Source organism: Thalassotalea marina (assembly GCF_014656435.1).
Lineage (GTDB): Bacteria > Pseudomonadota > Gammaproteobacteria > Enterobacterales > Alteromonadaceae > Thalassotalea_C > Thalassotalea_C marina.
Genome location: NZ_BNCK01000005.1, coordinates 115,343 through 346,028, shown reverse-complemented (window position 1 = coordinate 346,028; position 230,686 = coordinate 115,343). Strand labels below are relative to the sequence as shown.

Annotated in this window: 189 protein-coding genes, 9 tRNA genes, 1 other RNA gene and 1 pseudogene (2 of these 200 cut by a window edge); 107 read left to right on the top strand and 93 right to left on the bottom strand. The window is 39.2% G+C overall.

The genetic code is table 11. The features are described from left to right. Positions 1 to 101 carry the start of an RluA family pseudouridine synthase gene (locus IE199_RS13140; protein WP_189771224.1) on the bottom strand. It extends 778 nt beyond the left edge of the window, so 101 of the gene's 879 nt are visible here — the first part of the coding sequence; it begins with the start codon at positions 99 to 101; its stop codon lies beyond the left edge, outside the window. 102 nt (positions 102 to 203) lie between these two features. On the opposite strand from IE199_RS13140, the gene IE199_RS13135 reads away from it, so the two are divergent. After that, positions 204 to 551, top strand: a complete 348-nt coding sequence (locus IE199_RS13135) for a ribonuclease E inhibitor RraB (protein ID WP_189771222.1) — start codon at positions 204 to 206, stop codon at positions 549 to 551. A gap of 4 nt (positions 552 to 555) precedes the next feature. After that, entirely contained in the window at positions 556 to 762 is a 207-nt protein-coding gene (locus IE199_RS13130; protein ID WP_189771220.1) for a hypothetical protein, read from the top strand. A 55-nt stretch (positions 763 to 817) separates the two neighbouring features. On the opposite strand, the gene IE199_RS13125 is transcribed toward IE199_RS13130, so the two are convergent. Further along, on the bottom strand, positions 818 to 1,492 hold the full coding sequence (locus tag IE199_RS13125) for a nitroreductase family protein (RefSeq protein ID WP_189771218.1): 675 nt from the start codon (positions 1,490 to 1,492) through the stop codon (positions 818 to 820). A gap of 287 nt (positions 1,493 to 1,779) precedes the next feature. Between IE199_RS13125 and IE199_RS13120 the strand changes: the two genes are divergently transcribed. Together IE199_RS13120 and IE199_RS13115 are read left to right on the top strand one after the other, a co-directional pair. After that, a complete protein-coding gene (locus IE199_RS13120; RefSeq protein WP_229854707.1) occupies positions 1,780 to 2,376 on the top strand; it encodes a helix-turn-helix transcriptional regulator in 597 nt (198 codons plus the stop codon). A 78-nt stretch (positions 2,377 to 2,454) separates the two neighbouring features. Continuing rightward, on the top strand, positions 2,455 to 2,931 hold the full coding sequence (locus IE199_RS13115) for a LabA-like NYN domain-containing protein (RefSeq protein WP_189771216.1): 477 nt from the start codon (positions 2,455 to 2,457) through the stop codon (positions 2,929 to 2,931). Between the two features lie 74 nt (positions 2,932 to 3,005). On the opposite strand, the gene IE199_RS13110 is transcribed toward IE199_RS13115, so the two are convergent. From IE199_RS13110 to IE199_RS13075, 8 genes are all read right to left on the bottom strand, one after another. Further along, on the bottom strand, positions 3,006 to 3,470 hold the full coding sequence (locus tag IE199_RS13110) for an RNA methyltransferase (protein ID WP_189771214.1): 465 nt from the start codon (positions 3,468 to 3,470) through the stop codon (positions 3,006 to 3,008). A gap of 90 nt (positions 3,471 to 3,560) precedes the next feature. Next, positions 3,561 to 4,340 (bottom strand): GNAT family N-acetyltransferase, encoded by a 780-nt coding sequence (locus tag IE199_RS13105; RefSeq protein WP_189771211.1) that lies wholly within the window; start codon positions 4,338 to 4,340, stop codon positions 3,561 to 3,563. Then, entirely contained in the window at positions 4,330 to 4,788 is a 459-nt protein-coding gene (locus IE199_RS13100) for a DMT family transporter (RefSeq protein WP_189771210.1), read from the bottom strand. Before IE199_RS13100 ends, IE199_RS13105 begins: the two co-directional genes overlap by 11 nt. Further along, entirely contained in the window at positions 4,788 to 5,417 is a 630-nt protein-coding gene (locus tag IE199_RS13095; RefSeq protein WP_189771208.1) for an NAD(P)H-dependent oxidoreductase, read from the bottom strand. Before IE199_RS13095 ends, IE199_RS13100 begins: the two co-directional genes overlap by 1 nt. 66 nt (positions 5,418 to 5,483) lie before the next feature. Then, positions 5,484 to 6,095 (bottom strand): Crp/Fnr family transcriptional regulator, encoded by a 612-nt coding sequence (locus IE199_RS13090; protein ID WP_189771206.1) that lies wholly within the window; start codon positions 6,093 to 6,095, stop codon positions 5,484 to 5,486. An 86-nt stretch (positions 6,096 to 6,181) separates the two neighbouring features. Beyond that, complete coding sequence (locus IE199_RS13085; protein WP_189771204.1) at positions 6,182 to 6,547, bottom strand: VOC family protein; 366 nt, start codon at positions 6,545 to 6,547, stop codon at positions 6,182 to 6,184. A 105-nt stretch (positions 6,548 to 6,652) separates the two neighbouring features. Next, on the bottom strand, positions 6,653 to 7,456 hold the full coding sequence (locus IE199_RS13080; RefSeq protein ID WP_189771202.1) for a DUF2145 domain-containing protein: 804 nt from the start codon (positions 7,454 to 7,456) through the stop codon (positions 6,653 to 6,655). A gap of 76 nt (positions 7,457 to 7,532) precedes the next feature. Further along, a complete protein-coding gene (locus IE199_RS13075) occupies positions 7,533 to 7,883 on the bottom strand; it encodes a hypothetical protein (RefSeq protein ID WP_189771200.1) in 351 nt (116 codons plus the stop codon). A 140-nt stretch (positions 7,884 to 8,023) separates the two neighbouring features. Here IE199_RS13075 and IE199_RS13070 point away from each other — a divergent pair, with 140 nt between their 5' ends. From IE199_RS13070 to nudC, 5 genes are all read left to right on the top strand, one after another. Then, positions 8,024 to 8,776: a helix-turn-helix domain-containing protein gene (locus IE199_RS13070; RefSeq protein WP_189771198.1), complete on the top strand. Its 753-nt coding sequence runs from the start codon at positions 8,024 to 8,026 to the stop codon at positions 8,774 to 8,776. A gap of 13 nt (positions 8,777 to 8,789) precedes the next feature. Then, positions 8,790 to 10,160 carry an alpha/beta hydrolase gene (locus IE199_RS13065; protein WP_189771196.1) on the top strand — a complete coding sequence of 457 codons (1,371 nt, stop codon included), beginning with the start codon at positions 8,790 to 8,792 and terminating at the stop codon, positions 10,158 to 10,160. Between the two features lie 149 nt (positions 10,161 to 10,309). Next, complete coding sequence (yiaA, locus tag IE199_RS13060) at positions 10,310 to 10,741, top strand: inner membrane protein YiaA (protein ID WP_189771194.1); 432 nt, start codon at positions 10,310 to 10,312, stop codon at positions 10,739 to 10,741. 72 nt (positions 10,742 to 10,813) lie between these two features. Next, a complete protein-coding gene (locus IE199_RS13055) occupies positions 10,814 to 11,158 on the top strand; it encodes a winged helix-turn-helix transcriptional regulator (protein WP_189771192.1) in 345 nt (114 codons plus the stop codon). After that, entirely contained in the window at positions 11,151 to 12,113 is a 963-nt protein-coding gene (gene nudC, locus IE199_RS13050; protein ID WP_189771190.1) for an NAD(+) diphosphatase, read from the top strand. Before IE199_RS13055 ends, nudC begins: the two co-directional genes overlap by 8 nt. Before the next feature lie 78 nt (positions 12,114 to 12,191). Here the strand turns inward: nudC and IE199_RS13045 are convergent, their stop codons facing one another. From IE199_RS13045 to IE199_RS13035, 3 genes are all read right to left on the bottom strand, one after another. Beyond that, positions 12,192 to 15,248 (bottom strand): TonB-dependent receptor, encoded by a 3,057-nt coding sequence (locus IE199_RS13045; RefSeq protein WP_189771188.1) that lies wholly within the window; start codon positions 15,246 to 15,248, stop codon positions 12,192 to 12,194. Positions 15,249 to 15,578: 330 nt separating this feature from the next. Continuing rightward, positions 15,579 to 16,088 (bottom strand): SixA phosphatase family protein, encoded by a 510-nt coding sequence (locus tag IE199_RS13040; protein ID WP_189771186.1) that lies wholly within the window; start codon positions 16,086 to 16,088, stop codon positions 15,579 to 15,581. 80 nt (positions 16,089 to 16,168) lie between these two features. Further along, positions 16,169 to 16,813, bottom strand: coding sequence for a glutathione S-transferase family protein (locus tag IE199_RS13035; protein WP_189771184.1), 645 nt, complete (start codon positions 16,811 to 16,813; stop codon positions 16,169 to 16,171). A 94-nt stretch (positions 16,814 to 16,907) separates the two neighbouring features. On the opposite strand from IE199_RS13035, the gene IE199_RS13030 reads away from it, so the two are divergent. Beyond that, positions 16,908 to 17,450, top strand: a complete 543-nt coding sequence (locus IE199_RS13030; RefSeq protein ID WP_189771182.1) for a TetR/AcrR family transcriptional regulator — start codon at positions 16,908 to 16,910, stop codon at positions 17,448 to 17,450. 5 nt (positions 17,451 to 17,455) lie between these two features. On the opposite strand, the gene IE199_RS13025 is transcribed toward IE199_RS13030, so the two are convergent. The 6 genes from IE199_RS13025 to IE199_RS13000 all read right to left on the bottom strand — a co-directional run bounded on the left by IE199_RS13025 (position 17,456) and on the right by IE199_RS13000 (position 24,186). Further along, positions 17,456 to 18,343, bottom strand: coding sequence for an aspartyl protease family protein (locus IE199_RS13025; protein ID WP_189771180.1), 888 nt, complete (start codon positions 18,341 to 18,343; stop codon positions 17,456 to 17,458). A 15-nt stretch (positions 18,344 to 18,358) separates the two neighbouring features. Beyond that, a complete protein-coding gene (locus tag IE199_RS13020; RefSeq protein WP_189771178.1) occupies positions 18,359 to 18,976 on the bottom strand; it encodes a LysE family translocator in 618 nt (205 codons plus the stop codon). Between the two features lie 24 nt (positions 18,977 to 19,000). Further along, on the bottom strand, positions 19,001 to 19,318 hold the full coding sequence (locus IE199_RS13015) for a DUF1330 domain-containing protein (protein WP_189771176.1): 318 nt from the start codon (positions 19,316 to 19,318) through the stop codon (positions 19,001 to 19,003). Between the two features lie 43 nt (positions 19,319 to 19,361). After that, the gene (locus tag IE199_RS13010) at positions 19,362 to 19,961 is read right to left on the bottom strand and encodes a DUF998 domain-containing protein (protein ID WP_189771174.1); all 600 of its coding nucleotides are present in this window, start codon (positions 19,959 to 19,961) and stop codon (positions 19,362 to 19,364) included. Positions 19,962 to 19,976: 15 nt separating this feature from the next. Beyond that, entirely contained in the window at positions 19,977 to 20,843 is an 867-nt protein-coding gene (locus IE199_RS13005; RefSeq protein WP_189771172.1) for an alpha/beta hydrolase, read from the bottom strand. A 193-nt stretch (positions 20,844 to 21,036) separates the two neighbouring features. Next, positions 21,037 to 24,186 (bottom strand): TonB-dependent receptor, encoded by a 3,150-nt coding sequence (locus IE199_RS13000; RefSeq protein WP_189771170.1) that lies wholly within the window; start codon positions 24,184 to 24,186, stop codon positions 21,037 to 21,039. A 298-nt stretch (positions 24,187 to 24,484) separates the two neighbouring features. Between IE199_RS13000 and IE199_RS12995 the strand changes: the two genes are divergently transcribed. From IE199_RS12995 to IE199_RS12985, 3 genes are all read left to right on the top strand, one after another. Next, on the top strand, positions 24,485 to 25,225 hold the full coding sequence (locus IE199_RS12995; protein WP_189771381.1) for an EAL domain-containing protein: 741 nt from the start codon (positions 24,485 to 24,487) through the stop codon (positions 25,223 to 25,225). Positions 25,226 to 25,339: 114 nt separating this feature from the next. After that, entirely contained in the window at positions 25,340 to 27,703 is a 2,364-nt protein-coding gene (locus tag IE199_RS12990) for a TonB-dependent receptor (RefSeq protein WP_229854703.1), read from the top strand. A gap of 3 nt (positions 27,704 to 27,706) precedes the next feature. Continuing rightward, the gene (locus IE199_RS12985) at positions 27,707 to 30,409 is read left to right on the top strand and encodes a response regulator (RefSeq protein ID WP_189771166.1); all 2,703 of its coding nucleotides are present in this window, start codon (positions 27,707 to 27,709) and stop codon (positions 30,407 to 30,409) included. A gap of 47 nt (positions 30,410 to 30,456) precedes the next feature. Here IE199_RS12985 and IE199_RS12980 read toward each other — a convergent pair whose 3' ends face one another. Together IE199_RS12980 and purL are read right to left on the bottom strand one after the other, a co-directional pair. Further along, positions 30,457 to 31,767 carry a M43 family zinc metalloprotease gene (locus IE199_RS12980; protein WP_189771164.1) on the bottom strand — a complete coding sequence of 437 codons (1,311 nt, stop codon included), beginning with the start codon at positions 31,765 to 31,767 and terminating at the stop codon, positions 30,457 to 30,459. Between the two features lie 259 nt (positions 31,768 to 32,026). Then, the gene (gene purL / locus IE199_RS12975) at positions 32,027 to 35,935 is read right to left on the bottom strand and encodes a phosphoribosylformylglycinamidine synthase (protein WP_189771379.1); all 3,909 of its coding nucleotides are present in this window, start codon (positions 35,933 to 35,935) and stop codon (positions 32,027 to 32,029) included. A gap of 176 nt (positions 35,936 to 36,111) precedes the next feature. On the opposite strand from purL, the gene mltF reads away from it, so the two are divergent. Both mltF and IE199_RS12965 read left to right on the top strand, forming a co-directional pair. Further along, positions 36,112 to 37,584: a membrane-bound lytic murein transglycosylase MltF gene (mltF, locus tag IE199_RS12970; protein WP_308436241.1), complete on the top strand. Its 1,473-nt coding sequence runs from the start codon at positions 36,112 to 36,114 to the stop codon at positions 37,582 to 37,584. Between the two features lie 120 nt (positions 37,585 to 37,704). Further along, positions 37,705 to 37,851 carry a hypothetical protein gene (locus IE199_RS12965; protein ID WP_189771160.1) on the top strand — a complete coding sequence of 49 codons (147 nt, stop codon included), beginning with the start codon at positions 37,705 to 37,707 and terminating at the stop codon, positions 37,849 to 37,851. Positions 37,852 to 37,924: 73 nt separating this feature from the next. Here IE199_RS12965 and IE199_RS12960 read toward each other — a convergent pair. The 4 genes and pseudogenes from IE199_RS12960 to IE199_RS12945 form a co-directional block, all read right to left on the bottom strand. After that, a pseudogene (locus tag IE199_RS12960) lies at positions 37,925 to 38,101 on the bottom strand (ACT domain-containing protein); the annotation flags it as partial. 266 nt (positions 38,102 to 38,367) lie between these two features. Next, positions 38,368 to 38,586 (bottom strand): ACT domain-containing protein, encoded by a 219-nt coding sequence (locus IE199_RS12955; RefSeq protein ID WP_189771158.1) that lies wholly within the window; start codon positions 38,584 to 38,586, stop codon positions 38,368 to 38,370. A gap of 14 nt (positions 38,587 to 38,600) precedes the next feature. Continuing rightward, positions 38,601 to 38,915: a DMT family transporter gene (locus tag IE199_RS12950; protein WP_189771156.1), complete on the bottom strand. Its 315-nt coding sequence runs from the start codon at positions 38,913 to 38,915 to the stop codon at positions 38,601 to 38,603. Positions 38,916 to 39,045: 130 nt separating this feature from the next. Next, on the bottom strand, positions 39,046 to 39,525 hold the full coding sequence (locus tag IE199_RS12945; protein ID WP_229854701.1) for a GNAT family N-acetyltransferase: 480 nt from the start codon (positions 39,523 to 39,525) through the stop codon (positions 39,046 to 39,048). A 130-nt stretch (positions 39,526 to 39,655) separates the two neighbouring features. Here IE199_RS12945 and IE199_RS12940 point away from each other — a divergent pair, with 130 nt between their 5' ends. Next, positions 39,656 to 42,394 (top strand): M16 family metallopeptidase, encoded by a 2,739-nt coding sequence (locus IE199_RS12940; protein ID WP_189771154.1) that lies wholly within the window; start codon positions 39,656 to 39,658, stop codon positions 42,392 to 42,394. Between the two features lie 55 nt (positions 42,395 to 42,449). Here IE199_RS12940 and IE199_RS12935 read toward each other — a convergent pair whose 3' ends face one another. Genes IE199_RS12935 through IE199_RS12925 form a run of 3 tightly spaced genes read right to left on the bottom strand, consistent with a single transcriptional unit; the run spans position 42,450 to position 47,796 of the window. Beyond that, a complete protein-coding gene (locus IE199_RS12935) occupies positions 42,450 to 43,454 on the bottom strand; it encodes a zinc-binding dehydrogenase (protein ID WP_189771152.1) in 1,005 nt (334 codons plus the stop codon). Positions 43,455 to 43,469: 15 nt separating this feature from the next. Beyond that, positions 43,470 to 46,610, bottom strand: a complete 3,141-nt coding sequence (locus IE199_RS12930) for an efflux RND transporter permease subunit (protein WP_189771150.1) — start codon at positions 46,608 to 46,610, stop codon at positions 43,470 to 43,472. A 19-nt stretch (positions 46,611 to 46,629) separates the two neighbouring features. Continuing rightward, entirely contained in the window at positions 46,630 to 47,796 is a 1,167-nt protein-coding gene (locus IE199_RS12925; RefSeq protein ID WP_189771149.1) for an efflux RND transporter periplasmic adaptor subunit, read from the bottom strand. 119 nt (positions 47,797 to 47,915) lie between these two features. Here IE199_RS12925 and IE199_RS12920 point away from each other — a divergent pair, with 119 nt between their 5' ends. From IE199_RS12920 to IE199_RS12880, 9 genes are all read left to right on the top strand, one after another. Further along, the gene (locus IE199_RS12920) at positions 47,916 to 48,902 is read left to right on the top strand and encodes a LysR family transcriptional regulator (RefSeq protein WP_189771147.1); all 987 of its coding nucleotides are present in this window, start codon (positions 47,916 to 47,918) and stop codon (positions 48,900 to 48,902) included. 151 nt (positions 48,903 to 49,053) lie between these two features. Further along, positions 49,054 to 53,220, top strand: a complete 4,167-nt coding sequence (locus IE199_RS12915; RefSeq protein WP_189771145.1) for a hybrid sensor histidine kinase/response regulator transcription factor — start codon at positions 49,054 to 49,056, stop codon at positions 53,218 to 53,220. Between the two features lie 215 nt (positions 53,221 to 53,435). Beyond that, a complete protein-coding gene (locus tag IE199_RS12910) occupies positions 53,436 to 55,550 on the top strand; it encodes a PKD domain-containing protein (protein WP_189771143.1) in 2,115 nt (704 codons plus the stop codon). A gap of 171 nt (positions 55,551 to 55,721) precedes the next feature. Next, positions 55,722 to 56,477 (top strand): hypothetical protein, encoded by a 756-nt coding sequence (locus IE199_RS12905; protein WP_189771136.1) that lies wholly within the window; start codon positions 55,722 to 55,724, stop codon positions 56,475 to 56,477. 90 nt (positions 56,478 to 56,567) lie between these two features. After that, complete coding sequence (locus IE199_RS12900) at positions 56,568 to 57,626, top strand: sensor histidine kinase (protein ID WP_189771134.1); 1,059 nt, start codon at positions 56,568 to 56,570, stop codon at positions 57,624 to 57,626. Next, positions 57,616 to 58,416 (top strand): LytR/AlgR family response regulator transcription factor, encoded by an 801-nt coding sequence (locus IE199_RS12895; RefSeq protein WP_189771132.1) that lies wholly within the window; start codon positions 57,616 to 57,618, stop codon positions 58,414 to 58,416. Before IE199_RS12900 ends, IE199_RS12895 begins: the two co-directional genes overlap by 11 nt. Positions 58,417 to 58,520: 104 nt before the next feature. Next, positions 58,521 to 58,907, top strand: coding sequence for a BlaI/MecI/CopY family transcriptional regulator (locus tag IE199_RS12890; protein ID WP_229854700.1), 387 nt, complete (start codon positions 58,521 to 58,523; stop codon positions 58,905 to 58,907). Then, on the top strand, positions 58,908 to 60,182 hold the full coding sequence (locus IE199_RS12885) for a M56 family metallopeptidase (protein ID WP_189771128.1): 1,275 nt from the start codon (positions 58,908 to 58,910) through the stop codon (positions 60,180 to 60,182). A gap of 164 nt (positions 60,183 to 60,346) precedes the next feature. Continuing rightward, positions 60,347 to 61,255 (top strand): alpha/beta hydrolase family protein, encoded by a 909-nt coding sequence (locus IE199_RS12880; RefSeq protein WP_189771126.1) that lies wholly within the window; start codon positions 60,347 to 60,349, stop codon positions 61,253 to 61,255. Between the two features lie 70 nt (positions 61,256 to 61,325). On the opposite strand, the gene IE199_RS12875 is transcribed toward IE199_RS12880, so the two are convergent. Beyond that, complete coding sequence (locus IE199_RS12875; RefSeq protein ID WP_229854699.1) at positions 61,326 to 61,889, bottom strand: lipid-binding SYLF domain-containing protein; 564 nt, start codon at positions 61,887 to 61,889, stop codon at positions 61,326 to 61,328. 124 nt (positions 61,890 to 62,013) lie between these two features. Continuing rightward, entirely contained in the window at positions 62,014 to 62,931 is a 918-nt protein-coding gene (locus IE199_RS12870; RefSeq protein ID WP_189771125.1) for a DUF2268 domain-containing putative Zn-dependent protease, read from the bottom strand. Between the two features lie 814 nt (positions 62,932 to 63,745). On the opposite strand from IE199_RS12870, the gene IE199_RS12865 reads away from it, so the two are divergent. Further along, positions 63,746 to 67,018 (top strand): TonB-dependent receptor domain-containing protein, encoded by a 3,273-nt coding sequence (locus IE199_RS12865; protein ID WP_189771123.1) that lies wholly within the window; start codon positions 63,746 to 63,748, stop codon positions 67,016 to 67,018. 67 nt (positions 67,019 to 67,085) lie between these two features. Here IE199_RS12865 and IE199_RS12860 read toward each other — a convergent pair whose 3' ends face one another. Next, positions 67,086 to 67,673: a GNAT family N-acetyltransferase gene (locus tag IE199_RS12860; RefSeq protein WP_189771121.1), complete on the bottom strand. Its 588-nt coding sequence runs from the start codon at positions 67,671 to 67,673 to the stop codon at positions 67,086 to 67,088. A gap of 183 nt (positions 67,674 to 67,856) precedes the next feature. On the opposite strand from IE199_RS12860, the gene IE199_RS12855 reads away from it, so the two are divergent. The 6 genes from IE199_RS12855 (at position 67,857) to IE199_RS12830 (ending at position 74,507) form a co-directional block, all read left to right on the top strand. Next, positions 67,857 to 68,450: an HD domain-containing protein gene (locus IE199_RS12855; RefSeq protein ID WP_189771120.1), complete on the top strand. Its 594-nt coding sequence runs from the start codon at positions 67,857 to 67,859 to the stop codon at positions 68,448 to 68,450. Between the two features lie 255 nt (positions 68,451 to 68,705). Beyond that, positions 68,706 to 70,901 carry a PKD domain-containing protein gene (locus tag IE199_RS12850; RefSeq protein ID WP_189771118.1) on the top strand — a complete coding sequence of 732 codons (2,196 nt, stop codon included), beginning with the start codon at positions 68,706 to 68,708 and terminating at the stop codon, positions 70,899 to 70,901. A 438-nt stretch (positions 70,902 to 71,339) separates the two neighbouring features. Beyond that, positions 71,340 to 72,506: an ADP-forming succinate--CoA ligase subunit beta gene (gene sucC, locus IE199_RS12845; RefSeq protein WP_189771116.1), complete on the top strand. Its 1,167-nt coding sequence runs from the start codon at positions 71,340 to 71,342 to the stop codon at positions 72,504 to 72,506. After that, complete coding sequence (gene sucD, locus IE199_RS12840; RefSeq protein WP_189771114.1) at positions 72,506 to 73,378, top strand: succinate--CoA ligase subunit alpha; 873 nt, start codon at positions 72,506 to 72,508, stop codon at positions 73,376 to 73,378. The genes sucC and sucD overlap by 1 nt, the downstream gene beginning before the upstream one ends. Positions 73,379 to 73,447: 69 nt before the next feature. Further along, positions 73,448 to 73,576 (top strand): hypothetical protein, encoded by a 129-nt coding sequence (locus IE199_RS22085; RefSeq protein WP_268245322.1) that lies wholly within the window; start codon positions 73,448 to 73,450, stop codon positions 73,574 to 73,576. 271 nt (positions 73,577 to 73,847) lie between these two features. Next, positions 73,848 to 74,507, top strand: a complete 660-nt coding sequence (locus IE199_RS12830; protein WP_189771112.1) for a PEP-CTERM sorting domain-containing protein — start codon at positions 73,848 to 73,850, stop codon at positions 74,505 to 74,507. Between the two features lie 325 nt (positions 74,508 to 74,832). Here IE199_RS12830 and IE199_RS12825 read toward each other — a convergent pair whose 3' ends face one another. Next, positions 74,833 to 75,471 (bottom strand): hypothetical protein, encoded by a 639-nt coding sequence (locus IE199_RS12825; protein ID WP_189771111.1) that lies wholly within the window; start codon positions 75,469 to 75,471, stop codon positions 74,833 to 74,835. Positions 75,472 to 76,074: 603 nt separating this feature from the next. Continuing rightward, a complete protein-coding gene (locus IE199_RS12820) occupies positions 76,075 to 76,719 on the bottom strand; it encodes a hypothetical protein (protein WP_189771109.1) in 645 nt (214 codons plus the stop codon). A 351-nt stretch (positions 76,720 to 77,070) separates the two neighbouring features. Between IE199_RS12820 and IE199_RS12815 the strand changes: the two genes are divergently transcribed. The 3 genes from IE199_RS12815 (at position 77,071) to IE199_RS12805 (ending at position 79,177) form a co-directional block, all read left to right on the top strand. After that, entirely contained in the window at positions 77,071 to 77,400 is a 330-nt protein-coding gene (locus tag IE199_RS12815; protein ID WP_189771107.1) for a hypothetical protein, read from the top strand. 188 nt (positions 77,401 to 77,588) lie between these two features. After that, positions 77,589 to 78,662 (top strand): tetratricopeptide repeat protein, encoded by a 1,074-nt coding sequence (locus tag IE199_RS12810; RefSeq protein WP_189771105.1) that lies wholly within the window; start codon positions 77,589 to 77,591, stop codon positions 78,660 to 78,662. Positions 78,663 to 78,748: 86 nt separating this feature from the next. Continuing rightward, the gene (locus tag IE199_RS12805) at positions 78,749 to 79,177 is read left to right on the top strand and encodes a nuclear transport factor 2 family protein (RefSeq protein ID WP_229854698.1); all 429 of its coding nucleotides are present in this window, start codon (positions 78,749 to 78,751) and stop codon (positions 79,175 to 79,177) included. Positions 79,178 to 79,252: 75 nt separating this feature from the next. Here IE199_RS12805 and IE199_RS12800 read toward each other — a convergent pair whose 3' ends face one another. Both IE199_RS12800 and IE199_RS12795 read right to left on the bottom strand, forming a co-directional pair. Continuing rightward, positions 79,253 to 79,816, bottom strand: coding sequence for a hypothetical protein (locus IE199_RS12800; protein ID WP_189771104.1), 564 nt, complete (start codon positions 79,814 to 79,816; stop codon positions 79,253 to 79,255). 18 nt (positions 79,817 to 79,834) lie between these two features. Continuing rightward, the gene (locus IE199_RS12795) at positions 79,835 to 80,425 is read right to left on the bottom strand and encodes a TetR/AcrR family transcriptional regulator (RefSeq protein ID WP_189771102.1); all 591 of its coding nucleotides are present in this window, start codon (positions 80,423 to 80,425) and stop codon (positions 79,835 to 79,837) included. A 285-nt stretch (positions 80,426 to 80,710) separates the two neighbouring features. On the opposite strand from IE199_RS12795, the gene IE199_RS12790 reads away from it, so the two are divergent. The 4 genes from IE199_RS12790 to rimO all read left to right on the top strand — a co-directional run bounded on the left by IE199_RS12790 (position 80,711) and on the right by rimO (position 84,652). Further along, positions 80,711 to 81,265, top strand: a complete 555-nt coding sequence (locus tag IE199_RS12790) for a carboxymuconolactone decarboxylase family protein (RefSeq protein WP_189771100.1) — start codon at positions 80,711 to 80,713, stop codon at positions 81,263 to 81,265. A gap of 195 nt (positions 81,266 to 81,460) precedes the next feature. Continuing rightward, positions 81,461 to 82,255 (top strand): hypothetical protein, encoded by a 795-nt coding sequence (locus tag IE199_RS12785; protein WP_189771097.1) that lies wholly within the window; start codon positions 81,461 to 81,463, stop codon positions 82,253 to 82,255. A 235-nt stretch (positions 82,256 to 82,490) separates the two neighbouring features. Further along, entirely contained in the window at positions 82,491 to 82,676 is a 186-nt protein-coding gene (locus IE199_RS12780; protein WP_189771095.1) for a hypothetical protein, read from the top strand. A gap of 542 nt (positions 82,677 to 83,218) precedes the next feature. Further along, on the top strand, positions 83,219 to 84,652 hold the full coding sequence (gene rimO, locus IE199_RS12775; RefSeq protein WP_189771093.1) for a 30S ribosomal protein S12 methylthiotransferase RimO: 1,434 nt from the start codon (positions 83,219 to 83,221) through the stop codon (positions 84,650 to 84,652). A 34-nt stretch (positions 84,653 to 84,686) separates the two neighbouring features. On the opposite strand, the gene IE199_RS12770 is transcribed toward rimO, so the two are convergent. From IE199_RS12770 to miaB, 12 genes are all read right to left on the bottom strand, one after another. Continuing rightward, complete coding sequence (locus IE199_RS12770) at positions 84,687 to 85,550, bottom strand: PstS family phosphate ABC transporter substrate-binding protein (RefSeq protein ID WP_189771091.1); 864 nt, start codon at positions 85,548 to 85,550, stop codon at positions 84,687 to 84,689. A 45-nt stretch (positions 85,551 to 85,595) separates the two neighbouring features. Next, positions 85,596 to 86,477, bottom strand: a complete 882-nt coding sequence (locus IE199_RS12765; protein WP_189771089.1) for a substrate-binding domain-containing protein — start codon at positions 86,475 to 86,477, stop codon at positions 85,596 to 85,598. Between the two features lie 196 nt (positions 86,478 to 86,673). After that, positions 86,674 to 88,326 carry an amidohydrolase gene (locus IE199_RS12760; protein WP_189771087.1) on the bottom strand — a complete coding sequence of 551 codons (1,653 nt, stop codon included), beginning with the start codon at positions 88,324 to 88,326 and terminating at the stop codon, positions 86,674 to 86,676. A gap of 172 nt (positions 88,327 to 88,498) precedes the next feature. Next, positions 88,499 to 89,713, bottom strand: coding sequence for an ABC transporter permease (locus tag IE199_RS12755; RefSeq protein ID WP_189771085.1), 1,215 nt, complete (start codon positions 89,711 to 89,713; stop codon positions 88,499 to 88,501). Between the two features lie 15 nt (positions 89,714 to 89,728). Continuing rightward, entirely contained in the window at positions 89,729 to 91,039 is a 1,311-nt protein-coding gene (locus tag IE199_RS12750) for an ABC transporter permease (protein WP_189771083.1), read from the bottom strand. 24 nt (positions 91,040 to 91,063) lie between these two features. Next, positions 91,064 to 91,756: an ABC transporter ATP-binding protein gene (locus IE199_RS12745; RefSeq protein ID WP_189771081.1), complete on the bottom strand. Its 693-nt coding sequence runs from the start codon at positions 91,754 to 91,756 to the stop codon at positions 91,064 to 91,066. Positions 91,757 to 91,784: 28 nt separating this feature from the next. After that, on the bottom strand, positions 91,785 to 93,059 hold the full coding sequence (locus IE199_RS12740) for an efflux RND transporter periplasmic adaptor subunit (RefSeq protein WP_189771079.1): 1,275 nt from the start codon (positions 93,057 to 93,059) through the stop codon (positions 91,785 to 91,787). A gap of 87 nt (positions 93,060 to 93,146) precedes the next feature. Next, positions 93,147 to 94,739: an apolipoprotein N-acyltransferase gene (gene lnt, locus IE199_RS12735; protein WP_189771077.1), complete on the bottom strand. Its 1,593-nt coding sequence runs from the start codon at positions 94,737 to 94,739 to the stop codon at positions 93,147 to 93,149. 5 nt (positions 94,740 to 94,744) lie between these two features. Beyond that, positions 94,745 to 95,623, bottom strand: a complete 879-nt coding sequence (locus IE199_RS12730; protein WP_189771075.1) for a CorC family transporter — start codon at positions 95,621 to 95,623, stop codon at positions 94,745 to 94,747. A gap of 73 nt (positions 95,624 to 95,696) precedes the next feature. After that, entirely contained in the window at positions 95,697 to 96,161 is a 465-nt protein-coding gene (ybeY, locus tag IE199_RS12725; RefSeq protein WP_189771369.1) for an rRNA maturation RNase YbeY, read from the bottom strand. A 2-nt stretch (positions 96,162 to 96,163) separates the two neighbouring features. Continuing rightward, complete coding sequence (locus IE199_RS12720) at positions 96,164 to 97,273, bottom strand: PhoH family protein (protein ID WP_189771068.1); 1,110 nt, start codon at positions 97,271 to 97,273, stop codon at positions 96,164 to 96,166. Between the two features lie 15 nt (positions 97,274 to 97,288). Further along, a complete protein-coding gene (gene miaB / locus IE199_RS12715) occupies positions 97,289 to 98,731 on the bottom strand; it encodes a tRNA (N6-isopentenyl adenosine(37)-C2)-methylthiotransferase MiaB (RefSeq protein ID WP_189771066.1) in 1,443 nt (480 codons plus the stop codon). A gap of 241 nt (positions 98,732 to 98,972) precedes the next feature. Here miaB and IE199_RS12710 point away from each other — a divergent pair, with 241 nt between their 5' ends. Then, entirely contained in the window at positions 98,973 to 100,142 is a 1,170-nt protein-coding gene (locus IE199_RS12710) for an FAD-dependent oxidoreductase (RefSeq protein WP_189771064.1), read from the top strand. Positions 100,143 to 100,362: 220 nt separating this feature from the next. Here the strand turns inward: IE199_RS12710 and IE199_RS12705 are convergent. The 15 genes from IE199_RS12705 to lolB all read right to left on the bottom strand — a co-directional run bounded on the left by IE199_RS12705 (position 100,363) and on the right by lolB (position 107,229). Beyond that, positions 100,363 to 100,437: transfer RNA gene (locus IE199_RS12705), tRNA-Gln, on the bottom strand. Between the two features lie 38 nt (positions 100,438 to 100,475). Further along, positions 100,476 to 100,560: transfer RNA gene (locus IE199_RS12700), tRNA-Leu, on the bottom strand. An 8-nt stretch (positions 100,561 to 100,568) separates the two neighbouring features. After that, positions 100,569 to 100,645: transfer RNA gene (locus IE199_RS12695), tRNA-Met, on the bottom strand. A 93-nt stretch (positions 100,646 to 100,738) separates the two neighbouring features. Continuing rightward, positions 100,739 to 100,823, bottom strand: a tRNA-Leu gene (locus IE199_RS12690). 45 nt (positions 100,824 to 100,868) lie between these two features. Beyond that, positions 100,869 to 100,943, bottom strand: a tRNA-Gln gene (locus tag IE199_RS12685). 52 nt (positions 100,944 to 100,995) lie between these two features. Further along, positions 100,996 to 101,070: transfer RNA gene (locus IE199_RS12680), tRNA-Gln, on the bottom strand. A gap of 37 nt (positions 101,071 to 101,107) precedes the next feature. Next, a tRNA-Leu gene (locus tag IE199_RS12675) sits at positions 101,108 to 101,192 on the bottom strand. 8 nt (positions 101,193 to 101,200) lie between these two features. After that, positions 101,201 to 101,277: transfer RNA gene (locus tag IE199_RS12670), tRNA-Met, on the bottom strand. 253 nt (positions 101,278 to 101,530) lie between these two features. Continuing rightward, positions 101,531 to 101,881: a DUF3718 domain-containing protein gene (locus IE199_RS12665; RefSeq protein WP_189771062.1), complete on the bottom strand. Its 351-nt coding sequence runs from the start codon at positions 101,879 to 101,881 to the stop codon at positions 101,531 to 101,533. A gap of 219 nt (positions 101,882 to 102,100) precedes the next feature. Then, the gene (gene ychF, locus IE199_RS12660; protein WP_189771060.1) at positions 102,101 to 103,192 is read right to left on the bottom strand and encodes a redox-regulated ATPase YchF; all 1,092 of its coding nucleotides are present in this window, start codon (positions 103,190 to 103,192) and stop codon (positions 102,101 to 102,103) included. Positions 103,193 to 103,227: 35 nt separating this feature from the next. Then, positions 103,228 to 103,815, bottom strand: coding sequence for an aminoacyl-tRNA hydrolase (pth, locus tag IE199_RS12655; protein ID WP_189771058.1), 588 nt, complete (start codon positions 103,813 to 103,815; stop codon positions 103,228 to 103,230). A gap of 20 nt (positions 103,816 to 103,835) precedes the next feature. Further along, the gene (locus IE199_RS12650) at positions 103,836 to 104,447 is read right to left on the bottom strand and encodes a 50S ribosomal protein L25/general stress protein Ctc (protein ID WP_189771056.1); all 612 of its coding nucleotides are present in this window, start codon (positions 104,445 to 104,447) and stop codon (positions 103,836 to 103,838) included. A gap of 229 nt (positions 104,448 to 104,676) precedes the next feature. Then, complete coding sequence (locus IE199_RS12645; protein ID WP_189771367.1) at positions 104,677 to 105,627, bottom strand: ribose-phosphate pyrophosphokinase; 951 nt, start codon at positions 105,625 to 105,627, stop codon at positions 104,677 to 104,679. Positions 105,628 to 105,742: 115 nt separating this feature from the next. After that, complete coding sequence (gene ispE / locus IE199_RS12640; protein ID WP_189771054.1) at positions 105,743 to 106,612, bottom strand: 4-(cytidine 5'-diphospho)-2-C-methyl-D-erythritol kinase; 870 nt, start codon at positions 106,610 to 106,612, stop codon at positions 105,743 to 105,745. Next, positions 106,612 to 107,229, bottom strand: coding sequence for a lipoprotein insertase outer membrane protein LolB (gene lolB / locus IE199_RS12635; RefSeq protein WP_189771052.1), 618 nt, complete (start codon positions 107,227 to 107,229; stop codon positions 106,612 to 106,614). The genes ispE and lolB overlap by 1 nt, the downstream gene beginning before the upstream one ends. Positions 107,230 to 107,410: 181 nt before the next feature. Here lolB and hemA point away from each other — a divergent pair, with 181 nt between their 5' ends. The 8 genes from hemA to IE199_RS12595 all read left to right on the top strand — a co-directional run bounded on the left by hemA (position 107,411) and on the right by IE199_RS12595 (position 115,007). Then, positions 107,411 to 108,673, top strand: coding sequence for a glutamyl-tRNA reductase (gene hemA, locus IE199_RS12630; protein ID WP_189771364.1), 1,263 nt, complete (start codon positions 107,411 to 107,413; stop codon positions 108,671 to 108,673). 121 nt (positions 108,674 to 108,794) lie between these two features. Next, positions 108,795 to 109,883 (top strand): peptide chain release factor 1, encoded by a 1,089-nt coding sequence (prfA, locus tag IE199_RS12625; protein WP_189771050.1) that lies wholly within the window; start codon positions 108,795 to 108,797, stop codon positions 109,881 to 109,883. A 6-nt stretch (positions 109,884 to 109,889) separates the two neighbouring features. Beyond that, positions 109,890 to 110,744, top strand: a complete 855-nt coding sequence (gene prmC, locus IE199_RS12620) for a peptide chain release factor N(5)-glutamine methyltransferase (RefSeq protein WP_189771048.1) — start codon at positions 109,890 to 109,892, stop codon at positions 110,742 to 110,744. A 19-nt stretch (positions 110,745 to 110,763) separates the two neighbouring features. After that, positions 110,764 to 111,129: a SirB2 family protein gene (locus IE199_RS12615; protein WP_189771046.1), complete on the top strand. Its 366-nt coding sequence runs from the start codon at positions 110,764 to 110,766 to the stop codon at positions 111,127 to 111,129. Between the two features lie 75 nt (positions 111,130 to 111,204). Further along, on the top strand, positions 111,205 to 112,011 hold the full coding sequence (locus tag IE199_RS12610; protein ID WP_189771044.1) for a SirB1 family protein: 807 nt from the start codon (positions 111,205 to 111,207) through the stop codon (positions 112,009 to 112,011). 73 nt (positions 112,012 to 112,084) lie between these two features. Continuing rightward, positions 112,085 to 113,359: a DUF819 family protein gene (locus IE199_RS12605; RefSeq protein ID WP_189771042.1), complete on the top strand. Its 1,275-nt coding sequence runs from the start codon at positions 112,085 to 112,087 to the stop codon at positions 113,357 to 113,359. A gap of 14 nt (positions 113,360 to 113,373) precedes the next feature. Further along, complete coding sequence (kdsA, locus tag IE199_RS12600) at positions 113,374 to 114,216, top strand: 3-deoxy-8-phosphooctulonate synthase (protein ID WP_189771040.1); 843 nt, start codon at positions 113,374 to 113,376, stop codon at positions 114,214 to 114,216. A gap of 191 nt (positions 114,217 to 114,407) precedes the next feature. Next, positions 114,408 to 115,007 carry a glutathione S-transferase N-terminal domain-containing protein gene (locus tag IE199_RS12595; protein WP_189771038.1) on the top strand — a complete coding sequence of 200 codons (600 nt, stop codon included), beginning with the start codon at positions 114,408 to 114,410 and terminating at the stop codon, positions 115,005 to 115,007. Positions 115,008 to 115,167: 160 nt separating this feature from the next. Here the strand turns inward: IE199_RS12595 and IE199_RS12590 are convergent, their stop codons facing one another. Next, positions 115,168 to 115,443, bottom strand: a complete 276-nt coding sequence (locus IE199_RS12590; protein WP_189771036.1) for a hypothetical protein — start codon at positions 115,441 to 115,443, stop codon at positions 115,168 to 115,170. Between the two features lie 291 nt (positions 115,444 to 115,734). Between IE199_RS12590 and IE199_RS12585 the strand changes: the two genes are divergently transcribed. From IE199_RS12585 to IE199_RS12560, 6 genes are all read left to right on the top strand, one after another. After that, a complete protein-coding gene (locus tag IE199_RS12585; protein WP_189771034.1) occupies positions 115,735 to 116,658 on the top strand; it encodes a transcriptional regulator GcvA in 924 nt (307 codons plus the stop codon). Further along, positions 116,648 to 117,289, top strand: a complete 642-nt coding sequence (locus IE199_RS12580; RefSeq protein WP_189771032.1) for an alpha/beta family hydrolase — start codon at positions 116,648 to 116,650, stop codon at positions 117,287 to 117,289. Before IE199_RS12585 ends, IE199_RS12580 begins: the two co-directional genes overlap by 11 nt. Beyond that, positions 117,282 to 117,668 carry a DUF423 domain-containing protein gene (locus IE199_RS12575; protein WP_189771031.1) on the top strand — a complete coding sequence of 129 codons (387 nt, stop codon included), beginning with the start codon at positions 117,282 to 117,284 and terminating at the stop codon, positions 117,666 to 117,668. Before IE199_RS12580 ends, IE199_RS12575 begins: the two co-directional genes overlap by 8 nt. Positions 117,669 to 117,670: 2 nt before the next feature. Continuing rightward, positions 117,671 to 118,759: a 23S rRNA (cytidine(2498)-2'-O)-methyltransferase RlmM gene (gene rlmM / locus IE199_RS12570; protein WP_189771030.1), complete on the top strand. Its 1,089-nt coding sequence runs from the start codon at positions 117,671 to 117,673 to the stop codon at positions 118,757 to 118,759. Positions 118,760 to 118,917: 158 nt separating this feature from the next. Beyond that, positions 118,918 to 122,901: a hybrid sensor histidine kinase/response regulator transcription factor gene (locus IE199_RS12565; RefSeq protein ID WP_189771028.1), complete on the top strand. Its 3,984-nt coding sequence runs from the start codon at positions 118,918 to 118,920 to the stop codon at positions 122,899 to 122,901. A 141-nt stretch (positions 122,902 to 123,042) separates the two neighbouring features. Next, the gene (locus IE199_RS12560) at positions 123,043 to 124,545 is read left to right on the top strand and encodes a CsgG/HfaB family protein (protein ID WP_229854696.1); all 1,503 of its coding nucleotides are present in this window, start codon (positions 123,043 to 123,045) and stop codon (positions 124,543 to 124,545) included. A 64-nt stretch (positions 124,546 to 124,609) separates the two neighbouring features. On the opposite strand, the gene IE199_RS12555 is transcribed toward IE199_RS12560, so the two are convergent. From IE199_RS12555 to queF, 6 genes are all read right to left on the bottom strand, one after another. Further along, positions 124,610 to 125,617 (bottom strand): isocitrate dehydrogenase, encoded by a 1,008-nt coding sequence (locus IE199_RS12555; RefSeq protein WP_189771026.1) that lies wholly within the window; start codon positions 125,615 to 125,617, stop codon positions 124,610 to 124,612. 373 nt (positions 125,618 to 125,990) lie between these two features. Then, the gene (locus IE199_RS12550) at positions 125,991 to 126,437 is read right to left on the bottom strand and encodes a DUF3192 domain-containing protein (RefSeq protein ID WP_189771024.1); all 447 of its coding nucleotides are present in this window, start codon (positions 126,435 to 126,437) and stop codon (positions 125,991 to 125,993) included. Between the two features lie 124 nt (positions 126,438 to 126,561). Continuing rightward, a complete protein-coding gene (gene xni, locus IE199_RS12545; protein WP_189771022.1) occupies positions 126,562 to 127,374 on the bottom strand; it encodes a flap endonuclease Xni in 813 nt (270 codons plus the stop codon). After that, complete coding sequence (ppnN, locus tag IE199_RS12540; protein ID WP_189771014.1) at positions 127,375 to 128,724, bottom strand: nucleotide 5'-monophosphate nucleosidase PpnN; 1,350 nt, start codon at positions 128,722 to 128,724, stop codon at positions 127,375 to 127,377. A 14-nt stretch (positions 128,725 to 128,738) separates the two neighbouring features. Further along, positions 128,739 to 130,346 carry a diguanylate cyclase domain-containing protein gene (locus IE199_RS12535; RefSeq protein ID WP_189771012.1) on the bottom strand — a complete coding sequence of 536 codons (1,608 nt, stop codon included), beginning with the start codon at positions 130,344 to 130,346 and terminating at the stop codon, positions 128,739 to 128,741. Positions 130,347 to 130,522: 176 nt separating this feature from the next. Further along, positions 130,523 to 131,368: an NADPH-dependent 7-cyano-7-deazaguanine reductase QueF gene (gene queF / locus IE199_RS12530; protein ID WP_189771354.1), complete on the bottom strand. Its 846-nt coding sequence runs from the start codon at positions 131,366 to 131,368 to the stop codon at positions 130,523 to 130,525. Positions 131,369 to 131,428: 60 nt separating this feature from the next. On the opposite strand from queF, the gene syd reads away from it, so the two are divergent. Then, positions 131,429 to 131,998 (top strand): SecY-interacting protein, encoded by a 570-nt coding sequence (syd, locus tag IE199_RS12525; protein WP_189771004.1) that lies wholly within the window; start codon positions 131,429 to 131,431, stop codon positions 131,996 to 131,998. Here syd and IE199_RS12520 read toward each other — a convergent pair whose 3' ends face one another. Continuing rightward, positions 131,999 to 132,301, bottom strand: coding sequence for a hypothetical protein (locus tag IE199_RS12520; RefSeq protein ID WP_189771002.1), 303 nt, complete (start codon positions 132,299 to 132,301; stop codon positions 131,999 to 132,001). A gap of 178 nt (positions 132,302 to 132,479) precedes the next feature. Here IE199_RS12520 and IE199_RS12515 point away from each other — a divergent pair, with 178 nt between their 5' ends. After that, positions 132,480 to 132,866 carry a DUF3192 domain-containing protein gene (locus tag IE199_RS12515; RefSeq protein WP_189771000.1) on the top strand — a complete coding sequence of 129 codons (387 nt, stop codon included), beginning with the start codon at positions 132,480 to 132,482 and terminating at the stop codon, positions 132,864 to 132,866. 53 nt (positions 132,867 to 132,919) lie between these two features. On the opposite strand, the gene yhbY is transcribed toward IE199_RS12515, so the two are convergent. Beyond that, positions 132,920 to 133,216, bottom strand: coding sequence for a ribosome assembly RNA-binding protein YhbY (gene yhbY, locus IE199_RS12510; RefSeq protein ID WP_189770998.1), 297 nt, complete (start codon positions 133,214 to 133,216; stop codon positions 132,920 to 132,922). 114 nt (positions 133,217 to 133,330) lie between these two features. Here yhbY and rlmE point away from each other — a divergent pair, with 114 nt between their 5' ends. From rlmE to IE199_RS12475, 7 genes are all read left to right on the top strand, one after another. After that, positions 133,331 to 133,960 carry a 23S rRNA (uridine(2552)-2'-O)-methyltransferase RlmE gene (gene rlmE, locus IE199_RS12505; protein WP_189770990.1) on the top strand — a complete coding sequence of 210 codons (630 nt, stop codon included), beginning with the start codon at positions 133,331 to 133,333 and terminating at the stop codon, positions 133,958 to 133,960. Between the two features lie 87 nt (positions 133,961 to 134,047). Beyond that, complete coding sequence (gene ftsH / locus IE199_RS12500; RefSeq protein WP_229854694.1) at positions 134,048 to 135,964, top strand: ATP-dependent zinc metalloprotease FtsH; 1,917 nt, start codon at positions 134,048 to 134,050, stop codon at positions 135,962 to 135,964. Positions 135,965 to 136,088: 124 nt separating this feature from the next. Beyond that, positions 136,089 to 136,871 (top strand): dihydropteroate synthase, encoded by a 783-nt coding sequence (gene folP / locus IE199_RS12495; protein WP_189771352.1) that lies wholly within the window; start codon positions 136,089 to 136,091, stop codon positions 136,869 to 136,871. Positions 136,872 to 136,896: 25 nt separating this feature from the next. Further along, positions 136,897 to 138,234, top strand: a complete 1,338-nt coding sequence (gene glmM, locus IE199_RS12490; RefSeq protein WP_189770974.1) for a phosphoglucosamine mutase — start codon at positions 136,897 to 136,899, stop codon at positions 138,232 to 138,234. A 101-nt stretch (positions 138,235 to 138,335) separates the two neighbouring features. Next, the gene (gene tpiA, locus IE199_RS12485; protein WP_189770972.1) at positions 138,336 to 139,097 is read left to right on the top strand and encodes a triose-phosphate isomerase; all 762 of its coding nucleotides are present in this window, start codon (positions 138,336 to 138,338) and stop codon (positions 139,095 to 139,097) included. 13 nt (positions 139,098 to 139,110) lie between these two features. Beyond that, positions 139,111 to 139,473, top strand: coding sequence for a preprotein translocase subunit SecG (gene secG, locus IE199_RS12480; RefSeq protein WP_189771350.1), 363 nt, complete (start codon positions 139,111 to 139,113; stop codon positions 139,471 to 139,473). Positions 139,474 to 139,480: 7 nt separating this feature from the next. After that, positions 139,481 to 139,565, top strand: a tRNA-Leu gene (locus tag IE199_RS12475). Between the two features lie 72 nt (positions 139,566 to 139,637). Here the strand turns inward: IE199_RS12475 and IE199_RS12470 are convergent. From IE199_RS12470 to tadA, 5 genes are read right to left on the bottom strand one after another with little or no spacing between them, the layout of a single operon-like run. Further along, on the bottom strand, positions 139,638 to 141,209 hold the full coding sequence (locus tag IE199_RS12470) for a cryptochrome/photolyase family protein (RefSeq protein ID WP_189770970.1): 1,572 nt from the start codon (positions 141,207 to 141,209) through the stop codon (positions 139,638 to 139,640). Between the two features lie 11 nt (positions 141,210 to 141,220). Further along, on the bottom strand, positions 141,221 to 141,358 hold the full coding sequence (locus tag IE199_RS12465; protein ID WP_189770967.1) for a DUF2256 domain-containing protein: 138 nt from the start codon (positions 141,356 to 141,358) through the stop codon (positions 141,221 to 141,223). Beyond that, positions 141,358 to 142,812 carry a cryptochrome/deoxyribodipyrimidine photo-lyase family protein gene (locus IE199_RS12460; RefSeq protein WP_189770965.1) on the bottom strand — a complete coding sequence of 485 codons (1,455 nt, stop codon included), beginning with the start codon at positions 142,810 to 142,812 and terminating at the stop codon, positions 141,358 to 141,360. The genes IE199_RS12465 and IE199_RS12460 overlap by 1 nt, the downstream gene beginning before the upstream one ends. 2 nt (positions 142,813 to 142,814) lie before the next feature. Continuing rightward, positions 142,815 to 144,203: a DASH family cryptochrome gene (locus IE199_RS12455; protein ID WP_189770963.1), complete on the bottom strand. Its 1,389-nt coding sequence runs from the start codon at positions 144,201 to 144,203 to the stop codon at positions 142,815 to 142,817. 58 nt (positions 144,204 to 144,261) lie between these two features. Next, positions 144,262 to 144,789, bottom strand: coding sequence for a tRNA adenosine(34) deaminase TadA (tadA, locus tag IE199_RS12450; RefSeq protein ID WP_189770955.1), 528 nt, complete (start codon positions 144,787 to 144,789; stop codon positions 144,262 to 144,264). A 376-nt stretch (positions 144,790 to 145,165) separates the two neighbouring features. Here tadA and IE199_RS12445 point away from each other — a divergent pair, with 376 nt between their 5' ends. Together IE199_RS12445 and IE199_RS12440 are read left to right on the top strand one after the other, a co-directional pair. Then, positions 145,166 to 146,590, top strand: a complete 1,425-nt coding sequence (locus IE199_RS12445) for a lamin tail domain-containing protein (RefSeq protein WP_189770953.1) — start codon at positions 145,166 to 145,168, stop codon at positions 146,588 to 146,590. 58 nt (positions 146,591 to 146,648) lie between these two features. Beyond that, the gene (locus IE199_RS12440; protein ID WP_189770951.1) at positions 146,649 to 148,052 is read left to right on the top strand and encodes a hypothetical protein; all 1,404 of its coding nucleotides are present in this window, start codon (positions 146,649 to 146,651) and stop codon (positions 148,050 to 148,052) included. 14 nt (positions 148,053 to 148,066) lie between these two features. Here IE199_RS12440 and hemW read toward each other — a convergent pair whose 3' ends face one another. From hemW to IE199_RS12410, 6 genes are all read right to left on the bottom strand, one after another. Then, positions 148,067 to 149,212, bottom strand: a complete 1,146-nt coding sequence (gene hemW, locus IE199_RS12435) for a radical SAM family heme chaperone HemW (RefSeq protein WP_189770949.1) — start codon at positions 149,210 to 149,212, stop codon at positions 148,067 to 148,069. Positions 149,213 to 149,243: 31 nt separating this feature from the next. Further along, on the bottom strand, positions 149,244 to 149,843 hold the full coding sequence (locus IE199_RS12430; RefSeq protein WP_189770943.1) for an XTP/dITP diphosphatase: 600 nt from the start codon (positions 149,841 to 149,843) through the stop codon (positions 149,244 to 149,246). Positions 149,844 to 149,968: 125 nt separating this feature from the next. Then, positions 149,969 to 150,397, bottom strand: a complete 429-nt coding sequence (locus tag IE199_RS12425; RefSeq protein WP_229854712.1) for a DUF4426 domain-containing protein — start codon at positions 150,395 to 150,397, stop codon at positions 149,969 to 149,971. 83 nt (positions 150,398 to 150,480) lie between these two features. Continuing rightward, positions 150,481 to 151,029, bottom strand: coding sequence for a YggT family protein (locus tag IE199_RS12420; protein WP_189770941.1), 549 nt, complete (start codon positions 151,027 to 151,029; stop codon positions 150,481 to 150,483). Positions 151,030 to 151,090: 61 nt separating this feature from the next. Continuing rightward, complete coding sequence (gene proC, locus IE199_RS12415; RefSeq protein WP_308436240.1) at positions 151,091 to 151,915, bottom strand: pyrroline-5-carboxylate reductase; 825 nt, start codon at positions 151,913 to 151,915, stop codon at positions 151,091 to 151,093. Between the two features lie 16 nt (positions 151,916 to 151,931). Then, the gene (locus tag IE199_RS12410) at positions 151,932 to 152,606 is read right to left on the bottom strand and encodes a YggS family pyridoxal phosphate-dependent enzyme (protein WP_189770937.1); all 675 of its coding nucleotides are present in this window, start codon (positions 152,604 to 152,606) and stop codon (positions 151,932 to 151,934) included. Between the two features lie 68 nt (positions 152,607 to 152,674). Between IE199_RS12410 and IE199_RS12405 the strand changes: the two genes are divergently transcribed. Both IE199_RS12405 and IE199_RS12400 read left to right on the top strand, forming a co-directional pair. After that, positions 152,675 to 153,718, top strand: coding sequence for a type IV pilus twitching motility protein PilT (locus IE199_RS12405; protein WP_189770935.1), 1,044 nt, complete (start codon positions 152,675 to 152,677; stop codon positions 153,716 to 153,718). Positions 153,719 to 153,727: 9 nt separating this feature from the next. Next, on the top strand, positions 153,728 to 154,855 hold the full coding sequence (locus IE199_RS12400; RefSeq protein ID WP_189770933.1) for a PilT/PilU family type 4a pilus ATPase: 1,128 nt from the start codon (positions 153,728 to 153,730) through the stop codon (positions 154,853 to 154,855). Between the two features lie 49 nt (positions 154,856 to 154,904). Here IE199_RS12400 and IE199_RS12395 read toward each other — a convergent pair whose 3' ends face one another. From IE199_RS12395 to rsmE, 5 genes are read right to left on the bottom strand one after another with little or no spacing between them, the layout of a single operon-like run. Beyond that, a complete protein-coding gene (locus IE199_RS12395) occupies positions 154,905 to 155,294 on the bottom strand; it encodes a hypothetical protein (RefSeq protein WP_189770932.1) in 390 nt (129 codons plus the stop codon). 15 nt (positions 155,295 to 155,309) lie between these two features. After that, positions 155,310 to 155,744, bottom strand: coding sequence for a Holliday junction resolvase RuvX (gene ruvX, locus IE199_RS12390; RefSeq protein ID WP_189770931.1), 435 nt, complete (start codon positions 155,742 to 155,744; stop codon positions 155,310 to 155,312). Beyond that, the gene (locus IE199_RS12385) at positions 155,744 to 156,301 is read right to left on the bottom strand and encodes a YqgE/AlgH family protein (protein WP_189770930.1); all 558 of its coding nucleotides are present in this window, start codon (positions 156,299 to 156,301) and stop codon (positions 155,744 to 155,746) included. The genes ruvX and IE199_RS12385 overlap by 1 nt, the downstream gene beginning before the upstream one ends. Positions 156,302 to 156,313: 12 nt before the next feature. Next, positions 156,314 to 157,270 carry a glutathione synthase gene (gene gshB, locus IE199_RS12380; RefSeq protein ID WP_189770929.1) on the bottom strand — a complete coding sequence of 319 codons (957 nt, stop codon included), beginning with the start codon at positions 157,268 to 157,270 and terminating at the stop codon, positions 156,314 to 156,316. A gap of 18 nt (positions 157,271 to 157,288) precedes the next feature. Then, on the bottom strand, positions 157,289 to 158,035 hold the full coding sequence (rsmE, locus tag IE199_RS12375; protein WP_189770928.1) for a 16S rRNA (uracil(1498)-N(3))-methyltransferase: 747 nt from the start codon (positions 158,033 to 158,035) through the stop codon (positions 157,289 to 157,291). A 224-nt stretch (positions 158,036 to 158,259) separates the two neighbouring features. Between rsmE and IE199_RS12370 the strand changes: the two genes are divergently transcribed. The 3 genes from IE199_RS12370 (at position 158,260) to trhO (ending at position 163,726) form a co-directional block, all read left to right on the top strand. Continuing rightward, on the top strand, positions 158,260 to 159,447 hold the full coding sequence (locus IE199_RS12370; RefSeq protein ID WP_189770926.1) for an efflux RND transporter periplasmic adaptor subunit: 1,188 nt from the start codon (positions 158,260 to 158,262) through the stop codon (positions 159,445 to 159,447). A gap of 9 nt (positions 159,448 to 159,456) precedes the next feature. Then, entirely contained in the window at positions 159,457 to 162,570 is a 3,114-nt protein-coding gene (locus tag IE199_RS12365; RefSeq protein WP_189770924.1) for an efflux RND transporter permease subunit, read from the top strand. Positions 162,571 to 162,748: 178 nt separating this feature from the next. Then, the gene (gene trhO, locus IE199_RS12360) at positions 162,749 to 163,726 is read left to right on the top strand and encodes an oxygen-dependent tRNA uridine(34) hydroxylase TrhO (protein ID WP_189770922.1); all 978 of its coding nucleotides are present in this window, start codon (positions 162,749 to 162,751) and stop codon (positions 163,724 to 163,726) included. Positions 163,727 to 163,819: 93 nt separating this feature from the next. Here the strand turns inward: trhO and metK are convergent, their stop codons facing one another. Both metK and murI read right to left on the bottom strand, forming a co-directional pair. After that, complete coding sequence (gene metK, locus IE199_RS12355) at positions 163,820 to 165,007, bottom strand: methionine adenosyltransferase (protein ID WP_189770921.1); 1,188 nt, start codon at positions 165,005 to 165,007, stop codon at positions 163,820 to 163,822. Positions 165,008 to 165,146: 139 nt separating this feature from the next. Further along, positions 165,147 to 165,968 (bottom strand): glutamate racemase, encoded by an 822-nt coding sequence (murI, locus tag IE199_RS12350; RefSeq protein WP_189770918.1) that lies wholly within the window; start codon positions 165,966 to 165,968, stop codon positions 165,147 to 165,149. 413 nt (positions 165,969 to 166,381) lie between these two features. Between murI and IE199_RS12345 the strand changes: the two genes are divergently transcribed. The 6 genes from IE199_RS12345 to IE199_RS12320 all read left to right on the top strand — a co-directional run bounded on the left by IE199_RS12345 (position 166,382) and on the right by IE199_RS12320 (position 176,491). Then, positions 166,382 to 166,681 carry an isoamylase early set domain-containing protein gene (locus tag IE199_RS12345; protein ID WP_189770916.1) on the top strand — a complete coding sequence of 100 codons (300 nt, stop codon included), beginning with the start codon at positions 166,382 to 166,384 and terminating at the stop codon, positions 166,679 to 166,681. Positions 166,682 to 166,830: 149 nt separating this feature from the next. Beyond that, positions 166,831 to 169,038, top strand: coding sequence for a 1,4-alpha-glucan branching protein GlgB (gene glgB, locus IE199_RS12340; protein WP_189770914.1), 2,208 nt, complete (start codon positions 166,831 to 166,833; stop codon positions 169,036 to 169,038). Beyond that, positions 169,035 to 171,059 (top strand): glycogen debranching protein GlgX, encoded by a 2,025-nt coding sequence (glgX, locus tag IE199_RS12335; protein ID WP_229854690.1) that lies wholly within the window; start codon positions 169,035 to 169,037, stop codon positions 171,057 to 171,059. Before glgB ends, glgX begins: the two co-directional genes overlap by 4 nt. 12 nt (positions 171,060 to 171,071) lie before the next feature. Then, positions 171,072 to 173,576: a glycogen/starch/alpha-glucan phosphorylase gene (locus IE199_RS12330; protein WP_189770912.1), complete on the top strand. Its 2,505-nt coding sequence runs from the start codon at positions 171,072 to 171,074 to the stop codon at positions 173,574 to 173,576. 12 nt (positions 173,577 to 173,588) lie between these two features. Next, the gene (gene glgC, locus IE199_RS12325) at positions 173,589 to 174,917 is read left to right on the top strand and encodes a glucose-1-phosphate adenylyltransferase (RefSeq protein WP_189770910.1); all 1,329 of its coding nucleotides are present in this window, start codon (positions 173,589 to 173,591) and stop codon (positions 174,915 to 174,917) included. An 11-nt stretch (positions 174,918 to 174,928) separates the two neighbouring features. Further along, positions 174,929 to 176,491 carry a glycogen synthase gene (locus tag IE199_RS12320; RefSeq protein ID WP_189770908.1) on the top strand — a complete coding sequence of 521 codons (1,563 nt, stop codon included), beginning with the start codon at positions 174,929 to 174,931 and terminating at the stop codon, positions 176,489 to 176,491. Positions 176,492 to 176,494: 3 nt separating this feature from the next. Here the strand turns inward: IE199_RS12320 and ssrS are convergent. From ssrS to IE199_RS12305, 3 genes are all read right to left on the bottom strand, one after another. Beyond that, positions 176,495 to 176,678, bottom strand: a non-coding RNA gene (gene ssrS / locus IE199_RS12315) — 6S RNA. Positions 176,679 to 176,799: 121 nt separating this feature from the next. Beyond that, the gene (locus IE199_RS12310) at positions 176,800 to 177,975 is read right to left on the bottom strand and encodes a hypothetical protein (RefSeq protein ID WP_189770906.1); all 1,176 of its coding nucleotides are present in this window, start codon (positions 177,973 to 177,975) and stop codon (positions 176,800 to 176,802) included. 25 nt (positions 177,976 to 178,000) lie between these two features. After that, positions 178,001 to 178,309, bottom strand: coding sequence for a cell division protein ZapA (locus tag IE199_RS12305; RefSeq protein WP_189770904.1), 309 nt, complete (start codon positions 178,307 to 178,309; stop codon positions 178,001 to 178,003). 186 nt (positions 178,310 to 178,495) lie between these two features. Here IE199_RS12305 and IE199_RS12300 point away from each other — a divergent pair, with 186 nt between their 5' ends. From IE199_RS12300 to IE199_RS12150, 31 genes are all read left to right on the top strand, one after another. Beyond that, positions 178,496 to 179,062 carry a UPF0149 family protein gene (locus tag IE199_RS12300; protein ID WP_189770902.1) on the top strand — a complete coding sequence of 189 codons (567 nt, stop codon included), beginning with the start codon at positions 178,496 to 178,498 and terminating at the stop codon, positions 179,060 to 179,062. A 2-nt stretch (positions 179,063 to 179,064) separates the two neighbouring features. Continuing rightward, positions 179,065 to 180,396 (top strand): Xaa-Pro aminopeptidase, encoded by a 1,332-nt coding sequence (pepP, locus tag IE199_RS12295; RefSeq protein WP_189770900.1) that lies wholly within the window; start codon positions 179,065 to 179,067, stop codon positions 180,394 to 180,396. A 29-nt stretch (positions 180,397 to 180,425) separates the two neighbouring features. Next, entirely contained in the window at positions 180,426 to 181,640 is a 1,215-nt protein-coding gene (ubiH, locus tag IE199_RS12290) for a 2-octaprenyl-6-methoxyphenyl hydroxylase (protein WP_189770898.1), read from the top strand. Between the two features lie 33 nt (positions 181,641 to 181,673). Next, positions 181,674 to 182,888, top strand: a complete 1,215-nt coding sequence (locus tag IE199_RS12285; RefSeq protein WP_189770896.1) for an FAD-dependent monooxygenase — start codon at positions 181,674 to 181,676, stop codon at positions 182,886 to 182,888. Between the two features lie 245 nt (positions 182,889 to 183,133). Beyond that, positions 183,134 to 185,596, top strand: a complete 2,463-nt coding sequence (locus tag IE199_RS12280) for a TonB-dependent receptor (RefSeq protein WP_189770894.1) — start codon at positions 183,134 to 183,136, stop codon at positions 185,594 to 185,596. 21 nt (positions 185,597 to 185,617) lie between these two features. Beyond that, entirely contained in the window at positions 185,618 to 186,952 is a 1,335-nt protein-coding gene (locus IE199_RS12275; RefSeq protein ID WP_189770892.1) for a hypothetical protein, read from the top strand. A 410-nt stretch (positions 186,953 to 187,362) separates the two neighbouring features. Beyond that, complete coding sequence (gene gcvT / locus IE199_RS12270) at positions 187,363 to 188,454, top strand: glycine cleavage system aminomethyltransferase GcvT (RefSeq protein ID WP_189770890.1); 1,092 nt, start codon at positions 187,363 to 187,365, stop codon at positions 188,452 to 188,454. An 88-nt stretch (positions 188,455 to 188,542) separates the two neighbouring features. Further along, on the top strand, positions 188,543 to 188,932 hold the full coding sequence (gene gcvH, locus IE199_RS12265) for a glycine cleavage system protein GcvH (protein ID WP_189770888.1): 390 nt from the start codon (positions 188,543 to 188,545) through the stop codon (positions 188,930 to 188,932). Positions 188,933 to 189,040: 108 nt separating this feature from the next. Then, positions 189,041 to 191,926 (top strand): aminomethyl-transferring glycine dehydrogenase, encoded by a 2,886-nt coding sequence (gene gcvP / locus IE199_RS12260; protein WP_189771344.1) that lies wholly within the window; start codon positions 189,041 to 189,043, stop codon positions 191,924 to 191,926. A 346-nt stretch (positions 191,927 to 192,272) separates the two neighbouring features. Further along, on the top strand, positions 192,273 to 192,593 hold the full coding sequence (locus IE199_RS12255; protein ID WP_189770886.1) for a hypothetical protein: 321 nt from the start codon (positions 192,273 to 192,275) through the stop codon (positions 192,591 to 192,593). Further along, a complete protein-coding gene (locus tag IE199_RS12250) occupies positions 192,593 to 193,081 on the top strand; it encodes a hypothetical protein (RefSeq protein ID WP_189770884.1) in 489 nt (162 codons plus the stop codon). The genes IE199_RS12255 and IE199_RS12250 overlap by 1 nt, the downstream gene beginning before the upstream one ends. Before the next feature lie 468 nt (positions 193,082 to 193,549). After that, the gene (locus IE199_RS12245) at positions 193,550 to 194,380 is read left to right on the top strand and encodes a TnsA endonuclease N-terminal domain-containing protein (RefSeq protein WP_189770883.1); all 831 of its coding nucleotides are present in this window, start codon (positions 193,550 to 193,552) and stop codon (positions 194,378 to 194,380) included. Next, the gene (locus tag IE199_RS12240) at positions 194,373 to 196,619 is read left to right on the top strand and encodes a TnsB C-terminal domain-containing protein (RefSeq protein ID WP_189770878.1); all 2,247 of its coding nucleotides are present in this window, start codon (positions 194,373 to 194,375) and stop codon (positions 196,617 to 196,619) included. Before IE199_RS12245 ends, IE199_RS12240 begins: the two co-directional genes overlap by 8 nt. Then, the gene (locus IE199_RS12235) at positions 196,619 to 198,016 is read left to right on the top strand and encodes an ATP-binding protein (RefSeq protein WP_189770876.1); all 1,398 of its coding nucleotides are present in this window, start codon (positions 196,619 to 196,621) and stop codon (positions 198,014 to 198,016) included. The genes IE199_RS12240 and IE199_RS12235 overlap by 1 nt, the downstream gene beginning before the upstream one ends. Continuing rightward, positions 198,013 to 198,888, top strand: coding sequence for a hypothetical protein (locus IE199_RS12230; RefSeq protein ID WP_189770868.1), 876 nt, complete (start codon positions 198,013 to 198,015; stop codon positions 198,886 to 198,888). Before IE199_RS12235 ends, IE199_RS12230 begins: the two co-directional genes overlap by 4 nt. 11 nt (positions 198,889 to 198,899) lie before the next feature. Beyond that, complete coding sequence (locus IE199_RS12225) at positions 198,900 to 200,330, top strand: TnsD family Tn7-like transposition protein (RefSeq protein ID WP_189770866.1); 1,431 nt, start codon at positions 198,900 to 198,902, stop codon at positions 200,328 to 200,330. Positions 200,331 to 200,423: 93 nt separating this feature from the next. Beyond that, complete coding sequence (locus tag IE199_RS12220; RefSeq protein WP_189770864.1) at positions 200,424 to 201,932, top strand: sigma-54 interaction domain-containing protein; 1,509 nt, start codon at positions 200,424 to 200,426, stop codon at positions 201,930 to 201,932. 154 nt (positions 201,933 to 202,086) lie between these two features. Further along, the gene (locus IE199_RS12215) at positions 202,087 to 205,578 is read left to right on the top strand and encodes an STY4851/ECs_5259 family protein (RefSeq protein ID WP_189770858.1); all 3,492 of its coding nucleotides are present in this window, start codon (positions 202,087 to 202,089) and stop codon (positions 205,576 to 205,578) included. 4 nt (positions 205,579 to 205,582) lie between these two features. After that, the gene (locus tag IE199_RS12210; RefSeq protein WP_189770857.1) at positions 205,583 to 211,861 is read left to right on the top strand and encodes a DEAD/DEAH box helicase; all 6,279 of its coding nucleotides are present in this window, start codon (positions 205,583 to 205,585) and stop codon (positions 211,859 to 211,861) included. Positions 211,862 to 212,048: 187 nt separating this feature from the next. Next, complete coding sequence (locus tag IE199_RS12205) at positions 212,049 to 212,384, top strand: DUF4258 domain-containing protein (RefSeq protein ID WP_189770848.1); 336 nt, start codon at positions 212,049 to 212,051, stop codon at positions 212,382 to 212,384. Between the two features lie 47 nt (positions 212,385 to 212,431). Beyond that, positions 212,432 to 213,124, top strand: a complete 693-nt coding sequence (locus IE199_RS12200; protein WP_189770847.1) for a vWA domain-containing protein — start codon at positions 212,432 to 212,434, stop codon at positions 213,122 to 213,124. Next, complete coding sequence (locus tag IE199_RS12195; RefSeq protein WP_189770845.1) at positions 213,118 to 213,807, top strand: PP2C family serine/threonine-protein phosphatase; 690 nt, start codon at positions 213,118 to 213,120, stop codon at positions 213,805 to 213,807. The genes IE199_RS12200 and IE199_RS12195 overlap by 7 nt, the downstream gene beginning before the upstream one ends. 26 nt (positions 213,808 to 213,833) lie before the next feature. Continuing rightward, the gene (locus IE199_RS12190; protein ID WP_189770843.1) at positions 213,834 to 215,294 is read left to right on the top strand and encodes a serine/threonine protein kinase; all 1,461 of its coding nucleotides are present in this window, start codon (positions 213,834 to 213,836) and stop codon (positions 215,292 to 215,294) included. A gap of 4 nt (positions 215,295 to 215,298) precedes the next feature. After that, positions 215,299 to 218,577 carry a DEAD/DEAH box helicase gene (locus tag IE199_RS12185; RefSeq protein ID WP_189770841.1) on the top strand — a complete coding sequence of 1,093 codons (3,279 nt, stop codon included), beginning with the start codon at positions 215,299 to 215,301 and terminating at the stop codon, positions 218,575 to 218,577. Next, complete coding sequence (locus IE199_RS12180) at positions 218,574 to 220,067, top strand: hypothetical protein (protein ID WP_189770839.1); 1,494 nt, start codon at positions 218,574 to 218,576, stop codon at positions 220,065 to 220,067. The genes IE199_RS12185 and IE199_RS12180 overlap by 4 nt, the downstream gene beginning before the upstream one ends. Further along, positions 220,067 to 222,487 carry an AAA family ATPase gene (locus IE199_RS12175; protein WP_189770837.1) on the top strand — a complete coding sequence of 807 codons (2,421 nt, stop codon included), beginning with the start codon at positions 220,067 to 220,069 and terminating at the stop codon, positions 222,485 to 222,487. The genes IE199_RS12180 and IE199_RS12175 overlap by 1 nt, the downstream gene beginning before the upstream one ends. Beyond that, positions 222,487 to 224,328 (top strand): DUF2357 domain-containing protein, encoded by a 1,842-nt coding sequence (locus IE199_RS12170; RefSeq protein ID WP_189770835.1) that lies wholly within the window; start codon positions 222,487 to 222,489, stop codon positions 224,326 to 224,328. Before IE199_RS12175 ends, IE199_RS12170 begins: the two co-directional genes overlap by 1 nt. 652 nt (positions 224,329 to 224,980) lie before the next feature. Beyond that, the gene (locus IE199_RS12165; RefSeq protein WP_189770833.1) at positions 224,981 to 226,606 is read left to right on the top strand and encodes a serine protease family protein; all 1,626 of its coding nucleotides are present in this window, start codon (positions 224,981 to 224,983) and stop codon (positions 226,604 to 226,606) included. A 14-nt stretch (positions 226,607 to 226,620) separates the two neighbouring features. Then, the gene (locus IE199_RS12160) at positions 226,621 to 227,937 is read left to right on the top strand and encodes a trypsin-like peptidase domain-containing protein (RefSeq protein WP_189770831.1); all 1,317 of its coding nucleotides are present in this window, start codon (positions 226,621 to 226,623) and stop codon (positions 227,935 to 227,937) included. 4 nt (positions 227,938 to 227,941) lie between these two features. Continuing rightward, the gene (locus tag IE199_RS12155) at positions 227,942 to 228,613 is read left to right on the top strand and encodes a hypothetical protein (protein ID WP_189770829.1); all 672 of its coding nucleotides are present in this window, start codon (positions 227,942 to 227,944) and stop codon (positions 228,611 to 228,613) included. Further along, entirely contained in the window at positions 228,597 to 229,556 is a 960-nt protein-coding gene (locus IE199_RS12150) for a hypothetical protein (RefSeq protein WP_189770827.1), read from the top strand. The genes IE199_RS12155 and IE199_RS12150 overlap by 17 nt, the downstream gene beginning before the upstream one ends. A 366-nt stretch (positions 229,557 to 229,922) precedes the next feature. Here the strand turns inward: IE199_RS12150 and IE199_RS12145 are convergent, their stop codons facing one another. Continuing rightward, positions 229,923 to 230,686, bottom strand: partial view of a sensor domain-containing diguanylate cyclase gene (locus IE199_RS12145; RefSeq protein ID WP_189770825.1) — the 3' portion only. The gene runs 526 nt beyond the window's last position; only the last 764 of its 1,290 coding nucleotides appear in the window; its start codon lies beyond the right edge, outside the window — the gene reads right to left on this strand; it ends in the stop codon at positions 229,923 to 229,925.

Here is a 230,686-nt window from a genome sequence, read left to right as displayed (position 1 = left end):
CCAACAGACAATTGTGCATGCGGCTGGCTGGCCGCTAACAAAACTTCAACTAGGCTCTGTTGTTGTGTGGTAATTGGAATGTGAAGTTCAAATTTTGTCATAAATAATTCAGTGCAACTTCTTTGAGGGTTTTGTAAATAAAAACTGAATAATATTGCTAAACCCGATAAACTAAACGCTATTTTAAGCAATGAGCAATAAAAATGGAACGTGATTTAAACTTGTTTCCAGAAGATGAGCATGGAGATGCCTTGTGGAGTATGTTGCAACAAGGTGATGATTTGTCTGTTTCGAGAGAGTTTCAATTTTCAATTATTTTTGCCAACGAAGAGCAAGCTTTAAAATATGGCCAGTTATTGTTGGAAAATAATCAAAAGCTGTCATTTTGCCCTTATCCTGACAACGAAAATTTACCGTGGGAAATTACCGCATATCCTGAAATGCCTGCTACCTACGAAAACGTTACTGCCTATCAACAACTATTAGAGCAAAGCTCTGCGCCATTAGGTGGTCACTTTGATGGCTGGTTTTGTCATTCGATGAAAAGCTAATGTTATGGATTTATCCGTATTAAAAGCCTTTAATAAAAAATCTGCTGATGGTTTTCATCAACAAAAACACTTTATAAAAAAGGTACTGATAGGCAAGGTAACTCAATGTCCCCAATGTTATCAGCAATTACAAGTTCAACTGCCAGATAAAAATAAATTGGGTCATATTATTTGTGCAAAAAAATGCACTGATATCCAATTCGAACATTAAAAAAGGAGGCTATGCCTCCTTTTTATTTGCCCTTTAACACAGAGTTACCAACGTATTATAAAAACGTAGCAATCTCATCAAGTGATTTTTTCACTAATGCATGATGAGGCACTGTAGCGTCGTCTGCAGGATATCCTGCAATTAATAACATGTACGGTCTATCGTTGTCTGGTCGGTTACATACTTTGCTTAAAAACGACATAGGTTTAGGCGTATGGGTTAAGGTGACTAATCCGCTAGAGTGCAATGCGTTAATTAAAAAACCTGTGGCGATACCAACTGATTCATGAACGTAGTAATTGGTATTTTTGTCTTCAGCGTGAATACCACCTTTCTTTTGACTAAAAATAGCAATTAACCACGGCGCGTGTTCAAGGTAAGGTTTTTGATCGTCTGTGCCTAATGGCTTTAACGCATCTAACCATTCTTCGCCTGCGCGACCAGCATAAAAGCTTCGCTCATGTTCTTCAGCTTGCTGGCGAATTTGTTTTTTTACTTCACTATCGCTAATTGCAACAAAATGCCATGGTTGATGATTCGCGCCACTTGGTGCTGTACCCGCAGCTTTGATACAGTTTTCAATGATTTCTTTCGGGACGGGGCGATCACTGAAACTTCTGATGGTATGGCGACGTTTGATATCTTGATAAAATTGCTCTGAACGGGTCAGCATTTCATCAACAGGATATTCTATATAATCTTGTAATGGTGTTGAATCGTGTGCTTTCATAATTATCCTTTTTGCTCTTGAAAGCACAGCATAGAATTAACTGTATTATATTGCAAGTGCAACATAATTTTGTGCGTTCATTTATTGCCAAATTATCAGAATAACGATATTTTAGGCTTTTGCTTAGCTAAGCTTAAATACACTTGAATGTTAGGACGAATTCAAGACTATGTTACGTCACCCTTTATTTTCATTGGTTTGGCGTAAAAGTGTCGTTAGGTTGACGTATACAAAACTAGGAAGTTTTTGCATTGTGAATGGTGAATGTGACAATGTGAGAACAAAAAATGGACATGAAATTAAACGCAGAAAAAATTATCAAAGAACGACAAAGTAAAGCATGGAGTCAGCAACATTTAGCCGATGTTAGTGGTTTAAGTTTACGAACAATTCAACGAGTAGAAAATAATGGCACGGGCTCACTTGAAACCATCAAGTCCCTTGCTGCTTGTTTTGAGATTAAAGTTGATAGCTTATACCAAGAACAGCCGTCAACATTGAACAAATCAGCCAATACGCAGACCACAATAGTGCGCAAGGGTAATATCCAGGTGCTATCGTTTACCACAATGTTATTAGTTTTGGCCTGTTATATTTTACTAAAGACACCAAATTCATACGCGTCTAACATCAAAATTAAAGCTCAAGAAGTGAAAATTCATAAAAAGGGAGACGTTGCTGAATTCTATAACGACGTGTCCATTGAGGTTGGTAGAGGTGTGACATTCGAAATCGATTCGTATGAAGAGGTAGAGATGACGGACAAAAGCATGTTTGTTATCAAATTGCCCGATAGCGAGATTATAGTTCATCAAATTAAAATTGAAGTTAGTGAAACTGGTCTAGTTATTCATACCGATTACGCCAAAAAATTTAGTCATTAATACTTAGGTTGATGTTAGTTGTTCAGGTAGACTGTTTGCCATAATTAACATGAGTGAACCATAACTGCTGGATAACAGATGATTAAAACAGGGATTTTTGTTGATGTGCAAAATATCTACTACACCACTAAAGAGCAATTTGCTAAACCATTTAATTACCGCCAGTTGTGGAAAGATCTCAGTTATAACCACGATATTGTGTGTGCTAACGCCTACGCTATTGCACGACAGGATGATCAACAACATAAGTTTCAAAAAGCACTTAAACATATTGGTTTTAACGTAAAACTCAAGCCGTTTATCCAACGTAGTGACGGTAGTGCAAAAGGTGATTGGGACGTTGGGATTACTATAGATATGATGGAAGCTGCGGCTGAACTAGAACACATCATTTTGTTATCAGGTGACGGTGATTTTGAGCTATTGATGCGACACCTTAAACAAAAATATGCGATAACGACACAGGTTATTAGTGTAGAGGCTTTAACGGCTAATAACCTGATCAATTGTGTTGATGTGTTTACACCAATCCATTCAAATATGTTGATTAATTAATACCATTTAGCATAAATATTTAAGCTAATTGGTATAAGACAAGTTCAAAACACTTTGTTTATTCGATAAGCGCGCTACTTCGACTTTTGAATGCGGTCATACATGACGATACTGCCAGCAACAGAGACATTAAGTGAAAAGTCACCTGGCAGTTTTACCACATCATGGCATTGCTCAGTTATATGTGCAGGTAAGCCTGATTGTTCATTACCCAATAAATATACTGCTCTGTCTGGGTGTTGATAGTGTTCAATTTCCACGGAACGTTCACCCATTTCTAAAGCTACAATTTTTGTGGAATAGGGCAAGTTTGCCTTAAAATCTTCAAAGTCTTTGTAGTGATAAAGTGGGATCTTGGTCCATGCTGTGGCTACGTCGGCCCCACAAGGTTTGTATTTTTTGTCGATGGTAAAAATAAAACTAGCGCCCAGAATATAGGCTGAGCGCCACAAAGTGCCAATATTGTGTTCACTTACGTTGTTTAATATACCAATGCCAAAAAAGCCGAAGTCTTTTTCTATGCGCTTTACTCGAGCCATAAAGAGATATTATTGTCTAAAAGGCGCTATTGTATTTTGCATTAACAAATAATACCAATTGAATAATCGGTAATTTTGTTAAAAATGCAACTAAACGTCGGCTATTTTCTTGTAACTGACAATATCAAATAGGTCGATAAAACCCAGTTTTTGATACAGCGGGTATCCCGCTGGTGACGCTTGTAAGGTCACCGTAGTTGCACCAAGCTCTAAAGCACAATCTAATAAGTTGTACATAAACATTTTGGCGATGCCTTGTCCCTGAAAATTTGGATCGACACTCATTTGATGTAAACCAACAACTTTGCCTGTTTTAAATAACATGCCGCCTGCGACAACTGTTGTGCCTTGCCACGCCAGATATAAATGGCAGTTATGTTGATTAACGATATGGTTGATCACGTTAACGTCAATTTCATAATTAAATGCACGTGAACCTATATCACTCCAAATAGCGACATCTTCAGCTGTTGTTACCTTAGTTAACGACAAGGTTGATTGCCTTGATGTATCAGCAGCCAATTGATGTGCAGCAATGTACATGGCTTTTTGCTGAAATGCCTCTTGCCAGCCATTATTTTGCAAGGTTCTAATCAGTTGCTGTTTTGCATGTTGGCTATGTGGCACATTGGGAATTTGCCAAATAGGTAAAATGGCACCCGCTTTACTTTGTTCAAGCGCTTGTTGAAATAGTTCGGTGATTTCATTTTCGGCAACTGATTCAATTGATGAATTGGTATCAAACCAATGTCTGTGTGGCCATTGTTGGCTACAATAAAAATCGAAATGTTCATTCGACATTGATTTTTGCGCGCCGTAGTTTAACCAAAGATCAGTTAAATTATGGATATTTTGAAGACTATGCGGCATGTGACTTACTCCAGTTAACTAAAATGACGCCAAAAATCATTAAAATTGCGCCAATAATACTTTGAATTTCAATTGGTTTCTCAGGTAAATTTAGCCAGCCTTGATGACTGATGATCATTGCTGTGATCAATTGACCTGTTAAGGCAAAAGACATCATTTGCCCAACCCCCATTTTGGGGATCAAAAAATAAAATAACCCAACACCTAATGCGCTGATCATGCCGCCTGTAAACCACATATAAACGGGGACTGATCTAAGGGTGTTTACATTCGGAAGACCGTTCATAAAAATCAAAAAAGCAGCACAAGTTGTTATAAATGCAACCAAAAAGGCGACAGATGTAGCAAAAAATGTATTATTTGTGATCACACCCAGTTTTGTGTTGAGGGCTGCTTGTACTGCAATTGCAGCACCCGCAAACAAGGCTAAAAAGGCAAATGCGTTCATTAGGCATACTCCAATACCACGTCTTGTTTTGCATAACGAACTTTAGCTTTATGAGCGTTTTCATCTTGCTCACTTCTTTTGCCAATAGGGATTATTACGGTTGAAGTTAACGATAAGTCAGCTAGACCCAAAATATCGTCAAACGCTTGATGATCAAACCCTGTCATTGGGCAGGCATCAATTGATTTAAGCGCACATACCGTCAGTAAATTCCCCAGAGCTATGTGTGTTTGTTGTTTTGACCAATGCACAAATTCATGATGTTCAAGGCCAGAAAAGTAGTCTTTAATATGATTTTCGTAGCCACTAATGCTTTCACGTGAGATGAGTTGTGTTTGGCAAACTTGTTCAAAATATTGATTAACTAAGGTATTAGGCTCGCCATTAAAACTTGCCAACACCAATAAATGAGAGCAATGTAAAACTTTGTCTTGACCATACGCTTTATCAACTAATGATTGTTGAATAGCTTTGTTGGTGATAACTAGGGTTTTAAATGGCTGCAAACCAAAAGCAGAGGGAGTTAATCGAATTGCCTCTAGCAATTCATCAACTTCGGTTTGTGCAATTGTTTCATTCGAAAATTGTTTAACAGCGTAACGCCAGTTTAATGCATTTAAAATATTCATCTTGTGTGCTCATTTGTTGTGTCTTTACAATATGAGTACTTTATCCAAGGTGAATTGACTCGGCATTTACATAGGTTGATTTTCAGCGATTTTTTTTCGAATACGACTAAGCTGTGTTGGCGTAATGCCGAGGTGAGAGGCGATATGATATTGTGGCAATCGCCCAGCTAACTCAGGGCTTTGCTGAGTAAACTTGATGTAGCGCTCAGTCGCTTCTTGTTGAACAATTTCCGTTTCTCTAGCATCTTTTGCAAGCAGCCAATTTTTTTCTAAGTAATTAATTTGAAATAACTTTAAGTCTTCACTTTGTTCAAGTAGCTTTCTAAAACCTTTAAAGTTAATGGTAATAAGTTTGCACGGTTCAATGGTTTCAAAGGCAATTTGGGCTGGCGAATTGGTTAACAATGCGGTCATGGCACCGGGAAACATGGTTTCATTAAAAAATATTTTATTGTATTCGTTAGCTTTATCGTCAGTGACAAAACCTCTTACCAGTCCTTGATAAACGTAACTGTAAGTTGTTGGTAATTCACCCAAACGGTAGATGGTTTGTTGTGCATCAAGTTCTAGGTAATGACACAGCGGGATAAACTGTTGCCATGTTTTTTCACTAATGGGGTAATAACTTTCAAGTGTGCGCTTTAAGCTTTGCAGGGCTAGATTTTGGTTTATATTCATTTAACTTTGTTCAAATTTATACAGCATTGCAGGTACAATTTGCCACTGCCAAAAATGTTAACGGCAGTGGCTAAACGTTCGTTTAATTAGTCTTCTAATCCTTTATCTGACCATACTGCAAGTTCATTGCCTGTTGGATCTGAAAAATGAAATCGACGACCGCCTGGGAATGAAAAAATCTCTTGCACTATGGTGCCGCCGGCTTGTTCAATTTTGGCCTGAGTTTGTTCAAGTGAGTCACTATACAGCACGACTAAAGCGCTGCCTTGCGCGGTATTGCATGAACGCTCGCTAACAAAAAAACCACCATCTATACCTGCTTGACTAAACGCCGTATATTCGGGGCCATAATCGGTAAACTGCCAGTTAAACACATTGGCATAAAACTCTTTTACCGCTTTAATATTTCGCGTTGGTAGTTCGATATAATTTATTTTTTCGTGATTAGACATGACTCTTCCTTTAGTGAGTTCGCCGTTGGTAAATATAGTACGGAGCTTTATGCTAGGTTAGCGCTTTATGCTGAAGGCAACAAGCGCTATCTCATTGGAAAATCGTTAAAATAAAGCGCTACTTTGAGTTGGGGTAATGACCATGGCGCTATTAAGCAATTTGTATTCATCTAAATAACGGGCAATGCTGGTAAAGGTGGTCGTTTGAATTTTTCCTTGGTGATCACTTGTGCTAACACCATCGGCAAACATATTACCCAGTGCCAGTTTAAACCGATTTACGTGCACTTTTTGTCCTTTAAAAAATGACTTGGTGCGTTGTTTAATTGTTGGCATGTCGTCAGTTTGATAAATGGCGGCATTAATAATATTTAAGGTGTGTTCAGTACAGTTTTGATATTGGTTATTGTATGGGTTAGCAATGATGGAGTAATTTGCATTGTGTAATGACTTATTCACGCCATTTTCGATTGCTTCTACAATACGCAACTGCAGGGCTTCATCGGGAATAATGATGCCAGCTTTTAATTCTTGAGCACCCCAAAAAAAATCTACCGGGTAGTCAGTCACCAAATTACTGTTATCAGGTGCTTTGCTATCTTGATACAAGTTATGAATAGCATAGCCAAAAGCGGTATCACCATTTGCCAATTTAATTTTTGAATAAATAGCAATGGCAGTATGAGTAAATTGAATGCCTTTTGGAAGCTCATCTGCAGGCTGTCCCAGTCGACCGATAATAAAAGCATGTGCGCGCTTTTCAGCGGCGAACTTTTCTACCTGTTTGGCAAAGCTAGCGATGTCTTGAGCAGCAAACTTGGCTTTGCTGTGTTGCTCACTACCAGCTTGAGTAATATTGCTAACAAAAGACAAAACCATGAAAAGTAAAACCGTGGGTAAATGCTTCATAAATGCTCCTTCAATGGAAAACTTTCCAAGCGGCACATAGGCCGCTGCATAAAGTTAATGACTATTAAGTTAGTGACTAAGGTTGTTTTTTAACTTTCATTGCCTCGGCAGGGCTAGGCTCTGCGGTTACCGTAATTTCGGTAATAACAAATGCTCCTTTTGCCTGCTTTTTGCTGCTTGCACTTTGCACTAGCGCATCTCCCACTTCATCAGCAATGGCTGCACTTGCAATCACGACACTTGCGCCGGCAATAACAGGAATTGCGACGGCTGCACTGGCTACTTGTCCACTTGCAGTCAAACCATGACCTGAGGCCAACAGTGAATGTTTACTGCCTGCACTGGCATGTTCAACACTGTTTTGCGCGTTAGATAAAGGAGAAATGGCGATAAGAGAAACAAGTGCTAAAGATTTTAATGTGTTCATTGAAATGTCCTTTTAATGTGATTCAATTCGTTATCTACAATAAAAAGCTGTATTAGCTTTGTAAACTTAGTATGGTGATGTATTATTTTTTTGGTCTATTGGTATTGTATTTTTATACCAAGTTAGGAAAAGGAAGTTAAATGAGCCAAATTAAACAAGTGACAGAGACGTTAAAGTTGTTACTAAAACAACGCAAATTAACTTATCGTGATGTTGCTAAGCAATTGAAGATGAGTGAAGCGAATGTGAAACGATTATTTGCATCACGCAGTTTTTCATTGCAGCGCTTGGAAGAGCTTTGCCAAATCTTACAGTTATCTTTATCTGATCTTTTCACTATGGTTGAAAAAACAGAAGAGCAATTAACTGAGTTAACCCTTGAGCAAGAGCAAGAATTGATTGATAACCCTAAGTTATTGCTTGTGGCGGTATGTGTACGAGATGCTTGGTCATTTGATGACATTATTGAGCATTATGACATTGATCAATTTGAAGCGATTCGGTTAATGGCAAAACTCGATAAAATTAACCTTATTCAATTATTACCAAACAATAATTATAAATTACTGATTGCTCAAGACTTTCGTTGGATAAAAAATGGTCCGCTTGAACGTTTTATGGAAACTGAAGTGATGAATCGTTTTATGGCCAGTAAATTTGATGGCGAAGACAGTTTTAGGTTTTATCTTAGAGGCCGTTATTCACAGGGCTCTATCACTGTCATTCAACGTAAACTTAACCAAATTACCAAAGAAGCTGCACAGCTTAATTTAGAAGACGCGTCTCTCCCCATTAACAAACGAAAGCACATGGGAATTTTATTTGCCATGCGCCCGTGGGAACCGTCACTTTTTGAACAATTTAGAAAGCCAGTAAACACTAAACCAGAATAAAGGACTGATTTGCATGCACATTAACCATAAATGGCGATGGATCATTGGTTTATCCTCGATGATCTTAAACCCCTTAGCAAATGCCAGTAACGATTTTGATTGTATTAACATCAATAACGATGTCAGCGTGATAAAAGACATAAAAGACAAGGAGCTTTATCTAAATGAGCTCTCTGCAGAGGTAAAGCCTTTTGATTTTAACTCGAACTTGCCTTATCAACAGTATGTAGCAACAACGCAACAATTTATCTTGGCTAAAAACCCCAAAGCAAAAATGAAGTGTCCAATACTTAACGACACCATTAAATTGCTTAATCCTCAGCAAAATGCTCAAAACCTAACGGTGAGCGATTTAGTGTCGCCTTTTGAGCTCAAGGCTGGAAACAATAAAGTTGGGGTATTATTGATCCATGGTTTAACAGATTCTCCCTATTTATTTCACGATTTAGCGCCGAAGTTTTATCACGAAGGGATTAATGTAAGAACGTTATTACTTCCAGGACACGGTACCGCACCATCAGCGCTGATTGATACCAGTTACCGCGATTGGCAACTTGCAACCCGCTATGCAATTCAACAAATGTTAAACGATTACCAACAAGTCTATTTAGGTGGATTTTCCACTGGTGGCGCATTGATCATCGATCATTTAGTTAATGCAAAAGCAAATGAGCAATCCTATGACAAAATCAAAGGATTACTATTTTGGTCACCGGCAAGCAAAGCTAAATCAAATCTTGCTTGGTTAGCTCAGTATGTAGATTACATACCTTGGGTAGACTATGTGGGTAAAGGCGCTGACATTGATTTTGCCAAGTATGAATCTTTTCCGTTTAACGCGGGCGCGCAAGTCCATAAGTTGATGAACAGTATTGCGGCAAAAAAACTTGCTAAAAAGTCGTTGCCCGATATTCCTATGTTTATTGCCACATCCAATGTTGATCAAACCATTGCAAGTCAAGCTACAGTAGATTTATTTGAGGCATGGCATAACTTTTCAGACCGAAGTTCGGCAACTAAAGATGAATTTGTGTTGTATGCTGATAAAGAAGCGGTGTTAACTATACCTAGTGGCTTGCCAATAACTAAAATGGCCTGTAGTGATAAGCAAACATGTAACAGTATTGTTGATATTGCTCATACCTCACCAACCAACGCGCCATCAAACTTACATTATGGTCAACGTGGAAGCTACCGAAATTGTGAACATATCCTTGACGATAACAACTTTGTGCAATGTAAAACCTCTGACAATAATCAACGGGGTGAAGTAACGGGTGAAAATACTAAAAAGTATCCACATATGCAGCGATTAACTTTTAACCCTATGTTTGAGCAAACTTGGCAAAAAATTACTGGCTTTATCCAGCGTACAAGCAATTAAAAAGATAAACTAGTTTATAAATCCAATACTTTTAGTTCATTAAAACTGCTCCTTGTACATTTTGGTTTACTCATAGTGTTCTATGTTTGATAGTAAACCCAGATTTTACATTCACATGACGATCTCAATGTCAGTAACAAGGAGTTTTTATGATCATTAATCAACCTACCAGAGCATTTGTTTTAACATCGATAGCGGTTCTAGTTACCGGGGTTGTATCTTATTTAGTTGGATTGCTAAACGCTCAAATGGCATTGAATGAAAAAGGTTACTACTTTGCCGTTTTGTTATTTGGCTTGTTTTCATTTGTTTCTTTACAAAAAACGGTGCGAGATAAAATTGAAAGTTTACCGACATCAAAACCATATACGTTAATGTGTTGGGTATCTTCGTTAGTAGCAATAATGTTACTTGTAATTGGCTTATACAATGCTGACTTAACACTAAGTGAAAAAGGATTTTATGGCATGGCATTTGTTTTAAGTGGTTTTGCTGCGATTACCGTGCAAAAGAATGTGCGAGATAATTTAGTCACCAAAAAACTGCAACCATCAACGGACGATATATCTGACGATTTATAAAAAGTTAATTCCAACTATTGCACCTCACTACAAATAGTGTAGCATGCTACATAATTTGTAGTGAGGTGGTTTATGGCAATTCCTTTTCCTGGTCAGCCTGTTAGAGGCTCAACCACGGGCAAGCCTTTAATGGCACTTATTGACTTACTGGGCAGAACATGGGCTATGGGCGTCGTTTGGCAATTAAGTATGCAGCCCAGAACATTTAGAAACCTGCAATTAGCCTGTGACGGTATTTCTCCTACTTTGTTAAATACCCGTTTAAAAGAGTTAAAAGCTTTGTATCTCGTTGAAAGTGGCGAGCAAGGGTACTGTTTAACACCAAAAGGGCGTGAGTTATTTGAGCTTATTGCACCGCTTGGGCCATGGTCTTTAACTTGGCATCAATATATCAAGGAACAATCTGACGATGCTTAATTCAAACATTAGCTTAACGGGAATGCCGTTATTACGCTGTGAAAATTTACGTAAAAATGCCGAATGGATTAATCAACAACTTGAAGCACAAAACGCTTATTTTATTCCTCTTTATAAAGGTAAGGTGTTGGTTTCGCTTGGTGGTTTAGGCAAGTTAACATGTCAACAAGTCAAACGATTCCTATCTTCAGTAAACAAAGCGATTTTTTTAGGTCTTGCCAATGAAGATAAAGCCGCTTGTTTTACTATTGATTTTAGCCATCTTGATGAGCAATCTCTTGAGCAAACGACGTTAATGCTAAATCTAGAAACAGCAGCGACGTCATGGCAACATTTAAGATTTGCGATTAATCAATTGTCTACAAGCGATGCGGCAATTTGTGGTTTTGCTCAAGCCATGGTTAACTGGCATGTTAGCCATCAGTTCTGCGGTTACTGTGGCAATGAACTCATCACGCGAGAGGGCGGACATGCAAAAAAATGTTCAAACGACGAGTGTAATAAGTGGGTGTTCCCAAGAACAGATCCTGTGGTGATCATGTTGGTTGAACATACAGACAGCCAAGGCGTTAAGCGCTGTTTACTTGCTGGTCATCAACGCACTGGTGGGCAAGTAGTTTCCACGTTAGCAGGGTTTGTCGATCCAGGTGAGTCGATTGAAGAAGGTGCTATTCGTGAAGTATTTGAGGAAGTTGGCTTACAAGTTGACTCACTAGAATATATTACCTCCCAACCTTGGCCATTTCCGAGTTCTTTGATGTTGGGTTTTTATATGAAAGTCTCAGATGATGCGCTAAATATTGACCACAACGAATTAACCCATGCCATGTGGTGCACCAAAGAGGATATTGCTGAGTTTGCCGACTGGGGAGATGAAAGTGAGGGCACTCAAATTCCAGGTAAACATTCTATTGCCCGGTATTTAATTGACCGTTGGTGTAAAGGACAGCTGTAATAAAACAATTTAAACAACAATAAAAAAGGCTTTGGTGATTAACCAAAGCCTTTTGAGTATTTAATTATGCTATTTAAATTAGAATTTAAAATCTAACTCAAAACGCATAGAACGTGCTGCTAGACGGTTTTGTACTTCACCGTATAACTCGTTAACAAAGCCACCTGTGTCACCTGAACCTTTTTCGGCAAATTCAACGTATCTAGTGGTCGTGTCAGAATTTAACACGTTATACACTTTCCATTTTAGGTTTAGGTCATGACCATAAACATCCAATTTGTAGTTAAGTGATAAATCAAACACACGCGTCCAAGGAGTACGTCCTACAGAGCCACGTGGGTTAAATTCTTCAAAGTTCCAATAAGTTGGACCACCATGGTATCCATCTGGATCTGGGAAGTAACTACGACCAAACTTGTTACGAGGTATACCTGATTGAATTGTTGCATTAAGACCAACGGTTAAGTTATCAGTAATTTGATATGCACCATAAGCTTTAAATACGTGTCTGCGATCGTTAGGTAAATAACCGTTTGCACCGTCCATTATGGCAAGTGAGTCCCAGTCACGTGTTAGGCCAGGATCTGCTTGAACGTTATCAGTTTTCACTGCACCTTCTGCGTTACCATAACTTTGTGACCAAACGTAAGAGAAAGTTCCCATCCAGTCGTCGTTAAAACCACGTTTTAACGTTAAGGCTACCGAGTTATAGTGACGTTTAGGATCTTCAAAGCCAAATACGTTACCTGGAATAACTACAGACTCACGCGTACCATCACCGTCAGTGTCATAGTCAATATGCATAGTAGAGCCAGGGTTTGTTAATACAAATATTTCTTCTGTTGGCTCTACCCAACCCATATCATCTAAGACGTAGTTAATACCCACATCATCAACAACACTTTGTAGACGACGGTGAGTTAGCTTAATACTCGCTGACCAGTCTTCATTTAACATTTGCTGGTAACCAATGATGATTTCGTCTTGGTACATTGGATCGATTGATTGATCAACTACTTCTTTTTTATCTGGCACTTCTCCATCATCGTAGTAGTAAGTGTCACCCAATTTTTCTCCTAAAATAGGTGCATTAGTTCCTGCTTCACGGCCAGTATAGGTAAAGTACTCGGTGGTCCATAATTCGCCACCTGCTAAACGCACGTTAGTATTTGAGGCAACTGGTAAGAAGTAGCGGCCCATGTTAAACCAAGCTTTTGATTCACCATCACCGTTAATGTCCCATGCAACACCAATACGTGGTGACCACTGGTTATCTGCTTTAAGAAATACGTCGCCATTAGGGTTTTCATTCTCAAAAGTTTCGTTTCGAAGACCCAAACTTACCATGATGTTATCGGTTGCTTGCCACTGGTGGTCTAAGTACCAAGAAGATGACTTCACACCGTAGTTACCACCACGGTTTCGGTAGCGACGTTGCACAACATCCATATTTTCAGCTGGTGTATAGCCATTTCTAAGTTTTACACCACCTGCGATTGTATGAAAGCCATAAAATACACCACCAGAGAATGAGCGAGTATCAAATGAATTATTATCTTCAACGTCATAACCAAAACGTAATAAGTGGTCAGAATTGATATACCATTCACCATTTAATTGATACTGCTTACGTTTATCATAGTAATCGTAACGGTAAGAATTTATCTGGCAACCTTCACTTCGGCCAGTTGTCCAACTGTATACATAAGGACAGGTTTCGTCATTTTCTGAATATGAACGGTTGTTAAACAGCACTTCACCGTACATTACAGAAATGGTTAGATCTTCTGTTAGATGTCCATCATAGTTTGCCGCCCAAGCATAACCGCCATCTTGGTTATACGCGTAACCGACTTCTTCACTTTTAAATGGTGTGCCAACAGCTTCATTACCAACTGTTTCAAGGTTGTAAAAATCACGCTCAATACGAATTTGGTTATCACTGCGTGTATCCATGCGCCATAACTTAATTGAGTGATCGGCGTTAATGAACCAGTCTAATGAAAGAAAATAATGAGGGTCATCATTTTTATTATAATTTCTATCGGCATACAATTCGTCCGCATACTTGCTATCATCTGCTGCTCGTTGTAATGCAGATTTCAAATAGGGGTTAGTTCGGAAACGATCAGCGTAGCGATTTTCTCTATCTCTATGGTTATAAAGCGCATAGAAAAATAGCGTATCTTCAATAATTGGACCAGAAGCCCAAATTTCGGCATTTACAGTACGACTGTGGTTAAAACCTGTATAAGTGCGATTGTCGCCCTCATTGTTTAAGATTTTCTGGTTGCCATCTTTATCTTTACTTGCTGCTGAATAAATCGTTGATGGGTAAAGAAGGTCATCATGTCTTTCAGAATCAGGGGTATAACGCAAATTCGCACCAAATTTAAATTCGTTGCTGCCTGATTGAGTAACAGAGCTTAACACACCACCAGTAGATTTACCGAATTGTGCACCATAGCCACCAGATTTGACTTCATGTGCAGCGTAAGCTGTGTGTGGAACCGTTACACCGCCAAGACCTTTACGAAAATCTGTTACGTTTAAACCATTAACAAAGTAAGCGTTTTCGGCAACCGACGAACCACCAAAAGAGGCTAAGTTTCCAAAACCAACGTCTCCTTTTACCGTGCCTTCTGCCAATAAGGCAATAGAAGTTATGTCTCTGTTTACCGGTAACAGGTCTAATTCTACCGCAGTAATATTTAAACTACTGGTAGAGGTTGTAGTATCGATCATTGTTACACGTGAACCCGTCACTGATATTTTTTCAATATCACCTGAGTACATTGGTACTTCTACTTTAGATGTTTTACCTATGGTTACTACAACATTATCGTTGACAAACTTTTCATAACCGTTTTGGGTAATAGTGATAGTGTAAACACCCACTGGTAACTGTGACAGGCGGAATTCACCATTTTCATCTGCAGTAAGCGATTTGGTAAAACCATTACTTTTATTAAGAATCGTAATGTTAGCACCAGCAAGACCTGCTTCCGAGTTTTCGATAGAGACTGTCCCTTGAATAACACCAAACTTTTCTGCCGCGTTAGCGGGGGCTATTACAGCTGCGCCTAATGACAACGCAACGGCAAAAGCCAGTTTTGAGATGTGATTATTTTTCATATTATTATTTTTTCCAATGTTTATTAGATGTCGCTTCCTTTCATTTCAATTCCATTTTGCATGCAACATGTACGAAAATTTACGTTTCTTTACAAATTGCATGGGCTATTAATACTTTAAATACAATTTGTTAACAAGTATGATTTTTTAGAAAAGTTTAACCTTTTTAAAGTATTAGGTTGGGTTTTTTAGAGCGAAAGCCTTATTTTTACTGTGTTTGTTATGAATTTGTTTACTTTGATTAATGAAAATGTAAATTTAAAAAAATGCGATAAATGGCTGAAAAAATAGGTTGGTTATCTTGTGAAGGTTTCATTTTGTTGCAAAGTGTTAGCGATTTGCAGTAACAAACTTATTTTTGGGAGAGATAAAATCTTCTATTTGCCAGTTAAATTTTGGAGTGTGTCGCCAGTCAGTTAAGTGTTCGCTGGTTAAACAAATATAGCTGCAGGTGGGTAAATTATCTAAATGTAGGGTATTGGTTAAGTTGATTAAATGTGTAAGCGCAGGGTTATGTCCGATTAAAAGAACTTGCTCGTATTTATTATCCAACTCGTTAATAAAGCTTACTAGGTCTTGCACATTGAATGTATAAAGTGTTTGGCATATTTGATACTGCTTTTCGATATTTGCGTGATGTAAAATGCGAGTGATAGTATCTTGTGCTCTTCGTGCTGGGCTGCAAAAAATTGTTAGCTCACTGTTTAGCATTTTTGATAGTTTTTCTGCCATTAAAACACAGTTACGTTTGCCTCTTGAATTTAGAGGGCGGTCTTCATCTTCGAGTAATTTATTTTTCCAACATGATTTTGCGTGACGTAATAAATGAAGTTTTTTCATAGCAAATTCTAGGATTGTCTATGTCTATATTAAGACTGACAGAGATTTAACGCTCTGCCAGTACAATTTAAATTTTATTGTTATTCTTGCGGTAGTGTTAATACACCTTGCACAAAATTAAGCGCGCTAACTCTATCGAGATATTGAGCTAATTTAGGGGTGTTTTGGTGGATGCTAAAAGGCTCTGGCAATGCAAATACGTATGTAAGTATTGGCAGTAACAAGGCGTCACACAGGGTGAATTGCTCGCCGATAAAGAAACCTTGATCACTAATTTGTGCTTCAAGTTTTTCTAAGGTTGCTTGCGCGATAGGTTTTTGCTGTTCAACAACGTCCATTCGAATGGCACCATTTTCACCTTTAGGAAAACGAAGTTCTAATAAATATTGACTTATTAAATGCTGGTAAACGTATTGAGAAATCATGCTAACCCAAGCAAGGTTTTTAGCTTTGTCTTTTGTTTCAGCGGGAAATATGTCTGGACCTTGTTTATCATTTAGGTAAGTGGCAATAGCAACAGTTTCAGGCAAGATAAAATCACCTTCTATTAATACCGGTACTTTAGTAAACGGGTGTAATTTTTGATGTTGTGAGTCACGAAACTCTAATGACGTTCCTTCATATTCCATGCCGACTTGGTATGGAATATTCTTATAGCGACACACGAGCTCAATTGTTCTGACAAAGGTGGAAAACTGTGGGCCTAAGATGGTTAATTTTGACATAGTAACTCCTGTTGGTTGTATAAAATAAAACTCTTGTTGTATTTCATGCTATTAACTTACAGAATATGTTCAAGAACATATTTTGGAGCGTTTTATGCCTTGGGACAGTAATCACAAAAATTCTACTAAGCAGCGGATATTGATAGCGGCTGCGAAATTGTTTACTCGAAACAGTTTTGATGAAATATCCATTGATGATGTGATGAAAGAAGCAGATCTAACTAGGGGAGCTTTTTATTCGCACTTTAAAACCAAAGCAGATCTATATCAGCAGTCTATTTCAGTGGCTGCACAGCAAGCATATGAACATATCACCAGTGGTTGTGGCGGCTCGCCATTAGAAATCCGCGATCGATATCTACAGCAAACTTATTTTGAAAATAATGAGGCGCTGTGTCCGATGGCGTCATTAGTATCAGATATTCGTCATCGAGATCCTAAAATTAGAGACACTTATACTCAGATATTTGCCGGATTTGTCGAAAATATAAATCAATTTACCAATAACGAAAATTTGGCCTTTCAACAAGCGGCTAGCTTGATTGGCACGGTTGCATTATTACAAACGTTAAGTGATGAGAAAATAAAACAAAAGCTGTTAGATGCTTGTATGGCTGATGATACATTAGCAAAATAGCTTTTTTAGGCCGATGTTAATGTTATGGTGTTGTTGCTAAAGTTTAACGTCACGATAAACTGTTGAAAAAAATCGCGACCCAGTATGCCGTCATATTGGAATTTTTCAGTGATGGGGTAAAGGTATAATTTTGATCTAAAAGGCAAACCATAAGCCATCAATAAGGTGTTGATATACTGACACTCTATATGTTCACTGACAACAAATTGGCAGCTTGAGATCCGTTCTTTATTGTCGATACGGTTTGCTGAAATAAGTGATGCAGATGCCCCTGTGTCGAGCACCATTTGATAATATTTAACCCCTGAACTTAACGAAATACTAATGCCAAAGACTGAACGTTCAAAAGATAGGCTTTCATTCAAATCAGATGGAGTATTCAACTTTTCATCTTGGCCAAAAACCGTTAATAAACGTCGTTTGTAATCGATTTGTATTGTTTTTCCATGAAAAAAATCAGCGCCAATAATGATATCTTTGTTGTTGTGCTCTTTGTGCGTAGCACCTAGTTTTGCTCCCCAATTTTTGAGCTCTAATGCGGTTAAGTTATTAAAGTCCATGCATTTAACTGTTAGGGTAGGAATCGTATATTGTTTAGCGGTAAAAGATTCTCCAGCCACATTGAGTGTTTCGACAAGCTTCCCTGTAGGTTTTAAATTCGGTATTTTTGATAACATTTTTTGCGGCAGATGTAACGCATGGCTGGCGCCTAAATCAACATGTGCACGATAAACTGAATTATCTATCATTAAACCAATATAAGGCAGGCCATATTGGTCAAAATCTATCGGAAAATATAACGTTTCGCATGCTGGTGAGTTGTTAGCAGTGGCAGGGGATGAGGCTAAAATCACAAAGAGTAAAAAAGCAAAAGATAATCTTTTCAATTTCAACTGATACTCCTGAACCTAAGTAGCAAGCATGATCGCCATTAATTCACTTATAACAGGAAATACCGACAATACCAGCAAAAATGCCATGACATAGTTAAACGCTTTACGTTTATTTTCGTGTTTTAACCAATGGCTAAGTATAGAGCCTGCAACTAGCCATAGACCAACACTAGGGAGTGAAACGACTAAAAACACTAAGGCAATAATGATAGTTTGATTGATGAGTTCAGCGTCGCTTGACGAATATACGGCAATTGCTCCTGTTGCAACAACCCAAGCTTTAGCATTAACCCATTGAAACAATGCACCATTAATGAATGTGAGTGGTTTGTCGCTCGTTTCTTTAGTGGTGGTTGAAGGCGTTTTTGTGATTAAGTAAGCAAGATAAAGTAAATAACCTGTACCAATAATCTTTATCAAAAGGTGCAAACTGGGAAACACTGTAAATAGATGTGAAAAGCCTAATCCAACAACGACTATCATTAAAGAAAATCCAATACAGATACCCAATAACAAAGGGATACTTGGGCGTACACCAAAGTTTAATCCTGATGTCATTACCATCACATTGTTTGGCCCAGGTGTTGCTGACGAGGCAAAGGCAAAGAAAGCTAGTGCTACAAAATATTCCATTATCATCATCCTTGAACAATACACCTAATTGGTGTTGAAATAACTAGCGATAATTGTTGTGCTATTCACCGATTTTTCGAAATACTCAGCTTTGATAGCTTGGTATGCTTCATGATTAAAAAATGCATCTTTTTGCTGTTCACTGGCAAAATAGATTGTAAAAACTCGGTTTATCGATGTTGCGTCACCTGTATCTGCAGGTGCTTTTAATACTTCAGATACTTTAAAGTCACAACCAAAGCCACCTTCATGTGCAGTTAATAAAGGCGCCATTGCTTCTCGGTATGCTGTGTACAAGCTTTCATTAGACAGGTTTAATCCGACTAACATTTCGAATCTCATGGTTTGATTCCTTGTTTTTTAGTATCAAAATAGATGTGGTGATTTAAACTACAAATTCAACAGATAAACCACTTAACCAAATCAATTGCGCACCGTAACTCAATCTTTGGTGTAATCCTATCTTTTGCCTGTTTTGATAGGCGTTTGCCAATGAAAAGGTAAAGTATAAATGTGCCACTAGGCAGAGAATTGAAAATAACTTAAACGTGTAGGTAAAATCACTTGCAAAAGGTGCTATTAGCATGGCGATGATTAAAGAAAATAACATCACTACGCCAGCAAAAGTGTGAACTTGGCACCTAGTACTGGGTTTTTCAATATAAGGATCAGCATCCATCGGAAAAACACCCGCTACCAATGTACCAACACCGTGAGCCACTATGCTCCAGCCAATAATAACAAGTAATGTGCTTACTTCAGGCTGCTGTAAAATAAACCAACCAAAAGCGACAAAAAGCATACTTAATGGAAAATTATTTATTCTTGGAGAGAGTTTTTCTGTTGGGCTACCACTAGCGCCCAATTCACTACAAAACTGATTTACATGGCTGTAGTTTGGGTATCGTTTTCCTGCAATGGCTACACCTACTATCATCCAAGCTGTGGCAATAAGACCTAAATAAGGGGCTATGGTTAAATACATGGTGACTCCGAATAGTTAATGGTTACTTTTTTGCAATTCGATGATGCTTGACACAACCAGATCAGGGTCGGTGATATGCAGATGATGTTTGTCTGACATTGAATAAATCACTTTGCTTTGAGTTGAAAGACTGTAAAAGTAGTTCTCTGCATTGGCGTCAAATTTATTCATTTTAGTGGCTATAGCTAGTGGCACATTTTCAGGATCGTAACGCTCAGTTGTTAGCTTTTTTCTCACCGTAATTATCGGTTTACTGCCAAAACTTCTCGCCTTCTTGAGCAATTGATAACTTGCCAAATGATCAACTTTTTCAGGCGCGCGTTCAAACATTGGATCATGAATGCTTTGTTCAAAATCAAACTGGCGCTGTAACGTTTTATCTTTGGTGGTAAAGTTTTTTGGCCATCGGGTGGCCATAGTATAAAAGTAACCGAATTGTGGAGGGTCAATAAACATAGCGCCTAACACATTATCTGGATACAAGTTGTTGTAAGCCTTGATAATATATAAAGCATAAGAGCCACCAGCAAAGTAAAAAGGCGGATTGATTTCAGCTTTTTGTAATAAAGTGTGTAACCAGTTGGCTGTATCATTAACAGTAAATGGCTCCGGGCCTTTTTCGCTCTTACCCAACCCCGCGCGATCATATAGACAAACGCTATAATGGTTTTGCAGTTTTTCGATGTTTTTTTGCCAAATACCGTCTGACCCCCAACGGCCAAATCCTTGTTCAAGTATCAAAGTCGGTTTGTTATTTTGATAACACGCTAAATAGAGTTTAAAGCCACCAACATCATAAAGGCCTGACTTTGTCGGGGAGATTGATTCAGCTTGAACTGATGTACTTACAAAAAGTACAACAAAGAGTAGTAAATTTTTCATACAGTCCTTGTTAAAATTTTAATTATCAAAGCATTAGGTTTTAACGAAGGGTTTCGTAATTGTCAAGTTCATGTCATAGCGAGTTTAAATATTTAGAACAAGTTTAATCGCAAATATGAAGTTTTTTGTTGTGTACGTATTTAAAAAAATGCCGCATAAACAGCGGCATTTTTATCACGATAAACGTTAATAATTAGAACTCATAACGTACTGTTAATTGTGCACTGCGGGGCGCTTGAAACTGTACAGGACTTCGATAATTTGGATTATCAACACCTTGCTGCAATTCAGCTATATCGTTATAAGACGTTGGCGTATCAAAATCAAATACATTGAATATCGTCGCAGAAACAAATAAGTTACCCCCGATCACTTCGGTACTATAAGAGGCACTCAAATCAAGATTATAAATCCACTTGTTATGTCCGTGTGAGCCGCGTGGTGAGTCTTCACCATTGTAGTAAAAATCCGTTCCACGGATATCTGTACAGTCGGTTACCGCATTAGGATTAAACTGCGTATGTTCGTCATCTAGCCACATCGGCTCACTACAAGAACCTACCCCTTGAGGGTGGTAACCTAACTTGTTAATAGGGCGACCCTGTTGAATTTGCATGTTGAAACCAACAGAAAACGCATCATTGATGTCGTATGTACCAAATACTTTAATCTTATGAGGAATATCGTTAGATGTACGACCATAACTGTTGTCTGTTAACTCAGGTGCATCGTATGAACCTGACCAGCCTGGATCTGCTTGAGAGTGAGTTCCACTGACCAGCCCCTCGGTGTTACCTTCACTTTTTGACCAAGTATAAGAAGCTTGTAATTTAAAGTTGTCTGAGATTTGACCGTTGGCAGTAAGCTCTAGCGCATGGTATTTACGTTTAGCTTTTGGCAACCCTAAATAATCAGCATCCCATTCAACATATTCATCACCTGAAACTTTGCCGTCTTGGTTAATATCGTAGGCTAGTTTAACTGGGTTACCTGGATTAATAACTAGGGCTAACCAGCTTACATTGGTGTTTAAACCTAGGTTTTGCAGTACTTCTAGTTGTTCTGGGTTTTCGCGTCCCCATTTTTCTACTAGGGCGAATCGTAAGTTAGTATCTTCAATTGACGATTTTAGATCACGATAAATATAGCGTGCACCCACAACCCATTCGTCGTTGAGTTCATGCTCAATACCTAGTACATATTCGTCGCTGTACATAGGTTCAAGATCTTTATCAACAAAGGTCGACACTGGTTGGGCTAGCTCTCCATCGCTGTTAACTTCCATAGCAAACAATTCACCGACACGATTTGGGGTATTGTTTTCCTCATTAAACGTTCCGTCCATTAAACCGTAAGCCGTAATATTTACTTCTGGCAAGGTCATACGTGCACTGGTATTTGGTGAGATTGGCATGTAATAGCGACCGTAATTAGCAAATATCTTAGTGCCACCGTCACCCAATAAGTCATAATTAATACCTAAACGAGGTGCCCACTGATTATCCATGGATACATATTCTTCACCTGTCCCCGTAGCGGCATCAAAAGCACTATTTCTCAAGCCAATATTTAAGGTTAATTGATCAGTAACTTGCCAGTTATCTTCAATATAAAATGAACGATAGTTTTGTTCAGTAGTACCGTTTTTCTTATACTCTTTGGTCCAGAAATAGCTGTCGCCAACCTGCAAAGGCGATGGAACATAATCAACACCTTGGCGAGCTGCATTTCGTTCAATAATGGCATTGATGTTAGCGATACGACTCTCTGTTGCTGTGTAGATATCATAACGCCAGCCGTCGCCCGAATATTCAGAACGATCAAAGGTTTCAATGTTTTCGTGGCTATAGCCAAAGCTAATAGTATGGTCGTCTAATACCCAGTCAAAATCGACCCTAAACTGCTTGCGCGTGTCTTCACTTTTGGCGCCACTTGACCAGCCTTGCCAGTCACCACGGCGTTGCCAGCTGCCACTTCGGCTATCCCATACGCGACTTAAGTGAGCGACGGGGTTAATTTCTAATGAGTCTTGCTCTGTTACACCATATACCGCTGAAACACTTAAATCGTCGGTGATATAACCGTTGTAGTTAACAGAGAAAAGCTGGCCACCAGATTCAGATTGTGTAGGCTCGCCAAACTCACCTGATTGACGTGATTTATCACGATTAGATGGGTGAAAATCATAGTCAGCGTGGTAATCACTGTTTTCACGCTCATTATTCATAGCGGTGAATGTCAAACTATGGTTTTCATTAATATACCAATCTATATTTGCTAACCAGAAATCAGCTTCATTTTCTCTTTGGGTGATCGATGTAGTGTCTGCCCAACGATGTGTTACTTTTTGCGGGTTGTATAAGGCGTAGAAAAATAGCGTATCTTCAATAATTGGGCCGCTTGCCCAAATATTGTAACGTGCATTTTTTGTATAATCTTCGCCATTATAGGTGCTTAGGGTAAATGGATAGCCTGTGACATTGCCATCAGCATCGGTGTCTGGATGGCCTGTATCATAAAGCCATACATCAGGGCTTCTTGAGCGCAAAAAACTACCAGGATTGTAGTCAAATCTCGCTCCAAACTTAAATTCGTTATCACCTGATTTTGTTACGACATCGGTGACACCACCGATAAAATTACCAAACTCTGCAGGTACGCCACCGGTAACTATATTTGTTTGAGCGACAGCTTCCCATGGGAAGCTAATGTGACCAAGACCTTTACGAATATCAGTAATGTTCAATCCGTTTAAGAAAAAACCGTTTTCGGCAACAGATGAGCCACTAAAAGAAACTCCTCGTCCATACTCGCCAGCAGGGTCAGCAGCTAATGATGCCGCAGGTGATAATAGGGCAACTGATGACAGATCTTGAGCCACAGGTAATTTGGCTAATTCTTCATCGGTGATGGAAAGTTGTGTGGTTGAACTTTCCATATTAATGACACGAATAGCAGCGCCATTAACTTCAATACGTTCAATGTCATTTGAATACATTGAAACGTCTACTGTTGATGTAAGACCAGCAGAAATCATCAACCGCGATTCAGACTGCGTTTGAAAGCCGTCTTTACTGAACGTGACAGTATATGTGCCAATAGGTAAACCTTTTAAGCTAAATTCGCCTTGGCTGTTAGTGGTAGTTCTTTTGACTATGCCTTTGGTGTTGTGTTTTAACAGCACCTCAACATTGGCAAGTGAATTACCACTTTCAATTAAAACATTACCTTCGATACTCCCGGTTGTTTTCCCTTGAGCGAATGCGACTGGCGCACATAAACAGCTAGCGATCGCAGCTGCAATAAGGCTTTTACGCCAGTTGTTTGTTGTTTTTATATACATACTTTCCCCAAATTTTTTATTGTTAGATTAAAAGATGCACAACAATGGTAGATCGATTGAATTCATAATACAATATTTTGTATACAATATATTTGGCTGTGTTTTATCTGGTTCGAGATGAGGTTTTAGAATTTATATTGGACAAAATGGCGTTAACCAAATAAGTCATAGCCAAAGGTGCTGATTTATTTGAGCTTATTAAGTTTATTTGTCTTTATAGAATTTATAATTGCAATTGTAGGGGGCGTTTTCTAACTTTAAGAGTAGGTAGATTAATACAGTTTAAATTATGTTAGAAATGAATATTCACCCATGCAATTGTGCAACGCCACTCGAATTTGACATTAAAATGGCATTTCAACCTATTGTAGATGTTAAATCTAGACAAGTCGTGGCATATGAAGCATTGGTAAGAGGCGTAAATGGCGAAAGTGCTTTTCATGTATTGAGTAAAGTAAATGATGAAAATAAATACAGTTTTGATCAGACCTGTAGAGTTAGAGCAATTGAAACTTTTGCATCGCTAAATTCAAAATGTACGTTGAATATCAACTTTATGCCCCAGGCAATTTACGAGCCCAAAGCATGCTTAGCAAAAACCCTTAGAGCGGCTAAGCGCTGTGGATTACCTATTGCTAATATACACTTTGAAATTACTGAACATGAGCAAGTAGTAAGTCATGACTTTCTCGTCGAAATACTAACAGCATATAAAAAGCAAGGGTTTAAAACTGCTATTGACGACTTTGGCGCAGGATTTTCCGGCCTTAATTTATTAAGTGGCTTCCAACCTGACTACATAAAACTGGATATGTTATTAACACGAAATATCGATAAAAACCCTGCAAAACAAGCAATAATCCATGGAATTTTGATTATGTGTGAACGGTTAAATATTCAACTGTTGGCAGAAGGAATAGAAACTCATGAGGAGTATTTATATTTAAAAAACATAGGAATAGTTTTAATGCAAGGATATTTATTTGCAAAACCTGCCTTGGAAGAACTCCCCGAAATAAAGTGGTCATTGCTTGATTAAAGCTGGTTTGATCCTGCTACATTGAAAAATCGTCAAATAAAACAAAAGTTTTTAAGCAACTCTAATTACTTTGTTTATACTCAATACCAAACAATAAAAATCTTGGAATCAGTGGTGCGGATTTTTACCTTAGGATTATTGGTATTAGCTAATCAAACAGCTGCACAAAATGCGACGCTAGAACGAATAGAAGTCACCGCGCAAAAACGACCACAATCACTCCAGCACGTACCCGTTTCAGTAACGGCACTTTCAAACGCTCAAATCGAACAGTTTTCAATAGAAGATGTACAAAGTATTGCGGCATTTACTCCTAATCTAACTGCTACACGAGCAATTAGTGGTGTAAATAACTACTTTATCAGAGGGGTTGGATTAGATGATTTTAACTTATCTTCTGTACCAGCGATTGGTATTTATCTTGACGATGTCGCTATTCATAACCCCATGTTAGCTAACTTTGTTTTGCATGATGTACAACGTGTTGAAGTATTAAGAGGGCCGCAAAACGCTCTGTACGGTAAAAATACTACGGGGGGCGCGATTCATTTTATTACGACTAAAACACAAAATGAATTTAATAACGGCTATGCAAAACTCAGTGTTGGACAGCTTGGGCAAGCCTTTATAGATGCAGCATCTAATCTGGATTTAAACGAAAACTTTAGTGTCCGGCTATCTGGTTTTAAACATAAAAGAGACGGCGCTGTAAAAAGTATCAATGAAGGTAACCATTCTGAATTTGGCAATATTGATAAACAAGGTATACGAGTTAGTTTAACTGGAAAATTAACTGACAACTGGCAATTAAACATGGCTTTTTATGGTGGGGTACAGCGACAAATTGCCCAAGTAAAAACTGTGTTGTTGGCTAGCGATAATGGTTTGATCAACATTAACAATGCCAATCTCGAGAAAAATAGCTCCGAATTAATTGCTCCGAAGGACAATATAGATGCAATTGGAGGTTTTTTTAAGTTGGGCTACGAAGGTAGCTTTATTAACTTTTCCTCATTAACGGCAATAGAACAAGTTAAATCAGAGCGCATGGACGATTGGGGCGCTCAAGGCAACCCAGCCAGTGTTTATCAAAGTATCACGTATAACAATAGCGATACCTTCTTTATTTCACAAGAATTCCAATGGCAATCAAACTCAAGCGCTGAAATTCAATGGTTGGCAGGTGTTGCTTTTAACCAATCCAGTGGCGATTTGTTACAGATGGCTTATATCGACCCAGCTGGTCCCGGTCGACCAGACGATCAAGTGGCAGATCTTGGAGTCGGACCATTGTTTGATCGTGGAGCATTGGTAAAGGACGACAATACTTCTTATGCCATATACGCTCAGATGGCGTTGCCAATTAACGAACGGTTAAATTTTACAGCGGCATACCGTTGGACACGTCAATTGTTAACACCCAAGGTTCACTCGGTCGGCATGATGATGGACTTAGCTGAGGCACCTTTTCCTTTGGGCACTATGGGGTGGTTTAGCTTAGGTAACCCTGATTTTGATATTTTTACCGATTATGCCGGTTTTAAGGTAGCGCAAAACTTTGTTAACGAATTTGGTGGTTATCCCGCATCTGCTGATATTGATAAATCGTTTAATGAGTGGGGAGGGAAATTAGCCCTTGATTATCAAGTGTCACCTGAACTTTTGTTTTATAGCTCGATCGCTAGAGGGTTTAAAATGGCAGCCGTTAACTCCAACCCTACAACAGCAGCTTACGCTAGCATGTTATCTAGAGTGGTTGAACCTGAATCATTAATAACCTATGAATTAGGTTTTAAGTCTCAGTGGTTAGAGAACTCTGTGCGGATCAATGGCGCGGTTTTTCGAAATGATTGGCATGACTATCAGTTTTATATGGTTTACAACCCTGGAAATCCCACTAATCTTTTTGCGACTCTTGTTAATTTACCCAAAGCGCAATCAACAGGTGCAGAATTAGAGGTTAATTGGATTTTTGATGAAGATTTTAACTTAGTAGTAGGCTTAGGTTGGCTTGACACAAAAGTAACCAATGGTGATCTAAACACTGACGGTGTGCCTGCTAATAGTATTAACGCCTTTCAACAGCAAGTAATCAAAGGTAATGAATTAACTAACTCCCCAGAATGGACTTTTAGTGCTGTGCTAAATAAATCGTATAACTTTCAAGGCAATGAGTTAAATTTAGCACTACACTATAACTTTATAGATGAACATATTCACATTTTGGCAGGTCAACATAGTGCTAGATGGCAATATAACTTTTCTGAACAGGCAACACATATTCTCGGGGCTAGCGCGCGTTTTCATTTTGGCAATCAAGAGCAATACGAGGCAATACTTTGGGGGAAAAACCTGACAAATGAACAATACTGTATGGAGCGTGCCGTTGTTCCGGGAACCGATGCCGAGACTGTACGTGGATGTGTGCAAGGGCAAGGACGTCAAGTTGGCTTTACCTTTATTTATAGATTTGATTAATAAATGAAATTAAACAAGCGTCCTTTAACCTCAAATTCCATAATCATTACTCTTGTTGTATTTATTTTCGGCATAGCCATTACTCATTATTTTTATCACAACAAAAAATCTCAGCAATTATCTGTAGCACAAGCCTCTTTACAGCAAAAAGCCCAGATGCGAGTTAAAGATATTGAAGCGGCTTTTAATCGTTCGTATTTCCAAGTTGCGTCTATTGCAAACTTATTTTCTTCGTCCGAATGGGTGAGTTTTGAAGAATACGTTGGCTTTATCAATAAAGTGTATCCTAGCTTTCCCCAAGGCAGACGGATCTCTGTGTTAAATTACGTCAATGTGAATCAGCTAGATTTGGAATTAGGAAAAATTAAAAATAATCCAGAAGTTCAGTTTAGAGAGTTTGCCATTTTTGACTTTGTTGATCAGAAAAAAGTTTATCCAGCTAGTGCGGCAAATGAACATGTTGTTTTTCCTCAATATACATTTCCCGCTCCGCCTAATGATAATTTTTTAGGGCGTAATATCCGTCCAGATTCACCTATAGGTCCTTTGCTCTACAAAGTGATAGAGTCACACACCCCAATGATCACCGACCTTAGCGCTCCAGTGGGAAACATAACCGACAAACCATTTTTCATTCATATTCACCCAATCGTCAATAACAGTGAGTCAAACACGAATTGGTTAACAGGGCTAATATTATCTAGCCAGTACATCGAAGATATTTTTACTTTGATAGACGCAAATGCAACAACTGATTTGTTTAATTATTATCTCTTTGATAACCAGGGTAATTTGTACAGTTATCCAGACAAAACGTTGACAAAATCCTCAACTAACACATTGCAAGCTAATCCTTTTTTTCAATCACCATTGCAATTAGAAGGAAATCAGTGGCGTATTATTATCGAGCCCAAAACACAACTTAAAACCGACGCAGCGCAATTGTTGTTAGGCTTATATATTACTGGTGGCTTATTGTCATTTGTTGTGGCATTACTGGTATTTCAGTCAATAAGGCAACAAGAGACGTTAAAGGAACAAGTTGCGCTAAAAACATCAGCACTGGAACAAGCAGTGGTTCAATTAGACCAACAAAAGTCACAGCTGAAAAGCCAAAATATTGAATTAGAAAGTGCGGTAGAAAAGGCCAATCAAGCAGCAAGAGTCAAAGCCGAATTTTTGGCTAATATGAGTCATGAAATAAGAACGCCATTAAATGGTATCGTTGGTTTTACTCAGCTGTTGAAAATGACAAATCTGGATCACCAACAAGTTGATCAGCTTAGTAAAATTGAAATATCTGCCAAACATTTAATGACAGTTATCAATGATGTGTTAGATTTTTCAAAAATTGAGTCGGGTAAAATTGAATTAGAAGCTGAGCCGTTTTCAATCTACAACACTATAGACTTTATTCACTCAACATTTGATGACGAAATAAAAGACAAGGGCCTGGGCTTTGAGATCACTTTGGCCAAAAATGTGCACCCTGATCTGATGGGGGATACTGTTCGCGTTAACCAGATATTACTCAATTTGCTATCAAATGCGATTAAGTTTACCAATCAAGGAAAGGTTACTTTAGATATTACGATGCAAGATAGTGAACAAAGCGAAAGCTTATATTTAGTTTTTACTGTGTCTGATACTGGCATTGGCATGTCAGAGAGTGAGTTAACTAGGCTATTTCGTGCATTCACTCAAGCAGATACATCAACCACAAGAAAATATGGTGGAACTGGCTTAGGTCTTTCTATTTGTCACAAACTGTGTCAATTGATGGGTGGCGACGTCAAGGTAACAAGCGAAGAAAACATCGGAAGTGTGTTTACGGCCAAAATTAAATTACAAGTGAACAACAAAGTCATTATAGAAGACGACACGACACTTAAGTTTGAACGGCAAATTAGTGTATTGTTAATTGATGATAATGCCAAAGCATTGGAGATTGTAGAACAACACTTACTTGGATTGGATGCACGTGTTGATAGTTTTGTTAGCCCTAAACAAGCATTAACTCAGATTAAAGGCTCCTCATCTTATGATGTTATTCTAATGGATTGGTGCATGCCAGAAATGGCAGGTGATCAGTTTTTAAATCAATTGAAATCTCAAGGGTTAAATAAAACTCCACCTGTAGTGATTTTATCAGCCTATGACAGGGCACACATTAAACATCAAACCAGCAATTTAGCTATCACAAAGATATTGCGAAAACCATGTGCCATGTCAGAGTTATTTCAAACGCTCTCAATGGCGGTATTTTCAGATGCTAATCAATATTATAGCGCTGAAAAACCGAAAAACTTATCGGGTATTCGAGTGCTTGTGGCAGAAGATAATAGTATCAATCAAGCAATTATTAAAAAAATCCTGATAAACGAGTTAGCGGAAGGTTACTATGTAAATGATGGGCAGGAATGCATAGAACATTTAGATAAAAATCATGATTATGATGTGATTTTAATGGATATTCAGATGCCAATTTTAGATGGTATTCAAGCAACTCACTGGATCAGAAGTCATAAAAACCCAGCAATATCGAGCATTCCAATCATTGCTTTAACGGCAAACGTTTTAAAAGATGATATTGACCATTATTTATCCATTGGTATGAATGCACATATGGCCAAACCGTTAAACGTTGAAAAACTTCGAGAATACATTTTGTTTTATTCGTTACAGTCCAACAAAGTGGGCAGTTAAGCTAGATAGTTTGTTTGAGATTAACTGCCTTAATGCGGGTAACCTGTTTATTCTAAGTTGTTTAAATACAGAGCTTCTAAAGGTCCATTTTCCAGCCAGTTACGCATAATTGATACTTGGCCTTTTGAAAACATTTTCATGGTATTATCTGCATTGTTCATTTGCATAAAGTTGCTGTGACTAATGTTTTTATTCTGACAATTTGAAGCAATATCAGCATCGCAAGGTTGATTTGCATGATTGTTGTCTTTGTGATCTACATCGTTATTTGTATGCCCCATCAGACCCAAAAAATGCCCCAGTTCATGGCTAAGGGTTTTGCCTTCAAAATATGGAAATTCGGTATTGTTAGGTCCAAATGTTTCTTGAGCAACCGTAACGCCAATATAATCGTCAGGTGCAAATGTAGGCACATAAGCCCAACCTAGAGGGGCAACACCTCCGGACATATTACGTCCAGATGACACCCAAATATTAATGTATTTATCATTTTGCCATGGCGCGCTGCCACCTAATTCTGGTCGAGCAAAACTGTAATTTTGATTATCTCCTACACCTTTGTGACCATCTATTCGAATAATGCCTGAATGTGGATTACCGTTTGGATCAGTATCGGCCAAATAAAACTGAATACCAGTATCTCCAACATATTGTTTGGTATCGGCATTAATACTGTTGAGTTCAGAGGTATTTTGCATTCTATAATGCAAATTGGTTTGCGCAATTTGCGCTTTTATTTGTTCATCAGTTACGCCATAAATACCGTTTTCAAAAACATGAACCACAACAGGAATTCGAACACGTGTAATTGGTGCCTCTGGCTCAGGATGCATTGGTGTAAATGCTACATTGATGCGACAATCTCCATGTATTTTACCAGTGTTGTATCGGGTGCCAGTTAATTGGCCATTGCAGCCAAAGACATCGCCAATATCATAATCAGTATGTGGAAAAATATCGGCAAAAGTGGTTTCACCGTGACTTATCTCTGGCTGTTCAACAACAACTTTACCTTGTAAGTCTGCTTTTGTACTGATTAAGTATTGTTTGGCAGTAAACTCAACCGAAACAGTACATTTTTCCGTGACATTTTTAACCTGGTAATTTTGTCCATTTATTTTGCCGTTACACCCTGAAACATTAGCAAGGTTGTAACCTTGCTCAGGTGTTAGTTCAAAGTTGACAGACTCGCCTTTTTTAACGGTAATTTGTGTCGGGATAATAGAACCTTTACCTGATAACGTTGTGTAAAGCGTAATATCATTGCTAGGTGTAGGCTTTGTTTCAGGCGTTTTAGATGAACTGCCACCACAGCCTATTAAAACTAAAGCAGATAAAAACAAAAATCCATTTTTCATGGTTAACTCTTGATGATTTGTATAAGAAAGTTGCGACAGTGACTATATGATTTTTAAAAGAAAAATGGTGTTAATAAATGTAATTAAAGTGTTACGAAAATTGCTCAAGGGAGGAGTAGTCGTGGGGACAGACCACGATTTAAATGTTGTACCTAACTAGCGACGGATTTAATTGTGGTCTGTCCCTAATTATCCTACTGAGTATATTTAGCCAATAAAAAAGCGCTCATTTGAGCGCTTTTTCGACGTTTCTTATGGGCTAACCAATAAACTTACGTGCATTGCGGAACATACGTACCCAAGGTGAATCTTCACCCCAGTTGTCTGGGTGCCATGAGTTAGCAACGGTACGGAATACACGCTCAGGGTGTGGCATCATGATAGTAACACGACCATCGGTAGTGGTTAGTGATGTAATACCATCTGGTGAACCATTCGGGTTAGCAGGATAGGTTTCAGTCACTTCACCATAGTTGTTAACATAACGAAGTGATACAGTGCCTGAATCGTTAGCTGCAGCAATCGCTTGTTCACTAGCAAACTCAGCATGACCTTCACCGTGAGATACAGCGATAGGCATACGAGATCCTTCCATGCCTTTGAAGAAGATTGACGGACTTTCTTGTACTTCAACTAGTGAGAAACGTGCTTCAAAACGCTCTGACTTGTTTTGTACAAAGTGCGGCCAAGCTTCGCTACCTGGGATAATTTCTTTCAGGTTTGATAGCATTTGACAGCCATTACACACACCTAATGAGAAAGTATCTTCACGATGGAAGAAGGTTTTGAACATATCACGTGCTTTAGCGTTGAATAAAATTGATTTTGCCCAACCTTCACCAGCACCTAATACGTCACCGTATGAGAAACCACCACAGGCCACTAAACCGTTGAAGTTAGCTAAGTCAACACGACCTTCTAAAATGTCAGACATATGCACGTCGATAGCTTTAAAGCCTGCGCGGTCAAATGCTGCCGCCATTTCAACATGAGAGTTAACACCTTGCTCACGTAAAATAGCCACTTTAGGGTTGCTGCCTGTTTGAGCGTCTTTTGCAATTAAATCAGCAACAATATCTTCATTGATATCAAAAGTTAACTCAGCGTTTAAACCAGGATCTTCAGTGTCAAATTTCACGTCGTATTCTTGCTGTGCACATTCTGGGTTATCACGAAGCGCTTGCATCTTAAGTGTTGTTTCTGCCCATACGGTACGGAAGTATGTACGTGAGTTTTCTAAGATGGTTTCGCCGTCACGAGTAAAACGAATAGTATCTTCATTATTAACGCGACCGATATCGGTGCAAAGGTCTAAAATACCGTGCTGTGCCAATACCGCATGTACGTGCTCGACATCGCTTTCACGAATTTGAATCACTGCGCCTAATTCTTCGTTAAACAATACGCTGATGTTGTCACCAGAAAGTTTAGATACGTCAATATCAACACCGGTGTGACCAGCAAATGCCATTTCAACCACGGAAGTGAATAAACCACCGTCACTGCGATCGTGATAGGCCAATAGTTTTTCTTCAGCGACTAATGTTTGAATGGCATTGAAGAAATCTTTTAACGTTTCAGCGCTGTCCACGTCAGGTGTTTCAGTACCAAGTTGCTTGTAAACCTGAGCGATACAAGAACCACCTAAACGGTTTTTACCGCCAGATAAATCAATGGCAACTATGCGTGAATCGCCTAAGTCAGTGCGAAGCTGCGGTGTAACTGTCTTACGCACATCTTCAACACGGCCAAATGCTGTGATAACCAATGATAGTGGCGCAGTTACTGCTTTTTCTTCACCGTTTTCTTCCCATTTGGTTTTCATTGACATTGAGTCTTTACCAACAGGAATGGTTAAACCTAATGCCGGACATAGTTCTTCACCAACAGCTTTAACCGCTTCGTAAAGACCAGCATCTTCACCTGGGTGACCTGCCGCAGCCATCCAGTTAGCAGAAAGCTTAATACGGTTTAAATCGCCAATATCAGCAGAAGCGATGTTAGTGAGTGATTCTGCTACAGCTAAACGAGCTGATGCGCCATAGTTTAAAAGGGCTACAGGTGTACGTTCACCCATAGACATAGCTTCACCATGGTATGAGTCTAAAGAAGCTGTGGTTACCGCACAATCAGCAACTGGAACCTGCCAAGGACCAACCATTTGATCACGTGCAACCATACCGGTTACAGAGCGGTCACCAATGGTAATCAGGAAGGTTTTTTCAGCGATAGTTGGCAAGCGTAAAATGCGGTCTGCTGCGTCAGCTAAGTCAACATTGGCTAAATCAAGCGGTGCGCCAGTTTCTTTTCTGCTTTCAACGTCGCGGTGCATTTTAGGTGCTTTACCTAATAATACATCCAATGGTAAGTCGATAGGCTTGTTGTCAAAATGTTCATCAGTTAACGTTAAGTGCTCTTCTTCGGTTGCTTTACCCACCACAGCAAACGGTGCACGTTCACGCTTACAAATTTCTTCAAATAGCGGTAATTGTTCGTCGTTTACCGCTAGTACATAACGCTCTTGTGATTCGTTACACCAGATCTCAAGCGGTGACATGCTGCGCTCGTCATTTGGTACGTTGCGTAGCTCAAAGTTACCACCACGGCCACCGTCTGACACTAATTCAGGGAAGGCATTTGATAAACCACCAGCGCCTACGTCATGGATAAATAAAATTGGGTTGTTGTCACCTAGTTGCCAACAGCGGTCGATAACTTCCTGACAACGACGTTCCATTTCAGGGTTTTCACGTTGAACAGAAGCAAAGTCTAAATCTTCAGCAGATTGCCCTGATGCCATTGACGATGCAGCGCCACCACCTAAACCGATGTTCATTGCCGGGCCACCTAAAACGATTAAGTTAGCACCAACGTTGATTTCACCTTTTTGTACGTGTTCACCGCGGATATTACCTAAACCACCAGCAAGCATGATTGGCTTGTGATAACCACGGATTTCTTCGCCATTGAAAGATTTAACTTGTTCTTCGTAAGTACGGAAGTAACCAAGAATATTTGGACGACCAAATTCGTTGTTAAATGCCGCACCGCCTAATGGGCCTTCAAGCATAATGTCTAATGCTGAAACGATACGGTTTGGCTTACCAAAATCCGTTTCCCAAGGCTGCTCAAAATTAGGAATACGAAGGTTAGATACAGAGAAACCAACTAAGCCAGCTTTTGGTTTAGAGCCAACACCAGTTGCACCTTCGTCACGAATTTCACCACCAGAGCCTGTTGAAGCACCAGGGAAAGGAGAAATAGCAGTAGGGTGGTTATGAGTTTCAACCTTCATCAGAATATGGATATCTTCGTGATTGTAACCATATTCTTTTGTTTCTGGGTTAGGGAAGAAACGACCACCCTCAGAGCCAACCATTACAGCTGCGTTATCTTTATAGGCACTTAAAACAAAGTCTGAGTTTGTTTCGTGGGTATTTTTAATCATTTTAAACAATGATTTTGGCTGAACTTCACCGTCGATAGTCCAGTCAGCATTGAAGATTTTGTGACGACAATGCTCAGAGTTTGCTTGCGCAAACATGTATAATTCGATGTCGTTAGGGTTACGGCCTAATCGGGTGAAGTTTTCAACTAAATAGTCAATTTCATCTTCCGCTAGTGCTAAACCTAACGTTAAGTTTGCTTGTGCTAATGCCGGACGACCACCACCTAATACATCAACCGATGAAAGTTGGCCTGGTTCAGCAGTAGCAAAAAGGCTATGCGCTTGTTCAAATTCGCTAAACACAACGTCCATCATGCGATCGTGAATTAAGCTATTTAATTGCTTTAATTGTTCATCGCTTAAGCTTTCACTTTGTACGTAATACGCTAAACCACGCTCTAAACGAATAACTTTGTTTAAGCCACAGTTGTGTGCAATGTCTGTCGATTTTGAAGACCAAGGTGAAATAGTACCTGGACGAGGCGTCACCAAGTGCAAAGCACCTGTAGGTTCATGCTCTTCAATGGTTGGGCCATAAGTTAAAAGTTTAGCTAACACTTCTGCTTCATTAGCATCAAGCTCAGCAGATAAGTGAGCAAAATGGGTAAATTCTGCATAAATGTCAGTAACAGGAAGGCCTAATTCAGCACACTGATCTAATAACTTTTTAATACGAAAATCAGATAAAGCTGGAGCGCCACGAAGGGTTTGAATCAACATCGCCATATTATGTATTCACCAAGGTTGGATTTATTTAGGAATAAAAATCGCGCGTATTATAGTGGAAAACCAGTTCAAGTGTAAGGAAATTTGCCCCTTTATATTGCCTTGGAGTGAAAAAATACTTTCCCTGAAAAAGAAACCGAGCCACAATGAGGGGTATGAGGGCTTTCCAATTGAAAATATTAGTAAATAAACTGTCGCTACTATGCGTATTTCTTGTCTGTTTGGTCAGCTTTAGTGCCTGTAAACAGACAGAGAATTCACAAGGTTTAGCACGTATCAAAGAACGAGGATTTGTAACCGTTGGTACCTTATATGGTTTAACTAGCTACTATATTGACGCTCAAGGTGAAACAGGTTTTGAATATGAACTGGCAAAAGCATACGCCGACTATTTAGGGGTTAATCTAAAGGTTGTTGCTAGTTACAGCATAGAAGAGTTATTTAACCAGCTAGAATCTGGCAAAGTCGACTTTCTCGCCGCTGGTTTGACCGTCACTGACATACGACAAGCAAAATTTCGCTTTTCACCTGCTTATAATAACATCAGCCAAAAACTCGTTTATAAGCAAGGTAACAAACGACCAAGAACAGCCGAAGACCTAAGTGGAGAATTAGTGGTTACCGCTAATTCTAGCCATGTTGAAACATTAAATAAGTTGAAGCAGCAATCAGCAAAGCTTAATTGGATTGAAACGGCTGACTTAGATAGTGAAGAACTTTTGATCCGTATTCTCGATGGTGAAATTGATTACACCATTATTGACAGTCATACCTTGGCAGTAAGCCGTCGCTACTATCCTGAAATCAGTATAGGTTTTACTATAGAACAAGAGCAACCATTAGCGTGGGCATTGCCGCAGCAAGCAGATGATGCATTATATGGCACATTAATCGAGTTTTTCGGTCAAGTGCATCATGACGGTACTTTGCTGGCGTTAAATGATAAATATTTTGGGCATGTTGAGCGATTTAACTTAGTTGACACCAGAGCCTTTATCCAAGCAATTGAAAGCAAGCTACCAGCTTATCAAGCGTTGTTTGAAAAGTACGCTCAAGATCTCGACTGGCGCTTATTGGCGGCAATAAGTTATCAAGAGTCACATTGGAATCCAAGAGCGCGATCTCACACCGGGGTGCGTGGATTAATGATGTTAACATTACCCACGGCGAAACAAATGGGCGTAAAAAGTCGTTTGGACCCCGAACAAAGTATTCGTGGTGGCGCCAAATATGTGCAACAAATGATTAACCGTATGCCGGATCGAATTCCATCACCAGATCGTATGTGGTTTGCGTTGGCTGCGTACAATGTGGGGTTAGGGCATTTGAATGACGCTAGGAGCATCACCAAAAAACAGGGGGGCGATCCCGACCGCTGGGTTGATGTAAAGCAGCGATTACCATTACTTAAACAAAAAAAATACTACAAAAATACCCGATATGGTTACGCTCGTGGAGATGAGCCGATTAATTATGTGGAAAATATTCGCCGTTACTACGATACTTTAACTTGGATTGACGATAAAAAACGAGTGCAGCAGTTAGAAGATAAGTTAATCGAGCAATCAGAATCGACAATAACCCCTGAACATTCTGAACCCCAAAAAGTGGATGCTGACAAAGCAACTACCTCTGCGCAGTAAAGTGTTGTTTCGCTGGAAATATCACATAAACGTTTACAAAATTCGTTTTTGTTGTCATCAAACTGTCATATATGATAAAGATACTATGCGCAGTTTAACTAGTCTTAATAGGAGATGTGTATGAATAAAGCACGTAGAATGTCGCACGCTACACAAAGAAGGCGTTTAATGGCTCGTCATAAATTAAAAATTCATGGTCGCCGTTTGAATCATTTTATTCAAGAAAATCAAGATCAAAATGCAAACCATGCCAGTAGCTTAAGCTAAAACTTTTGCTACTGACTGGTTATACAATTAAATTTCTTTTCTCAAACTTATCTTTTATCCATATATCAATCCATTAGTTAAACTCATTTAACGCAGTAAGGGCGTTTATTGCGTCTACTGTCGGCACAAAAATATGATCATGATAAAAGCCTGCTATTACATTGGCACTAATGTTGTGTTCTTTGAGCTTGTTAGCGATTGCAGCAGTTAACCCAACGGCATGTAAGCTTGAATGCACAGTTAAGTTAATACCAATTGAAATAAATATTTGACCACTTAGCGAGAGTTAACATGCTCAGAGACAAGGCATTGATTGCAAAGAATGGTTATTCCATTGTTAAAATCAATAACGCAGGATGTGAGCGTGTTAAACTCGCCCTTTGGGAACTCATTAGCACTCTGATAACATCTCTAAATAATCTAACCATAGAATAACTATGCTTAAATTATTTAGCTTGTTCTAAGCACGCTAATGAAGTTCTAAGTTGAGCAAATATTTAATTCAATTGGTATAAATCAACTAAAAGTCGATTTGTGATCAAATTGGTATTCTTTTGCCTTGTCTTCAGGGATCACTAAGGTTAATCCTTCTTGCTCTTGAAACATCGCAATAGGCTCAAGTTCAATACCATCACCATACTTGCCGTCTGCAAAGGTAACAAATACGTATTGCTTCTGTTGCAACGTTGGCGTCATAGTGCTCAGTAAGGTGGTTAAGTCTGTCAGTCCAGTCATGTGATTTTCCTATTTTATTGAGTTGTTTTAAGGCCCAAAATGCCGATAAAAATCAGAGATAAAAATACCAGTTGCATTGGTGATATGGTGGAACCTTCAGTGATAAAATTAATGAGAAACACTGAACTTACGCCGATTGAAAGCCAAATCAGGTAGGCTGTTGCTAAGGGAATTTTTGCCAAAGACAGGGCAAAGAGAAACAGGCTTATTGCCATTGAAAGTACGGCAAGTAGCGTAAAAGGTAATTTGCTAAAAGACTCAGACTTTTCTAGAGAAACCAACCAAATAGCTTCGAAAAAGCCCGCAATAATGAGGTAAACCCAAGACATATATCACTCCACATTGGGGCCGTCCCCTTTTGAGTAGAGCGGTGAGGTCGTCCTCACTTCTGAGTTAATTGTCAGCGCAAGATATACAAGTTTTAGTGTTTTGTAAATCGTTAAATTTGTGTGTTAAAGATCAACAAGCTTTAATCATATAAAGACAATCTGGCAAGCCAATATCACCAGGGTATTCACTTAAGACAAAACCAAATTTTTGGTAAGCCTTTATAGCGGAAATATTGTCTTTTAGTACAAAAAGCGACAATTGAGCAAGGTTCAATTTTGCAATACCTTTAGTGGAGAGCTGTTCAAGTAAAATACGCGCAATGCCTTTACCACGCATATTGGGTGCTACCACTAAGCGACCCAAGTGACATCGGTTCAGTCGCTGATAAAACTGGCCAAATGCGACTATTTTATTGTCTTCGGTTTTAAGGGTAAAAGAGTTTAGCTCAGCAAGTTTTAGATCTTGAATAAAGGTTGATGGCGTAAATGGGTATCTAAAATTTGGACCGCTCCATTTTAACAATGATACTTCATCGTTAAACCAATTCATGATTTGTCCAATATCATTTTCTGTCGTTTCAACAAGTTGCACGTTTTTATCAAGATCCATTGTTACATCGCTTATTTGCCTGACATTATTGTTCACAATTTTATTATAGATAAATAGCTCAAACTGATTAACAAGTTATTAACTGTTTGCTACATTTAACGTCCAATCATAATAAAAAAAGGAAAGTTGGATGTTAAAAAAATGGTTTAAGCCATCGCAAGTCGCGATAGCAGCATCAATATGTTTTACCACTTTAACACCTGCGGCATTTGCCGACCAAATAAAAAAAGTGACAGAGGTAGAAGGCATTACGGAATATCGTTTAGATAACGGTTTGCAAGTTTTGTTATTCCCTGACCCAACTAAAGAAACTGTAACGGTTAACGTGACCTATCATGTGGGTTCTAAACATGAAAATTACGGCGAAACTGGTATGGCGCACTTACTTGAACACTTAGTGTTTAAAGGCACGCCAAAACACAAAGATATTCCAGCTGAACTTAGTTCTCATGGTGCACGTCCAAATGGTACAACCTGGACAGACCGCACCAATTATTTTGAAACTTTTGCAGCAACAGAAGAAAACATTGACTGGGCACTGAGCATGGAATCTGATCGTATGGTCAATTCTTTTATTGCTAAGAAAGACCTAGACAGTGAAATGACCGTTGTTCGTAACGAATTTGAAAGTGGTGAAAACAGCCCATTTCGAATTACCATTCAACGTATGTTAGCTGCGGCGTTTGAGTGGCATAACTACGGAAAAACAACAATTGGCGCTAAATCAGATTTAGAGAATGTACCAATTGATCGTCTACAGGCTTTTTACCGCAAGTATTATCAACCAGATAACGCTACCTTGATTGTCGCTGGTAAGTTTGACAGCAAGCAATTGATGAAAAAAATTCAAGCAACATTTGGCCAAATTCCAAAACCAGAACGTGTAATTCAACCATTGTATACGCAAGAGCCTGCGCAAGATGGCGAGCGCAGTGTAACGATTCGTCGTGTTGGTGATGCGCAAATGATTGGTACGGTTTATCACGTTCCAGCAGGCTCACACGAAGATTTTGCTGCGCTAAATGTATTAAATGAAATTATTTCAGCACAAGCGACGGGCCGTTTACACAAAGCACTTGTTGAGAAAAAATTAGCAAGTAATGCTTTTGGTTTTAACTTCCAATGGGCTGAACCAAGTGTTGCAATTTTCATGGCAGAAGTTGATAAGGCCGGTGATATTGCTAAAACAGAACAAGCTATGGTTGAAGCCTTGGAAAACATCAAATCTAACCCAGTTTCTGCTGATGAAGTTGAAAAAGCAAAACGTACCTTAATGAAAGCACAAAAGCTTGCCTTTAACTCTTCAGAGCGTGTAGCAATGGAGTTAAGTGAGTGGTTAGGTATGGGCGATTGGCGTTTAATTTTCTTAAACCGAGATCGTATGGAGCAAGTTTCTACTGAAGACGTACAGCGTGTTGCAGAAAAATATTTAACACGTAATAACCGTACACTTGGTAAATTTATTCCAGCTGAAAAACCAGAGCGTGTTGAAATACCACAAGTGGCTAATGTCACTGATATGGTCAAAGACTACAAAGGGCGCAAAGCGGTTGCTCAAGGTGAAGCCTTTGACCCTTCTCATGACAATATCACTGCTAGAACCTCAACCAGCAAACTTGATAATGGTGTTAAGCTAGCCTTATTACCTAAGAAAACTCGTGGTGAATCGGTTGTTGCCCGTATTTCTCTTCAAATGGGTGATTTACTTTCTTTACAAGGCCAAGATGCAGTAGGTGATGTAACAGGAAGCATGTTGATGCGTGGTACAGAAAACTATACACGTGAGCAACTAAAAGAAGCCTTTGATAAACTAGAAGCGCAAGTTTCTATCGGTGGTGGTGCAACGGGCGCTTATGTGTCAGTGAATACCACGCGTGCCAACTTAAATGACACGTTAAAACTTGTTGCTGAAGTACTGCAAAAACCAGCTTTTGATGAAAAAGAGTTCGATTTATACATCACAGAGCAAAAAGTTGCATTAGAGCAAACACTACAAGATCCACAAGCGTTAGCCTTTAATGCCTTTAGTCGTCATCAAAGTCCGTTTCCAAAAGGCCATCCTAACTATGTTGGTACAATCGAAGAGCAACTGGCTGCTTTAGGCGCGGTGACCTTGGACGATGTAAAACGTTTCCATAAAGACTTTTATGGTGCAAGTGAAATGCAAATCACTGTTGTTGGTGACTTTGATAAAGCACAAACGACTAAAACATTAGATGAAATTACCGCAAATTGGCAGAGTAAAAACAAATATGCTCGCATCGATTCGCCGTATAAAAAGTTATCTAATGAAGCGATTACCTTCAACACGCCTGATAAAGAAAATGCGACTTTTGTTGCGTCACTTAGTATTCCTGTCGGGCAAGACCACCCAGATGCACCCGCATTAACTATGGGTAACTACATGTTAGGTGGTGGTTTCCTAAACAGTCGTTTAGCAACAAGATTACGCCAACAAGACGGCTTAAGTTATGGCGCAGGTTCATTCTTAAATATCAGTGCATTTGACGAAAGAGCTTCATTAGGTGCGTACGCTATTTGTGCTCCACAAAACTTAGCCAAAGTGGAAGTAGGCTTTAAAGAAGAAATCGCTCGTATGCTAAAAGATGGCTTTACTGCTGAAGAAGTTGCAGCGGCTAAATCTGGTTTATTGCAAGGTCGTAAAGTGAGCCGTTCTCAAGATCGTGAATTAGCAAGTGATCTAAATACTAATTTACGCCTTGACCGCACGATGGAACACAGCAAGCAATACGAGAAAGCCATTGCTGAGCTAAGCGCAGAAGATATTAATAAAGTAATGCGCAAGTACATTAGCGTTGATGCTTTTGCGATTATTCAAGCTGGTGACATGAGTAAAGTAGAGAAATAACAAAACATCACTTATGTGATATAAACAAAAACGGAAAGCTTTGCTTTCCGTTTTTTTATGCTGAAATTGCCACGACTTGTTTAACAAACAAATCTCCTTGTTGCTGTTTTTGCAAGGCTTCAGTAACCTGTTGTGCATTAAACGCGATAGCTTGTACCTCAGGCAAACAAAGATGCTTATTTTTCACCTGCTCTAATAATAAACTCATTTTTAAGCCTAATTTGTGTTGAGCACAAATGTCATTGGATAACCAAGCACCAGCCAATGATATGTAATGCAAAGAAGGTGATTTGGCTTGTAAAGTGGCACTGTCTAATTGAGGAAACTGTGCCAAACACGCTACATTGCCGTTAAATTTTAATAGTGCAATATCGCGTTTGATCGTGTCACCGCCAACAGAATCAATAATATGATCAAACCGTTCATGACCAAGATCTAACTTTATTTGCTCAAGCAAATCTTTCTTATTGCTATCGTAAATATAATCAGCGCCCAGCTTCTTTAAATAACTATGATGTGTTTTGTCTGCTGTGGTAAATACCGTCAAGTTATATTCTTTGGCGATTTGAATCGCTAATTGACTAACAGCACAACCACCTTGCTCAATTAAAATTTTATCACCAGATTGCACGGCTAAAGTACAAAGAGTAAACGCTGCGGTTAAACCAGCGCAAGGCAAACAGGCAGCAATATGAGCTGGAATTTCATCGGGTATTTGTGCAACCGCTTGTGACTCGATAACGGCGTATTCTGCTAAAGCTCCAGGTTTTAACAAATTGCCGTGCCACATGACACGCTGTCCAAGTAGTGGAGAATGTCCACAACCACAAGAAACCACAGTGCCTACTCCATCTAATAATGGAATGTGAGGGTAATGCCATTGCTCACACCCTGTAGAGGCTAAATGAGCATCTACAGGATTTATTGCTGCGTATTCAACCTTTATTAGCAATTGTTGTTCATTAATTTCAGGTATCGGCAGTGTGGTGTTAGACAAAGCAAAATCGTTTTTTGCTTCGTCTAATACAATAGCTTTCATGGTTTCAGGTATGGTGAACATATTTTCCTCACAGCGTCAGCTAGTTTTGTTATTGTTCTTTTTTGTTACTAGCATGTAGAACACAGGCGTGAATAGTAACCCAAATACAGTGACGCCTATCATACCAGAAAATACTGCAATGCCCATGGCATGACGCATTTCAGCGCCAGCGCCGCTGGCCAATACTAATGGAATAACACCGGCGGTAAATGCGATAGACGTCATCAAAATAGGGCGTAGTCGTAATCGACAAGCTTCAATGATAGACGATAAAGCAGATTGACCTGTGTCTTGTATTTCTTTGGCAAACTCAACCATCAATATCGCATTTTTACAAGCCAAGGCAACTAAAACAATGAGTGCAATTTGGGTAAATATATTGTTATCACCACCCACTAAGGCAACACCAACTAGTGCTGAAAATATGGTCATAGGAACAATTAAAATAATGGCCAGCGGTAATCTTAAACTCTCGTATTGTGCAGCCAACACGATGAAAACTAAGATGACAACCAGAGGGAAGATGTACACCATAGTATTACCGGCAAGGATCTGCTGATAGGTTACTTCTGTCCATTCGTAAGCCATACCTTTGCTTAACGTAGTCGCCAGGACTTGTTCGATGGCATGTTGCGCTTGATCAGAGCTAAACCCTGGCGCAGGGCTGCCGTTTAGTTCAGCACTTGGATAGCCATTGTAATGCATAACACGGTCTGGGCCTGTGGTTGGTGTAACTTGAACAACTGCACCTAGAGGTATCATTTGCCCTGAAGCATTACGCACTTTTAAATTCAGAATTTGCTGAGGGTCAATACGATAGTTTGCATCGGCTTGTGCATTAACTTGATAAGTGCGGCCAAACAAATTGAAATCGTTGACATACATTGAGCCTAAATAGACTTGTAATGAATCAAAAATATGCTCAAGAGGGATGCCTAAAATAAGCGCTTGTTCTCGATCGACTTCTATGTCCATTTGAGGCACTTGAATACGAAACGTCGAGTACAGCCCCATCAGTTCTGGACGTTTTCTTCCTTCGTTGATCACCGTTTGCAAGCTGGCAAATAACGCTTCAAAACCTTGGTTACTGCGATCTTCAATTTGCAGTTTAAAACCACCCGTTGAACCTAAACCTTGAATAGGAGGAGGTGGAAAAATAGCGACAAAGGCTTCGTCAATGACGGAGAACTTTTGATTGAGCTGTGCAACGATGCTACCTGCTGATAACTGTGGATCATTTCGTTGCTTAAAGTCTTTTAATGCAACAAATACAATGCCACTATTAGGGCTATTAGTAAAACCGTTGACTGATAAACCAGGGAATGAAACGGTGTTTTCAACGCCTTCGGTGTTGAGCGCAATTTGCTCCATCTCGCGAATAACTTCTTCAGTTCGGTTTAAACTAGCAGCATCCGGTAATTGAGCAATGGCGACCAAATATTGTTTGTCTTGTTGAGGAATAAATCCTCCCGGTACTGCATTAAACAAAGCACCTGTACCGCCGACTAATGCAAGATACAGCACCGTGACTAACACACTAAAACGAATAAGTTTTTTCACTATTGCCTCATATGCATTCGACCCGCGATCAAACAGTTTATTAAATGGAGTAAACACGACACGGCTTAAGCTTTTATCTAATGCTTTGGTTAGCCAATCAGGTTTTTCATCTTTTCCTTTTAACAATAATGCCGATAGTGCAGGAGACAAGGTTAAAGAGTTGATGGCAGAAATAATGGTAGATATGGTGATGGTTAGTGCAAATTGCTTATAAAATTGCCCCGACAAACCAGTGATAAATGCGGTGGGGATAAAAACGGCACACAATACTAAGGCAATCGCAATGATAGGTCCTGTCACTTCTGACATCGCTTTTTTAGTTGCTTCTAGCGGTGTTAAACCTTGGTGAATATTACGCTCTACATTTTCAACAACGACAATGGCGTCATCAACGACGATACCTATGGCAAGCACGAGCCCAAACAGTGACAAGGTATTAATTGAAACGCCTAACCAATGCATGATGGCAAATGTACCAATGAGCGAAACAGGCACGGCTATCAGTGGAATAATAGATGCGCGCCAGGTTTGTAAAAACAAAATAACAACGATCACCACCAGCACAATAGCCTCTAACAAGGTGGTGATAACGGCATCGATCGAGCCTCGCACAAAAACGGTCGGGTCATAAGCTATTTTGTAAGTAACACCTTTGGGAAAATCAGCTGATAGTGTTTTCATCGTGGCGCGTACTTGGTCTGAAAGCTCTATAGCATTAGATCCAGGCCTTTGGAAAATAGGCATAGCAACTGCGGGTTTACCACTAATCAGTGCTCTTAAGGCATAATTGTTTTGACCTAGTTCCACTCGGGCGATGTCTTGTAGGCGTGTAACTTCACCTTGTTCGCCAACCTTGATCACTATGTTATTAAATTCTTCAATTGAGCTTAAACGACCTTTAACATTAAGCAGAATTTGAAACTCGCTATTGATATCACTTGGTTGCGCACCTAATGAACCAGCAGCAACCTGGCGGTTTTGAGCCCGAATTGCTTGAACTACATCCATTGCTGTTAATTGGCGAGCGGCGATGGCGTCAGGGTTAAGCCAAACACGCATTGAATATTCACCACCACCAAATAACTGCACGTCACCCACACCGCCTAATCGGGCGATTTGGTCTTTAATGTACAAACTGGCGTAGTTAGACAAATAACTAATTTCTCTTGATTCATCAGGTGAATAAAGGTGTACCACCATGGTTAAGTCTGGCGATGCTTTTTGAGCGACGACACCTAATCTTTGAACCGTTTGTGGAAGTCTAGGCAAGGCACTATTAACTCGGTTTTGCACTTGTACTTGTGCTTTATCTAAGTCAGTGCCTAAAGCAAATGTAACGGTTAGCGTCATGCGGCCATCGCTGGTTGCTTGTGAAAACATGTATAACATGTTTTCTGTACCGTTGATTTCCTGCTCTAGCGGTGTAGATACCGTTTCAGCAATAACCTTAGGGTTGGCGCCTGGGTAACTTGCCGTTACAACCACCGTTGGCGGAACAACTTCTGGATATTCGCTAATAGGCAGTTGAAATAATGAAATTGCGCCACCGATTAAAATGATCAACGACAACATTGACGCAAAAATAGGGCGTTGAATAAAAAAATGAGAAAAATTCATGATGACCTCGAAGCAAGCCTTAGCGCGCTGCTAAGCTTGCTGTACTTTGGGATTCGTCAATGGTTAAAGTCACAGCTGATAAGTCTAACGTTACTTGTCGTGGAGTAATTGGCATGCCTGGACCAACTTTAGCGGGCCCATTAACGGCGACAACATCACTGAGGTTTAAACCTTGCTCAATGACTCTATAGCTGCCATAACGTTCACCCACTTCAACAAGTTTGTATTCCAGCACGTTGTCATTATTGACGGTCAATACAAATCGGTTTTTTAAATCTGTACCTATGGCACGATCAGGTACCAAAATTTTGCTTTTGATATCGCTAGAGGCAATTTGTAGTCGCGCAAAAGCACCGGGTTTTAAGTCACCATTGGCATTGTCAAACGTTGCTCTAATACGCAAGGTACCTGTTGAAGCGTTAATACTGTTATCAACAAAATCGACATAACCCAAATTAGGTTGATGCGTATTTCCTGTCAGGTTTAAATTGACGGGTAACGGGGTGTTGGAGGTGACATGGCTAAACTCACTGTTCCAAGTGCGCTCGTCGATATTAAAATAAGCATACATTTTGTCATCAGCAATAATGCGAGTTAACTCGCTTTGGTTGGCGGTAACATTATTGCCCCGTGTGATGTCTGCTCGAGAAATCATGCCGTTTATAGGTGATTTAACTTCAGTAAATGCTAAGTCGAGCTCAGCAGATGTTAATTGTGCCTTTAACGCGAGTAAGTTGGCGTAGCTTTTTTTGGTCTCTGCAACTCGTGCTTCAATTTGCTCTTGAGCAATAGCGCTGTTTTTACCCAAATTTACTGCACGTTTTTCCTTGTTTTTAGCTTGTTCTAGTGTCGCTTGTGCACTAAGAATTTCAGCTTTTAGTCGTTCAACTTCTGCTTGAAAAGGTCTAGGGTCAATTTTAAATAATATATCGCCTTGATTAACACCTTGTCCCTCCTTAAAGGATATTTGTTCAACCACGCCAGACACTCTTGGCATTAAGGTAACAACCTCGGGAGACTCAAGTCTTGTCGTATAAGTGTGCCAACGCTGTACTGCTTGGTAAGCTACAGGTGCAACATCAATCGCAGTAGGCGATTGTGTTGTTTGGTTTTGTTCGGTTTGTTGTTGGCAGCCAACTAAAATCAGCGCACTAAAAATGCCAAATACAATGGGTTTAATTCTCATGTTTACGCTCTCCATTTATGATGGCTAATATGTTATGCAATAAATTGTTGCGTATTAAGCATGTAAAATGAATTACAATGTTGCTATATTTGCACCAATAGGTGGGGAAGGATTGTTTAATGGATACTGCTAGTCGATTACTATTATTGTTGGAAGTGACGGAACGTGGCTCATTTGCCAAAGTAGCTGAACATCAAAATATCGATCGTTCGGTTGTTTCCAAGCAAATCGCCAAATTAGAGAAAGATTTAGGGGTACGGTTACTCAATCGCACTACACGTTCGTTTTCCATTACTGGTGCTGGTAATGAAGTGCTTCGAAAAGCGCAAGAGTTAAAAGCGCTGTTAAGTGAAACACATCGATTGGCAGAAAACTATCATGCAGAGCCTAAAGGGACGTTGAAAATTACCAGCAGCAATGTGATTGCATCAAGAGTAATACAACCGGTGATCAATGAATTTCAGCGTCGTTTCCCGCTTGTTAATATTGAGTTGCAGATTACCGATCAGTTGGTAAACATTGTTGGTGACGGTGTTGATCTGGCTTTTAGGGTGGGGGAGTTAAAAGACTCGACACTAGTTGCACGTTATTTGGCGAGAAATCGCTTATTGATCTTAGCGACCCCTGATTTTATCGCACGTTATGGCGATCCGACGACAATTGAACAATTAGCAAAGTTACCTGCAGCGTGTTACGCGAATTCAACTATTCGTGTTAATTACATTGATTATTTTGACGATAACAATCAGTCAAGTCGTATGATGATGAATGCTAACTTTTATGCTAATGATATTGAGTTAATTCAGCAAAAGGCCTTGTCTGGCGATTGTTATTATCTAGCACCTGCAATGCAAGTTAGCGATGAAATTTCGACAGGGAAACTAGTGCCAATAATGCAGCAACTTAAACTGAAAGATTTTGCAGCCATTTATGGGGTTTACCCTCATAGAGATTTACCACTAAGAACTCGTTTGTTCTTCGATGCCGTGAAAGAATTTATCGGCGATAATAAGCCAGTTTGGGAAAGCAATATTCCTAATTTTGAATATATGTATGGCAATGAAAATCGAGCCCAGTGGCATCCAACGAATATAAATTTGTTGTAATACTAGCAGAACGCAACTTATTAAACTTTAGCTGGTAAGTGTTGTTAACAGTTTGTAACTTTAATATTGCAATTTGTTGAATTTATTCGTTTAACTTATAACTAAATTGTATTAGCATCTTGAGCAGTTTTAACTGTTAAGTTGTCACTCAGTGATCGAATCTCCTATTTACCAAGCAAAGTTTTTTATCCGTATTTTTCTTTTACTGATTCTTGTATTTTGTTCACCTTCAAAAGGCCAGACTTCCAGTACAGTTGAGTTTAAAAAACTAGGACCGCCTTTTTTAAATTATAAAAAGTTGGACAACGTTGGCGTTGGCTTAGTCAGTACCATTTTACATGATAGTAGTGGCTTTATTTGGCTGGTAAACAGTGAAGGGTTACATCGCTTTGATGGCCAGTCGATGACGTTATTTCCAGGTCTAGAGCAATTTGCTAGCCCTCATGTTGAATTTATAACCGAAGGTCAAGATGGGCGAATTTGGATAGCCACATACGATAAAGGCGTTGCCGTTTTTGATCCAAAATCAACGCAGTTAACTTTTGTACCACTATCAAAACACTTACCACAAGCGTGGCAAGAGCTTGAAAAAATTCCACCCGTTGGTGGCATAGTCATTCGTAACGGAGAATTGTTTGTCGCCATTAAAGACCGCGTTATAGTCATAGATGAACAATCCTTTAGCCTGAAAAAAGTTGTCGAAACATCAGTAGCTGAGTCTGATTTGATTACACGGTTATTGGTTACGTCAAATGGTGAAATTTGGTTGAACAGCTACCACGGCTCTGGTCCTATGCGTTATGACGGTGAAGTTTGGCACAGTTATCATCATGATAAAGATGACAAAAGTTCAATCAGTTCTCGTATGGTAGTTACCTTCTTTGAAGATAGTAAACAGCGAGTTTGGTTAGGCACTTACGAAGGATTAAACTTGTTTGATCCTGCCACTGAAAAGTTCAAGCGATACGCGCCATATGAGATTGGCAAGAGCGAAAACCTTGTTAAAAATATTGTCTCGTCAATTGCCGAAGATGAACAAGGTGTTTTGTGGTTAGGTTTGTATGAACAGGGCCTATTCACATTTGATCCTGATAAGGAAAGCTTCTTTTTTATGCCCCCTGTGAAAGGCATTGAGACCAGTATTTTATCCAACCAATTCCCTTCTTATAGTAAAAGTGTTTTTGTTGATCAACAACATACGATTTGGGCGATAACGCGAGAAGGCATTAGCAAGTTAAGTCAACAGAACCGACAGTTAGCACAATGGGTAAATACCACAGAAGAAAGCTGTTTACCCCGATCAATGTACGAAAGTCACCACGGGCTATTTTTCGCCTGTGATAACAAATTGTTTTTAAAACAAGATGATCAATTTTCTCTGATCAAAACCTTCACCGACAGGGAACAAAACATCAAAGTTGATGCTCGTGCTATCGCGGCAGGAAATGGCGACAACATATGGGTGGCGACCAATGTTGATGGTATCTATAAAATTAATTTGAAAACCAAATCAGAAAAACACTATCAATTTAAAACAAAAGTGCAAAATAAGTTTGCGGTCAATTTAATCTGGTATCTGGCGTTTGACCAACAAGATCGGCTTTATGCCATGATGGGACAACACCCAGAGCATGCAGGTGGTGCAATACTGATTTACAACGAAAATACCGATAGTTTTGATATCGTCAGCACAGGCTTTAAAAATACTCATTTTATTGATGTTGACGAAAAACGTTTACTAATAAACCGGGCATATAGTAAAGAACAACAAAACTTATTTTGGTTTGATAAACACCAAAAAACGCTCCAACCTCTGGCAGTAAATACCGGTGAAATTGGCGCTATGGTTAAATGGAACAATCAAATTATTGTTGCGACTGAGCACTTAGGTGTGATGAGTATTAATGTCAACACTGGCGCAGCTGAAAAAGTGACAACTGACATTGACGATGTAGTGCTTGGTTTTTATGTAATGCAAGATAAGCTTTTTGCGTCGAGTAAAAAAAACCTTTATCAGATGACACTAGACAAAACTTTTAGCGCAGAACTGAGCTGCATTACTTGTACTTTATCTATCGATTTACCTGAGCTCAATCACCATCAACATGGTCAGTTGTATTGGTCGCAAAGTTTTATGTCTAGTTTAGGGCATTTTTATGCTTTTACTGACAATAGCATTTTGTCGATACCAGTAGATAAGCTTAATCAGCCAGAGATTGATGAGCAGTTGACGTATACAGAATTAACAGCCATGGGAAAGAAGGTATTACCCAACAGAGAAAATAAACATGTGTTGTTAACGGAATCGATTGAACGCGCAACAGCATTAACTATTTTACCTAATACCTCCTTATTGTCTTTTAAGTTTACTAAACTCGGTGCATTACAGCCTGAAAAAATTCAATACGCGTATCAACTCAATGGGCTAAGCGAGGAATGGATAACAACAGAAAAAGGCACAGGTGCAGCTACCTTCTCGTTATTACCGGCAGGTAATTATCAACTCAATATTCGTTCAACTGATGCGCTTGGTCATTGGCTGTCAGATAAAAAGTCTTTAACAATTAAAGTGCTAGCACCATGGTATCAAACGGTTTATGCCTACGTGTTTTATGCTTTTGTTGCGGGCTCTATCATTTTGTGTTTTTCATGGTTATACCACCGAAAAAAGCTGGCTGAGAAGGATTATGAAAATGCACACGCGTTAACGGCGGCAAAGGAGCGACTATTTGCTAACCTGTCACATGAGTTTCGAACGCCATTAACCTTAATTTTAGGACCAGCAGACGCCATTAAAAAACAAGCTCAACAGGATGTTGTCACACGTAACGTTAATCTCATTGAACGAAACGCTCTAAAGTTGTTATCAATGGTAGACCAGCTCCTGCAACTGGCTAAAGTGCGTGAACAACACGAAGAAGATGTCAATGAACAGCATGTTAAATCCATTTGTGACGCGGTTGTTGAATTGTTCTCTGCTTTAGCACAAGAGAAGTTGATTGATTTTCAAGTGAGCATAGAAGTGCAAGATAATGTTTGCTTGTTTGGCGTAAATGAGGCGTTGGACACGATACTACATAACGTATTAAGCAATGCCTTTAAGTTTACGCCTGCGGGGGGCAAGGTATCCTTTTGTGTCTTTTTGCAAAAGCAGCAAGTAGCAATAACGATTGAAGATAGTGGATGTGGTATACCAGAACACGAATTAGGTCACATCTTTGAGCGTTTCGCTCGTGTTGAAAATCAGGGTGCAAATGTAGCTGGTACCGGGATCGGGCTGGCTTTAGTCAAGGAATTAGTTAACAAGCTTAAAGGGCAAGTGTTTGTCGAAAGTACTGTAGGCCAAGGTACTAAATTTGTTTTAACGTTACCTATTGTCTATCAAGAGTTTGATGTCTCAAAAATACCTGACAAATCAGTTACCGATAAAACGCATTTGAAACCTGATACAGCGTCGATTGAACTTTCTTTGCCAGTTAATGAGATGCCTGAAAGTGCTCACTCGTCAGCTGATGGAGATAAATCGGTCATTTTGGTTGTAGATGATAATCCAGATATTTGTCAGTTTTTGTATGACTCGCTGATTAATGAGCACGATGTCGTTACGGCAGTGGATGGCAAACAAGCGATTGAATTTGCATTGATACATAGCCCGGATTTAATTATTTCTGATGTAATGATGCCGCAAATGGACGGTTTTGAATTGCTTAGTCAAATCAGGGACAACATGGCGCTATGTCACATTCCCATCATTTTACTAACTGCCAAAGGAGATGAAGATAGTAAATTAAAAGGTCTTTCTGAACTTGCGGATGATTACATCACTAAACCATTTAAACCGGCACAGTTACATGCACGCATTCAAAACTTACTGGGGTTGCGCGCTATTATACGCCGTAGGTTAGAGGCACAATTTAATGGTAATGAAAGGTCAAATAAAAATGTGTCGCATCAAGAAAATGAGCATATAGATAACGTTTTTCTAACAGAAAGAGATGAGCAGTTTATTGAGAAACTTCAGGCGTTATATGAACAGCTGCACAGCGACACAACCTTAAATTTAGCGACGATTGCAGAGAAACTAGCGATGAGTGAACGACAGCTTCAACGAAAGTTAAAAGCGTTAATTGGAGCGACATTTAGCGAATCGTTACGTGACTATCGTCTAAGTCAAGCCAAAGACTTATTATTTAAAGGTGAACAAGTTGCTGTCATCGCCGATAAAGTCGGTTTTAATTCCAGCAGCTATTTCGTTCGATGTTTTAAAGCAAAATATGGCACTACACCGAATGATTTTCGAAAAAAAGCTCATGCTTAAAATGAAAAAATCGATAATAAAACTATTTGATTAAATCTGTGTGACGAACATCTTATATTTTCAATAAATTGTCACATATTTGTGATAAGTTGTCGTGATTTTGATACAAATTAATCTTTATTTTTCAGTAGAATAGCACGCTTATGTCGCCCGAGTTTAAAAACGGGACTTTTAAATAATCATTAAATGAAGCTTATCTATTTAAAGGAATATAAATGATCAGTAGTACCCAAAAGCTTAGTTATTTAACTTTATGTTTGTTTGCTGTCGGCTGTGGTGGAGGAAGTAGTAAAGATAAAGATCCTCAACCTTATAATTCTGCGCCAGTTGCTCATATCACGATGGAGAAAACTCAATTTGCTGAAAATGAAGCTATCACTTTCAGCGCAGAAAAAAGTCAAGATCCTAATGGTGATAAAATTACTTACCAGTGGCAGTTAATTGGTCAAGGTGGTGAGACATTAGCATTGGAAGATGTTGAAAGCGAAACAATACAATATACCCCCCAACATTTTGGCACTTATTCCATTGAATTGACTGTTAAAGATGACAAGTCAGCAGCAGATAAAATAACGCAAAACTTTATTGTCATTCCTTCAGAAGACGATTACCCAGTTGCATCAATTGATGCTAAAAGTAAGGCAAAAGTGGGCGCTGTGCACTGGTTTACAGCCGAAGATAGCCGTGCTGCTGGTGATGACCGAGTAATTTTTGATTGGCGATTAAAGTCTAAACCTGAAGGCAGTAATGCTGAAATGCAAAACGGCAATCAAGTTAAGTCGTATTTTGTTGCTGATAAACCGGGTAATTACCAAGTTATCTTGGTTGTTGCCAATATTGCCAATGAGCTTTCATCGACCAGTACTTTTGATGTAGAAGTAACAGAATTAACAACAAATAGTGAACCTGTAGCAAACATAACGTCTGAACAACGTGAATTCTCACTAAATGAAGTTATTCAGCTCAATGCTTTAAATAGTTTTGATGCTGATGAAGACCTGCTGTCTTACCAATGGCAAATAGAAGAGAAGCCTGAAAACAGTAGCGCAGAACTTTCTGTTTCAGAAGACACTTATGCTCAGTTTAAAGCTGATGTTATCGGTGAATACCGTGTCAAGTTACAGGTAGCTGATAAAGAAACAGATGACGAAACAACTTTGTCAATTAAGGTTACCGGTGATAACGTTGCCCCTGTTGCTAATGCTGGTCCAGATGTCATCAGCGCACTTGATGTACCTATTATCCTTGATGGACGTGCCAGCCAAGATCCAGAAGGCCAACCTCTGCAATATGAGTGGTCTTTACTTAACCGTCCTGCAAATAGTGAATATGAAGGTTTGCAACACATTACGCTACGTGACGAAGCTTACTTTGAATTTTTACCAGACGCACTTGGCTTGTATACTTTACATTTGCGCGTATTTGATGGGCAAGTTTACTCTAAAGTAGACACCTTGACGGTGGAAGTAACCGAGAATCAAAAGCCTGTTGCACTATTACCTGACAACATCGTAGTAACTGACGCTGGCGTTGTGACTATTTATGGTACTGACAGTTATGATCCTGAACAACAAAACCTAACTTATAACTGGCAATTTAATGATGTACCAGCAGGGTACAACGGCCAAATTAGCCATGCTAATGGTAAGGCGACGTTTTTCCCAACGGAACTTGGTACTTACACTGTACAGCTTATTGTTAATGATGGTCAGCAAGACTCTGCGCCTGTAACTATGGTTATAGAGAGGCAAGAAACGCCAACATACATGCGTGAAGTCAGTGGAAGACTCGTGGACTCTGGTGGCAATCCTATCGTCAATGCTCGTGTTGGTGGCATATTGCAGCAACGAACTTCGACAGACAGCGATGGCAACTTTTCTTTAACCTTTTACAGCCATTATCTTGGAGCCAATCTTTCATATATAAGCTTCAACATTGATAATAAAATAATCGGTATGAAACGCTTAGCAGAAGAAAATAGTGAAACCCCAATTAATGCTGGTGATGTATTGCTACCTGTATTGCAAAGAAAAGACATAACGCTTACTGCTTGTGAGGGTTACACAGGCCCTACAGAAACTACAGTGTTATTTGCTCAGCGACAAGATGGTTATAACGGGGCTAAATTCTTAAAACCTGCACATGCTAATTTAACAATCGGTGCTGAACCTGTAGAAATACAATTGCCAGCCTATGCCGTATTGTCACTTCGGGCATTTCAAAGTGCTGCAACGGTAACAGAAACACAAAGTGGTAAAGACTTTATTACACATACATTCCAAGCAGATGATTCGAAGCAAGATTCATTGTCGCTGACTATATGTAACTAATAAGCTCATCAAAAGATATAAAAAACGGCTTCGTTATGAAGCCGTTTTTTTTCATCTAACTTTATTGGCCATTTACCTGCGGTTATCAATCATTTTCCTTAGCTCATAGGAATCAAGTCGCGAATAGTTGTTTGTTTCATGACAATGAATCCACTACGAAGGAGATTGTCTATGAACATTGAAAAAGAAATTAAACTTTTAAGAGTTTTAACTGCGTCGTGTATGGGGATATGTTTGTTATTTGGTTTAACGGGCTTCAAAGCAGACAACAGCGCAAAATTTGACACACTAGATGTCGAGCGAATTAACATTGTTGAGCCTGACGGCACTGTAAAAATGATTATTACGAACGTCGCTAGGTTTCCCACCGGTAAACAGCAAGTAAATGGCAGAATATTAAACGAGTCACGTAAAAAGCGTTCTGGTATGTTGTATTTTAATGAAGAAGGTATTGAAGCTGGTGGTTTTATTTATGACGGTAGTAAAAATGAAAAAGGGCACAGTGCAGGCATGTCGTTAACCTTTGATCAATACAATGGTGATCAGGTATTGCAGCTATTAACTACTGACAGCCAAAGGGGCGATCAACGCTATATTCGATCTGGTATTATGTTTAATGATCGTGCAGAGCACGAAACTCAAGATACCGTTAAAAAGGTGATGCAAGAATTATCACAAATCACTGATAAACAAAAACGTATCGACAAAATTAAGTACTATGAAGATAAAGGACTTATTGGCGGTGCACCTCGTGTTTTACTAGGTAAAACAAGTAGTAAGAATAATGGATTGTTTTTGTTTGCCAAAGACGGAAGCCCAAGAGCTCATTTTTACGTCGACGATAATGACCAAGTAAAATTAGAAGTGCTGAATAAATCAGGCGAAGTAATAAATTCATGGCCGACGGTTAAATCGACAGCGGATTAAACCAACAAACCAATAGCACCTTGCGCTGGCATCGGTTACTCTTAGGTAACATGTCAGCGCAAAATTGTTGAAATATAAAGCTAATTTCTAATGTTTCCTGTATTTAAATCTATCAAAAATGCTTTTTGCATCAACCGTATGTTTTTGCTGTTTATGTTTATTTATAGCTACCTAGTTGTTGTAAAAGGGCGCATTAGTTCAAGATCAGGCTTTGATTGGTATGTGTTAACACCTGAGGGGCCATTAGCCACTTTTATTAGTGGAATTTTTACCATCGCTTTACTCAAGTTATTTATGCAATATTTTGCTATTGAGAAAGAACTAAAAACCTCCCTAAAAAATTATATCAAGTTATTTGCATGCACTTTAGCAACGAGTTTATTGATTGGAAACCTGTTAAGTTTTGCAATAGCGTTACTGTTTAATAATATTGAAAGAAACTTTAATCAAGTTACTTTCGTCGCAAGCAATTTAAGCAGCGTGATTGATTTCGCATTTTTTGCCAGCCTGTATTTAGCGTATGACTTCATCAATAAAGCAGCTTCGTATCGCGAAAAAATTGCGACCTATAATGCGCAACTAGCCGAAGTAAAATTGCAACAAGTGAGGGCTCAAATAGATCCTCATTTTATTTTTAACTGCTTGAACACCCTTGATGAGCTAATTGAGCAAGATAAAACGATCGCCAGTGACTACCTCAATGAGTTTGCCGATTTATATCGTTTAGCTATTGAACATAGTGGTAAAAGTTTAGTGCCATTAAAGCAAGAAATTCAGTTTGCAAAGCTCTATTTTCAATTAATGCAGCAAAGGTTGCCTACTGGCTACACGTTAAACATTCAAGAGTATTGTTCTTTAACGAAAAAAGTTATCCCACCGTTTACTTTGCAACTGCTGGTTGAAAACGCTTTATTGCACAATAAAGCAGACAAACAATCGGGAATAGCAATTTCTATTGATATTGATTCCAATATTTGGGTGTCTAATACATACTCTCCTTTAGCCATACCCAGAAAGGGCTCAGGAACAGGGTTGACGAATATTGTTGAGCAATATCAATATCTAACAGAACAAAGTGTCAATGTTTCACAGCAAAATGGCGTGTTTTGCGTCACATTGCCACACCTAGAGCAAGATAATGATGTATAAGATTTTAATTGTCGAAGATGAGCCATTAGCGGTTAAAAAATTAAAACGACTCATTGATGAACTGGGTGAAAACTTTGAAATAATTGCCACGTTAGATTCCAATCAGCAATTGCTAGATTTTCTAGCCACAGAGCCAGCTATTGACGTTATTTTTTCTGATATTGAACTAATCGATGGACCAGTATTTCAGACATATCAACAAATCACACCGCAATGCCCAGTGATATTTGTTACTGCTTATAATCAATATATGATGAATGCTTTTGAATCGAGCGGCATCGCCTATTTATTAAAACCATTTAACCTAAAAAAACTTGAACAAGCTTGGCATAAGTTTATACGGCTGACTGCAAGTATGGAGTCGCCAGACACAGATCGCATCACAACAAATGAACATAGCACATTGAGCCAACTAAATAGCTTATTAGCTTCAATGAATACGTTGCAAAGCTACACAGAAAGATTTGCAATAAAGTCACCACATCACATTTATTTTTTAGACGTAGGCAATATTGCTTATATTCAAGCTGATGGTGGAGTGATCAGCGCTTTTGACACAAACAACAAAAGACATTTTCTCCCATTTAGTTCATTACAAAAGCTCGACGAACAATTAAATCCAGCACTCTTTTTTCGTTTAAATCGCAGTGAATATGTACAGCAAGCACATATTGAGAAACTAGAGCGCTACAGCAAAAATTCTTTAATGGTTTATTTAAAGTCTCCTGCTAAAACGCTGATAACTAGTCAAAGTAGAACCGCTGCATTCACTAAGTGGTTAGGCATCTAACCGCAACTAAGTTCTTACAATAAGCTGTTTTCAACATAAGTTTGAAATTTATCTTGTATCTCTACAAATGTAGATATATGCTATATCTACATTTGTAGAGATACGTGATCGATTTTATGTCATTATCCGATTTTGAGCTGGAAGTGATGCAATTGTTTTGGGTACATAAAGAAGCATCTGCGCCACAAATCCACAAACTAATAGAACAAAAAAGAGCCGTGAAATACACCACGGTGAAAACTATTATTGACCGACTAGAGAAAAAACACTCTTTAAAAAGAAGTAGAACAGAAGGTAGAACTATTTTCTATGCCCCTATCAGCGAAAAGCAAACGGTTAGCACGCCATTAATCAAAGAATTTATCAACAAAGTCTTTTTAGGAAAAAGTCGCCCTTTAGCTGCACATATTTTAGAAGAAGAAGAATTAACGCTTGAAGACATTGAGTACTTAGAAACCTTATTAAAAGAAAGAAAAAAGGATCTGAAGTAAATGGAGAGCTATTTTCAAATTAACTTATTTACTTCATTGTTAGTACTTGCTGTGGTGAAGTGGGGCAAGGGCAGTAATCAGGCAAACTTCAGTTTACTTAATTTTGCCATCCTCGCTTGGTTTGTGCCTTTTGCCTGGCTGGCTCAAATACTACCTTCTGACATATTAATACAATCTTTTGTAATCAATCAGCAAGTAACAAGTGAATCCACAACCGCTGTTGCTGCAATCCCTACCATTATCGACGTAGCAGAGTTATTAGTTGGCGCGTTGTTAACTTGTTGCCTTATCGGCATCATGTTGTTTATTAGCCAAATTATTTCTGCACGAAACTTTAACAAATCGTTATTAAATGATGCTTCGCTTGTTTATGACGCCAAGCTATCGGCTATGCATCAAGTAGATGTTTACTTCAGTGACATGGTCACCACAGGCATCTTGGTTGGGGTTAAACAACCAAAAATTGTAATTGCTAAAAACATTCAATCAAGTAGACAAATTAATGTCATCGTCGCCCATGAAAAATCGCATTTGGCTCATCAAGACAATATTAAATTATTACTACTTGGCGGCGTTCAATGTGTATTTTGGTGGAACCCAATAGTGAGATACCTAGTATCACAAAGTCGTTTTTACATTGAAGCTTTATGCGATCAAAGAACGGCGGCACAACTTGGAGAAAACGAATATTTAACTAACTTAGCTGAGCTTATCTTAACGAGGCAGGGATCAACACAAAATGCGTTTGCAAGTACGATCACTGCAACTAACAAACATAACATGTCGAGACTTAAACTAATCAAGGAGAAAAGAGTAATGACACTAACAAAAAAACTAGCTTATGGATTAACTGCATTCACCGCATTAACGGTAATGACATTTAATACGCTAGCCATGGCAGGTGCTAGTTCACAACTTGCTGATCAAGAAGGTGTGTTAATAGACTTTAATTTACAAGTTAAAAATACTGATGATAAAGGAATAAAAAGAGAATCTACTGCAGAAGCTGCCATTTGGTCTGCTTATGGTCAAACGGCTGGAATTGGGATTGGAGATAACTATCGCTTTCAATATCAAGTTGCTGAACAAGGTGAATATGCAAAAGTTAATATGAAAATTATTGAAATTAATGCTGGTAATGAAAACGTGGTGGCTAATCCAATTTTAACAGTTGCGTATCAGCAAGAAGCTATGATTGAAATTGATAATGCTGACGTATCAGCGACGGCATATACAATAACCTTCACACCAAGCAAGTCAGTTAAACCAGAATAAGTAAATTGCTAAATGTAACATTGGGTTTGTATACCTGATTAATGCAGTAAAAAGCACAACATTATTGAATGTTGTGCTTTTTACTGCATTAAAGCGCTGAAATTTCACCTTAATTTCACCTTAACTTTTTTATTCTTGTTGCATACACATTTGGAGGTAACAAGATGTCTAATAAATTTAATAACAACAATACAATTACAACGAAGGTAATCGCAGGTTTACTTTATGTTTTCTTCTACTTCGCTACTTTTTTATCTTTAAAGGCTGCATCAGCACAAGAAATTCAGCAAAGTTATGATTATAAACCAGTAGTAAATATGAATTTCACTCTAAAAGAAATCAGTGAAAGAGTTTATGAGTTCACTTATACAACTTTTGACGGTGAGCAAGTTAAGGGCCAGTTGAGTTATCCAACTAAGATTCAAGACAAGTACCCTGTATTAATTGGTTTGCATGCCATGGGGAGAAACTATCAAAGGTGGTGGGTTGATGCAATTGCTGGTAAACCTACGGTGACACAGGTACATCAACTAACAGAAATGGCACAGGAAAAAGGCTACGTAGTTGTTGCAATAGACGCTAGACATCATGGGGTTCGAAAAGTTGAGGAAAAGTCGTTGAAAAGCATTATGCATAAATTATGGAACTTAGACGAAACTGATGACTATATTGATATGATAAGCAAAACCACGATTGATCATCGAGTGCTGATTGATTGGGTGGAGCAACAACCACAATTTGATATCAACAACATTCACGTTGCAGGGTATAGCATGGGAGGGCAAATTAGCTTATTACTTGCTGGTGTAGATAAGAGAGTTAGTAATGTTCTGTCGATTGTACCGCCTAACAATGATGAAGAATTAGCACTTGTAGCACCAACTAACATAGTGCACAGATTAAATAAGCACAAAATATGGATGGTAAGCGCGAATGACGATAAATATGCGAATAAACAGCAAAATAGTGACCTGTTTGACAAAATTGCAACTAAGAATAAAAAACACATAACCATAGATAGCGGTCATATTTTACCAGCAGATTATGTAACGCAAGTGGCAGAATGGTTTTAATACCAATTGGTAAAACTTCTTATTCGACTTATTAAAAAGGCAGCGTAAGCTGCCTTTTTACATGTGATTGTCAGTTTAATTCTTTATCTTTCCAGAACTTAGTACCTTTAATAGTCGCTTGAAGAGCTAAGCCACTTTCAGTTAGTGTGTAAACGGTCACATCACCATAATAGGCTTCACCTTCAACTGAACCGCCTTTTTCACCTGCTTTAGCTGCAGCATCGGCATTGCCGCCAAATGTCCAACCCGACTCAATAAAGTTATTCATGGCCTTTTGAGTATGGAAAACCATGACAATTCGGTAGTCTTTTACTCCTAATCCTAAACCAACTCCGCCTTCTGCCATATTCATATAGGTATACTTACCAGTAGCGTTATTTTTTACTGCGCCATAACCTGTACCAGCGGCCATAAAAATCAGGTTTATATTTGCATTTGAAAAAACAGCGTAACCTGGAGCAGCGTTAATTTGGCTGCGTGTGTCGGGTTTTTCTTTAAAAAGCCGAGTTAACACATTATCTTTCATTTTTAAAATTTCAGCTCTTTTTTCGCTGACGGGTGCGTCGCCCATAGAAGCACAGGCGTTGAGTAAAAAGACAGTTAGTAAAACGAGTGACGTACGAAATAAAGTCATTATTTCTCCATGTGTTGTTGTGAATTAATGTGCTAAAAATTCTCACTTAACCAAGTATAGGTTAAAAATTACTATACGCGTTTAGCACAAAACTATCTAGTTGACGTGCACAAAACAAAATATTCTACGAATTAGAGTTTAAACCTTGGTAGCCGCTGACGGCTAAAATAGCTTGAGGATCTTCTAATTTTAGCAGTGTTTGAATAGCCAAAGCTTTGTCATTACTTTTGTCATAATACGATTGCACAATCCTTTTTCCTATCCAGTAGCCCATGTCTTTAGGCCATTCATTTCCAGTTTTACCATACATCCAAGGTTTTAGATCTTTTCCATCCATTGCCTGTTGAAATGCGAGCCAAAGTTGCCTTTCATGTTCTAGGCCATATTGATGACGCACTTGCTCTGATTTTGCTATTTTTCCAGTAACTTTATTTGCAATAAAGTCAGCAAAACCTTCTCTAATAGCTTGTGATAATAAAGAAAAGCGCTGCTTTTCAAGTTTCGGCTGGCGGGCTTGGTATACGTGTACTATTTCGTGTACGACAAAATTAAGGATCTCTTCCTCAGCTTGCTGCTGAGTCTCAGCAAAGCGGCAAATAACTTCTATGCCCAATACTAGGCCTTCACCACTTGCGGTACCACCGGAATTATTTCCACCAAAAACGATATAGGTGGCAGCGCTTTTGGGTTGTTTAAGAAGCTGTTGCACTTCAGCTAATTGTTTAACTGATATATCAGAGATGTTTCTTGCTGCTGGAAGACATATTTTTAACGCCTTTTTGTATGCGTTTGGTTGTTGGCTAATTTTAGCTGCAAGATTTTCAGCGCTCTTTATACGGTGAGGGGTAAAAATTTCAATACCTTTGGTACCAGGAGCTATATATTCTTTTTGTAACTGCTCAGGACTAGGCAAAGGGTTGATTTGAAAAAGTGAAGAAAACCTTTCGGCATCTTCTAATACGTAATTGTTTTCTTGTATGGCAAAGCATTTGAAACTTGTTAACGTAACAATGAGCGTTGCCAATATCGAGTAAATCTTCATATTAATGATAAGTTCCTGAGTAAAATAAGTAACGTTTTCAACGCGTTATATTGGTTTAATGCACTAAAAATAAATAAGGCATTATAGGAAAGAGTGATTCAAAATAGACTTAGGCGCTAACCACAATCATTTAACCACTTATCTACTTCAGCACGAACATTCATCTTTTACCGTAATAAAACCCCAATTTACGACACCAAAAAGTAAAGTTAAGTAAGACTGTTAGGTTAATTAATGAGCTTTTTTGCGGCTGAAAATTACATTTAAGTTACAAATGTAAGGGGAATTAATATAACTCATTGTATTAAAATGAAAACTAGTAATTTTACAAATGTAACTTTGTGTTTACATTCTTTGGTGGTGAATAAATATTCATTAATGGTTTTCTGTTATAGTTACGAATATTGTCGTAATGTTTTGTTGGGGTGTGTTGTTTATGTTCACCTGTAGCTCATCTTTGTTAATTGTTATTTTCTTTTTGTTTTACTGGTAGTTGATCTTGAGGTCTTTATTCGTATGGGTTGTTGTGTTTTCTTTGTGTGAAGGTAGTGTCGTGCTGGGTGCTCGAAAAAATAAAATTAGTTGGCTTTTTTAGTTTTAACTGCTTTACGACGATTGTTTTCGTAGACTGTTTGGGTGTGTTTTTATATGAGGGGATTTCTTATAAATATTAATGTGGTGTTTGAAAGTGTTACAGTTTGATGATAAAAATATTACAGGCTTGTTACAAAAATAAGTCGATATTAACAAATAGAATTATATTAAAAAAACAGGACACAAACATTCATATTAATTACAGGGAATCTCTAAAATCATGAGAAAATTAAATCTATTGACTGCGGCAATTAAAGTTGCTTGTCTTTCTGCCGGTATAAGCACTTACGCTTTTGCAGCAGAAACCGAAGATAAAAAAGCAGAAGAGGAAAGTATTGAGCGCATTTCGGTTACTGGTTCTAAAATTGCTCGTCCAGGCACTGACACCATTCGCCCGTCAGTGAATGTTGATGTAGAGCTATTTGAAAAACGCGGCTTTACCAACGTTGCAGATGCATTAAACGAAGCGCCAATGTTTGGTAATGGGGTTGATCCCAATGGAGCCAGTGACAACGGCTTTTCTGTTGGTCAAAACTTTGTTGATCTATTCGACTTAGGTACACAACGTACTCTAACTTTGGTAAACGGCCGACGTTTTGTTTCGTCAAATGCGCCTACTTCATTTGGCGCAGCAGGTGGTTTACAAGTTGATTTAAATGCAATTCCTGCCGCCTTAATTGAAAACATTGAAATTGTACCTATGGCCGGTGCTGCGGTGTACGGCTCTGATGCTATTGCCGGTGTTGTCAACGTTCAGCTAAAAGATGACTTTGAAGGTTTTGAGTTTTCAACTACTTTAGGTCAAACAGATGAAAGTGACGGAAAAACACGTCAGTTTCAAATTGTAACAGGGACAAATTTTGATGATGATCGCGGTAATATTGTATTTTCAGTCGAACATTCCCATCAAGACGGCATGCTAAGAAGTGCACGTCCTGCTTACACGTCGCAAGACTTAACTTGGCTAAATTATGGCGGATTAGATTTAGACGGTGATGGTGTAAATGATGATGTCGATGGAGATGGTGATCCGGATTCATTTAGACGTTTATCTCCATTTCCACAAGTTGTTCAATTATTAACTGCTGGTGGTGCTATCGCTCCTCCAGGTAGCTTTTTTGCACCTTCTGTTGGTCGTGGCCAGTTAGCAGATGGTAACTTCTACCAATTTAACCCTCAAGGTAACCTGGAAACGTGTGAACCAGGGGAAACACCAGCAGGTTCTATTTTCTTTGCATATGGTGGTACTTGTGGTGAAGACTTCTTTGACCAAGTATCCCAATTAAGGTCACCATTGCAGCGTACAGTTATTTCAGTAAACAGCCACTATGATTTTAATGACAGAGTAAGATTTTCTCAGGAATTTAATTACTTAAACTCAAGAGCAGAAGAATTAGTAAACCAAGGGGGCTTTCAAAGTTTTCCATTCCCTGGAACCTCTAGTTTTGTAACAATGGATATTGATAATCCATTTTTAACAGATCAAGCTCGTGGCGTATTGTCTGCTAATGGGTTAAACACGTTTAGTTTAAACCGTTTTAACAACGATATTGTTGGTGGTGGTAAAGATGCTACAGAAAACCATACGTGGCGATACTACGGTGGCTTTTCTGGTAACTTTGAGCTAGGTGAACGTTATTTTTCTTGGGAAATTGGAGCGACCTTTGGTAAAGCAGATATCGAGTCTCGTGATGCTGGCATCATAGATGGTAGATTTATTAATGCTATTGATGCTGTTCGACTAAGTGCTGACTCGTTGGCGCCTGTCGTCGAGTCGCTAATGGAATCAGGCTCTGACCTTAATGGTGATGGGGTTATTAACACTGCTGACGCCCTTGCGCATTTTAACGCAGCAGGCGGAAGTGGCATTGCTTTAGCAAGCTTAAATGATATTGTCTGTCAGGTGAATATCGACAACGCAGCAGGCAACTTATCGGATTTCAACAAACCAGCTTCAGGCAGTGGTATTACTGATGAAGATCTTCCATATGTGACAGGTTGTATGCCGTTAAACTTATTTGGACAAGGTGTAGCCTCTACTGAAGCTTTGGCATTTATTAATGGCGGCCCTAACATTACGTCGTCAAACATAGATCAGCGTGTAATTACCGCAAGTTTATCGGGTGATTTAATTGAACTCCCTGCTGGTTGGTTACAGTTTGCTGTGGGCTATGAAGCGCGCCAAGAAAAAGGTGATTTTACTCCTGGTTTGGGCACGACATTGGGTGTTACTCGTTCTTCTCCATTTGTTAGAACGCAAGGTCAGCTTCAAACCAAAGAGTTTTTTGCTGAGTTATTAGTGCCATTAGTTTCAAATGACATGGATATTACAGGTGTTCATCTATTGGAAGTTGAAGGTTCAGTTCGTAAGGTTAATAACAAAGTAACTGGCCCGAATGGCTTTAATAATGACGAAGATGTAACGGCGTGGGAAGCAGGTCTTCGCTATTCTCCTGTTGAAGATGTCGCACTTAGAGGTACAATCTCTAACGGTATAAGAACACCATCTCTTGTAGAGTTGTTTACACCTAAAGTTACAGCATTCGTCGATGGTGTGGATCCATGTGATAATCGTCATGTTAACAATGGTCCTAACCCGGATGTACGTCGTGCTAACTGTATTGCTGACGGTATTGCAGACCCTGATAGCTTTACGTCTAACATTACTAATGCAACAATCAAAGGTTTTGCACAAGGTAACCCTGATTTAGTGGCAGAGAAGTCAGAGTCTTATACATACGGGGCGGTAATCACACCTCGTTGGGTAGAAGATTTAACAATTTCAATCGATTACTATAATATTGAAATTAAAGATCGCATTGAATCGTACGACTTCGCACTTCTAGCAGAAAGTTGTTACGATGCAACGGATTTCCCAAATGTAAGTGCATGTAATCAGTTTAAGCGTGATCCTGAAACAGGTCAGGTTATTGATGTCACTGAGCTTAATTTGAATGCCGCAACCTCTAACTTTGAATCAATCATTTATAACATATTTTATAAGTTTGACTTAGCGAATGCGTTGTCAGTGTTTGATGAATCTTATAATGACCAAGCTCTAGGTGTATTTGATATTAACTTAAATATGACTAGAAACCTGAAAAACCAATTACAAGCAGTTAACACCAGACCTGCAAACCGCACTGTTGGTGGTTGGGCTCGTCCAGATTTAACAGCTAACTTTGATGTTACTTACAACATTGGTGATTGGCGAGCATTTTGGCGTACTGCATACCAGTCGGCGCCAAACTATAGTGTGACGGGTGATCAATTTTATTTAGATGCAAACGATAGAATCAAATACGAAGGCAAGCCTCGTATTATTCACAATGCTTCATTATCATACTTTATGAATGACAATATGCAGGTTCGTTTTGGTATTGATAATATATTTGAACGTGAGCCTAACCCATCTGACTTAGCTGCAGGCTTCTTTGGTACGGTTGAACGCTTGGGTAGAAAATATACCTTAGCATTTAAAGCGTCGTTCTAGTTTAAAACTAAAACGAGTTTAGAGGAAAAAAGCCATCTAAAAGATGGCTTTTTTCATTAACAGAAGTTTATTGGCAATTAAAACGCATTGTGGTTGCAGCTGAAAAGCCTAAAAGACTTTTTAGATAGGGAAAATGCTCGGTTTTGGTTTCGTAAAATCCTTTTGTTTTATACAGTTTTTTAGCACGCGGGTTAGTATCAATTACATCAAGCCTAACATTTTGGTAGTCATTGTCTTTTGCGTACTCAATAATTGCATCTAATAATTTAGAGCCAATACCTAGGCCTCTATAGTCACTGTCAACAACGATACCATCCATGACTAATTCCTGCGATTGTGCTTCTCGTTCAAACAAACTAAACAGTAAACATGCCTTTAATCCTTTAAGCAGTCCAAGCTCTTTTAGCAGTAATTGGCCCGTCATTGCACTAGTTAGCGAGCCCTTAGTTGTTTGAAAGCCTGCTAATCCAACGATTTTATTTTCAACACGTGCAACATATGAAAATTTTGGCATAAAACTTTTAGCCAGTAATATAATACGCTGGTGCTTATCATTAATTACCGCTGAAAACTTATCACCAAATGCTTTATCATACAGCTGTGCAATTGTTACAGCGTGCTCGAGCGTCCATCCTTGTTCAATTGTAACTTTCATTTAGCATTACCTTGATGAATGATTGACCGTATTTTAACGATAAGTGTCGTTATACTCTGTAAGGCTTTGTATAAAAGTTGTAAGTGGCTTTTTACCTTTCAATTCCACTTCATCTAGCAGTTTCTTTTGATTAACTGTGAGATACTTTCCTTATGCGAAGCTGAGGTTAACTAGGAGATATTAGTGAGTAATCTGCAACAGCAATTAAACTTTGTATTAGAAATTGACCGCTTAAAAGCGGTTTACCGACAAGCCATGGTAAAAAGCGACAACAACAGATTTGAAAATAGTGCTGAGCATAGTTGGCACATCGCACTAACAGCGCAAATTTTGAGTCCTTATGCTGAAGACGGCGTTGATTTACAGCGTGTAACAACCATGCTGTTATTGCACGATATTGTTGAAATCGATGCGGGTGACACTTTTGCCTTTGCAGATCAAACTGCATTAGATGGCCAACCTGAAAAGGAGCTAGCAGCGGCAGACAGAATCTTTGGACTATTACCAGAACAACAATTTATTGAGATCAAGTCTTTATGGCTAGAGTTCGAAGCGGCTCAAAGCATAGATGCGCAATACGCAAAAGCGATTGATAGAATCTTACCCTTGTTACAAAACATCAATAATGAAGGTGGTAGCTGGGTGAAACACGGTGTCAGCAAAACACAAGTGATCAAACGCAACCAATATTTAGAAAAATCTGCGCCTAAGTTATGGCAATTTGTGTTAGAACAAATTGAATTATCGGTAGAAAAGGGCTGGTTAAAACCAGAATAAAAATTCCGCCAGTCGTGTTCATATATAGTAGCTATTTCCTTTAGTTCTTTCTCACTGCCATGGCGTTTGGGCTGACCATTTACGCCAAGGTGGTTCAACATCACATTTTGTCACTTATCTGCAATAATTTGTCACTTTTTTAATACAGAAAATCTTAATTAATTCAATAAAATATGCCTTTCATGCATAACACTTGTAAACAAATGAAATGTTGGCTCAGGTGCATCGAAAATACATTATTGAGGAAAAGGTCGAATGTCGTTAGTAATCGACAAATATAAAAAGGAAACAAATATGGATAGTTTGTGGGTAAAGGTTGTCGCTGTAGCTTTTGCTATAGGTATATCAGGTTGTGGCGGCGGAGGCGGTTCGAATAAAGTTGATACTGGCTCTGTAGCGCAGGTTAATAAAGCGCCAACAGCAAAGATAGAAGCAGATAAATTGGAAATTACTGCTTTTGACGCAATAACAATAAACGGTGATAAAAGTTCAGATCCCGATGGCGATGAGCTAACTTATCAATGGAAGTTTTTTGATGAAAATGGTGTACAAATAGCATTTAGAATTAAAACAGAAAACGGCAAAGCAGTTTATGACGATAAAGTTATTACGAGGCGCTCGTTTCATTTTTATCCTGAAATGTGGGGAAACTATACGGTAGAACTTACGGTAAGTGATGGTAAGTTATCAGATACCACCAAACAAACCATTAAAATAAACCCTCATACTAGAGATTATCCTGAAGCCTCAATCGCAGGTGTTATTACCGGTAAAGTAGGTTCTGTACTTTGGTTTAGTGGTGAACAAAGTACTGGCGCAATTGGCCAACGAATCAACTATAGTTGGCAATTAACCGACAAACCAGATAACAGCCAAGCACAAACGAAGAATGATAACCAACCAAGGGCATTTTTTATACCCGATGTTTCTGGTACGTACGAACTAACACTCACAGTTACACACGTTGATAATAATTTAGATAACAGTACATCCATTATCATTAAAGTAGATGATTTAACGCAAAATACCGCTCCAGTAGCCGTGGTTAAATTTGATGAGCGTAATTTTACTTTAGGTGAAGCGATTACGCTTGATGGCAGTAAAAGTTATGATGCTGATGGAGATGTTTTAACTTATCAATGGCGGTGGGGGGATAAGCCGTCATCAAGCAGTGCAACCCTCTCAACAAATAGCAAAGTGGCTCAATTTACTGCCGATGTAATAGGGCGCTATGATGTAAAATTGCTTGTGTCTGATGGTGTTTCAAGCAGTGAAAAAGTCGCTCAAATTAATGTCGTCAATGTAAATGTTGCTCCTGTAGCTAATGCCGGCACAGATATTACGATGAATGTTAATGACACTACAATTCTCGATGGCAAAGCAAGTACTGATCCTGAAAAACAGCCTCTACGTTATAAGTGGAGTTTGGCATCAAGGCCTGAAAATAGCGGATACAATACTTTAGACAATCCTTCATTAAATACTCGTAGTGATTTTACCTTTCAACCAGATGTAGTTGGCGAGTATGTATTTAACTTAAAAGTTTATGATGGCCAATTGTACTCAAATGCTGATGCCGTTACTGTGACAGTAGTACAAAATACTATTCCCGTAGCGGTTTTACCTGAAGACCTAATCGTTTACAGCGATGACACTGTTGTTATTGATGGCAGTAAGAGTTATGACAGTGATAATCAATCTTTGACTTATACGTGGTCAATAAAAAGCAAACCAACATATTTTTTTGGCCGCCTAACGACTCAGGGTTCAAAAGCTAGCTTTACCCCAACAGAAAATGGCTCATATATCATTCAACTTATCGTTAATGATGGTGAGCAAGACTCTATTGAGGAAACCATGCTCATTGTGCGGGAAACACCTGTATTCACAAGGGTAATTTCAGGGCGATTTGTTGACCAACTAGGGAATCCTATTGCAAATGTTTCCGTAAGTGGTCTACGTGGCAATGAAGTAGAAACCAATGCAAATGGTGAATTTTCACTGACATTACAAAGTGAAAGGGAAAATGACGGTGTATTCAATTCTATTGATTTAATGTACACGTTTCGCACTGAAGTTAACTTAAATTTAATGAACTATGACGAGGGTGATGTTGATTTAGGTGATTTTGTGTTACCTGTTCATCAATGGAAAGAAATCACACTGACCTCTTGTGATGGTTACAGCGGTAGTAGCCAAGTTGGTTTAACGTTCAGAACCATAACACTTGATACGCCACAATTATTGTTCTTAACAGAGATCAACAAACAAGCATCGGTTGACGGAGCAAAATTGAACGTGTTGTTGCCAGCAACTGCACTGACGGGTGTTTATAACACGGAACTAAAATATACGATCAGTACAGATGATGGAAAAGGCACCTTTACCCATGAATTCCAACATGATGATACGCAGCTCGATGTTATTAACTTAACCGTTTGTGAGCCATAACTCATGCGCAGCAAGGGTAGATGGTAACATCATCGCTCTTGCTGCAATTTAAATAAGTATTAAATTCCATTCACTGATACCAAGAAAAACCTATTCACGAAAGAATTAGTACTTTGATCCTAAATTTCTTTTACTATTCTCAGCATTTCACATTGCATAAAGCAACTATTCGACTAAAGTTGTAAAGGAAAAGTTGTTAACAACAAGTAAAGTTAATCGAGCTGTATGCCTTGATTAGTAAAGGAATTATCAATTACTTGTCGTCTGTACTATACAATTGTATGCGATATCAGATGAATTCCTGATTAAACTCATTTTAAGGGGTTTAATCCCTTAAGTTTTATCTATATAATCACGGCCACAATTATAATCGTTTAGTGCAAATACTCGATAGGGTATAGCGCTAAGTCCATTTCAAATAGTAATTGGAAAAACACCATGAATTTGCATGAGTATCAAGCGAAACAGTTATTCGCTGAATATGGTTTACCAGTTTCTGAAGGTTACGCTTGCGATACCCCTCAAGAAGCTGCTGAAGCTGCTGACAAAATTGGCGGCAATATGTGGGTTGTTAAAGCACAGGTTCACGCTGGTGGCCGTGGTAAAGCTGGCGGTGTTAAGCTAGTAAACAACAAAGAAGAAATCAAAGAATTTGCTCAACACTGGTTAGGCAAAAACCTTGTTACTTATCAAACAGATGCAAATGGTCAGCCAGTTGCTAAAATCTTAGTTGAAAGCTGTACTGATATCGCGAACGAATTATACTTGGGCGCGGTTGTTGACCGTGGTACTCGTCGCGTAGTATTCATGGCTTCAACTGAAGGTGGCGTAGACATCGAGACAGTTGCAGAAGAAACACCACACTTAATTCACAAAGCAGCGATCGATCCATTAGTGGGTCCTCAAGCTTACCAAGCACGTGAATTAGGCTTCAAATTAGGTTTAAACCCTACTCAAATGAAGCAATTTGTTAAGATCTTCATGGGTCTTGGCAACATGTTCATCGAACATGACTTCGCATTATTAGAAATCAACCCTTTAGTTATCACAGAAGAAGGTAACTTACACTGTCTTGACGGCAAAATCGGTGTTGATTCAAACGCTTTATACCGTCAACCAAAAATCCGCGCAATGCACGATCCTTCACAAGAAGACGAGCGTGAAGCGCATGCAGCACAGTGGGAACTTAACTATGTTGCATTAGACGGTAACGTAGGTTGTATGGTTAACGGTGCTGGCCTAGCAATGGGTACAATGGATATCGTTAACTTACACGGCGGTAAGCCAGCTAACTTCCTAGACGTAGGTGGTGGAGCTACAAAAGAACGTGTATCAGAAGCATTCAAAATCATCCTTTCTGATGACAACGTAAAAGCAGTATTAGTAAACATCTTTGGTGGTATCGTTCGTTGTGACATGATCGCTGAAGGTATCATCGGTGCTGTTAAAGAAGTAGGTGTTGAAGTACCAGTAGTTGTACGTTTAGAAGGTACTAACGCTGAAGCTGGTCGTGAAGTATTAGCTAACTCTGGTTTAGCAATCATCGCTGCTGAATCTTTAACTGACGCTGCAACTAAAGTTGTTGCTGCTGCGGAGGGCAAATAATGTCTGTATTAATTAACAAAGATACTAAAGTTATCTGTCAAGGTTTCACTGGTGGTCAAGGTACTTTCCACTCAGAGCAAGCTATTGCATACGGTACGCAAATGGTTGGTGGTGTATCACCAGGTAAAGGCGGCCAAGAGCACTTAGGTCTTCCAGTATTCAACACAGTACGTGAAGCAGTAGAAGCAACTGGCGCAACAGCAACAGTTATCTACGTTCCAGCTCCTTTCTGTAAAGATGCTATCTTAGAAGCTATCGATGCTGGTATCGAGTTAATCGTTACTATCACTGAAGGTATCCCAACGCTTGATATGCTTGACGTTAAAGTTAAGCTTGAAGAAACTGGCGTTCGCATGATTGGTCCTAACTGTCCAGGTGTTATCACTCCAGGCGAATGTAAGATCGGTATCATGCCAGGTCACATTCACAAGCCAGGTAAAGTAGGTATCGTATCTCGTTCAGGTACATTAACTTACGAAGCAGTTAAACAAACAACTGACGCTGGTTTCGGTCAATCAACATGTGTTGGTATTGGTGGTGACCCAATCCCAGGTACTAACTTCATTGACGTATTGGAAATGTTCCAAAACGACCCACAAACTGAAGCTATCGTTATGATCGGTGAGATCGGTGGTACTGCTGAAGAAGAAGCTGCTGAGTACATCAAAGCGAATGTAACTAAGCCTGTAGTTTCTTACATTGCTGGTGTTACTGCTCCTCCAGGTAAGCGTATGGGTCATGCTGGTGCTATCATCGCTGGTGGTAAAGGTACTGCTGATGAGAAATTTGCTGCATTAGAAGCTGCTGGTGTTAAAACAGTTCGTTCACTAGCTGATATCGGTGTTGCACTTAAAGAGAAAGCAGGTTGGTAAGCTAAGGCTTAACAATTTGTTATTCTGTTAAAAGGTCGCGAAAGCGGCCTTTTTTGTGTCTTGTGAATATTGGGGGCGGCAAAGGTACTGCTAACGGCTGTCATAAGTAAAGTTGCTGCATTAGAAGCTGATGGTGTTAAAGCAATTCGTTCACTAGCTGATATCGGTGTTGCACTTAAAGAGAAAGCAGGTTGGTAAGCTAGCGCTTAACAGTTTGTTATTCTTTTAAAAGGTCGCGAAAGCGGCCTTTTTTGTGTATGAGTTAAGGTAATTCATCTATTAGTTGAAATCGAAATCAACTTAAAAGAAAAATAAAGTTTATATTTTAGGTTAAGCTTTTTGTCAGTGTTTTTTACAATTATTTAACATTCGTTAAGTGTTTTAAGCTAGTGCTTTGATATTTAAGTAAAAAAATAATGGTGTGTATTTTGCTGAAAGGCTCATTTAATTCATAACTATTATGGAAATTATGACAAACAAAGTTATACATCAAATTCTTGCTATTTCAATTTTATCAGTTTCATCTGTTGCTAATGCAGGCTTAATCGACCGTGGAAACGGAATGATTTATGACGATGTCCTTGATGTAACTTGGTTACAAGATACAAACCTTGCAGTAACATCTGGTTATTTAAAAGCTGACCAGAAAGGTGCGATGAACTTTCTAGTTGCTAAAGAGTGGGCAGAACAGCTGACATTTGGTGGGTATAATGATTGGAGGCTTCCAACTATTACGCTAAATGCTAGCCAGACTTACCCTTTATTTTCGGAATTGATCTACATGTTTCATGTCAACCTAGGAAATAACTGTTTTGATCCTGATATATGTACACCATTAAAAACTTCATTTGTTGATATAAATTCAGGGGACACGATTAGTTTTTTTAACGTTAATAACAATATTGATAATTACTGGACAGACACGGAAGATGCTCTCAATTCTTCACACGCATATTCTTATAACAAAGAAGCTAATGGGAATGAAGTTGCTCATTTTAATTATTTTCAAGGTGCATGGGCAGTGAGAAATGGTGACGTTCTACATGTGCCAGAACCGACAACTATAGGATTGTTTGGAGTGGCTTTGATTGCATTAAGGCAACGCTGGAAAAATAAACATATAAACTAATCCAAAAAAGCGGTCTAAAAAGGGGGCGGTGACAAATAATTCTCATTTGTTACCGACGGTAGTGTTTAGAAATCTGTGTCATTTCGGTGAAAATACGGGACAGACCCCAATTTACAGACGTATTGGAAATGTTCCAAAACGACCCTCAAACTGAAGCTATCGTAATGATCGGTGGTAAATAGGGGACATGGTAAATAGGGGACAGACCCCAATTTACAGTAAGCAAAAGCTTAACAATTTGTTATTCTTTTAAAAGGTCGCGAAAGCAGTCTTATTTGTCACCGTCCCCTTTTCGCGTACAGAGTAACTATCTTTAATATGTGGACTATCTTTTACTGAAAAGTCTACTTCTTACCAATAAAAGGCCAAGTCCAAATGTTAGTAAAGTTAATGGTTCGGGAATAGGGGTTGTTTGCGTAGACTTAACACTTAAACCTCTCAGTACGTATTTACTATTTCTAGAAGCCGAACCCAAAATTTTATAATCTGGATTAATGGCAGGCTTAGTCAAATCACCGCTAAAAAGGTTTTTCGCTAGTATACTTACATGTATTTTACTTAAGTTAAGGAATGAAGGGCCAATGATTAACTCAACAAAAACTGAATCTAAGTCCGAACTTCCATTACTCAAAACAGCGGGCCTGAAACCGACGTAGAGTTCAGGTACATAGGGAGTAATGTCATAACCTTTCATTTGGACTTTATAGTTGTTATATAACCCATATTCAGTCATATGTGTGCTTTTAATATTGAGTTCTGATTCACCTATCTGAAAGTTGATTGTAAATTTTGTTCCATCGTCTGTTGTATTGAAAGGGTCGCCATCTCCACCGTAATATACATCGGTGGAATTAGGACTATCTTCTAATATTCCCTCTAAAGTATATTTAATGATATTTGCATTTGCACTTGTAGATAAAATTGAGCAGCACAACAATAAGGCTAATAACCTAAGTTGATTCATTTTTACATCCTTAATTTAATTTTTTGTAATTTTTAATTTGTCTAAGCAAATATTGTACCTTTTTTAAGGTGTTGATAATTAAGTATAAAAAAACAAGACGTTAATTTTTTGTAAAAAAACTGACGAGGTAAATAAAAGGTATGTAGAAAGTAAATAAACAGTATATAGAAAATGGACAAATAGTTCTCATTTGTCACCGCCCTTTTTTTAAGTTCACTTAGAGTAATATCCTTGATTAAGCTTTTCATTTAATTCTTTTAATCGACCTTTTGCCTTTAACATTGATAAGCCTTTATTAAACTGTTTAAGGAATTCTGCACTGTTTTTATTATTTTTGGGAAATAGTAAGTGACCCGTTTGTGTAAAAAGCGACGGCTTTAATGTTTCAATTCGGTTGACTTGTTCTGTAGTAAATAGTTTATGAATATAGTGCCAACCTACAATTTTTTAAATTTGGTTAAAGCATTTGTCGGTTTGGTTTTTAATTTCTCGTGATATTATCGAAGTGTTCGATAGTATTAATAGAAGAATAGACTCTAATTAGTATAAAAAGGATAGTTCAATCCATTGAAATGACTATCCTTTATGTTTATTTAAACTTCTTTATCGCAAAAGTTGATCAACTTTATTTTTACGATATAAGAACAATATAAAACCAACAAATACTATCAAGAAACTTGAAGGCTCAGGTACAGTTACTTTGCTTCGTTCACTCGTTAGTGTCCACTTTGCCCAAGTTTGATCGGACTTATTTGTTAAATCTACATTGGCAATATATTGCTGGATTAAAAGCCTATTATTTTCACTAGTTGCGTTGTTGGTAAACAGCGAGCTATATGAGAACGCATTACTAAATTGATCATTAGGATAAAAGTGAAAGGGGGACAAAATTGTACAACTAATTGTACTTGAGCAACCATTTACAAGCGAAGGGGTTGTATTCAAAATGCTGTTATTTTCAAATACACTAAACTGTAAGGCAAATGAAAACATTAATGCATCTGTGTAATCAGTAGCTGCTATTTGCTCGCCGGAAACTCCGAATAAATCTTGAAATTTACCATCGACAAACTTAACGTCGTATAAGATCCAATCGTCGATATCGAAATTATAAACGCCTATATTATCGACGCCCATTAGTTGTCCATTTTTATCGTAGTTTTGTATCAGGGATGCATTGGCGCTTATTGACCAAGCAATAAAAATACCGAAAACGCCTAACAATTTGTTTTTTAAAATATTACGCAAACTAACTTCCTGAGATGTTGTTTAAAAAAAACATTTAAAGCAAATATCGGGCCTATTATTTAAGTTATTGAAAATAAAGTGGTTGTTCTTTTTATGTTGCTGTATTGTAAATGGTGTGTAAAAAATATTGACGTATCTTTGTTGTTGATTACCGTGTTAAGTTCTTGAAGTAAGAACTTATAGAATCCAGTTAACATACTTCTATACCAGTAAATAAAAAAGTGAACACACTCTCATTCTTCTGTCTACTTCTATGATTCAATTGACATTTATACCTAAAATCACCAGAATTAATAGCGCTTTAATTGATTAAAGCTATTCGTTGTTGCTGTAAAAGGGAGTGAAGTGTAAATGGCAGATTTAAATGAAGTAACCAATAAAAAAGAATTAATCATAGGCCCCCGTTGGCCGTTCAAAAAAGCTTTTGCAATTGCAACTTTAGTGTTTTTGATAGTACAAGCGGCGTGTTGGCTTTTTGTTGGTGAGTATAGTTTTCCCAATGCGCCATCCATGTGGGATGATGACATCACGTCTTATAGCAGATGGTTAATGGTTGACATTGGCGTGTCATACACAACTGCAGTCGCTTTAGATTTCACCAATCCTGCGCCTCGCGGCATTATCGCATTTGTTTTGGCCATTTGTGCTTTTAAATTAGCCCGAGCTAAGGTCATCAAGTAGTACGTTTTCTGAAACAAGCGCTTTATTCAAAGCGCTGTTCACAAGTTTATTCGCTTATGTAAAGAGTGATGAATACCCGTTGTAAACGAAATATCCTTCGATCTACGAAAAAGTTAGTAATTTAACTTGTTTGATTTATAAACGAATGTTATAAAAATAAACAAGTGGAAATAATAATAGGTTAGAAAATGGATTATCGAGAGTCGACATTATGTTTAGGAACAACTGACAAATTGCAGTGTTCATGCTGCGGAGGCCACATTCATAACGTTAATTCGATAATCACTTATGGTTATTATTTTCTTGAGTACCTTCCCATGTTTCCCGTTAAACGTAATACTCAAGTCCGTTGTTTGCAGTGTAAAGCGGTTAGCGATGTCTCTCGTAGTTCCACTGATTTCAAATTAATATTTTCAAGTTTTGCTCTGGCATTTTTTAACAAGTTACGTTTGTTAAGTACTTTTACAGGTAGCTTTTTAATGGTGATGTTTTTGACTTTTTACTTTTCTGATGAGCAACAACAACATCGTGAAAGTAAAACTAATATTACGACGCCTAAAGTGCATGATTTTTATTATCTCGATTATCAAAAATCTGCGGGTGAGGTTCGCCCTGATCATAAATATCGTGTAGCGAAAATAGTCGACATTACAGGGGACACCGTTTCTCTGGTTTATGGTAATTTCTTTTATCCGCAAAGGTCGACATTAAGCACTGGTGTGAGTATGGGGCATACAACGCGTGACGATTATTTTGAAAACAGACGGCATAACTTTTCTTACGCTGAAATAGAAAAACTGTTTCAACAAGGATTTATTTATCGCGTTATTCGACCAGAGCTCAGCTATATTGGGAAAAATATGTCAGCTTATATGATAGATGGCAATGTAGTTAGTAAGCTTGAAATTGTCGAACAAAAATGGCTTTTTGTACCGGGCAAGCGAGAAAATACAGAAGCAATGGCGTTTTTAAAAGCTACCTATATTGAAGATAGGTTTGATAAAGCTTTTATACTGTTAAAACGTTCAGCAAAACTAGGTTATGCACCAGGACAAACACATCTAGCCGAGCTTTATTTAACAGGAATTGAAGGTCATAAAGATATTGATTCAGCAGTTTATTGGCTATTTGAAGCGGCGAAACAGGGCTACCAACCGGCTATAGAAAAATACCGTGTAATTTGCCAACTAGAAGAACAATGCCAAATTGAAGATTTTTATCAGGCACTAAAAGAAAGTGGTGCCAGCTTTACCATTTATTAATTAAAGCCACAACATGTTGTGGCAATGAGCCGTTCTTGGTTGACCTATGGTATATTTACGTTTTTTATATTGTGAAATAATCATTTATGGAAAAGCAACAAGGCGGCTTCATGCCTAATGCTACATTAGACTCAGATTCCGTTAATTTATCGACAATTAATGAAAGCCATTTAGTTATTGATATTGTCGATAAGCAGTTAGCAGCATATAACAATCGTGATATGGAGGCTTTTTTAGCAACTTATCATGATGATATAGAAATATATGACTTCCCAAACACTTTAAGGTTTAAAGGCAAAGAAGCGTTAAAGACTAGCTATGGCAGTAAATTTGCTGCATTAAAGTGTTTGAAGGCGATATCGTTAAACCGAATAGTAGAAGGTCGATTTTTAACAGATCATGAGCAAGTGTATGGCTGTGAGCATCATGTTGACGACATTAGCTACAAACTAAACGTGACTGTCACTTATGAAGTCGTTGAAGGGCTTATCAAGAGAGTGATCTTTTTTAAATAAAAAGACTATTGAAAAAATAGGGCGGCTGAGAACAGCAAGTAATCAGCTGCTTAAGTTATTCAAATTATGGGAAAACTATTCTTTTACGGTCAATGCTTGTGCCATTTCTACTGCATCTAACCAAGATTCATGACTTTGCACTACTAGCCATTGCTCTCCAACTTTTTGTAATACTGCGGACCAAAATATCTGCCCAGTATATTCTTTGATGCCTTTAAACTTTAGTCTGAGTTGAACGGGTAAGGTAAAGGAAACTAACTCAGGGCTTAATACCTTGATATTCCATTCTAAAATATCATTATGTAAATCTTCTACACTTGCTCCGGCAATAGCATATGACGATTTTAGTTGCTCTAACGTTTTAATTGCACCGCCACTGACAAAATAGGCGTCTTTATCAGTAGAGTAATAGTCTAATCCTTGCAAAAAGTGCTTATTATTAGAGGCTTCGAATATTTGATTTACGACTAAGCTTGCATCGTCAATGATGCCTTGTCTCTCTTTATCGTTGATAAGTTGTGTTGTTTTATTTGAGGGTTCTGTCATAAATAATTTAAGTTTATTTGTTAAGTTTTTGATAAATGTCGTTAATCGTAAGAAGTTTTGCAAGTGTTTAATTGTATTAACTTGTTTAAACACGATTACCCTTTCACAAGTTTAAACATTAAAAGGGTAGTGAGTGAAAACCTCTTCTATCATTAAAGCAAGCTGCTCATTATTAAGATTAACTTTGGAAAAAGTTCTTAAGCCAGTAATTTGAACTTGTAAGTAATTAGCTAATTCATCGCAAGATTTAACGTTACTTAACTCACCACATTCTTGAGCTTGGGCTATTACTTTAGCAAAAGTACCAGTAATCTGACTCAAGTGGCTTTTGGTAAGCTCGATTAACTCTTGGTTATCACTGGTTAGTTCTCCAATGGTTTTTGTTAACATGCATAAACCACTTGGAGCGGCTTCTTTAGAGTCAATTACTTGGAATCTAACAAATGCTTTTAATGCTTCAAGCGGAGAATCATGCATATCAAGGCACTTTGTTATTTGAGCAATGCCCGCATCAGTATAGTTTTTTAATGTTTCTTTGAATAAGCCGTCTTTATTACCAAATGCAGCGTAAATACTTCCTGGCCTCATATCTATTTCATCTTGTAGGTTTCGCATTGAAGTAGCATGAAACCCTTTTTGCCAATACAAATTGGTCGCTAGATCAATAACCTGTTGGCGATCAAATTTTGCTGTTTTAGCCATATATCACATTATTTCAAAATGTTTGAACATGTGTTCAATTATAGTCGGGTGATTGAGTAGGGTAAAGCATGAATATTGGCAGAAAATTGTGTATATAACTAAATGGCCTGGTGTGAAGTAAATTGATATTTATATAAATATCAATGCTGTAGTGTATTTTTTTTGAATTAATTGAACGAGTGTTCAAATAATTATTGAGCGGTCGTTCAATTATGCGTATAGTTTATGTCATCAACCTACATTGATAAAAACTTAACTGATAAAACATAAACTGGAGTTAATTAAATGAGCGAATTTAAACGATACACTGTGGAAACTGCACCACAAGGGGCAAAAGATATTTTAGAATCAGCGCAAAAGGAAATGGGGGCAATCCCTTTGTTGTATTCTATTATGGCGGAGTCTCCAGAAATTGTTAAAGCCTATAAGCACTTACATGAGCAATTTGCCGCGACGTCATTTGATAAAGAAGAGCTAACGGTTGTTTGGCAAACAATAAATGTAGCGCATGAATGTACCTACTGTGTACCAGCTCACACAGCTATTGCGAATATGATGCAAGTAAACCCTGCTATTAGTGAAGCATTACGAAACAACCAACCATTACCTACAGAAAAATTGCAGGCGTTGCACGAATTTACCCTTGCTGTTGTTCGTCAACGAGGCTTTGTTGAACAACCGCAACTAGAAGCGTTTTTTGCTGCGGGTTATGGTCATAAGCAAGTGTTAGAAGTGATATTAGGTTTATCTCAAAAGGTGATTAGCAACTATGTTAATCATGTTGCTCATACGCCGTTAGACCCTTTATTTGAAAAGTTTGCTTGGCAGCCAAACAAATAATTTATATTTGTGACTTGATATGTAGGTTAAGTCTCGCGTTTAACTTAGCGGATTAACCTACAAACAAACCAAAATACAAAACAATTTTAAACTGGCAAAACATAGGTACTTTGCTAACGTTAAATAGTCATTTGTTTATCAGTAACGACGTTACACTAGTGGATACTAAAATTTTAATAGGGAAGGGATACCATAATGAAAATTTTACATATCATCGTTTTATTTTTAATCTTGTGTTGCAGTTTAAATGCCAATGCACTGTTAATTAAACTAGATTTTTCAACTAATAGCTCTACTGATATGTGGGGTAATACTACCAATAGTTTCGATGTTAACCAAGCCAGTGGGTTAGGTGAAAGTTTTAACACCATGACCAGTGCAATTTTAGCAGCAGTAAAACAAGACTATTACAGCACAAGTTATAACTTTATTACTGCAAATCAACAGTTAGATATCGATTTTATGATTGCAGGCGTTGACACCGATGTTTCGGCAATTGACGCTAATCACTACACCATGCAGATAGGCAGTAGAGTGGCAGGGCCGCACGGCGGGCTCGGTGTCGCTTGTTATTTCTGTGTTGCAAATGGCAGCGCACCAATTAACACAATATTTGGATCAGTGTTTTCCAATACTATTTTTAGCGCATTACTACCAGCGGCGGGTGGCATTTGGGATCTTAACGAAGCAGTCAACGCAATAGCAGGTACATTGTCACACGAAATTGCTCATGGACTTGGTTTATTGCATCCATCTGGGCCAGCATCAAACCCTGGAGAGTCAATTTACGGCATCATGGCAACCGGGGCGTCTCCAACATCTATGCCAAATGCTGAACGTTTAAAAAATCGCGCTTTTAGTGATGATAATATGGAGGTATTGATCCGAAACATAGGCTTAAGGACTGTACAAATACCAGAGCCTGCTGGGTTTGTTTTATTTACTTTAGCGCTATTATTACTACCGCTTAAACGCATTGAAAAAAGTTAACAATTTGCTTTAGTTTTTGAGGTTGCTATTGAATTTATCCCACAGAGTTTCAATTGTATTCGCCTGAGCAAACTTTTTTAATTTGCAATGCAAAATACGAAAATTGTGTTGCAATTTGCGATTGCACAATGTTAATGCCTAGCAAAATGCTAAATATTTCAATGTGATGGTTTTTTATTTGAGTTGGTCAAAAACTTGCGTATTACTGAGTGAACAAACAAAGCGAGGTGATATTATGCAGTCTATAAACACCAAACATCACGACAGAAATTTATCAAACGATCGACATGTGCATCGCAGCATTGTTGCAAGTTATCAAACTATGGCAACACAAACGATGATAGAGCCATACAACGAAGAGCAGCAAGCTCACCAGTTAATTGACCAAGTTAATCAAGGTTTTGTTTTGGGGTATAACTAAAGCCTGGTCAATCTTATACTGAAATTACTATACAGGGGTAATTGGTTGCAGTTTAATCGATTACCCCTTTTTCAATTTATAAAACAAATATTTGCTAAATTGAATGGCTGAACATCTGTCGCAAATGGGGCTCTGGTGACGGTTTAATATATTAATCCGCAGCACATTTGTTGGTGTACTGCCTGCGAGTAGCATAAGCCAGACTATTTTTTGTTACAGGGTTGAGGTTAGGCAAGATCTTGTTTTAAAAGGTGAAATAGTTAAATGCTGAAAACTGGGTTGGTTTAGGTACTTTCCTTATATAGCTATAAAGCCAATGGGTAAAGATTTAGCAAAGCAAAATGACCCTGTATTAAATCGAGTTTTTACACATGTTCAAGAAAAATCTCCTGGTTAAACAAAGTATTGGCTAGCTAAAACAGTTTATTAGCTAACGAATTTATCGCAGCAAGGCTGTCATATCATTCCTAGGATAGATACTGTATAATCCGCGCACTCAAAATTTGACCATGTTAATCGACATTGAGCATTGAAGGCATAGTATGACCGTTGAACAATTTGATCCTAACCACGTAAAACAAACCACTACATTGGAAACGCCCAATAAGGTGATTGCCGAGCAGGCTGCGCAAAACTCTCAGCAAAGTGAGGCAGGTTCAAAAATAGGTTTTGTTTCTTTGGGCTGCCCAAAAAACTTAGTCGACTCAGAGCGTATTTTGACTCAGCTTCGCACAGAAGGTTATGAAGTTGTACCTAGTTATGACGATGCTGACATGGTCATTGTAAATACATGTGGTTTTATTGATGCGGCCGTGCAGGAGTCGTTAGATACCATTGGTGAAGCGTTAAAAGAAAACGGTAAAGTGCTTGTTACCGGTTGTTTAGGCGCTAAAGAAGATGAAATCACGCAAATTCACCCTAATGTTTTAGGGGTGACCGGCCCTCATGCCTACGAAGAAGTGTTGAACCAAGTACATCAACATGTGGCAAAACCTAAACATAACCCATTTGTTGATCTTATCCCTGATCACGGCGTTAAATTAACACCAAAACACTTTGCTTATTTAAAAATATCAGAAGGGTGTAATCATCGTTGCACATTCTGCATTATCCCATCAATGCGTGGTGATTTAGACTCAAGGCCTGTTGGAGATGTATTAGGTGAAGCTAAACGCTTAGCCAATGCTGGCGTAAAAGAATTATTGGTGATTTCTCAAGATACTTCTGCCTATGGTGTAGACGTAAAGCACAAAATGGATTTTTACGAAGGCATGCCGGTTAAAACGCACATGAAAGCTTTGTGTGAAGAGCTTGCCAAACAAGGCGTGTGGGTTCGTTTGCACTATGTTTACCCATACCCGCATGTTGATGACATTATTCCACTAATGGCACAAGGTAAAATATTGCCTTACCTAGATATTCCATTTCAACATGCAAACAAGCGCATTTTGAAATTAATGAAGCGCCCTGGCAGCTCTGAACGAGTGTTGGAGCGTATTAAAAAATGGCGTGAAATTTGTCCTGAGCTAGTTATTCGTTCGACCTTTATTGTTGGTTTCCCAGGGGAAACAGAAGAAGAGTTCGAAGAATTATTAGAATTTTTACGTGAAGCACAGCTTGACCGTGTTGGTTGTTTCAAATATTCACCAGTAGAAGGTGCAACCGCTAACGATTTACCTGACCATGTTTCAGATGACGTTATGGAAGATAGACTTCAGCGCTTTATGGCGGTTCAAGCTGAAATCAGTGCAGCGAAACTTCAAGATAGAATTGGTCAAGAATATTTAGTATTGATTGATGAAGTGAATAGCGAAGGTGCCGTTGGACGCTCTTACATGGATGCACCAGAAGTAGACGGTAAAGTGTATTTGACCGATGAATTTGACGTAAAACCAGGTGATCAAATTTGGGTGCAAATTATTCACGCTGATGAACATGACGTTTGGGGTGTTCGAGTCGAAGACGACGAAGAATAATGATTAAAGGGCTTGGTTATTACCAAGCCCTTTTTCATAGCGGATAATAATAATTTTGTTTGATGATCTCTTGCCCTTTAGCACTCAATAAAAAGTCGACAAACTTCTGTTCACCTAGCTTACTGTTTTTATTGTGTATGATGTAAAGCGCACGTTTAAAAGGGTAATCAGCATTAGCCATGCCACTTTGAATTGGCTCTATATTATTAATGGCAAGTAATTTAGTTTTTGGCATGGCAAGTGTTTGCACAAAACTTTGGTAAGCTCCTAGTGAATCATAGGCAATGGAGTTACTTTTTCTGGCAATTTTACGAGCCGCTTGGCTGACGCGACCAAAAGAGCTAACGGACGCATCATTGTAATCATCGATACTGCCTTTTTGTTTAAACCTCATACCAAGTTGAGAAGGCACACGACTGCTTTCAAGCCCAAGTAACTCGGTAAACGCTTGATGGAGCCCATGTTCAATATTTTTACTCATTGGGTAAACAGGTTCGTTAATATCAGGCCACTTGGGGTTTACTTGGGTATAAATGTTAACAATATCATTGGTGGTAATATTTGATACAGGTGTTGATTTATGTGTGAAGAAAACAATAGCGTCATAAGCAACTTTGGTCTGTATTAAATCAGGATAACGGCGCAGTTCAATTGCCGTTAATGGCCGAGACATTATTGCAAGCTGAGAAATTTCAGTGCCCACATCATCAACTTCATCTCCGTTTTTAACGGAGCGCTTTACCACACTTAAGCCTGTTTGTTGGTCAAATTGACTAGCGGTATTTTCTAGCATGTTTTCAACCGAGGATGAACCAACAATGTATAGGCGTTTATCCTTATTTACTTTTGCATAAAGTTGAAAGCTGCAAAGGGCGAATACAAGTATAAAAATACGCAACGTTAATATCCTTGTTGTGGCATCAATAAAATCATAAAAAAGCCATTAATTTACGGCGATAAAGTTATGTTGTTCAATTATTTCTTTGGCTTCATCACTTTGTAAATAAGCGATAAGTGCATCGACCCCAGCAGATTTTTGGTGATTAATTAATATGTTTAGTGGTCGTTTAACTGGGTAGTCTAGATTCAGCTTACCGTCTTTAAGTACAGGAATACCTTCAAAATTAAGCAGTTTAGAGCGAATATCTTGTTTATTTGCCATAAAGCGAGTAAATGCACCCATCGATTCAAAGGCCAATGCATTTGGCTCTCTGGATGTATAAGCAATGGCCTGATTTATTCTATCGTTTGGTACGGTTTTATTTTTACTATATAAAAAGTTTATACCAGCGGGTTTAAACAATAGGCCTTGACCATCAGGTGACAACACACTATCTAAGCCAAAGAAGTCGATAAACGAGTCGAGAGTACCGTGACCTAAATTTTTGCTCAGCAAAAGTGCTTTGTTACCAGTAGCAGGCCAAATAGGGTCGTTACTGGTATACATTTTGATGATGTCTTGACGACGAAGTGATTTTTGTTTGTTTTTTTCATTAGTGATAAAAACAATAGCATCTTGGGCAATGGTAATTTGCGCTAGTTGCGGAAAGCGGTTTTGTTCGGCTGGAGTTAGAAAACGAGAAATAATGCCAACATCAGATACTCCTTCTGCTACGGCGATAACGCCTTTGTTAGAGCCAATAGCACGCACAATTAATTTATAACCTGTTTTGTTATAAAAAGATTGTTCAAGGCTATCAAAAAGCTGACCAGCAGAAGTAGATCCGACAACAAAAATTGATTTTTCTGTTGCTGTTTTACTGTATGTTGATGATGCTATCGAAAGCAAAATTAACAAAGTGAATAACAGTTTTAATTTAAACAAAGGCGCTCCAATAAATACTTAAAATGTCACTACATTTGTCCTAAACCAGACACTTATCTGCACAGTCTCCCTGACTCGTCAACTCCTTCACAGAAGCATTAACCGAGATTTTGTCCTTGAATGGCTAATGCTAGGTTATATTAAAAATCTTTAAATGTTTTATCCATACGTATCACTGGATATTAAAGATTAACTGCTATTGACGATTGAATACTTGTACACCATTAACCCAAGTTTCTTTGACCTTTATTTGCCAAATCTCTGCAGGTGATATGTTAAATAAGTCTTTGTCAATAATGATGAAATCAGCTTTTTTCCCTGCTGTTAACGAGCCTATCATATTTTCTTGATGACCTGCAAAAGCCGCGTCAGTGGTAAAGCTACGAAATGCTTCTACCGTTGTCATTTTTTCTTTCGGCTTCCAGCCATTGGCTGGGCTGTTATTTTTATCTTGTCTAGTTACCGCAGCGTGTAAACCCCAAAAAGGATTAGGTGACTCTACTGGAAAGTCGGAGCCAGCCGCAATGATGGCACCAGCATTTAGCAGTTTTCGCCATGCATAAGCACCTTGAATGCGGTCACCCAATCTATCTTCAGCCATATTTTTGTCTGAAGTTGCATGTATGGCTTGCATTGAAGCAATGACACCTAATGGTTTAAACCGTGATATATCGTCGAGCGTTAGCACTTGTGCATGTTCGATACGATGTCTTAAGCTTTTAGCGTTATGGCGTTTTATAGCTTGCTCATAGTTCTCAAGCACTAAGTGGTTAGCATTATCACCGATAGCGTGGGTATTGACCTGAAATCCGTAGTCCATCGCTTCATTAATGTATTGTTTTAATGTTGCTTCATCATGAATAAGCAAGCCTTTGTGGCCTTTGTGATCACTGTAGTCTTCTATCATTGCAGCACCACGACTGCCCAAGGCTCCGTCGGCGACAATTTTTACACTGTTAAATTGCAGCATGCCATTATTTGACTGAAATGTTCCTTTGGCTAACACATTGCGCCAATTATGAGACGGAATATTTAGCATGGCATTGACACGAATAGGCAGTTTATTTTCTTTGGCAAGTTGCTCAAATACTTGCAAGTTATCTTCATCTATACCTGCGTCGTGTACACTGGTGATGCCGTAGCTTGCTAATTCTTCCATTGCTTTGGCTACTAGGCGCTGCTGCTGAGATTTAGATTGTAATTTTGTGTACTTATCAAACAGGCTCATCGCGTTGTCAATAAATATACCCGTTGGATTGCCTGATGCGTCTTTCATTATTTCGCCGCCACTTGGCGATGAGGTATTATCGTTAATACCCGCTAACGCCATGGCTTTGCTGTTTACCCAAGCGGCATGTCCATCGACTCGAGACAAATATACAGGCGTGTTTGGAAATAGTTTATCGAGTGCGGCGGCATTAGGAAATGATTTGCTTGGCCACAATTCTTGGTTCCATCCGCGACCCATGATCCATTCTAGTTCTGGATTCTTAGCGGCATAACTAGCGGTTGCTTCAACGGCTGCTTTTAAAGAATCTGTGCCGTTTAGGTTGGCAGACATTAAGCTTTTTCCGTAACTGAGAATATGGCCGTGTGCGTCAATCAAGCCTGGTAATAAAGTTTTTCCTTGCCCATCGATAATTTGCCATTGCTGATTAGACTCAATGATGTCATTTGCCTGATAAATTTTATCTATTTTGTCATCTGTAAAGCGGATGGCTTGGAACTGGGTAAGTTTACCGTTAGATAACGTATAGCCATTGACGTTTTTGTACAAGGTTGTTTGTGCTAAAGCACTTCCAGCAAATACGCACATTACGGTGGCAATAAATATATTCTTTTTATTCATTTTTTATATTTTTGTTATACGTGATAGATATATCTTATCAGGTTAAACAAAAATTACTCAGTTTACTTTGGGGTGTTTAACATTTATTCAATTTTTGTCGTTTTGGGGGAAACTGTTTTTTCAAAAAAAAGGCGCCATGAGGCGCCAAAGAGATCAACCTGTTTAACTTTTGTTAAGTTGTTCGTGTTGCAGTAGCTGGTGATATTAACGATGCACGTTTTGCTGGATAAAACACAGCGAGTTGACCAACAATGAATAACGCGATTACGCCGTAGATTATTAAATCGATACTAATGGGATCAATTTGGAAGGTATTCACTAACCAGTAGTTAAGGGCGATTGCACCTATGGCTCCTATGGTGACACCTACCGCTGAAATCATAAAGTTTTCCACCATGAAATAGCGCATTATCTGCCATTGAGTTGCACCTAAAGCTCTTCGAGTGCCTATTTGTTTAGTGCGACGATTAATACTAAATATCGCCAAACCAACAATGCCGAAAGCAGTGATCATTGTGAGGGTAATAATTACCGTCGTTAAAATTTTATTGGTTGCTATATGCTGCTGGTAACTTTGTTTTCGCGTATCTTCTACTGTCATTACTTGTCGAATGATGCGTTGTTTATCGCTTTCAGATAAAAACTTTTCTACCGCTGCCATCATTTCATCACGACGGCCAGCTTCTGTTCTGATAAAGTATTTTGCACTTTTTGATTCCAATTGCGATGGCACTAAGGTGCTGCGTTCAACACCACTCCAACCATTCCAAGGTGCTTGTAACTGTTCGACAATGCCAATAATCTGCATAGGCTGGTCTTTAGAAATAAACACGGTTTTTCCTACTGCAGACTGCCAATCATCAGGAAAAAGCGACGTTGCTAAGGCCTTAGTCACTATCGCTTTAGGTGGCCATTTGGTGTCTTGTGCACCACGCCACGCAATGTCTTGCTGAGTAAAATTTTGCCCGGCAATTAGATTTACTCCTAAGGTGTCGATACCATGTTCATCAACCATGTAAATAGCTGTACCAACGGAATTTTTGTCTTCACCAGGTTCACGTGCTAAGCCCATGCTCCAGCCGCCGTCACTTAAAGGAACGGCATTGATTTGTATTGCATTGTCAATACCATCCATATTGCGTAACTTTTGAAGGTCTGTTTGTAAAGCGGCTTGTAGATTGTAGTTCTCACCAAATACCGTATTGGTTAAATAAAAGGTATTACTTTCGTCTAAACCACTCGGGCGGGACATCTGAACATTTCTGTCTTGGATCATGAATATGGCGTTGACCATAATGGCCAAAGTTAATGCTATTTGCAGCGCAATCAACAAAGCGCCAATTTTATTTCGCATCAGTGCGCGAAAAATTAAACCTATTTCTAACATATATAATTCCTCGCTTTACTGGCACTTAAGTTGACGAGCTGGCTGAATGCGACATGCGCGCCAAGTAGGGTAAATGCCAGCGATAACCGTAGAGACCAAAGCCAATACCATGGCAAAAACCACCATATTAAAATCTAACGTTGCCAATCCTTGCATATAACTGCCGTACAGGGTTTCAACACTTTGTAGGCCTAAGTAGGCGAACAATAGTCCAAGTAAACCGCCAGCTAGGCCAATACAGCCAGACTCTATAATGTATTGTAAAAATAATGTCGAACGGCTTGCTCCCAGTGCTTGCCTTAGGCCGATTTCCGGTGCTTTACCAATAAATTTGGCCAGCAGTAAACCCACCGTGTTAAGTAAACACACGACTAAAAACATAAAAGACATTGCCATCATCATGCGGGCGTCGTCAGCAACAACTTCGCGTTCTTCCATGTAATCGGTGACATTGGTAAGTCGATTGTCGATTGGCCTAGGAAATCGGCCAAAATTTTTCTGCTCATTGGCGTAGGCGTCTAAAAACGTTTGATACGCTTCGACTTGATCTTGGTTTTGCAATTCAACCCAAAAAGCGATCCAGATACATTCTGATGCCAAAAATGCTTCAAACCCGTCGCCAAAGGTTTTCCAACAATTAGTGTTGCCTGAGCGTCTTACTGCTTGTTCTGCGATTAAACTAAAAGGCACATAGAAATCTGCTGGGTCATCAAACGCGCCTGTGCTGATATCAAAATACCTAGGTTTTGGATCGTAGTGATCAAGTACTCCAACAACTTTGAACACTTTGCTTTCAAATCGTAGTGTTTTTCCAACTGAGTTTTCGCCACCAAATAACCTGTCATTGGTTTGTTTACTTAAAACGATGACTTGTTCTTTGCTAAGATCTGAATTTTCATCCCAGGGTGAACCAAACAAAAATGGTACGTCAAACATGGCAAAGAAGTCTGACGAATTGGCGCGACCAAAGACAAATAAAGGCAAGTCGTCAGGGTTAGGTGGCTCGATAACGCCAAACGCTTGTGATGACAGATTTTGACGGTACGCTTTTTTAGCTTTTAACAAGTTTGTTGCATCAATATATGTCATTTGTGCAGGTGGACTGATCCCTTCATTATATGGGTTGTTTGGGTCCCAACTATCTAAACGCACGTAATACAATTGATCGCTTTTATGTGGAATAGGGTCGGCAGACATCAGATAATTGACGGTCACTGTAGTCATGGTAGCGCCAATACCCAGAGCTATGGCTAAAATCATCAATGAGCTAAGACCCCAATTGCGTTTAATGCTGATCAACGCAATTTTAATGTAGTAACTAAACATGTTCTCTCCTTAGTATAAACGGCGCTAGGCTAGGGCTTTTTCTGCCACGATATCCAATTCACTTACCCTGCCGTCTTTCACCTGAATTCTGCGAGAAGCACGCAATGCTAGTTCTGGGTCATGGGTCACCATAATGATGGTGGTGCCTTGTTTGTTAATATCTTCGAGTAATGACATTACACCGTCGGCCATTTCAGAGTCCAAGTTACCTGTTGGCTCATCGGCGAGTAAAAAACGGGGGTCAGTAGCAAGTGCCCTCGCAATAGCGACACGTTGCTGCTGCCCTCCAGAGAGCTGTGATGGCACATGTTTCATGCGAGAGGCTAAACCTACTCGTGCTAAATTTTCTTCAATTCGCTGCTTGCGTTCTTTGGCATTAAAGCCGCGATAGCGTAACGGCACGTCAACATTATAAAATAGGTTTAGATCGGGGATTAGGTTAAAACCCTGAAAAACAAAACCTATCTTTTGATTACGCATTTTTGAACGTCCACTGTCATTTAACATACCGACATTTTGTCCATCTAAATAAAAATCGCCACTGGTGTAGGTTTCCAATAAACCAGCAATGTTTAAAAAAGTGGTTTTACCTGAGCCAGAAGGCCCAGTAACACTGACAAAGTCACCTTCGTTTACCGTTAAGTTGAAATCTCGCAACGCATGAGTTTGTACGTCTGCAGTTTGAAAAATTTTATTTATGTTCTTCATCTCTAACATGGGATATTCCTTTTTATATTTTTGTTGGTTACTGTGTCAGCAACACTTGTTCTGCGCTGTTAAATAGGTCAGTGTTTGACACAATCACCTGCTGGCCTTCGTTCAAACCTTCAAGAATTTCTATATGGCTTAAACTTCTGGCACCTAAACGTACTGGTGTTTTTATTGCCATGTCGTCATTGATCAGATAAACATATCTACCGCCACTACTATCGAGAAATTGTCCTCGTTTTACTTGTAATACGTCGGCTTTATGTTCGAGAATTATTTGGGTGTTGATGCGCTGATTTTGTCTTAAATTTCTTGGTGGTTGGTTAGTGAAGCGTACTCGCCCGGTAACCTGATTGTTCAGTATTTCGGGGGAAATTGTCACCAAGCGAGCACTAAAGTCGGCTTGTTCGTATTGCACGTTGACATCCATGCCGATGGCTAAGTCGTCGGCATAACTTTCTGGAATATCAATTTCCACCTCAAAGTTACTTAAATCAACGACGGTTAGTATTTCCTGATTTTTACTAAGGAAGGTTTTATTATTGGTGGCTAAGTTGCCAACAATTCCTTTTACTGGCGAACGAATAGTTAACCCGTCTACTTGTCTTTGTAATTCAGCAACAAGCAATTGTTGACGCTTTATGTCTAGTGATAACGACTCGCCGTCGAAATCTAAGCTTTCTCTGTTTAAGCTAGAATCCTGTTTGGCATGTTGAAATTGTAGTTTTGCATTTTCTAATTCATCTTGAGCCTTTTCATAATCTATTTGGCTGATAGCACTTTTTTCAAAACCTTGATCGGCACGTCGTTTTTCACGTTTTGCTGAGGTTAATCTTACCTGCGCTAAGTCAACTGCCTTTTGGTCGATAAGTTGTTGCTTTTTCGCTTGGATCTTTTGGCGTTTAAGTTGAGATTGTAAATTGGCGAGATTTGCTTGTTCTTGAAACAGGCGGTTGGTCAACTCTGGACTATCAAGTTTAGCTAGTGCTTGGTCAACTTCCACTTCATGGCCAGCTTCAATTAATAGAGTAATAGTGCCATCAGCAGGTGCGTATACTGTAGGACTTACCGCTGCGACTACACGTCCTAACGCAGAAATATCTCGGGTAAAATCGCCTCGAGTAACAGAGGCAATTCTTACGCGATCTTTTGCTACGACATTGTTCGCTTTACCCCATTTAGCGACCGCTGGGCCAATTTGCCATACGGCAATTGCCACAAACACGATAGAGGCTAGGGCGATATAAAGTTTTGGCTTTTTACTGGTATTGGTGGTGACACGAACATCTTGTTCGCTGGTATCTTTTATCATTGTTGTATTCCCCCGAATAATAGTTAGTAGGTCGAGGGAACACAGGAAATGGTTTATTTTTTAACGTAAATTATTTTCTTTAAATAATTAACTGTTTGAATTTAGATGTTTTTTATTTTTACATATTGTTGTAAAAATTATTGTTAATGTTAACAACAAGGCAAAAATATAAGTGGGTAAATCTCCCCACCTAGCGTATGGCGTCAATCCAGATACTAGAGGTAAATCTGCCTTGATAACCCCTTGCTCAAATTGCGGCAGTATTTCAACGATCTCACCATATTGATTAGTCATTGCAGTTACGCCTGTGTTAGTTGAACGCACCAGTGGTCTGCCGAACTCCAACGAACGCATCCTAGCAATTTCCATGTGCTGATGCGGACCGTGAGAATTACCAAACCAGGCGTCATTACTGACGGTCAGTAGAATATTAGTCTGGTTTGTAAAGTTAGCAGATAACTGCGCAGGGAAGGCAATTTCAAAACAAATCAATGGTAATAGTCGAATGCCATTGGCCAATAAATTGTTTTGCACATAGTCACCGCGGGTAAATGATGACATAGGTAAATTAAACAAAGGAGCGAGTGGTCTTAATAGGTCACCAAAGGGGACAAATTCACCAATGGGCAATAAATGATTTTTGTAGTAGCGGTTTTTATTATTGTAATAATACGCGGCTTCGTCGTCTTCGGCGTGTTTTTTCCCCAACACAATCAGCGCATTAAAATATCTTTCCGTTTCAAAATAATAATTAATAATACCGGTGATAATGGCGGTGTTATTTAACGCGGCAGAGCGGTTGGCAACATCTAAAAATTCTTGTGTAGTGCTTAAAGTTTCAATGGAAGCCACTGCAGATTCAGGCCAAACGATAATATCAGCATCATAGTTTACGCGGCTCAAATCTAAGTATTTCAGCATTGTTGGCCATTGCTGATCAGGTTGCCACTTAATTGACTGTTCAATATTTCCTTGAACAAGGGCAATGCGGGTCGTTTTACCTGTATCAGTAACCCAAGTTGCGTTATAGCCAAGGATGATAAGTATTAAAATACTGCTTAATGCTGCACTGGCTAGTTTTACCTTTTTATGACTTAGATAAAACAACGAGACAGCAAAAATGGTGATGACAAAGGTGATGCCTATCTCGCCAATTATGGGAGCGAGTATAGACAATGGGGAGTCCATTTGGCTGTACCCCAATGAAAGCCAGGGAAAGCCAGTTAGAAAAACACTGCGAAGATATTCAGCTAATAGCCAAGTTGGTGCCAATAACCACCACAAGGTTGGGCGTTTTAGTTTGTCTGATATTTTAGCCGTAGCATACAGTGCAGCGGCTGGGAATAATGCCAAATACAAACAAAGCAGTATCATCAAGGCAATAGATACCACCAAGGGGACGCCGCCAAATTCAGCGATACTTACATGAACCCAGCTGATCCCTGTACCAAACCAACCAAAACCAAAACCAAAGCCATGTTGAGTAGCCGTTTTAACTGGGGTAGTGCTTTGTGTTACTTGATAGTTTACGTAGTAAATCCAGCAAGGTAGTACCAGTAGTGTTAACCACCAAAGAGAAAAAGGAGCGTAGGCAAACACTAAACTTGCACCACATAAAACACTCGCCCACAGTCGTTTGTTTGACACAGTGTCAACAATATTGTTTAGTCGTTTGCCCATGTTATTTATTCGGTAGGTTTACCTGTCACTTTGTGATTTTTAGGTACAGTGAGTTGAACCGTTAATAAACGGCGACTATCGGCTGATGTGACTTTAAATTCAAAACGATCGATAGAAATTTCTTCACCTTTTTTCGGCATATGACCAAACTTATGCAGCACTAAACCGCCAATAGTATCAAAATCATTTTCATCAAATTGAGCATTGAAGTACTCGTTAAAATCTTCGAGTTCTGTTAACGCTTTAACTTGGTACACTTGGCCGGCAAGGTGTTTAATATCTTCTTCAATTTCATCATCGGTTTCATCTTCAATTTCACCAACGATAAGTTCTAAGATGTCTTCAATAGTAACGACACCCGAAACCCCACCATATTCATCAACAACAATGGCCATATGATAACGTTGCGAGCGAAATTCTTTTAAAAGAGGCTCTACTTTTTTACTCTCGGGCACAATAATCGCAGGACGAATAACATCTTTTAACGTCGCTGGTATTTCTTGTTGTTCAAAACCATATGCGAGCAGGTCTTTGGCCAATAATATTCCCTCTATATGATCAATATCGTCATTGATAACGGGGAAGCGAGAGTGGCCTGACTCTAAAATAATTGGTAAGGAATCAGTTAATGGAGAGTTTATATCTAGGGTGATCATTTGCGAGCGAGGGATCATAATGTCTCTTACACGCATGTCTGAAACTTCTAGCACGCCTTCAATCATTAGCTTAGTTTCAGGTTTTATTAACTCACGGTCTTCAGCATCATTTAGTACTTCAACCAGTGCGTCTTTGTTCTTCGGCTCTCCAGTAAACAACTGTACAAATTTGTCTAACAGTGTTTTGTTTGCAGAGCCGTTGCTAGAGTGGGGGTTGTCATCGCTCATAGAGCAGTATTTTTTCCTTTAAAAAAGTAGGTCTTGTAGTTTCTATAGTTTTTTCAAACAATTCAAGAAAAATTTAATTATTATCCACGATAATATAAGGGTTATTTATGGCTAACATGTTTAATTTTTCTATTTCCAGTGCTTCCATTTCTTCGGCTTCGTCATCATCAATGTGATCGTAACCTAGTAAATGCAAACAGCCATGAATGACCATATGAGCCCAGTGATCGTTAGTTTTTTTGCGTTGTTCAATAGCTTCTTGTTCAACCACGGGCGCACAAATAATTAAATCACCTAATAAATTGATTTCAACACCTTCGGGTACTTCAAACGGGAAAGACAACACATTAGTCGGTTTATCTTTACCGCGATATTGGCTATTCAATGCTTGGCTTTCTTGGCTATCAACAACGCGTATAGTCAGTTCAAAAGGGCTGCTAGCTGCAGATAAAGCTACATCTACCCAGCGTTGAAAATCTTCTGCGCTGGGTAGGTTTTTTTCATCAATGGCGATTTGAAGGTCTAACTGATGAGTCAACATTAAGCTTGCTCGTTATCTGCTTTGTTAGGCGCTGTATCACTTGATGCAACATTAGCAACAGGGTTTGCTGTTTGCTGTTTTTCAAGCTCTGCTTGACGTCTTTTTTCTTCTTTAATGCGGTTGGCCTTAGTTTCATATTTGTCGTACGCTTCAACAATGCGAGCTACAACAGGGTGACGAACCACATCTTTTGACATAAAGAAGTTAAAGCTCACCCCAGGAATATCGTCAAGTACCTCAATGGCGTGACGTAAACCTGATTTTTGGCCGCGAGGTAAGTCAACCTGGGTAATGTCACCAGTGATCACCGCACGTGAATTAAAACCTATACGGGTTAAGAACATTTTCATTTGTTCAACTGTCGTATTTTGGCTTTCATCCAAAATAATGAACGCATCATTAAGAGTTCTACCACGCATGTATGCCAGTGGTGCAATTTCAATGACACTTCTTTCAATCAGCTTTTCTACTTTCTCAAAGCCAAGCATTTCAAACAATGCGTCGTATAAAGGGCGAAGGTAAGGGTCAACTTTTTGTGATAAATCACCGGGTAAAAAACCTAACTTTTCGCCAGCTTCAACGGCTGGACGAGTCAGTAAAATACGGCGGACTTCTTGTCGTTCTAATGCGTCAACTGCACATGCTACTGCTAAATAGGTTTTACCTGTACCAGCAGGGCCTATACCAAAACTGATATCATTGGTTAGCACATTTTGCACGTATGCCGATTGATTTTTGTTTCTTGGTTTGACTAAGCCCCGTTTCGTTTTGATAGTGACCATTTGTTCGTAGTCAACATCAACTTTTGTTGGCGCTTGTTCTAACACATTGGCGTCTAGAATTGCTAAATGCACCATTTCATCAGTAATGGTGGTTTCTTTGCCTTTCACGGTTTCAGTTTCAACGTATAAATCTTTAAGTAGTTTAACTACCGCTTTAACGTTGTTAACTTCACCTAGTACACGAAAGTCATTGGCTCTATAACTAATTTCTACCCCAAGGCGGCGCTCAATCGCTTTAAGATTGTCATCCATTGGGCCACAAAGGTTCGCTTGCCTGTTGTTATCAACAGGCATTAATTTCAAACTTTCAGTAACAATATTACTCAAGAATCAAGTCCTTATTTACGGCGTGAACGTGCCAACGCCTAAGTCATTTACTTCTGGACTTGGCGTGTTGTGATGGCTATTTGACAATATATCAGCTGGCGAATGTGCGATACGTAACCCCATATCTTTTTCCATGCGGACTAAGTCACCACGTAATGAGTTAGCGTATACATCGGTAATCTTTACATCAACAAATTGACCAATCACAGAGTGTGGACCTTCAAAGTTGACGATGCGGTTGTTTTCCGTACGACCACGAAGCTCCATCGGGTTTTTCTTAGATGGCCCTTCAACAAGAATACGTTGCTCTGTATCTAACATTTGACGTGCGATGCGCAATGCTTGTTGATTAATGCGATCTTGTAAAATTTGCAAACGCTGTTTTTTCACTTCATCGGTAACATCATCAGGCAAGTCAGCCGCTGGCGTACCTGGTCGAGCGCTGTAAATAAAACTAAAACTTAAATCAAAATCAACGTCTTTGATTAAGTTCATCGTTGCTTCAAAGTCTTGGTCGGTTTCACCTGGGAAGCCAACGATAAAGTCTGATGACATGCAGATGTCAGGACGTGCTTTACGCAAACGGCGAATTTTAGATTTATATTCAAGTGCAGTATGAGCGCGCTTCATTTGCATTAGAATACGGTCAGAGCCTGTTTGAACCGGTAAATGTAAGTGGCTAACAAGCTCAGGAACGTCTTGATAAACATCAATGATATCGTCAGTAAATTCAACAGGGTGAGATGTGGTATAACGAATACGATCAATGCCGTCGATAGTCGCGATAAGGCGAATTAAGTCTGAAAAACGACAAATAGTGCCATCGTGCATTTCACCACGGTAGGCGTTTACGTTTTGGCCTAACAAGTTAACTTCACGAACACCTTGTTCCGCTAGTTGTGCAATTTCATAAAGCACGTCATCTAGTGGACGGCTAACTTCTTCACCACGCGTGTACGGTACAACACAGAAAGTACAATATTTACTACAACCTTCCATGATTGACACAAAGGCACTTGGGCCTTCAGCTTTAGGCTCTGGTAAGCGGTCAAACTTTTCGATTTCAGGAAAGCTAACGTCTACAACTGGGCTACGTTCGCCTTTAACTTGTTGGATCATCTCAGGTAAACGATGCAATGTTTGTGGACCAAACACCATATCTACATAAGGGGCACGTTGACGAATAGCGTCGCCTTCTTGGGATGCCACACAACCACCAACACCTATTACTAGATCTGGTTTGCTGTCTTTTAGGTTTTTCCAACGGCCTAATTGATGAAACACTTTTTCTTGTGCTTTTTCACGAATTGAACAAGTGTTTAATAAGATCACATCAGCATCTTCAGCTTCTTCAGCCAGTTGGAAGCCATGTGTTGAATCTAATAAATCAGCCATCTTTTGCGAGTCGTACTCGTTCATCTGACAGCCCCAGGTTTTAATGTATAACTTCTTGCTCATTCGTTTTTAGCCCAATTGTCTATTAAAATTGATTCTAGTTTTTGCTAGAGAATTTTTAGGGGGCGTATTTTACTCCTTCTTTTGGAGTGTGGCTAGGGGGCTGCTGTTAAATCACACTTATTTAACACACAAACCTGTGATTTGCTCGACAGCAAATAATTAATGTGAAAAAGCTGATCCTAATCATCGAATTTGTTGTCCCGCTTGGTTAGAATAGGCAAAAACATCAGATTGTACTGTCATGGAAAAGTTTGATTGCGCCATTGTTGGCGGTGGCATGGTAGGTGCTGCAACTGCACTTTCTTTATCTCAACTTGGTTTAACAGTTGCCCTCATTGAAAAATATCAGCCTAAAGATTTTGCTCCAGAGCAGGACTTTGACTTGCGCGTGTCGGCGATATCACTGGCTTCTCAACATTTGTTAGAGCAGTTAAATGCTTGGCAACAAATTGCGCGCTGGCGTGTGTGCCCATATCGCCGTTTGGGGGTGTGGGAGTTGCAAAGTAGCTACACTGAATTTAACGCTGACGAAATAAACCAAACACATCTTGGTCATATTGTCGAAAATAGACTTATCCAATTATCACTGTGGCAGCAGATTGAAAAAACACCACGCGTGAAATTAATGTGCCCTGATGCTGTGATCAGTTTTGAACAAAATGAAGATTGCTTAGCGCTAACGCTTGAAAGTGAAAAGCAGCTACAAGTTAAAGTACTCATAGCAGCTGATGGTGCAAATTCTCAGATAAGGCAAAAAGCTGGCATTGGCTTAACGGGTTGGGATTATGCGCAAGATGCTATGTTGATTAACGTGAAAACCGAAACTTCACAACAAGATATTACCTGGCAACAGTTTTTTCCAACGGGGCCTGTAGCTATGTTGCCTATGCCAGGTAAGCATGCTTCCTTAGTTTGGTACCATCAAAAGCAAGAACTTGCTCGTTTGTCTCAGCTAACCAATGAGCAATTGACCAATGAAATTAACCAGCACTTTCCACCAAGGCTTGGTCAAGTTCAAGTGGTAGATAAAGGCGCTTTCTCTCTAACTCGTCGCCACGCAAACCAATATGTAAAGGGGCGAGTAATTTTATTGGGTGACGCTGCCCATACGATTAATCCACTTGCAGGGCAGGGCGTTAATTTAGGCTTTAAAGATGTTAAGGCACTGCAAACTGTGTTTGCTAAAGCTATTGGGGAAGGGCAAGCATGGCATGCAAGCGACACACTTGCCAATTATGAAAAAGCACGTCGCTATGACAATTTATTAATGATGTCGACCATGGACGCGTTTTACTCTGCATTTAGTAACGATAATCCCCTGTTAAAAGCGGTTCGTAATTTTGGTTTGATGGCAGCAAACAAAGCTCCGCTATTAAAATCAAAAGCGTTAGCCTACGCGTGTGGTGTATAGTCTTTAATATCAATTGCTATTGATAGTCAACATAACGAGGAAGCCAGTGAAATAGCGGTTTCCTTTTTTATTGCCCAAATTAAAATATTGATTTCAGTTGGCATAACTATTTATTTCTGTTGGTCTTAGTTGCTTATAGAGCGTAAGGGATAAAATTAGAGAAAGTAGGTTTATAACTTAACGGTGATACAATTTGAATAATATGATGAATAAGCATAAGTGGCAGGGGTAAGAGGATTTGAACCTCTGAATGACGGGATCAAAACCCGCTGCCTTACCGCTTGGCTATACCCCTGCAATGCTTACGTATTCTTGTAACTGATGTTACTTGAATGGTACGGGAAGAGAGACTTGAACTCTCACACCTCGCGGTACTGGAACCTAAATCCAGCGCGTCTACCAATTCCGCCATTCCCGCATTGTAAATGGTGGCTACACCGAGATTTGAACTTGGGACCCCATCATTATGAGTGATGTGCTCTAACCAGCTGAGCTATGTAGCCATAAGCCTTTGATAATTACACTGCGCTTGTTTGACTAAGTGTAGTATAGTTAAGAAAGGATTTTTAGAATTTAACTTCTAAGTGTTCTCAAAATGGTACGGGAAGAGAGACTTGAACTCTCACACCTCGCGGTACTGGAACCTAAATCCAGCGCGTCTACCAATTCCGCCATTCCCGCATTTTGAGATAGGTGATTAACACCAAAATATTTTGTCTTAAGAATTGGCAGGGGTAAGAGGATTTGAACCTCTGAATGACGGGATCAAAACCCGCTGCCTTACCGCTTGGCTATACCCCTTCCGTAATTCTTAAGTGAAACATTGTTGATTTATACTCCCACTTCAATGAAGTGGCAGGGGTAAGAGGATTTGAACCTCTGAATGACGGGATCAAAACCCGCTGCCTTACCGCTTGGCTATACCCCTACAATGTTTCTTATTTAAATAACTCATGTTATTTAAATGGTACGGGAGGAGAGACTTGAACTCTCACACCTCGCGGTACTGGAACCTAAATCCAGCGCGTCTACCAATTCCGCCACTCCCGCATTGTAAATGGTGGCTACACCGAGATTTGAACTTGGGACCCCATCATTATGAGTGATGTGCTCTAACCAGCTGAGCTATGTAGCCATTTACAACCTTGCCTCTCAGCAAGTGGCGCGTATTATGCAAATCTGATTGGCTAACGTCAACCGTTTTTTTTCAAAAAAATACCTATTTCGACTCGTTTGGCTAAACTCTCGTCAAACCGTGTTTATTATAGGCGTATCATAGACTTTTCTGGTGATAAAATAGCCAACTGTATGGCATGTGATATGGTTTTAATAATGGGAAAGAGCAAACGCACTGCATTATGATAAATACAGTGCGTGTGTTTATCTAATTACTCAACGCGTAATCGAGCTTCTTCTGCTAAATGAGCTGAATGTTTAGCAATATTGTCTATTTCTTCTTGAACTTTTTTGGCGGGAATTTTACCAATTAAAAATTCACCGGCTTCTAATGACTGATTCGCAGCGGCAAATATAAGTAGGTTCATATCATTGCATTTAATTTGATCGTATAAGTTTCTAACACGTAATTTTTGCTGTTTAAGATACGAACGTAAGCGACTCTTGTCATTAGCTTTAATATATTCACAAACACGTAGTCCAACACTATCATTTGCTGAAACGTTTGGCGAAAGGGTTAGTGCACTAAAAACAATACTAGTTAATAAAAGTGTTTTTTTCATAGATACCTCTATGTTGTTATTGTTACAAAGGGTGTGCATCTAGTATGGTAGAAAAATTGTTTTTTACTAACTTATTTTTATCAGTAAATAGAATAACTTGGCTGTATGGCTAAAATAAAAGCAAAGTGTGACTATTTAGTGAGCTGAACGCGTGCTTTGTAAGTTTTGTAGGCATAAAAAAAGCCACTTAGAGTGGCTTTTTAAAATCGTTTTGCTGTACTAGACATTAAATCTAAAGTGAACAACATCACCATCTTTTACGATGTAATCTTTACCTTCAAGTCGCCACTTACCTGCTTCTTTAGCGCCTGATTCACCGTTGTGCTCAATAAAGTCGTCAAAACCAACAACTTCAGCGCGAATAAAGCCTTTTTCGAAGTCAGTGTGGATAACACCAGCAGCTTGTGGTGCTGTCGCGTTTTGTTTTACGGTCCATGCACGAACTTCTTTTACGCCAGCGGTGAAGTATGTTTGTAAGCTAAGTAAACCGTAACCTGAGTTGATCACTCGGTTAAGTCCTGGCTCTTCTAAACCCATTTCTTCCATGAAGATTTCGCGGTCTTCTTCATCCATTTCAGACAGTTCACCTTCAATTTCGGCACATACTGCAACAACTACCGCACCTTCATTGGCAGCAATTTCACGTACTTGGTCTAAATATGGGTTATTTTCAAAGCCATCATCATTAACATTTGCAATGTACATAGTTGGCTTAACTGTTAGGAAGTTTAAGTATTTAACGGCAGCTAGTTCTTCTTTAGTTAGCTCTAGAGAACGAACCATATTGCCTTCTTCAACGTGTTTTAAAATTTTCTCAAGTACTGGCAATTCAAATTTTGCGTCTTTATCACCGCCTTTTGCCTTTTTAGTTTGGCGTTGAATTGCGCGTTCAGCAGTATCCATATCAGCTAAAGCTAATTCAGTATTGATAACATCAATATCGTCAGCTGGGCTTACTTTACCGGAAACGTGCACAATGTTTTCGTTATCAAAACAGCGAACTACATGGCCAATGGCATCTGTTTCACGAATGTTCGCTAAAAATTTGTTACCTAAACCTTCACCTTTAGAAGCTCCAGCAACCAATCCAGCAATATCAACAAATTCCATTGTTGTGGCAATGACACGTTCGGGTTTGACAATAGCAGCTAGCTTATCTAAACGCGGATCTGGAACAGGTACAACACCTGTATTAGGTTCAATTGTACAAAACGGGAAGTTAGCTGCTTCAATTCCTGCTTTGGTTAATGCGTTGAAAAGGGTTGATTTACCTACGTTGGGTAGACCAACGATACCACATTTAAATCCCATGTTCAGTTACCTATAAAATTGATGGCTTTGCCCATCTATGGTTGTGCTTTAAAGGAGTGTAGACGGTTTTGGGCGATTTTAACGTCGTTTTTTTGCCAAATTTCAAAGCAACGGCTTGCTTCGTCAATACACTGATCCATTAGTTTCTGCTCACTAGGTGATGCTTTACCTAGTACATGGCCAGTTACTTTGTCTTTATGACCTGGGTGACCTATGCCTATGCGCAGTCGATAAAAATCTTTGTTATTTGCCATGCGGGCGATAATGTCTCGTAAACCATTATGACCACCGTGGCCTCCGCCTTGTTTTATTTTGCAAACACCTGGCTCCATGTCCATTTCATCATGAGCAACTAAAATATTTTCAACAGACATTTTATAAAAATTAGCTAAAGGAGCTACAGCCTGTCCACTTCGGTTCATAAAAGTTGTTGGCACAAGTAAGTGTACAAGGTTTCCACCAATGTCACCTTTACCATAATAACCAAAGTATTTTTTTTCAGGACGGAGAGAGATGTTATATCTTGACGCCAGTTCTTCAACAAACCAAACGCCTGCATTGTGACGGGTCTTTGTATATTCGGGGCCTGGATTACCCAGGCCCACAACTAACTGAATAGTCATCTTAAGGTAAGACCTTAAAATTACTCAGCAGCAGCTTCTTCGCTAGCTTCGTCACTACCGCCTTTAGGCGCGTTTAAAGTAACAACAGCTTGGTCGTGGCTTTCACCTTTAGCTAATTCGTCTGAAGTTACGCCTTCAGGGAATTTAACGTCAGATAGGTGAAGAGTTTGACCTACTTCGATGTCAGCAACGTCAACTTCGATGAACTCTGGTAAGTTACCTGGTAAACAAGTTACCGCGATTTCAGCGATGTGATGAGCGATTGTTCCACCTTTCTTAGTAGCAGCTTCTTCGTTTACGAAGTGAACTGGTACATTGCTGTGGATAGGGTGTGAAGCGTCTACGCGTAAGAAGTCTAAGTGCATTACTTGAGGCTTGAACGGGTGACGTTGCATGTCTTTAACAACACATTCAACTTTCTCACCACCAATAACAAGCGTTAACACTTGAGTGTAAAAAGCTTCTTCTTGCTGTGCACGTACAACTTTGTTGTGAGCTAGTGTTAAAGATACTGGCTCTTTTTCTTCACCGTAAAGGATAGCTGGAACTTTGTTCGCGTGACGTAGGCGGCGGCTCGCACCTTTCCCTAAATCAGTACGTACTTCAGCTTCCAAAGTAAATAAATCAGTCATGATAATTACCTAATATAAAATAAATGTTGGTTATTCTTTGCGACCAAAAATAACCCGTGTGTTGCTTTTTCCTAGCAGTTATTTACTACTCAGATAAAAAAGGCGCGGCATGATAACATTAAGCAAATGATATTGCATTAATAAATTATGCCAATTGTAATCACTGCTTATAAACAAATAAAAAAGCCAACTTTTAAAGTTGGCTTTTCTAACGATAAAGTTTTGATATTTAGCTATCAAACATTGCAGAGATTGACTCTTCGTTACATACACGGCGAATTGCTTCTGAAAGCATACCGCTTAATGTTAACTGACGAACTTTACCATTTAATGCTTTAATTTCATCAGACAGAGGAATTGAATCTGTAACAATAACTTCGTCTATAACAGAGTTTTTAATGTTTTCTGCTGCGTTACCTGAAAATACAGGATGAGTAGCATAAGCATAAACATTTTTTGCACCGTGAGCTTTTAACGCTTCAGCTGCTTTTGCTAACGTGCCACCTGTATCGATCATATCGTCAACGATAATACAATCACGACCTTGAACATCACCGATAATATGCATGACTTGTGCTACATTTGCTTTAGGGCGACGTTTGTCGATAATGGCTAGGTCAGCGTCGTCAAGTAATTTAGCTACAGCACGCGCTCTAACTACACCACCGATATCTGGTGAAACGACAACTGGGTTTTCTAACGCTTTTTCTTGCATATCTTCTAATAAGATTGGCGTACCAAATACGTTATCTACAGGTACATCGAAGAAGCCTTGAATTTGTTCAGCGTGAAGGTCAACGGTAAGAACACGATCAACACCTACACTAGATAAAAAGTCTGCAACAACTTTTGCGGTAATTGGAACACGCGCACTACGTACACGTCGGTCTTGGCGGGCATAACCAAAATAAGGCATTACCGCTGTAATTCGACCAGCTGACGCACGACGTAAGGCGTCGATCATCACAATTAGTTCCATTAGGTTATCGTTGGTAGGTGCGCAAGTAGATTGAATAATGAACACATCCGCGCCACGAACGTTCTCAGTGATTTCTACGCTCACTTCGCCGTCGCTAAAACTGCCAACTTTGGCTTCACCTAAGGTGATGTATAAGCGGTTTGCAATTTGTTTGGCCAGTTCAGGGGTGGCATTACCCGCAAAGATTTTCATGTCAGGCACAAGCAGTTCCTCAGAAACTTTTGACATTTGATTGTATTTCATGCTGCATCAACGGTTGCAGTTAATATCAGCACATTATGCGAAAAAAGCCAGTTTATGGCCATTTCATTTTTCATTAACGTGTAAACTCTCGTTGATACTTCTCAAGGGTTTGATGAAGTGGCGATACATTTACACCTTTAGCAACAAATGAAGAAATTTGCTCAGGTAACATTTTTTGGATACTTTCAGCTTGCTCTTTCGTATCAAAACGACTGAAAATACATGCCCCCGTTCCCGTCATTTGAGACGGCGCGTATTCTACCAACCAAGCCAGTAGATTGGCAACCTCGGGATACTGTTTTATTACTAATTTTTGACAATCATTGTGGCAAGAATCTATGTCCAATTGGTCAAGTTTTAGCGCAGGAGTATTGCGAGTCAGGTCTGGCGAGGTGAATACTGCTTGCGTAGAAATACTGACATTAGGTTTACTGACTAAGTAGTAATAGGTGCTTGGTGTTATCGGAGTTAATTCTTCACCAACACCTTTTGCAAATGCGGCAAATCCGTGAACAAATACTGGGACATCTGCACCTAGTTTAAGTCCAATATCAGCAAGTTGTTGCAATGTAAAGTTGGTCTGCCATAACCAATTTAAAGCGACTAATATAGTTGCCGCATCAGATGAACCACCACCTAAACCTCCCCCCATAGGGAGATACTTTTCTAATTTTATCTGAGCACCTTTGTTTGTTTGTGACGCCAGTTGGAGGGCTTTAGCTGCTTTAATGATTAAGTTTTCTTCATCGGGTACACCTTCAATGGGTGTTAACAATTCAATTTGTCCATTGTCGGTTGGTCGAATATTTATATTGTCACCGTGATCTAAAAACTGAAACGCGGTTTCTAGTTCGTGGTAGCCATCAGCTCTTCTACCTATGATATGTAAAAATAAGTTGAGTTTTGCAGGAGCAGGAAAAGTTAAAAATTGCGTAGCGGTCATTAAAACGTCCAGTCAGATATTTGCATTTTAATTAATAAGTCGCCTTGGCGAATGGTCAGTTTTGTTGATACATCTAAATTATTTTTACGCACATAGCCAGCGTAGCTAATTGTCCAAAGTTTACTGTTATGGCTCGAGTGCAGGTTTGTGGGTAATGATGTAATTGGATCAAAAGTCAGTTGATCACTTGTATATGCGGGTAGACCAAACAGCCAAAAATGTAATTGTTCAACGGGTAGTTGTAAACCTGTTAATGAATATAATAAAGCTGCTAAGTCGTCACTTTGATATTCTTCGCCATCAACTTCTAGTTGATGTATTCCTTGCTTTGATTTTAAAGAAAATATATTGATACCGAGGAAAGTATTAAGATTTAGTTCTTGCTTTTGCTCGACTAAATTATTTTGCCAATACAAAGAGGCACTTTCACGTTCTTTTCCTTGAATAAAAGCGATTCGTCCTTGTATCTTCCAGTTTTCAAGTGCGTTAATTTTTTGGGTTCTCTGTTCAACAGTATCGGCAATTGTTGGTGTATCTTGTTCTAAATTAGGCCTTGAAGAGCAAGCGTTTAATCCTAAAAGGATGATCGATATCAAGAATAGTCTTAGTTTTATCATGGTTTTTTGCTTTCATTTAACCCGTTTATTTCGTAAAATTAGCCGGATTTTAGTGTCCTTTCAGTCGAATGCTGTGTGCAGGCGCTCATAATACACTAGAATTAAAAATTATCAGTGCAAAATTATGCCAGCCTTGGTTGGTTATTTGCAAAGTCAATTACTAGGTCAATATTTACGCATTATGCCCATTGTCGCTGTTGGAATTAATCATAAAACTGCTCCTGTTGCTGTTCGAGAGAAAATTTCTTTTAATCCCGATAATTTATCGTCGGCGTTACAGGAAATGCTCGACGAAGTTTCATGTAAAGAAGCAGCGATTTTATCAACCTGCAACCGCACTGAATTATATTTAGTGCAAAATGAATCTATTGATCAAACGCAAGCTAAAATTATTTCTTGGTTGGAGCAGCACCATGGTGTTCCAGCGTCATCTATCATTCCTAGCTTATATTGGCACAGCGATAAACAAGCAGTAAATCACATGATGCGTGTTGCTTGTGGCCTTGATTCTTTAGTACTTGGTGAACCGCAAATTCTGGGTCAAATGAAGCAAGCCTATAGCCAAGCTAAGGCGGCAGGCTCACTTGCGCTTGTTATGGACAGGTTGTTTCAACGTACATTTGGTGTTGCCAAACAAGTGCGTACGGAAACTGAAATTGGTGCCAGTGCTGTTTCAGTTGCTTTTGCTGCCGTAAACCTAGCCAAGCATATTTTTGCCAGTTTAGAAAAAGCAAAAGTGTTATTGGTTGGTGCAGGTGAAACTATCGAGTTGGTTGCTAAACACTTGTACGAAAACAAAGTGGGTAAAATTACAGTTGCTAACCGAACCTTGTCTCGTGCAGAGCAAATGGCAAGTCAAATTGGCGCAGACGTAATAACCTTAGCGCAAATTCCTGAACATATTGCCGATGCTGACATAGTGATTAGTTCAACCGGTAGTACTTTACCTATCATTGGTAAAGGTATGGTGGAAAAAGCATTAACTAAGCGTAAACACCGCCCTGTGTTTATGGTCGATTTAGCGGTACCTCGTGATATTGAGGAACAAGTTGCTGACTTAGAAGATGTATTTTTATATACGGTTGATGACTTACAAGGCATTATCGCTAAAAATATCGAAAACAGACGTAAAGCTGCGGTTGAAGCTGAGTCGATTGTGTCTGAGCAATCGGATGTCTTTATGGCGTGGATGCGTGGCTTAAACACACAAGATACTGTGGTTAGCTACCGAAACCAATGTTTAGAAGAACGTGATGCCTTATTAGAAAAAGCGTTATTACAATTAAAAGCCAATAAAAATCCCGAAGCGGTAGTTGCTGAACTGGCGACAAAACTCACCAACAAGTTTATGCATGCTCCCACCAGCGCTATTCAATCTGCTGCACAAGGCGGAGAACTGGATAAAATCGTCTATTTACGCGATATTTTCAATATCGATAACTAGCTTTACTCATTAAGTGTTTGTTGCAAGTAGTCAGTGAAGTTATTACACTGCGCGCAACGAGTTCAGAAATAATTCCATAAGCAGAATAAACGTCTGCTTAACGTATCAAATAGAAACATTCATGAAAAAATCTGTTTATCAAAAATTAGAAGGATTGGTAGAACGCTTCGAAGAAGTGCAGGCGTTATTATCTGATCCTGGTATTATTGCAGACCAAGAAAAGTTCCAGGCTTTATCTAAAGAGTTCAAGCAGTTAGAAGAAGTGACAAGCGTGTTTAATAATTATAGAAGCGCTGAAGATGACTTTGCAACTGCCGAAGAAATGCTTAAAGATGATGATCCTGACTTACGTGAAATGGCGCAAGAAGAATACAAAGACGCAAAACATGCGGTAGAAACTTTGGCTGACGAGTTGCAAATATTATTGTTACCTCGTGACCCAAAAGATGACAATAACTGCTTTGTTGAAATTCGTGCTGGTGCTGGTGGTGATGAAGCGGCAATTTTTGCGGGTGACTTGTACCGCATGTATAGCCGATTTGCCGAAACTAAAGGTTGGCGCATCGAAATCATGAACGAAAGTGAAAGTGAGCAGGGCGGCTTTAAAGAAATTATCTTTAAAGTGTCAGGCGAAGGCGTATATGGTCAAATGAAATTTGAATCTGGTGGTCATCGTGTTCAACGTGTACCAGAAACAGAATCTCAAGGCCGTGTACATACGTCTGCCTGTACTGTGGTGGTATTGCCTGAAATTCCTGAATCAGAAGCTATCGAAATCAATAAAGCTGATTTGAAAGTTGATACTTTCCGTGCGTCAGGTGCGGGTGGACAGCACGTTAACAAAACCGATTCTGCCATTCGTATTACCCATATTCCAACAGGTATTGTGGTGGAATGTCAGGATCAACGTTCGCAACACAAAAACCGTGCACAAGCGATGTCAGTATTGCAAGCGAGATTACAAGCGGCAGAAGATGAAAAGCGTCGTAGTGAAGAAGAAAGCTCTCGTCGAAGCTTAGTGGCCAGTGGTGATCGTTCAGAACGTATTAGAACTTACAACTATCCACAAAGCCGTATGACTGATCATCGTATTAACCTGACTTTGTATCGCTTAGCTGAAGTGATGGAAGGTAATCTACATTTGGTTCTTGAGCCAATTTTACAAGAAAATCAGGCCGACTTATTAGCGGCATTAGCTGAGCAAAGCTAAGGTTTAATGATTACATCAGCTTTCACGATAAAGCAGGCTATAAAATACGGCAGCGATTTACTCGCTGCCGTTTCTGATTCTGCACTGCTAGATAGTCAAATATTACTGGCATTTTCTCTAGGAAAAGATCGCAGCTATTTATTAAGTTGGCCAGAAAAATTACTGGCAGACGAAGTACAGAGTCTTTTTATCAATTTGCTAAAAAGACGTGCTCAACATGAGCCTGTTGCTTATTTGGTTGGTCATAAAGAGTTTTGGTCGCTGGAGTTAGACGTAGCTCCTTCAACTTTGATACCTAGACCTGATACTGAAGTGTTGGTGGAACAGGTTTTACAAGACATTACCTCAGAGCAAGCTCGCTGTTTAGATTTAGGGACGGGAACGGGCGCCATAGCGTTAGCGCTGGCCAGTGAAAACAAAAAGTGGCAATTTGACGCTGTCGATTTGATGCCAGAAGCAGTAACGCTTGCAAAGAAAAATGCCAAGAAACTAAATATTAATAACGTTAATATTTACCAAAGCAGTTGGTTTGAAAACATTGATAAATCATTGCGCTTTGACGTTATTGTCAGTAACCCTCCCTACATTGATGCCAATGATCCTCATTTGGCGCAAGGTGATGTGACGTTTGAGCCTGTTTCAGCATTGGTGGCAAAAAATAATGGCTTAGCTGATATCGAGCATATTGCGTCAAAGGCTAGAAGTTACCTGACGCCAGGTGGCAGTTTGTATTTTGAGCATGGCTTTGAACAAGGGCAACTAGTGAGAGATATTTTAACTTCGCTAGGTTATGATAACGCCGCCACAATACAAGATTACAATAATAATGATCGCGTCACTTATGCGCGATTTAACCAATAAATAAGAGCAAGGTATTAACATGTTTAAGCATTTACATATGACATTGGCGGTATTGAGTATTTCGTTATTCACCATTCGCTTTTTTTGGACGTTAGTTGGTTCAAAACAACTAGATAAAAAATGGGTAAAGATCACCCCACATATTATTGATACTTTGTTATTGTGTGCGGGTATCGCATTAATGATTCAGTTTGGTTGGAATCCGCTTGAACATAAATGGTTGGCAGAAAAACTCTTAGCACTATTTGCTTATATTTTTACCGCTTTCTATGCGTTGAAATTAGCTAGAAATCGTGTAATGCAAGTATTAGGTTATGTCGGTGCGGTAGGTTGGTTTTTGCTTATTGCCAAAATAGCCATGACTAAACAAAATTTTCTTTTATAAACCTAGTCTTTAAATTTTTAAGTTTGCCCATATGCTAACAGTGCAATGGGCAAACCAGAGTAGTAATTTAATTTAATGAATGATTTGTTGTTGTCTGAAATTGACTCAGAACAAAATAATTTATTGGCATCACTAGCACTGATTGAAGAACATATCTTTCAGAAAAATGTTAGCGAAAATATTCAACAAGCTTTGTCGACTATTATAGAAACTTGTCGAGATTCGATAGAAGGTATCGACGAGCCAATGGCACAAGCTGAATGTCTGATCAACGCGCTTTATGTTGATGAGCTGTTTATCGATCAAGAACGAAATCGCTGGCCTTTGTCTGCTTGTTTAATTGAATCCTCTATTGGTCAACGTGTAATTTCGCCGGTGTTAAAGGCTGTTATTATCCAGCATATTGCTAATCAATGTGATCTTGAAGCGGAAGTTGTCTATGTACCTGAAAAAGTGATGGTGCGTATTATTTGTGATGATCTTTATTCAATTATTTTTGATCCAATAACAGGCGAGTCGATAAACTGGGAAGAGTTAGATCGACGCCTAGAAGGTATAAATAATGAGTCGTTACAACCACACTTACCACCCATGGAATGCAAAAGTATCGTGCTTGAGCATTTAACTTTACTTAAGAATGTATTAATTATTGAAAAGCGCTTTGATTATGCACTTGTATGTGTGGATTTAATTTTATCAATTAGACCTGACGATCCATTTGAACGTCGAGATCGTGGATTTTTGCTTCATCAGCTGGATTGTTTTAAAGTAGCTTACGACGATTATCAGTATTTTGTTGATGCCTGCCCAAAGGACCCAGCAGCGCAACTTTTAAAATTACAACTCGACAATATTAGCGTCGCTGAAACGGTTCTTCATTAGTTGACGCTAGTATTAAAAGCACCAATTTTGGTGCTTTAGTATAATAATAAACCATCTATAATTGGGAGAATTCATGTCTGCAGAGTCTACTGCTGGCGATGTTGCTGTACACGCGCCTCTAATTACCAATGATGCCACTATTCTTGGTATTTTTGCTTTGATGCTAGGTTGGGTTTTTTATACCTCTAGCAGTAAATCACCTTTTTGGAAGAAGTTTTACGGCGTAGTGCCTGCAGTTTTGCTGTGTTATTTCCTACCTTCACTACTAAATACCTTTGATATTATTCGCGGCGAAGATTCTCAGCTTTACTATGTTGCTTCTCGCTACTTATTGCCTGCCTGTTTAGTGTTATTAACATTAAGTATCGACTTTCCTGCGATTAAAAAACTGGGTGGTAAGGCCATTATTTTATTTTTAACAGGTACTTTGGGCATTGTTATTGGCGGGCCTATAGCTATTTTGGTTGTCGCGAGCGTTTTCCCAGAAATAATCGGGGTGTCAGGGCCAGAAGCTGCATGGCGTGGCATGACAACTGTCGCTGGTAGTTGGATAGGCGGTAGTGCAAACCAAGCCGCGATGAAAGAAATTTATGGCGCAGGTGATGCAATATTTTCAGTTATGGTTACCGTTGACGTTATCGTTGCTAACCTTTGGATGGCTGTCCTTTTGGTCATGTCAGGCCGTGCGGCACAAATTGATGCAAAAACTGGCGCCGATGTTTCTGCTATTGAAGAGCTGAAAGAGAAAGTGGAACAGTTTCACGCTAAGCATGCTCGTATACCAACGTTAGCAGATTTGATGATTATTGTTGCGATTGGTTTAGGTGTAACAGGATTTGCTCATTTATTTGCAGATGTGGTCACGCCTTATTTTGTCGAAAATCACCCTGATCTAGCAAAATTTAGTTTCCATAGTAAATTCTTTTGGATGGTTATTTTTGCCAGTACTTGTGGCGTGATTTTGTCATTTACCAAAGTGAGAAACTTAGAGGGAGCAGGTGCTTCTAAAATAGGTAGTGCATTTTTATACATACTTATTGCGACTGTTGGTATGAAGATGGACGTACGCATGATCATGGACGCTCCAAAGTTCTTCTTTATTGGTGTGGTTTGGATGTTAGTTCACGCTTCATTAATGTTAATTGTAGCTAGAATGATAAAAGCACCATTGTTTTATATGGCAGTTGGTAGCCAAGCAAACGTTGGCGGTGCGGCCTCTGCGCCGATTGTTGCTTCGGCATTCCATCCATCACTAGCACCAGTTGGCGTTTTACTTGCCGTGTTTGGTTATACCTTAGGTACCTACATGGCTTGGCTATGTGGTCAATTACTGCAAGCTGTAGGATGATTTAGGAATTATTTATGACGATTAAACAAGTTAGCGTTGGTGCAATAGATGTTGCCAACGATAAGCCATTTACCTTATTTGGTGGTATGAATGTGCTCGAGTCTCGTGATTTAGCAATGCGTATTGCTGAACACTATGTACAAGTAACGCAAAAACTTCAAATTCCATATGTATTTAAAGCGTCTTTTGATAAAGCAAATCGCTCGTCAGTGCATTCATATCGTGGCCCTGGTATGGAAGAAGGTTTAAAGATCTTTGAAGAAATTAAATCTACATTTAATGTTCCGGTCATTACCGATGTGCATGAACCTTATCAAGCACAACCGGTTGCTGACGTAGTTGATATTATTCAGTTGCCAGCATTTTTAGCTCGCCAAACTGATCTCGTTGTTGCTATGGCAAAAACGGGCGCAGCAATCAACGTGAAAAAGCCTCAGTTTTTAGCGGCACACGAAATGCGTCATATCATTAAAAAGTTTGCTGAAGCGGGTAATGAAAATGTGATCTTGTGCGAGCGCGGTAGTTGTTATGGTTACAACAATTTAATTGTCGACATGCTAGCCATGGATGAAATGAAAAGCTTTGCGCCGGTAATCTTTGATGCGACCCACGCACTGCAAAAACCGGGCGGCAGAGAAAGCTCTGCTGACGGGCGCCGTGAACAAGCTGCACAGTTAGCACGTAGTGGAATGGCTTTAGGAATTGCAGGTCTATTTATCGAAGCTCATCCAAATCCAAATGAAGCTAAATGTGATGGGCCATGTGCATTACCATTAGATAAACTAGAGCCGTATTTAGCGCAAATGAAGGCAGTTGATGATGTAGTTAAAAGCTTTCCCGCGTTAATCACTGAATAACAACACACTTAAAAGTGAGATAGAAGGAAGCCTAGGCTTCCTTTTTTATTGCCAACATTTGTTTGTTAGCAATTCAAGGTTTACACATTATTGGGATATTCTTCGCGATAGCGATGAAGGGTATATTAATGTTCGAATTTTAATGATAAAACTTAAGGTTAATGGAATTTTTTGAAAAAGGGTAAATCATTGTGAAGCTTATCGTTGGTACAGAATCTACTTGGTCTCTAAGAGCTTGGATATGCAGTCAGTTGGCCAAGCAAAAGGTAAATATTGAAGTAATAGATTTATCAGCACCTAACTATAAAGCGGAAATTTACAAACACTCTAAAACGGGGTTAGTTCCAGCACTTACGCACGATGACGTGTATGTGCATGATTCACTTGCCATCATGGAGTATTTAAATGAATGCTCTTCAAAGGCTATTTTGCCAGCATTAGCTGCGCAGAGAGCATTAGCAAGGAGTTTGTGTGCTGAGCTACACTCGGGATTTATGCAAATTAGAATGTGCTGCCCATTTTCAACTCAACCTGTGCAAAAAGTTACAGATTTTAGTGCGATTGAGACCGAGCTGAAACGCTTGGAAGCAATATTTGAAAGCGCTCAATTACCCTTTATGTTTCATGAAGCAAGTGCTGTTGATGCATTTTACGCAATATTAGCTTACAGGTTAGAAAGTTATGGTATTCAATTAAAAGGTAAGGCTGGTGAGTATCAAACATCGTTAATCCAATGGCCACTGTTGCAAAGTGCTATTGAGCTTGCATTTGATTGGAATAAAAAAGCTTAACTTAGCAGATAAAAAAAGGGTGCCATAGGCACCCAAAATGTTTTATTGCGAGCATTTATCGGGAGGTCAACCCCGATGCTTGCTAAACGGCTAGAGACTCGTTTAGCAAGCTATAATCAGTAAAGCCTGGTTGGGGAGTAGCTTTACCGAGAAATTCATGTTATTCAGCAATTAGTGTGTTTTTAGCAATTAATTGTGAATTATCTTTCTTGGTTAAGTTAATCGTCATCATTTCTGAATTAACTGGTTGTAAAGGCGCAATTTCAGACACCATTTGTTGTAATGTCGTGCTGATTTCAGCTTTAATGCTCGCTTTAATTTCAGTTACTTTTACTGGTTCAGCCTTTAAAATTGGCGTAGTTTTAGCAAAAGCTACGCTAGTAGAACCTATGCCAGTAATAACGAGAGCATTAATTAGTAATTTAACTAGTTTCATTGTTTGTCACCTAAAGTATATTTAATCATCCAAAATAGATGTTAGGGACTTGGTCTCGTTTTGGTGAGCGTTAGTTATTCGCCCATTGCCTTGCTACAATTTTGTGTCGTTGTAGTAAAAAAAGATGTCGTCCTTCATCTACGGTGCGAATATTAAGGTAATCCTCGCCTTTTTAAAAATGACAAATTATAATGTTTTAGATTAGAAAAACTAATCCGAAGCTGTTTTTTTAAATTTGTAGAGTATTTATTCAATTTATTTACATAATCATTTAATGGAAATTCAAACTAAATGGCAATAAGGTTACCGCCACTCAATGCTTTACGTGCCTTTGAGGTGTCTGCGAGACAATTGAGTTTTACAAGGGCAGCTGAGGAATTATTCGTCACTCAGGCTGCAATTAGTCATCAAATTAAAGCTTTGGAAGAGCATTTGGGGCTAAAATTATTCATGCGAAAAAATAGGGCGCTGTTATTAACTGAAGAAGGTCAAGCTTATTATCAAGACATCAAAGAAGTTTTTACCTCCTTGCATGATGCCACCGAAAGGTTATTGGCTAGGGGAGCCAAAGGGTCGATCACTGTCAGCTTGCAGCCAAGTTTTGCTATTCAATGGTTAGTGCCAAGATTAAATGCATTTAATTTGCTAAACCCAGATGTAGATGTTCGGATTAAAGCGGTTGATCAGGCTGATAACTCTTTAACCGAAGATGTTGATGTTGCGATTTATTACGGGCGAGGTCGCTGGTCAAATTTACATGCTGACCAACTACACACTGAATATTTGATCCCGGTTTGTTCTCCATTGTTATTAGAGGGCCCTAAGCCACTTAAAACGATTCAAGATTTAACACAGCACACATTATTGCATGATACCTCTCGACGCGATTGGAAGCGCTGGTTTAAAGAAGCAAACGTGCGTGGTACCAATGTTAATCATGGTCCAATATTTAGTCACTCTGCCATGGTGGTGCAAGCAGCCGTGCATGGTCAAGGTGTTGCTTTGACGCAACGAATTTTAGCAATGCCAGATTTGAAAGCTGGCAGGTTGGTGATGCCACTTGATCATACATTAGTCAGCAAAAATGCGTTTTATTTGGTTTGTCGTAAACATCAATTAGAGTTAGGTAAAATTGCGGCATTTAGAGATTGGGTCCTTGAAACAGTAGCCTCAGAAGAAACAGATGATGTAGAAGAGATTTTAGATGTCTATTAGTAAGATTGAATCACATGTTGAACAAGCCAAAGCACATTTAATATTTGCACATGGTGCAGGAGCCGATAAGTCATCGGAATTTATGACAAGGTTTACACAATTACTCAATGATGCAGCATATAGTGTTACTCGCTTTAATTTTCCTTATATGGACAGGAGAATAGCAGAGGATAAAAAGTTTCCACCCGATAGAATGCCTAAATTGCTTGATTGTTTTGAACAAGTGTTGACAGATTGTGAACAAGATTTGCCTTTGTACTTGATAGGTAAATCAATGGGCGGACGGGTTGCAGCTACTTTATCTGGTGATAGTGAAATTAATAGTGCGCACTTAACTAAAATCAAAGGCGTAATTTGCTTAGGTTATCCATTTCATCCGATAGGAAAACCTGAAAAACTTAGGATGACGCCCATTGAAACGCTTAAAAAAACTGCACTGATTTTACAGGGTGAAAGGGATAAATTAGGAGACAAGGAAATGATTGCCACTCTAGATATACCTAAGTTGTGTCAGGTCGTATTTTTGCCAGATGGTGATCATGATTTAAAACCACGCGTTAAATCAGGCAAAACACATGAGCAAAACTTACGTCAAGCTGTTAGAGAAATAGAGGTATTTATTGGTGAATAAAAGTATATTTCAACGATTGCTTTTTATCTTTATTGGTGTCAGCGGCGCTTTTTCTGTATTATTCGGCGCTTGGTTGGCGCATGCTGGTCAACATCTGTCGCCAGATGTTGTAGAGAAATTGCAAACCGCCCAATTTTATCAATTAACACACACCCTTGCGCTATTGGCTGTTTTATTTGTATTAAAACACGCGTGGTCGCGAGTATTGACCATTACCGCCATTTTATTGGTTATTGGTATATGCGCTTTTAGCGGCAGTATCTATATTAAATATTTGGTAGGTTGGCAAACCGTTGGGAAATTAGCTCCATACGGTGGTATGTCGATGGCTTTAGCATGGCTGAGCCTTATTTTTTATGCAAAGAGAAAGCAAGAGTAACAATGGCAGCTATTGTTTTATATTGTCGCCCAGGATTTGAGAAAGACTGCGGGGCAGAAATCCAAGAGAAAGCCGCTTGGAATCAGGTGTATGGTTATCTACAGCTGAGTAAAAATTCAGGCATCGTTTTTTTTCATTTAAATAATCCAGATGAAGGGGAAGTGCTTTTAGCTAAAATTCCTTTGAAACGGCTTATATTTGCAAGACAGTGGTTTTTAACCTTAACAGACAAAATTGAACTGCCTGAATACAATCGTGTTGAAGCAATTACAGAGGCGCTTGGGCAAGAGTGGCAATACAGTGATTTACGAATGGAAACGCCCGATACAAATGATGGAAAATCATTGTCGAAGTTTTGTCGTAAACTGGCTGTACCATTAAGACAAGCATTGAGGCAAAAGAAAATTTTATCTGCTAAAGGGGATAACGATGGTGCAATATTGCATGCGTTATTTTTCTCCGGCTCAGAAGTTATTCTAGGGTATTCATTAGGTACCAATTCATCTGAACATGTTATGGGGATCCCTCGCTTAAAATTTCCATCACAGGCTCCAAGTCGTTCTACATTAAAACTCGATGAAGCGTTTTTGTATTTTATTCCCAGAGACGAATGGGATACTAGACTAACCTCAGGGTTACACGCAGTTGATCTTGGTGCTTCACCAGGAGGATGGACGTATCAATTGGTACGCCGTGGAATGATGGTGACGTCAATCGACAATGGCCCCATGGCTGAATCACTGATGGACACTGGGCAGGTTAAACACAAAATGGTAGACGGTTTTAAATATGTCCCCGCCAAGAAAAACGTCTACTGGTTGGTGTGTGACATGATTGAAAAGCCTCAGAGAGTTGCTAAATTAATGGCAACTTGGTTACTCAGAGGTGATTGCAAAGAAGCGATGTTTAACTTGAAGTTACCCATGAAAGGTCGATATCAGCAAGTTCAAGAAGATTTGCAAATGATAAAAGATATGTTTGCCGAATATGATGTTAAATATGAGCTGTATGCAAAACATCTTTATTACGATCGTGAGGAAGTTACCGTACACGCGCGATTGCTGACACCAGCACCATATTTCGAGCTGTAAACAATTTAAATATGAAGCGAAAGGCCAGATATTAATCTGGCCTTTTTTACATTAGGCTTGGCAAGTGGTCTTACGATAGGATACTATTTATCGCAATGTCCAGTATATCGTATTGAAAAATTTAATTTTTTAATAGATAGATAAACGTTGTATGTGTCATGCCTAAACAAGGATTTTTTATTACTGCCATTGCAGTGATATTTACAGTTACTAGTTGTTTGCCACTCTCTGTTAGTGCACAGGTCAAAACTAGCTTTGTTGATTACTTTGAGCATTTTGGTTTTGAGCAAAACCTAAGCCAAGGCAGTGCTAATTGTATGATGAGAGGGCTGAAAGGGTATCTTTGGGTTGGTACACAGGGCGGCCTCAATCGTTTTAATGGCATTGAATTTCAATCTTACTTAGCAGATGGCAGCACGAAAAACCCTCCTGGCAATTGGATCACTGGATGTGCTCAAGACGAGCAAGGTTATTTGTGGTTTGCAACCAAGTCCGCTGGTATTACTCGCTACAATACTCACACTGATACTTTCAAATTCTTTAACAAACAAAGCACTTCAACGATAACGGATGATAGATTTAACAGCCTGTATTTTGATCAAAAACAGTTTCTATGGGCTGGAAGTGCCGACGGGGTTTTATATCGTATAAATCCAACAACAGCTCACATTGATCGTTTTGTTAACGATGCTAAAAGTGTTGGAAAAATAAATGCCATTATTTCGAGTGTTAATCACCAAATATGGTTGGCCACATCTACAGGCTTGTTTTACCTAGATCTAGATAAAGGCCGTTTGTTTTCAGCTGATTTGCAGATAGATGATGCAACAAAAATACAGTCAGAAATATGGACGTTAAGCACTGACCAAAACGGCCAGCTTTGGATAGGCGCTAAAACTGGTTTGTATAAGCTATCTAAAGTAAATGAACAACTCGTGTTGGAAAAATCCTCCTTAAACACTGGTTGGGTAACGGCAATAACCGAGAGAATCCCGGGTGAGTTATGGATAAATACTTATGGCAGCGGGCTTTACGTTTACGACACAATCAGCGGTGACTTTCAGCAATTCACCGTTAATAAAAATAATGAAAACAGTATTAAAAATAACTACTTGCTATCTTTGTTTTTAGAAAGTGATCAAGATATTTGGCTCGGTACAGATGGTAAAGGGCTTCATCGATATTCAGTAAGAAGAAGTGAGTTCAACCATACGACACACATACCAGATAATAGCGCCTCACTCAGTCATGCCTTTGTAAGAGCAATTTCAAAAGATAAAAACGGGAATTTGTGGGTAGGAACCCGAGGTGGGTTAAACAAGAGACCAGCTAACCAAAAGCAATTTCTAACTTATCAACATCAAAAATCAAATATTGATAGCTTGCCTAACGATAATGTATTTGCCATTCACACTAGCACAGATAACAGCGTGTGGGTCGGTACTTATGGCGGAGGGTTGGCAAAATATAATGCTGAGCAGGATAACTTCGAACGCTTTACCGAAGCATCGGGTCTACCGACTAACTACATATTTTCAATTACAAGCAGCAGTGATAACACTTTGTGGTTAGGGACAAATAAAGGTTTGGTACATTTTGATCCTAAAACTGAACATATAAGGCACTTTTCGCATCAGGCTAATAATAAAAATAGCCTCAGTCAAAATACTGTAGTCGCACTGCTAGATGATGGGAAAGATACGCTCTGGGTAGCGACATTTTTAGGATTAAATCGTTTCAATAAACAAAATCAAACTTTTACTCAGGTTCAAAAAGGGCCTGAAGGTTTATCCGACAATATGGTTACCGCGCTCTATAAAGATGATAGAGGAAACCTATGGATAGGCACCATGAATGGACTCAACCGGTTACAAGCCAATGGTAAGATCAAACAATACGGTGTTGAGCACGGACTGCCAAATGCAAATGTATTTGGTATTTATCAGGGAGATGACAATCAGCTATGGCTTAGCACTAATAATGGCCTTGCTGCATATAACTACGATTCAGAAACTTTTAAACATTTTAATATCAATGACGGTGTTCAAGATAGATCATTTATTTTAGGTGCACACTTTGCAGATGCACAAGGGGCGCTATATTTTGGTGGCGTCAATGGATTTAATTATTTTAAACCGAGTAAACTTACTCGCATACAAACGCCACCAACCACAGTTTTAGAATCCTTCTATATATTTAACAGCAAAGTCGATTTTGGTGATCTTAATCATAGAACAACAGATGATGATGCAATATCCCTTGGTCATCAAGACTCTGTGTTCGGTATAGAGTTTTCTACTCCGCGTGCTTTTTATCAAGAGAAAGTTGAATATGCCTACCGATTAGTCGGCTTCGATAATAAATGGCTGACCACAGATGTTAAAAACCGAGTGGCGACCTTTACTAATATCCCAGCGGGCAGTTATCAACTTCAGGTTAAAGCGAAATATCCCGATACAGAATGGGGAGAAATTAGTTCGATAAAGATAGAGGTGAATGCCGCTCCTTGGTTAACCAAATGGGCAATTTCAGCTTATTTGGCTGTGGTAATTGCGATTATCTTAGGGTTTGTCCAGTTATACCGTAAAAAGCAACGAGCAGAACAAGATAAGCAGCTAGCCAATATGATGAACAGTGCAAAAGATGAATTGCTAGCGAATGTATCACACGAGTTTAAAACACCATTAACCCTTATTTTGGGTCCTACTAATGAGTTATTACAAACTTCACAAGGAAAAGTACAACAACAATTGCAGGGTATAAAACGAAATGCTCAGAAGCTCAATGTACTTGTTGATAATATTCTCAATGAGAAACAGATCAGCTCAAGTGAGTTAGGAGGAAGTTGTAATATTTCAGATATTGCTAGCCGACTTGTTGAGGACATGCAGTCATTAGCTCACGCAAACAACCAACAACTGCAGTTAAATTTAGTTGAAAATGTCACGCTATTTGTAGAACTATCACCTGAAAAAGCTGAACTTATTTTAGGGAACCTTGTATCAAATGCGATTAAATATGCTGGGAAAAACACAAAAATACAGGTTAAAATCCAAGAAATAGAAGGGAAGTGTGTTCTCAGTGTTAATGATAATGGGCTTGGTATATTACCCAATGAGCAAGAAAAGATATTCGAGCGTAATTTTAGAGCGGCGAATGTCAATGGTTCAGGGCATGGTCTTGGATTGGCCATAGTAAAAGGCTTAGTTGATCAAGCAGGCGGATCAATCCGTTTGCAATCAAACTATAGGCATGGAGCAACTTTTACCGTTGAACTGCCGATAGCGTATGAATTGAAAATGGCAGATGTCGCGCAAAAAAATCCTTTTGAAGAAAATACGACCAACAAAAAACTACTCATCATTGATGATAATGATGAAATTCGTCGTTATTTAAACGAAATATTATCGGTTCACTTTTGTTGTAAGTCTTCAGTTGATGGCGCTTCTGGTATTCAAGTAGCACAAGAGTGGCAGCCTGATGTCATTATTTCAGACGTAATGATGCCAAAAATGAATGGTTTAGAACTGTTGCACACATTGAGGACAAGTGAAGATATTAGCCATATACCTGTGTTGATGTTAAGTGCATATCCATCAAAGGCGTTAAAACTAAAAACGCTTACGCTACTAGCAGATGATTTTTTGCCAAAACCATTTACAAAACAAGAAGTGTTGGCAACTTTAAACAACATTTTGTCGATACGTGCAATGTCACAGCAAAAAGCATTGCAATCTATTCAATATGGAGAGGTAGAAGCTGTTCCTTTGATTGAGAATGTGCCAGAAGCAAAATCAGAATTTAGTGCTAAAGATCAAAAGTTTGTTGAGCAAATCAATGTATTATTACAACGTCATTATGCAGATGTCGATTTTACTTTATCTGATCTCGCTAAAGCTATGTTTATGAGCGAGCGAAATCTACAAATTAAGACTAAAGCGCTGTTTGGGGTTTCTCCTGTTGATTTAATTAAAGATGTACGGTTGCACAATGCAACTGTTCAGTTAACACAGTCTGCTTTAAGTATTGGAGAAATTGCACAATTGAATGGCTTTAACTCGCAAAGTTATTTTAGTAAGTGTTTTAAAGATAAATATGATGTAACACCTAATGTTTACCGCAAGGAACAAATCGCGGTGTAATTTTTTTCGTATTTTTATTAAAAAATTTCGTTTTAGTTATAAAGGTAACTTTATGATTATGTTAATTTTAAATTGCTTTTGAATAGTTGGATTTATATTTGTAAACCCAATGCAGTAGCCAGTTCTAATAAGGAGAGTAACGTGACTTTCAAAGCAAAAACCTTGGTTTTGGGCGCAACAATGGTGGGCTTAATGGCCTGTCAAAGTACTTCAACGACGGTAACGTCAGGACAAAACTCTCCTGACATTAACCAAGTAAAACAACAGGCATATAATGGCCCTAAAGCTCGAATTGCCGTTGCTCGCTTTACTGATAAATCAAATAACCATCATTGGTACAGTAAAGAAATTGGTAATGGTATGTCTGATCAACTGACAACATCATTGGTCAACACCAATCGCTTTATCGTGTTAGAGCGTAGTGCACTGGATACGGTTCTATCGGAACAAGATTTAGTGACATCTGGCCGTGTTAACGCTGACACAGGTGCTGGCTACGGTGCAATTGAAGGTGCAGAAATCGTTATTGTTGCTTCTGTTACTGAGTTTGATGATGGTAATTCTGGCGGTAGCATTGGCGGTTCAGGTATGTTGGGCAGTGTATTTAGTTCAGTAAAAGCTGGATTTTCGAGCTCTCATATGGCGATTGATATACGTCTAATTGATACAACAACATCAAGAATTCTAGCGGCAACCTCCGTGGAAAGCGGCACTAAAGATTTCGATTTAACCGGTGCACTTTACAATATTGGTGATTCTTTTAGTTCAGGTGCTTTAAGTGGCTGGTCTAATACACCAAAAGAAAAAGCGCTACGCGAAGTAATTGAGAAGGCGGTACAGTTTATTTTAACTAAGGTACCGGAAGACTTTTATCGTTACAACGCCAACAATACATTAGCCGCTGGTAAAACCGCGCCAAAGTTTGTTGCTAAGGTAAAGTCGAATGCGCCTAGTTCATCAACATTAACAAGTAATGTTGATGACGATGTAGTCGATTCTGGATCAACCAGCGCAATGTCATTAGACTCAGTAAAAATTGCTATGGCACAGGCGCAGTTAAATTGTCTTGGTTATCTATCTGATCAAGAAAAAGAAGGCAAGCTTACCCCTAATACAGTAAAAGCTTTAAAGAAATTCCAAAAGGACTCTGGCTTAACTGTTAACGGTGAATTAAATAAAACAACGAATAATGCATTAGCGGATACTGGTTGTATGAACAACACGGTTGGTGGCGCTTTCAGCATGATCGCAAATGCGTTTGTTGGTGCGGAAAAAACCAGTGATGAAGAGTATGCACGTGTTGATGATAATGACTTTTTGTTGATGCCTATGCGTGAAGAAAACGAGCGTGGTAAATTTGCTATTTCACATACTGACAGTGAAAGCGGTATGACAGAAATTGAAGTAATTGCTAAACATGCTGAATCAGGCGTAGCACTTAAAAAAGCACATGCAACGCTATTTAAGGTAAATTCAAGTGGTAATCTGGCCGATGAGCCTGATTACTTAAGACACGACGTAGTAGAGCCAGTAAACAGTGGCAGATACTATTTAAAAGTCGCTTCACATCAAAAGTTTTTTGCATCTGGTGACGTGATTTTAAAACGTGGTGTAAAAAATGTTATTACCGCAACATTAAATTAAAAGTGGTAAACAAAAAAATGCTCGCATTATGTGAGCATTTTTTTATGTTTTTAAAAGTTGTAGATTACAATCTTTCAAGAACAGCATCAGTGAAATCAGTTGTACCGTGCGTACCACCTAAATCACGAGTTGTTCTGTCACCCGTTTCTATTACTTCTGTGATAGCTTTACGAATAGCGTCAGCTTTGTCGCCCATCTCTAGGTATTCAAGCATTTGAATCGCAGCAAGAATAACAGAAGTAGGGTTGGCTAAGTTTTTACCAGCAATATCTGGTGCGCTGCCATGTACCGCTTCGAAAATAGCACAGTCTCTACCGATATTTGCGCCTGGTGCCATACCTAAACCGCCAACTAAACCTGCACATAAGTCAGATAAAATATCACCAAATAGGTTAGTAGTAACGATAACGTCAAATTGCTCTGGATTCATCACTAACTGCATACAACAGTTGTCGACAATCATCTCTGCTGACTCGATATCAGGATAACGTTCACCAACTTCTCTAGCTACTTTTAAGAACAAACCTGATGTTGATTTTAAAATGTTAGCTTTGTGAACTGCAGTCACCTTTTTACGGCCTTCTTTTCGAGCTGTCTCGTAAGCAAACTCAACAATGCGCTCAGCACCTTCACGAGTGATTAAACTCATTGCTTCCGCTTGTGAGCCGTCTTCAGCAACCGTTTGACCTAACCCTGAATACATACCTTCAGTATTTTCACGAATAGTGATGATATCGATGTTTTCGTAACGAGCTTTAGTGCCTTTAAATGATAGAACAGGTCTAACGTTAGCGTACAATTGAAACTGCTTACGTAATGTCACGTTAATTGAAGTGAAGCCTTCACCAACAGGAGTTGTTAAAGGGCCTTTTAACGTAATTTTATTTTTCTTAATTTTGTCGAGGGTTTCTTGAGGTACAAGTTCACCGTGCTTTTCTAACGCGGCTAAACCTGCATCTGCGTATTCATAGTCAAAATCACAGCCAGCTTTGTCTAATACTTTGATAGTTGCGTCGATAATATCAGGACCAATACCGTCGCCTTTAATTACTGTGATGGTTTGTTTTGCCATGTTTTTGTCCTTTAAATTGTTAAATCTAGAATTTTCGCTGCACTTTTGTTGATAGTCGCCGCGAAATTGCGCAGGTTTATATCACGTTGACTCGCTGTAAGCTAGCATGAAAACTTTTAAACATACTTAACTAAAACTCTAAAATGAACCGTTCAACCTACCTAGAGGCTCATTCAACATTGATTTTAAATTTCTTAGCGTCACTCGTCTGCGACAACATAAATCTGCGATTATTGTCATTGCTACAATATGTCACAATTATAGTAACGAACTGGTGTATTAGCACCATTCGACATTGGTATTAAAGAAAGCCACCGCATTAAGTTAAAAGTTAATAATTTTATAAATTAATGCAGTAGCTAAGAAATAACGATTAATCGTTATTAGGGAAGGGCACTTCGGTTGTATGAGCTTGCATATTAATACCGCTGTGCTCGTTAATCGCGTAATCCAAGCCTTTATAATGATCAGCAACAGCAAACTCAGTTAAGATGTTGTCAACAAAAAGCAAATAAGAACACTCGTCTTGGGTAGTTATACCATCAGACTTAACATGTTGTGTGCGATAAAATAATACCTGATAGTTTTTATCAAACGCTTTTTTGGCTTCGGTAATGTCAGGGTTACCTAAATGCTCTAGTGCATCATCAAAAGTAAACTCGCCAAGCTTTAGTTTACTGATAAATTGACGATTATAGGCTTCTCTATCTTCCCACTTCATATTGGCGGGGCTGTCATCATAAAAGTTAATGACGAGTAAAACGAAAATACCATATGCGGCTAATGCTAGAAAAATTCTAAATAAGACTTTCTTGCTCATATTTATATTTTAAGAAATCTTTAATTGTTACATTTTTGTATAGGATAACTATAAGTGAATTTTATTGAAAGTAATTTGCGACTGAACGTAATTAATCTTCGTTCTACCGCATATTAAAAGTGCTTTATGCTGATTGCGAATTTGGCAAGCGAATATCTTTTAAGTTAAACCCCAAAGGTATATCTTGCTTTAGCTGCAAAAGCTGTCTTGCTAGTTCTAGCTCTTGTTTTTGTTGTTCCAGTTTATCCTTGATGCTACTTTTCAAATTGTCCGCTTTTAAAATACCGTGTAATGAACCATATTCATTGAGCAGTTGAGCAGCAGTGACTTGGCCAATACCAGCAACGCCGGGAATTTTGTTAGTGCTGTCGCCTGTCAGCGACCACAAATCCATTAACTGACCAGGTTTTACATCAAACTTTTGTTGAACATAGTGGTTATCTAACTCTCTGCGGTTAAAGTAGTCATAAACCCGAATATGTTGATTAAGTAGTGATAAAAAGCATTTGTCCGTTGAAATAATCGTGACGTTTTGACTGCGCAAAGCTACCTTGATAGACAGTGTTGCAATCAGATCATCTGCTTCATCTTGCTCTGAAATTAATGAGTCAATATGTGATGCCATAAAACCATCTTGAATCGCAGGTAAGCTTTGTTCGAGATGAAGCGGCATTTTTTTACGGCCTTTTTTGTAGTCAGGATACAAAGAGTAGCGCCAACCTGGCTCTTTGCTGTCAAATACCGCAAGCGCATGTGTTGGTTGTGTATATTCAATGATGTTGTTTACAGCCTGCAAACAAGCTTTTTGGGTATTGTGCAACACTTGCTGCTTTGTGTTTTCAGCAAGTTCATTATTTAAAAGAAAAGGGCGCTCTTGAACGGCATAAATGCGACGAATTAAATTCATCGCATCAATGAGTACTACATGTGCCGTCATTTAGCCATTCCTTACTACTTTGTAACAAGGCACATATTCACTTCCAGGCAATTTCATGCGTTGCTGAGCGACAAATGACTGTAATAAGGCATCCATTAATTCCATGATTTTATCATCACCGGTAACGTTAAAGGGCCCATGTTTGCGAATTTCTTTAATGCCTTCTGATTTAACATTGCCGGCGACAATACCTGAAAATACGCGTCTTAAATTCGCGGCTAAAGATGCAACGTCCATATCAAATGTGATTTCAGTTTTAGCCATGTTTTCGTGAGTAGGGTTAAACGGATGTTGAAAAGCTTCGTCAATAGTTAATGCCCAGTTAAAGTGATAACTGTCACCAATTTGCTTGCGATAAGTTAGTACTTCTTCCAACCCTGCTTTCATGGTTTTAGCGACACTTTCAGCATCATTAACAATTATGGTGTATAAGCTTTGTGCTTTTTCACCAAGAGTAGCACCGATAAACTTATCTATTTGTTCAAAGTAGGCCATGCTTTCAGCGGGCCCAGTCAATATTATTGGTAATTTTTGGGCTTGGTTTTTCGGGTGTAACATAATGCCCAAAATATATAGCAACTCTTCTGCTGTTCCCGCACCGCCAGGGAAAATGATGATGCCATGTGACATTCGTACAAACGCTTCTAAGCGTTTTTCGATATCAGGCATGATCACTAGCTCAGACACGATCGGGTTAGGTGGTTCTGCGGCGATAATGCTAGGCTCTGTTAAGCCAATGTATCGACCATCTTTATGGCGTTGCTTAGCGTGACCAATGGTGGCACCTTTCATCGGGCCTTTCATTGCACCAGGACCACAACCGGTACAGATATTAAACCCTCTTAAGCCTAATTGATAACCTACTTCTTTAGTGTACTGGTATTCAATGTCATTAATAGAATGACCACCCCAACAGGTTACTAGGTTAGGCTCAGTGTCAGGTAAAATCGCATTAGCATTTCGTAAAATATCAAACGTGGTATGCGTAATGTTTGCACCACCTTCTAGATTGTGATCGTAACGGGTATGAGTGAATAAAATGTCTCGTAAAACTGCAGACAAATGTTCTTGTATACCACGGATAATCTTTCCATCAACAAAGGCGTGAGTTGGAGGGTTTTCGAGCGCGATTTTTACCCCGCGTTCCACTCTGAGTACTTGGATGTTAAAGTCTTGAAACTGTTGGTAAATAGCCTCTGCATCATCAGTATGGCTGCCTGAGTTTAATACCGCTAAAGAACAATTTCTATAAAGGTTATATAACTCGCTGCTAGCTGATTGCTGTAATTGTCCCACTTCTAATGGCGACAATAGTTTCATATTCCCTAACGGGTTTAACTGGATATGCATAGACAACTCCTTGACTACTGTTCGAGATAAACAACCTGATTTTTGCCGTTTTCTTTGGCTTGGTAAAGAGCGGTGTCAGCACGCTCAAATGCAATATGTACGTTGTCTTCTTGTGTTACGTGTGTTGCGCCAATAGATAAGGTCATACTGACTTTGTTATTTTTAAATTTAAAGGGCAGCTTAGCTACTGTTTTACGGAGCAGGTTCAGAATGTGCAGTAGTTCATCCTTATTTATGTCGGTGAACACAAAAACAAACTCTTCTCCACCGTACCGTGCTACAAATGCATGCTTTTCTAAATGTTTTTTAAACGTATTTGCTAATACTTGCAAGGTTTTATCTCCAGCAGTATGCCCATATGTGTCATTTATACGTTTAAAATTATCTAAATCAGCCACAACAATAGCCAATGGAATTCGTTTGTGCTGACATCTTGCGGTTTCTTTCGCAAAATGTTCGTCAAATGCGGCGCGATTGTTAAGTTTGGTAAGCGCGTCTTGTAAGCTTTTTTCCTGTTGTTCTTGAATGCGTTTTTCAAAAGTTTTACTTTGCTCTTCAAGTCGTGCCACACGTTCTTGCATGGTTATCAATTGTTCAGTAAACAATGCTTGTTGTGAGTGCTCAAATGAGGTTTTTTCTTCTAAGGTTTTGGCGATTGCTTGAAGTTTTGCATTGATATCAACTTTAATATCGACCAATGAGTTTGCTTTATCTAAATCGTTCGCCATTTCACAAATTTGGCTTTGCATTTTATCGTTGAGCTGTTGCAGCTTAGCTTGAGCAGATTCCTGACTTTTTACCGTTGTTGTCACTGCTGATTGAACGGTTGCTAAGGTTTCGCTTAATGTCGATAAAAAGATTTTTGCAGTATTTCTCTCACGTTGTAAATCTAAACTGATAACGTCAAAAGCTGCAAGGAAAGACGCTAGTAGCTTTTGTCTAGGTATGTCTTCGCTCAGTTCAGAACGAATTTTCTTAAGTTGCTCTTGGTACTGACGAGAGATGGTGATTTTGGCTAAATACTCTTCGAAGCGCTTAACTATTTTTACTTTATCAAGGCTTTGGCTAGTTTCGGTTATAACTGGAGCTTTTGTAACAGCCGATTGTAAAACACCGTTACTGAGAGTAGAAACATTACCTTGTTTTAAAGCATGCTGATAAAACGTCAGCAATTGACTCAAAATTGGAACGTATTGAGGTAATGTGGATTTTACTTCTTGGTTTTCATTAATAAGCGCTCGTAATTGACGTCTTAAATCGTCAGGTAACCCTTTAATTTTTTGAAGTGATTGCCCACCTTGCATAAATTTATCTTGCAGCGCTCTCATTTCGACATCATTTTTGGTGGTGTATTGATGTAAAATTTGTGAAATGTCGTTTATTAATTCCTCGATACTTTCTATAGATGCCGACTTGGTAAAAAGAGTTCTAAGCTTGGCTAGTTTGTTGTCTAAGGCGGTATCAGTTCCTTTGGCAACTTGACTTAATTTGATTATAAACTCGGAAAATAGCGACGACTGATGAGATAAATCGCTTTCTATGTTAGCTCGGGATGAAACAGCAGAGTCAAGTTTACGCTTTAAAGCAGCTAATTCTTTATCGACAGCGGAGTTGCTAGTCATGAAAGTTCAACGTCCTTCTAAAATCTACACATAATAGTAGCGGAAAAACTATAATATGCTATTGAAACTAAAAGGTATTCGAACGAGAAGAATACCTTTTGCAATTCTTTTAATAATATACGTAGTTGCTTAAAAAGTCAGTATAGATTGATGTAATTAGGCGAGTTTTTATTAATTTACTGCCGAGGTGTTCTTGCATCAGAAGCTTTAATGTCTTTACTTGAGCGTAGCGGGTTGATGTCTAAACCACCTCTACGTGTGTAACGCGCATAAACGGTTAAGCTGTTAGGTTGACAATGTTCCATTAAATCAAAGTAAATTCTCTCCACACATTGCTCGTGAAATTCGTTATGTTCTCTGAATGATATGAGATATTGAAGTAATGATTTGTGACAAATTTTATTGCCGGAATATTGAATATAGACACTTGCCCAATCGGGTTGGTTGGTTATTAGACAATTAGATTTTAACAAGTGTGACACTAAAGATTCATCAACGGTTTCTGCATTTTCAGTTAATTTTAAAAAGTCTGGGTTTAGTTGATAGTTGTCCATTTCGACATCTAATTCATCGATACAAACTGCTTCTAGTGACTTTATGGTTAATGCAGGGCAATTATCTACTGGAAATAAATTTACTTCTGCCTTGGTTCCACAAGTTTGACTCAAATCTTTTGTCATTAAATCGACAACTTCCTGCTCCGATTCAAATTTTGTTTGGTTAAAGCTATTTAGATAAAGTTTAAATGATTTTGACTCGACAATATTAGGACTCGTGCAAGGGAATCTAAATTCCGCAATTCTCACTATGGGTTTGCCCTTTGTATTTAACCAAGATACTTCGAAGCCATACCAAACATCCTCGCCGAAAAATGGTAAGTTAGTTTGATTTAAATTAAGTTCATCCCTGTTAAGGCTTCTTGGAACAGCTTGCAAAAGTGAAGGCTGATATTGACTGGTGTATTCAGTAGCTTTACCTAAGGTTAAGTTGTTCAATTCGGATGCGTTTTTATATTGGCTCATGGCGTCTAGATACAGTAAACTTGATTCAATTTCTCGTATTTTAAAAGAATAAGTCACTAGATGGAATCAACCAGCCCAAACTTGCACGATGCATTGATAAATTTTTCACAATCATACCTTGAACAATACCGTGACAAACTCGGTCACTTCCCGGTTGTAGAAGCTGACGAACAGTGGGCGTCGCCTTGTGAACTTAGTAAATTTAACGATGATTTAGTGCATTGGCAACCGATAAAAATAACGGAGCAATTAAGCTTTAACAATGTTGAAAATGCGTTGGAAATTAAGCTTCATCCCTCAATCAAAGCCTACTTCTCGACGATTTACAGCGAATCAATTCCTGCCACCTGTGAACACGGCCATCTTCAATTGTTATTTGCTTGGTCTAAAGATGATTTTGACAGGCTGCAACAAAACTTGATAGGTCATATTTTAATGAAGCAAAAGCTGAAACAAGATGTGACGCTTTTTTTTGCTGTAACAGATCAAGACGATCATGTAGTGACGTTAGATAATGCAACAGGTGAAGTTTGGGTGGAAAAAGTGGGACGTAAACCGCATAAAAAACTGGCTAACACCTTAGAAGAATTTATATTGCAACTATCACCTGATATTTATGTAGAGAAATAGCTATTTTTGCATTTCTTTCAGCATATTTTTTAACTCTTGTATTTCTTCTTTTAGTGGTTGAATAGCTTTATCTATCAGCGCCATAATTTCTTCATTTTTGCCAACGTGTTCTTGATTTTGTTCAGTGTTTGTTAATTTAACCGCAGTAAAATCAGGATCATGTTGCCAAGTTTTAAGCACAGATATTATTTTAGGTAATGCCACTGGCTGAGTAAGTTTTGTTTTTACGCGAGCGACGGTAGGCTTATTACCTTGGTTAGCAATTTGATTTGCGATGGCTAATATCTCGTCATTGATGGTCATATTGATTAACTCTACCTTGTATAATTAACTAGATTTTAGCGAATAAAACGAATGAAACGCTAGTTGAAAATTAATGTTTTTTAATAAAAATTATATTTTACAAAGGTTTATAATCTTTGGTTTAAGATTTGCTAACGTTTGACTCATGGAAAATACAATAATTAAGTAAGAGAATATTATGAAAAAATCTTTGTTAGCACTTTTGGTTACCGCTCCACTAACTTTATCATTAACAGGTTGTATCGTTGTTGCAGGCGACGATGATGGCTATAGCTACTCAATTGCAGACGACTTTAAAGATCGTGAATATAGCAATCGCAAAAAAATCGCTAGAATTGAATTAGGTGCAAGTTTTAATAGTGTTGAAACGACTATGGGTGTAGCTGACTTTACCGAAACCTATGAAAAAGATGGTGAAATGGTCAAAGTACTATTTTACCGCACACAACGCGTGCACAAAGATGATTTAACGACTCGTGATGAATGTACTTACTTATATTTCGTCAACGGAGAACTAAGACAAACTGGCCGTGGTGGAGATTTTTCAAGAAATACTGGTCATTAAAATTGCATAAAAAAAGCCGCTCTTTTATTTGAGCGGCTTTTTTGTATTTGGAGTTACAGTTTAGGAATATGAATTTTCTTCTCTTCACTTTGACGGTAAATAACTAATGTTTTACCAATCAACTGCACTTTAGTTGCTTCTGTTTCTCTACAGATAGCATCAACAATTAACCCTTTTACTTCACGATCATCAGTTGGGATTTTAACTTTGATAAGTTCATGATGATTAAGTGCGTAATCTATTTCGGCAATTACAGCTTCGGTTAAGCCATTGCTACCTAATAAAACGATAGGTTTGAGCGAGTGTGCTACACCTTTTAAATACTGAATTTGTTTTTTATTTAAGCTCATTAAAAAATTTCGTTACATGTTGGCTTGAATTATCGCTATTTTAACTCCATCTTGTTTGTAATACTAATAAAACCTGTATGGAAATCTAAGTTTCCAGAACAGCATTGGTTAAAAATGAGTAATAAAAAGAGAACAAATAGTAGCCAGCGTTGGATGCAAGAGCATTTCGACGACGAATATGTGAAAAAAGCCCAAAAACTTGGGTTGAGATCTCGTGCCGTATTCAAAATCGAAGAGATCAATGACAAAGATAAATTGATCAAACCGGGCATGAAAGTCGTAGATTTAGGAGCAGCTCCAGGAGGCTGGTCTGAATATGCGGTTAAAGCGGTAGGGCAAAATGGACAAGTAGTTGCTTGTGACATTTTGCCTATGGATCCAATTGCAGGAGTTGATTTTCTGCAAGGTGACTTTAGAGAAGACGCCGTGCTTGAAGCGTTATTATCTAGAATAGACGGTAAAAATATTGATGTTGTTATGTCAGATATGGCGGCCAACTTTACCGGAAATGAAGCCGCAGATTCAGCACGAAGTATGTATTTGGTCGAACTAGCATTAGATATGTGTCACCAAGTATTGAAGAAAAACGGCGCTTTTGTGGTCAAAGTATTTCAAGGAGCGGGATTTGATCAATATATGCAAGAAGTAAAAAACGTCTTTAAAGTGGTTAAAGTACGTAAACCTATGTCATCAAGAGCCAGATCAAGAGAAGTATATCTGGTGGCGACAGGGTTCAAATTGTAGTAAATTAAATAGAATTATCAAAACACGGTGTTTTACTCGTAAAAATGGCGTGTGATTTTCAAGTAAGAGGTCGTTAAGTTGAGCGATATGGCAAAAAATCTGATTTTATGGCTAGTAATAGCTGTAGTACTTATGTCAGTGTTCCAGAGTTTTACTCCGGGCGGTGGCGCAGAACAGCAAATGAATTACACACGCTTTATTCAGGATGTGCGTCAAGGACAAATCCGTGAAGTAAATGTTGACCGCAATGGTGTAATTAAAGGTGTAAAGCGAAGTGGTGAGCAATTTGTTGCAGTGATCCCTGGTGGATATGACCGCGATCTTATTAACGACCTAGTTAAGCAAGGTGTAACTGCATCTGGTGATATGCCAGAAGAGACAAGCTTCCTGACAACTATCTTTATTTCATGGTTCCCGTTCATTTTGTTAATTGGTGTGTGGATTTTCTTCATGCGTCAAATGCAAGGTGGTGGCGGTAAGGGCGCAATGTCTTTTGGTAAATCAAAGGCGCGCTTACTTAGCGAAGACCAAATCAAAACAACGTTTGCTGACGTTGCTGGTTGTGATGAAGCAAAAGAAGAAGTTGCTGAATTAGTTGACTACTTAAGAGACCCTTCTAAATTCCAAAAACTTGGTGGTCGCATTCCATCAGGTGTATTAATGGTTGGTCAACCAGGTACTGGTAAAACTTTATTAGCAAAAGCAATTGCTGGTGAAGCTAAAGTACCGTTTTTCACTATTTCAGGCTCAGATTTCGTTGAAATGTTTGTTGGTGTTGGTGCATCTCGTGTACGTGACATGTTCGAACAAGCGAAGAAATCTGCTCCATGTATTATTTTCATCGATGAAATTGATGCGGTAGGCCGTCAGCGTGGTGCTGGTTTAGGTGGTGGTCACGACGAACGTGAACAAACGTTAAACCAAATGCTAGTTGAAATGGATGGTTTTGAAGGTAATGAAGGTGTCATTGTTATTGCCGCAACTAACCGCCCAGATGTATTAGATCCAGCATTATTACGTCCTGGTCGTTTTGACCGTCAAGTGACCGTTGGTTTACCAGATATCCGTGGCCGTGAACAAATTCTTAAAGTGCACATGCGCAAAGTACCAATCGGTGATGACGTGAAAGCGTCAGTCATTGCACGTGGTACGCCGGGCTTCTCGGGTGCAGATTTAGCCAACCTAGTTAACGAAGCGGCACTATTTGCTGCACGCGCCTCTCGTCGCCTTGTGTCGATGGAAGAGTTTGAAAAAGCCAAAGATAAAATCTTAATGGGCGCAGAACGTAAGTCTATGGTGATGAGCGAGTCTGAAAAAGAAATGACAGCTTACCACGAAGCGGGCCATGCGATTGTTGGTCGATTAGTACCGGAACATGATCCAGTGTACAAGGTATCTATTATTCCTCGTGGACGTGCACTAGGTGTTACCATGTACTTGCCTGAGCAAGATAGATTTAGCCATAGCAAACAGCATTTAGAAAGTAATATTTCGTCATTATATGGTGGTCGTATTGCTGAAGAGATCATTTATGGTCCAGATAAAGTATCAACTGGTGCATCAAACGACATTGAGCGTGCAACAAACTTAGCTCGCAAGATGGTGACACAATGGGGTCTATCTGAAAAAATGGGTCCTATGTTATTTGCTGAAGAAGAAGGCGAAGTATTTTTAGGTCGTACATCGGCTAAATCTATGCATATGTCTGACGAAACAGCAAAAATGATCGACGATGAAATCAAAGACTTTGTTGATCGTAACTACCAACGTGCTGAGCAAATTTTAAAAGACAACATGGATATTCTTCATGCGATGAAAGATGCTCTTATGTTGTACGAAACAATTGATGCTAATCAGATTGATGATTTAATGGCGCGTCGTGAAGTGCGTCCACCATCAGATTTTCATGGTGATAACTCAGGTTCAAATGAGCCACCTAAAGCAAAATCTGAAAAGAAGGTTGAACCGGATTTAAACAGTCCTGGTGATATGCCAGCCAAATAACGTTAGATAAGCCTCGATAATCGAGGCTTTCTTTTATCTGTGAACATTAATTTCTGAGATCTCCCCCTTGAACATATTATCTCCAGGCACCCCTTTATCGTTAAACCGCCAAGACATTCAAGTCATGGGAATATTAAATGTCACGCCAGATTCATTTTCTGATGGTGGTCAATTTGCATCAATAGATAATGCGTTAAAACAAGCTGAGCAAATGATAGAGCAGGGCGCTAGTATTATTGACATCGGTGGAGAATCCACTCGCCCAGGTGCCGCTGACGTTTTAGTTGAAGAAGAACTCTCTAGAACCATTCCTGTGATAAAAGCGATTAAACAACGCTTTAATATCAATGTTTCAATAGATACCAGTAAAGCCCAAGTGATGGCAGAAGCCATTGCCGCAGGGGCTGATTTAATTAATGATGTCAGAGCATTGCAAGAGCCAGGCTGTCTTGAAATTGTTGGACAAAGTTCATTGCCTGTTTGTTTAATGCATATGCAAGGGCAGCCCAGAACCATGCAGCATAATCCTCAATATCAAGATTTAATTGGTGATATTAAACAATTCTTTGAGCAACGTATTGAAGACTGTCACGAGCATGGCATTGAAAAAGAAAGAATTATTTTAGATCCGGGTTTTGGTTTTGGAAAAACAGTTGAACAGAACTACCGTTTATTGGCAAACTTAACCTGCTTTGATGATTTTAATATGCCCATTTTATCTGGGACATCAAGAAAATCGATGATAGGTAAACTACTCGAACGAGATATTGAACAAAGATTAGCAGGTAGCTTAACAACCGCATTACTGGCTGTTGAACGAGGCGCCTCTATAATACGTGTCCATGATGTACAAGAAACAATGGACGCGATAAAAATATTACAAATAACGCACCAATTAACAAATTAATAAAAACATTAACAGGGAAAACTTCATGACTGAAAGAAGATACTTTGGCACAGATGGCGTTCGTGGCTTAGTGGGTAAATACCCGATTACGCCAGAATTTGTGATGAAGTTAGGGTTTGCAGCTGGCAAAGTGTTAGCTGCGCAAGGTACAAAAAAAGTCCTTATTGGTAAAGATACTCGAATTTCAGGGTATATGTTGGAATCTGCATTGGAAGCTGGTTTCTCAGCTGCTGGTGTTGATATTGGCTTGTTAGGTCCAATGCCTACACCAGGCATTGCTTATTTAACCAAAACATTTAGAGCAGAAGCCGGCATAGTGATCAGTGCTTCTCATAATCCATATTTTGATAACGGTATTAAGTTTTTCTCGCAAGACGGTCAAAAATTACCGGATGAAGTTGAGCTTGAGATAGAAGCTGAGCTTGATAAAGAAATAGCCTGTGTTGCTTCTGACAAACTAGGCAAAGCCAACCGTATTGAAGATGCGGCTGGTCGATATATTGAATTTTGTAAAAGTAACTTCCCAAGCCATTATTCACTTAAAAATATAAAGATAGTGGTAGATTGTGCACATGGTGCTACCTATCATATTGCACCTAATGTATTTAAAGAATTGGGTGCTGAAGTGATTAGTATTGGTGCAGCGCCGAATGGTACAAATATCAATGATGGCTGTGGCGCGACATCAATGGATGCTATCAGTAAAGCGGTTGTAGAGCACCAAGCTGATTTAGGTATCGCGCTTGATGGAGACGGCGATCGACTTATGATGGTTGATCACACAGGCTATGTGGTCGATGGTGATGAGTGTGTTTTTGTTATCGCTTGTAACGACTTAAAGTCAGGCAATATCACCGGAGGTGTTGTTGGTACTCTCATGAGTAATATGGGCCTAGAAATAGCCTTAACAGAGATGGGCGTACCTTTTGCTCGCAGTAAAGTAGGTGACCGCTACGTCATGGAAATGCTTAAGGAAAAAGGCTGGCAGTTAGGCGCTGAAAATTCAGGGCACATCATTAATTTAAAACACACGTCAACTGGCGATGGTATCATTGCTGCTTTGAATGTTCTTACGGCAATTTGCTCATCAGGCAAAAGTCTTTATGATTTAAGACAAGGCATGACTAAATTACCACAAGTACTCGTTAACGTTAGGTTTGCTGGGGATAATGATCCAATTACATCAGACAATGTTATTTCCGCTGTACACCATGTAAATGAAAAGCTCAGTGGGCGAGGCCGTGTACTATTGCGCAAATCGGGTACTGAGCCATTAATTCGAGTCATGGTTGAAGGTCCTGATCATGAAGAAGTGACAGCCTTAGCCAACAAAATTGCCGACGCGGTTAAAAAAGCTTGCTAGTCGGTTGAAAAAGTGACCATTTGAACAAGATATTAAGTTTTCTACTTGTATCTTGTTCTTTTGTTAGTTAATATCTCGCCGCTTTAAATTAGGAATGACACATGACCAGACCTGTAATCGTAGCAGCAAACTGGAAGATGAACGGCTGTTTATCTTTAGTCGATGAGATGACAGCCAGTTTGGCAAAGGTAGAGCTATCAGAAAACACTCGTGTTATTATCTGTCCTAGCTTTCCTTATTTAGCTTCATTTGCCAGTAAGCAAATTGATTGTAATCTCAATGCAAATATTGCCTTGGGTAGTCAAAATGTAAGTGAGCATGAAAAAGGTGCTTACACAGGCGAAGTATCAACAGAAATGTTGAATGAAGTTGGTGTAAAGTATGTGATTGTTGGTCATTCAGAGCGTCGCTCGCTCTATAAAGAAACTAGCTCTTTGGTTGCTCATAAAGTGGCTAAAGTACTAAATGCTGGCATGACACCAATATTTTGTATTGGTGAAAGTGAACAAGAACGCGAAACGGGTCAAACAAATACTGTTTTAGCGTCACAAATTCAGCCAGTTATCGATGAAATCGGTATTGAAAATTTTTCGAAGATCGTTGTTGCGTATGAGCCTGTATGGGCAATAGGTACGGGTAAAACAGCATCTCCAGAATTGGCTCAAGAGACTCACCAATTCATCCGTCAGTTTATCGCTGATGTAGACCTTGAAGTCGCAAAAAAAGTCTCAATATTGTATGGTGGTAGCGTTAACGCTGCTAATTGCAAAGAATTATTCGCTCAACAAGATATAGACGGTGGTCTTATCGGTGGGGCTAGTTTAAAAGTCGACGAATTTAGTCATATTTGTTCGGCGGTTTAAGGAATTAACGATGTTGTATCAGGTTTTAATTGTTGTTTATCTAATCGTTGCCATTTGTTTAATTGGCTTGGTTTTATTACAACAAGGTAAAGGCGCAGATATGGGCGCATCTTTTGGTGCTGGTTCATCTGCAACAATTTTTGGTTCTAGCGGTTCAGGTAACTTCTTAACACGTGCTACAACTTGGTTGGCAATTGCATTTTTTGCTATCAGTTTAGTATTAGGTAACTTAACAGCTAACCGCGTTAAAGCAACTGACGAATGGAACGACTTAGGTGCTCCAGCAACAGAACAATCTGTACCTGCTGTAGAGCCAGTTAAAAATGACGAAGTTCCAACGTCAGGCGCTAAAAAAGATAGCGAAATACCAAACTAAGAAATTTGCGGAAGTGGTGGAATTGGTAGACACGCCATCTTGAGGGGGTGGTGGCTTCGGCCGTGCGGGTTCAAGTCCCGCTTTCCGCACCAATTATTAGAAAGGGCTAGTTCATTGAACGGGCCCTTTTTTCTTTATGTTGATAAATTATCTATATCTAGATATTACAAATTTTCAATATCTATGAGCAGCGAGGTTGCTTTATCTAGGACTTGCTGGCGTTGAGCGTCAGTTTTTTTATTCCAGTTAGCGTATACCATTCTGCTTCTTGGGTTATTGGCAAACTTGTCTTGGTGTTTGTCCATAAAGTGCCAGTATAGTGAATTTAGTGGGCAGGCGTTATCTTCCAACGTTTTGTTGACCTTGTAGTGACAATTGGAGCAATAGTTACTCATTTTGTTTACGTAGTTTCCACTGGCGGCATACGCTTTTGAGCCAACAATACCGCCATCTGCGAACTGACTCATGCCCCGGGTATTGGGCATTTCAACCCACTCGATGGCATCGATATAAATGCCTAAATACCAAGCATCAACTTCAGTCGGGTCAATGCCGCTTATTAAACAAAAGTTACCGGTGATCATTAAACGTTGAATGTGATGGGCGTAGGCATAATCTAGCGATTGTGAGATAGCATGCTTTAAACAGTTCATTTTAGTTTTTCCTGTCCAAAACCAACTCGGCATTTTGTTGCTAGCGTTGAGGTAGTTGAGCTGGCTATATTGCGGCATATTCAACCAGTAAATACCACGGATAAATTCACGCCAACCGATGATTTGTCTAACAAATCCTTCAATTTGCGCAATAGTTATCTCGCCATCACTTTGTTGATAAGCTTCGATAGCTTGCTTTACTACATGGTGTGGGCTGATCATTTTGCTATTTAATGAAAAAGACAAACGAGAGTGCAGTAAGCTCCAGTATTTTTCTTGAACAGTCATCTCTTGTTGATCTAGCATTGCATCTTGAAAACGGCCAAAATATTTTAAGCAGTGCTGACAAAAGAACCTTAACAGCGCCAAAGATTGGCTTCGGTTTATAGGCCAATACAAGTTGTTTGTCATCATGCCCATGGTTTTTATTTTGTGCGCTTTAATGCGCTCAATGATGTCGTCACAATCATTTTCAAAAATTAGTGGCTCGGGAATTTTGTCAAAGTCATCCGCTTTAATTTTATTGCGATTGTCAGCGTCATAATTCCATTGCCCACCCTGAGGGGATGAACCTTCCATTAAAAGGTTAAAACGGCTGCGCATTTTACGGTAAAAATGCTCCATTCGATGTTTAGTATCTTGTTTAAAATAGTCGCTAAGCTCACTGTCCGAAAGATAAAAGTGCTGTGTTTCATAAGCACAACTATCAATTTCAAGTTGGCGAGTATACTTTGATAACTGCTCACGTAGGCGGTATTCGTCTGGTAACTGGTATTCAAAAGCGGTTGCCGAATATTTTTTTAGTAAATGTGCTAACAGGCTAGGCAGGTCTTGGAAATCTTTTGTATCGTCAAGCGTTAAGTGTAAAACCTGATGACCTGCTTTGTTTAATGCACTAGAAAGCGCTTTCATCGCGGCAAAAAAGGCAACAACTTTTTGAATATGATGAACAACATAGTCAGTTTCCTGATGCAGTTCGGCTATTACATACAAGGTGTCGTTATTCTTTTCTTGAAACCAAGAGTGACTAGCATTGAGTTGATCGCCCAATACTAATCGTATGGTTTTATATTGCTGCTTCATTTTGTTTCTCTTTAATTACCTTTTTTACCGCTGCTACATCGTCGTGAGCAATACTTGACGTTATTCCAATCACGTTGCCACTTTTTACGCCATGTAAATGGGCGTTTGCAGGTTATACAGACCTTAGTGGGTAAATGCTGTTTGCGCATTAGCTTGTACTCGGCCTAACATGTTTGGCTAAAATGCGTTGTGCTTCTATTTTTACTTGTGGTTTACTTTTCCATTGCCAAAGTAACGATTGTGCGGCTTTGTAGCTTTGTTTTATATCGACGATCTGCATTGGGTAGTCGCTACCAAGTTCAACGTTGTACATAAGCTGTTCCATAGGAGTCATTTCCCACGGTGTGTGAAAAAATGGTGCTGGCAATTCATTGAGTTCAGGTAGCCATGTTTTAATAAATTCACCATCAGGATCCTTTTCCTCACCTTGTTTTATCGGATTGTAAATTCTGATGGTGTTAATGCCAGTGACGCTGGCTTGCATTTGAAACTGGCTGTAATGAATTCCAGGCTCAAAATCTAAAAAGACGCTTGCTAAATGTTTAACACCTAAACGCCAATCTAACGCTAGATGGTGAGTTAAAAAGCTCACTAACATAGCGCGCATGCGAAAATTTAAATATCCGGTGTTAATAAGAGAGCGCATGCATGCGTCTACCATGGGAATACCTGTTTGACCTGTTTTCCACGCTTGAAGTTTTTCAAAGGCTTCATCACCGGTTACTCTAGGTAATGCTTCATACCCTTTGTTAATGCAGTAAAACTCCATTTGGCATTCACTTTCAAACTTTTGAATAAAATGACAATGCCAATGTAATCGCGAACTAAAGGCGACCAGCGATCTTCGCCAACTAGGTTTATGCCAGTAAGACAATAGCTTTTGATAGACTTGTTTAAGGCTAATGTTGCCCCAGGCTAAGTAAGCTGAAAGGCGACTGCAATGTTCAACACTAAGTGACGGGCTGGAAAGAGAAAAAGCATAGCTTTTTCCCCTTTGTTGAAAAAATGAGTCAAGAACTTTATGCGTCATACTTTCACCGCCTTGTTGAAAGGTGCTGTATTGCTCATTTAATTTATTAACTAAGAAAGTTGATAATTCAGTTGTTCCAATTTGTCCCCAGTTAATTTGGCTTAGGTTTAAATTGTCTTGTGATGAGCGCATTACCTGTTGCCAATGAGTATCCCAATTTTGCCGCGAGTTTAATGCTCTGATCACCGCACCGATTGGATATTCGGTCCATTGAATACCTCGTTTTAGGCACCAATTTTGAATGGCAATGTCTCTTTTAAATGTATTGTTTAATCCTATTTCCTGATAGGAATATAAAGCATTTATATGCCACTTTTGGTGGATATCATTGAAAGCTTGTTTAGCGTCCTTAGAAACTATATGTAAGGCACCTTGAGGTATCTTGCTTTTAATGTCTATTAAAGACTGCCATACAAAACGCCAGTGTCGGTCACTGAAGTGCTGATCTTCAAACAACATTGGCTCAAAGTTATAGACTAACAATACCGGGTGCCCACTCTTAGAGGCCTCTAAGAGTGGCTTATGATCTTGCTGGCGCAGATCACGTTTTGGCCAAACAAGGTTGATTGCCATGTTTAATCTTCCTTCTTTGACCAATCAATAGGCCAATCGACCATGTCTGTTGAGTCGAGTCTTGCGTCACATAATTGCCCATGCCATTTGTTGATAAAGGTGTGTTCAGGGTCGTAAAGTGAGGTTTGTTTTTGCAAGTTAAAATGTCGGCCGCCTCTGGGATCGACGCCTACGCCCGCAATGTACTGCCAGTTGCCCCAATTGCTGGCAATATCATGATCGATCAGTTGCTGCTGGAAATAAGCGGCGCCATAACGCCAATCAATACCCAGCTCATTCACTAGGTAGCTGGCAACAAGTTGTCTGCCGCGGTTTGACATAAAACCCGTTTGGTTAAGTTGCTTCATACAGGCATTAACTATGGGGTAAGGGGTGTTACCATTGCACCATTTATTAAACCGTTCTGCATAAAAGCTGGTGCTGGGCGCGCAGGGGGCTAAGCCAGAAAATCGGTAAAGTGTATTACCTAGCGAGTTCGCTAAATGATGGAAATATTCACGCCACAGTAGTTCAAAGTAAATCCAATAGGTTGATTCACTCGCGCCATGCGCTAGTTCAAATTGCTTAAGCCATTGCATAATTTGCCTTGCAGACACATTACCATTGGCTAAATAAGGGCTGAATTTTGTTGAGTTTTGCCAACCGTCTAGCGCATTACGTGTTGTTTTATAATTAGACGCAGCGGATGAAGCAAAATATTGTTTACAGTGCTGTACAGCGCTTTTTTCTCCTCCGAAAAAAGAATCATGCGTTTGAACGTCCTGTACATCGCCAGAAATGAAATAGGGGAGTGCTGTTAGCGCTTTACTAAATGACGGTTGATTTTGAAGTGTCAGTCTACTGGGTAATGCATCAAGGTGGATCTTTCTTGGTTGTTCTATCTTGATTTGCTGTTTTTCGACAAAACGCCTAAAACGGGAAAAACTGGTAAGGTATTCGTGCTTTAAGTTTAATCGCTCACCCAAATACATAATGCTATTATTTGCAGAAGCAAAATGCGTATCAGCACATTTTGTTGCAAGTTCAGCCCATAACACTTGTTCATTACTGCCAACTAGTGTTGCAAAGCCAACAAAGTTTACGTTATTTTCGCGAATTAGCTCACAGAGTACGTGTTCAACGTTGCCATGGAGCAAGGTTAATTGATGACCATGCTCAGCCAGTTGCTGATTTAAACAACTAAGAGACTGTTTAATAAACTGCCATTTAGCTTGGCCTATCCATGTGTGCTGGTAGTTGGTTTTTTGAAACCAACGGGGATCGAGTATATAAATGAAAGCGATTTCATCACACTGTGCAATAGTGTTGGCCAAGGCAATATTGTCTTGAAATCTTAAATCATCGGTAAAGCAATAAATGCCTTTTGAATAGTTTTTATGTTGATCAGCCAACTAGCTTAATCTCGTTTAGCAGGTTTAAATACTAATACGAGACTAAGGGGGATTAAGATTATTCTTCAGTTTGATTTTGTTGACGTTTGGCGAGTTTGGCAGCTTTTATTTCTTTTCTGCGTTGTTTGAAAAAGCTCGACAGCATATCACTGCACTCATTGGCTAGTACACCGCGAGTAACCTCTACTTGGTGGTTAAGTTGTTCATGGTTTACTAGGTTAAACACGCTGCCTGCGCTACCGGTTTTTTCATCACTAGCGGCAAAAACCAAGCGGTTAATTCTACTGTGTACGAGTAATCCTGCACACATAGGACAGGGCTCTAATGTCACGTACAAGGTACATTCGAGCATTCGATAGTTATTTAACACTTTACCAGCTTGGCGAATGGCAAGCATTTCAGCGTGTGCAGAAGGGTCATTTAAGGTAATTGATTGGTTGTAGCCTTCGCCTATTATTTCACCATTAGCAACAACAACTGCACCTACCGGAATTTCGCCTATTGCTTGTGCTTTATGGGCTAACGACATTGCGTGCTGCATATAATATTCATCAGTAAGCAAATTAGAGTTGATTGAGTCGTTCATAAAAAGCAATGTGGTGGTGAAAATAGGTGGGCTATTTTAACGAGAAACCAATTAATGGGAACAAAAAATTTTTTGATTTTATTTGTTATTTAAATTCTTTTGATAAACAACTCCTTGCATCGCTAGTAGAGAAAAATTAAAAATTTATCGACAAAAACGCCGCTTCGCTAGTTGCATTCATTCTAACTTCAACTAACTTTAATGCCTGTAGAGTTAAGCCCAAGGATGGGGGTATTCTGTTCTAGTTGTCCATCCGCTTTTTGTCCCTCTAACTCTCCCCAAGTGCAAATCAGCACTAGGTTGTTCATGTAGTTGAGTAGTAAGAGTTCGATGATTTTACATCGCGTTTAATAGTTTATCTTACAAGGAAACGAAAATGAGTAATTCAACTTCTGCTAGCGTGATTATTGATGCGCTAAGACAGCAGGCTAATGACATCTTGTCTTCAGCAACTGGTAGTGTTCCGCTGGAAAGTTTTAACACAAATGCTTTAGGCAATTTTCCCTATTATTACGAGGACCCAAATAATCTTGTTTTTAATGCAAAAACCTATAACTGGATAGATGCTAGTTTAAAAGCCAATACCCATCCTGTTCAGTTAGGACAACCATTTACCAATCAATTTATTAAAGCACTTAGTGCGATTAGCTATTCGTTGTCAACGGACGACCAAGAAAGGTTAAATCAAGCTGATGCTAACGCTGTTGATCAAAAAACCGCGGTGTTGACGGCTTGGCGTTCAGCATTTGGTACGTTTCCTGCGGGAGACGGCCAACCTCTAGATAACATCGTCAGTGAAATCACCACCAAGTGGGCTAACCCACCGACAACATTAATGGATATTCAAGAGTCGATTAATTTAAATCAAACGCTTAACAACACACCAGCAAGTGGCCAATCTGTAGTACCAGTGTTTGTTAATTACTTAAACGCTTTATCTAGTGTTCTTTCGCTGAAAAATGCAGTAACCATGAATACTGGTTATTTATCAGCAGCGTTGAGAGCAGCTCAATTTTCTGCAGAAAACAACGGAGGTATGTTACTTAACGACAGCACAACACAATATCATCCGGCATATCAAGTAGCGACCAGCTTATCGAGTATTCAAAATAGCCTGAAAAATGAAAACCAAGCGGTAAAACTGAGCATGACAGTTGATCGCTCTTCACAAAACGAATTTCAGGTTAAAGTATCTGGTGGTGCTTCTGCTAGCTTCCCTGTACTTGGTTTCTTATCAGTTAATGTTGGCGGCAATGCTAGTTATTTTCAAAGTGATGTGGCAACTAGCCAGAATGAAACAACGGTTGAGTTATCGTTCCCTGGTGTCACTTTAGTGCAATATGGCCCTGTGGCTTATGATCAGGCAACACGAAAAAATTGGTATTGGACTCAGCCAATTCAAGACGCGATTCAAAACCGTAATAAGGACGTGAGTGGATTCCAATTCCATCCAGACCCTAATATCGATTTTTCTTCTAACGGCCCATTCAGTTTTACTCAAGGTGCCGCAATTAGTAACTATCCTACGGTTAAAATCACGGTGAAAAGTGCCGACTACCAACGTATCCAAAAAACCTTTGAACAGTCTGCATCAACAGGTATTAGCTTTTTAGGTATACCTTTGGGTATTGGAGGTAAAGAATCATCTTATTCAAATAGTGTACAAGTGGATCAGTCAAATTCGACAGTGACTATCACACTTGAACCACCCAAAGAGTTAGTTGCTGGTGCAGCTACTGATTCTGTAGGTTGGGTATTGGGCGTGCAAACGGTTTATCCGCTTGCAGGTCTTGAAGATTAATTTTTCTTTGTCAGGTGAATACCGTTATCGATTTCTGCGATAGCGGTATTTTTTCTTTATGGAGCAAATTGCCAAAAAGCTAGCCGCGAAAGCGTCTGCTGCGTTATCAAAAAAGCAACAAAAGGTTGCTCGAACAAGTACTGAATCAGCCGGCTTTGTCCAGTTTATGCCATATCAAGATAATGGGTTAGGGGGCTTTCCTTATTATTACTCTAACCCCAGTACCTTGTTGTTTAATGATAAAACTTATCAATGGATCTGCTCGTCGTGTTCATTTAATGGCACGAGCATTGAGTTGCACGCGCCGTTTACCAATATTTTTATTGAGGCTTTATCGTCAATAAGTTTTCAACTTAGCGCCGCTGATCAAAGTTTATTTGCGCAATACAATGCTGATATTAGTACAAAACAAATGAACCTGATTAGCTGTTGGCGTCAAACATATCCGAGTCAAAACAACATTCAAATCGACGCAATCATAGAAACTATTGCAAATAGTTGGGCACAGCCCTCAACAACACTCCATCAGATGTTAACCGCGCAAGATTTGCATAGCTTACTTAATCAAACACCAGCAAGCGGTCAGGCAATTTTGTTGCCATTATCTGCCTATTTAAGCGCTATTAACCGTAGTGTTTCGCTTAAAAATGCTTCACCAATGCATAATGGATATCTGGCTAAAGCATTGGCCGGTGTACAAACGCCAACCTTTGACAATGGTGGCATGCAAACAACCAGTACATTTCGTCCAAAATTTGCCGTCGCCACCGCGCTCTCTGATATTTTAACGTCGCTTAATAGCCCAAATGCGGGAAGTTTTTCTATCAATGTAACACTTGAATGTTTGGCAAATAACCAATGTAAAGCAGTGATTGATGGCGAGCTAAGTGAACAAACCAATTTGGTAAATGTATTAGATATTACATTAGATGGTGAAGCGTGTTTCAGTCAATTGCTAGATGTAAACGATACAATTAATGCAACCATGGCGTTTACTGGTGTGTCTATTGTGGAGTTTTCACCGCAAGCTTTTGATAAAAGCGAAGGTAAATATTGGTATTGGAACGTAGCAATTGCCCAAGCAATTGCTAATAAAAATAAGGATGTTACTGGGTTTCAATTTAGCCCTATGCCAAACATTGATTTTAGCGCTAATGGAAAATATGGTTTTTTAACCTCAGTGGCTATTAGCAAACATCCTGGAGTACGTTTACAAATTACTTCAAGTAAAGCGCTGCAAATTAAAAAAGCGTTTGAACAGGCTCAGAAAATTGCGTTAACCTTTATAGGACGGCAAATGTTAATGTCTAGCCCTGCTGACATTAACATTATTGATGATAAGCTCACGATATCACTGACACAAACACAAACCTTTATGCCTGATTCTGTCGATTCAACCGCTTTTGTTTTGGGGGTAAAAGCCTGCTTTCCTAATGCACCTGCTAGCCCAGATGAAATATGAAATGCTATAGCCGCTTACAAAAACGACTCTAGCAAATTGTTTAAATATCTGTGGCCAAGTTTAGTGACTTGCCAATTATCGCCTTGGTTACTCATCAAATGTTTATCTTGTGCCGCTTTTAAAGCAGGCAAAACAGTCGAAGGGTGCAAACCTGTATATGCTTGATAAGACTGAATAGAAAACGGCTCAACTAAACGTAGTTGGTTCATCATAAACTCAAAAGGAATATCGTCTTTTTCAACGCTGTTAATGTGATCTAAATGTTCACGATTGGTATCAAGATAACCTTTTGGGTGTTTAACTTTTACCGTTCTAATAATTTGCTGGGTGTCGAGGTCGGTTATTTTCCCGTGTGCGCCACAGCCTATGCCTAAATAGTCGCCAAAGCGCCAATAATTTAGATTGTGCTGACATTCAAAACCGGGTTTAGCAAAGGCTGAAATTTCATATTGTTGATATCCAGCGTTGTTGAGTAACTCAAAACCTTGATCTTGAATGAGCCATAAGGTTTCATCTTCTGGCAGAGTTGGCGGTTTAGAATAAAAAGCAGTGTTAGGTTCAATGGTGAGTTGATACCAAGATAAATGAGTAGGGGCAATAGTGATCGCCGTGCGTAAGTCATCTAACGCGTGAGTTAATTGCTGCGAAGGTAAACCATGCATTAAATCTAAATTGAAGGTTTTAATACCACATTCATGAGCCAATTGGCCGGCCCTTTTTGCTTGGTTGCTATCGTGAATTCGACCAAGTTTTATAAGCTTATCTGACTCAAAACTTTGAACGCCGATAGACAAACGCGAAACACCTGCTTGATAAAAACCAATAAACTTATCTGCTTCCACTGTACCTGGATTTGCTTCTAGGGTGATCTCAATGTCTTTTTTATGTTCAAAGCGTGATAAAACTTGCTTGAGCAAGCTTGCAATAGCATCGGGTGAAAAGAGGCTAGGCGTGCCACCGCCAATAAATATGGAATGTAGCGGGCGTTGTGACAAGTTAAAACGTTTTATGTCTGCGTCTAAATCTTGTATCAGTTGCTCTACATATTCAACTTCAGGGATATCATGCTTAAGGGCATGAGAATTAAAGTCGCAATAGGGGCATTTTTCCACACACCATGGAATATGGATATAAAGTGAAAGAGGTGGCAAAGATAACATGGATGCAGATATTCTCTATTTAGTGTTTGGTTTAGGCGTTTTGCTGTTTTAGCTTTTCAACTAGTAGCGTTAGTGCCTTGCCACGATGGCTTAGTTTGTTCTTTTCAGATTTTTCTAATTGTGCAGAGGTTTTTTGTAATTGTTCTTGCCAAAATAATGGGTCGTAGCCAAAACCGTGTTCGCCGCTAGGTGCTTGTAAAATAGTGCCTTCCCAAACCCCATGACAAATAATAGGTGTAGGATCTTGAGCATGTTTCATATATACCAAAACACAGTGAAATCTAGCTGTTCTTTTACTGGCATCGATACCCGCTAATTCAGCCAACAGTTTTTTATTGTTGTCAGCGTCACTAGCATCTGGTCCTGCAAAGCGAGCAGAATAAACACCAGGTGCACCGTTTAGCGCATCAACTTCTAAACCTGAATCGTCTGCAATAGCGGGTAAACCGGTCACTTTTGCTGCGTGACGGGCTTTAATAATGGCGTTTTCAACAAAGGTGGTACCGGTTTCAGGCACATCTGGAACGTTAAATTCACTTTGGGCAACAACGTCAAATTCTTGCTCGGCTAATAGAGCTGCAAGCTCTTTTACTTTTCCTTGGTTTCCGGTTGCTAAAACGATTTTTTTCATGTGAACAGTTATTGAAGAATTAATGGCCGCGATCATACCCTAATCACATCTAGATAGGGAGGTTAATCTGCTTGGGATATAAAAAACGCCGCATGATAGCGGCGTTTTTAGTCGTTTCATTTACCTTAATCGGTGTAAAAGGTTTGTTGAAACTTCAGATTTTGTTTTTCGTTACCATCATCTATGGTGAGGTCAAACCGGATCATTTCTTCATTACGGTATTGAACTTGCGCTAGATAATAAATAGCGTCACCTTCTTTTACTTCAACGAAATTGAGTGGTTTTTCGCGCCCAAGCAAATTACGCGCTGTGCCAGTGATAGTAACAGTTTTAGCTGGTGTATCTTTTTGCGTATTATCAAGGACTGAAATATTAATTAAACCATTATATTTACTGCGCTCTATACCATACGCTTTTGCAACTTCAGGCGTTAAGAATGTTGCACCTATTGCCATATAGTGAACATTCATGTTACCCAGTTTTTTCATGTTTTCTGCTGCTAGGTTAGCGCTAAAACCTAACACTAATGAAGCAACTAAAACAATCTTTGATATAAATTTCACGGAGCCCTCCAAAATATTTTGGCAGTACCACTGTAAGTATAATGTACTGCCTGTGATTTCGCCTTTAACAATAATTAGAGCATCTGCCAGTAAGGAATAGAGCTCGACAGCATGATGTTGATCACGTTTAACAATAAAAACGCAGCTAAAATCGATAAATCTAACCCGCCAATCGGTGGAATGATTTTTCTGATCGGCTTTAAAAATGGGTCAGTCAACTGATGAAGAATAACTTGTGTTGGGTTGTAACCTTGCACTACCCAGCTCATTATCGCCATCACTAACATCAAAACAAAAAGCAAAAAGCCAGTTTGTTTAATCAGGTACAGTAAACCAATAAACATTGCAGGAAGAGGGTCAAATGGCCCGCCATTTAACATTGGAATGACAATAAACTTTAATACGCCAACAAAATAAGCCAACAGTAGGGTAGCGAGATCTATGCCTCCTAATCCCGGAATGATGCGTCTAACAGGGATGACGATAGGGTTAGTTATTTTAACGACAAATTGACTCAGTGGATTATAAAAATCTGCTCTTACTAGTTGTAACCAAACTCTAACGACCAGCAACATCAGTAGCGCGTCGAAAAAGAACCCTAGTAAGTAATTTATAGCAGCCATGCAGTACTCCAATAATTAGCGAACATCTATAAGATGGTAACAGTTAAGCACATTTTCAACGTTAAACGTTACTTTGTGCCATTTCTTTAGCTCGGTGCAGTGCGGCATCCATCGCATTGTCGACTAAGGTATCTATACCTCCTTCAACAAATGTATTTAGTGCTGCAGCGGTTGTACCACCTTTTGAGGTGACATTTTCACGTAATTGAGCAATGGATAAATCGGCATTTTTTACCACCATTTCGGCAGCGCCCAGTGCAGTTTGCTGAACAAGCTTTCGGCTTTCTTCAGCGGTAAATCCCAATGATTGCGCTTTGTGCTCCATAGCTTCCATAAAAAGGAAAAAGTAAGCAGGTGCAGAGCCTGATACCGCAATAATGTTGTCAATGTCAGATTCTTTGTCTAGCCATTTTGTAATGCCAACTGAAGACATTAATGCATCGGCTTGTGCTTTTTGCTCATCCGTTACTTTATCTGAAGCATAAAGCCCTGTGACGCCTAAGCCAATTTGCGAAGGTGTATTAGGCATAGTGCGAATAAGCGCACACGTTTTACCTAGGGCTTTTTCCATCGTAGCCATTGAACAACCCGCAGCAACTGAAATAAAACACTTATTTTCAACGTCAACTTGGTCACTAATTTCTTTTAACACATCGGCAATAAGGTATGGTTTTACCCCTAGCACGATTGTATCGGCAAAGTTAGCTGCTTCAATATTACTGGCGGTATGCAAAACGTTGTAGTTATCAGCAAGTTTTTCGCGTTTTTCTGGCGAAGGGTTGGATACCATTACGTCACTTGGGGTGAAGCCATTGCTCACTAAGCCAGTAATAATCGCGCTATTCATATTGCCTGCGCCAATAAAGGCAATTTTATTCATTAACATAAATTTCCTGTATAAATTATTGTCGAGCACCAAAAATGGCGGTGCCAATTCGCACCATAGTAGAGCCATTGTTAATGGCTTGGGCTAAATCATCAGACATCCCCATAGATAACGTATCAACGCTGGAATATTGAGCTTGTAATTGCTCAAACAGCTGCTGCATTTGAGAAAAACTTTGTTCAGCATTACCTTTTTCTGGGATCGCCATCAAGCCACGTAAGGTTAGGTGAGGTGATTCGTGTACTAGTTGTGCAAGTTGAGCTAACTCGTTGACTTGAATGCCAGATTTAGACTCTTCGCCACTAATATTTACTTGTAAACAAATATTTAGCGGGTTATTGTGTTCGGCACGTTGTTCGTTGAGACGAGTAATAATTTTTGCTCTATCTACACTTTGTACCCAGTCAAAATGCTGAGCAATTTGACGAGTTTTGTTTGACTGAATGGGGCCAATAAAATGCCAAATGAGGTCATCCAAATGCGTAAGTTGTTGAATTTTTTCAACCGCTTCTTGCAAATAGTTTTCTCCAAAAGCTCGTTGACCCGCGTGGTACGCTTGTTCAACTTGTTCTGCCGGTTTAGTTTTACTGACCGCCAACAGCTGCACTGTGGTTTGCTCTCGTCCTGCTTGTTCGCAAGCTTGATTTATTTGCAGTTCTACCTGTGCAAGATTATCTTTAATATGATTCATCACTTATTTTTATTGCTATCTATGTGTTGCCACATAAATGCCGATTTAAAACTACCAAAGAGGTTTGTATGGATATTACCGAATTACTCGCGTTTAGCGTAGAAAATAATGCTTCGGATTTACATCTTTCTACCGGTGTTCCACCGTTAATTCGAGTGGATGGCGATGTACGTAAACTTAACATACCTGCGTTCGAAGCCAAAGACGTAAATGCACTAGTCTATGACATAATGAACGATCGTCAGCGTAAAGAATACGAAGAAAACATGGAAGTGGATTTTTCATTTGAAGTACCGAATTTAGCCCGATTCAGGGTAAATGCCTTCAATCAAAACCGAGGCCCTGCCGCGGTATTTCGTACCATCCCAAGTAAAGTATTATCACTTGATGATTTAGGCTGTCCCGATATTTTCAGAACAATTTCTGAAAACCCTCGCGGTTTAGTGTTGGTAACAGGGCCAACAGGCTCTGGTAAATCAACTACTTTGGCAGCCATGATTGATTATATCAACAACATGAAGCACGACCATATTTTAACGATAGAAGATCCTATCGAATTTGTGCATGAAAATAAAATGTGTTTGATCAACCAACGTGAAGTGCACCGCGATACATTAAGTTTTAATAACGCACTACGCTCGGCATTGCGTGAAGACCCTGATGTAATTCTTGTTGGTGAGATGCGTGACCTTGAAACCATTCGTCTTGCCATGACGGCGGCGGAAACAGGTCACTTAGTATTTGGTACCTTGCATACCACCTCAGCACCAAAAACTATTGACCGTATCATTGACGTATTCCCAGCGGAAGAAAAGTCTATGGTACGTTCGATGTTATCTGAATCACTGCGTGCGGTTATTTCACAAACCTTAGTGAAAAAAGTCGGCGGTGGCCGTGTGGCTGCTCATGAAATCATGATTGGTGTTCCAGCCATTCGTAACTTGATTCGTGAGGATAAAGTGGCACAAATGTATTCGGCCATTCAAACAGGGATGCAACACGGTATGCAGACCATGGATCAATGTTTACAGAACTTGGTCAACAGAGGCATGATTACCCGACAAGATGCGATGGAAAAAGCAGCAGATAAAAATCAGTTTAAAGCATTTTAAGGAGCTGATATGTTAAGTTTTCATCACTATCTAGAAAAAATGGTAACGCATCAAGCATCTGACTTATTTGTTACTGCAAAAATGCCAGTCAGTGCAAAAATCAATGGCGAATTAACCCCCATTGATGACCAAGTGCTTACAGCAGAACAAGCACTTGACCTTGTGCATAATGCCATGAACGACAAGCAAAAAGCGCAATTTGATGAAGAAAAGGAATGTAACTTCGCCATATCTATTGATGGCATTGGCCGATTTCGTGTTTCTGCTTTTTGGCAGCGTGATATGGCAGGTATGGTTATTCGTCGAATCGTGACAGATATTCCAGATGCTGACGATTTGGGTTTACCTTCTGTGCTTAAAGACGTAGTCATGTCTAAGCGTGGTTTAGTACTGTTTGTTGGTGGTACAGGTACAGGTAAATCAACCTCAATGGCTGCTCTAATCGGCTATCGAAATAAAAATGCCCGAGGCCATATTCTTACCATTGAAGATCCGGTGGAATTTGTCCATGAACATGGCAAATCTATGATCACCCAACGTGAAGTAGGGCTTGATACAGAAAGTTTTGATGCAGCGCTTAAAAGCTCTTTACGACAAGCGCCTGATGTTATCTTAATTGGTGAGATCCGAAGTCAAGAGATCATGGAACACGCGTTGGCGTTTGCTGAAACGGGTCACTTATGTATTGCAACACTGCATGCGAACAATGCCAACCAAGCAATTGACCGTATCATGCATTTAGTGCCTGCCGAACAACATGGCAAGTTATTGTTTGATTTAGCATTAAACTTAAGGGGCATAATTGCCCAACAATTAATTCCTACACGCGACGGTAATGGTCGTGTCGCTGCAATTGAAATTTTGTTGAATTCGCCTTACATCGCTGAGCTTATCAAAAAAGGAGAAGTTGGTGATATTAAAGAGGTGATGGAAAAATCAAAAGAGCAGGGCATGCAGACCTTCGACCAAGCGTTGTTTAATCTATACCAAGGTGGCTTGATAAACTATGCTGACGCCATTCATCATGCTGATTCACCAAATGATTTACGCTTGATGATAAAACTGCGCAGTAATGACCAAGGGGGCTCAGGCTCACTTTCTGGCGTTACCATTGATGGACTTGAACCGAAGAATTAATGACAAAGAGGCCTTTGAACAATAGAACAAAGGCCTCTTTTCTTATTTGCTATTCACTAGCTAGATTTTTGTGTTTAAACCATATTTGAACATACCATAGCGCTAATACTACTTCGGTTGTAATGGCTAAAATAATACCTAATCCGGCTGCACCTCGTATTAACTCATAAAGCCCAAGTGTCGCCAGCGACAGCATGGAAACAGCTAACCCTAAGCATATGGCTTGTCTAGCTTGTGAGTGTTTTGCGTTTCTAGCTAACCAGCAAATAAATGCGATACCCAAAAATAACATGGCAGCTCTACGGCCAATAAAGGTTGCTGAATCATGTTCTACAATAGCAAACAGCCAGAATACAACTTCTGGCAAAAATAAAAGTAGAATGGCTAGCAAGGCGGCAATAGCAGATGTTAAAACACTTAGGTGTTTAAATTGATTCATTTTTATGATTACTAATTATTCACCGTATTGGCTTTCAAAATAACTTTCGATTATCAGTCTAGCTGACTCTGCATCGATATTATCTTTTTTAAGGTTGCGATAACCACCTTGGTCAAACAAATGTTGTTTAGCATCTGCTGTGGTTAATCGTTCGTCTTGAAACTCAACGGGAATACGGTAGTCATTAGCTAAGCGATTACCAAATTTTTTAGCGTCATGTGTTACCTGTTGCGGTGTGCCATCCATGTTTAATGGTAACCCCACGACAATTAAATCAGGCTGCCACTCACTAAAGTACTTTTTTAATTGTTCTTGGTTTGGAATGCCGTCTTTTGCTTTAACAGAGCCTAATGGCGTGGCGGTTCCTGTGAGCTCTTGGCCAACGGCGACACCAATAAACTTTTTACCAAAATCAAAACCTAAGATAGTTCGTTTGCCTATATCACTCATTAAGCATGCCCTACATCATTTGATAAATGTGCAAGGCTAATACCCAGCTTTTCTGTCGCCTTTTTCCAGCGAAGTTCAACCGGAGTATCAAATAAAATTTCATTGTCTGACGGAATAGTTAACCAAGAGTTTTCTTGAATTTCTTTTTCCAACTGACCAGGCCCCCAGCCAGCATAACCAAGGGTCACCATATACTTTTCAGGGGCATCTTCACTGCCAAGTGCAAGTAGAATATCTTTCGAGGTGGTGATCATCAATTCATCACTTAATGCCAATGAACTGCTCCAACCTGATTGTGGGCTGTGCAATACGAAGCCTCTATCTGGCGACACAGGGCCGCCCGTTAATACTTGTTGAGCGAGTTCTGGTAAACCATCGTCACCTTTTTCTTCCAACTGGGATAATAGTTCACTTAACGTGATATTAATTGGAAGATTTACAATTAAACCCATGGCACCATCATCGTTGTGCTCACAGATATAAGTGACCGTTTTGTTAAAATACGGGTCTTCCAAAGCTGGCATAGCAATGAGTAAATGATTCTCTAAACTCTCCACAATTAAACCTTCTTACGACTTGTTGGTGACTAATGTTTCGATTGCATCCATTAATTTACCACCGATATTAATTGGGTATTCTGCCTCAATTTCCCTGATACAGGTTGGGCTGGTGACGTTGATCTCAGTAACCTTGTCACCAATGACGTCTAATCCTACAAAGTATAGTCCACGTTTTTTAAGTTCAGGAGCAATTGTTTCAGCGATAAGTTTGTCGCTTGCACTCAGTGGTCTAGGTTCACCTCGACCGCCTGCTGCCAAGTTACCGCGAGTTTCACCTTGCGCTGGAATGCGTGCCAAGCAATAAGGCATAGGCTCACCATTTACGATCAAAATGCGCTTATCGCCGTCTTTAATTTCCGGCATATATTCTTGCACCATGGCATATTGGTTGCCGTGATTGGTTAAGGTTTCTATGATCACACCAACATTGGCATCATTTTCTTTGATGCGAAAGATTGAAGACCCGCCCATACCATCAAGAGGTTTAACAATAACGTCTTTCTCTTGTTGATGAAAATCTCTAATTTGTTGACTGTTTCTCGTTACTAAGGTTTTTGCCGTTAGCTCAGGGAACCACGCGGTAAACAGTTTTTCATTACAATCACGCAAACTTTGTGGCTTGTTAACAATCAAGGTGCCCGCTTGTTCTGCGCGCTCTAACATATAGGTTGCATAAATATATTCAGTATCAAATGGTGGGTCTTTGCGCATTAAAACAGCATCTAGTTCCGATAATGCGATATCTTGTTTGTCGCCCAGTTCATACCAATGATTTTCGTCGTCAAACACTTTGACTTTTTGTGTGGTTGCGCGACATTCACCTTGAATTAAATACAGATCAGACATTTCCATATAATGGATTTCATAGCCGCGCGATTGTGCTTCTAACATCATGGCCATGGAAGAGTCTTTTTTGACTTTTACTTGTGAGATAGGGTCCATGACGACGCCAATTTTAATAGTCATTTGCTGTCCTTTAATTATTTATTTAATATCGCCAAATCGGCACTGCAATGCGGTAATTGCAGTTAATGCAGCCGTTTCGGTTCTTAACACTCGAGGGCCTAACAATACATCTTGAAAGCCATCAGTACTCGCCTGTTGGATTTCATCGTCACTTAAACCACCTTCTGGACCAATTAACAGCCTAACACGTTGGTTTTCTGCTGGGATGGTCATAATAGAATGTTCCGCTCGCGGGTGTAAGTTTAACTTTAATGATTGAGTGGGTTGTTTTAACCAGTCATTGAGTGAAACAGCATCGTTGACGGTTGGCACAGTGCATCGACCACTTTGTTCACAAGCACTAATAACAATTTTTTGCCATTGATCAACTTTCTTTTGTAATCGATCACCTTGAAGCTTTACACCACAACGCTCTGTAAAAAGTGGGGTTATTGTATTTACCCCAAGCTCCACCGACTTTTGCAGAGTAAAATCCATTCTATCACCACGAGATATACCTTGGCCCAAGTGTATATTGACCGGAGATTCGTTATTAACTTGCGTAAATCCAACAATTTTAGCCTGAGCTTGTTTTTTACTTACATTCACTAGCTCAGCGTCAAACTCACCATAACATTGGTCAAACAATCTGCCGTTAAACAAGGTGATAGCATCTCCTTGCTGCAATCGAAGCACTCGTATTATATGGCCAAATGCATCGTCATTAAGGGTGATAATGTCACCGATTTGCCAGCTTAAGTCTTGATAAATTCTAGGGTTTCGCATGTATAAACGCTTTGATTGATGTTAAACAGAAAATAAGGGTTAGCATGTCGCTTTTCAATAGAAGGCATTAAATATTGATTAAAATCATGAAACCATACAGCTGTGTGCTTGTCGTATCACCTAAACCCTAGTACGGTTAACACAATGAAGCAATTTATCCTATTATTTGTTTCTACAATAACTACTTACTGCTTGCTAAGTATTACATTCAAGGAGCCTTCTGAATGAATTTGTCTAACAAACAACTAAGCTGGACTCGACAGCTAACCATGTGCGCATTGGTGGGGCTGACATTTACTCTCATCACCGCCTGTGAAAAATCATCGACAGAAAACACCCAATCACCAGCGCCTGCTGTTTCAGTTTATAAAGTTAAAGCTCAGCCTGTAGGGGCTTATCGTGAGTTTGTTGCTCGAACGGTTGCCTCGAAAGAAGTGAATTTAAAGGCTAGGGTTGAAGGTGAGCTGATTGAGCGTCACTTTGATGAAGGCTCAGTTGTTGAAAAAGGGCAGTTGTTACTGGTCATTGATCCTGCAGCTTATAAAGCGTCACTTGACTCAGCAAAAGCTGATTTGGCAAGTAAATTGGCAGGAGCAGAATCAGCTGCAAAAGATTTAAAGCGTGGCCGTGAAGTGGCGGGTGATGGTTATATTTCTCAAGCAGATCTCGACAAGCTAGTCACCAATGAATCTCAAGCTAAAGCAGCAGTAGACGTCGCAAAAGCTGCACTTGAAAAGGCGGAACTTAATTTAAGTTATACTCAGATAACCGCACCATTTAGCGGCAGAATTGGTAAGGTCAATTACAGTGTTGGTAACGTAGTAAGCCCTGGCAGTAACGCATTGGCAACCTTAACCGCAATGGATCCAATGTACGTTAGCTTTCAAGTTGAGGAAAGCGAGTTCATTTCCTATCTGCAGCAAAATAAGTCGATTAAAAATCCACAAGACGTGCCGATTGATATCTCGTTACGTTTACCTAATAACTCCCAATATAGCGAAAAAGGTAAATTAACTTATACCGATACAAAAATAGAATCTGGCATGGGCACCGTTGAAATGCGTGCTGAGTTTAGTAATCCCGATGGCATTATTTTACCTGGGTTATTTGTCACTTTAATTATCGAAGGACAAGATAAACAAAGCCTTGCATTGGTACCACAAGCGGCGGTGCAGGAAAGTCAGCAAGGTAAATTTGTTTTAGTGGTAGACAGCGATAACACGGTTGCTCAACGCATTGTTAAACTTGGCCGCCGTATGAATGCTATGTGGGTAGTAGAATCTGGTTTGCAGGCTGGTGAACAAGTTATTATAGAGGGTTTGCAGAAAGTTCGAGCGGGCGTGAAAGTTCAGCCAATTGAAAAAACGGTGAACCACAGTACGGGTGTAGTCACTGATCTTAGCGAACAGTAAGGAGCTAACATGATCAGTAAAACCTTTATTCATAGACCCAAGTTTGCGTTTGTAATTTCTATTGTTATCTCGCTTGCTGGTCTTATTTCTATGGGGCTATTGCCCGTTAACATGTATCCACAAATTACACCGCCTCAAGTTGAAATTACCGCAGTGTATCCTGGCGCAAGTGCGCAAGTAGTTGAAGAATCCGTTATTCGCCCAATAGAGGAGCAAGTTAATGGCGTTGAAGACATGATGTATGTTGAATCAACGGCGTCGAATAACGGCACGGCTACCATTAACGTTTATTTTAAAGTGGGCACTGATGGTGACATGGCGCAAGTTAACGTGCAAAACCGCGTTGCGTTGGCCAACTCGTCACTACCACAAGAAGTAGCACGTCAAGGTGTGAGTGTTAAGAAAAAATCTAGCTCCATGTTAATGGCGATCAATTTATATTCTACGCAACAGGGTTTAGATCAAATCTTTTTGAGCAATTACGCCACTAACTCATTGGCTGAGCCGTTAGGGCGAATTCCTGGTGTAGCTGCGGCCACGGTGATGGGTGAAATGAGTTACAGCATGCGTATTTGGTTAAACCCTGATCGTATGACTTCTCTGGGGGTGACTGTTGCTGAAATTAAGGCTGCTCTGCAAGAACAAAATTTAATTGTTGCCGCAGGTAAACTTGGCGCAAGTCCCGCCCCTCAGAGCCAACAATTTGAATACTCTATTCAAGCAAGAGGTCGATTAAAAACCGTTGACGAGTTTGGTCAAACGATTATTAGAGCTCAAGGTAATGGTAACTTTGTCAGGCTAAAAGATGTCGGACGAATTGAGCTAGGGTCTCAAAACTATGGTATTCAAGCGCGCTTAAATGGCAATGAAACAGCGTTTCTCGTTATTTATCAACTGCCTGATGCGAATGCCACTGCTGTTGCGCAAGCAGTTAAAAAGGAAATGGAAAAGCTTTCACAACGTTTTCCTGATGGCTTGGAATACGTTATTCCTTATGACACAACTAAGTTTATCGAGCGCTCAATAGACGAAGTAATCGTCACCTTATATCAAGCCGTCGCTTTGGTTATTTTAGTGGTATTTTTATTTTTACAAAATTTACGCGCCACTATTATTCCATCATTGGCGATCCCTGTGTCGCTGATCGGGACTTTTGCCTTTATGAACTTAATGGGATATTCCATTAATACCATTACTTTATTTGGCTTAGTGCTGGCGATTGGTATTGTGGTTGATGATGCCATTATTGTGATTGAAAACGTTGAACGGATATTAAAAGAAGAGGGTTTGGAAATTAAGGAAGCGGTGAGCAAAGCTATGTCACAAGTTTCCGGTCCTATCATTGCAACAACGCTTGTGTTACTCGCCGTATTTGTTCCTGTTGGTTTTATGCCTGGCATTACCGGTGAGCTTTATAAACAGTTTTCAGTGACTATATCTTTCGCTGTTATTATCTCATCCATCAATGCATTAACCTTAAGCCCTGCGCTATGTACTGTGTTGTTAAGCGCGGAAAAAATGAAAGCCATTTCGTGGTTATCCTCTTTTGAACGCGGTATAGGCAAATTTACCGACAAATATACCAGTGGTGTGCAATTTATTTTAAAGCGAGTTGCTCGCATTGGTATTGTAGTCTTAGTCATGTTTGCTGCAACCGGGTGGCTAACTAATCAAACACCAACCGGCTTTGTTCCAGGGGAAGATCAAGGTTATGTGTTTGTTGACATTCAGTTACCAGATGCGGCGGCTTCCCAAAGGACACAAGCACTTATCGATAAAATTACCCCAATGTTAAAAGATGACCCTGCGGTCACAGATGTTATTACTGTGGCAGGGTTTTCCATGTTAGGTGGCGCTGGCTCTAATAACGGTTTTGGTATTGTCATGCTTAAAGACTGGGAGGAAAGAACAACGCCTGAGCTTGGCTTACGGGCAACTATTGGGAGGCTAATGGGGCAATTGTGGGCGATTCCTGATGCACAGATCATGATGTTTAACCCGCCGCCGATTCCTGGGTTGGGCAATAGCTCGGGCTTTGAATATCGACTCCAAGATAGCGAAGGCAAAACACCTGCAGAGTTAGCACAAGTGATGAATGGCTTGATCTACGAAGCAAATCAACGACCAGAGCTAAACCGTGTTTTTAGTACTTATCGAGCCAATGTACCTCAATATCGATTGGAAGTAGATAGAAACAAAGCAAAAGCCCAAGGGGTTGCGCTGTCAGATATTTTTGTCACCTTACAAGCACAGCTTGGTGCCATGTATGTTAATGACTTTAGCCAGTTTGGCCGCACCTATCAGGTAAAACTGCAAGCTGAAGCTGAGTTTCGTCAAGACCCTTCTGATCTGAGGCATTTTTATGTACGCAATAAAGATGGTGAAATGGTACCTCTGACAACACTGGCTAAACTTGAGCCTATATTGGGGCCAACGAGCATAAACCATTTTAACCTATATCGCAGTGCCAGTATCACTGGGCAAGCTGCTCAAGGGTATTCATCTGGCGATGCCATCAAAGTGATGCAAGAATTATCGGCTAATTTGCCTCAAGGCTTTGTGTTTGAATGGGCGGGACAATCGAAACAGGAAATTGAAGCGGGTAATTTAGCACCTGTACTATTTGGTTTGGCTATCTTATTTGTTTATTTGTTTTTAGTTGCACAATATGAAAGCTGGAGTATTCCATTTTCCGTTATTGCTGCCGTACCGCTTGCACTATTTGGTTCGATGTTAACTCTTTATACGCTTGGTATGGAAAACAATATATATGCGCAAGTTGGCTTGATCTTATTGATTGGTTTATCCACCAAAACAGCCATACTGATTGTTGAATTTGCCATGGAAGAGCGCGCAGCAGGGCGCACCATTTTTGAGGCAGCTATTAATGCGGCGCGTTTGCGATTTCGAGCGGTATTAATGACGGCGCTATCGTTTATATTAGGGGTATTGCCACTCGTTTTCTCAAGTGGGGCGGGGGCAAGTAGTCGTATTTTCTTAGGTATTACTGTGCTTTCAGGCATGTTGGCGGCAACTATATTTGGTACTTTGTTAGTGCCTTACTTCTATATGTTAATACAACGAATGCGAGAGCGAATAAAGGGGACAGCCCAATCAAGTTAACTAATAAAGGCGATGTTTAAACATCGCTTTTTCTTTTGTATTATTTTTTGCTAAAATGCGCGGCCTCGCGTATCTAATACCAATTCTATTAAATATTTAATAGAGTTGGTATAGTTGCAAATTATACGCTCGTTTTAGGTACCAGATTTACGTTCTGGACAACTTTAAAGGTAGTAAAATGCAAAATATCACTGTGTGTGCACTGTACAAATTTGTGCGCCTAGAAAACTTCGAACAAATCAAACAACCGCTTTTTGACTTCATGGTTAGCCAAGATGTTAAAGGGACTTTGTTATTAGCAAATGAAGGTATTAACGGCACCATCGCTGGTCCTCAAGCAGGTATCGATGCTGTGTTAGACTTCTTAGCTAAAGACGAACGCCTAGGCCGAGTTGATCATAAGTTTTCTTATGCAGACGAAAATCCTTTCCAACGCACCAAAGTTAAATTGAAAAAAGAAATTGTGACTATGGGTGTTGAAGGTATTGATCCAACGTTAGTTGTTGGCACTTATGTTAAGCCTCAAGATTGGAATGCTTTAATTTCAGATCCAGAAGTACTGTTAATTGATACTCGTAACGATTACGAATTTGAAATTGGTACTTTTGAAAATGCGGTTAACCCAGTTACTGAAACTTTCCGTGAATTTCCAGAGTACGTAGAAAAGAACTTGGATAAAGAAAAACACAAAAAAGTAGCTATGTTTTGTACTGGTGGTATTCGCTGTGAAAAATCAACAGCTTACTTGAAAGAGCAAGGGTTTGAAGAAGTGTATCACTTAGAAGGTGGCATCTTGAAATACTTGGAAGAAGTACCAGAAGCAAACTCAATGTGGAAAGGCGATTGTTTTGTTTTTGATGGTCGTGTTGCGGTGACTCACGGTTTAGAGCAAGGTCAATATGATCAGTGTTTTGCTTGTCGTTACCCAATTACCGAAGAAGAAAAGCAAAGTGAACACTATGTAAAAGGTGTGAGCTGTCCTCGTTGTATTGATAAATATTCAACTGAGCAGCGTGAACGTTTTGCTGAGCGCGAAAAGCAAATAAACTTAGCAAAAGCGCGTGGTGAGCAACATATTGGCGGCGAAATTCAAGACGTAATTAAAAAGCGTCGTGAAGATAAAGTTGCAGCGAAAAAAGCACAAGCTGGCAAGTAACCGAATTTTAAATAAAAAAATAGCGGCAATAGCCGCTATTTTTTTAAGTTTAAAACCATCAGCTAGCTGATGGTTTTATCATTTATCTGTCGCTTATAGACCAGCTGATGCTTTTAATGCGTCTGCTTTGTCTGTTTTTTCCCATGAAAATGCCGTGAAGGTTTCACCGTCAACTGTCATTTCATAAGGTTCACGACCAAAGTGACCGTATGCCGCAGTTTGTTGGTACATAGGGTGCAATAGGTCTAACATTTTAGTAATGCCATATGGGCGTAAGTCAAAATGTTCACGCACTAACTCAATCAATTTATCTTCTGATACTTTGCCTGTACCGAATGTTTCAATTGAAATTGATGTTGGCTCAGCCACACCAATAGCGTAAGACACTTGGATTTCACAGCGATCCGCTAAACCTGCAGCTACGATGTTTTTTGCTACGTAACGACCAGCATAAGCAGCACTTCTATCTACTTTAGAAGGATCTTTACCAGAGAATGCACCACCACCGTGACGCGCCATACCGCCATATGTATCTACGATAATTTTACGACCAGTTAAACCACAGTCACCTACAGGACCACCAATAACAAAACTGCCTGTTGGGTTAATAAAGTACTTAGTTTCTGCTGTTAACAACTCTGCCGGGATAACATGCTTGATGATGTTTTCCATCACTGCTTCATGTAAATCGTCTTGAGAGATATCAGGGTTGTGCTGCGTTGATAAAACAATGGCATCAATTGCAACTGGTTTACCGTCTTCATATACAAAAGTTACTTGAGACTTAGCATCTGGACGTAACCAAGGTAACACACCTGACTTACGTGCTTCAGCTTGACGCTCTACTAAACGGTGAGAGTAGTAAAGTGGAGCAGGCATTAAGGTCTCAGTTTCGTTTGTAGCATAACCAAACATTAAACCTTGGTCACCAGCGCCTTGATCTTCAGGCTTTGCACGGTCAACACCTTGTGCAATTTCTGTTGACTGTTGACCGATTAAATTCATGATGCCACAAGTTTCACCATCAAAACCAACATCTGATGATGTGTAACCGATATCGCAGATAACTTTACGAGTTAGCGCTTCTAAATCAACCCAAGCACTTGTTGAAACTTCACCTGAGATAATAGCAACACCGGTTTTAACCATAGTTTCACAGGCGACACGAGCGTGTTTATCTTGTGCAATGATAGCGTCTAATACCGCGTCAGAAATTTGGTCAGCGATTTTATCCGGGTGACCCTCAGATACAGATTCAGAAGTAAAGTAATGCTTTGACATATACCCTCAGCAATAATCAAGTTACGATTTTTATGACGAATTGCGCGCATTGTACCCGCTGTAAAATTTATTTTCTACCTTTTTACGCCTAGACGTCTAAATGGCTTAAATTTATTTTGCGAAAATGATGATGCTAGCGTCAATTAAACGAATTAAATATTAGATCAGATCGCCATATTGTCGATAAAAATTGATTTTGTTGATGATTTGGCGAAGAACTTAAAAATTGATAACGTGCTGTATTGCCGATTGAGGCGTTAATTTGAAAAGCATCAAGTTGCCTTTTTAGTTGCAAAGTGACAGGGGTAGCAGTTTCCATCAAGGTCACGTGGTTGCCGGCTATCGCTTGAATATGTGCTGCAACAAATGGGTAATGTGTACAACCTAATACTAAATGGTCAATGTTAAAAGCGTTAAGTGGTCTGATATATTGATATAATAAATCCAACATTTGCGGCGAGTTATGTAAACCTTGTTCAATAAGGTCAACCAGTCCTGGACAGGCTTGTATGTGAATCTGACAATCGCCTTTGAATTGATCTACTAAGCGCAAAAAGTTGCTGTTTTGTGCGGTAGCTCTGGTGGCTAGCACAGCTATGTGTTTGGTTTTACTTGCAAGAGCCGCGGGTTTAATGGCCGGTTCAACACCTATAACGGGTATCGTTAGCCTTTGTCTTAAGCTTTCAACGGCATTAACGGTCGCGGTGTTACAAGCGACCACAAGTGCTTTACATTGCTGGGCCGAAAAATAATCGGCAATTTTATTCACGCGCTCAACAATCGCTTGTTTGCTTAATTCTCCATAAGGGGCGAATTGGCTATCTGCGACATAAATCAGCGATTCATTGGCTAAAGTGTCTTTGATGCAAGAAGTGATGGATAAACCTCCGACGCCGGAATCAAAAATACCGATGGGTTGATTATTGCTACTTTTCTTATTTGCCTTATTTTCTATGTTCATTTGGTTGCACAAGGTACTTGTTATCAGGCGGATCATAAGGGCAATACATGATGAACGCAAAAGCAAATACTCGCTTTGGAACACAGCTTGGTGACCCACGAGACCAAGTTTCTTTTAAATGTAGAATTTTATTCATGGAGTTGTCACATAACTTTTGCAATATGCTTTGAAAAATTACCGTAAATTATTATCGCTGTAGCTTTGTTTTATGGCGTTGATTTTTATATGAATAATGACTTAAAGCTGAAGGTATATATTGCACTATAATCATTAGCAATAGCGCTATACAAATAAAGTATAAACAAAACTGCGTTAAAACTGGCTAACTGAAAAATACCATCTAGCTTTTAATTTAAGAAGTTTTTATTTGTTTGATTTTTGAGCCTGTAAACAAGGAACTAAAGGACTTAGCAATGTTAAAAAAGCGCGTATTCAAAACGAAAAATGAAGTAGAAATTACTTTTGAACATTCAAGTGAACCTCAAGACATGGTGCAACTCGTTGCCGAATTTAATAATTGGCAACCGTTAGCCATGACCTACAGCAAAAAGCATAAAGTATTTAGAACCGCAATTCGACTGCCAAAAGATAATGATTTCCAGTTCCGTTACTTGGTCAATGAACAAGATTGGCAAAACGATCATCAGGCGGATCGTTACTTAATGAACCCTTATGGCACAGATAACTCTGTTGTTTCTACACACTGTCATTAAGTAACAGATAAGTAAATTACACACTGCTGATGTTAGCTATCACCCATATTTGGAGTGATGCAGTGCTATTTTCTTTTTAAGCAGTGAATTCAACACTTGATCACGCTTTGAGTGTGTTCAAGTTATTTCCAGCTATTTTGAGAATTGTCATGTTGGAATCAGAAGTGGTGTTATCTCCGTTTGAACAAGCGGAACTTAAGTTATTAGATAATTTGCAGCAAGCAAGCTGTGAAGATGTTTTTGCTCAGCTAGGTATTCATTTCTGCGAAAAGCAGCAGCGGTTTCTATATCGTGTATTTTTGCCAAACGCATTAGCCGTAAAACTTGAGGCTAGCGGTTCAAGTTTGGATTTTCAGCGATTTGAGCAAAGTGCATTGTTTCATTTGTGGCTTGATGACAACAGCTTGCCAGCTAATCAACAGCTGGTTGTTCAGTATGCCGATAATTGCGTTGCCTATTTAGACTGTTATCGTTTCCCCTCAACTCTTGATGTCAACGCTATGTATTTGTTTTGTGAAGGAACATTAGCGCATGCCCATCGCCATTTGGGCGCCCACCCAATGGAAATAGAAAACACACTTGGCACTCGTTTTTGTGTTTGGGCACCCAATGCTAAAACGGTATCAGTCGTTGGTGATTTTAACTATTGGAATGCGCAATGCCATGTCATGCGTAAACACCCAGCATGTGGCGTGTGGGAGTTATTTATACCTAACGTTCAGCAGGGCAACTGTTATAAATACAGTATATTAACTCAAACAAATGAGCGTGTGGAAAAAGCGGATCCTTATGCTTTTCAAATGCAACTTCCACCCCATACAGCATCCGTAGTTAATGGCTTAAAAGAGCCGTCGTTACCGCATCAAACAGCACCGTTGTTACATGATATTAATCAACCGATAAGTATATATGAAGTTCATTTGGGATCTTGGCGACGTCATCAAGACGGCAGCTATTTAAGCTATCAAGAAATTGCCCAACAGCTTATTCCCTATGTGCAGTCATTGGGTTTTACTCATGTTCAATTAATGCCAGTCAGCGAATATCCATTTGATGGCTCTTGGGGCTATCAGCCTGTGGGAATGTTTTCACCGTCAAGTCGCTTTGGTAGTGCACAAGATTTTGCAGATTTCATTGATGCGATCAAATCTGCTGGGCTTGGTGTTATAGCCGACTGGGTGCCTGCGCATTTTCCTTCAGATAGCTACGGCTTAGCCTATTTTGATGGTAGTCACCTATATGAACACGCCGATCGCAGACAAGGTTTTCATCCTGATTGGCAAACGCACATATACAATTATGACCGCGCTGAAGTTAGAAGCTTTTTACTGTCAAATGCCATGTTTTGGGTACAACACTTTCAACTAGATGGCCTTAGAGTAGATGCCGTGGCTTCCATGTTGTATCTAGATTACAGTCGTGAAGATGGCGAATGGGTCCCCAATTGTTATGGCGGCAGAGAAAACTTGGGCGCTATTAGCTTATTGCAGCATATAAATCAGCACCTATACCATGAGGTAAAGCCGTTGGTTATGGTGGCTGAAGAATCAACGGCGTGGCCTGGCGTGACTCAAATGACAACCACGGGTGGCTTAGGCTTTGGCTACAAATGGAACATGGGCTGGATGAATGACACGCTAGCTTATATGACAAAAGATCCCGTTCATCGGAAATACCACCATCACAATATGACGTTTGCCATGGTTTATGCCTTTAGCGAGAACTTTATCTTACCGCTCAGCCATGACGAAGTGGTGCATGGCAAAGGCTCTATGATTGGCAAAATGCCTGGTGATAACTGGCAAAAACACGCTAATTTAAGGGCTTATTACGCTTTTATGTGGGCGCATCCGGGTAAAAAGTTGTTATTTATGGGCAGTGAATTTGCCCAGTGGTCTGAGTGGAATCATCAACAATCGCTAGATTGGCACTTGTTGCAATATGACGACCATCAACAGATTCAATCATTGGTCAAAACGTTAAATGGTGTTTATCACCAGCACGAAGCACTTTATCAAGATGGATTAAAAGACAAAGGTTTTCAATGGTTAGATAGCCATAATGCCGATCAGAGCATTTTAGCTTTCGCTCGATTTTCCAAAGCATTGCAGCAAACCATTGTTTGTATCAGCCACTTTACGCCTGTGGTGCATCACGACGTTTGCATAGGCGTTCCCTTTGCCGGTGAATATCAATTAATACTGAATACTGATGATAAAAGATTTGGTGGAAGTAATGTAACGCCCGGCGATGTGCTAAAAGCTATCGATACGCCGTTTAATGGCTTTCCTTGTTACATCAAAATTAACGTTGCGCCTTTAGCTACTTATTATTTAAAACACCTAGCCCAGCAATGAAAATCATCGAAAAACACAAGGGCTATCACAATATCTTAGGTGCAGTTTGGGACGGTCTAGGTACTAATTTTGCGCTGTACTCATCAACTGCTTCTCATGTTGATATTGAGCTGTTTGATCCCAGTCATCAATCAATGGGGCGTTACCCCTTGGTTAAAGGGGAAAATCATATTTGGCATAGCTACTTTAAAGGAGTTCAGCCAGGTGATTGTTATTGGTATTTTATCGACGGTCAGTACAATCCTGAAAAAGGCAATTGGCATAACAAAAATTTAGCCTTACTAGACCCATATGCTCGGCAGTTTTCTGGCGAGTTTTCATGGAAGAATAGTGCACAAGTGTCTTTTAAACATCTAAATGCACCAGTACAAATTCCAAAGAATCAGGTGTCGAGTATTGCTAAATACAAAGGCACAAAACCCAATATTTCATGGCAAAAAACGGTTATTTACGAATGTCATGTTAAAGGCGCAACACAAGAATTTCCTGATATAGAGCACAGCCGGCGCGGGAGTTTTTTAGGCTTAGCACAACCTGCTTTTATCAATCATTTAAAGGCGTTAGGTGTAACTGCAGTTCAGCTTTTACCCGTACACTTTTTTATCGATGAAGAGTTTCTAATTGATGCACAGTTATCTAATTATTGGGGTTACAACACATTAAACTTTTTTATTCCTCATCATGGCTATTTGCTCGATGGCGACATCAGTGAATTTGCCAAAATGGTGTCGATGTTTCATCAAGCAGACATAGAAGTCATCATTGACGTTGTGTTTAACCACACCGCTGAGGGCAACGAGCAAGGGCCTACCTTGTGTTATCGCGGCATCGACAATCCAAGTTATTATCGTTTATTAACGACAGATTTGAGCGTTTATATTAATGATACCGGCTGCGGTAACACCTTAAATACCAATTCTGCAGTTGCTGTTCGCATGGTATTAGACAGCCTACGGTATTGGGTGCAATACATGGGAGTAGATGGCTTTCGGTTTGATTTAGCGACCATTTTAGGTCGTAGTCACAAGCGGTTTAAAGAAAACCATACATTTTTCCAAGCATTGAGCCAAGACCCTGTATTAAACCAAGTGAAACTTATCGCTGAGCCGTGGGATATTGGTCCTGGTGGCTATCAACTGGGGGCATTTCCCTCGCCGTGGCGAGAATGGAACGATCAATATCGAGACAGTGTTCGCCGTTTCTGGTTAGGTGAACGTGGCACGCTATCGGGTTTTGCCAAACACTTACATGGCTCTAATTATTTATTCGAACGCCAAGGCAGACCAGTTTCGTCTGGCATTAACTACATTACTTCTCATGACGGCTTTACCTTAGCAGACTTAGTGAGCTTTCAGTTTAAACACAACGAACAAAACAAAGAAAACAATGCCGATGGTCATAACCATAATTATTCACAAAACTTTGGTGTTGAAGGGACAACGTCAGATGAGGGTATTTTAGCTAAGCGTTTAACGCAGCAAAAAAACTTTTTAGTCACGCTGTTACTTTCCCATGGTACACCAATGTTAGCGGGCGGTACGGAAGTGGCTAATAGCCAACAAGGCAATAACAACGCCTATTGCCAAGACAACGAAATTGGTTGGATTAACTGGCCAAAATCACCGCAGCAACACCCCTTGTTTTGTTGTATTCAAACCTTGATAAACATCAGAAAGCGTTTTGCTGTTTTTAATCAAACAGCATTTATTCACGATGATGACCCCAGGTTTGATGTCTATTGGCTCAGTGCAAATGGTGAGGCGATGAGCGCAAATCAATGGCATGACGAAGACAACTTATTTTTAGGTTACGCCTTATATGACAACACTGAACATAAAGCGTTATTGCTGTACTTCAATGCTGCCTCAATAGACGTTAAAGGCCGTTTACCGATTATCGGCAATGTTTCTTTATGGAAACAGCTTGTTGATACCCATGTTAACACCAATAGTGTCGAGCTGTTTATGACACATTCCCCCGTTCACATTTATGCACAATCTTGCAAGGTGTTTACCAATTAAAGAGGATGTTTGATGAAAAAGCAGATTGATATAGATAAGGCCAGACAAACCAGTAAAGCGAAAAGTGTTTTTAAAGAGCACAGCTTTGAAGAGGACTTATCGCACCATTTTCACTATACCCTTGGGCGAGATGAAGTAAGCAGCTCACATTATTACCTGTTTCAAGCATTAGCTTACACAGTGAAAGATCGCCTTGTTGCTCGTTGTCGCCATACATTACAACAGCGTCAAGACTCAAACACCAAGCAAGTAGCCTATTTGTCGCTCGAATTTCTCATGGGCAGGGCGTTAAATAACGCAGTGTTAAATCTTGATTTGTCTGATGAAGTAGCTCATGCGTTGCGTCACTACGGAGTTGAACTTGAAGATCTTGTACAAACCGAACGTGACGCTGGCTTAGGTAATGGTGGCTTAGGCCGACTAGCAGCATGTTTTCTCGATAGCTGTGCAACGATGGCGCTTCCGGTTACAGGTTATGGAATTCGCTACGAATACGGCATGTTTAATCAAAGCGTCAACAATGGTTACCAAGTAGAACACCCCGATAATTGGTTGCGTAAAGGCCATCCGTGGGAAGTTGCAGCGCCTGAGCAAGTGCAGCGGGTAAAATTTTATGGCCATGTAACGTTACAAAAAGACCATTTAGGGCGTGAACACCGTGTTTGGCAAGAGACACAAGACGTTTTAGCCATCCCTTATGACGTTCCGGTGCCCGGTTATAAAAATGACACGGTGAATACGTTAAGGCTATGGAAATCAGAAGCTACGGATGAATTTAACTTAGCTGAGTTTAATGCTGGCGGCTACTCAGAAGCCGTTGCCACAAAAAATTTGGCTGAACAAATTACCATGGTGTTATACCCAAATGACTCAAGCGAAAGTGGTAAAGAGCTGAGACTTAAACAACAGTATTTTTTAGTGTCTGCAACCTTGCAAGATGTGCTTAGTCACTGGGTGAGCGAACATGGCGATAATTTTAGCCAGTTTGCTGAGCAGCAGGTGTTTCAGCTTAACGATACCCATCCAAGTATTGCCATTCCAGAATTAATGCGCCTATTGATTGATGAGCACAAACTTGGTTGGGAACAAGCATGGCAGATCACATCTCAATCAATGGCTTACACCAATCACACCTTGCTACCAGAAGCCTTAGAAAAATGGTCGGTGGCGTTAGTAGGGCGCCTGTTGCCACGGATTTTGGAAATCATTTACGAAATTAATGCTAGGTTTTTAACGCAAGTCTCTTATTTGTGGCCTGCAAACGTCGATAAACAGCGCGAATTATCATTAATTGAAGAAGGTGATAGCCCAATGATCCGTATGGCGTATTTGGCCATCGTTGGGTCTTTCTCCGTCAATGGCGTTGCCGAACTGCATAGCTCGTTGTTAACGGGGCAATTGTTTAAATCGTTTTATCAGTTATGGCCTAACAAGTTTAATAATAAAACCAATGGTGTTTCCCCCAGACGTTGGTTATCTCATTGTAATCCAGAACTTGCCACCTTGATCACTGGCAAAATAGCTGATCAATGGGTGTTAGATTTTGCGCAAATTAATCAAATTAAGCCTTTTATCAAAGACAAAGAATTTACTAATCAATGGGCACGCATAAAGTTCGATAACAAACAAACGTTAAGCGCAGAAGTAAAAGCACACTGTGGTGTCGAATTCGATCCAAACATGATGTTTGATATTCAAGTAAAACGTATTCATGAATACAAACGACAGTTGCTTAATGTGCTGCATTTAATTCATTTGTATGAACGTATTCGTCATAACGAAGTAGATAACCTTACGCCAAGATGTGTGTTATTTGGTGGCAAAGCTGCTCCGGGTTACGCCATGGCTAAATTGGTGATCAAGTTAATCAATAACGTTGCAAACGTGATCAATCACGACGTAACCGCCAACCCATACCTGCGAGTTGCTTTTTATCCCAACTACAATGTGAGTGCCATGGAAGTTATTTGCCCGGCAGCAGATCTGTCAGAGCAAATTTCTACCGCGGGTAAGGAAGCATCAGGCACAGGGAATATGAAATTTATGATGAATGGCGCACTGACCATTGGCACATTAGATGGTGCAAACATTGAAATTTTTGATGCTGTTGGCGAAGGAAATTACTTTGTATTTGGTGCCAAGGCGGATGAAGTAGCATCAATTCGCGCAAACTATAATCCTTCTCGTATTATTGAGGAGTCACCAGCGTTGTCACGTGTCATGTCGATGTTAGAAAGTGGTCATTTCAATTTATTTGAGCCCGGTATTTTTGACCCCATCATCAACGCTATCAAAGATCCAAATGACCCTTGGTTAACGGCTTACGATTTTGATTCTTACGTTGATGCACAGCATCAGGCAGGACTTGCTTATCAAAATCAACAAGACTGGGTCAGCAAAAGTATTTTAAACACTGCGGCCAGTGGCCATTTTTCCAGCGATAGAACCATAGCGGAATACAATCAAGATATTTGGCAGGTTCGCCCACAAAATCCAACACCCAAAACCGACGTATAAGGAGATATCGAAATGACTGGTACACAAGATCGCTATATTAGTAATTTAACTAAAGACACCTATGCTTTGATCCTCGCTGGTGGCAAAGGCACTAGATTACATGAACTGACCAATTGGCGGGCAAAACCTGCGGTGCATTTTGGTGGTAAATTTCGTCTTATCGATTTTCCGCTGTCAAATTGTGTTAATTCTGGTATTCGTCGTATTGGTATTGCCACGCAATACAAGTCTCACTCATTAATTCGTCATGTTAATCGTAGTTGGGGGCATTTTAAAAAGGAGTTGGGTGAGTCTGTTGAAATTCTTCCTGCATCACAGCGCTGTGGTGAAGAATGGTATAGCGGCACCGCTGATGCAGTATTTCAAAATATCGATATTATTCGTCATGAATTACCTAAATTTGTCATGATTTTATCTGGTGATCACGTATATCGCATGGACTACGGCCCGTTAATTGCCAAACACGTTGAAACCGGTGCAGATATGACGGTGTGCTGTGTAGAGCTTGATTGTGAAGAAGCGGCCAGCACGTTTGGTGTTATGAGTGTGGATGGCAATAATAGAGTTAATGCCTTTAAAGAAAAACCGGCGCAACCGGAAGAAATTCCCGGAAAGCCTGGGCGCTGTTTAGCGTCTATGGGCAACTATATTTTTAATACCCAATTTTTGTTTGAACAGTTAGAAAAAGATGCACAAAACTCTTTCTCTGGCCGAGACTTTGGTCACGATATCATTCCTGCTTTGATCAAAAGCCATAAAGTTTTTGCTTATCCGCTACAAGATCTCCATGACAAGGAAGAGCCTTATTGGCGAGATGTTGGAACACTCGACTCGTTTTGGGAAGCCAATATGGATCTAGTTTCACCTTCACCAATGTTAGATTTATATGACGCCAATTGGCCAATTTGGACCTATCAAGAACAGTTACCTCCGGCTAAATTTGTCTTTGATGATGATGATAGACGAGGCATGGCGGTTGACTCAACCATCTCAGCTGGCTGTATTATTTCGGGCGCAAAAATAAAACATTCACTGTTATTTTCTAACGTGCATGTTCAGTCATACAGCAGCGTGGAAAATTCAGTGGTATTACCAAATGTTAAAATTGGTCGAAGTTGTGTGATCAAAGGGGCAATCATAGATCGAGGTTGTGAAATTCCGGAAGGCTTATCTATCGGTATCGATCATCAAGTCGACAAAGAAAATGGTTTTAGAATATCTTCCAAGGGCATTGTTTTAGTAACTCGCCCTATGTTGGTCAAGTTGCAACACAAGATGATGGAAGCAATATCTGAAGAAGCAAAAATTCCAGCAATTAAGCAAACCATTAAAGAACAATAGGGTAGTAATTGATGCAAATTTTAATGGTTGCAGCGGAAAATGCTGCAATAAAAGGGGCTAAAGTTGGTGGCATCGCTGATGTGATCCGCGATGTACCCATTGCGCTATCGGAGCTAGGTCATCAGATAGAAGTCGTGATCCCCAGCCATAACAACTATCAACAGCATTATCCGTCGGCGTTAATTGGTGAAGTGAAGGTGTACTTTAAAGCTTGGCATGAAACACTTTACCTTTATGAAGTGTATCAACTAAGAGCTGAGCAAGTTGAACGACAGTTTGTTTTGTCGCACGCCAGTTTTAGTGCTAATAACGGCAACGTGTATTGTTACGATGATCCTTATGGCGCATTTGCCAGTGATGCTAATAAATTTGCACTATTTAACTTAGGCGTTGCTCAGTGCATTAAAGACGGGTTATTAACACGTCCCGATGTATTACATTTACACGATTGGCACGCAGCTTTTTTACCTGTTTTAGTCAATTATCACCACGACTATCAATGTTTAAAAGATGTTTGGCGAGTGTTTACCATTCACAATTTAGCCATTCAAGGAATTCGTCCAATCGTAGGGGTAGACTCAAGTTTTAGTGATTGGTTTCCTGAGGTGAGTTTTGAACAAGGCTTATTAACAGACCCACGTTATCCAGATTGTTTTAACCCGATGCGCGCAGGCATTAATTTGTCTGATAAAGTGCATGTAGTTTCACCCACATATGCGTTAGAGGTTTTAAAACCAAGCGATGCGGCAACGGGATTAATTGCAGGCGAGGGCTTAGAACAAGATTTAATGCGTAAACACCAGTCAGGTGACTTATTGGGTATACTCAATGGCTGTGATTATGATGAGCAACCTGAAGTACTGAAAAGTACTAAGGCCTTTTTGTCTGCTGCCAAGGCAAAATTAATACACTTAATTGCTGAGCAGTTACATGTGCCAAGTGATTTTTATTTGGCAAACGAAAAGGTTAATCAATGGCAAAATGAAGCAAAAGCAAAAGGTCCATTGGTGACGAGTGTTGGAAGGTTAACACCACAAAAAGTGAGCTTATTAGTTGAACCATTTGAACATCAACCAGCGCTATCTGCTTTATTAGACATGTTAGCAAATCGTGATGGGCGAATGATTTTACTCGGTTGTGGTGATCAACAATTGGCTCATATCATGACCAAGCTAATGGCCAAACACGATAACTTTCTGTTTATCAATGCCTACGATCAACAACTCTCTGATAGTTTATACACTTTGGGTGATTTGTTTTTAATGCCAAGTGCTTATGAACCCTGTGGTATTAGCCAGTTATTAGCCATGCGCGCAGGCCAGCCTTGTTTGGTAAACGCTGTTGGCGGTTTGGCGGATACGGTATCGAACAACGAAACGGGTTTTGTTTTTAGTGGCGATAACAATGCACAAAAGGTCGGTAATTTGTTATTAAGCTTTCAACGAGCTATTACGTTGTTTACTGACGAGCCAAACAGCTATCGGGAAATTGCAAAGCAAGCAGAAAAAAGACGTTTTACTTGGAACAAATCAGTGCAGGAGTATGTAGAAAAGCTTTATCGGGTAGAAAGATGATAAAACGCTTCTGGAGCTAGTATGCCAACGTCAGACCCAAGAACACGTGTGGTTCAAGGCGGAAATTGTGCAACTTCCGTAGGCTTCCCGGTACATGCCAGGCCTGCACAATAGAGGCTACGTAATTCCCTTAGGTAAAACTTATCGGCTCAGGGACATAGTTAACACACCAATACCCCAGAAGACTTAACTGAAGTATAGCGAATGAAATCGATCGCATTAAGTCTTTTTTGTTATCAATAAGACTGTTTGTCCAAGGATTAAGCTAACTGTTTTATCTTTGGGCAAAAATTTCTTTGGACCTCGAATTACTGGTTAAACTTTTGGCAAGGCTGGTAGTCTGGATCTTGGTAGTAATCTAATAACTGTTCTGTGAGTGCTCTCATGCGAGCTTGTTCACTGTGATCATAGTTTTCGCTGAAAAAGGTCGGGAGCAACCGTTCATCTGCAATGACATAATTAAAGAGCTTACTGTATTCAGCCGATTTTGATAAATAAGCATCAATGGAAGATTTAGTTTCATCTGCACTCATTTCTAGGTTGAAATCTTGATGATAGCTTTCCAGAATACCTAAGCCGAACATTTTATCGATGACAATGTTACCACTGTGCGAGAGATATTGTCCTACTTGGTAGCAAGATTCTGAGGACAAATGTTGTTTTTGAGGCATCACACAACTACGGTGAATTTCAAACAAACCGTCACCTGTATGCCTACTGTTACCCAGAAGCATCAAGCGTTTATTGGCAGGTAAATTAGTATTTGAAGCCAAAAACTGATCTTCATTTCGACTGTTGCTGAGATAGGGATTATTATAGGCAGGCTGCTTTATTGCTTTCATTATTAGATCGTCAGCCGTTTGGTAATCTTTTTGTTTTAGTTTACTTGCCGCTAACGCTAGATATAAATAACCGTTTTTCTGGTGTTCTACAGCACGGGTCACCGTTCCATCACAAGCAGTATTATTCTTAACTAAGCCACAATAGTGAATAGCTGCGCTTAATGCAAAAACGTCATTGGGTTGTTGAGTTAAGTATTGTTCAAAGATGTTTAGCTTATCACTAGCACTTAACGAATCCTTTACTCCGTAAAGCATATATTCAACTTGCTGTTTAGGGTTAACCTGATTTTTGGCTCTTATATCTTGCCAATTTGCTTCAATGTTCTCTTTTGCTTGTGCTAATTCTTCTTGCAGTTGTTGTCCGTAAAAGCTATCGGGGTCAATTGTACATTCAGGTATCTTTTCCAAACTGTCTATTTTATTTGTAACCGTACTCGATTTGCTTTCTGTAAATAGCGGCTTAGGGACAGAGGTTGCTGATTTGACGTTGTTCTGTTGATAAAGAGAATTTGGGTTTTCTGCGGACTCGTTTACACTTGCTGTAGAGAGGGAAGTACTTTCTTTAGATAATGGGTACAAACAAAAATAAACAAACGAGCAGGTGATTATTAATCCTGCTAAAAATTTGGTTTTACTGTCCATAGTAAGTTATTAGTTTTTTTTGGATTTAGGCGCTTTTTTCTTGATTTTGAACGGCTTGGCCAATTGTTTGTTGCAATAAGTCAATTTTACTTTGCAATTGCTGTTTTTCTTGCTCAAAACTTTGCTGTTGCGTTAGCAAATCATTCGCTAAGTTCAACGACACCATCAACATGGTTTGTTCGGCAGTTTTGAATACTTTGCCTTGGCTTTGACAAGCGCCTAATCGTTTATCGAGTTCTTTGGCGGCTAGAAGCAATGCCGATTCCTGCCCCTGCGGACAAGCAATCTTCAGTCGTCTTCCTGCTACTTCAATGGTCACCGTGTGTTGGTTCATTTGAATTTGAAACTCTTATATAAATTAGCTACTTGTTTGTAAAATAAACAAAATATTAGCACATAGTAGCGCAACTATAACCAGCTCAGATCATAGATGCAAGCAGTTATCGTTGCTTTATGTTGCTGGCTTAGAGCTTTAGGCAGTGTTAGGATATAAATAATAGCTTTTATTACAGTTCTTTTTATGTCAAATAACCTATTAGATTTCGCCTCAGTACAGGCGACTTTCACAGCGCATAGCGCAGAATTACACGCCGCCGAAGTTCACGGCATGTTAACAGGCCTTATTTGTGCTGGCTTTTCTTTTGAGAGTAATAACTACACCACATTAATTGAAGATATGTTTAACAATGGTGAATCTTTATCGCCAGAAGTTCGCATCAACATTAAATTGATGTTTAGCCAAGTGTGGCAATCCATTTTAGATGACTCATATTCTTTTGCCTTATTATTGCCTGACGATGATGAATCTATTATTGAGCGCAGCCATGCATTGGGCGTTTGGGTACAAGGTTTTAATTTAGGCTTTGGCCTTGAGCAAAAGAAAACTTCTAGTTTGTCAGACGATGTTAAAGAAGTGCTGCAAGATTTCGCAGAAATTGCCAATTTAATTTCTGAAACTGAAGAAAATGAAGAGGTTGAGCAAGCTTATTTTGAAGTATCTGAATATGTACGCATCTCATCATTGTTATGTTTTACAGAATTAGGCACACCGCCTGAGCAAAAAAACAAATCGGAATCATTGCACTAACTATGACCCTTGCTTCATTACATTCATCTGAGTTTATTGCACGACGCCAGGCGTTTGCTAAGCAAATGCCAAACAACGTCGTAGCCTTTATTTTTGCCAGTAGCCAAGCAACTCGCAGCAACGATACAGAATATTTGTTTTGCCAAGACAAATCGTTTTTGTATTTAACTGGGTTTAACGAGCAAGATGCGGTATTAGCCATTGAGAAGGTCAATAATCAGGTAAAATCTATCTTGTTTTGCTTGCCCAAAGATCCTTTGCAAGAGGTATGGCACGGCAAACGTATCGGCAAAGACAATGCAGTTAAACAGTACTGTGTTGATGAAGCATACGATATCGAAGAAATTGATGCTGTGGCGCTTGAGCTGATCTGTGATAAGTCAGTGATTTTGTATCGCCAAGGGCACAACGAAATGCATGACGAGCAAGTGATGCATTGGCTCGCTGATGTAAAAGCTTGTGCTCGACAAGGCATTAAAGCGCCAACATCGTTTATTGATTGCCAACCAATTATTGATGAAATGCGCCTATTTAAAAGTGCTGCAGAAATTGAAGTGATGAAACAAATTAATCATATCAGTGGTGGCGCTCATCAAAGAGCCATGAAAGCTTGTGCTGATGGTGTATTTGAATATCAGATTGAAGCAGAAATATTGCATGAATTTGCCATGCATGGCGCTCGATTTGCAGCTTACAACTCTATTGTTGCCGGTGGTAATAACGCCAATATTTTACATTACAACGACAACAGTGCACGGCTAAACAGCGGTGATTTATTGTTAATTGATGCTGGAGGAGAGCTAGCTGGTTATGCCGCAGATATTACCCGCACTTTTCCTGTTAACGGTAAATTTAGCGATGCTCAAAAAACCATTTACCAGTTAGTGTTAGATGCACAAAATGCCTGTATTGCTGCAGTAAAACCCGGTGTTAGCCTTGCTGAGCTTAACGATATTTGTATTGAGGTTTTTACCCCAAAACTTGTTGAGCTGGGTTTGTTATCGGGTGATGTTAATCAGCTGATAGAAGAAAAAGCATGCAAAAAGTATTTTATTCATGGTTTGGGGCATTGGTTAGGCCTAGATGTTCACGATGTTGGTGATTATCATATTGAAAATAAACGTCAAACACGTGCATTTGAACCTGGCATGGTAATGACTATAGAGCCGGGCTTATACTTTCCAGCAGATAACCATGAAATAGATGCTAAATGGCGCGGTATAGGTGTGCGAATTGAAGATAACGTGTTAGTTACTGATCAAGGTCATGAAAACCTAACGCAAAACGTGCCAAAATCCGTGGCAGATATCGAAGCGCTCATGGCGTCTAATTAACAACAAGGTTAAATCAAAGAGAGTTTTGTGTGACAAAACAAACCAATCATTTTGATGTGATCATCGCTGGCGGTGGCTTATCAGGTTGTCTGACCGCTCTGGCGCTATCAAAATTAACATTGCCGCAAGCAAGCAAGTTAAACATCGCTATCATTGAAGCAAATGAAGTGCTGAGCAACACCGCTTTAACTTTTGATTCAAGGGTATTGGCACTATCACACGGCAGTGTAGATTATTTAAAAAATTTACAAGTGTGGCAAGGTATTGCTACTAAAGCCGCGCCCATTGAAACTATTCATATTTCCGATAAAGGCTTTTACGGTAAGGCACGTGTTTACGCTAAAGATCACGGCGTTGATGCCCTTGGTCATGTGATTGAAATGTCGGTTTTGGGTGATGCATTAGTTGAACAGGTTAAACAGCAAAACAATGTGACTTGGTTTACACCAGATACCATTTCAACAATTGATTGGCACAAAGACCATGTCAATGTAACACTGGCGTCGGCGCAAACTATTTCAGCAAACTTGCTTGTAGCATGTGACGGTGGGCAATCCAAATGTCGTGAACTGGCAAATATTGCCAGCGACAGCAAAGACTACCAACAAACGGCGGTTATCGCTAATTTGTCGATGCAAACGCCTCACCAAAATATTGCTTACGAACGTTTTACCCAGCATGGGCCGTTTGCCATGTTACCTTTGCCTGAAAACAAAACCTCAAGCACTAAATGTTCAATGGTTTGGACCTTACCACCTGACAAAGCAGCCGAAGTCATGGCGCTATCTGACGATGCATTTAAACAAGCGATTACCCAGTCGTTTGGTTCTTGGTTAGGTAAGGTGGATATTGTAGGGCAACGGGCTGCTTATCCGTTAATTTTACTCAGAGCAAAAGAGCAAATATTTCATCGCACTGTGCTAGTGGGCAATGCCTCGCACACCATACATCCAATTGCCGGGCAGGGGTTTAACTTGGGTTTGCGTGATGTCAAAGTGTTAGTTGAACAGATAGCACGGCAAATTAAAGCGCAACAAGATTATGGCACCTTAGCCAGCCTGATGGCATACAGCGAACAGCGAGCAAAAGATCACAATACGGTGATTGGCATTACTGATTCTTTAGTCACTTTGTTTTCAAATACCCTACCGCCATTGGTGATTGGGCGAAATATTGGTTTAAAAGTGATGAATTATTGCCCCAGTTTGAAAAATGCTTTTGTGAATAAAACCATGGGCTACTAAGTAATACGGCCCAATAAAAATTAGAGTACAAAAATGCAAAAATTTGACGTGTTAATTGTTGGTGGCGGCATGGTAGGTTTAGCAACCGCATTAGCATTACGATTAAAAGATGATGTTAGAGTTGCCATCGTCGATACTCAGCCACTTAGTGATATTACTGACGATCACGACGTTCGTGTTAGTGCACTTAATGAAGCCAGTCAGCAATTTTTAAAAAGGCTCGATGTGTGGCAAGCCATTACCGAAGAACGACATCAGGCGTATCAACACATGCATGTGTGGGACAGCCAAGGTTATGGTCATTTAGACTTTAACATCGACGATATTTCAGCCAAAGATCACTGTGGCCAACTAGGCTGGATCATTGAAAATAGCATTATTCGACGTGCCTTGTGGCAACGCGCTCAACAAGACAACAATATTGTTTTTTTTACGCAGGAAAAACTAACCAATTTGGCGATGGGTGAAAGTGAAGTGTTTGCCACATTTGCCACACAGGCGCCAATCGTTGCAAATTATGTGGTTGGTGCAGACGGTGCGCGTTCATGGGTGAGAGAGCAATGCAAAATTGCTTTAACGTTTCGCGATTATGATCATCACGCTTTAGTGGCAACGGTTAAGTGTCAAGCAGGGCACAACAACACCGCATGGCAAGTATTTTTACCCACTGGGCCATTAGCTTTTTTACCATTAGCGTCAACAAATAATGATCTGTGCTCTATCGTTTGGTCAACATCACCTGAGCAAGCACAGCAACTACAAGCAATGAGTGAAAGTGACTTCAATAAAGCGCTAACCGCCGCCAGCGATGGCAAACTGGGGCGATGTGAAGTACAAGGAATTAGACAAAGTCATCCTCTGACCATGCGTTATGCTCGAGAATTTGTGCATGATCGCATTATTTTAGTAGGTGATGCTGCCCATACGATACATCCACTGGCAGGTCAGGGCGTTAATTTAGGGTTTTTAGATGCCTCAGCGTTAGCACAAATGTTAACGGATAAATCAATGTCAGCAAGCAATGCACTAGCTTACTACCAGCGCTGGCGCAAAGCCGATGCGATGGAAATGATCGCTGCGATGGAATCTATCAAGCAAGCGTTTACACCACAAAACGAGCCATTTAAATTTGTTCGTGGCATTGGCATGAGCCTGATTAATAAATTATCACCTGCGAAAAAGCTATTGATAAAACAAGCATTAGGCTATCGCAATAACTTACCTGAACTATCACAAATTATACGTTAATACCCTTTCTAAAAGCCCTGTTAAGCGATAGCTTGTCAGGGCATTCTCTCAGTAAAAAATTCTTACATTTTTCTAAATCACTAAAAACTTTATATGTAAAAAAATTGTAGCAAAGTGAATTGTTATAACGTAACATTTGGCATTTGTTATATTATAACAAATGCTTTGTGGGTTTGTAATTGTATCCTAAGGAGCCAACCCCACTAAAAATTCAAAAGGCTCTGCATTAAAATCAAGGAATTATAATGAAAATTAAATCGCTGTCTTTAGCGGTGGCTGTGGCAATAGGTACATTATCGCCTTCGCTCAATGCAGAAATTATTAAAGGCAAGGTGATAGACCAACAAGGTCAGCCAGTTGCCAATGCCAAAGTACAAGTTGTCGGCAGTAAAAAGAATATTTTTACTGATGAACAAGGTAACTTCGTAGTTAACGATGTGCGCACAGGTGACGTAGAAATTCACTTTTCACGTAAAGGTTTTATCCATTTCAGTGAAAGATTAGTTGTTAAGCCGCAAGACGAAAAGGTGATGAAGGTGCAACTTACACCTTCGAGTATTGAAGTGATCGATGTGACGGCTACACCATTTCACTTATCAAATATAGAATCTGCACAACCGGTTTCAGTGCTATCTGGCGAAGCACTGCGCCGTCAACAAGCAACGACAATTGGTGACACGTTAAACAAAGTGGTTGGTGTGCATAGCAACTTCCATGGCTCTGTTGCCAGTACACCGATTATTCGTGGTTTAGACGGACCACGGGTATTGATCACACAAAATGGCATGGATGTTACCGATGCTTCACGTGTTGGCCCTGATCATGATATCGCCAGTAATGCCAGTACCGCTTCACAAATTGAAGTTTTACGTGGTCCTGCAACTCTGTTTTACGGCAGTGGTGCAATTGGTGGTGTCGTTAACGTCGTTGATAACCGCGTGCCGCGAGACAACAGCCAATACGGTGAATTTACTTTAGAGCACAACTCTATTAATGATCAAAAGTTAGCAGCAGGACAATTTAACACTGGTGGTGACAATTGGGCGCTGCATTTAGACGGTTTTACCACTGAAAGTGACAATTATGAAACGCCAACTAAAGTGGCATCAGGCCAAACTCAAAGTGGCAAAATTGAAAACAGCCAAAGTGACAGCCAAGGTTTTACGCTTGGTACTAGCTATATTTTAGATAACGGTTTTGTTGGTGTTTCTTACGGTCGATTAGAAAAAGACTACGGCATTCCAGGCCATTCACACGGCGATGAAAGTGTACCTGTAACGGCAGAGTTAACTCAAGATCGTTATCAACTAGTCTCCGAGCTTGCCTTTGACCATGCCATTTTAAGTGCAATTAACATCAATTTAGGTTACACCGACTATGAACATGGTGAAATTGAGTTTGGTGTTGTAGGAACGCAATTTACCAATGAAAATTACGAAGCGCGAATTGAATTTTTACATCACGAATTAGCGGGGTGGCGCGGTGGCATTAGTGGCCACTACAAGAAGTCAGATTTTGCCGCGGTTGGCGCCGAAGCATTTTCACCACCATCAGTGACAGAAACCTTTGCATTAGCACTAATTGAAGAGCGCCATGTTGGCGACTGGTTATGGCAATTGGGTGCGCGTGTTGAACGAGTGACCATTGACGCTAACAACATGTTACTTCCAAGTGCGGCAGTGCACGGTCACGATGATGACGACCACGACCACGACCACGACCACGACCACGACCACGACCACGACCACGACCACGACCATGGATCTCATGATGACCATGCACATGACGAGATGGACGTGACACGTGTTTTTGACAGCAAATTTGAATTTGAACCCTTTAGTTTATCCGCTGGTGCTGTTTGGCAATTTACCGAAGGTTACAACTTAGGTATCTCGGTATCTCATGCTGAGCGTGCGCCTTCTGCTGCTGAGTTAATGTCGTTTGGTCCGCATATTGGTACTCGCTCATATGAAGTGGGAGCTGTGTTTGCGTTACATCAAGATCACGGTGAAAGTCACTTAGGTTTGACGGACAAAACCATTGAGATGGAAACGTCTAATAATATCGATTTAACCTTGAGAAAATTCACGGGTGATGTCGGTTTTATCTTCAATGCGTTTTACAACCACGTAGATAACTATTACTACCAAGAAAACACAGGATTGTTTGCTGAAAACGGTCATAACCACGACCACGGTGACCACGATCACGATACACATGGTCATGACGCGCACGACGATCACGACCATGGCGGTGAATTACCAGTTTATTTATTTAAACAAGCTGACGCTGTTCTGCATGGTTTTGAAGCACAAGTGTTTTGGCAAATTGATGACGCCTTCAAGCTAACACTACAAGGCGACCATGTGCGTGCGCGTTTAAAAGACGGCGGTAATTTACCTCGCACATCGCCAAGCAGATTGGGCGCTGAGCTTGCTTACGAGTTAAGTGATTTTACTGCACATATCAGTGCTATGCGTTACTTCAAACAAGACAAAGTTGCCGGTTTAGAGACCAGTACCGACGGTTACACCTTAGTTGACGCTAACGTGAGTTGGCAAATGCCAGTGACAGCGCTTGATCTTGAGTTGTACTTAAAAGCTAGCAATCTAACTGACGAAAAAGCAACGGTGCACACTTCCTTTATTAAAGACATTACACCTGTTCCTGGGCGTTCATTCGCTTTAGGTATTCGTGGATATTTCTAATTTAAAAAATAATAAGTGATTATGATGAAAACAAAACTCAATTTAATTTTATGTGCCATGTTAAGCACAACGTTGATCGCTTGTGGCGATTCAAAAACAAACATCACAGAAAAAGAGCCTGTGGTTATTCCTAACCCTGGTGGTGATGACCATAGCCATGACGAAGTAAGCTCAGAAGGTCGTTTGGCATTTACCACGTACGGCGCTAATGAAATTAATATTATTGATTTAGAGCACAAAGAAAATATTGCCACGATTAGTACACAAGGTTACGCAAAATACATTTATGCCACGGAAAACAAGCGTTACGCTGTGTTAGCTCAAGTAGATGATAGCCAAGTACAGTTTTTAGATGGTGGTATTTGGCAAGAAGATCACGGCAATCATTTACATCCATATCAAGAAGATCCTAAGTTGATGGATTTTCATATCGACGGTGTTAAACCTGCTCATGTAACGACAAGTGATGATGCGGTTGCCTTATTTTTTGATGGTAATGACGAAACTGGCGACAATGCACAAGTTGTTATGTTTAACGAAACACACGTTGCTGAAAACAGTAGCGAAGCACCTGTATTAAATTACGACACTTATATGCACGGTGCGGCGCAAGCACGTGGTGAATTTCTTATCAGTACGTTAAGAGACGCGAATAGTGCAACGTCATTGCCTGATAAAATTGCTTTGTATGAAGCGCATGGCGATCATTTTCATCAAGAGCAAGTGTTTGATGTATCTTGCCCAGGCTTACACGGCAGCGCTCAAAACCATGATTATGTCGCATTTGCCTGTACTGACGGTGTAGTGGTGATCAAACAAGAAGGTGAAACCTTTACCGCCAGTAAAATTGCCAACACGGAAGACTTTGCTGCTGACCAACGTATCGGCACATTAAAAGGCCATCATGATACTGAGCAATTTATCGGTATTGCGGGTAATGAAATGTTCATTGTTGACCCAGAGCACGGTGAAATTGAAAAAGTACAGTGGTATAACGCTAGCGAAACATACTTATCGGGCGGTGAATTTAGCTTTGATGGCAAATATGGTATTACGCTTGAAGCAACAGGTACATTAACCATATTTGAAGCTTATGTAGATGGTGGTCACGCGCACTGGGAAGTGATACACAGCATCGAAACTAGCGAGCACGACATCAGCGAAATGCCAGCAAAACACAGTTATCGTTTAGCGGTTTCACACTATGAAAACGTGGTTTATGTGAGCGATCCAATCAGCAAACAGGTGGTGAAATACGACTTAGCCACAGGTCAAGCTGTTGACGAAATAGAGTTGAGTTTTGTCCCTGATCGCATGGTGTGGTTAGGCATAGTTGGTGGTGCTGCTGATCACTAATTCAGCAAACTAGTTCAGCAAAAAAGCAAACATAACCAATAGAAGGAGTAGAGCAGGTGCATAGCTTGTTCTACTCTTTTTTAGTTTTAAGGAACTGCCTTATTTAACACGCTAATATCTATCAGAATTTGACTACTTAGTCAGGAAATGAAACCCTCGTCGAATAAATATCTAATCACGTTACATCAATCAAAATCAAAACTAATTATATTTTTGAAAAGCCCTTTTTTGAAAATATAATTTTGATATCAAAAAATATGCGGTTTTATATTTGAAATACTCATGTATATTTGTTGAATACACGAACTTACATCGTTATAATTGCGCGCACATTTTTGTAAACCGCCTAAGCTAAGCTAGTAGCATCAAAGCAGGGCGTTTTTCAACAACAAGCAACAGTGGATAATTACATGACCAATAAAACTGTATTACATGCCAAGCACCTTGAAGCTGGCGCAAAAATGGTTGATTTTCATGGCTGGGAAATGCCAATTAACTATGGCTCACAAATAGAAGAGCATCATGCAGTTCGTCAAGACGCAGGTATGTTTGACGTTTCACACATGACCATTGTTGATATTAAAGGTAACGATGCAAAAGCATATCTTCGCCGCTTAATGATTAACGATGTTGCTAAATTAGAAGTAGCAGGCAAAGCACTTTACACGGGGATGTGTAATGAAGCGGGCGGTGTAATCGACGACCTTATCATTTATTTCTTCACTGACACTGACTACCGTTTAGTTGTTAACTCAGCAACACGTGAAAAAGACTTAGCGTGGATGAACAAACAAGCAGAAGGTTTTGACATCACCATTACTGAGCGTCCTGAGTTCGGTATGATTGCGGTTCAAGGCCCAGAAGCAAAAGCAAAAGTAGCCACTATTTTAACTGCTGAGCAAAATGCAGCTGTTGAAGGCATGAAGCCATTTTTTGGTGTTCAAGCTGGCGACTTATTTATCGCAACAACGGGTTACACGGGTGAAAACGGTTACGAAATTGTTGTACCAGAAGCACAAGCTGCTGATTTATGGCAACAACTAGTTGACGCAGGTGTTAAACCTTGTGGTTTAGGTGCACGTGACACGCTACGTTTAGAAGCGGGCATGAACCTTTATGGTTTAGACATGGATGAAGCGATTTCTCCATTAGCGGCAAACATGGCTTGGACCATTGCATGGGAACCTGCAGATCGTGACTTTATCGGTCGTGAAGTATTAACAGCACAGCGTGAAGCTGGTGACCAAGCTAAACTTGTTGGTTTAGTGATGACAGAAAAAGGCGTATTACGTACAGGTTTAAAAGTTATCGCTGAAGCAGGTGAAGGCGTGATCACATCAGGTACTTTCTCACCAACTTTACAACATTCTATTGCCATGGCTCGTGTACCACGTAGCGTAAAAATTGGTGATGAAGTTGAAGTTGAAATGCGTAAAAAATTAGTTAAAGTTAAAGTGGTTAAGCCGAGCTTCGTACGTAACGGCAAAAGTCAATTGGACTAATTTTCAACATGCTCTATAGTGAATTCGAGTAGAGCATAAACAGTTTTTAAATTTAATAACAATTACAGACACAATTAGGAAGAATAACATGAGCAACATTCCTTCAGAATTAAAATATGCAACATCACATGAGTGGGTACGCAATGAAGGTAACGGCATCGTTACTGTGGGTATCACAGAGCATGCACAAGAGCTTTTAGGTGACATGGTATTTGTTGAGTTACCAGAAGTTGGCGAAAGTGTTAGTACTGGTGATGACGTAGCTGTAGCTGAGTCTGTAAAAGCAGCTTCAGACATTTATGCTCCAGTGTCAGGTGAAATTGTAGAAGTTAACGAAGATTTAGAAGACTCTCCTGAGTTAGTAAACTCTGACGCATTTGGCGACGGCTGGATGTTCAAAATTAAGTTAGAAGACGAAGGTGAGTTAGACAGCCTACTAGACGCAGAAGGCTACGAAAACTCAATCGACGAAGACTAATCGTCGCGGGACAAATAGTGTAAAGCCCTGAAGTGTATTTCAGGGCTTTCTTTTTATTTTTTACTTACTGTCACTTCTTAGGTAAGCAGTTTTATGACTACTCAATCAATTAACAACGTTAAGTTGGAAGATTTAGAACAAACACAAGACTTTATTCGTCGCCACATTGGTCCGGATGAAGCACAAACTCAGGCCATGTTAAATGAAATTGGTGCTGAATCTGTTGATGCATTAATTAACGAAATTGTTCCAAGCGACATTCGTTTAGCAGACCTTCCTGCGATTGAGGAAAGTAAAACAGAAGTTAAAGCATTAGCTGACTTAAAAGCAGTTGCTAGCCAAAACAAAGTAAACAAAAGCTACATTGGTTTAGGTTACTACGGCACGCTAACACCAAACGTTATTTTACGTAACGTGTTGGAAAATCCAGGTTGGTACACAGCGTACACACCTTACCAGCCAGAGATTGCTCAAGGCCGTTTAGAGTCATTATTGAACTATCAGCAAATGTGTTTAGACCTAACAGGTTTAGACCTAGCATCTGCCTCATTACTTGACGAAGGTACTGCGGCAGCTGAAGCAATGGCATTGGCTAAGCGTGTATCGAAAAACAAAAAATCAAACCTGTTTTTCATCGCTGAAGAAGTTTACCCACAAACAATTGACGTAGTAAAACAACGTGCTGAAATGTTCGGTTTCGACATCGTTGTTGCAGCGGCTGACACAGTAGGTGAGCACGACGTATTTGGTGCACTTTTACAATATCCAAGTGCTACAGGGGAAGTACGTGACATCAGCGAGTTAATTGCTAAAGTTCAAGCCAACAAAGGTATTGTTGCTGTAGCTGCTGACATCATGAGTTTAGTATTACTTAAAGCGCCAGGTGAATTAGGTGCTGACGTAGTGATCGGCTCAAGCCAACGTTTTGGTGTGCCAATGGGTTACGGTGGCCCACATGCTGCATTTTTCACAACTAGTGACAAATACAAGCGTTCAATGCCTGGCCGTATTATTGGTGTATCAAAAGATACGCGCGGTAACAACGCATTACGTATGGCAATGCAAACACGTGAACAACACATTCGTCGTGAAAAAGCCAACTCAAACATTTGTACAGCGCAAGTATTGCTAGCTAACATGGCGGCGTTCTACGCGGTGTACCACGGCCCACAAGGCTTAAAAACAATTGCTAACCGTATTCACCGTTTAGCTGACATTTTATGTTTAGGTACAGCATCTAAAGGTTTACAAGCAGTTCACGCTAACTACTTTGACACTTTAACATTTAACCTAGACAACAAAGATGAAGTAGTTGCTCGCGCATTAGCAGCAGACTGCAACTTCCGCACAGACGTTGACGGCCAAATCAGTGTTTCACTTGATGAAACTACAACACGCCAAGACGTAGCGGTATTATTTGACGTATTATTAGGTGAAGGCCACGGTTTAGACGTTGCGGCACTTGACCAACAAATTATCGACTGTGGACACTCATCGATCCCAGCGACACTTGTACGTGAATCAGACATTTTAACGCACCCTGTCTTCAACTCGTACCACAGCGAAACAGAAATGCTTCGCTACATTAAAAAACTAGAAAATAAAGACTTGGCCTTGAACCATTCAATGATTTCATTGGGTTCTTGTACCATGAAACTTAACGCAACGGCGCAAATGATCCCGGTATCTTGGCCTGAATTTGCCAACATGCATCCATTTGCACCAATTGACCAAGCACAAGGCTACAAAGCTATGATCGACGAGCTTGGCAAATGGTTAGTTGAGTTAACAGGTTACGACAACATTTCAATGCAGCCAAACTCAGGTGCTCAAGGTGAATACGCTGGTCTTATCGCGATTCACAAGTACCACGAGAGCCGCGGCGAATCACATCGTAACATCTGTTTGATCCCTTCATCAGCACACGGTACTAACCCAGCGTCAGCACAAATGGTTGGTATGAAAGTAGTGGTTGTTGACTGTGATAAAGAAGGTAACGTTGACATGGCAGATCTGAAAGCAAAAGCTGAAGAACTGCGTGATAACCTATCTTGTATCATGATCACATACCCGTCTACTCACGGTGTATATGAAACAACAATTCGTGAAATTTGTAACATCGTTCATGACAACGGCGGTCAAGTTTACCTTGACGGTGCTAACATGAACGCACAAGTGGGCTTAACATCACCAGGCTTTATTGGTGCTGACGTATCTCACTTAAACTTACACAAAACATTCGCTATTCCACACGGTGGTGGTGGCCCAGGTATGGGTCCAATTGGTGTTAAATCTCACCTTGCTCCGTTTTTACCAGATCACGCATTAGTGACAGTAAACGAAACCACTAAAGGTAACGGCGCGGTATCAGCGGCTCCATTTGGTAGTGCAGGCATTTTATGTATTTCTTACCTATACATCGCTATGTTAGGTAAAAAAGGTGTAACTGACTCAACTAAATACGCGATCACCAACGCTAACTACTTAGCGAAGAAATTAAGCGAGCACTTCCCAATTCTTTACACTGGTGCTAATGGCCGTGTAGCTCACGAATGTATCGTTGACTTACGCCCATTAAAAGAAGCGTCAGGCATTACAGAAATGGACGTAGCTAAGCGTTTAATGGACTACGGTTTCCACGCTCCAACAATGTCGTTCCCAGTAGCGGGTACGTTAATGATCGAACCAACTGAGTCAGAAAGCAAAGTTGAAATCGACCGTTTCATTGAAGCGATGGTGACTATTCGTGATGAAATTCGTAAAGTAGAGCAGGGCGAGTGGACGTTAGAAGACAACCCTCTTCACAACGCACCACACACATTAGCTGACATTACTGGCGAATGGAACCGTGGCTACTCAATTGCAGAAGCAGTATTTCCAGTACCAGCAGCGGCTAACAACAAATTCTGGCCAACAGTAAACCGTATCGACGACGTATACGGCGACCGTAACTTAGTTTGTTCATGTCCAGCAACGGATACGTATAAAGACTAATTAGCTATTGTGTAGCGACATCTAAAATTTAGACAAACCTATAAAAAAATAGACAAACTCCGGTTTGTCTATTTTTTTGCCTTTTCATCCTTATTAAAAAGTCCAATGATGACGATTGGGGGTCAACTCAAGGTCATTTATTACTGTTTGACTGATTTGAGAAGTGTTGTAATGGCAACACAGTTTGCTCGAAGCAGTCGTGGAAATCTTCTTGTCTAGCGAAATTTTAGTGACACTTCCGAGATATAAGTGACACTTCCGAGATATAAGTGACACTTCCGAGATTTTTTCCTAATTCTAGTTCATTCTTAAACGATAGTTTTTGATCGGTTTAGGAGCTCCCGATATGTATGCGACTGTACTTGAACAGCATCTTATAGATTACTCACCTAATGTATTCTTCTACAGCCCTTTGCAGGTTGATGACGCTTTTGTGTTTGTTTTACATCGGTTGTTCCGAACGTTATCCGAAATGGTGGGAGATGGGATTGTTGAGGTATTGCATGTTGCGGTTTGCCCTAAGACACACATTCCAACCGTTCAGCTGATGCTACCACCCCAGCTTAATGAGAAAGACTTTGGCTCATTATTTGATGATACGCAGAGACTATTGCATCAAGCAGCTGCTCAAGAGTGGAAGCGGCAGTCAACTGAGGAGAAGCTGTAATGAATATCTTATTTTTATGCACCTCGAATTTAAATCGCTGCAAGACAGCTGAAGACCACTTTGCTGTGAAAGACCCACTACGCGTCTATCGCTCAGCAGGTTTGAGCGAGAAAGAGTGCAAGCGAAACAGTACAACATTATGCAGTGAAGAGCTGCTCGAATGGGCAGATGTTGTGTTTGTTATGGAAGACGAACATGTGCGCCGTATCGAGCAATACACTGGTCAGCGCTTCTTAGACAAAGTCATCAACCTCAATATTCCTGATGTTTATCAGTACGGTGAGTCTGCTTTGATAGAGCAACTTGAAAAGCGCAGACAGGCAATGCAATTTGAAGAGTTGTTTGCTCGTATTGAATCGCAATCTTCAGCTCGCGCTGCACTCCGTTTATTTGAGGTAAGTGCTACTGAGCTTGCTGAAACTTATCAATCTGGGAGTGAAGAGCTGGCCGTAACTTTTAAACCGAGTTTAACCGAAAAGCAATCTTAAAAAGTAGTGGTTTTAATGAATATTCCAGAGCTTATTTATTCAGAGACCTACGCTGAGCTCTATCAAAAGGAATGAAGTAACGCATTAATGATGCATGAAGTTCCTATCAGTCAAGGAATAGCGGAAGGGAGTTTTGGAAGCCACCTCCTTTGATTAATGGCTTTAATACCTACTTCAAATTCGAACGTATTTTGATCAATTTCTCATTTGAAAGTTCCGATTTACTTATTCAAGTAGATTTTAAATTTGGATCTCTAGATGTCTATTTTCTGTGGTTTTTATATAACTTCCCAAGATGATAATTCATTGGCATTTTAAGTGCTTACGTTTGTGCATGAGGAGAGTTTTGACAGGCATTTAATTATCGCTATATTATTATAAGTTATTGATTTTGATCGAAAATTTGATATTTTTGCAAATGTGATTTACTCTTTTAATCAATAATTGATTTATTGATTAAGTTTTACGATGAAGAGACGTCAAAATATTACCAGAGAGGTGCGCGATGGCTGGGTTCGTAAGTTTGAAAAATTAAATAAACAGAGTCGTCTTTATTACTCCTTTATTACCACTCAAGATATAAAATCAATGGGTAGCAAATCGCGAACCCCCGACTTTGAAGAGCGAGGGCAAGATCGAGACTTATTATCTACTAATGAGAGAATGTTTTTTTACCGCTTACGTTTTTCAAAGAAGTTTGTATCGATTAAAGAACAGTATCCTTTGCTGCCGCTTGAGCGAGTCATCGGTGTCGCTAAGCAATTAGGGGTTCGTTATCCAACATATCCATATTCACGAAGTGTAGAAGTCGTAATGACAAGCGACTTTGTGTGTAAAACTTTGTCTGGGAAGTTAGTTGTATACTCGATAAAAGACACAAAGGCTTTTAAAAATCTATCAGAAGCTCAGCGAAAAAATTTAGACAATAAATTAAAAATAGAAAAGGCGTTTTGGGAATCGAAAGGGGCAACTTGGTATCTTATATTGAGTGAGCAAATAAAAACAATTTTTGCCCAAAATTTAGAGCAACTTTTTCCTTCATGCTCTCTTACCGTAAAGTTACAAATATTTCATCCGAGATGGCTACAACTGTTTAGCAACGGTTTAAGTTATAAAAAGCAACGTTTGAGCGAGCTAGTCACAGCAATCGCTTTAGAGCTCGGTATCAGTTATCAAGAGTCTGTTGAGATTTGCCAGTTTTGTATCTGGAATAAGCATATTAAAGCAAACCTATCTTCTATTAAATTAAGGTATGAGTTATCTCTTGAGCAATTAGGTTGTGAGGTTAATCGTGGCTGATGAACTACAACTTGACGATCTTTTAACTCCAGGCGTTGAGAATGAGTCAGCTTTAATTGTTGAGCCTCACATTGTTGTGTTTATTGACGGCACCACAGATCGGGTGCTTATGGTAAATATGACTAAGGAGCAAAAACCGAGTCTGTTTAGTTTAAAGGCTATTTATGACGAATTAGATAGTTTGATTTTGAGGAAGGCTATTTTAGATACACCTGCTCATTTACTTGTAAGTGATGAGAGCTTAACGGCTGAGCAAAGAGAGTTAAGAGACGCTAAGTTCCGAGTTATTGAGCCAATCATACGAAACATAGAGGAGTATTCACTTTCCAATACTTATGGGAAAAATACGGTAAAAAATTGTTTACTGATAGCTAAATCATTAGGCGTTACAGTGAATAGAACGCAATTGTATCAATGGGTTAATCGTTTTTTGAAAGCAGGCTCAAATAAAAATGCATTCCTAAGAAAACCCGGCAGTGGGCATGGAAAAAATAAAACATACCTCAAAAAAACTGGGCCAGAAAGAGGCGATGGCACTATTGGGCGAATGATTAATGATAACGATAAGCGGCATATTGAAACAATTATTAGAAAGAAAATATTCACAAGGGCACCACTTAGCTATGCTGAAGCTTATCAAGTTTATCTCGACACTTATGCAAGTGACCCTGTCATTAATATTCATACCGGTGAGATCTCAAAGTTAAAACGCTGGGATGACGAGTTACTATTATCTCTAAAGCAGTTTGAAAACTATGCGTCCAAGTTTAGGAACAAAAATAAAGCTAAGGAGCAAGAGGCGCAAGGAACATCTGATCAGCACTACAAAGATGTGGCAGGTTTAAAAGGAAATCTAGAAGAGTTTTATGCTGAAGGTCCTGGGCATGTATATCAAATTGATGAGACACCTTTAGCAATTGAATTAGTGGATGAATTCGATCCAACTCGCCAGAAACGAGTTGGGCGGCCAACTTGTTACTCTGTTGTAGATTTATTCAGCTCAGTGTGGGTTGCATTATTGTTAACATTTGCAAAAGCGTCTGCTCACACAGCGCGTGAAATTATTTTTATAGCCTTTCGAGATAAAACAAAGTTCTGTGAAGAAATCGGTATAAAGCTTAATCATCCTTTTAATATCTCTGGTAAATGCAGATGCATTATGGTCGATAATCATGAGTTTAAAGCTGAATTAGAGAGATCCTTAAGCCAAGATGCACATATCGAACAGATTTATAATACCGAAGGTCGGTCAAACCAAAAAGGTGCTGTAGAGCGAAAACATAAGTCTCTAGAGGACTTCTTGTTTGGGCTTGTTCCTGGGGTGGGAAGGAAAAATATAGCTGATTATTTAAAACGAAATTTGCGAAAAGATGCTCTTTTAAATATTCGTGAGTTGTATCAGCTACTTATTGACTTTATCACTACCTATAATAACTTTGCGCCTGTTGAGAGCCTGACTTTAACAAAGGAAATGAAGCAAGATGGGGTACAGAAGGTTCCAATGTCTAAATTTGAATGGGGACTTAAGCATAGACCCGGCTATTTAAAACCTGTTAATGAGACTGAGTTATATTTTTCACTTTTAGAGGTTGGGCAGGTCACAGTACATCGAGAATATATACTGCTACCTGGTCGGTATTTTAAGTCCGCTGGCAAATCATCTAAGGGATTGAAATACAACTGCCAATGGATATTGGAAAACGGAGTACAAGACGTTAAAAGAGGAAAAGAACTGCCGAAGTATCCTTGTCGCTTTATGCGTTACTCATTAGGCGTTATCTATATAGATACGCCAGATGGTTTGAAGCCTGCTTATTTACAATCAGTTGACCGATTGTATGAAAACATGCCAGCAGAGTTAGTTGCTAATTATAAAAAAGAAGAGAAAATTGAAAATAATAAACTATCAACATCTTATCAAGAAAATTTAAGTGCTGTCCGAATTAATGCTGAAAATATTGTTGCGAATGCACTACTTGAAAAGCAGCAGATTAGTGCTAATGCAGCAAACTCTCAAGATTTATCAGCAAATAGAGATGAAGCAATCAAACGTGAAATTGAAGCTTCTTCAAATCAATTTAAACAAATGACAGGAGTCGGGATCGATCAGGCTCTAAATAGTGATAGCGAGATTGAGAGCACAGACCCATCAGTGGAACAAGCTTCATCAGAAGCAGCACATCCGTTCGCACAGAAAATGAAAGAGCGGCTAAAAAACAATCGTCGAGGTAAAAGTTAATGGGGTTTCAAGTTGCGCAATATTACAAGTTAAACTCACCTCTTCTCAGCGGTAATCCTTTGATTGAATGCCTACCATTACGTTTGTCTCAGGAAGCTTTCTGGGATGCTGTCGTTGACTTGGTTGAAGTTCCAGAGAAACTGGATAGTTTCGATGTGGAAACGAGGGAGTTATTGGCGTCAGAGATTATGAAATCTGTTTGTCCAACTTCAGAATATTTTGATATTTATTGTGATCTCCTTAATACCTTAAAAGAAGGGTTTATTAGTCGAAACCCTTTAGATTCTAACACTGAAAAGTGGAAGAACAATATAGCAACGAAAACGTATCAACGAACAAGAACAACGGCCCCTAATATTAAATTTACCGGCATATCTGGAATGGGAAAAACGACCGTTGTTGATAGCATTCTTGCGCTTATTCCACCTGTTTTGATTCACCCACATGATGGTCCTTTTGGCGTTGAGACGACTCATATTAACTATATAAAAGTCAATATTCCCGGAGAGGCAGACAGCAAGTCCATATGTTTGGCTATAGCTTCAAAAATAGATGCCGTGTATGGGACTGACTATGAAACGCAGTATGGGGCACTGAAAAGATCAGTGTGTATAGATAAGATTATTACTTTATGTACAACACTATTAATAGGAATGATCATTTTTGATGAGATTCACAACATCTGCTTTTCATCACCCAATGAGCGAGCATTGATTTTTACTTTATTTGACCGTTTTTCTCATGAGGCAAGAATACCAACTATCAAAATAGGTACGTTTAAAGCAAACCGACTGTCTAACAAAGTTTTTACTAATGCTCGTCGCCTAGGAATGCCTGTAGATTGGGCTAATTTTTCTGCTGAATCTGAAGACTGGAAAATGCTGGTAGAGTATGCATGGAGTTATCAACTAACTAACGAATATCAAGAGTTAACTCAAGAGTTAGCTCAAAGAGTTTACGAGTACACTTGTGGTGTACCTCATTGTTTATTTTTTCTTATTGAGCAGGCGAACAAATATTGTTTGAGAAACGGAATCGATAAATTTTCAAAGGAAGTGTTAGCCACTGTTTTTAATTTGAAATTTTCGATTATGAAGCCTGCAATTTTAGCATTAAAACATGGGAAAATTGATGCTTTCGACGACCTGATGACGACAAATTCAGATTTAGATGTCGAAACTACAAAGCTCATTAAAAAGTTATTGAAAATTGCTGATGAGAATAAATTTACAGGCCAAGAATCAAAAGCAATTATCGAACAGATTGAACCTTACATGATGGAGTACAGCTTTACTAAAAAAGAGTTAGCTACTTTTAAACGGCTAGAGAAGCAGGTTGCATCAGTACCATCAAATTTACCGAAAGAAGACGATGGTTACGAGGATTTGCCAATATGAGTATGCCTCATTGTAAGATATTGCCTGGTGAACATACTTTTTCATGGATGTTACGGAGTTATTTAGCATCAGGAGAAGACGATTTTCTATCTTTTCAAAAGCGGCGAGGCATTTTTGATCGAGGCATAACGGCCAACAAAATATTTTGCGACACAACATCTCAACTCTATAAATTATTAGAAACTAATCATGGTGTTTATTCCAATAATCTATCACTAGTACCTTGGCAAATATCGACTGGAAAGCCCGTATCTGAATTAGAAAAATTAATATCCTTTTACACGCATATGAATGAGCAACAGATGTTCTCATTTTCAACAGACTGGCATAGCTGCGCAGATTGCAGAGAAGAAGATTTAAACCACTATGGGACTAGTTTTTGGCATGCGAAGCATCAAATAACCAGTAGTTTTAGATGTTACAAACACAGGTGTGTGCTTCAGACTGCAAACCCATCAATCAAAAATTTGTATTATGAACAGTTGCCTCATCAGAATATGAATTGGTCGCCTTTAGTGATAGAGCCTTCTAGTACGATCATATCATGGCAGGATTTTATTGATTCATATTTAGAAGCTGATGCATCGTTACAAATACCGCTATGGGATTTAAAAGATAACATTGTATCCAGGCTAAATTTGCCTGTCTCAAAGCGTGCGGGGAGATTGAAGGTATGTCAGGAATTGAATGTGGATTTCGAAAAAGTATTGGGCGATAAGTTATTAAGATACCTTTTTAGGGATTTTGCCAGACCAACAGAGAGAGGAAGTATCAATATACTGAGAACGATGTTTGCGGGCCAGCATAAAAGTCATGGTGTTAGAAATTATGTGTACTGGTTGGCTCTTTATTACTGGTTAGAAAATCGCTAGAGCACGGTCCTGTGTATTCTTTTTTCCCAAAGCCTTTACCCGATGAAACTGTTTATAGCCTGCTTTGCCGATTTCACCTGGCTTCTGCTCAAGCTTCATTTAAAGGCAATACATTGAAGTTGTTTAAAATAAATGGTTCTCGCCCCAATAACGAATTCCCATCATTTTTGAATGAGTTTGAAGGATTAAGTGGGATTGATATGCCCACTCTTATTAACCAGATGACGAGTTTTCATTATTACGAACCATTTTTATCGCCTGACATGTGCTTAAGGCTTTATGACTCACTCAGAACGGGTAAAACAGAAAGTTTACAGAGTCAATTAGGAATAGTGGCAAGTAGATTCACGTATGGAAAGGAGTTGAAATCTTGCCCCTTATGTATGAAGGAAAATATTGATACTTACGGGACCACATATTGGCATTTGGAGCATCAAATTACAGGGGTATTATCGTGTCCAAAGCATAAGTGCATTTTGAACAGCGAAGTGTGCTCTCCAATAAAATTGCTTTTACCTAAGCTAAATAAAAATCTAAATGTAGAAGTATTTGACGGTGAAGAATATCGATTTTCGTCTTTACTGGCATCTGAACTACACGACCTCAATTGCGATATCCATTTACCTGAATTATATAATGCGTATTGGGATCGTTTGAGAGAGCTTGGTTTGCTCACGCAGTGTGGGCGTGTTAGGCAGGCAACGCTACACAAGCTAGTTCAAAAATGCTTAGAGAGGCTAAGTGATAAAACTCAGCATTTTCGAACACTCTATCACCAAGTCCAGAAGGATTATTTTCCTCAGTGTTTACTTTATCAAAGAAGTGTTCAGCATCACCCTATGCAGCATTTTGCATTTATCTTCTCTTTATTTGACAGTTGGGAGCATTTAAAAAAATTCATAGTTTCGGAACACACTTGTGATGCCTTGCCTAACAATCAATCGGTAAAAGTAGAGCTGGATTGGTCCTATTTTATTAACCAGCTTATCAATGGTCAAAGCCTTCGAAAGGTAGCTGCGTCAGCAGGTGTATCTATCGCAACATTAAAAGCAAGGGCGATTCAATATCAAGTCCCTATAGCTACTCGTCCTAGTAAGGTTTTCGACAAAGAGCGACGAATTATTTGGCGGAAGCTACTCATAGGTAAACCAACTGAAGATATTGCAACGGATTTGGGGATTTCTCAGGGAGCTGTGGAACAAGTACTCAAGTGCTACCCAGAAGTCAAAGAGTTGAGAGCTAGGATTAGGTATAAAGCCAAACGAGATGAAATGCTGGCAGTATTGGAAAAGTGTATCAGAGACAACCCAAGCTTTACGCGAAATCAGATTAAGCAAGCTGAGAATGCAGCTTATATGTGGTTGTTTAAACATGAGAAGAGCTTGTTAAATAAGGTATTGCCTAAGGCTATATTAAGACAAAGAAGGCATATCAGAACTTAAATAATTTAAAGGGATAAGAAGATTTTTAATCTAGTAAATTATTTTATTTAATGTAAAGTTATTTACAAATGAATAAAAATAAGCAATTGGACAGTGCATACACTTTTTACGTGGCTTGGTAATCGCGATATTGAAAACATGGAACAGGAGCAGAACGCTGCTATTGTTTCACTTGCGACAAAATCTGAAGTTCCATTTGATAAAATAGTTATTCTTTCCAACAAAGATGAAGCTAAGTGGGATTCGTTTGAGCGCTTCCTGAAAAAGCGGATGGCGATGATTAGCCGTCCTTCTAATGATATCAAAATCCACTTAGCGCAAATCCAAAGTCCGATTGACTACCAGTCTATTTCAATCGAAACAGAAAAATGGATCACAAAGTTATCTGAAGAGTCAGACAGGCTCTCAATTAACCTAACTTCTGGCACACCTGCCATGACAACGCTTTCAGTGCTTCATGGAAAGGGAAAGTCCAATACACGCTTTGTGCAATCGTCCCCGAATAACGTTATTGAAGAAGTCGAAATACCACTGGATTTCGGTAAAGAATACGTTAGGTCTGCCTCGAAGAACATTGCACATACGGCGACCTCATTACCACAGGTACAAAAGGCGTTTTCAGATTTAACTGCCAAGTCAAAAACAATGACTGATGTGGTTGAAAAGGCAAAGAGAATAGCCGCTTCTGAAGTTCCTGCCCTTATTTTAGGTGAAACAGGTACTGGTAAAGAGCTAATGGCAAATGCTATCCATAAAGGTAGCCTGAGAGGCGACAAGCCTATAAGAGTCGTAAACTGTGGTGCGCTTGCTGAAAATCTAGTTGATTCAACACTGTTTGGACATAAAAAAGGGGCGTTTACTGGCGCAGATAAAGATTATGCAGGTCTATTTGAGCAAGCTAACGGTGGAACCTTATTTTTAGATGAAGTTGGAGAATTAAAGCCTGATATACAAGTTAAGCTTCTAAGAGCATTACAGCAAGGTGAAATTACCAGACTTGGTGATATAAAAACCATTAATGTCGATGTGCGCGTTATTGCTGCTACTCACCAAGATTTGACCTCTTTGATTGAACAAGGAGATTTTCGTGAAGATCTTTTTTATCGATTAGCGGTGGGCATTATCAATATGCCACCACTTAGAGATCGACTTGAAGATATTCCAGTCATAGTTGAACAGCTGACAGACCAAATTAATGAGTCGGGGTCCAAACATCCAGACTATGTAAGTAAAAAAGTTTCCGAAAATGGAATTAAATTTATTTTATCTCAGTCTTGGTTAGGTAACATTCGTGAATTATGGAGCACATTGAACAGAGCTTTTCTCTGGACAGATGCAAAATTGGTAGGTGAAAAGGAACTGTCAGACGCGATCATAAATAGAAGACTTGATGAGCAAAATAATGATGTTAGGCTGTCTTTTAACGATAAAGTGGATATAGTTCAACTAACTGAAAATTATCAAAAAAAGTATGTTGAAGCAGCATTGAAAGCAAGCGGTAATGTTAAGAAACACGCTACCCAAATGTTGGGCTTAAAAGACCATCAAACGCTAACAAATTGGATGAAGCGATTGGGGATTCAAAATGAAAAAGAGCAATAATTTAGAATTTGGCATTGTGCTTGCCATATAGGAAGCGACACAAGGAATAATAAGGAATGAAGCAATCAATGAATTTTGAGCACATCCAAACCAAATGGCCTGAGTTACATCTGCTTGCTGCATTTGATAAATGCATAAAAGGAGGTGTGTGTTTATGAATATTTCTAGTTCAACCCAACCGTTAACTGGTATTTGCGATTTGCAACAATGGGAAAGAGAATTCCTAGATGTTTCACCACGCCAAAGCCTTTTAGGTAAACCAATTTGGGCCTATAAAGTAACGGATGAAGAGCTTACTTCTCTTCGATTAAAACTAAAGAATATGCTGGGGGGGAAGTCACCTAGCGTCGTTTTTAACGCTTCAATTATATTTGATAAATTGTTTGTTCTGTATTCAGCAACATGGCTACAAAGAAATTACGGTGGTGGAAGAGATAAGTGGCAACCACTTTTCGATAGTTTAGGTATTAGGGATTACCGCCCTTATTATCAGTCATCCGTTCGAGGAGCTGTGGAAAGAGGTTTAGATTCCTGGAAACAGACTATTTTTGATACCACTAGAGATGAGTATTTCGCTACTTTATTTTGTCAAGGGGGGTTTCCAAGAGCAATATTAACAGGAGAAAATGAAACTCATTTAAGACAATATCTTATCAACTTAATTGAAGAATATAGCCGTTTTCACCTTAGTAAATCATCGTATGAACTAGCGGCCGAATCCCTGCATAACTTACCGAAAAGCTTACAGCAAGATTCCTTGGCTAAACTAGCTGCATCCTTATTAGACGATCTTATTTTGTTAAGGGATGAACACCACCTTTATGCTGTAAAAGATCCTGTGTTGGAATTGGATGCTAAAAAACCTAAATGGAAGAACGATTTAAAGTTTCTCTTGGATGATGATGAAGCAACGGAGTTAATGCGAGTATTACTTAGAAGAGCTTCTAGCATTGTAAAAAGAGAAAAGCATCCTATTAGAGTTACACGCTTTTTACGTGAGGGACAAGAAGGGTGGCATATAGAAGCGCTGATACATTTAAATGCAACCATAAATCCTGATGATCTTAATGAGCAACTGGAAAATACAGAGCTACCTAAGTTTTTTGACATGTACTCCATAAGCTCGACACTCGAAAGAAAATTATCAGCTTCCTTTAATTTAAAAACGGATGGAGCAGAACGTTGGCAAGTATCTCGAAAAACTGTCAATTACTTTGGAGAACCAGCACAAAATGAACTAAGTTTTGAGTTATGGAGTGAAGATAAAAAGCTAACGTCAAATATCTACTACCGAGGTGAGGCATTATCAAATGAAATGCCTTGGATTTTCGCTTCAGCTTCTAAAGGCTTGATGTTCGTTGGGCAGGGTTCAGTAAAAAGTCATAATGAAAAAGTATACATAGTTTCTACAGCAGAGCCTGTGGCTTCAAATGCATTATCGACAGTCGAGCATGTTGGTACTATTGCAGGTTCTGAACGATCGATTTATGAAGTATATGGAAGTGCGAAAGTATCAACTATTCATGGTTCATTTAAAGTTATTACTGATTGCGTTAGTACTAATGTAGTTTTGTGTCAGGTAAAAGGTTCTTTAGAACCATTAGCTGTCGATGACAAAGTTTATAAAGGACTTCCAACACTTTTATCCAACCTAGACGGTAATATTGCTGAGATTCCAGTAGAAGAGTTATTTTGGAAAAGCAAAGAGCAAGATAAAGTTAGCGCATGGCAGGCTGATAATGTATTTGGTCGAGGTAATGTTATCTGGAGTAAAGATGGTGACATACTTTGGCAGTCAAACTTGAATGTTATTCCGGAAAAATCTAGTTTTACTCATCACCTAAATGCCACAGGTAGACTTGAAGTCAATGTCATTAATTTTAAAAATGATGGTGTTGCTTTATGCCAATCTCAGGAACGTTGGCTAAGGAGTGTTGAGCCAGCTATTTTAGGACAAAGACTCGATATTCAGTTGCCTAATGGTATTGCCGCTTCTGTCAGTGCTGACTTACGCTGGCCCAATTCGGGGTCATTATCTTTTGAAATTCCCACAGGCCAAAATGGCCTCTGCCTTATTTCACATACGGGACGCCCTGTTACAAAGTATCAACGAACATGTATTGATGATTTATACCGATGCTCATTAAAAGTTGTTTGTGACAATGAAAGTGCGATTTGGGGGTTTAAGATTAATGCTGTATTGATTAAGGAAAACAGAGGAGAACAGCGTGATGAAATCAAAGTTTCTTTAAATGAGCATTTACGTTTTGGAAATGTTGAAATATCTCCTGTAATGCTTATCGATTGTCAGGTACTAATTAAACTAGCTAATACCTTGTATGCACAGTCTGATGATACATGGGACTTTATTAGTTTTCGTGTGGAAAATAAGGCTTTGGGGTACAGTAGTAACTTAGCAAAAATATTCCCTGATAGACATTTGGCTATTCCTGTTTCTAATGAAAGAAGGAGCAAGGAAAAGTTCTTCATCAGCAATATCCATGCTCATAAACACCCAGATTCTATCAATTTAAAGCTTCGCCCAATGTGGAAACTCAATGAAAGTGAAGTTGTTATGGATGTTGAATATGACGAACAGAACAGAAAGTCTTTTGTCGTTCCTAAGGATTTACAGACTGGTCCTTGGCTTGTTTTTGCAGATCCTGAACATAAAGTTCAACCTACTGTAGTGACGGTTTTTGGTGAAAATGTTGATTTCGATGAAACATTATCTTGTGCGATTAAAAGTAATGATTTGAAATGGTTTCACGATGTTTTAAGACTAATGGAACAAGACCCGACTCACAAAGCTTGGAATGAATTAGAAATATTTATTGATGCTTTGAGCTTGGTTAGAGCTAATACATTTAATGTATTTATTCATATGGTTAATTACCCCAAGCTTTTTGCATTGTTACTGTTTAGAAAGTCAGAGCAAGAATGGTTTGAAGATGTTTGGAAACTACAAAATCAGCTTCCTTTTAGTTGGTTTTGTTTAGATTTAGAGCATTGGTACTCAGCTATGGATAGTCTTATAGCTAGGATAGAACGTGACGTTTCTTCTTTAGGGCTCGATGTTGTTTTGTCGCAACAACTAATGATGATGCAGATAGAAGACTTTTTGGAAAAGCTATCCTCTAAAGGTGAAGGCTTTGCAACGATCGCTGATATTCTGAGATACAAGAAAACTGGTAAAACATGTGACTGGATTAAAAATCACAATGATGATTGGAAATTAAACCAATTTGATTCCTTTCATATGGCAAAAAAAGAATTGTTCGAACGCCAAAATGGCAAGTTTATTTGTAGAATTCAATCTGCTAGAAAAGATGAAGAATTCAGGCACGAACTAAAACCAAATTTGATGAGAGCCGTATTGCCTCAAAAGCTATTTTGCTTGTTGATAAGTCAAACTCTTCCAGAGCATGTATATAAAAATCAATTTTTCATGTTGGAATTACCAGTACTGACCGCTTACTGGGCCGCAGGGCATTTAGATTCAGAAGATGACTTTCCTGTGAGTTATAAACCGTTTGGTCGTTTCTTACAAGTCGCAATTTCCAGGTTACTATCTGAGGATAGAGAGTGGGTTCATAAAGCGTATAGCTTGGCTCTTCAAGCTAGTTTTTTAATTTCCAAGGATTAGGTCAATGACTAAGAATATTCCGTTTACTGAGTTATACGAAGATATTTGTGAGCGAAGCTCTCAAGCAATATTGAGCAAAATGAGGTTACGAAACTCATCTCTGCGTAACTATATTCACCAAGAGTTATCAGCAAGATTTGGAGAAGGGAATAGTCTTTTGGCAGATCCTATTTTTGAGGCAATGTTTGGTTGGAATCCATCAAAGTCATCGCTGTTAGACTTAGTTGAAAAGAAAAAATTATCCACTTCTTTTTTTAATAACTTAACAACCCCACCATTGCCAAAACCAGCTGAAAAAGAGGATTACAAAGAGGAGCATGCTTCTCGGTATTGTAATGATATTAAGGAAGACTATTCATGGCCAGAAGCTAGACCACCATATCAACATCAATTAGAAGCTTGGGATTATTTAATGGATGATGATGTTAAGTCGGTAGTTGTGACAAGTGGTACCGGTTCTGGTAAAACGGAGTGTTTCCTTGTGCCACTATTAAACGATTTAGCAAAACAAGCTGAAGAGTCTGAAGATGATTTAGTTGGGGTACAGGCACTTTTTCTATACCCATTAAATGCACTAATAAATTCTCAACGAGAGCGTTTAAGTTCTTGGACAAGAGGATTTGAAGGTAAAATTAAATATAGTTTATACAATGGCGATACTGATACTAAGCCTCCTAAAAAAGACATATTAAGGAAAGAGCAAGCAGATACGCCTGAGAGGGTTAGATATAGAGAGATTATTAGAAATACTCCCCCACCAATACTGTTAACCAACGCAACAATGCTTGAATACATGCTGGTTAGACAGGAAGACCAACCAATAATTCAGCAATCTGAAGGTAAGCTCAAATGGATAGTATTAGATGAAGCACATACTTATGTAGGGTCGCAAGCAGCAGAGATTTCCTTATTGTTAACGCGTGTGATGCACGCGTTTAAAGTAAACCCTAGAGATGTTCGTTTCGTGGCAACATCAGCCACAATTGGTGATAAAAATAATCAAAAAGAAACAAATAAGCAGTTAAAGGCTTACTTAGCGAAGCTAGCTGGTATTGAGACAACACAAATTCATGTAGTTAATGGCGATAGGTTAATCCCTGCTATAAAAGATAATGATTCTACCGCGAAGCTAGATATTGAATATGCATCTTCATTAGATAGCGGAGAGTTATTTAGTTACTTATCTAGCTCACCAGTAGCTAAAAGTTTAAGAATAAAGTTAACGAAAAGGCCCATGAATTTAGTTGATATAGCTAAAGTCCTTTGGCCGATGGAAAATAAGTTAACCACTAATCATAAGAGAAAAGCGCTGTTACTGATTGATTTAATGGCGAAAGCATATTCGAGGCAGTATGGTGATCCCCAGGCATTTTTACCTGTTAGAGCACATTTTTTCCATCGAGCACAAAAGGGGATTTGGAGCTGTATTGATAACCAGTGTCCTGAGAAAAAAGGCACTTTGCTAGAAAGTGGTTGGGAATTTGGCAAAGTTTACCTTGAAGAGATGCGGCATTGTGATTGTGGTGCACCAGTATTTGAGTTGGCTCATTGCTCTGGATGTGGAACAAGTTCTCTAAATGCTGAAGAATTAGTTGTATCTGGAGGTAAGAGACAATTAAGTGTAAGAATTGGTGAGTTACTTGATGATTATGCTGATGAAGTCGAGATGCAACTAGATGATTCAGAGCAAGAAGAGCCAGAAAGTGAAGTTCTAATGACTAAGCATGCTCAAATCTTTTCTGCGTTAAAATCAGAAAAGGGAATTAGGTATTTAAACTTCAAAACAATGGCACTTTCATCTGCTTATGAAGATGGTAGCCACGCGATTAGCATTATTACAAACGATGATCATGATGGTTTACGTTGTGCTTGTTGTGAGAAAGTTGAAAAACAAACAGGTACGAACTTTAAGCGAGCAATACTTGGCGCACCATTTTTGATGGGGACTGTTGTACCTACTATGTTAGAACACGCCCCAGGAAAAAGTGATGATGTAAAAGATCTTCGTGGTAAACGAATGATAACTTTTACTGATAGCCGACAAGGTACGGCTCGTTTTTCAGCAAAAATGCAACTTGACTCAGAGAGAAACTTTGTCCGTAGTTATGTTTATCACCGTTTGGCAAATTTGAGTGAACAAAATGAGTTGGATGAATCGACACAGGGGATCATAGATGCTCTGAAGTCTATGGGGAAAACAGACGAAGAGATCATGAATGCTGTCCCTAAGTACCGTGATTCAATATCAAATACCTCATCAGTTTCGTGGTTTGATTTAGTAGAGCAGTTATCAAGTACTGATGAAGTTCAGTTACTTTCTGGTGCGATAGAAGCTGAACTAACAGATGATAAAAAAGGTCAGTTACAAACAGGCGAATATGCAGATAAAGAATCACTGCTTTCAGATCCAAAAAATTTAGCAAGACTATTCTTATATCGAGAGTTTGCTCGTAGACCAAAGACGCAAAATAGTTTGGAAACAATGGGGCTTGTAGCATTAACATATCCTGCTATTGATGCTATCAACGAAGAGCCTCAGTCATGGCGAAGTATAGGGTTGAATAACCTAGATGATTGGAAAGACTTCCTAAAAATATGTGTAGATTTTTGGATTCGTGAGAATACCTTTGTTGATATACCCAAGTATTATTTGAACTGGATGGGGGCACGAATCATGCCTCGAAGTCTAATTAGCTCTGATGACTCACCAAAAGATGAAATAGAAAAGAAAGCACTACGTAATTGGCCTATAGCTAAGCCAATAGGAAGTCTGCATCGATTGGTTCGAATGTTGGCAAAAGCGACAGGATTAAACCCAAAAGAAAACTGTATAGTATTCAATGATGTGCTGGAGGATGCCTGGAAAAAACTTCTAGAAACACATATATTAATTAAAGATTATAAAGATAGAGGTTATCGCTTAAATTTTGAAAAGGTAGCCGCTCCTCAATTAATGACTAAAGGTTGGTTGTGTCCCTACACTAGCCGAATTTTAGATACTACATTAAAAGGTATCTCTCCTTATTTGCCAAATGAAGATGAACGATTTGAGTACTGTACAAAGATAGATGATTTAACTTCAGAAGAGTTTATTGAAAAAGGTAGGGAGCAAGGTTACTGGAGTGATTTGAATGACCGTATTCTTGAGGGGGTTAGCTTAATACGTGCGGCAGAGCACTCTGCCCAACAACAAAGTTCGCGTTTAGCTGGATTAGAAAATGCCTTTAAATCTGGAAATATACAAATTTTAAGTTGTTCAACAACGATGGAGATGGGGGTTGATATAGGCTCCCTTTCAATGGTTGTTATGAATAATGTTCCTCCTGGTCCCGCGAACTATTTACAAAGAGCTGGTCGTGCTGGTCGTAGGCAAGAGTCAACTGCTATGGCATTAACGTTTTGTAAATCTACCCCACACGGTGAACGTGTATTCTCCTACCCAAAATGGCCATTTGAAACACCAATCAATGTACCTATTGTCTCACTAAATAGTAAACCTCTAGTATTAAGGCATATCAATTCACTAGTACTTTCAACTTTTTTAATGTCCATTTATCAAAGAGATGAGAGTATTTTGAAAATGCATGCAGGTACATTTTTTCTTGAGCCTGAAGCTGGTGGAAAATCAGTCATTCAACAATTCCAAGATTGGTGCTCAACAGATGCGCTCACTGATAAAAGGTTACTTGGAGGTATATCTCAACTGCGATTTGAAACCGTATTTTCCCTTTATGAATGTAAACGATTAGTTTCAATGGTTCAGGAAGAAATGCTCGAATCTTGTGATAAGTGGATGAAAGAATATGAATCCTTAAGTTTTCAATTGAGCCGTTGTGATAGCACGGGTGCTGGTGAGGCAGCTCTAAGGAAACTATCAGGTCAATTAAAACGTTTAAAAGAAAATTACTTGTTAGCTGAACTATCGGGAAGTGGTTTTTTACCTGGGTATGGTTTCCCTACAGGCGTTGTTGCGCTTGTAACGAACAGTAAAGATAGTAAAGAAAATCGGAATTCAGTTGGTAGTAAACAAAATAAATTCCAGCGAAGAGGCTATCCAAGTCGAAGTTTGGATGTAGCTTTAAGGGAATATGCACCAGGTGCGGAAATTGTATTGGACAGCGTTGTCTATCAATCACAAGGCTTGCAATTAAATTGGAAAATGCCGTTTAGTGAAAATGAAATTACTGAACAGCAGCTATTCCGAGTTTCTTGGGAGTGTAATGAGTGCCACACTACAAGTACTTCTTTAACTAAGCCTGAATATTGTACAAATCCTGAGTGTTGTTCAAGTGATATTACATGGCAGGAATATATTGTTCCGTCAGGGTTTACTGTCGATTATAGTACGCCATTACATAATGATTATACGCAGCCCAAATATTTGCCATTCAAAGAGCCCAAAATATCCTTAGAAGACGCTACTTGGCAACATCTACCTAACCCTGAGCTTGGTCGATATCGGACAAATGATAATGGAAAGCTGTTTCATTATAATGCGGGTAATGGTGCAGGTTATGCGCTTTGCTTGTGTTGCGGTAGAGCTGAAGCTTTGGATAACAACGGGGGTGTTTCTAAATTAACTAAACAGCATAAAAGGTTGCAGGGTACTAGTGTAGATAACAGTATTTACTGCCAAGGCTCTGACAACTCTTGGGCCATCAAACAAAGTAAATTTGGTATCGATAATAAAGTGACGCATCCATTTATGTTGGGGCATGATGTTCAAACTAGTATTTTCGAAATACAAATTAATGACCCAAGTACAGGTAATGCTATATTTGACTCTAAATTAATGTATACCCTTGGAGTCGCGATAAGAACAATACTTGCTCAACATGCTGGCATTACAACTAATGAGTTAGGGGTTGCTGTTCGTGATGTAACTCAAAGTGGTGGTTTAAAAGCTACAAGCTTATTTCTATATGATATGGCTTCACAAGGAGCTGGTTTTTCAACATCAATATTAAATAACTTTACCGAAGTAATAGAAGAAGCGAAGACTTACCTAGAGACATGCACCAACAAAGGGTGTGAAGGAGCGTGTCACGCATGCCTTTTGGATTATGATACACAACATGAAATTGATAACTTAGATCGAGTTTATGCTAATGATTTCTTGGTAACTTCTCAATTTACTGAAAAGTTAAGGTTGCCTAATGAACTGAGGTTGTTTGGTAATGACACCTTAGCAGAAATGGACAGAATGTCCTTATTAATATCGAAAGTTATAGATACAGATGTTACAGGTGTACGAATATATCTTGGTGGAGACATACAGGACTGGGATTGGCCTGAGTGGAAGTATAGGAATTGGATTAATCAACTTGCAGTATCTAATTTAGATGTCTCTATTTATATCGAAAGAAAATACCTTGAAAACTTTCAGCCAGATATCGCTTGGAGCATTCAAAAAGATCTTGTTCCGGGTATTAAGTGGTATGCGAGTGAGTATGATGTTCTACCTATCGAAAGTGGACATATGTTATTTGATGTCATTAAAGGTGAAAGCGTTCAATCCTGGGGAACGCTAGATAAAAATGCTTGTTTCCCAAATGAAACTTGGGGTGAGCCGTTAGATACACTTATTGTTAAATCAACCCTTTCAAGTAGCAATGAACTAGTTGCTGAACTGGTCAACCTTGACAATATATCAAGCCAGTCATCTTTAACCTCTGCAACCGTTATAGATAACGTAGGCGCAAGATTAAATTGCAATGTCCAATCTTTTGGCAGCAACCTATTAGCATTTATATCAGAGCATGACGATAGTCTTTTAGGAAAATTATTATGTGGTATAGAGAGTGCTTATTATTATGATAAGTTCTTAGTCTCTCCCTTAAGCTCATTCTTAATAATTAACTTTGTTGCTGCAATCAAAGAAAAAACAAATGAATTTGATTTGGAGCTTTACTCTGCATACCCGAAAAGAGATCGTGATAATAGAACACCTGTGTGTGTTGCTGATAATTGGCAAAATCATTCTGATCAGCCTTACTTTTATACACAGGTTAGTAAAAACTTTGGAATAACGGTATATCCCGAAGTTTCAGAGCCAAAGGATCTCCCACATGGTCGATTTTTACTCTTAAAACTGAAAGATGGAAGTGAAGTCAAGATCATATTTGATCAAGGGATGGGCTATTGGGCTACACGTTACCCATACCGGTTTAACACTTTTGATTTTACTAAAGATGAATTTGGTCAAGCTGATGCAGTCAGAAAATGGTCGTTTAAGTTAGAAGCTGCAAATCATGATTCATATATTGCAATTAAGTATGAGTAATATCTGATATGTATTTTTTAACTTCCCTTTGATACGTATTGTACAGATAAATACCAAAATGTAATAAATGTTACTTTTTTTAGTTTTCGATGTTGGTGTTTTCTTTTAACTAATTGTAATTATAGGTTTTTTTATTTTGGTCTGGTTCTCGCATTACAAGATTATCTAATCATGTGAGGAAAACGTTATGGCCTTTATTGTTAAAGAGCAAGATCGATTATTTGTTATACCAGACCTAACAAATAGCCAACACGCGCAAATAAGAGAAGGACAAAGAGGGATATCTAAAAAGCAGGTGATGCTGGCTTATCAATATGGTCGTGTTATTCACGCAAGACGTGCAACCTACTATGTGATTGGGAATAAAGAAATTGAAAAATATGGCTCAATTAAACCTGAGCTAAAAGCTATGAATGGAATCCAGCTTGTTATGTCCTCGAATGGAACAGTATTGACAGCCTTCCGAAATAAAGATCTAAGAAAGATCCGTCCATTCAAGCATAGCCACAAACATTTACATTAATTGAAGTTTGATTGCCATACAGTTAATCAAAATTAAAAGGATAGAAAATGAGTTTAAAGAAATTCGCAGTAGCAAAAGCTAGAGCACTCCCTGTTATTATTCTAGCGGATACCAGTGGCAGTATGTCGGTAGACGGTAAGATCGCAGCCCTAAATGAAGCCGTTCAAAACATGGTTTCGACCTTTAGACAAGAGTCAGCTCGACAAGCTGAAATTCAAGTGGGCTTAATCACCTTTGGCGGTGATAAGGCTGAAATGCATCTACCACTTGCTAAAGCATCTGAAATAGAAGCTATGCAGCCACTTGATGCGATTGGTCGCACACCGATGGGTCATGCGTTCGAATTAGCGACTGAGGTGCTTGAAGATAAAGAACTGATCACATCCCGCGATTATCGTCCTGTACTAATTTTACTTTCTGACGGTATTCCAACCGACAGTTGGCAAGCAGGTTTAGAACGTTTAACCACGAGTGAACGCGGTCAAAAAGCCAGTCGCTTTGCAATGGCGATAGGGGCTGAAGCGAATATCGATGTACTTGAAGCATTTAACAATGACTTAGAAGCGCCAGTATTTAAAGCCAATGAAGCCAGAGATATTCACCGTTTCTTTAGAGCGGTAACCATGAGCGTAACAGCACGCTCTCAGAGTAGAACCCCTAACGAACTCGTACCGATTAACTTTGATGAGTTAGGCAACGATGACGACGATTTAGGCTTAGATCTAGAAGGCCAATGGTAAGTATTCGCTATCTAAGTGTTTCTGTCATTGGGCCTGGTCATTTACTCAATGGTCAGCCCAATCAAGATTCAGCGCTTGTAAAAAGGGTGCCAAGTGGTTGGCTCGCTGTTGTTTGTGATGGTATGGGGTCTAAGCCTCATTCGGATGTGGGGTCAAAACAAGCATGTCGAGCTGCATTTGATGTGATTAGGGCAGTTGATTTCAGCATTGAAAGTAAAGCACTTATCAAGCGGGTTTATCAAAAGTGGTTGAACTCGCTTGGCGATATTAAAGCTAGCGATGCAGTGACAACGTGTTTGATTGCCTGGGTTTCTGATAGCGGAAAGCTAAGAACTTTTCAGTTAGGTGACGGTTTAATTTTAACTTCGCAACAGATAACTGAGCATTCGGATACAAATGATTTTGGCAACATCACTACAGGCTTAGGTAAATCTAAACAGTTTTCTGACTGGCAGGTAACGCAGCAGCAATTGAGTTTAGGCGATGTGATTGCGCTAATGACCGATGGCATTAGTGAAGACTTAAACCAAGGCATGGAGCTGGATTTTGCAAATTCGATTGTTCAAAGCACTAAGGGCAAGAGTATTAGACAAGCTAAGACTTGGTTAAAAAACGAATTTAGGAACTGGGGTACACCGAATCACACAGATGATAAAACCCTCGCACTATTGGTTTTGAGCTGACTGTGCAAAATAAAGGTTATAAAAAAATGACAAGTGAACAAACAAAAAAGCGCATTGTAACCGACACTTTTGGTCAAGAGTTTGAGTTAGTCAAAAAGATAGGTCAAGGTGGTCAGGGAGTTGTTTGTACAACTCAGGTTGATAACGTGCTGGTTAAAATGAGCACGCAGCGAGATAAAGATAAAAAGAGAAATTGGCTTGAGCATGTTCATTGGTTAATGAGACAACCTTTAGAGCAATTAAACATTGCTAAACCATTCTCGCGCATAGCTATGAAAGGGAATAACTTTGGTTATGCAATGGAGCTGATGGACGGATTAATTCCTCTAGAATCGTTAATGAATGAAACTGAAGAGTTAATTGCTGCGGAGGGTTCACCAGAGCATTACTTATCAACGGGTGGCTTAAAACGTCGAATGACTATTCTGGCAAAGCTCGCCAGAACACTGTCAGATCTTCATGCAAGAGGTTTAGCGTACGGTGACTTATCTCCGGCTAATATTTTTGTTTCAGAAAACCCAGATTACTCAGAAGTGTGGTTGATTGACTGTGACAACATTTGTGTTAATCAACGTGAAAGTTTCGATTCATTAGTAGATGAAGGCAAGCCAGGTCGTATTTTTAGTCCTGGTTTTGGTGCACCAGAAGTTGTTAATGGCGATAGCTTTGTTTCCTCGTTAACGGATGCATGGAGCTTTGCAATCGTCGCGATGAAGCTATTAACAACTAATCATCCATTTATCGGTGAAGGTGTTGAAAATGGTACACTTGAAGACGAAGAGCGAGCGTTTAAGGGGGAGTTACCTTGGATATACCACCCAACTGATCATGCAAATGCGCTAGATGAAGATTACCCCAAAGGCATTCCATTAGAGCTGGTAGCGCTTAAGCCTCTTTCAAATTTATTTGAGCAATGCTTTAACGCGGGTAAAAACGATCCGCTAGCCAGACCGAGTTTAAGTGAATGGGCGGAAGTCTTTGAACAGCTTGCGCATATGCTAGTGAAGTGCCAAAACAACGAATGTAATGCTTCTTTTAACTTCTTGGTGAGTGACGGCCATTTAGAGTGTCCTTTCTGTGGCACTTCAATGAACAATAGCCAAGTCTTGTATATTCGTAATAACCTCCAAGATTTATCCATTTTAGAGCTACCTAACACAACCATTTACGATACATACGTTGATACTGGATATAACCAAACGCTTAATATTGGCGAAACCATCGTAATTAAAAACTCTTGCCCTGGTTCTATGTACTGGTCTGAATCACAAGAGCTACTGTCGATACACTTTTCCAAAGAGGGTTTAGAGATCACTCCAATAGGTGCTAAATCTTTTGAGATGGGGATGGGTAAAAACAAACTTCAAACGTTCAACTCGAAAACACCAATACCGGCTTCGACAAGAGCTAATCAATGGCTACTCATTAAGCCAATCGTCGAGACCCCTGAACCGCAAATAGCTAACTTGTTTAGGTTGAGGTGGTAGGCTGATGAATACACAAGATCTTAAACATTTAACTCAAGAAAAGATAATTGAAGTTGCTATAGAAGAGGATGCTATTTCGGCTTTTGATTGTGAACAAGACATCTCTTTTCACATTATCCACGATGAGCTGTTTATGAAACAAAATGAGCTTTTGGCACAGGTTACTAACGCTGAAGTATTTGATAGCTATGGTGACATTGAGCACTTTATTTGGATACCGATTTCTAAACAAGAAAACAAGGTGCTTATTCAAGCGATCCCCTGCTTTTCGAATAATTTGGATTTTCATGAGCTGCAAGTTTCTGTAGATGAAAACACTATTGAGCAAGTTGCTAAACTCGCAAAGCTAAAAAACAAAGACATTGATAGCGTAACAGATTGGCTAAAAAACGAGTTTGTACTTGATGTAAATAACCAATCGAAAGTGCTCATAGCAATCAGTAATGCTAGCGTTGCTGAAAATAGAGGGCTAACGATTGTAGGGAAAACGAGTTTGCTAGAAGTGCAATATACTCCAGAGCAAAGGATGTGGGCGAAATCGGTTAAGAAATTGCGCCGTAAGGTTAAGTTCGATTTGAGTTCTATAGATTGTGAATTATCGTTTGTTGACTATACGGTTGCAGCTCGAATTCAAGACCCTTTAGTGAAGCAAAAGCTTGAGGAGTTAAATCGAGATAATTCAACATACATAAACTTATGGAATCAATACAACCAAAAAGTTAAAGAAAAAGCGGTGGAACTTGCCAATAACGCTGGCTTTGTTCGTTATATCAAAATCGATAAAGAAGACTCGGTTGATGGTGTGAAATGGAAGTTTTACTTCCAAGAAAAAGATATTGAGAAAGTTAAACAGCTTGCCGCAATTTTAAGAGAAGAGCCTAACCATACGTTAGAGATCAACAAGCGCTTGCCTAGCTGGTTAGAGAATAATATTGGTGATATAGGGCTTGAAAAGGATGAAAAGGTAGAGAGTATTGCTGCTCAATTTTCGGGTCATACTAATCAGTATATAACTCTCAATTTAAACTCTTACGGAAAGCCTGAAGATAAAGGTGTTATTTATTTGTCAATTAGTGGCTCAATTGTACAAATGCAACGACGTGAGCAAGCAAGGGATTCAATAACAGGCTTTTTGAATCCAATGAAAGACCTACGTCTTTTAATTGAAGATCAAGATTTTAGTATTTCTAGGCAAAAACAAGCCAAAAATAAATTGAAGCCGTTAACCGCTGCGGCGAGAAGATCATTCAAAGGTGAGCCAACGGCAAAGCAGATAGAAGCATTAGATGTCGCTCTTAATACACCTGATATTGCCTTAATTCTCGGCCCTCCAGGTACGGGGAAAACCCAAGTTATTAGTGCGCTGCAAAATAGGTTGGCAGAAGAGCATAAAAGCAATTTAACGGGGCAAATACTACTTACTAGCTATCAAAATGATGCGGTGGATAATGTCATCGCTAGATCTGAGGCATTTGGTATTCCGGCGATTAGAGCGGATGACAATACCCGCGCCCCTTATTTATTGGAGCAGTGGAGTCAGAAACAAACAAGTAGTTTAACTGAAGTTGCGAATGAGTTAGCTCAAAATGACGGCAGTTATAAAATTATAAAAAACATTCGCAAGGATATAGCGACAATTCTAGCTTCTCGTGTAGATAAAAAACAAAAACACGAGCGGATAAAAAGTCTTCTTGAGGATATTGATAATCTTAGGATAAATCACGGTTTTGATATACCTCAGTCCTTGAAAGCAAAACTTGAGCAACAGTTTGACACTCAAGTCGATGAGAACAACCCAACTTCTAATTCTTTGTTGCTGAGCCAAGTTAGAGGTTTACGAACCTCTGAACGAGCGTATGACGATGATGGCTATGAACAGTCTTTCAAGTGTCTATCCGCTTTACGCAGAACGGGGCGATACGAAGAAGAAGTTGAAGTTCTTGATGAAATTATCGAAAAGCTGACTCTCAGTGCTGAAGATTTTGAAAAAATTAAAGAAATCAAAAATAAGTTACTCGATGATTTAATCCCCGATTACCGACCTAAGTCGTTACAAGTTGAGCTTTCAAAAGAAGAAATATCAACGCTTCATCAATTGAATGAAGTTATCGCTAAACACGCAATGAATTGTGCAGCGGGAATACCTGATGTTATCGAGGAGTATTTAGACTTAATCAAGTATCAACCGGATTACCTTGCAAAAAGTGTAAGAGACTACACAACGTCAATTGGTGCATCGTGCCAGCGCTCTGCGGGTCAACAGGTTGTAAAGTATAAAGAGCAAATTAATGCTTCTTTAGATGAAGTTGGCGAAGACTTTACCTTCGATACGGTCATTGTGGATGAAGCTGCCAGAGCAAACCCGCTTGATTTGTTTATTCCAATGGCACTGGCAGCGAAGCGGATCGTATTGGTTGGAGATCACTTCCAGCTACCGCAAATGTTAGAACCCGATATTGAAAAAGAAATGATTGAAGCAGGTGACTTGCAACAAGAGACTGCCAAAGCAATCAAAATGAGTCTTTTCGAGCGATTATATACGCAATTGAAAGCTCGCCAAGCCAAGGACGGTATTCAACGAACTGTGATGCTAGATACCCAGTTTAGGATGCATCCAGATATCGGCGGATTTGTTAGTCGTTCGTTTTATGAAGCTGAAGGAGAGCCAAAACTTGAAGCAGGCTTAAGTAAAGATCATTTCGATCTCGGTATTGCTAAGTATAAGGGTAAAGTAGCCGAGTGGATTGACCTGCCATTACAGTCAGGCAAAGAGCAGCGTTCAGGTACTAGTTGGCAACGCGATTGCGAAGCACAAAAAGTTGTTAGTGAAGTGCAAGAGTTGTTTGCAGAAAATCCTAATTTAAGTGTGGGTGTGATTACCTTCTTTGCAGCTCAGCGAGAGTTAATTTTAAATAAGCTTGCGCAAGCAGGCATTTGCCAAAAATCAAAAGATGGTTGGGAGTATCTGCCTGGCTTTAAAACAACTGAAGAAGGAGAAGAAAAAATTCGAGTTGGCTCTGTTGATGCTTTTCAGGGGAAAGAGTTTGATGTGGTGATTCTATCAACGGTTCGCTCTAATGACTTTTCGGCATCAGATGAGAATGCATACCGAAAAAAATATGGCTTCATTCGCACACCAAACCGTTTAAATGTGGCGTTTAGTCGAGCTAAGAGTTTAATTAAAGTTGTTGGTGATAAAGCGATGTTTTCTGGCGAGTCAGCTGAAAAAGCCATTCCTCAAGTATGGGCATTTATTCACGAACTCTGTGGGGTGAAATCATGATTACACATAGAGATATTCAAGATGCTTGCTACTTGAAAAGTAAGCTGAATCGATACCAGAATGAAAAAGATATCTTTTGGCCGTTTTATCTATGGCGGGTAGCTGCGCCCAAAAGTAAACCAAGTTTAAATATTTTTCAGATGTTGGTGTTAAAGCTAATTTTGGCAGGGTGCCGTGACAACGAAAAATTATGCCGATATAGCAATTTAGATAAAGAGCTTATCAGGCACATATTAGCTCAGTTAACTAATGACGGTTACCTTGACGGTTGGAGCCATACAGACAAAGCCAAGCAGTTACTTTTAGGTGTAGAAGAATCTACAAACGAGAAAACAAGTTATTACATACTTCAAGATGCAACAACGGGAAAGTTGATGCCGAGGGTACTTTCTACACTACCGCACATTGAAGGCATGGATTTCAGTGAGCGTTTCCCTCAATTTGTTCGAAGTAAAGGCTCTGGGAAGTTAGTAAAGCCCTTGTTAATAAGTAATAGCGTTAAGCCAGAAGCGCCAACGTCAGAGCAAATGAACACCAGCTTAAGAGCCTATCGCAGAGTATTGAACCAGTTAAAGCAAGCTGATTTTTATATATCTGACGATGCGTTGGAAGTTACCTACTCAATTGAGTTTATTGAGCCTGAACCTATCGCAGCGTTTATCCACACCAAGCTATTTTCAACAATTTCTGGTGAGCGCTCGTGGTATTTATCTGACCCAACGGGACTAACGGAAACCCTTCCTGAGCTTAATGATGTTGCTGAACAGTTGTTGGATTCAAATAAGCACTTTGCTTCCAGAGTTAATGAGGTTATGGGTATCGCTGAAGAAGGGTATGTATCCAGTTACCAAGAACAAATTCTTCAATTTGAAGAGTCAGCAAAAGTTGAGTTGCTGTCAAAGTACCCTTGGGTTCAAAAGTACCCGTTAATTGAAAAACATTTACTTGGAATGCTGAGAGTTAAGATGCAAGTAAATTATGAGTCATCCCCTCGATTTGAGTTGCTAGATAGTTTGCTAAGTGAATTACAACGTGTTTTAGAGGCTTGGTTGAAAACATTTATCCAGCCTCAAGAAGCAAACTCAGAATGGGAAAGGTTGGTTGTTGAATGGGATGGAAAATGGCCTAAATACCAACAAAACAGAAATCGACTTAGAGAAATGTATTGTCGCATTGATGGGGTAAGCCATGAAGTGGGATATCAATTAGCTACTGTTCCACCAAAAAGCATTAGAAGTGCTTTGACTCATGGTAATCAGTCTTTAAAGCCTTTAGTTGCAGCAATGTTACTAAAGTATCCAGATGTAATTGAATCAATAAACCAACGCTATTCTGAATGGTTAGATCTAATTATTCCGCTAGCTAACGATAGAAATCAATTCGCTTCTCACGCTGGAGGTGAAAATATTTCTAAGGGTAGTGTTTTAGAGCATTTAAATGCTGTAGATGAATTATTGATAGTTTTAGAAAGTTTTTTAGGAAGTAAATAATGGCAAAACGAAACAAAGCACGGAAGCAGCCTGTAGCTGCAAATGTAACAAATACCCCAAACCCTACAACAGATAAAATAGGTAGTGCATTAGCTGCCGTTGGCAATTTTGCAGCAAGCGATAGCGATTCAGTTTTAGGGGCAATTGCAGACCAATTTAGACAAGTAAAAGCTTCTCATGATGCTGCAAGTGAAGAGCAAAAAAAAGAAGCATCAGAATCTTATGGCAACGATATTCAAACTTTGGTTGGCGAACTTAAAAAACTAGTAGAGCAAAACAAGAAGATTGAAGCGGATAATAAACAGAGTTTATCAAGATCAAAGCAATTAGAAGACTCGGTTGAAGAACTTAAAAAGAAAATCGAGTTAGAAAAAAAAGAATTAGATAAGCAATCTAAAGAGCTATTAGCGAACAAAAAGAAGAATGCAGAAGATACGGCTGAAATAGCCAACAAACTCGAAGAGCTAAAAGAGCAAGAACTTGATGCTGAAAATGGGTTTGCCGCAAAACACATGGAAATGCTGGATTCGTTTGAGGAAAAGCAAAATAAGCTTCGCGAATCATTGGAGCAGAAAAAATTAAATCTTGAAAAAGAAGTAGCTGAGCTAACTAAAGCAAAACAGTCGTTGAATGAAACGGAAAAAGCCTTGCTCGAAGAAAAGCTACAAAAGTTATCTTCTAAAGAAGCTGAGTTAGACGAAAAAGAGTTCCAATTAAACCAAGAGAAAATACTAATTGAGAGAAAGCGTAAGCAAGCACAACTAACCAATGAAGAAGCGAGTAGTTTTAAAATTTCACTAAAAGATGAAATTGAAAAAGAATTCACCTATCAGATATCTTCACTTGAAAATCAGAAGTCTAACCTTGAAAAGCAAATTGCTCAGTATGACCAAGGTGAAAAGCAGTTACTTGAAAAGTTGAGTTCATTTAAGGACATAGAGAGACAATTTGGTGACGCTACGCCGCAAGAGGTTTTAGAGCAACTTAATCATTACAAACAAGCGGTAAACAAACTGCGTTTGCAGTTAGATGAGAAGCCTAGCGAACAGCTTGAACAAAATTACAAAGAGCTTAAAAAGACCTACGAAGCATTAGAGCAAGAATACAATAATGCTCATGCAGAGCTACAGCAAAACAAAGTGCAGCTTACAAAAAGTAGAATGTCCGTTATTGAGTTAGAGCAAGTTCAAAAGCAGAAACAAACTTTGGAAAAACACAATCAATTACTTAAGGCCGCAGTTGATCAGTTGAGCGCTGATGTTGATGATCTAGTTAATAAGCAACAGGCTAAAACCGCATTCCCAGCTCTTTTAGAGCTTGATAGCAAACTTAGAGCTAAAGGGATAACAGAGTCTATTCCTTCATTAAGAAACTTTGCAGAAGAGCTTCAGCATCGTATTGCTTGGGACTCTCATGAACAGAAAGAATTGTACTATCGCCTTGAAGATATTTGGCTGTTTATTGCTGGCCTTGCTATGAGCCGTTTACATATCCTACAAGGGATCAGCGGCACAGGTAAAACAAGCTTAGCAAAAGCATTTGCAAGAGCTGTTGGTGGTGGTGTGAAAACCATATCTGTTCAAGCTGGCTGGCGTGATAAAGGAGATTTAATTGGTCACTTTAATGCGTTCGAGAAGAAGTTTTACGAGCAAGAAACTTTACAAGCTTTATATGAAGCACAATCACCGGCATACAGTGATCGTCCATACATCGTTTTACTAGATGAAATGAACCTTTCCAGACCAGAACAATATTTTGCAGAATTTCTTTCTGCTTTAGAGTTAGATCCCAAAGACCGTATTCTTACGTTGATGACAACAGGACAACCTAATGGGCCTGAAAAGTTAATTGACGGAAGAAAAATTAAAATACCCGAAAACCTTTGGTTTATTGGCACAGCTAACCACGATGAAACAACGTTTGAGTTCGCTGATAAAACTTATGACCGCGCCCATGTAATGGAGCTTCCAAGGCATAAGAATTCGTTTGAAATCAACAAAGATCTTGAGCAAGTGACTTACAGTTTTGATTCACTTGAGGCAGCCTTTGAAGCGGCAGCTAACAAACATAACTCTCAAGTTACTAAGCTTATTAAAGCATTAGATAGTTCTGAGCTTTCAATGATTTTAGAGGATGAATTCAATGTTAGTTGGGGCAATCGACTAGAAAGGCACCTGATTAGATTTATACCAGTGATGCTTGAGTGTGGTAGTGATTTGGGTTTTGCCTTGGATCATATGTTAGCAACTAAGGTGCTAAGGGCGGGTAAAGCGACTGGCCGCTATGACACTGAGCATGAAGATATTTCAAACCTTATTGATGCATTAAATGATTTTTGGCGTACTCAAGGCTTTAATTCCAAACCTGAAGCGAGCTTGAAACTCTTAAACAATGAATTGAAGAAAAAGAGTAGTCTTTAATGATTACTTGGTATGACAGATTTAACGGGAAGTTAGTAAAACAGCTTCCTGAAAAAATTGTGTCTGGAAGATATGCGGCTCAGGCACCGTGCATTTTTAATGGACATTCAAATATTCAGCCAGATGATTTTCTTATTAGTGATGGAACTGAAAAGTTTCACATTGGATCTCAAGTAGGCTCATTTATTCATAATGAAAAGTCGGAACAACTTGAGACCGAATTAGAAATTATCGAGAGTGCAATACTCGCATATCAAGAAGCGGTTGACTTCGGGAAAGATAGCTCTTTTCTTATACCAGATAAATTACTTGCTCGCTTTGAATTGACTAAATTTGAGGAGTTACTAGTTGATGTCCTAAAAAAAGGGCATCTCCAAGAAATTGCCAGACGGCCTAGAATGGAGTTAATTTATGAAGAGCATCTTGTTCCAGTATCTAGAGCTAAAAAAGTAGCAGGCTCTGCCAATGCTTACCTAGCTTCTCATTCAGAGTGTTGGCAAACCAGGACATTAACTGGTGTGATCCCTAAACAAATCCTCGCTTTAGAAAGTGAAGACCAGCTCAATATTTATGAAAATCGAGTGTATGTGAAACTACTGGGTAATATTGAGCAACATTTAGTTAAGCGCATTTTAGAAGTTAAAAAATTAGAAGAAATATTCAAGCAAGCAGTGAGCTTTCAAAATGCGGAAGGTATTTATTTCGAGTTGCGGGACAGTATCTTTACCTTATGGGGAGAAGGCTTTTCTGATGATGAACAGGCGGATGATGCCGCAGTACACGGAATAGCAACACTTGAACTGTTAACGAAGATGTTGAAAAAAGTAAGAACATTACAACATTCAGGTTTGTACCTAACGTTAACTCATAATATTCATGTTCCGCTTAAGTTAAATATGACCAACGTTTTGTCACATGACCAGCATTATCGTCATGTAGCAAGGCTATGGAATAGTTGGTTGGATACCCAGCAAGCTAATAACCTCGATCCTGAACAAATCTTTCAACGAAATAAGAAGCTTGCAGTCGCATATTCACAATATTGTCGTGACTTAGTGAAACGAACATTGCATGAACTTGGTTTTAATGAATTGACACCAAACTGCTTTAAAAGAAACGGAAACCAGGCCATTTATCTTGAGGTAACAACTGGCTCTGAAATCGTATTAAAAACACCTGAACATAGTTTGTTCTTTATTCCGTGTTTCACCAATAGTATTGACCTCTCAGACACAGAGTTGATGGAAAACAGTCAAAGGATATTGCTTTCTTTAGGTTCTGCTGTAGAAATGAATGAAAAACATCTTTGTACTGCACCAACCAATTTTTATTCATTAGAACAGCTAGCTGTTTTGATTTCGAAGTGGTTAATCAGTCAAACATTGAGAACTATTGGAATTACAGTATCTAAAGCTCCATCACTGCTTTTAAAAACGTTAAACCGAATGAATGCAAATGGCTATTGGAAGCTTGAGAATAATAGCATCACCATAATAAAGCCATGTCTAGCTGCTAAACCCAAGCTACTGGAGTTTAAGAAAGAGCATAAGCAGGATGTTTCTATCGCTCAGGCAGTTGATGCAGTTACTGAAGCCGCAGAAAGATTTGAAGAGTTGTTGTATTGCCCTTGTTGTGGCGCAAAAGCTGATGAAGACCAATGGATTTCTAGAGATGACAATTGCTTTGCAATTCGAAACTCTAGCTGTAATCACTTATGGGAGGTTAATCGACAAGCGAATGGCAATAAAGTATTGCTGGTTAAGCCTGGTAAAGAGAACCAGAATTATTTGAGCCATACTTTGGAAAATTTCGGAAGATTTTACGCTTGTATTCCCTTGTAGGTACTTTTAAGTAATTTATATATTTCAATTGATTGTGTTTTATAGGGTAAAGTTATTTACCATTCTCATAGAGTGAATTCGTGAATAGAGCAATGCCTAAGTTCATACGGATATATTGCAACACCACACTTTGAGATAATAAGTATTTAGCTTATTGACGTAAAAGGTGTGACCTTTAAAGTTAATTAAAACAGTTTGTTATGAGTTTTTTTTGCGGTTCTAATCTTTATGATGTAAAGCCAAGGTTGTTTGTATAAAATTTAAATGTCTAAACATGTTCATTTTTAGGGGCTAAAAACAGTCTTGGAAAGGTAGTTTGTCAGTAATTTAGATGTCGAGGCACACTATTTTGCGTTCATGTAATTAAGTTGGTTAATTCAGCTATAGGGCAAAATTGAAAAGCGGATCTTAATGATCCGCTTTTTGTTTGTTAGTTTATTAGTGCTGACTATATTTGAACTTTTACGTACTCTTAATTGGCGCTTGTAATTATGTTTTAATATCACCACTATAAAAGTTGTTAGAAGCAATTTATAGGGGAAGTAAAAAGCACTTTTATTGGATTATAAAGGAAAATTGAAATCAGTTTATTAATTGAACAAAATTTGGCATTATAAATCCTAAAATTAATCAAAGGATTGGTGCAAAACTAGTGCGTTTCATAATTCTATTTCTTTATTTTTTTTCTTTTTCTTATGTTGTACATGCAGCAGATGTTCAAATAGTAACAGATGTTGCAAAAGGGCAAGGGTTTTTTTATACGAATGAAGGAAAATGTTTTGTTGTAACTCCTTCGCACGTTATTGAAGACGCAAAACAGATAAAAGCATTAACAGCCAGCCGCAAATCATACGATGCTAAATTGGTTAAGAACTTTGAAATTGATCTGGCGTTGCTAGAGCTTAAAGCTGAAAAGAAAGTGTGTAAAGGAGCTGTATTCAGTCAACCTACTAAGCTTTCGTCACTGCTTAAAATTTATGAAGAGGGCGTTTTAAAAAGTAAATTGGCTGATGGTAGTACGCTACAAACTAAAGTCAATATCGTAGGAGTTGATGAAACTGAGTTTTTACAGATTAAGCCACAAAAAATTAAAACCACTCTAAAGCAAGGCTATAGTGGAAGTATTTTATTCATTGCTAATCAACCTTCTGGAATTTTGTTAGAAGTTGATGATGGCAATGGGTATGTATACAGAGCTGACGCTTTAAACAAAAGGTTAGAAGAGCATTTCTACCCAAATGGGAAAATCAATAATTCTCCAAAAGAAACTCCGGCTATAAATGAGAAAATTGAAGGAAAATTAGCACAAGGGCAAACTATAGAATTTAAATTTTTTGGTGAAAAAAATAGTCCCATAGAGTTTATTAAGGTTCCGTCCGAAGAAAGTGTTTTATTTCGGGTTGAGATAATAGACGGCAATGGTATCACGCAGTTTAAGAAAAATGGTCGTTCAAGTGGGACCAGCTTTTCCGGCAAGCAAGAAAGCTACGCATTTACCCCTAAAAAAAGCGGCACCTTTACCTTTAAAGTAATAGGTCGAAAAGGTAATGGTTCATTTGGCTTTCGAATGAATCTAATTGCGCATGACTCAGAGTTGAGCGGTGAAGGCAATGTTATTGAATTGGGTGATGAATTCTCAGGACGTTTAGCAAAAGGTTCAATTGCAAAATATAAATTTTATGGAGAAAAAAATAGTCCCATAGAGTTTATTAAGGTTCCATCCGATGAAAGTGTTTCATATCGGGTTGAGATAATAGACAGCAATGGTATTACGCAGTTTAAGAAAAATGGTCGTTCAAGTGGAACCAGCTTTTCCGGCAAGCAAGAAAGCTACGCATTTACCCCCAAAAAAAGCGGCACCTTTACCTTTAAAGTAATAGGTCGAAAAGGTAATGGTTCATTTGGCTTTCGAATGAATCTAATTGCGCATGACTCAGAGTTGAGTGGTGAAGGTAATGTTATTGAATTGGGTGATGAATTCTCAGGACGTTTAGCAAAAGGTTCAATTGCAAAATATAAATTTTATGGAGAAAAAAATAGTCCCATAGAATTTATTAAGGTTCCATCCGATGAAAGTGTTTCATATCGGGTTGAGATAATAGATGGCAATGGTATCACGCAGTTTAAGAAAAATGGTCGTTCAAGTGGTACCAGCTATTCCGACAAGCAAGAAAGCTACGCATTTACCCCTAAAAAAAGCGGCACTTTTACCTTTAAAGTAACAGGTCGTAAAGGTAATGGTTCATTTGCCTTTTTAATGAATGATTTTAATCATTAAGGTGAGCTTGAATAATGATCTTAATCGCGAAATACATAAACAAAGTGATGAAACTACCTATGCTCAATTGGAATAAAAATTTCGTATCTCGTTTTAATTTAACAATTTGCTTATTATTTTTTTCTTTTTGTTCGTTTGCAGCAGATGTTCAAATAGTAACAGATGTTGCAAAAGGGCAAGGGTTCTTTTATTCGAATGAAGGAAAATGTTTTGTTGTTACTCCTTCACACGTTATTGAAGACGCAAAAGAGATAAAAGCTTTAACAGCTAGTCGTAAATCTTACAAAGCCAAATTGGTGAAAAATTTTGATATTGATCTGGCGTTGTTAGAGCTTAAAGCTGAAAAGAAAGTGTGTAGAGGAGCCGAGTTTAGTCAACCTACTAAGCTTTCGTCACTCCTTAAAATTTATGAAGAGGGCGTATTAAAGAGTAAATTGGCTGATGGTAGTACGCTACAAACTAAAGTCAATATTGTGGGAGTTGATGAATCTGAGTTTTTACAGGTTAAGCCACAAAAAGTTAAAACCATTCTAAAGCAAGGATATAGTGGAAGTATTTTATTTATCGCTAATCAACCTTCTGGAATTTTGTTAGAAGTTGATGATGGTAGTGGATATGTATACAGAGCTGATGCTTTAAACAAAAGGTTAGAAAAGCATTTTTATCCAAATGGAAAACCTAATAATTCCCAAAAGGAAACTCAGACTATAAATGAAAAAATTGAAGGGAAATTAGCAAAGGATCAGACTGTCGAATACAAGTTTCAGGGCGAAGCTAATAGTGCTGTAGAGTTTGAGATGTTGCCAACAGATGGTGAAGTTCGTTATGACTTTTACATATTAGATAGTCGCGGTAAAAAATTATTTTCAGATGGCGAGTTTTTTTCCAATAGAGAGTATCGCTTTACTTTTACACCGCCTAAGAGTGGAACTTATACCGTTCGTTTAAAAGGCAAGCGAGGTCACTCTTCTTACCATATAAAAATGTCTCAATGGTCATTAGATGCAGATTTGCGAGGTGAAGGTAACGTTATTGAGATAGATGATGAAATATCAAATCGATTTGCTAAAGATAGCGTTGCTGAATATAAGTTTCAGGGCGAAGCTAATAGTGCTGTAGAGTTTGAGATGTTGCCAACAGATGGTGAAGTTCGTTATGACTTTTATATATTAGATAGTCGCGGTAAAGAATTATTTTCAGATGGTGAGTTTTTTTCCAATAGAGAGTATCGCTTTACTTTTACACCGCCTAAGAGTGGAACTTATACCGTTCGTTTAAAAGGCAAGCGAGGTCATTCTTCTTACCATATAATATTACATGCGGGAGAATAGTGTAATGAGAAAACAGCTTCTATTTGTAGGGTTGACGTTATTATCACTAAGTAGTTATGGCAATACTATTTCTATATTAAGTAAAAATATTAACGAGTCATATAGCAAAACAGTAAAAGTTTCAGGCTCATTTTTTCTCGGGTTTCAATTTAGTCAGAAGAGCAATATCGATAAGTTGAATGTTCTGTTTCCAAGTAAATCTACAGGAACATTGTGCATTGATATATCAAGTATTGATGGGCGGTACAAAGCAAGTTTAGAGCACGAGCTTACTCAAGCCGTGTCAAAGTTGAATCAACTAGAATTTCCAACTCAATACCAAACAGAGCTGACTAGTTACAAGCCCAACGAGCTAGCAGTTAAGGCGACATTAGGTAAAAGTTGTAGTGACCGGAATAGAAAATCGCTTTTAGCGTCATGGAGCGGAAACATTGAAGGTGAACATCCTGTCCTACTAATTCGAAGTGACGCTAGAAAAGATGTTGTCTTTGTCCCAAATATTTCTAAGAGCTTTAAATGTAAGAAATTTAAAAATGAATATAAAGTCACTTATGATAAATATTGTGAATTAAAAGGAATTGATATAACAGAGGTTGGTTCGATAAAAATAAAACGCAAAAATTTACAAAGTATCCCAGATGAAATTATTGAATTAGTTTATGACAGTAAAAAATAACAACAATAAACGTGTGAATGTAGATTCGAAGGCAAAGGGATGGCAAAAATTCCTTTTAGGTATATTTGTAGCAACAGAAGAAATGCCCTACACGGCAAATCAATTTGTTAGAGAAGCAAATGAAAGCGCTAAACATAAAGCTATTTGGGCTTTAGCAATACTTTTTTGGGCGTTTTTAGCTGGAATTTTTTTTATATCCTTTTTATTTTTTAGTAACTCTAATACATTGTTTAATGTTGTTGCCACTACAGAAAAAATCAACGTTAGCTCATTTAATCAAATCCACTACCCAAATTGGTTGTTAAAAGAAGCTACGTTATACAATGATTGTGATGAATCGTCATCTAAGGTCTCTGGCTTATTAAAAATTTACAATGATACATCTATTGAATTCCTGAGGTTAGGTACTGGAAATCTACAAATTACGCTGACTACTGAAGATAATGATTCTGTTGGGGAAGTTGAGGGATATTCGGAGCAATTGTCAGATTGTGTTGTTGTAGAATATGAGGTCAAGTCTCATGAATCTTTTACTATGGCTATTGATGGAGTAGTGAAAATTGGTGGAGAAATAAAAGAGTCTGTGACGAGAACTCCAATATTACTAGATGGAAAGATTTCTATTGCAGATAAGGCGGTATTGTCGCAGGAGTATTACTTATCTGAACCATACGAACTAACTGTTGGAGATATGTTTTCAATAAAGGATCAGACAGTTCAAAGCTCTGGCTTTGTCTTAGTAAATGAATCTCCGGGGATGAAAATTACCTATGCCAGTAAGGGAACAATTGGTGTAGTTGATCGATACAAGACTGAGAGCATAGGTTTAAAGAATAGTTTTTGGACAAAATTATATAATGATGAAACCGTGATTTTACTTTGGGTATTGTTGGGAGCTTTTTACACAACGATCAAAGTATCTATTCGTTTCTGCATAGAGTAAAAAATGTAATTTTTAACCAATTAAATTGCAACTGGGGTTTTAGGCATTTTTCATTTAAGGATTAAATTAACCAACTTAATTACACATGCCCAAGTTGTATCCCAAAAATATAGAAGCGAGCTTAACGGCTCGCTTTTTTTGCTTCAAAATAATATAACTTTGGGTGTCTAGTTAAATTAGTGACACATACCTCTGATTCGTATTTGAATTTCATAACGGTAATGCGTAGGCCAGCGCTAGGATATTCAAAGTAAACTGTGATCATCATACTAAACTGCAAGGTGAAAATGCGATTGCCGAAGATAAATGATAAGAACTATCAATTGTCACCGAGCTCTTTTTGGTAGGTGTCTGGTTAATTTGGCTTCAAACAACGAATTTATTTTTGCCACTATTTTTCGCTTGATACATTTTTTTGTCAGCCACTTTAATTAACGAGTCAACTTCTCGCCCTTCATCTGGATAAAAAGCAATGCCGATACTTGCGCTAATATTGGCGTGTTGCGTTCGCCCGTTATCGTCAAAAATATCAAATTCACGTGATAACTCTTCAATGGTTTTTTCAGCTAAATTGTATGCATTATTTTTTGTCGAGAGTTCTGGAAGACAAACAAGAAATTCATCGCCGCCAATACGGCCTACAGTATCAGATTCCCTAAATATACTCGCAAGCCTTTTTCCTACAAGCGTGAGCAGTTTGTCGCCCGTTGCGTGGCCGTAGTTGTCATTCACTTGTTTAAAGCCATCTAAATCAATAAACATAACCGCCACGATTGTTTTATCACGCTTTGCTTTTACCAAAGCATTTTGTACTCGTTCACGCGACAACCATACCGTTGGTAACGATGTTAATGGGTCATAATGTGCTAATTGTTTAAGTGTAGCTTTGGTTTTTTTTAGCTCTGAAATTATATCGTGAAGCTCTGTAACATCGTATTCTGTCACTAAGAAAACGTAGTCTCCCGTTATGGGATGGCGACTCGATCTCACATCAACATTATGGCGTTTAAGGCCTTGTTTTGTCTGCATTAAATGCTCATGTTGGCAATCTTGTTGTTGCTGTGCCTGCTTTAGCCTTTGCTCTCCTTGCGTCTTATCACAAAAGCGCATAACAAAGTCACTGACTGGTT

Excerpts from the sequence above, each read along its gene's own strand:
- IE199_RS13135 (WP_189771222.1), top strand. The coding sequence starts at position 204 with ATGGAACGTGATTTAAACTTGTTTCCAGAAGATGAGCATGGAGATGCC.
- IE199_RS13130 (WP_189771220.1), top strand. The coding sequence starts at position 556 with ATGGATTTATCCGTATTAAAAGCCTTTAATAAAAAATCTGCTGATGGT.
- IE199_RS13125 (WP_189771218.1), bottom strand. The coding sequence starts at position 1,492 with ATGAAAGCACACGATTCAACACCATTACAAGATTATATAGAATATCCT.
- IE199_RS13120 (WP_229854707.1), top strand. The coding sequence starts at position 1,780 with ATGGACATGAAATTAAACGCAGAAAAAATTATCAAAGAACGACAAAGT.
- IE199_RS13115 (WP_189771216.1), top strand. The coding sequence starts at position 2,455 with ATGATTAAAACAGGGATTTTTGTTGATGTGCAAAATATCTACTACACC.
- IE199_RS13110 (WP_189771214.1), bottom strand. The coding sequence starts at position 3,470 with ATGGCTCGAGTAAAGCGCATAGAAAAAGACTTCGGCTTTTTTGGCATT.
- IE199_RS13105 (WP_189771211.1), bottom strand. The coding sequence starts at position 4,340 with ATGCCGCATAGTCTTCAAAATATCCATAATTTAACTGATCTTTGGTTA.
- IE199_RS13100 (WP_189771210.1), bottom strand. The coding sequence starts at position 4,788 with ATGAACGCATTTGCCTTTTTAGCCTTGTTTGCGGGTGCTGCAATTGCA.
- IE199_RS13095 (WP_189771208.1), bottom strand. The coding sequence starts at position 5,417 with ATGAATATTTTAAATGCATTAAACTGGCGTTACGCTGTTAAACAATTT.
- IE199_RS13090 (WP_189771206.1), bottom strand. The coding sequence starts at position 6,095 with ATGAATATAAACCAAAATCTAGCCCTGCAAAGCTTAAAGCGCACACTT.
- IE199_RS13085 (WP_189771204.1), bottom strand. The coding sequence starts at position 6,547 with ATGTCTAATCACGAAAAAATAAATTATATCGAACTACCAACGCGAAAT.
- IE199_RS13080 (WP_189771202.1), bottom strand. The coding sequence starts at position 7,456 with ATGAAGCATTTACCCACGGTTTTACTTTTCATGGTTTTGTCTTTTGTT.
- IE199_RS13075 (WP_189771200.1), bottom strand. The coding sequence starts at position 7,883 with ATGAACACATTAAAATCTTTAGCACTTGTTTCTCTTATCGCCATTTCT.
- IE199_RS13070 (WP_189771198.1), top strand. The coding sequence starts at position 8,024 with ATGAGCCAAATTAAACAAGTGACAGAGACGTTAAAGTTGTTACTAAAA.
- IE199_RS13065 (WP_189771196.1), top strand. The coding sequence starts at position 8,790 with ATGCACATTAACCATAAATGGCGATGGATCATTGGTTTATCCTCGATG.
- yiaA (WP_189771194.1), top strand. The coding sequence starts at position 10,310 with ATGATCATTAATCAACCTACCAGAGCATTTGTTTTAACATCGATAGCG.
- IE199_RS13055 (WP_189771192.1), top strand. The coding sequence starts at position 10,814 with ATGGCAATTCCTTTTCCTGGTCAGCCTGTTAGAGGCTCAACCACGGGC.
- nudC (WP_189771190.1), top strand. The coding sequence starts at position 11,151 with ATGCTTAATTCAAACATTAGCTTAACGGGAATGCCGTTATTACGCTGT.
- IE199_RS13045 (WP_189771188.1), bottom strand. The coding sequence starts at position 15,248 with ATGAAAAATAATCACATCTCAAAACTGGCTTTTGCCGTTGCGTTGTCA.
- IE199_RS13040 (WP_189771186.1), bottom strand. The coding sequence starts at position 16,088 with ATGAAAAAACTTCATTTATTACGTCACGCAAAATCATGTTGGAAAAAT.
- IE199_RS13035 (WP_189771184.1), bottom strand. The coding sequence starts at position 16,813 with ATGTCAAAATTAACCATCTTAGGCCCACAGTTTTCCACCTTTGTCAGA.
- IE199_RS13030 (WP_189771182.1), top strand. The coding sequence starts at position 16,908 with ATGCCTTGGGACAGTAATCACAAAAATTCTACTAAGCAGCGGATATTG.
- IE199_RS13020 (WP_189771178.1), bottom strand. The coding sequence starts at position 18,976 with ATGGAATATTTTGTAGCACTAGCTTTCTTTGCCTTTGCCTCGTCAGCA.
- IE199_RS13015 (WP_189771176.1), bottom strand. The coding sequence starts at position 19,318 with ATGAGATTCGAAATGTTAGTCGGATTAAACCTGTCTAATGAAAGCTTG.
- IE199_RS13010 (WP_189771174.1), bottom strand. The coding sequence starts at position 19,961 with ATGTATTTAACCATAGCCCCTTATTTAGGTCTTATTGCCACAGCTTGG.
- IE199_RS13005 (WP_189771172.1), bottom strand. The coding sequence starts at position 20,843 with ATGAAAAATTTACTACTCTTTGTTGTACTTTTTGTAAGTACATCAGTT.
- IE199_RS13000 (WP_189771170.1), bottom strand. The coding sequence starts at position 24,186 with ATGTATATAAAAACAACAAACAACTGGCGTAAAAGCCTTATTGCAGCT.
- IE199_RS12995 (WP_189771381.1), top strand. The coding sequence starts at position 24,485 with ATGAATATTCACCCATGCAATTGTGCAACGCCACTCGAATTTGACATT.
- IE199_RS12985 (WP_189771166.1), top strand. The coding sequence starts at position 27,707 with ATGAAATTAAACAAGCGTCCTTTAACCTCAAATTCCATAATCATTACT.
- IE199_RS12980 (WP_189771164.1), bottom strand. The coding sequence starts at position 31,767 with ATGAAAAATGGATTTTTGTTTTTATCTGCTTTAGTTTTAATAGGCTGT.
- purL (WP_189771379.1), bottom strand. The coding sequence starts at position 35,935 with ATGTTGATTCAAACCCTTCGTGGCGCTCCAGCTTTATCTGATTTTCGT.
- IE199_RS12965 (WP_189771160.1), top strand. The coding sequence starts at position 37,705 with ATGAATAAAGCACGTAGAATGTCGCACGCTACACAAAGAAGGCGTTTA.
- IE199_RS12955 (WP_189771158.1), bottom strand. The coding sequence starts at position 38,586 with ATGACTGGACTGACAGACTTAACCACCTTACTGAGCACTATGACGCCA.
- IE199_RS12950 (WP_189771156.1), bottom strand. The coding sequence starts at position 38,915 with ATGTCTTGGGTTTACCTCATTATTGCGGGCTTTTTCGAAGCTATTTGG.
- IE199_RS12945 (WP_229854701.1), bottom strand. The coding sequence starts at position 39,525 with ATGGATCTTGATAAAAACGTGCAACTTGTTGAAACGACAGAAAATGAT.
- IE199_RS12940 (WP_189771154.1), top strand. The coding sequence starts at position 39,656 with ATGTTAAAAAAATGGTTTAAGCCATCGCAAGTCGCGATAGCAGCATCA.
- IE199_RS12935 (WP_189771152.1), bottom strand. The coding sequence starts at position 43,454 with ATGTTCACCATACCTGAAACCATGAAAGCTATTGTATTAGACGAAGCA.
- IE199_RS12930 (WP_189771150.1), bottom strand. The coding sequence starts at position 46,610 with ATGAATTTTTCTCATTTTTTTATTCAACGCCCTATTTTTGCGTCAATG.
- IE199_RS12925 (WP_189771149.1), bottom strand. The coding sequence starts at position 47,796 with ATGAGAATTAAACCCATTGTATTTGGCATTTTTAGTGCGCTGATTTTA.
- IE199_RS12920 (WP_189771147.1), top strand. The coding sequence starts at position 47,916 with ATGGATACTGCTAGTCGATTACTATTATTGTTGGAAGTGACGGAACGT.
- IE199_RS12910 (WP_189771143.1), top strand. The coding sequence starts at position 53,436 with ATGATCAGTAGTACCCAAAAGCTTAGTTATTTAACTTTATGTTTGTTT.
- IE199_RS12905 (WP_189771136.1), top strand. The coding sequence starts at position 55,722 with ATGAACATTGAAAAAGAAATTAAACTTTTAAGAGTTTTAACTGCGTCG.
- IE199_RS12900 (WP_189771134.1), top strand. The coding sequence starts at position 56,568 with ATGTTTCCTGTATTTAAATCTATCAAAAATGCTTTTTGCATCAACCGT.
- IE199_RS12895 (WP_189771132.1), top strand. The coding sequence starts at position 57,616 with ATGATGTATAAGATTTTAATTGTCGAAGATGAGCCATTAGCGGTTAAA.
- IE199_RS12885 (WP_189771128.1), top strand. The coding sequence starts at position 58,908 with ATGGAGAGCTATTTTCAAATTAACTTATTTACTTCATTGTTAGTACTT.
- IE199_RS12880 (WP_189771126.1), top strand. The coding sequence starts at position 60,347 with ATGTCTAATAAATTTAATAACAACAATACAATTACAACGAAGGTAATC.
- IE199_RS12875 (WP_229854699.1), bottom strand. The coding sequence starts at position 61,889 with ATGACTTTATTTCGTACGTCACTCGTTTTACTAACTGTCTTTTTACTC.
- IE199_RS12870 (WP_189771125.1), bottom strand. The coding sequence starts at position 62,931 with ATGAAGATTTACTCGATATTGGCAACGCTCATTGTTACGTTAACAAGT.
- IE199_RS12865 (WP_189771123.1), top strand. The coding sequence starts at position 63,746 with ATGAGAAAATTAAATCTATTGACTGCGGCAATTAAAGTTGCTTGTCTT.
- IE199_RS12860 (WP_189771121.1), bottom strand. The coding sequence starts at position 67,673 with ATGAAAGTTACAATTGAACAAGGATGGACGCTCGAGCACGCTGTAACA.
- IE199_RS12850 (WP_189771118.1), top strand. The coding sequence starts at position 68,706 with ATGTCGTTAGTAATCGACAAATATAAAAAGGAAACAAATATGGATAGT.
- sucC (WP_189771116.1), top strand. The coding sequence starts at position 71,340 with ATGAATTTGCATGAGTATCAAGCGAAACAGTTATTCGCTGAATATGGT.
- sucD (WP_189771114.1), top strand. The coding sequence starts at position 72,506 with ATGTCTGTATTAATTAACAAAGATACTAAAGTTATCTGTCAAGGTTTC.
- IE199_RS12830 (WP_189771112.1), top strand. The coding sequence starts at position 73,848 with ATGACAAACAAAGTTATACATCAAATTCTTGCTATTTCAATTTTATCA.
- IE199_RS12825 (WP_189771111.1), bottom strand. The coding sequence starts at position 75,471 with ATGAATCAACTTAGGTTATTAGCCTTATTGTTGTGCTGCTCAATTTTA.
- IE199_RS12815 (WP_189771107.1), top strand. The coding sequence starts at position 77,071 with ATGGCAGATTTAAATGAAGTAACCAATAAAAAAGAATTAATCATAGGC.
- IE199_RS12810 (WP_189771105.1), top strand. The coding sequence starts at position 77,589 with ATGGATTATCGAGAGTCGACATTATGTTTAGGAACAACTGACAAATTG.
- IE199_RS12805 (WP_229854698.1), top strand. The coding sequence starts at position 78,749 with ATGGAAAAGCAACAAGGCGGCTTCATGCCTAATGCTACATTAGACTCA.
- IE199_RS12795 (WP_189771102.1), bottom strand. The coding sequence starts at position 80,425 with ATGGCTAAAACAGCAAAATTTGATCGCCAACAGGTTATTGATCTAGCG.
- IE199_RS12790 (WP_189771100.1), top strand. The coding sequence starts at position 80,711 with ATGAGCGAATTTAAACGATACACTGTGGAAACTGCACCACAAGGGGCA.
- IE199_RS12785 (WP_189771097.1), top strand. The coding sequence starts at position 81,461 with ATGAAAATTTTACATATCATCGTTTTATTTTTAATCTTGTGTTGCAGT.
- IE199_RS12780 (WP_189771095.1), top strand. The coding sequence starts at position 82,491 with ATGCAGTCTATAAACACCAAACATCACGACAGAAATTTATCAAACGAT.
- rimO (WP_189771093.1), top strand. The coding sequence starts at position 83,219 with ATGACCGTTGAACAATTTGATCCTAACCACGTAAAACAAACCACTACA.
- IE199_RS12760 (WP_189771087.1), bottom strand. The coding sequence starts at position 88,326 with ATGAATAAAAAGAATATATTTATTGCCACCGTAATGTGCGTATTTGCT.
- IE199_RS12755 (WP_189771085.1), bottom strand. The coding sequence starts at position 89,713 with ATGTTAGAAATAGGTTTAATTTTTCGCGCACTGATGCGAAATAAAATT.
- IE199_RS12750 (WP_189771083.1), bottom strand. The coding sequence starts at position 91,039 with ATGTTTAGTTACTACATTAAAATTGCGTTGATCAGCATTAAACGCAAT.
- IE199_RS12745 (WP_189771081.1), bottom strand. The coding sequence starts at position 91,756 with ATGTTAGAGATGAAGAACATAAATAAAATTTTTCAAACTGCAGACGTA.
- IE199_RS12740 (WP_189771079.1), bottom strand. The coding sequence starts at position 93,059 with ATGATAAAAGATACCAGCGAACAAGATGTTCGTGTCACCACCAATACC.
- lnt (WP_189771077.1), bottom strand. The coding sequence starts at position 94,739 with ATGGGCAAACGACTAAACAATATTGTTGACACTGTGTCAAACAAACGA.
- IE199_RS12730 (WP_189771075.1), bottom strand. The coding sequence starts at position 95,623 with ATGAGCGATGACAACCCCCACTCTAGCAACGGCTCTGCAAACAAAACA.
- miaB (WP_189771066.1), bottom strand. The coding sequence starts at position 98,731 with ATGAGCAAGAAGTTATACATTAAAACCTGGGGCTGTCAGATGAACGAG.
- IE199_RS12710 (WP_189771064.1), top strand. The coding sequence starts at position 98,973 with ATGGAAAAGTTTGATTGCGCCATTGTTGGCGGTGGCATGGTAGGTGCT.
- IE199_RS12665 (WP_189771062.1), bottom strand. The coding sequence starts at position 101,881 with ATGAAAAAAACACTTTTATTAACTAGTATTGTTTTTAGTGCACTAACC.
- ychF (WP_189771060.1), bottom strand. The coding sequence starts at position 103,192 with ATGGGATTTAAATGTGGTATCGTTGGTCTACCCAACGTAGGTAAATCA.
- pth (WP_189771058.1), bottom strand. The coding sequence starts at position 103,815 with ATGACTATTCAGTTAGTTGTGGGCCTGGGTAATCCAGGCCCCGAATAT.
- IE199_RS12650 (WP_189771056.1), bottom strand. The coding sequence starts at position 104,447 with ATGACTGATTTATTTACTTTGGAAGCTGAAGTACGTACTGATTTAGGG.
- ispE (WP_189771054.1), bottom strand. The coding sequence starts at position 106,612 with ATGACCGCTACGCAATTTTTAACTTTTCCTGCTCCTGCAAAACTCAAC.
- lolB (WP_189771052.1), bottom strand. The coding sequence starts at position 107,229 with ATGATAAAACTAAGACTATTCTTGATATCGATCATCCTTTTAGGATTA.
- hemA (WP_189771364.1), top strand. The coding sequence starts at position 107,411 with ATGCCCATTGTCGCTGTTGGAATTAATCATAAAACTGCTCCTGTTGCT.
- prfA (WP_189771050.1), top strand. The coding sequence starts at position 108,795 with ATGAAAAAATCTGTTTATCAAAAATTAGAAGGATTGGTAGAACGCTTC.
- prmC (WP_189771048.1), top strand. The coding sequence starts at position 109,890 with ATGATTACATCAGCTTTCACGATAAAGCAGGCTATAAAATACGGCAGC.
- IE199_RS12615 (WP_189771046.1), top strand. The coding sequence starts at position 110,764 with ATGTTTAAGCATTTACATATGACATTGGCGGTATTGAGTATTTCGTTA.
- IE199_RS12610 (WP_189771044.1), top strand. The coding sequence starts at position 111,205 with ATGAATGATTTGTTGTTGTCTGAAATTGACTCAGAACAAAATAATTTA.
- IE199_RS12605 (WP_189771042.1), top strand. The coding sequence starts at position 112,085 with ATGTCTGCAGAGTCTACTGCTGGCGATGTTGCTGTACACGCGCCTCTA.
- kdsA (WP_189771040.1), top strand. The coding sequence starts at position 113,374 with ATGACGATTAAACAAGTTAGCGTTGGTGCAATAGATGTTGCCAACGAT.
- IE199_RS12590 (WP_189771036.1), bottom strand. The coding sequence starts at position 115,443 with ATGAAACTAGTTAAATTACTAATTAATGCTCTCGTTATTACTGGCATA.
- IE199_RS12585 (WP_189771034.1), top strand. The coding sequence starts at position 115,735 with ATGGCAATAAGGTTACCGCCACTCAATGCTTTACGTGCCTTTGAGGTG.
- IE199_RS12580 (WP_189771032.1), top strand. The coding sequence starts at position 116,648 with ATGTCTATTAGTAAGATTGAATCACATGTTGAACAAGCCAAAGCACAT.
- rlmM (WP_189771030.1), top strand. The coding sequence starts at position 117,671 with ATGGCAGCTATTGTTTTATATTGTCGCCCAGGATTTGAGAAAGACTGC.
- IE199_RS12565 (WP_189771028.1), top strand. The coding sequence starts at position 118,918 with ATGCCTAAACAAGGATTTTTTATTACTGCCATTGCAGTGATATTTACA.
- IE199_RS12555 (WP_189771026.1), bottom strand. The coding sequence starts at position 125,617 with ATGGCAAAACAAACCATCACAGTAATTAAAGGCGACGGTATTGGTCCT.
- IE199_RS12550 (WP_189771024.1), bottom strand. The coding sequence starts at position 126,437 with ATGAGCAAGAAAGTCTTATTTAGAATTTTTCTAGCATTAGCCGCATAT.
- xni (WP_189771022.1), bottom strand. The coding sequence starts at position 127,374 with ATGACGGCACATGTAGTACTCATTGATGCGATGAATTTAATTCGTCGC.
- ppnN (WP_189771014.1), bottom strand. The coding sequence starts at position 128,724 with ATGCATATCCAGTTAAACCCGTTAGGGAATATGAAACTATTGTCGCCA.
- IE199_RS12535 (WP_189771012.1), bottom strand. The coding sequence starts at position 130,346 with ATGACTAGCAACTCCGCTGTCGATAAAGAATTAGCTGCTTTAAAGCGT.
- queF (WP_189771354.1), bottom strand. The coding sequence starts at position 131,368 with ATGAGCCAATATAAAAACGCATCCGAATTGAACAACTTAACCTTAGGT.
- syd (WP_189771004.1), top strand. The coding sequence starts at position 131,429 with ATGGAATCAACCAGCCCAAACTTGCACGATGCATTGATAAATTTTTCA.
- IE199_RS12520 (WP_189771002.1), bottom strand. The coding sequence starts at position 132,301 with ATGACCATCAATGACGAGATATTAGCCATCGCAAATCAAATTGCTAAC.
- IE199_RS12515 (WP_189771000.1), top strand. The coding sequence starts at position 132,480 with ATGAAAAAATCTTTGTTAGCACTTTTGGTTACCGCTCCACTAACTTTA.
- yhbY (WP_189770998.1), bottom strand. The coding sequence starts at position 133,216 with ATGAGCTTAAATAAAAAACAAATTCAGTATTTAAAAGGTGTAGCACAC.
- rlmE (WP_189770990.1), top strand. The coding sequence starts at position 133,331 with ATGAGTAATAAAAAGAGAACAAATAGTAGCCAGCGTTGGATGCAAGAG.
- ftsH (WP_229854694.1), top strand. The coding sequence starts at position 134,048 with ATGGCAAAAAATCTGATTTTATGGCTAGTAATAGCTGTAGTACTTATG.
- folP (WP_189771352.1), top strand. The coding sequence starts at position 136,089 with ATGGGAATATTAAATGTCACGCCAGATTCATTTTCTGATGGTGGTCAA.
- glmM (WP_189770974.1), top strand. The coding sequence starts at position 136,897 with ATGACTGAAAGAAGATACTTTGGCACAGATGGCGTTCGTGGCTTAGTG.
- tpiA (WP_189770972.1), top strand. The coding sequence starts at position 138,336 with ATGACCAGACCTGTAATCGTAGCAGCAAACTGGAAGATGAACGGCTGT.
- IE199_RS12470 (WP_189770970.1), bottom strand. The coding sequence starts at position 141,209 with ATGAAGCAGCAATATAAAACCATACGATTAGTATTGGGCGATCAACTC.
- IE199_RS12465 (WP_189770967.1), bottom strand. The coding sequence starts at position 141,358 with ATGCGCAAACAGCATTTACCCACTAAGGTCTGTATAACCTGCAAACGC.
- IE199_RS12460 (WP_189770965.1), bottom strand. The coding sequence starts at position 142,812 with ATGGCAATCAACCTTGTTTGGCCAAAACGTGATCTGCGCCAGCAAGAT.
- tadA (WP_189770955.1), bottom strand. The coding sequence starts at position 144,789 with ATGAACGACTCAATCAACTCTAATTTGCTTACTGATGAATATTATATG.
- IE199_RS12445 (WP_189770953.1), top strand. The coding sequence starts at position 145,166 with ATGAGTAATTCAACTTCTGCTAGCGTGATTATTGATGCGCTAAGACAG.
- IE199_RS12440 (WP_189770951.1), top strand. The coding sequence starts at position 146,649 with ATGGAGCAAATTGCCAAAAAGCTAGCCGCGAAAGCGTCTGCTGCGTTA.
- hemW (WP_189770949.1), bottom strand. The coding sequence starts at position 149,212 with ATGTTATCTTTGCCACCTCTTTCACTTTATATCCATATTCCATGGTGT.
- IE199_RS12430 (WP_189770943.1), bottom strand. The coding sequence starts at position 149,843 with ATGAAAAAAATCGTTTTAGCAACCGGAAACCAAGGAAAAGTAAAAGAG.
- IE199_RS12420 (WP_189770941.1), bottom strand. The coding sequence starts at position 151,029 with ATGGCTGCTATAAATTACTTACTAGGGTTCTTTTTCGACGCGCTACTG.
- proC (WP_308436240.1), bottom strand. The coding sequence starts at position 151,915 with ATGTTAATGAATAAAATTGCCTTTATTGGCGCAGGCAATATGAATAGC.
- IE199_RS12410 (WP_189770937.1), bottom strand. The coding sequence starts at position 152,606 with ATGAATCATATTAAAGATAATCTTGCACAGGTAGAACTGCAAATAAAT.
- IE199_RS12405 (WP_189770935.1), top strand. The coding sequence starts at position 152,675 with ATGGATATTACCGAATTACTCGCGTTTAGCGTAGAAAATAATGCTTCG.
- IE199_RS12400 (WP_189770933.1), top strand. The coding sequence starts at position 153,728 with ATGTTAAGTTTTCATCACTATCTAGAAAAAATGGTAACGCATCAAGCA.
- IE199_RS12395 (WP_189770932.1), bottom strand. The coding sequence starts at position 155,294 with ATGAATCAATTTAAACACCTAAGTGTTTTAACATCTGCTATTGCCGCC.
- ruvX (WP_189770931.1), bottom strand. The coding sequence starts at position 155,744 with ATGAGTGATATAGGCAAACGAACTATCTTAGGTTTTGATTTTGGTAAA.
- gshB (WP_189770929.1), bottom strand. The coding sequence starts at position 157,270 with ATGACTATTAAAATTGGCGTCGTCATGGACCCTATCTCACAAGTAAAA.
- rsmE (WP_189770928.1), bottom strand. The coding sequence starts at position 158,035 with ATGCGAAACCCTAGAATTTATCAAGACTTAAGCTGGCAAATCGGTGAC.
- IE199_RS12370 (WP_189770926.1), top strand. The coding sequence starts at position 158,260 with ATGAATTTGTCTAACAAACAACTAAGCTGGACTCGACAGCTAACCATG.
- IE199_RS12365 (WP_189770924.1), top strand. The coding sequence starts at position 159,457 with ATGATCAGTAAAACCTTTATTCATAGACCCAAGTTTGCGTTTGTAATT.
- trhO (WP_189770922.1), top strand. The coding sequence starts at position 162,749 with ATGCAAAATATCACTGTGTGTGCACTGTACAAATTTGTGCGCCTAGAA.
- metK (WP_189770921.1), bottom strand. The coding sequence starts at position 165,007 with ATGTCAAAGCATTACTTTACTTCTGAATCTGTATCTGAGGGTCACCCG.
- murI (WP_189770918.1), bottom strand. The coding sequence starts at position 165,968 with ATGAACATAGAAAATAAGGCAAATAAGAAAAGTAGCAATAATCAACCC.
- IE199_RS12345 (WP_189770916.1), top strand. The coding sequence starts at position 166,382 with ATGTTAAAAAAGCGCGTATTCAAAACGAAAAATGAAGTAGAAATTACT.
- glgB (WP_189770914.1), top strand. The coding sequence starts at position 166,831 with ATGTTGGAATCAGAAGTGGTGTTATCTCCGTTTGAACAAGCGGAACTT.
- glgX (WP_229854690.1), top strand. The coding sequence starts at position 169,035 with ATGAAAATCATCGAAAAACACAAGGGCTATCACAATATCTTAGGTGCA.
- IE199_RS12330 (WP_189770912.1), top strand. The coding sequence starts at position 171,072 with ATGAAAAAGCAGATTGATATAGATAAGGCCAGACAAACCAGTAAAGCG.
- glgC (WP_189770910.1), top strand. The coding sequence starts at position 173,589 with ATGACTGGTACACAAGATCGCTATATTAGTAATTTAACTAAAGACACC.
- IE199_RS12320 (WP_189770908.1), top strand. The coding sequence starts at position 174,929 with ATGCAAATTTTAATGGTTGCAGCGGAAAATGCTGCAATAAAAGGGGCT.
- IE199_RS12310 (WP_189770906.1), bottom strand. The coding sequence starts at position 177,975 with ATGGACAGTAAAACCAAATTTTTAGCAGGATTAATAATCACCTGCTCG.
- IE199_RS12305 (WP_189770904.1), bottom strand. The coding sequence starts at position 178,309 with ATGAACCAACACACGGTGACCATTGAAGTAGCAGGAAGACGACTGAAG.
- IE199_RS12300 (WP_189770902.1), top strand. The coding sequence starts at position 178,496 with ATGTCAAATAACCTATTAGATTTCGCCTCAGTACAGGCGACTTTCACA.
- pepP (WP_189770900.1), top strand. The coding sequence starts at position 179,065 with ATGACCCTTGCTTCATTACATTCATCTGAGTTTATTGCACGACGCCAG.
- IE199_RS12285 (WP_189770896.1), top strand. The coding sequence starts at position 181,674 with ATGCAAAAATTTGACGTGTTAATTGTTGGTGGCGGCATGGTAGGTTTA.
- IE199_RS12280 (WP_189770894.1), top strand. The coding sequence starts at position 183,134 with ATGAAAATTAAATCGCTGTCTTTAGCGGTGGCTGTGGCAATAGGTACA.
- IE199_RS12275 (WP_189770892.1), top strand. The coding sequence starts at position 185,618 with ATGATGAAAACAAAACTCAATTTAATTTTATGTGCCATGTTAAGCACA.
- gcvT (WP_189770890.1), top strand. The coding sequence starts at position 187,363 with ATGACCAATAAAACTGTATTACATGCCAAGCACCTTGAAGCTGGCGCA.
- gcvH (WP_189770888.1), top strand. The coding sequence starts at position 188,543 with ATGAGCAACATTCCTTCAGAATTAAAATATGCAACATCACATGAGTGG.
- IE199_RS12255 (WP_189770886.1), top strand. The coding sequence starts at position 192,273 with ATGTATGCGACTGTACTTGAACAGCATCTTATAGATTACTCACCTAAT.
- IE199_RS12250 (WP_189770884.1), top strand. The coding sequence starts at position 192,593 with ATGAATATCTTATTTTTATGCACCTCGAATTTAAATCGCTGCAAGACA.
- IE199_RS12245 (WP_189770883.1), top strand. The coding sequence starts at position 193,550 with ATGAAGAGACGTCAAAATATTACCAGAGAGGTGCGCGATGGCTGGGTT.
- IE199_RS12235 (WP_189770876.1), top strand. The coding sequence starts at position 196,619 with ATGGGGTTTCAAGTTGCGCAATATTACAAGTTAAACTCACCTCTTCTC.
- IE199_RS12230 (WP_189770868.1), top strand. The coding sequence starts at position 198,013 with ATGAGTATGCCTCATTGTAAGATATTGCCTGGTGAACATACTTTTTCA.
- IE199_RS12215 (WP_189770858.1), top strand. The coding sequence starts at position 202,087 with ATGAATATTTCTAGTTCAACCCAACCGTTAACTGGTATTTGCGATTTG.
- IE199_RS12210 (WP_189770857.1), top strand. The coding sequence starts at position 205,583 with ATGACTAAGAATATTCCGTTTACTGAGTTATACGAAGATATTTGTGAG.
- IE199_RS12205 (WP_189770848.1), top strand. The coding sequence starts at position 212,049 with ATGGCCTTTATTGTTAAAGAGCAAGATCGATTATTTGTTATACCAGAC.
- IE199_RS12200 (WP_189770847.1), top strand. The coding sequence starts at position 212,432 with ATGAGTTTAAAGAAATTCGCAGTAGCAAAAGCTAGAGCACTCCCTGTT.
- IE199_RS12195 (WP_189770845.1), top strand. The coding sequence starts at position 213,118 with ATGGTAAGTATTCGCTATCTAAGTGTTTCTGTCATTGGGCCTGGTCAT.
- IE199_RS12190 (WP_189770843.1), top strand. The coding sequence starts at position 213,834 with ATGACAAGTGAACAAACAAAAAAGCGCATTGTAACCGACACTTTTGGT.
- IE199_RS12185 (WP_189770841.1), top strand. The coding sequence starts at position 215,299 with ATGAATACACAAGATCTTAAACATTTAACTCAAGAAAAGATAATTGAA.
- IE199_RS12180 (WP_189770839.1), top strand. The coding sequence starts at position 218,574 with ATGATTACACATAGAGATATTCAAGATGCTTGCTACTTGAAAAGTAAG.
- IE199_RS12175 (WP_189770837.1), top strand. The coding sequence starts at position 220,067 with ATGGCAAAACGAAACAAAGCACGGAAGCAGCCTGTAGCTGCAAATGTA.
- IE199_RS12170 (WP_189770835.1), top strand. The coding sequence starts at position 222,487 with ATGATTACTTGGTATGACAGATTTAACGGGAAGTTAGTAAAACAGCTT.
- IE199_RS12160 (WP_189770831.1), top strand. The coding sequence starts at position 226,621 with ATGATCTTAATCGCGAAATACATAAACAAAGTGATGAAACTACCTATG.
- IE199_RS12155 (WP_189770829.1), top strand. The coding sequence starts at position 227,942 with ATGAGAAAACAGCTTCTATTTGTAGGGTTGACGTTATTATCACTAAGT.
- IE199_RS12150 (WP_189770827.1), top strand. The coding sequence starts at position 228,597 with ATGACAGTAAAAAATAACAACAATAAACGTGTGAATGTAGATTCGAAG.